This is a genomic window from Castellaniella sp. S9, from assembly GCF_027257175.1.
Classification (GTDB): Bacteria; Pseudomonadota; Gammaproteobacteria; order Burkholderiales; family Burkholderiaceae_B; genus Castellaniella.
Genome location: NZ_JAPFGD010000004.1, coordinates 57100 through 279913 on the forward strand (window position 1 = coordinate 57100; position 222814 = coordinate 279913).

Consider the following 222814-nt stretch of genomic DNA (forward strand, 5'->3'; position numbering starts at 1 on the left):
CAAGCTCTACGAGACCTGGTTCGGCAAGAAGGCCGACGCCGCCAAGTAAGGCATCCGGCACGGGCGCGCGGCGATCGAGTGGCACCACTCGATCGCCGCTTGTCTTCGGGGCGATCTTTTCCACGGGGGTGACGAACGTGACTTTTGAATGGTCCGCCATCTGGGCAGCGATGCCCGACCTGCTCGATGGCACTTTGATGACGATCCAGATCACGCTGCTCGGCCTCATCGGCGGCACTGTCATAGGCGCCCTGTCCGGCGTGGTCACCACCTATGTCAGGGTCCCCGTGACCTGGCGCTCCGCCATCCTGTCGGTGATCGGCGTGGTGGTGATCTACTGGATCCTGCAACTGGCGTTCTGGCTGGGCGACGGCATCCTGGGCGGGGTGCCCGACTGGGCCTGGTGGATCATGCGGCTGGCCATCCTCGCCCTGCTGGTCTGGCGCTTCCACGCGTGGATCCCCCTGGCGCTGTCTTTCGTCGCCCAGGTCTACGTCCTGGTGATCCGGGGCACTCCCATCGTGGTGCAGGTGATGTTCATCTATTTCGCGCTGCCGCTGATCGTGGGCCTGCGCATCGACGGATTTTCCGCGGCGGTCTTTACCCTGATGATCAACTCGGGCGCCTATATCGCCGAGATCGTCCGCGGCGGGCTGCAATCGGTGCCCAAGGGGCTGCACGAGGCGGGCCAGGCGATGGGCCTGCCGTTCCACAAGATCCTGCTGCACATCATCGGGCCCGTCGCCTTGCGCCGCATGATCCCCACCATGGGCAACCAGTGCATCATCAGCCTCAAGGATTCGTCGCTGTTCATCGTCATCGGCGTGGCCGAGCTCACCCGCCAGGGACAGGAAATCATCGCCGGCAATTTCCGGGCGGTCGAGATCTGGGGCGCCGTCGCCGTGATCTACCTGATCCTGACCGGATTCATCGCGCTGGTCCTCAAATTCATCGAACACAGGACGCGGATCGTATGAGCATCGTCGAATTCAAGAACGTCACCAAGCGCTTCGGCGACAATGTGGTCCTGGATGGGATCGACCTGAGCATCGAGCCGGGCGAGGTCGTGGTGGTGGTGGGGCCCTCGGGCTCGGGCAAGTCCACCTTCCTGCGCTGCATCAATGTGCTGGAAACGATCCAGGGCGGCGACATCGTCGTCAACGGGCAAAGCGTCCGCGGCACCCCGGCCCAGGTGCGCGAGCTGCGCCGCGAGGCGGGCATGGTGTTCCAGCAGTTCAACCTGTTTCCCCAGCTCACAGCCCTCGAGAACGTCATGTTCGGCCCCGTCCATGCGCGCGGCATGCCGCGCGCCCGCGCCGACGAGCTCGCCCGCAGCCTGCTCTCGAAGGTCGGCCTGGCCGAACGGGCGGGGCATTATCCCGGGCAATTGTCGGGCGGCCAGCAGCAGCGCGTGGCCATCGCGCGCGCCTTGGCGATCAAGCCGCTGCTGATGCTGTTCGACGAACCCACCTCGGCGCTGGATCCGGAGCTGCGCCATGAGGTCTTGCGGGTGATGCAGGACGTGGCCGAGGAGGGCATGACCATGATCGTGGTCACCCACGAGATGGAGTTCGCCCGCAAGGTCGGCAGCCGCCTGATATTCATGGATCAGGGCAAGATCGCCGAGGACGGCGAACCCCAAGCCCTGCTCAGCAACCCGCCCACCCAGCGCCTGAAGGACTTTCTGCAGCACGTGGCCTGAGCGGCCCACCTGTCTTATTTGCCCGCCACGACCCGGATGGTTCGGGTGGACACGATCTTGTCGGCGCCCGCGGCGGTGATCTGAATGGTCACCTGGCGCGCGCGAAAGCCTTTGGGCAGCTCGGTCTCGCCCTTGACTTGCGTGTAGCGCATCATGTGCAGGGGCAGGGTGGCGATGTCGACGTAGACGGTCTGCCCGCTGCGGTATTGGCCGGCGGCCACGAGCTTGACCTCGCCGTCGAAGGCGGGGACCTCGGTGGCGCCTTCCGGCAGATCCTGGATCAGCAGCGCGCTATAGGCCAGCAGGTTGTCGCGCACGATCATGTCGGCCGCACGGATGCCCGGCGAGGTGCCGCGCGGATCGGGCGGGATGGCCGCGATCAGTTCGGCCACGCCGGATTGCATGGCGGTGTGGTCCTCGCGCAGCTGATCCAGCGTGCGGGTCTGCTCCGCCAGTGCCTGGCGCGCCTGCTCGACCTCGGTGCGCAGTTGCTTGGCCTGGGTCTGCAATTGTTGTTTCTCGATGTTTGCGGAATTCAGGTCCATGCGCAGTTGCTCGGACTGCTCGGCGGTCAGCCGGGGAGGGCCGTAGCTGCGCTGCAGGAACACCACGCCGCCGGCACCGAGGACGATGCCGCTGATCAGCAGCACCAGCCAGCGCGGGATGCCCCTGCGCTGCCGTGTATGGCCGTAGGGGGTGGGTTTGAAAGCGGGACGTTTCGAAGAACCGAAAGACATGGGTGCATTCCTGTGCAGCGGTGTGTCCGAGGCCACGGGCCTCGCGAAATCCTGAAGCTTAAACGCTTGCGTGGCCCGAACGGTCTGCGCACATAGACCGTTTCGATTTGCCAGACACGGAAAAGAATCGTCGCCGGCGCGCATGGCGCCGCAGCCGAAAGTTTAGCAGCGTACGCGCCGCCCGTCGTCGCCGGCCCGGACGCGCAGCCACTCGTCGAGCGCCTGCAGGCGCTCGGGGGTGCCGACGTCCACCCAGTGGCCATCGTGGCGTTCGCCGGTGATCTGGCCCTGGTCGATGGCCGCCCGCAGCAGGGGTGCCAGCGGCGCCGGCTGCCCGGTCGGCACCCCGGCGAATAGTTCGCGGCGGTAGAGGCCGATGCCGGCGAAGGTCAGGGCGTCGCCAGGCCCCGGGATGAGGCGGCCGTCGGGCGCCAGGACGAAGTCGCCCGCCGGATGGTGTGCCGGGTTGTCCACCAGCACGAGGTGCGCCAGGGTCCGCGTACCCAGGGTGGCGGCGATCCGGGCGGCCCGGCCGAAGTCCCAGTCGCACCAGATGTCGCCGTTGACGACGAGAAAGGGTTCCTCGCCGAAGAACGGCAGGGCGCGGGCGATGCCGGCTGCCGTCTCGAGCGCCCGAGGCTCCGGCGAGTAGGCGATCCGGACCCCGTAGGCCCGCCCGTCGCCCAGCGCGGCCTCGATCTGCGCGCCCAGCCAGGCGTGATTGACGATGATGTCCGGGATGCCGGCCGCCGCCAGCCGGCGGATGTGCCAGGCAATGAGGGCCTGCCCGCCCGCGTGCAGCAGGGGCTTGGGACAGGTGTCGGTCAGCGGGCGCATCCGTTCGCCGCGCCCCGCGGCCAGGATCATGGCCCGCATCAGAATGAATAGCCGTCGGTGGCCTGGACCTGCTCGGCCTGGTCCAGCATGCGCAACAGGGGATGGAAGACCCCGTAGCGTCCAGCCACCTGGCGCACGTAGGCGCCCACGCGCGGCATGTGGTCCAGATAGTGGTGCTTGCCATCGCGGTGCGACAGGCGCGCGAACACGCCCAGGATGCGCAGGTTGCGCTGCAGGCCCATCCACTCGTACTGCCGGTGGAACTCGGCGAAATCGGCGGGCACGGGCAGGCCCGCGGCGCGTGCGGCCTCCCAGTAGCGGATCGCCCAGTCCAGTTGCTGGGGTTCGTCCCAGGTGGTGCGGGCGTCCATGACCAAAGAGGCGATGTCATAGCTGAGCGGCCCGCACACGGCATCCTGGAAGTCGATGATGCCGGGCGGGGCATCGGTCCCGGCCTCGTTGATCATCAGGTTGGGCGAGTGGAAATCCCGGTGGACGAACACCCGCGGCTGGCGGGCGACGTCCTGGGCCAGCACGGCGAAGGCCGCCTGCAGGACGGCCTGCCGGCCGGCATCGGGCGCCAGGCCCAGGTGGGTCTGCAGATACCATTGCGGAAACAGGGCGAGCTCGTCGAGCAGGCGCGCCTCGTCGTAGACCGGCAGGTCGTCGCAGGCGATCTGCTGCATTCGCGCAAGGTCGCGCAGGGCCGCCCGGTAGCGGCGCTGGAGGTCTTGCGGCGCCAGGCCGGCCTGGATGGCCTCGTAGTAGGTCTGCCGCCCGAGGTCGGACAGCAGCAGGAAGCCGCGGGCCGTGTCGTGTGCGAAAATGTCCGGGACGGTCAGCCCCGCCGCAGCCAGTTGCCGGGCGATGCGCACGAAGGGACCGCAGTCCTCGTGCGGCGGCGGGGCGTCCATGATCACGAGGCTGCCGCCGCGCCCCTCGATCCTGAAGTATCGGCGGAAGCTCGCATCGCCCGAAACCGGCGCCAGGCTGTCGGGCTCGAGGCGGAGTTCGGCCGGCAGGCTGCGCAGCCACTGCATCAGGGCGTCGAGGCGGGCATCGGGGGTGGTCGGGTTCTTCATCGGGGAACGGGGAGGATCGGAATCGGTCGGGCGCACAGCGGCGGCACCTTCTCTATAATACTGGGTCGCTGGTCGTTGTGGGTGCGCGGATCAGTTGCGGTACAAACATCATCCTTGGAGGACTGGTTCTTCGTGCATTGGGTCTGGCGCATCGTGATTTCGGGGGTCTGCCTGGCGGCATCGGCGCAGTCGTGGGCGCAGGCGCCCGCGGCCGACTCATCGGGGATGCGGATGGTGGGCAGCCTCGGCACGCATCGCGTGGCCGACGGCAACGACCAGCCCGCGTTTCTGATCGGCGACCAGATCCGCCAGGGCGACGACGACATCATCATCCTCGAGGGGGCCGCGCAGGTCCGCCGCATCGACGGCGTGGTCAAGGGGGACCGGATCGAGTACGACCGCGCCACCGGCGACCTGGACGTGCGCGGCAGCGGGCTGCTGATGCGCGATGCCAGCATCGTCGCCGGCCCGCACCTGCGCTACAACGTCGACTCGGAACAAGGCCGCATCGAGCAGCCCGCTTTTCGCCTGGGCGAGCGCGCGGGCTCCGGCACGGCCGATGCCGCCGACATCCTCAGCCGTGACATGATGCGGCTGTACGGCGTGCGCTACAGCGGCTGCCCGTGCCCCGACCCCGCCTGGTACATCGAGTCCAGCCGCGTCGACCTGTACATGGATCAGAACGAGGGCGTGGCGCGCAACGGGGTGCTGTACTTCAAGGATGTCCCCATCCTGTATTCCCCCTACCTGACCTTTCCCCTCAGCGACGAGCGCAAATCCGGCTTCCTGGTGCCCACCTACGGCACCTCGTCGAACAGCGGCTTCGAGCTCACCACGCCGTACTACCTGAACCTCGCGCCCAACTACGACGCCACCCTGTTTCCCCGCTACATGAGCAAGCGCGGCCTGCAGCTGGGCACCGAGGTGCGCTATCTGGGCCGGGAATACAGCGGACAGGCATTCGGCACCTACCTCATGCACGACCAGCAAAGGGGTGAAAAGCGCTGGATGTATTCCTGGCAGCATACGCAGCAGCTGCCGTACGGGCTGACCGCCTACCTGGATGCGCGCAAGGTGTCCGACGACGATTACTTCCGCGATTTCTCGACCTTCGGGCTCAATGACGCGGCCGTGACCTACATGCCCAGCCAGGCCCTGCTCTCGTGGTCGGGCAATCGCTACCTCAGCGGCTCGCTGCAGTTCTATCGCTACCAGACCCTGCAGGACAGCACCGGCTCGTTCATCACGCCGCCCTACGACAAGTTGCCCGAACTCTACATGCGGGCGCAGCACTACAACTGGAACGGCCTGGACATCGTGTCCGACAACTATGCGACGCGCTTCGTGTCGCCCATCTATCACGGCGACGCCTTTCCCCAGCAGTCCGGCCAGCGCCTGATGCCCAACGGGACGCGTGCCACCTCCTATACGACGATCTCCCGGCCCTTCGTGCTGCCCGGCGCCTACCTGACGCCCAAGATCGGCCTGCACATGAGCCACTACGAGACCGAATGGTTCTCGGCCGACCTGCCGGCCTATGCGGGCTGGCCCCGCAGCCAGTCGCGCGTGCTGCCCATCGCCTCGATCGACGGCGGGCTGACCTTCGAGCGCTCGACGACGCTGTTCGGCAACGACGCCATCCAGACCATCGAGCCGCGCGCCTATTACCTGTATGTGCCGTATCGCGACCAGTCACAGCTGCCGGTCTTCGATACCGGGGTGGCCACCTTCAATTTCATCCAGGCCTTCGACGAGAACATCTTCAGCGGCGGCTGGGACCGCATCGCCAATGCGAACCAGTTCACACTGGGCATGACCACGCGCTGGCTGGATGCCGACACCGGATTCGAGCGGCTGTCCCTGTCGGCGGCCCAGCGCTTCTATTTCACCGACCTCAAGGTCACCCTGCCGGGCCAGACCCCCCGGGTCGATAAAAAATCCGATTACCTGCTGGGCGCCAATGCGGCGCTCACCGACAAGTTCTCGGTGTATTTCGACGGGCAGTTCAAGGCCGAGACCCGCCAGCGCGAACGGCTGAGCACGGGCGTGCGCTGGAACCCCAAGCGCCTGGCGACGGTGTCGCTGGCCTATCGCTACGAACGCGATCCCAACGCCTATTACGATCCCTACCGCGTCTATAGCGACGATGCGACGATCGAATCGCGCGAACAGGTCAGCCTGAGCGGCCAATGGCCGATCTCGCGCCGATGGTACGGCGTGGGCCGCTATGATTATTCCTTGCAGGAAAAGCGCAGCACCCAGTCGATCCTGGGCCTGGAATATCGCGGCGACTGCTGCTGGACGGCCCGGGTGGTCATGCAGCGCTATGCGGTGTCGGCCGAAAAGGCCAACACCGCCGTCTTCCTGCAACTGGAGCTCTCCGGCCTGGGCTCGCTGGGCACCGATCCCATGAGACTGCTGTCCGAGCGGGTCGTCGGCTACGAGTCGGTGGCCGCGCCGATACCCGAAAAAACCGCCTTCGAGAGGTATGAATGATGTCTCGTCCGTACTATCCGGTCCGTGTCGCGCTGGTCCTCTGGGCCTTGTCGGGCCTCGTCGCGGGCGGCACCGCCCTGGCGGCGACCAAGGCGCCGCCCCAGCAGCAGGCCCCCAGCCAGCAGTTCGTCGACGGGATTGCCGCGGTCGTCAACAAGCAGGTCATCACGCTGCGCCAGTTGACCGTCAAGGCCGAGCAGATCCGCCGGCAGATGGCGCTGCAGAACGTGCCCGTGCCCGACGAGGCCACGCTGCGCCGCCAGGTCCTGCAGCAAATGATCAATGACGAGTTGCAGCGCCAGGAGGCCCAGCGTATCGGCCTGCGGGTCACCGACGAGCAGCTGGACCGCGCCGTGCAGTCCATCGCCGGGCGCAATCACCTGACGGCCGACCAGCTGCGCAACGAGATCCAGCGCGGCGGCTTGTCGTGGGAGGCCTACCGGGAGGAACTGCGCCAGCAGATCCGCGACGACATGCTGCGCCAGCGCCTGGTCGCGGACCACATCAACATCAGCGACAGCGACATCGATGCCTTCCTGAGCACCGGTGGCGCGACCGACCAGGTGGTTCCCCCGCCCCAGCCGCCGGCACCCGAGCCGCCGCCCCCGCCGCCGGCGCCGACCGGCCCCGAGCTCCTCGAGATCGCGCAGATCCTGATCGAGGTGCCCGAGCGCGCCTCCAGCGCGGAGGTCGAGGCCAAGCGCCGCGAGGCCGAAGCCATCCTGAATAAATTACGCAAGGGCGCCGATTTCGCGGGCGCGGCGGCGGCCTCCTCCGATGGTCCGCAGGCCCTGGACGGGGGCAGCATGGGTGTGCGCCCGCTGGCGGACTGGCCGGATCTGTTTGCGCAGGCCGTCCGCAATCTCGGGCCGGGCCAGATCTCGGGGATCCTGCAAAGTGGACGCGGCTTCCATATCCTGAAGGTGCTGCGCCGCGGCTATGCCCAGGCGCCCTCGGCGGCCCGTCGCCCGCCGCCGGCCCGCGCGCCCGCCGCCGCGCCGCCGCCCCAGCCCGCGCAGCGCCAGCAGCCCGTATCCGGACCGGTGATGGTCACGCAGACGCATGCGCGGCACATCCTGATCAAGACCACCAAGGTGACGAGCGACGACAAGGCCCGCACCCTGCTCGAGCAGCTGCGCACGCGCATCGAGCATGGCGAATCCTTCGCGGAGCTCGCCAAGCGATACTCCGAGGACGCCACGGCCCCGCAGGGCGGGGACCTCGGCTGGCTGTCGCCCGGCGATACGGTGCCGGCCTTCGAGGAAGCCATGGACGCGCTGGGCGACGGCCAGGTCAGCCAGCCCGTGAAGTCTCCCTTCGGCTGGCACCTGATCCAGGTCGAGGAGCGCCGCAGCAAGAACATGGAAAACGAAGTCCGCCGCATGCAGGCGCGCCGCGAACTCATGCAGCGCCGGATCGGGCCCGCATACGAGGAATGGCTGGATCAGTTGCGCGCCCAGGCCTACATCGACAATCGCCTCGTGGACGACACGCCGGCGGAACGCTGAGCATGGCCCACCAGGCACGCAAGCGTTTCGGCCAGCATTTCCTGCACGACGAGGCGGTGATCGCCGCCATCGTGCGCGCCATCGATCCGCAGCCCGCGGACCGCATGGTCGAGATCGGGCCCGGCCTGTCAGCGCTGACCCGGCCGCTGCTCGGGCACTTGGACCGCCTCCTGGTGGTCGAGCTCGACCGGGACCTGGCCGCGCGCCTGCGCCGCGAATGGCCGCCTGAACGCCTGGAGGTCCACGAGGGCGACGCGCTCGAAATGGATTTCGGTGCGATGGGCACGGACCTGCGGATCGTCGGCAACCTGCCCTACAACATCTCGACGCCGCTGTTGTTCCATCTGATGCAATGGGCGGACCAGGTCCAGGACCAGCATTTCATGTTGCAGCGCGAGGTGATCGAGCGCATGGTGGCCCGGCCCGGGGACACCCAGTACGGGCGCCTGTCGGTCATGCTGCAGGCGCGCTACCGGATGTCCAGCCTGTTCGACGTGCCGCCCGAGGCTTTCGAGCCGCCGCCGCGCGTGGTGTCCTCCGTGGTCCGCATGCGGCCGCTGGCCGGGGATGCGCTGCGCCGCCCGCGCAGCCCGCGGGCCTTCGAGCGCGTCGTGGCGCGCGCCTTCGAGCAGCGCCGCAAGATGCTGCGCGGCAGTCTCGGCGTCTGGGCCGAGGCCTTGGATTGGGACGCCTTGGGCATCCCCCCCACGGCGCGTCCCCAGGAGCTGTCGGTGGCCCAGTTCATGGACATGGCCGACGCCCTGGCGGCGGCCGGCGCGGAACCGACCGCCTAGTATCGCGCCGGATCAGTCTGCGCGGGTCCCGCGCTGGATCAGTTCGATCTTGTAGCCGTCGGGATCCTCGACGAAGGCGATCACGGTGCTGCCGTGCTTCATCGGACCGGCTTCGCGGACCACGTGGCCGCCCTTGGCCTTGATGCGCGCACAGGCGTCGTACGCATCCTCGACCTCGATGGCGATGTGGCCGTAGCCATTGCCCAGGTCGTAGTTTTCGGTGTCCCAGTTGTGGGTGAGCTCGAGCACCGCGCCGTCGGCCTCGTCCTGGTAGCCGACGAAGGCCAGCGTGAATCGTCCGTCGGGGTAGTCTTTCTGGCGCAGCAGGCGCATGCCCAGGATGTCAGTGTAGAACATGAGCGCGCGGTCGAGGTTGCCCACGCGCAGCATGGTGTGTAGCAGACGCATGATGGGTGATTCTCCCCAGGTGGTGGATGGAATGCCTCCATCATACGCAAATGCGGACCCGTGCGGGCGGCTCAGATCAGCGGCAGGCTGTCGGGGCTGTGCTGCGCCAGCGTGTCCCGGGCGGCCTTGAAGCCCGGCTGGAGGCGCTCGAGCTCGCGCCAGAAGGCGGGGCCGTGGTTCATGACGCGCAGGTGCGCGACTTCGTGGGCGACGACGTAGTCGATCAACGGCGGCTGGAAGTGGATCAGCCGCCAGTTCAGCCGGATGCGCCGGTCGCTGGTGCACGAGCCCCAGCGGCCGGTGGCCGAGGACAGGCCCCAGCCCTCCAGCGATTGTCCCGCCGCGGCCAGGAAGCGGTCCAGGCGGCGGCCGAAGTCGATCCGGGCGCGCTGCTGCAGCCAGGCGCCCGCGCTGTCCCGGATGCGGTCCGCGTCCGCATCCTCGGGCAGCGGCAGGCTGAGGACGTCGCCGGGGCGCGGGGCGTCGGCGTCGCCCGCGTAGCGGACGGCCCGAGTGCCGTCCAGGGCCAGCTCGATGCGTACGCCCAGGTAGGGAATGGCGCCGCCGGCGCGCCATTGCGTGGCCTGGAGGGCCAGCAGCTGCAGGCGTTCGGCGCGCTCCTCGAGCTTGCGCAGGATCCAGCCGGCCTTGTCGCGCACCACCTGATCGATCTGCGGCAGGGTGCTCCACGCGGGCGCCTGCACCAGCAGGCCGTCGTCGCGAATCACCAGGCCGATGGACTTGCGCCGCGAACGCCGCAGCAGGAATCCCAATGTCTGGGCATCCAGGACCACCTCGCGCCAGCGGGTGCCTGCGGGCAGCGCGTCCGGCCGCAGCGGCAGGATTGCGGGCGGCGCGGGGATGAGGGGGATCTCCTGGGAGCGTAGCGGGACCCCGGGCCGCACCCCGGCGTCCGCCGGGAACAGGTCAAGCTGTCGTCCCGTCATAGCGCTCGGGATTCAGGCGCCGCATTTCAGCCTCGATCCAGGCCTGGACCTCGGCGTTCAGGGCGGCGGGCGTCTTGCCCTCGGGGAGAATGATCGGTCCGAACGACACCGTGACCAGGCCCGGGGTCTTGATGAAGGCATTGCGCGGCCAGCGCTCGCCGGCGTTGTGGGCGACCGGAATCACCGGGGTGTTGGTGCGGCAGGCCAGCAGGGCGCCGCCTTGCTTGTAGCGGCCGATCTCGCCCGGCGCGACGCGCGTGCCCTCGGGGAACAGGACCGGCCAGCGCCCTTCGCGCAGGCGCCGGCCGCCGATGCTGACGACCTGATCGAAGGATTCCCGGCCTTTGCGCCGATCGATGGGGATCATGCTGAGCAGCGCCAGTCCCCAGCCGAAGAACGGCACCCGGTGCAGTTCCTTTTTATAGACGAAGACCACGTCGCGCGGCATCTGCGTGGCAAAGAACAGCGTTTCCCACGCCGATTGGTGTTTCGACAGAATGATCAGCGGACCGTCGGGGAGCTTCTCCATGCCCGTGACCTCGTAGCGGATGCCGAGGATCCAGCGGGCCGCCCAGAGGCACATCCGGGGCCATCCCGTGGTGAGCACATAGCGCCAGTGCAGGGGCAGGGGCGCCCACAGCACGCAGGCCAGCGCATAGGGGATCACCGTGACGACCATGAAGGCCATGTAGAGGCCGGATCGCAGTGTGTTCATGTCAGGCCTTCAGCAGGGCGTCGGCCACGGCCGTGAGGTCGTCGCGGACTTCGGTGCCGGCCGGCAGGTCATGGGAGCCGGTGTCCGCCCAGGTCTTGCGGCCTTTGCCGGTCAGCACCAGCCAGGGCGCGCAGCCGCATTGGGCCGCGGCCTGCAGGTCGCGCAGGCTGTCGCCCACCACCGGGACGCCTGCCAGCGGCACGTCCAGGCGGCGAGCGATGTCGTGCAGCATGCCGGGGGCCGGCTTGCGGCAGGCGCAGCCGTCCGCAGGGCCGTGGGGACAGATGAAGATCGCATCGATCCGGCCGCCGGCCTCGGCCACGGCCTGGTGCATCTTGGTGTGGATCGCGGTCAGGGTATCCATGGTGAACAGCCCCCGCGCGATGCCCGACTGGTTGCTGGCGACCACGACGCGCCAGCCCGCGCGCGACAGCCGGCCGATCGCGTCCAGGCTGCCGTCGATGGGGATCCATTCGGCCGGCGACTTGATGAACGCGTCGCTGTCGTGGTTGATGACCCCGTCGCGGTCCAGGATGATGAGTTTCACCGGGCGAGCCTCGACAGATCGGCCACCTGGTTCATCAGGCCGTGCAGGGAGCGCAGCAGGGCCAGGCGGTTGGCCCGCACGCGAGGATCTTCGGCCATGACCATGACGTCGGTGAAGAAGGCGTCGACGGCGGCGCGGGCCTGGGCCAGCGTGGCCAGGCTGGCGGTGAAGTCACCGGCCTGCAACTGGGCGGTGGCCTGGGGTTCCAGGCGGGCGATGGTCTCGGCCAGTTGGCGCTCGGCCGGTTCGGCCAGCAGAGCCGGGTCGAAGTCCGACTGCGCGTCGTCGGCCTTTTTCAGCAGATTGCTGACGCGCTTGTTGGCGGAGGCCAGGGATTCGGCCTCGGGCAGCGCGGCGAATCGTTCGCAGGCCTGGACGCGTGCCGCAACCTGATGCAGCGGCGGGCGCAGGGCTAGCACCGCGTCGATGGCCGAGCGCTCGTAGTGGGCCGCCAATTGATTGCGGCAGCGCTCGTAGACGAAGTCCAGCACGGCCTCGACCGTACCCTCGGCGAGCTGGCCGGGCGCGAAGTTGGCCGCGGCCTGTTCCAGCAGGGCCGACAGGCGCGCCGGTGAGTCCTGGCTGGCCTGCAACTGGCCGCCGGCCGTGAGTTGTTCGTAGGCGCTGATCAGGCCCAGGGCCGCGCGGCGCAGGCCGTAGGGGTCGCGTTCGCCCGTGGGGGCCAGGCCGATGCCCCAGATCCCGATCAGGGTCTCGGCGCGTTCCGCCATGTACAGCACGGCGGACGTGAGCGTGGCATCGGTGACCGGCTCGTCCAGGCGGACGCGATATTGATCGCGCAGGGCGCGCGCGACGACGGGCGGTTCGCCGTCGTGGGCTGCGTAGTAGGCCCCCATGATGCCTTGCAGTTCGGGGAACTCGCCCACCATCTGGGTGCTCAGGTCGGCGTGCGCCAGCATGGCGGCGCGGGCGGCGGGCTCGAATGGTCCGCCCAGCAGCGGCGCCAGCCAGCGGGCCAGCTTGCGCACGCGCTCGGTGCGCTGCAACTGGGTGCCGAGCTTGTTGTGGTAGACGCTGTTGGCCAGCTCGGCCACCCGGTCGATCAGCGGTGTCTTCAGGTCGGTCTGGTAGAAGAACTGCGCGTCGGCCAGGCGCGGGCGCACCACGCGCTGATTGCCCTGGATGATGTGGGCCGGATCGGCGGGCTGCGAATTGCTGACGATCAGGAAGCGGTGGGTCAGCGCGCCCGTGGCCGGGTCGAACAGGGGGAAATATTTCTGGTTCAGCCGCATCGTCAGGATCAGGCATTCCGGCGGCACGGCCAGGAATTCTTCCTCGAAGGCGCCGACGTAGACCGTCGGGTATTCGACCAGGGCGGTGACTTCGTCCAGCAGGGCCTCGACCTCCGGCTCCTGGCCGATGGTCGCGCCCAGGGCGGCAGAAGATTCCGCCAGCTGGCTGGCGATCAGCGCGCGCCGCTCGGCAAAGGACGGCACCACACGGCCTTCGCCAGACAGGCGCTCGGCCCAGGTCTCGGCGGAGTCGATGGACAGCGGGCCGCTGCTCTGGAAGCGGTGGCCCAGGGTGAGCCGGTCGGCTTCCAGGCCCAGCGTGCGCACCGGCACGACGTCCGCGCCCCACAGGGCCAGCAGGCGCTGGGCCGGCCGCACGAACTTGACGTTGGTGCGGCCGTCGGCCAACTGGTATTGCATGACCTTGGGGATGGGCAGGTGGGTGACGGCGTAGTCCAGGGCCTGCTGCAGGCCGTCGGCCAGCCGCGCGCCGGGGGCGGTGCCCTCGGCGTAGAGCACGTCCTGCTTGCCGTCGTGCCGGCGGCTGAGATCGGCGGCGCCCAGGTGCCCCAGGCCTTTGGCCTGGAGCTTTTTCAGCAGCGCGGGGGTGGGTTCACCCGCTTCGTTCAGGCCGATGGCCGCAGGCATGAGCTTTTCGGCGTAGGCCTGGTCGGGAGCCTGGCCCAGGACGGCGTCCAGCCGCACGGCCAGGCGCCGGGGCGTGGCGTAGGCGGCGGCGCCGGGGCCGGCCAGCAGGCCGAGCGTGTCCAGCGTCTTGCGGATGCCTTCGGCAAAGGCCTGGCCCAGGGCGTCGAGCGCCTTGGGAGGGAGTTCTTCGGTGACCAGCTCGACGATCAGCGGGCGTGCGTTCGGGTTCGTGCTCATTTACGCGACCTCCCGCAGCATGGGGAAGCCCAGGCGTTCGCGCGCATCGTAGTAGGCCTGCGCCACGGCGCGGGACAGGGCGCGGATGCGGCCGATGTAGGTGGCGCGTTCGGTGACGCTGATGGCGCCGCGCGCGTCCAGCAGGTTGAAGGTGTGGGCGGCCTTCAGCGTCGCCTCGTAGGCGGGCAGGGCGAGCGGGACTTCGATCAGGCGTTTGGCCTCGGCCTCGTAGTCGTTGAAGTGGGCGAACAGCATGGCGGTGGAGGCAATCTCGAAGTTGTAGGTGGACTGTTCGACCTCGTTCTGGTGGAACACGTCGCGGTAGTACACGGGCGCGCCGTCGGGCCCCTGGGTCCAGACCAGGTCATAGACCGATTCCACACCCTGCAGGTACATGGCCAGGCGTTCCAGGCCGTAGGTGATTTCACCCATGGTCGGATCGCAGTCCAGCCCGCCCACCTGCTGGAAGTAGGTGAACTGGGTGACTTCCATGCCGTTGAGCCAGACCTCCCAACCCAGGCCCCAGGCACCCAGCGTGGGGTTTTCCCAGTCGTCCTCGACGAAGCGGATGTCGTGCTGCCGGGGATCGATGCCCAGGCTGCGCAGCGAGTCGATGTACAGTTCGAGGATGTCCGGGGGCGCGGGCTTGAGCACCACCTGGAACTGGTAGTAGTGCTGCAGCCGGTTGGGGTTGTCGCCGTAGCGGCCGTCCTTGGGGCGCCGCGAGGGCTGGACGTAGGCTGCGCGCCAGGGCTCCGGGCCGATCGCGCGCAGGAAGGTGGCGGTGTGCGAGGTCCCGGCGCCGACCTCCATGTCGTAGGGCTGGAGCAGGGTGCAGCCCTGACGATCCCAGTATTGCTGGAGCGATAGAATCAACTGTTGGAATGTGAGCATGGATGATGGGCGGCGCGGGGTGTCGCGGTCAATGGAAGGTTCGTATCGGGGCCGGTTCGCGGGTGTGGCGCCCGGGGTCCGTCCCGCAGGGATCGACCGGTGCGCCGCGCCCCATTTTATCTGTTTCATTCCCGCAGGGTGGCCGGGCGCCGCCGCGCCGCCGGGGACGCAATACAATCGGGCGGATCAATCACATTCATCGAGCACGGACAGAAAAGGGGAAAACCATGAGTGACGTCCTGGAACTGCGGGTCGTGGACCGTATCCAGATCATGAGCATCAACCGGCCCGAGGCCCGCAATGCCATCAACCTGGAGGCCGCCGAGGCGATCGCCGCCGCCATGGACGCACTGGACGGCAATCCCGATGTCGACCTGGGCATCCTGACCGGGTCGGGCGGCAATTTTTGCGCCGGCATGGACCTGAAGGCCTTCGCCCGGACCGGCCAGCGCCCCTACGTGGGCGAGCGCGGCTTCGCCGGCCTGTGCGAACGCCCCCCGGCCAAGCCCCTGATCGCCGCCATCGAGGGCTATGCCCTGGCGGGCGGCTGCGAACTCGCCCTGGCCTGCGACCTGATCGTGGCCTCGCGCGAGGCCCGTCTCGGCCTGCCCGAAACCAAGCGCGGCCTGGTGCCGGGCTCGGGCGGCATGCTGCGGCTGCCGGCGCGCATCCCCTATCACGTGGCGATGGAGGCGGTCCTCACGGGCGACATGATGGGGGCGGAGCGCCTGCACCAGCTGGGTTTGATCAACCGCCTGGCCGAGCCGGGCGCCGCGCTGGACGAGGCTCTGGCGCTGGGCCGCACGATCGCGGCCAATGGCCCGCTGGCGGTGCGCGCCGCCAAGCACGTCATTTCGCAGTCGCGCAATTGGCGCCAGGACGAGATGTTCGACCTGCAGCGCCCGCGCATCGCCCACATTTTCGCCTCGGAGGATGCGCGCGAGGGCGCCACCGCATTCGCCGAGAAGCGCCCCCCGGTCTGGAAGGGCCGCTGACGGCCATGCCGGGGCGGCTGCGCCCGCCTGGCCTCTGAAGGAGTACACGACATGCACGACAAACTGCTGCGCACCGCGCTGTTCGTACCGGCGATCCGGCCCGACCGCCTGCCCAAGGCGCTGGCCACCGAGGCCGACGCCGTCATCATCGATCTCGAGGACTCGGTGGCCCCGGACGACAAACTCACCGCGCGCCGCCACCTGGCCGAGTTCGCGGCCGCCCATCCCGACGAGCGTTTCATGGTGCGCATCAACGACGGCACCACGACCTGGTTCGATCAGGACCTGGCCCTGTGCCGGGAGCTGCCCGGCGTCGTCGGGATCGTGTTGCCCAAGGCCGAGGCCGCGCGCCACGTCCATATTGTCTCGGGGGCGGGCAAGCCCCTGATTCCGGTGATCGAGAGCGCGCGCGGCCTGCGCAACCTGGACGGGATCGCCGGGGCGGCCGGGGTCTGGCGCCTGTCCTTCGGAATCCTGGACCTGATGCTCGAGTTCGGCACGCGTCCGGGCACCGAGGGGTCGGCCCGCATCCTGGACCAGGTGCGCTACCAGATCCTCCTGCACAGCAGCATGAACGGCCTGCCGCCGCCGCTGGATACGATTTATGCCGATTTTTCGGACCTCGAGGGCCTGGGACGGCGGATCGCCGTGGCCCGCGACATGGGGTTCGGGGGCATGCTGTGCATCCACCCGGCCCAGATTCCCATCGTGCACGAGGCCTTCCTGCCCTCGGCCGACGAACTCGACTGGGCGCGGCGCGTCCTGGCCGAAGCCGAACGCGGCGGTGCGCTGGCCTTCCGGGTGGATGGGCGCATGGTCGACCTGCCCTTGATCGAGCGGGCGCGGCGCCTGCTGGCGCGAGACGGCCAATGAAAGCCTACCTCGACCTCGTCCAGAGCATCTTCGACCAGGGTTCCTGGCAGGACAACCGCACGGGAGTGCGTACGCTCAGCCTGCCGGGCGCCTGCCTGCGCTTCGACCTGCGTGCGGGCTTTCCCGCGGTCACCACCAAGCGCCTCGCCTTCAAGTCCGCCATGGGCGAGCTGATCGGTTTTCTGCGGGGGGCGGACAGTGCGGCGCAGTTCCGGGCGCTGGGTTGCAAGGTCTGGGACCAGAACGCCAACGAGAATGCCCATTGGCTGGCCAATCCCCACCGTTCGGGGCCGGACGACCTGGGGCCGGTCTATGGCGTGCAGTGGCGCCGCTGGCCCGCCTACAAGCTGTTGCCCGCGCAGGCGGCGGCCCGCATTGCCGCGGCCCGGGATCAGGGCTATCGCCCCGTGGCCGAATTCGACGAGGACGGCGTCCCCAGCGTGTTGCTGTACAAGGCGGTCGACCAGTTGCGCGCCTGCCTGGATGCCCTGATCCGCGATCCGGCCAGCCGGCGCATCCTGTTCCATGGCTGGAACTGGGCGCAGCTGGACGAAATGGCCTTGCCGCCGTGCCACCTGCTCTACCAGTTCCTCGCCAACCCCGCCACGCGGGAACTGTCCTTGTGCCTGTACATCCGCAGCAACGACGTGGGGCTGGGCACGCCCTTCAACCTGGCCGAGGGCGCCGCGCTGACGCACCTGGTGGCGCGCCTGACGGGCTACGAGCCGCGCTGGTTCACGTATTTCATCGGCGACGCCCACATCTACGAGACCCACGCGGACATGCTGCGCGAACAATTGCGCCGCGAGCCGCTGCCCCTGCCGCGCCTGGAATTGTCCTCGCGCATCCCGGACTACGCCGCGACGGGCCGCTACGAGCCCGACTGGCTCGAGCGCATCGAGCCCGGGGATTTCACGCTGGCCGATTACCGCCACCACGCGCCGCTGACCGCCCCGATGGCGGTGTAGCCGGGCGGCGGCGCGGGAGGGTCAGGCCTCCAGGACCTCGACCGAGTGCGTGATGGCGGCGGTCTTTTCCAGCATGGCGATCGCCGAGCAGTACTTGCTGTGCGACAGCTCGACCGCGCGTTCGACGGCCGCCGCCGGCAGGCCGCTGCCGCTGACCGTGAAGGCGTAGTGGATGGCGGTGAAGACCTTGGGATCGGTGTCGGCGCGTTCGGCGGTGAGCGTGACCCGGCAGCCGGTGACCGCATGCCGGCCGCGCTTGAGGATCAGCACGACGTCGTAGGCGGCGCAGCCGCCGGCCCCCGTCAACACGGTTTCCATCGGCCGTGCGGCCAGGTTCCGGCCGCCGCCCTCGGGCGCGCCGTCCATGGCGATGACGTGGCCGCTGCCCGTGCGGGAAATGAACAGCATGCCCTCGGGGCCCTGCCAATCGATCGTGCATTCCATGGTGCGTGGTCCTGTTGAAAGCCCGCCGGAAAACCCGCAGGCGACATAGGGTAATTAAGGATTGATTAAGTCTCTAGATTTATCATAGATCAATTCTGCCGGTACAATGGCAGCGCTCTGAGGGCCGATTTTCGGCGCCTCCCACACTTCCAGTCATCAATCGGAAATCGCGTGGATACCGTCACCATACTCCTGCTCACGTTCATTTTATCCGTCACGGGCCTGGGCATCTTCATCTGGTCGCTGCGGCGCAATATGTTCGATGAGAATCCCGAGGCGGCGGGCGTCATTTTCTCGACCGGCGAAATCGGCCACATCGAGGATCCCTCGGCCACGGCCGCCCAAAAGGCCGGCCTGCAGAAGACCGTCGCCGACAGCGGCACGGCGGTCGTCGATCCGTCCCTTGCGGGGCAACTCAAGGTCGAGCTTGCAGAACGCCTCGAGGCCGACCAGTCCACGGCCTTCGTGGTGTTCACCTTCCTGTGCTGTGCCATCGTCTGGCTGGTGCTGGCCTCGGTCTTCGGCCTGATCAGCTCGATCAAGCTGCACGATCCCGAGTTCCTCACCCAGTATGCCTGGCTGACGTTCGGCCGCACCCGGACGCTGCACCTGAACATGGTGGCCTACGGCTGGGCGCCGATGGCGGCCTTCGGCGTGGCCATCTGGACGCTGCCGCGCCTGCTCAAGACCCATCTGTACGGCGGGCGCTTTGCCATCCTGGGCTGCATGCTGTGGAATGCCGGCCTGATCGCCGGCCTGGGCAGCATCGCCGCCGGCATCAACGACGGCCTGGAATGGCTCGAGATCCCCTGGCAGGTCAGCGTCCTGATCGTGCTGGGCGGGGCGCTGATCGCGCTGCCCCTGGTATTCACGCTGCAGAACCGCAAGGTCGACCACCTGTACGTCTCGATCTGGTACATGGGCGCGGCGCTGTTCTGGTTCCCCGTGCTGTACCTGGTGGGCAAGATCCCCGGCGTGCACTTCGGCGTCGAGCAGGCGACCATGAACTGGTGGTTCGGGCACAACGTGCTGGGCCTGTACTACACGCCGATCGCGCTGGCGTCGGTCTATTACTTCCTGCCCAAGATCATCGGCCGGCCGATCCAATCCTACAACCTGTCGCTGATCGGCTTCTGGGCGCTGGCGTTCTTCTACGGGCAAGTGGGCGGCCACCACCTGGTGGGCGGGCCGGTGCCCCATTGGCTGATCACCCTGTCGATCGTGCAGAGCATGATGATGATCGTGCCGGTGCTGGCCTTTTCGGTGAACCAGCACCTCACCATGCGCGGCAACTTCCGCACCATGGTGTATTCGCCCACGCTGCGCTTCATCGTGCTGGGCGCCATGATGTATACCCTGAGCTCGGTGCAGGGCTCGTTCGAGGCCCTGCGCTCCGTCAGCACCGTCGCCCACTTCACGCACTTCACCGTGGCGCACGCCCACCTGGGGCTGTACGGGTTCTTTTCACTGGTGATGTTCGGTGCCATGTATTTCGTCATGCCGCGCGTCATGTCCTGGGAATGGCCGCATCCGAAACTCATCGTCCTGCATTTCTGGCTGGTGGTGACCGGCTTCGGCATCTACTTCGTGACGCTGTCGATCGGCGGCTGGCTGCAGGGCCTGGCGATGCTCGATGCCAGCCGGCCGTTCATGGATTCCGTGCGGGTCACGATCCCCTACCTTGAAGGGCGCTCGGTGGGCGGCGCCATCATGACGCTGGGCCACCTGGTCTTCGCCGTGCATTTCGCCCTCATGGCCCTGCGCTACGGCCCAAGCCGCGTGGGACCCGCCCTCTTGCATGGAAAACGTCAGCCTGTCGTCCAGGCGGCGGTAGGTGCCTGATCATGGAAAGCGAATACAAACTCCTCAGCGGCGCGATGGTGACCCTCGCGCTGGCGACCGCCACGCTCGTCGTGGTGCCCTATATGCAACTGTCCGACGTGCCGCCGCCCGAAGGGCTCAAGCCCTATACCGAGGCCCAGCTGCGCGGGCGCGAGGTCTATATCGCCAACGGTTGCGTCTATTGCCACTCGCAGCAGCCCCGCAGCCAGTCCCAGGCGCCCGACTTCCAGCGCGGCTGGGGCCGCGCGCCGGTGGCCGGCGACTATTACTACGACCATCCGCACCTGCTGGGCACGATGCGCACGGGGCCGGACCTGTTCAACATCGGCGCGCGCCAGCCCAGCGTGGACTGGAACCTCGGCCACCTCTACGAGCCGCGCGCCTACGTGCCGGGCAGCACCATGCCCGCTTTCCCATTCCTGTTCAAGCTCAAGGACAAGGCCGATGCGGACGACAAGGTGGTCAACGTGCCGCCCAGCTATGCCCCGTCCGGCCAGGTCATCGTGGCCACGCCGCAGGCGCTCGACCTGGTCGAGTACCTCATCGGGCTGGACCACACGTACCCGGTCAAACCCAATGCCGCCTTGCGCTGAGCGCGGGCGACGGGTACTAGGAGAACAGAATGACGGACCAAAAGACCACGGACAGTCAGCAGCGGCGCGAGCAGCCCGAGCCCTACGAGGGCAGCCGCCCGGTGCCCAAGCTGGTGCTCACCATCATCGGCGCCCTGTTCGTCTGGGCGGCGTACTACATCTGGGCGACATACAACCCCATGCCGGCGAACCTGGGCGATGACCGGGTGGCCGCCGATTTCGCGGTGCCGGTCGCCGCGGACGGAGGCCAGCTCTATACCGCCAATTGCGTCGCCTGTCACCAGGCCTCGGGCGCGGGCGTGCCAGGGGTGTTTCCGCCGCTGGCGGGTTCCGAGTGGGTCATCGGGGATCCGGCGGTGGCGGTGCGCATCATCCTGCATGGCGTCAAGGGGCCATTGACGGTGATGGGCACCCAGTACAACGGCGAGATGCCGCATTTCAAGGAAAAATTCTCGGATGCCGAACTCGCGGCGGTGGTCAGCCACATCCGCACGAGCTTCGGCAATACCGCCGGCGAGGTCGACGCCAAGCTGGTCCAGCAAGAGCGCGAGGCGACCAAGGACCATCCGGACCACTGGAACGGCGACGAGGAGCTCCTGCCCATGCTCAAGCAGTAGCCGCGGGATGCGTTGGGCTCTGGCCTTGCTGCTGGCCCTGGCCGCCGGGACCGGGGCTCTGTATTGGGTGACGGCGGGCTTTACCGTCTTGACGGCCGAGGGCGCCCGCCGCCAGGCCGTCGCCCTCGAGCCGCGGCCCCTGCCCGATGCGCCGGTGATCGGCGCCGCCGGTCGAACGACGACGCTGCTGGCGGACCTGTCGGCCGACGGCCGCGTGGCGATCGTCAATTTCTTTTATTCCCGCTGCATGTCGCTGTGCCTGGCCCAGGGATCGCAGACCGAGCGCCTGCAGCGGGCGATCGACGAACGAGGTCTGGCCGCACGTGTGCGCCTGTTGAGCATCAGCTTCGATCCGCGCGACGGGGCGCGCGAGCTCGCCGATTATGCGCGGCGCATGCACGCGCAGGCGCGCACCTGGCAATTCCTGTCGTTTGCCGATCCGGAGGCGGGCGCGCGGCTGCTGGACCTGTTCGGCATCGTGGTCGTGCCCGCCCCCCTGGCCCAGTTCGAGCACAATGCCGCTTTTCACGTGGTGACGCCGGACGGACGCCTGGCGCGCATCGTCGACCTGGACGATCCGGGCGACGCCCTGCAAGCCGCCGTGGACCTGGCCGCGGAGGCCGGGCGATGAACATGCGCGGCCCCTGGCCTCCCGCGCTCGCCGCACTGGCGTTCTACGCCGTGGCGCTGATCTGGCGCGCGCCGCTCACCGCCTCGATGAGTACGCACATGCTGGTCCAGATTCCGCTGCTGGTCCTGGCCGGCGTCTGCGCCGAGCGGGCCTGGCGCGCGTGGCGCGACCGCGCGGGCGGCGCGGGCTCATCGAGGCGGCCCCCGGCCTGGTCCTATAATGAATACGGCATGCCGGGCTTGCTGTTCGCCAGCCTGGTCGGCACCTGCTGGATGGTGCCCAAGGCGCTGGACGATGCGCTGGTCGATTGGCGGATGGCGGCGTTCAAGGTGCTCGGCCTGCCGGTGGCGGGGTGGATCCTGGGGGCGTCGCTGCGGCGCTCCAATACTGTGGTCAAGCTCTTCTTCCTGGGCAATTTCTGCTGGATGAGCGCCATCGTCGGCTTGATCTACCTGGACCAGCCGGCGCGGCTGTGCAACGCCTACCTGCTGGACGACCAGGCGTGGGCCGGCAACGGCCTGATCGCTTTGTCGATCCTGCTGCCCCTCGCGTGGCTGCTGGTCCGGATCAAGCCGGTCTGGCGTTTTCTGAATCGTTAGGAGTCCCATCATGACGCAGGCAATCACGGAAACCGAATGGAAGCGACGCCGCGGACCGCTGGACGCGGTGCTGACCGAAGTGGGCCGGGCGCTGCAGGTGCTCGACGGCTCGGTCGCCGCGGCGCGGCCCAATCCGGCCGGCCCCCGGCCCGTCGATGCCGTCGAACTCGAGGGCGATCATGCCCGCCACGCGGCCGGGCTGATGCGTGTGAACCACGTCGGCGAGATCTGCGCCCAGGCCCTGTATCGCGGCCAGGCGCTGTTTTGCCGCGATGCATCAATTCGCGCAGTCCTGCATCAGGCCGCGGCCGAGGAGGTCGATCACCTGGTCTGGTGCCGCCAGCGCCTGGACGAATTGCGCAGCCGGCCCAGCGTCTTCAATCCCCTGTGGTACCTGGGCGCTTTTTCCCTGGGCGTGGTCGCCAGCCGCGCCGGCATTCCCTACAACCTCGGCTTCATGGCGGAAACCGAACGCCAGGTCGAGGAGCACCTGGACGGCCATCTGGACACGTTGCCGCCGCAGGACGAGCGCTCGCGCCGCATCGTCACGCAGATGCGGGACGACGAGATCGGCCACCGGGCGACGGCCGAGCACCACGGGGCCCACCGCTTGCCGGCACCCGTGCGCATGGCCATGCGCGGCATGTCGCGCGTGATGACGGCCACGGCGTACCGCCTATAGGAGGGCGGAAGGGCAAACGGGGCCGATTGTGTAAGGCTTTGTGACCCTAGGGTTTGTCCTGAATGACAAACTCAACATTTACTCGACGGTTTTGTGAAAAAAATACCACGGACTGGCGACGCTCACGAAAGAACACAAATTTTTCTTGCATTGCACCATACGCTTTTATATAATTTGCTTATCGGATGTCGAAACGTGATTGCAGCGGGAAAACCCTGAATCACGCCAGGCTCGGGCCCAGGCCCTCGCAGCCACGACTTGCCAAGGTTGTCTCCTCCACCCTCCTCCTTTGGTGGATTTAGCCCAGGATCTTCGGATCTTGGGCTTTTTTTTGCGTTCGGCCGCCGGCCGCGCCCCGGAAACCTGTTCCTTGCAGAAGGGCCGGCTTGAGTTATTCGCGCTGCGGCGTAAGATAGCGACGCGCTGAGGGGGCAGCGGTTTGTTGCATTTGTATCCGTTGTTCGAGGACACGGTCGGCACCCTCGGCCCATAATGCCTTTTGACCTTTTTTCCTGGTTTTGCCGTGAATGTTCCCAACCTGTCGGAGACACTGACCTGGCCGGTCATCTGTATCGTGGCTTTCCTGGTCGGCGGGCTGATCGTGGCCTCCGAGCGTTGGCACGGCCGGCTGACGGGCGACACCGACATGCACAAGCCGCAGGCCATGCATGCGCGCGCCGCGCCGCGCGTGGGCGGCCTGGCGGTGGTGGCCGGCAGTCTGGCGGGCTTGCTGGTGCTCGGCCCCAGCAACATGACGCTGACCTGGCTGTGGCCGGTGTTGTTCATCGCCGCCATGCCGGTCTTCGTGGCCGGCTTGCTCGAGGACATCACCAAGGACGTCGGCTCGGGCAAGCGCCTCATCGCCGCCTTCGTGTCGGCCGCCATCGCCTGGTGGCTGCTGGGCGGGGTCTCGCGCGTGGGCTGGTCCTGGGCGGACGCCGCCCTGGCGGTGTGGCCCGTTTCCCTGGTCTTTACGATGGTGGCGGTGGGCGGCTGCACGCATGCCCTCAACATCGTCGACGGCATGAACGGCCTGGCCGGCATGATCGCGACCCTGATGGCGGTGTCGCTGGCGCTGGTGGCGCTGCAGGTCCAGGACATCCCGATCTTCCTGATCGCCGCGGCCCTGGCCTCGGCCACCTTGGGTTTCCTGGTCTGGAATTTTCCGTTCGGACGGGTCTTCCTCGGCGACGGCGGCGCCTACTTCCTGGGGTTCATGCTGGCCGAGCTGGCGGTGCAGCTCGTGGTGCGCAACCCCAGCGTGTCGCCTTTCTATGCGCTGGCGGTATTGTTCTATCCGGTGTTCGAGACCTTGTTCTCGATCTGGCGGCGCCGTTTCAAGCGCGGCGTCCCCGTCGACCAGCCGGATGCCCTGCATCTGCACCAGCTGGTCTTCCGGCGGCTGGTGCGCGTCACCTTCAGCCGCGATCGCCGCCACGCGGTGCCCGCCCTGTGCAATGCCATGACCTCGCCCTATCTGTGGGTCCTGGCGTTGATCGGGCTGGTCCCGGCCACGATCTGGTGGGACGATCCCTGGATGCTGTGCGCCAGCATGCTGGCCTTTGCCGGCGCCTACATCTGGCTGTATTCACGCCTGGTGTCCTGGCGGCGCCCGCGCTGGCTGCTGCTGCCTTCGCTGGGGCGCGGCGGCCGCCAAAAGTAAAAGACGCCCGCCATTAGTAAAATCTAGGACACATCATCTCGGTAACGGAGAAAATCTTGGACATTCAGGACGTAAAGCTGGCGGTCGTGGGCCTGGGCTACGTGGGCCTGCCCCTGGCGGTCGAATTCGGCAAGCAGCGCGAGGTGCTGGGCTTCGACATCAACGCGCGCCGCATCGAGGAATTGCGCGCGGGGACGGACCACACCCTCGAGGTGTCCGGCGAGGAACTCGCCGAGGCCAAGCATCTGCGTTTCAGCCACGTGCCGACCGAACTCGCCGCAGCCAACGTCTTCATCGTCACGGTGCCCACGCCCATCGACCAGTACAAGCAGCCGGATCTGACCCCGCTCGAGCGCGCGAGCGAGACCATCGGCCGCGTCCTCAAGCGCGGCGACATCGTGATCTATGAATCCACCGTCTATCCGGGCGCGACCGAGGAGGTCTGCGTGCCGGTGCTCGAGCGGATCTCGGGCCTGGTCTTCAACCAGGACTTCTACGCCGGCTACAGCCCCGAGCGCATCAATCCGGGCGACAAGACGCACCGGGTCTCGACGATCCGCAAGGTCACCGCGGGCTCGACGCCCGAGGTCGCGGAACTGGTCGACGCGATCTATCGCCAGATCATCGTCGCCGGGACTCACAAGGCCTCGTCGATCAAGGTCGCCGAGGCGGCCAAGGTGATCGAGAACACCCAGCGCGACGTCAACATCGCGCTGATCAACGAGCTGGCGCTGATCTTCAACCGCCTGGGGATCGATACCCTGGACGTGCTCGAGGCGGCCGGCACCAAATGGAATTTCCTGCCCTTCCGGCCCGGCCTGGTCGGCGGCCACTGCATCGGGGTGGACCCGTACTACCTCACCCACAAGGCCCAGTCGATCGGCTATCACCCCGAGATCATCCTGGCCGGGCGCCGCTTGAACGACTCGATGGGCGGCTACGTGGTCGCGCAACTGGTCAAGGCGATGACCAAGCAATGCATCCAGGTGCAGGGCTCGCGGGTATTGGTGATGGGCCTCACCTTCAAGGAAAACTGTCCGGACCTGCGCAATACGCGGGTGGTGGACATTGTGCGCGAGCTCTCCGAATACAGCATCCACGTCGACGTCCATGATCCCTGGGTCGATGCCGACGAGGCTTTCCACGAATACGGCATCCGGCCGGTCGCCCAGCCCGAGAGGGGCGGCTATGACGGCATCGTCATCGCCGTCGCCCATCGCGAGTTCGTCGAGATGGGCGCCGCCGCCCTGCGCGCCCTGGGCAAGCCCGAGCACGTGCTCTACGATCTGAAGTACGTGCTGCGCGCCGACGAATCCGATCTGCGTCTCTAGGAGTCCGCCATGAATCCCCGCTACCAGGAAGTGTGCGCGGCCCTGCGGTCCCGGCCCCGTGCCTGGCTGGTCACCGGCTGCGCCGGCTTCATCGGCTCGAACCTGCTCGAAACGCTGCTGGATCTGGACCAGACGGTCGTGGGACTGGACAATTTCTCGACCGGCTACCGGCGCAATCTCGACGAGGTCCAGCGCCTGGTGACACCCGCGCGCTGGGCGCGGTTCCGCTTCATCGAAGGCGACATCCGCGACCTGGACACCTGCCGCGAGGCGGTGCGCGGCGTCGAGCACGTCCTGCATCAGGCGGCGCTGGGCTCGGTGCCGCGTTCGCTCAAGGATCCGATCACCAGCAACGCCGTCAACGTGGGCGGGCAGCTGAACATGCTGGTCGCCGCGCGCGACGAGGCGGTGAAATCCTTCGTCTATGCCGCCTCCAGCTCGACCTACGGCGACCATCCGGGCCTGCCCAAGGTCGAGGACCGCATCGGCAAGCCGCTGTCGCCCTACGCGGTCACCAAGTACGTCAATGAACTCTATGCGGACGTATTCGCCCGCGCCTACGGCTTCGGCACCGTCGGACTGCGCTATTTCAACGTCTTCGGCCGCCGTCAGGATCCGGACGGCGCCTATGCGGCGGTCATTCCCAAGTGGGTGTCGGCCATGATCCGCCAGGAGGACGTGACCATCAACGGAGATGGCGAGACCAGCCGCGATTTCTGCTTCGTCGACAATGTCGTGCAGGCCAACCTGCTGGCCGCGTGCGCGCCGCCCGAAGGGGTCAACCAGGTCTACAACGTCGCCTACAACGCGCGCACTACGCTCAACCAGCTCTTCGAGCATCTGCGCGAGACCTTGGGACGCAACGGCGTCAGCTACGCGCGCGCCCCCCGGCACGTCGATTTCCGTCCCGGCGACGTCCGCCATTCACAGGCGGACATCGCCAAGGCCGGCCGGTTGCTGGGCTACGCGCCCACCCACGACATCCTCCAGGGACTCGAGGTCGCGATGCCCTGGTATACCCAGTTCCTGCGTTGACCGGGACGCGCGTCGCCGGGATGCAGGGCCGCATGAGGCGCGCATGGTCGGGGGCCTGAGGCGCAGGCTGGCCGGCCTGCACGCGGATCATCGCCGCATTGCCCTGGGGGCGGCGCGCGTCGCGTTCTTCCTGCTGCTGGGCAAGGTGGTGGGCGCCTTCAAGGAAATGGCGGTGGCCTACCGCTATGGGGTGAGCGACGTCGTCGACGCCTATCAATTCACGCTGACCCTGGCCAACTGGCTGCCGGTTACCCTGGTGGGCGCCTGTTCGGTCGTCCTGATTCCGGCGCTGGTGCGCAGCCGCCGCCTGCCGGGTGCGGCGCACGGCCGGTTCCTGCGCGAACTGCAGGGCGTCGCGCTGGTGCTGGGCGCGGCGGTCGCCCTCGTGTTGCTGGCGGTCTGGCCGGCAGTGGTCCCTTGGGTCGGCGGCGGGCTGAGCGGGCCGGTGCGCGAGATGAGCACGCTGCTGATCCTGGGTTTCGCGCCGGCGGCCTTGTTCACGATATGGACCGGCCTGAGCGCCGCGCGCCTGCGCGCCCACGAACGCCACGTCAATACGCTGCTCGACAGCATGCCGGCCCTGGTGATCCTGGTCTGGGTCCTGGCCTCGCCCGCGGGCGGCCTCTGGCCCCTGTTGTGGGGGACATTGGTCGGCTATGCCCTGCAGGCGATCCTGCTGGCCGCCTTCGCGGCCCGGGCGGACGGCCATCCCGGCGGGGCGCTGCTGGGCCGCCAGGCGCCGCAGTGGTCGACGCTGGCAGCCGCCGCCGGCATCATGCTGGTGGGCCAGCTGGCCATGAGTCTGGTCGGGCCGATCGACCAGTACACCGCGGCCCGGCTGGGCGACAACGCCAACGCGATCCTGGGCTACGCCACGCGCCTGCTGTCGCTGGTGCTGGGCATCGGCGCGGCCTCGGTGGGGCGCGCCGCGCTGCCGGTCCTGGCCGACATCCAGGGGCGGGGCGATCCCGCACATGCGCGGCGCATGGCCTTGCGCTGGTCGGGCGGGATGCTGGCCGTGGGCGCCCTGGTGGTGCTGGCGGGCTGGTGGCTCGCGCCCTGGGGCGTGGGCCTGCTGTTCGAGCGCGGCGCCTTTACCGCGCACGACACCCAGGTGGTGGCCGAGGTGCTGCGCTGGGGCCTGCTGCAGTTGCCCTTTTATTTTGGCGTGCTGATTCTCGTCCAACTGCTGGCCAGCCAGAACCGCTATGGTCTGATGGCCACGATCGCGGTGCTGAATTTCCTCGTCAAGGCCGCCATGAACCACGTGCTGGCACCGATCATGGGGCCCTCGGGCATCATGCTGGCCACGGCCCTGATGTATGCCTCGTCCTATGCGTGCTACCTGTGCCTGGCGCTGCGGCGCCCGGCGGAAACCTCCGGAGGGAATGCCTGAATGAGCAGCACCCAGGCCCATCTGATGATCGTGATCCATTCCTTGCGCGGCGGCGGCGCCGAGCGCGTCGCCGCCGACCTGGCGGCCTACTGGCTGGGCCAGGGATGCCGGGTCACGGTGGTGACGCAGACCACGGATGCCGAGGACGCCTACGCGCTGCCCGCGGGCGTGCGCCGCCATGCGCTTGGACTGGATGCGCACGGCGGCGGCGGTCTGCGGGCGATGTGGGGCAATGGGCGCCGCCTGTGGGCCTTGCGCCGCCTGATCCGCGAGGGGCGGCCCGGCGTCGTGCTGGGCATGATGACCAAGGCCTCGGTGCTGTCCGTGCTGGCCGCCTGGCGCCTGCCGTGCCGCGTGATCGCCACCGAACACACCCATCCGCCGATCCAGCGGCTGCCGCGCGCCTGGCAGCGCCTGCGCCGCTGGGCCTACCCGCGGGCCGATGCCGTCGTCGCCCTCACGCAGGGCACCGCCCAATGGCTGGACGAGGCGATTCCCGGGGTGCAGGCCCAGGTGATCCCCAACGCCGTGCGCTGGCCCCTGGCGGATGGCGAACCCGCGATCGAGCCGCCCCTGCGGCCGGGTCGCCGCCGCTTGCTGGCCGTCGGCCGGCTGCATCCCGTCAAGGGCTTCGACATCCTGCTGGCGGCCTTTGCGCATATTGCGCCCTTGTTTCCGGATTGGGACCTGGTGATCCTCGGCGAGGGCGCGCAGCGCGGCGCCTTGCAGCGCGCGGTGGACGAGGCCGGCCTGGCCGGGCGCGTGTCCCTGCCGGGCCGTGTGGGCAATATGACGCAGTGGTACGAGGCCTCGGATCTGTACGTCCTCAGCTCGCGCACAGAGGGTCTGTCGAACACCCTGCTCGAGGCCATGGCCTGCGGCCTGCCGTGCGTGGCCTTCGATTGCGACACCGGCCCGCGCGAGATCATCCGCGACGGCATCGACGGGGTGCTGGTGCGCCCGGCGGGCGACCCCGAGGCGCTGGCGGCCTGGCTGTCCGAGTTCATGGCCCGTCCCGAAGAGCGCCGGCGCCATGCCAGCCGGGCCGTGGACGTGCGCGACCGCTTCGGTGTGCCGCGCATCATGGCCATGTGGGCGCTGGTCTTCCAGGGACGCCGGGTCGGGGCGCCGGCCGGCGCCCGCGGGGACGCGTCCGACGCCGGCGAGGCCTGAACGATGCGCATTCTGTTCCTGGTCAGTTCCATGCATGGCGGCGGCGCCGAGCGCGTCGCGGCGACCCTGGCCAATGCCTGGGCGCGGCGGGGGGACGAGGTCACGCTGGTGTGCTGCTATTCGGGGCGGGGAACCTGCGCCTATGCGCTGGACGAGGGCGTGCGCCTGCTGTGGCTGGCCGACCGGCTCCGCGGCCCGCGCTGGTGGCGGCCCCTGGCCAAGTTGCCGGCGCTGCGCGCCCTGGCGCGCGAGGCGGCGCCCGACCGGGTGCTGTCCTTCCTCACCAATGTGAATGTCACTGCCTTGCTCGCGACGCGCGGACTGGGCCTGCCGGTGGTGGTGTCCGAGCGCACCGATCCGGGCCATAGCGTCAACCTGGAGCCTGTGCTGCGCTGGCTGCGGCGCTGGACCTATCCCTGGGCCCACCGCGTGGTGGTCCAGACCCGGCGCAGCATGCCGCCGTTGATGCGGGCCGCGCCCGGGACGCGCCGCCTGTCCGCCATCCCCAATCCGCTGCCGGACGGCCTGCCGGCGGCGCGCGACGGCGAGCCGGGCGGACGCCATCGCCTGGCGGCGCTGGGCCGCTTCAATCCGGTCAAGCGCTTCGAGGCCTTGGTCGAAGTCTTTGCCGGACTGGCGCCGCGGCATCCGGATTGGGACCTGGTGATCTGGGGCGACGGGCCGCGGCGCGAGGCCTGCCTGCGCCGCGTGGCCGAACTCGGCCTCGAGGGGCGCATCCTGCTGCCGGGCCGCAGCGAAACGCCGTGGCGCGAGCTGCTGGGCGCGCACGGCTTCGTGCTGTCCTCCGCGGTCGAGGGTTTTCCCAATGCCATGCTCGAGGCCATGGCGCTGGGGCTGCCGTGCGTGGCCGCCGATTGCCCCAGCGGCCCGCGCGAATTGAGCCGCGACGGCCGCGACGCCGCGCTGGTGCCCGCCGGCGACGACGCGGCGCTGGCGGCGGCACTGGACCAGCTGATGTCGGCGACGCCACAATGGCGCGAGGAACAGGGCCGCCGCGCCGCCGCCTCGGTGCGTGCGCGCTATGGCCTGGACAGCATCCTTGGGCGATGGGACGCCGCGTGGACGGATGCCCGCAACGGCCCGGAGGGCCATGACCATGAACCCGATTGATCCGCAGGACACCGCGTCGCTGCACGTGGCGCACATCATTTCCGGCCTGCTGCATGGCGGTGCCGAGACCGTGCTGCATCGCCTGGCGACGGCGCCCGAGCCGGGCATCCGCCACACCGTCATCTCGATGCGCGGCGAGGGCGTGTTCGGGCCGCGGCTGCGCGAGGCGGGCGTCGAGGTGATCACGCTGGACATGCAGGGGGCGGTGGGCACCGTGCGCGGCCTGCTGCGCCTGTTGCGCATCCTGCAGCAACAAAAGCCCGACGTGGTGCAGACCTGGATGTACCATGCGGACCTCGTCGGCGGGCTGGCGGCGCGCCTGTCCGGCATACGCGCCGTGGCCTGGGGCATCCGCAATTCCGGCGTCGACCTGGGTCGCAGCAGCCGCTCGTCGCGGGCCACGGCCTGGCTGTGCGCGCGCGTCTCGGGCTGGGTGCCGGCGGTGATCGTCGCCTGCGCCCGAAAAGCCGCCGAGGTGCATGTCGGATGGGGGTATCGCGCCGACCGGATGCTGGTCGCGCCCAACGGCTACGACCTCGAGGCCTGGCATCCCGACGCCGCCGACCGCGCGCGCCTGCGCGCCGAATGGGGACTGCCGCAGGGCGCGCCGCTGCTGGGCAGCATGGCCCGCTGGAATCCCCTGAAGGACCACGCCAACCTGTTCGCTGCGCTGGCCCTGTGCGTGCGGCGCCACCCGGACCTGCGCTGCGTGCTGGCCGGGCTGGGCATGTCGCGCGACAATGCGCCGATGATGGCCCTGGCGCGGCACTACGGGCTGCTGGATCACCTGATTTTTCTCGGGCGCCGCGACGACGTGCCGCGCCTGATGCGCGCCCTGGACGTGCACGTGCTCTCGAGCCGCGCCGAAGGCTTTCCCAACGTGGTGTGCGAGGCCATGGCCAGCGGCGCGGCCTGCGCAGTGACGGATGTCGGCGATGCGGCGCTGATCGTGGGCGAACACGGCTGGGTCGTGCCGCCCCACGATCCGGTCGCTTTGGCCGGCGCGATCGAGCAGGCCATTGCGGCCGTGCGCGCACCGGATGCCGCCCAGCGGCTGCGGGCGGCGCGCGAATCCGTGGCTGCGCGCTACAGCCTGCGGGCCATGACGCAGCGCTATGCGACGATCTGGCGCCGCCTCGCGCAGGATTTCCCGACGCCCCGGGCCGGGCGAGCGGCGAGCGCGGTCCCGGCCGTCCGGCGGCCCCGGCGCGTGCTGTTCTTCGTCAACAACCCGGCCTTCCTGATGTCGCATCGGCTGCCGCTCGCGCTGGCGGCGCGCGATGCGGGCATGGAGGTGCACGTGGCGACGCCGGACGGCCCGGCCGTTGCCGACATCGTGGCCCACGGCCTGCGCCACCATGCGGTCCCGCTCTCGCGCAGCGGCACCAATCCGTGGGTCGAGGCGCGCAGCCTGCTCGCCTGCCTGCAGTTGTTGCGTCGCCTGCGCCCCGACCTGGTGCACGCCGTCACCATCAAGGCGGTGCTCTACGGCGGCATCGCTTGCCGCCTGGCCCGGGTGCCGGCCTATGTGGCGGCGGTCTCGGGGCTGGGCTATGTGTTCCTGCGCGGCGGCGGCTTCGATCCGCTGCGCCAGGGCGCCTTGTGGCTCTATCGGCTGGCTCTGGGCCATCGCAACAGCCGGGTTATCTTCCAGAATGCCGCCGACCGCGATCTGCTGCTTGCCGCGCGCGCCGTGCGGCCGGCCCAGGCGGTCATGGTCCGCGGGTCGGGCGTCGACCTGCAGCACTACGCGCCGCAGCCCTTGCCGCCCGGGCCCATCACGGTCGTCATGGCCGCGCGCCTGCTGCGCGACAAGGGGGTCATGGAATTCGTCGAGGCGGCGGGATTGGCCACCGCCCGGGCCGCGGGCCTGCGCTGGGTGCTGGCGGGCAGCCCCGACCCCGGCAATCCGGCCTCGGTCACCGAGGCGGAACTCGAGGCCTGGGTGCGCGCGGGGACGATCGAATACGTGGGCGAGTCCGCCGACGTCGCCGCCCTGTACGCGGCGGCCCATCTGGTGGTGTTGCCATCCTACCGCGAGGGCCTGCCCAAGTCCCTGATCGAGGCCGCCGCTTGCGGCCGGCCGGTGGTCACCACGGACGTCCCCGGCTGCCGCGATGCGATCGATCCGGGTGTCAGCGGCGTGCTCGTGCCGCCGCGCGATGCGCGCGCATTGGCCGACGCGGTGATCGCACTGGCCGCCGACGAGGATGCGCGCCTGCGCATGGGGGCCGCGGGTCGGGCGCTGGCCGAGCGCGATTTCGGGATCCGGTCGATCGTCCAGGCACACCTGGACGTCTACCGGACCCTGTTGGGCGCTTCAGAAGGGTAGGGCGAGGCCGGGCGCCAGCGCGCCGAAGGCGGCGCGGAATTCGTCCTGGATGCGGGCCAGCGCCTCGGGCGTGTCGCCCTCGAAGCGCAGCACCACCACCGGCGTGGTGTTCGAGGCCCGTGCCAGGCCGAAACCGTCGGCGTATTCCGCACGCACGCCGTCGATGGTCACCAGGCGTTCGGCGCCGGGGAATCGGCCCTCGCCGCGCAGGCGCTCGATGAAGCGCTGCGGTTCGCCCTCGTGCATGGGCAGCTTCAGTTCGGGGGTGGAAATCCCCTGCGGCAGGGCCTCGAGCACCCGGCTGGGATCCGGGTCGCGCGAGAGGATCTCGAGCAGGCGCGCGCCCGCGTACAGGCCGTCGTCGAAGCCGAACCAGCGTTCCTTGAAGAAAATGTGTCCGCTCATTTCACCGGCCAGCGGCGCACCGGTTTCGGCGAGTTTCGCCTTGATCAGGGAATGCCCCGTCTGTGCCATGACCGGCTGGCCGCCGGCCTCGGTGATGGCCCGGCCGAGGTGGCGGCTGCACTTGACGTCGAACAGGATGGGCGCGCCCGGCACGCGGCGCAGCACGTCGCGGGCAAACAGGATCATCTGGCGGTCGGGCCAGATGATCTGGCCGGACTTGGTGACCACGCCCAGGCGGTCCGCATCGCCGTCGAAGGCCAGGCCCAGCTCGCAGGGCGAGGACTGGACGTGTGCGATGAGGTCCTGGAGGTTCGCCGGATCGGCCGGATCGGGATGGTGGTTGGGAAAGCGGCCGTCGACGCTGCAGTAGAGTTCATCGACCTCGCAGCCCAGGGCGCGGTACAGGCGCGCGGCGGCCACCGCCCCCACGCCGTTGCCGCAATCGATCGCCACGCGCATGCCGCGCGCCAGGCGGATGTGGCCGGCGATGTGGCGGACGTAGGTGTCGACCAGGTCCTGGCTGTCGTCGGCGCCGCGCGCGGCCGCCTCGGGTTGCGGCGCGCGCATGGCGGCGGCCAGTGCCTGGATGCCCTCGCCGTGCAGGGTGCGGCCCGCCATCATCAGCTTGAAACCGTTGTAGTCCGGCGGGTTGTGGCTGCCGGTAACGGCCACGCCCGAGCCGCTGCCTTGCAGGTGGGCGGCGAAATAGACCAGCGGCGTGTGCACGAGGCCCAGGTCCATGGTGTCGATGCCGCCGGCGCGCAGGCCGTCGCGCAGCGCCGCGGCCAGGGCGGGGCTGCTGATGCGCCCGTCATAGCCGACCACCATGGCGCAGACGCCCTCGGCGCGCGCCTGGGCCGCCAGGGCCAGGCCCAGGCGCCGGGCGAAGCCCTCGTCGAGCTGGCCGGGCACGGTGCCCCGGATGTCATAGGCCTTGAAGACGGCATCGGGCAGGTCGGGCTGTTCGGACACGGTTCGGGCTCCGTCAAGATCATCACCTCGGGATTATCGCGCATGTCGGCGACGGCCGCCCCGGCTGCGGAAAACCCGCGCCGCGCCGGGGGCGGGGATGCCCGGGCGGGGCGCGGTGTTTACAATGACCGGGTTCGCCTCCGAAGGGAGGAATACTGGAATCATAGGATCATGAGTCTTCTGGATGCCTTGCGCGCTGCCGTGGGCGGGCAGCATGTGTTGACGGGCGCCGATGCCGCGCCCCACCTGACGGACTGGCGCGACCGCTATAGCGGCCAGGCCCTGGCCGTGGTGCGTCCCGGTTCGACCGACGAGGTCGCGGCCGTGCTGCGGCTGTGTGCCGACGGCGGGACGCCCATCGTGCCCCAGGGCGGCAATACCGGCCTGTGCGGCGGCGCCACTCCCGACGCCTCGGGGCGGGCCGTGGTGTTGTCCCTGCTGCGCCTGAACCGCATCCGCGCCATGGACCTGGACAACGACACGATGGAGGTCGAGGCGGGCTGCGTCCTGCAGGCGGTGCAGGATGCAGCCCGCGAGGCCGGCCGCCTGTTTCCCCTCAGCCTGGCGGCCGAGGGCAGCTGCACGATCGGCGGCAACCTCGCGACCAATGCCGGCGGCACCCAGGTGCTGCGCTATGGCAACATGCGCGAACTCACCCTCGGCCTCGAGGTCGTCACCGCCGAGGGCGAGATCTGGCATGGCCTGCGCGGATTGCGCAAGGACAACACCGGCTACGATTTGCGCGACCTGTACATCGGCAGCGAGGGCACGCTGGGCATCATCACCGCCGCCACCCTCAAGCTCCATCCCCAGCCGGTCGCGCATTGCACCGCCTTGCTGGCCCTGGGCTCGATCGAGGACGGCGTCGCCATGCTGACCCTGGCGCGGCGCGGCCTGGGCCCCGCCTTGACGGGTTTTGAATTGATGGCGGGCGACTGCCTGCAGGACGTCGTGCGCTGCTTCCCGCAGCAACGGCTGCCCTTCGAGGGCGAATCGGCCGCCTTGCCCTGGTACGCGCTGCTCGAGCTGTCGGACAGCGAAAGCGAGGCCCATGCGCGCGAGCGCTTCGAGGCCGTCGTGGGCGAGGCCCTGGAGGCCGGCTTCGTGCAGGACGCGGTGATCGCTGAATCCATGGCCCAGAGCAAGGCCCTGTGGCACCTGCGCGAAAGCATCCCTTTGGCCGAGAAAGAATCCGGCAAGAGCATCAAGCACGACGTCTCGATCCCGGTCTCGCGCATGGCCGCCTTCGTGCGGGACACCAACCGCGCGCTGCAACAGGCTTTTCCGGGCATCCGCCACGTGATCTTCGGCCACCTGGGCGACGGCAACCTGCACTACAACGTCGCCCGGGGCGAGGGCTGGACCGAGGACGATCTATTGTCGCGCCAGGCGGCGGTCTACGAACTGGTGCACGACAGCGTCCACGCCGTGGGCGGCTCGATCAGCGCCGAGCACGGCGTCGGGCAGCTCAAGCGCGACGTCCTGCCGCGCTACAAGGATCCGGTCGAGATCGCCCTGATGCGCCGCATCAAGCACGCCCTGGACCCCAAGGGCATCATGAATCCCGGCAAGGTCCTGGACTGAGGCCGGCCCGCCGCCATGGGGGGCACGCCGGCCGGCACGGTCAGCGGCGCGTCGGATCGAAGTGCTTGCGCAGGCCCATCCAGGCCTGGTCGTAATCGGCCTGCAGGGTGGGGCTGGCCATGGCCGCGGGGGACGGCTGGATGGCCCGGCGCGTCTCGAACATGAAGGCCATGGTGTCGCGGATGTAGTGCGCCTTGCCGGTGTCCTCGGCGCTGGCCTTGGCGAAGGTGTCGGCATCCGGGCCGTGTGGGCTCATGGTGTTGTGCAGGCTGGCGCTGCCCGGCGCAAAGCCCTCGGCCTTGGCATCGTAGGCGCCCTGGATCAGGCCCATGAACTCGCCGGCGATATTGCGGTGGAACCAGGGCGGCCGGAAGGTGTTCTCCATCGCCAGGATGCGCGGCGGAAAGATCGCCAGGTCCAGATTCGCGACGCCCGGGGTGTCGGAGGGCGAGGTCAGTACCGTGAAGATGCACGGATCGGGGTGGTCGAAACTGATCGAGCCGATCACGTTGAAGCGGCGCAGATCGTATTTGTAGGGTGCATGGGTCCCGTGCCAGGCCACGACGTCCAGCGGCGAGTGGTCCAGCGTGGTGCGCCAGAATCCGCCGCCGAAGCGCGCGATCAGCTCGGCCTCGCCGTCCAGGTCTTCGTATTGGGCGACCGGATACAGGAAGTCGCGTGCCTGGGCCAGGCCGTTCGATCCGATCGGACCCAGTTCCGGCAGCTTCAGCGGCGCGCCGAAGTTCTCGAGCGCATAGCCGCGCGCGGAGCCCTCGGGCAGTTCGACGAGGAAGCGCACGCCGCGCGGGATCACGGCGATCTCGCAGGGCGCGACCTCCAGCACGCCCAGCTCGGTGCGCAGGCGCAGCGTGCCCGCCTGCGGCACCAGCAGCAGTTCCGCGTCGGCGTCGTAGAAATAGCGGCCCTCCATCGAGCGGTTGGCGGCATACAGGTGGATCGCGACGCCGGCCTGCTGGTCCCAGGCGCCGTTGCCCGCCCAGGTCCGCATGCCTTCCAGGAAATCGGTGGGCGCCTCGGGCAGGGGTTGCGGATTCCAGCGCAAACGATTGGGCGTGACCGGGCCGCGCAGGTAATCCTGGTTCCAGCCCGTGAAGGCGTCGCAGCTTGAAAACGCCGGCTGGGCCGCCGCCGGGCGGATGCGATACAGCCACGAGCGGCGATTGTCGGCGCGCGGCGCGGTGAATGCCGTGCCGGACAATTGCTCGGCATACAGGCCGTAGGGGCAGCGCTGGGGCGAGTTGCGGCCCTCGGGCAGGGCGCCCGGCAGCGCCTCGGTGGCATGGTGGTTGCCAAAACCGCTGAGATAGTTATTCATGGCGTAACATTGTCCCGTTTAACGATACAAGCTCAAGTTTAAACCCTGAATGGTCCAGATGTGAAGCATTGGCCGGAAACTCAGCGCTTCTGGCAGCCGGGGCAGAAATACGTGGCGCGCTGGCCCTGGACGATGCGGCGGATCGGCGTGGCGCAGCGCGGGCAGGGCTGTCCGCCGCGCTCGTACACGGCGGCATGCAGGGTGAAGTACGCCCCCGGCGCGCCCTGCGCATCGACGTAGTCGCGCAGCGTACTGCCGCCGGATTCCAGCGCCTGCGCAAGCGTGCGCCGGATCGCCTCGTGCAGGCGCGCGCTGCGCGGCCTGGAGATCCGGCCCCCGGGCGTGCGCGGGTCGATGCCGGCCTGGAACAGCGATTCCGAGGCATAGATATTGCCGACGCCCACGACGATGCGCCCGCCCAGCAGCAAGCCCTTGATCGCCTGGGCCCGGGACCGCAAGGCCTCGTACAGGTAGGCGGGCGTGAAGCCCGGATCGAAGGGCTCGATCCCGAGGCCGGCGAGCAGGGGATGCTCGAGCAGCGGGCCGGCCTCGGCCGGATGCCACAGCACCGCGCCGAAGCGGCGCGGATCGTGCAGCAGAAAGCGCGCGTCGTCGAACCGCCACTCGACGTGGTCGTGCTTGCGCAGCGCCTCGTCCAGCGGCACGCGGCGCAGCGAGCCCGACATGCCCAGGTGGATGATCTGGGTGCCGTGCTCGAAGCGGATCAGCAGGTATTTGCCCCGGCGCTCGCAGGCCAGCACGCGCCGGTCTTCCAGGGCCGCGGGCAGGGCGGCGGGCACGGGCCAGCGCAGGCGCGGTTCGTGCACCAGCAGGCGGCGCAGGACGCGGCCCGGCATGATCGTGGCAATTCCACGACGAGTGGTTTCAACTTCTGGCAGTTCGGGCATGGTAGGGTGATAACATCCTCATTCGATTGTGCAATTTTGCCACCTGACGCATCTGCCTTGCGTATCGGCTATGGTTACCGCAAATGAGATTTCCTGTATCCGTGTTCCCCGTGGCGCTGGCGCTGTTCGCCGCACACGGGGCGGCCTTGGCTGCCCCTTCGGCCGCCACGCCCGCCGAGCCGGTCGAAACCATTCATTTGCGTAAAGGCGAGCCGCCGGCCGTCAACCTGACGCCCGATATTCTGTTCCGCATTCTCGTCGCCGAGATCGCCGCGCAGCGGGACATGTTCGACGATGCCGGACAGACGCTGCTGGGTGTCGCGCGCGACACCTTGGATCCCCGGCTGGCCCGGCGTGCCTTCCAGATGGCGATGGCGGCTCGCAACATTCCCCTGGCGCTCAGCGCCGCGCGGCAATGGGCCGTGCTGGATCCTGAGGATCCCGAGGCGGTCGCCGCCTCGCTGGCGCTGGCGGCCTCCAATGGCCAGACACAAGGCCTGGCCCAGACCCTGGCGCGGCGCATCCAGCATGCCGAGGACCGCGACCAGGCCATCGTGCAGGCCGCCGGCATCGTGTCCAAGATGGCCGACAAGCGCCTGGCGCTCGATGTGCTGGACAAGGCGCTGGCCGGCGTGGCCGGCACCTCGTCCTTTGCGCGCCTGGCGCTGGCCGACGCATCCTGGGCGGCGGGCGATCCCCGCCGGGCCCTGGACGAGGCGCGGCGCGCCCAGGTGCTGGACCCCGACTCTCAGGATGCGGCCCAGCGCGTGCTCGAATACGGCCTGCGGGTCGATCCCGACGAGGCCGTGGCCCAGACACAGCGCTATCTCCAGGCCCATCCCGACCAGCGCGCGCTGCATCTGCTGCTGGTCAGCCGCCTGACCTCGCGCGGCCAGTTCGAGCAGGCGCTGCGGATGCTCGCGGACATGCGGCGCCGCACGCCCGAGGATTTCGACCTGCTCTACACCGAGGCCGAGGTCAACGCCCGCGCCGGCCGCTACGATGTGGCCGTGCGCCTGCTCAACGACTACATTTCGGTCCAGGAGCAGCGCCGCAAGTCCATCGAGGACGGCGCCAGCAACGCCCAGTCCGATGCCTCGGATGCGCGCCTGCTGCTGGTGCAGATCGCCGAGCGCCGCGAGGACTACAAGGAGGCCATCCGCCAGCTGCGGCTGATCGACGAGCCCTCGCTGCGCTTTCAGGCGCGCATCCACGAGGCGGTGCTCGAGGGCAAGCTCGGCGACCTCGCCCGCGCGCGCGCGGTCATCGACGCCATCCGGCCGGCCGATCGCCGCGAGCGCATCGTGCGCCAGCTGACCCTGGCCTCGATCTACCGCGACGCGGGCCGCAGCGACGAGGCCGTCCACATCCTGCGCGCCGCCGACCGCGACATGCCCGATTCCGCCGAGGTCAAGTACGACCTGGCCATGCTGCTCGAGCGCCAGGGCCAGACCGCCGAATTCGAGACCCTGATGCGACGCGTGATCGAACTGGATCCGGACAACGCCAACGCCTATAACTCGCTGGGCTATACCTATGCCGACCAGGGGCGCAACCTGGACGAGGCCCAGGGCCTGCTGGAGCGCGCACTGGACCTCGAGCCGGACAACCCCTACATTCTCGACAGCGTGGGCTGGTATCTGTTCCGTGTCGGCGACCATGAGGCGGCGCTGGAGTACCTGCGGCGTTCCTACGACAACCTGCCGGCGGCCGACGTGGCCGCCCATCTGGGCGAGGTCCTGTGGACCCTGGGCCGCAAACAGGAAGCCCGCGCCATCTGGGCCGAGGGCCTGCGCGAGGACGCCGCCAACGAAACCCTGCTCGACACCCTCAAGCGGTTCAAGGTGGAGCTGCCCCAATGAGGTGGCTGCGCATCCTGGCCCTGGCGACCGCGACGCTGCTGCTGGCGTCCTGCGCGACGCCCACGCGGATCGGCGGCACCGGGCCGGCATTCGAGCGCGCCGGCCGCTTTGCAGTCACGGTGCAGCCGCCTGACGGGCCGGCCCAGGCCGCGCAGGGCAACTTCGCCTGGCGCGACACCGGCGCCGCCTTGCGCCTGGACCTGCTCAGCCCCATGGGCGGCATCCTCGCGCGTATCCGCGTCGAGCCCGGCAATGCCGTCCTCGAGCGCGCCAACGGCCAGCGCGAGCGCGCCGCCAGCGCCGATGCCCTGCTCGCCGAGCTCTGGGGCGAGGCGATTCCGGTGGCGGGCCTGCGCGCCTGGATCCAGGGCCGGACCTGGGCCGGCAGCCCGGTCGGCACCGTCCAGCGCGACGATCAGGGCCGCATCACCCAGTTGGTCCAGGACGGCTGGAGCGTGCGCCTGTCCGACTACGATGCACAGGGCCCCGGGCGCCTGCGCCTGGCGCGCGATCAGGCGGGACGCCGGCTGAACCTGCAACTGATCGCCGACTAGGGGCTGATCATGCAGTCCCTGTACGACGTCCCGGCGCCCGCCAAGCTCAATCTGTTCCTGCACGTCGTGGGGCGCCGGGCCGACGGCTATCACCTGCTGCAAACCGTTTTTCGTTTCATCGACCTGGCCGATGCCTTCGATTTCGAGCGCATCGAGGGCGGCGAGCTGTCGCGCGAGGGCGAGGTCCCGCCTGGGCTGCCGGCCGCGGACGACCTGGTGTTGCGCGCGGCGCACGCCTTGCGGCGCGCGACGGGCGTCTCGTACGGCGCGCGCATCCATTACCGAAAGCGCATCCCCGCCGGCGGCGGCCTGGGCGGCGGCTCCAGCGATGCGGCGACCGCGCTGATCGCCCTCAATCGGCTCTGGAACACCGGCCTGGATCGCGCCGCGCTGATGCGCCTGGCCGTGCCGCTGGGTGCCGACGTGCCGGTCTTCGTCTTCGGCCGGCCCGCTTTTGCGCAGGGCATCGGCGAGGATCTGGCCGAGGTGTCGCTGCCCGACCAGGCCTACCTGGTGGTGCGGCCGCCCCTGCAAGTGTCGACCACGGACATCTTTGCCGCAGAGGATTTGACAAGAAACACGCCTTCAGTCAAAATTTCGGTCTTTGCTGATTGGCAGTCCTTGCATCGGGGCCTTTATGGCCGCAATGACTTGGCCCAGGTCGTTTATCGGCGCCACCCGCAGGTCTTTGACATCGTGTCTGCCATGCGGGATGCGGGGCTGGATGCACGCATGACGGGTTCGGGGTCTTGTGTGTTCGCACCGCTCGAGGATCTGGCCCAGGCGCGGATGCACCAAGGCCGGATTATCAGTAAAATGACCTCCTTTGGGGATGGCTCGATCCCGCAGTCCTGGGCTTGCGCCGGCCTGCACGATCATCCCCTCAGGCACTGGATCAGTGGTTAGTGTTGGGGAATAGCCAAGTTGGTTAAGGCACCGGATTTTGATTCCGGCATGCGAAGGTTCGAATCCTTCTTCCCCAGCCAATTGCCTGTGCGCATCAGGCACATCAAAGGCTGTTGAGTCGGCCCCCGGAGGGCGCTGGTCAACAGCCTTGTCGTTTGACAACCCGGCTGGGATACCATGGCACAAGACCGATTCATGATTTTCACTGGCACGGCGAATCCCAGGCTGGCCGTCGATGTCGTGAATCACCTCGACATGTCCTTGGGCAAGATGACCGTGGGCCGTTTCTCGGACGGCGAGGTCATGGTCGAAATCAACCAGAACGTGCGCGGCAAGGACGTCTTCGTGCTGCAGCCCACCTGTGCGCCGACCAACGACAACCTCATGGAAATCATGGTGATGGTCGACGCCTTGCGCCGCGCATCCGCCGGCCGCATCACGGCCGCCATCCCGTACTTCGGCTACGCCCGCCAGGACCGTCGCCCGCGCTCGGCGCGCGTGTCGATCTCGGCCAAGGTCGTGGCCAACATGCTGCAGGTCGTCGGCGTCGACCGGGTCATGACCATGGACCTGCACGCCGACCAGATCCAGGGGTTCTTCGACATCCCCGTGGACAACATCTACGCCGGTCCCATCCTGCTGGGCGACATCTGGCGCCGCAATTTCCAGAACCTCGTGGTCGTGTCCCCGGACATCGGCGGCGTGGTGCGTGCGCGCGCGCTGGCCAAGCAGCTCGAGTCCGACCTGGCCATCATCGACAAGCGCCGCCCGCGCGCCAATGTGTCCGAGGTCATGAACATCATCGGCGAGGTCGACGGGCGCACCTGCCTGATCATGGACGACATGGTCGACACGGCAGGCACCCTGTGCAAGGCGGCCCAGGCCCTCAAGGACCGCGGCGCGGGCCTGGTCTACGCCTATTGCACGCACCCCGTGCTCTCGGGCGAGGCGGTCAAGCGCATCCGCGAATCCGCCCTCGACGAGGTGGTGGTGACCGACACCATCCCGCTGTCCGAGGAGGCTCGCGAATGCCCCAAGATCCGCCAGCTCTCGTGCGCTGCGCTGCTGGGTGAAACCATCCTGCGCATCTCGAATGCCGAGTCGGTCAGCTCGCTGTTCGCCGATTGACACTTTTCCCCTCCCGGCTGGTCGCGGCCGGGAGGATTCGTAGCCTAGGCTACTTTTGCAACGCGGGGCCGACGACGGCCCTGTTTTTGGAGTCTTCAATGAAATTCACCGCCACTTCGCGTAGCGTCCAGGGTTCGAGTGCGAGCCGCCGCCTGCGCCGCGCCGGCCGGGTGCCCGCCATCGTCTACGGCGGCAAGTCCGCGCCCGCCAACATCGAGCTCGACCACAACGAGATCTACCATGCCCTGAACAAGGAGGAATTCCACGCCTCCATCCTCGACATGGATCTTGACGGCAAGTCCGAGCCGGTGCTGGTGCGCGCCGTGCAATGGCACCCCTACCGCCCGCTGGTCCTGCACGTGGACTTCCAGCGCGTCGACGCCTCGCAGGCCGTCAACACCAAGGTGCCCGTGCACTACCTGAACGCCGACGTCAGCCCGGCCGTCAAGCTTGCCGGCCAGATCGTCACCCATGGCCCCGCCGAGCTCGACATCACCTGCCTGCCGGCCAACCTGCCGCCCTTCATCGAAGTCGACCTGGGCAACCTGGTCGGCGGCGGCCGCCTGCACCTGTCGGACATCACCCTGCCGATGGGCGTCACCTTCGTGCCCCACGGCGAGGACACCAACCCCTTGCTGGGCCAGGCCAATGCGCCCAAGGGCGCCGGCGCCGCCGACGACGACACGCCGGCCGCGGAACCCGCTGCCGAATAAGGCATCGCCCGCTACGGTGTTCCGCATGGACCGGACGGGGCCTGGCCCCGTCCACGCGGATCGCGACACGGCGCAGTCCCTTGCGGACTGCGCCGTGTGTCTTATGATGTGAGTTTTTTCCGGATATCCCATGACCGAGCCCATACGCCTGATCGTGGGGCTGGGCAATCCCGGCCCCGAATACGAAGCCACGCGCCACAATGCGGGCTTCTGGCTGGCCGATCATTTTGCCGATGACTTGCACGCGACGTTCACGCTGGACAAGACCTTCTTCGCCTGGGTGGCGCGCGCGCGCCACGCCGGCGAGGCCGTCACGCTGGCCAAGCCCGCCACCTTCATGAACAGATCCGGCCAGGCGGTGGGTGCGCTGGCGCGCTTCTACAAGCTGCGGCCCGAACAGATCCTCGTCCTGCACGACGAACTGGACTTGCCGCCGGGCTCGGTCAAGCTCAAGCAGGGCGGCGGCCACGCGGGCCACAATGGCCTGCGCGACATCCAGTCCGCGCTGTCCTCGCCGGCGTTCTGGCGCCTGCGCATCGGCATCGGCCATCCGCGCAGCCTGGGGCTGGCGCAGCAGGTCGTGAATTTCGTCCTGCATCCGCCGCGCCGCGAGGAACTGACGGGCATCGAGGCCGTCATCGACCGTTGCCGGATCGTGCTGCCCCAGTTGCTGGATGGCGAGTTCGACCGCGTCACCGAGCGCCTCCACCAGGCCAATGCATGAATCGCAAGGCCAGGACATGCCCGGCGTGAAGGGGCGCGCCCGCCCCGGTCTGGGCCTGCGCGCCGAACTCATGGATTTCCTGCGCTTCGTGCGCCGTCCGCGGCCCGGCCGGCGCCTGCCGGGCCGCGCCGCCGGCCAGGGCGTCCTGGTGGACTTCCTGCCCAACGTGCGCCTGGCGCGGCTGGCGCAGTGGGCCTTGCTGCTGTGGCTGGCCAATCTGTTCGTCTTCGGACCGCTGGCCGTGAGCGCGGCCGAGATGGGCGGGGCGCAGCACCGCCTGAGCCTCATGGACCTGCCCTGGCTGCAGGCCCTGATCTGGGCGCCCATCGTCGAAGAACTGACCTTTCGCCATGCCTTGCGGCGGCCGGCCATGCTGTGGTGGTTCGTGCCCTTGATGGCGGCCATCGTGGTCCAGGGGGCGGGCTTCGCCTCGGGGATGATGGCGGCCGTGGCGCTGCTGCTGTGCCTGGCGCCGCTCTGGAGCGCGCCGAATGCGCGCCTGCGCAAGGGTTGGGGCCTGTCCTGGCGCGGCCGCCGGCGCCTGCTGCGCAGCTACCCGTGGCTCTACCATGTCTCGGCGCTCGCCTTCGGCGCTGTGCACCTGTACAACTTTCACTTGCACGACATGCCGGCCACGCTGATGCCCTTGCTGGTGCTGCCGCAGTGGTTCACGGGACTGGTGCTCGGCTGGATGCGCGTGCGCCGCGGCATCGGCGCCTCGATGCTGCTGCACGCGCTGTTCAACGCCGGGCCGCTGCTGATCGTGTGGCTGATCCTGCGCCTCGCGCCGGGGCTGGCGGCCTGAGGGCGGCGCGGGCGGAAGTCCGCGTGGCCGTCGGGCTCAACGCCCGGCCAAGACCTGTTCGATCGCCAGACCCACGTCCAGGATCCGCGCATCGGCATGGGCGGGGCCTGCCACCATCAGGCCGACCGGCGCCTCGCCAGGGGTGTGACAGGGCAGACTCAGGGCGCAGCCGTTCAGGAAATTGATCAGCGTGGGATTGCGCAGGATCAGGCCATTGGCGGCGAAATAGGCTTCGTCCGAGGCCTCCAGGGAGGCGATGGTCGGCGCAATCACCGGCACGGTCGGCATCAGCAGCGCGTCATGGTCGCGCAGGCGGGCCTCGACCGCGGCGATCCATTGCGCGCGCCGGGCGAGCAGCTCGATGTAGTCGGCGGCGTCGATGTCGCGGCCGCGCAGGATGCGCGAGGCGACCCGCGGGTCGTACTGGTCGAACTGGGTGTCCAGCGCCTTGCGGTGGACGGCGTAGGCATCGGCGCAGACGAGTCCGCCTTTCCGATTGATGTGCGCCAGTTCGTTGAACTCGGGGATCTCGAGTGTGTCGATGATCACGCCGGCGGCGCGCAGGCGCTCGATGGCGGCTTCGAAGGTGCCGCGCACGACGTCGTCGGCCCCGTCCAGGACCAGGCTGTTCGTGATGGCCAGCCGCAGCCGGGAGGGCGGCGGCGCGGCCGGCGCGCGGCGCGCATCATCCGACAGAATGCCGTCCAGGGTTGCGCAGCAGCTCACCGACGCCGCCAGCGGACCTGTGGAGTCCAGGCTCGCCGACAGAGGGAACGCGCCGCCCGAAGGAATCCGTGCCGCCGTGGGCTTGAAACCCGTCAGCCCGCAGAATGCCGAGGGGATGCGCACCGAGCCGCCGGTGTCCGTGCCCAGGGCCGCCGCCGCCATGCCGTCGACGACCGAGACGCCGGCGCCGGACGAGGATCCGCCGGGGATGCGCCGGTTGCCGCGGTCCCAGGGACTGCTGGGCGTACCGTAATGCGGATTGAGGCCCAGGCCGGAAAAGGCGAATTCCGTCATGTTCGTATGCCCGATCAGCACGGCACCCGCCTGCGCCAGGCGCCGCACCGGGTCGGCGTGGCGCCTGGCGGGCTCGGCGTCCCGGCGCACCGCGGAGCCCGCGCGCGTGACGTGCCCGGCAACGTCGAACAGGTCCTTGATCGAGACGGGCAAGCCGTCTATCGGGGAGCGCGCCAGGCCCGCCGCGCGCAGGATGTCGGAGGCACGGGCGGCGGCCAGCGCCTGTTCCTCCCAGACCGCGGTGAACGTCCTTGCGCCTTCGCCGTCCGGGTCGGCGATGCGCGCCAGGGCGGCCTGCGTCAAGGCGACGGAGGTGGTCCGGCCGTCTTCGAGGGCATTTTGCAGTTCGGTGAGGGTGGGAAGCATGGCGTATGTTTGCGGTGTGGCGGGAAATGAAAGCGGGGTCAGGCGACTTCGGGCAACGCCTCGGTACGATACGCGTGGCGGATGCTGCGGTCCAGTACGGGATCGAAGAGTTCCATTTCGAATGACGCGGAGGGGCGAATGCCGCCGATAGCCGCCACGGTGCCGCAAGTCATGCCGGCCCCGGCCGGCATGTCCGCCGGGCCGAAGCAACCGTCGATCAGTTCGAGGGGGTGGCGCAGCGAGGACAGGGCGCCTTCCTGATAGAGCACGCGCCGGCCGCCGTCCTCCTCGATCCACGAGCGCAGGATCAGCGAGTCCCAGTGCGTGGCGATCTCGTCGAACAGCCAGGCCTCGCGGGCGACGGGCTTGACGCAGATCTGCTTGGACAGGGCCACACTGACAGATTCGAGCTTGCGGTCGGTGTGGTCGGAGGCGAGGCTCACCAGAAGCCGGCCATCGACCGGAAATACAAAGACCTCGGCTTCGCCCGAGGAATGCGGCCCCACCACCTGCGGCGCATCGTCCTGGCTGAGCTGGTTGGCGGCGATGCGATAGTACAGGGGCACGGCGCTGGGGCGCGGCACGCCCAGGGCGGCCAGCTCCTCGATATGATGCTCGATGGCCGCCTGGTCGCGGCCGGCCCAGCCGGCCACGATGCATTGGCGGAACTCGACGATCACGCGATTCGCGGGTGCCTGGGTGGAAAAGAGATCGAAAGACAGTTTCATGCGATGTTCCGGTAAAGAGGATGGGCGGGGGGCTGCGCTAGGGCCTGTTCACACTAAACAGGCCCTAGCCGAAGACCCTGGGGACCCAGAGCGCGATGTCGGGCGCGATGACCAGCAAGGCGACCATGACCAGCATCATGATCACGAAGGGGAGCGCGCCGACGATGACGTCGTTCATGCTGCCCGAGGTGCGCAGGCTCTGCACCACGAACAGGTTCAGCCCGACCGGCGGGGTGATCAGCGCGCATTCGACCAGGATGATGATGACGATGCCCAGCCAGACGGGGTCGAAGCCCATCGCGAACATGATGGGCGCCACGATGGGGATGGTGGTGATCATCATGGCCAGTGTTTCCATGAAGCAGCCCAGCACCAGGTAAAAAAGTGTCAGGATCAGCAGCATGACGGTGGGCGAAACCCCCAGCCCGCTGATGGTCGAGATCAGCGCATCGGTCAGGCCCGTGGCCGACATGATGAAGTTCAGGAAGGCCGCGCCGATCACGATGAGCATGATCATGGCCGAGGATTTCATGGTGCCCTCGAGGGCATCGCGCAGCATGCCCCAACCCAGACGCCCCTGGAACAGTGCGAGGATCAGCGCGCCGACGACGCCCAGCGCCGCGGCCTCGGTCGGCGTGGCGATGCCGGCGTAGATCGACCCCACGACCAGCAGAAAGATGCCGATGGGCGGCACGAGCTGGACCAGGCTGCGGACCCGGGCGCCCCATTGCGCCTGGACCCGCTGGCCGCCCCAGTGCGGGCGCAGGATGCAGGCGATCGCGATCGCCGCCATGAACAGTCCCGCCAGAGCCAGTCCCGGGACGATGCCCGCCAGATAGAGTTTCGGCACCGAGGTGTTGGTGAGCACGCCGTAGATCACCAGGTTGATGGACGGCGGGATCAGGATGCCCAGCGTGCCCCCGGCCGCGATGCTGCCGAGGAACAGGGACGGGTTGTAGCCTTGCTTCTTGATTTGCGGAATGGCGACGGTGCCGACGGTGGCCGCGGTCGCCACGCTGGATCCGGACGTGGCGGCGAACAAGGCGCTGGCGCCGATGTTGGCGTGCATCAGTCCCCCCGGCAGCCACGACAGCCACAGGCTCATGGCGGTGTACATGCTCTCGGCCATGCCCGAGCGCAGGAGGATCTCGCCCAGGAGGATGAACAGCGGGATGGCGACCATCAGGAACTCGTTGCTGGTGCCCCACGACACCTCGCCCATGGCCTGGGTGAGCGGCAGCATCGAATACAAGGGGTCCAGGATCAGGCCGAGCACGCCCAGCGCGGCGCCGACCGGAATGCTCAGCCCCAGCAGGGCGAGCAGCAGGATGAGGGCGGTACCGATCATCGCGCGTCTCCTTCGACCAGGCGCTTGCCGGCCTCGGCCTCGGAATCGGCTTCCTCCTTGGTGCTGCGCACGCCGCAGATCTCACGCACCGTGGGCAGGTCGCCGGTGACCAGGGCGATGGTCGAGCGCAGCAGCATGAGGACCAGCACCACGCACAGCCACAGCAGGCCCGCGACCCAGAGGAACTGCGGGATCCACAAGGGCGTGGCGAAGGTCGTGTTGGCCGTCGCCTGATTGTCCCAGGACAGGCCCGCGACCGTGGCGGCGTAGCGGGTCCAGTAGACGATGAAAACGCCCAGGACGACCAGGGCGATCCAGTCGAGGACGGCGCTGATTCGCGGGGGCAGGTACTGGTATATGGCGTCGATGCGGATGTTGGCGCGTTGCAGTGTCGCGAACGACAGCGCCCACGAGATGCTGATGGCGAAGGCGTAACCCGAGAGCTCGTCGGCGCCGCCGAGCGGCTTGCCCAGGAAATAGCGGGCGAGGACGTCGCCGGTGATGTAGAGGGCGCTCGCCAGGGTCAGGCCGCCGGCCACCCAGATGGCGCCGCGCGAGAGCGTGTTGGCTCGGCGCAGCAAGCCGTCGAGCATGCGGTATCGGTCGGGAGAGTTCATGTTGGGTCCGGGATCGGAATGGCCGGCGGAGGAGCCGCCGGCCGTGGGTTTGCAGCCGAAGCGAGGACCGTGTCCGCCTACTTGGACGCGGTGATGCCCACGATCTTGCCGACGGTGTCGTTGAAGTCCTTGACGCATTGCTCGGAGCAGCGCGCCGCCCACTTCGGCACGATGGTCTCGGCCAGTACCTTCTTGAGCAGCGCCTGGTCGGCGTCCGAGGGCTGGACCAGCGTCATCTTGCCCTTGACCGCCTGTGTGCAGCTGTCGGCGCCGGTGTTGCAGTCGTAGCCCTGCTGCGTCTCGGCCGCGGCGTCGGCCCAGATGGCGTCGAACATCGTATTCAGATTCTTTTGCAGGAAGTCCTGAACCTTGGGATCGAGCTTGTTCCAGTACGCCTTGTTGGCGGCGTGGATCTGCTGATTCCAGTTGATCGGCAGGGCGTACAGGTGCGTGCTGACCTCGTACCACTTGGCCGAGTAGCCCGACATCGAGCCGGTGATGGCGCAGTCGACCACGCCGTTTTGCAGCGCCGGCACCACCTCGCCAAAGGGCAGGGTCACGCTGCTGCCGCCGAAGGCCTCGATGAACTCGGCCTGGGTGCGGCTGCTGGTGCGCACCTTCTTGCCCTTGAGATCGGCCAGGCCGCTCATCGCGCCGTTGCAGAACAGCACCTGTGCGGGGTAGGAGGAAAAGCCCAGCACCTTGATGTTCTGCTTGTCGTAGAAGGCCGCGTAGGCCGGCGCATAGGCGTCGGTCACCTGTTTGGCGATCGCCGCGGTGGGCGCCAGGCCGGCGAGGTCGATGGCTTCGTTGATGGGGTTGTCACTGGCGAAATAGGCCAGCGTCGAGGTGCCGACCGGGATGACGCCCTGGGACATCAGGCGCAGCATTTCCGGACCTTTCAGGCCCATTTCGTTGAAGCCCTTGATGGTGGCCGTGACTTGCCCGTTCGACAGCTCGGGGATGGTCTTGGTCCAGAAGGGTTGTTCAAAGTTCTGGTAGAGCGTCAGGTTGCTGAGTGCGCCCGCGACCTGGATTTGGGTCTTGGGCAGGCCGTCCACCTTGTCTTGCGCAAAGGCGGTGGAGGCGAGCAGGACGGCGCCTGCGGCGAGCGTTGCGGTTGCCAGATGCTTCATGAGGTCTCCTCGATGTGACGATGCTCTGGATGAGCGATACCCCGCTATTGCAGCCCAGCAGTGTCTTGGCTGTCCAATTATCAATCGGCATGCCAAGTCATAAGAATCATTTATCGACTATATATAACTCATTGTTTCATAATAGTTTTGATCAGGCATTATCCGAACTGACGGCAGTGGTAAACGGTGGAATGCCCAGGGTTATCACTGGCTTTTCGGGGTGCCCGCCTGGCGTGCGAGCTCCTGGGCCATCCGCGCGACGATCCGGGCCGTATGGCTGTCGCGGGTGTCCAGCCAGCAGGCGTGGAAGCTGATGTCGGGCAGCGTGCCGTTGGTGCGCAGGATGCGCAGCTTGCCCTGCTCGAGCTCCTCCGAGATCACTGCGGGCGCAATCACGCACGGCCCCATGCCGTGCCGCGCCATGTGGACGATCGTGCTGAGCGATCCACTGCCGTACAGACGCGGCTCCTTGATGCCCGCATCCTGCAGGATGCGCTTGACCGCGTGGTGCGGGACGCTGGCCGGAGGATACGTGATGATCGGATAGGCGGCGAGTTCGCCGACTTTGACCGTGCGCCCATGCAGGCGCAGGCTGGGGCTGGCGATCCAGGCCAGGGAATAATCCCAGAGGTGCAGGCTGTGTTCGCGCGGATCCTGCGAGGTGCCCACCAGCATGGCGAGGTCGATCTGGTGCGACATGAGCTGCGAGCGCAGCACGTGGCTGGTGTCCACCTGCAATTCCACCACCAGGGCGGGATGCCGCCTGTGCAGCCGTTCCAGCAGCTCCGGCAGCCAGGTGTGCACCAGGGTCTCGGCCACCCCCAGCCGGAACAGCCCGCGAATCGGGGATTCCCGCTGGGCCGCCGTCAGCATCTCTGCGCGCATATCGAGGATGCGAGTGGCATGGGACAGCAGCTCCTGGCCTTTCTCGGTCAGCTTGATGCCCCGCGCGCTGCGCTCGAACAGCCGCACGGACAGCGCCGATTCCAGCGCGGCGATGCGTTGCGAGATCGCCGGCTGGGTGGTGTGGAGCTTTTCCGCCGCAATGCGGAAGCTCTCGACCTCGGCGACCCATACGAAGGCCTCGATATGCTTGAAATCCATGATTGGGCAGTACAATCGCTGTTTCGTCCGGGCCGGGCTCGCGCCCCGCCTCCCGTCTCACAAGGATAATCGAATTCATGGCTCTGCAATGCGGCATCGTCGGCCTGCCCAACGTGGGCAAGTCGACGCTTTTCAATGCGCTGACCAAGGCGGGCATCGCCGCCGAAAACTATCCCTTCTGCACCATCGAGCCCAACGTGGGCGTGGTCGAGGTGCCCGACGAGCGGCTGTCGGCCTTGGCGGCCATCGTCAAGCCCGAGCGCGTCGTGCCGGCCGTGGTCGAATTCGTCGACATCGCCGGCCTGGTGGCCGGCGCCTCCAAGGGCGAGGGCCTGGGCAACCAGTTCCTGGCCAACATCCGCGAGACCGACGCCATCGTGCACGTAGTGCGCTGCTTCGAGGACGAGAACGTCGTCCACGTGGCCGGCCGCATCGATCCGGTCTCGGACATCGAGGTGATCAACACCGAGCTCGCCCTGGCCGACTTGGCCACCGCCGACAAGATCCTGCAAAAGAACCGCAAGCTCGCCAATTCCGGAGACAAAGAGGCCATCCGCCTGGTGGCCCTACTGGAGCGTATCGTCGCCGCCCTGGACGCGGGCCAGTCCGTGCGCAGCCTGGGGCTGGACGACGAGGAACTGGCCGTGATCAAAGGCTTTTGCTTCATCACCGCCAAGCGCGCGATGTACGTCGCCAACGTCAAGGAGGACGGCTTCGAGGGCAATCCCCACCTGCAGGCGGTCCAGGACTACGCCGCCGCCGAGGGCGCGCCGGTGGTGGCCGTGTGCGCCGCCATCGAGGCCGAGATCGCCGACATGGACGACGAGGACAAGGCCGTGTTCCTCGCCGACATGGGCATGGACGAGCCCGGCCTGAACCGCGTGATCCGCGCCGGCTACAGCCTGCTGGGCCTGCAGACCTACTTCACCGCCGGCGTCAAGGAGGTCCGCGCCTGGACCGTGCGCATCGGCGCCACCGCGCCCCAGGCCGCCGGCGTCATCCACACCGACTTCGAGCGCGGCTTCATCCGCGCCCAGACCATCGCCTACGAGGACTTCATCGCCTGCAAGGGCGAGCAGGGCGCCAAGGAAGCCGGCAAGATGCGGGCGGAGGGCAAGGAGTACGTGGTGAAGGACGGGGACGTGATGAATTTTTTGTTCAACGTGTGATCAACGTCTGACGATTTTTGCTGGATCTCGGTGGCGCTCAGTAGCGCTTGGTGGACAGGCTAGCCCATTTGAAATCAATTGGTTGCATAAACAATACGGTCTGCTGAGCGTTCCTATTGTTCATCGAGGTCTGAAAAATTCGGGGGTAGCGTTGGGGGTACTCGTGTTCAACCGTGGGGGTACATCTCCCCGCAGTGGAGTCCAACGATGCCCGAGAATCTACTCACCGACCTCAAGGTCAGGTCGGCCAAATCGACTGATCGAGACTGGAAACTTTCAGACGGCGGGGGCTTGTTCCTGCTGGTCAAGCCCACCGATGGCAAGCTCTGGCGGTGGAAGTACCGCCTGCAAGGCAAGGAGAACCTCTTTGCCATTGGCGGCTTTCCCCAAGTAAGCCTTGCAGAGGCGCGCGCGGCCCGGGAGAAGGCCCGCGCCCTGGTCAAGCAAGGCATCCATCCTGCGCATGATCGGCAGCAGGTCAAGCAGCGCAACCTCGAAGCGCTGGAGGAACGTAAGCGCGCCCGAGAAAGCTCGTTTGCTAAGGTGGCGCAGGCGTACCTGGCCGAGGTCAAGCCTGTCTTTGCGCTCAGTTCCTACCGCACGAAAGAATCCCGTATCAGGAAGTACTTGTCGCCCAAGTTCGATGGGATGCCGATGAGCGACATTGGCGTGAAGCAGATTCGCCCGCTGCTGGAGGAATGCAAAGCTCATGGCGCGTGGGCAGCCCTTCACGTCAAAGGCGATCTTTCGGCCATCTTCGAATTCGCGGTGGTGCGGGGCCTGGTCGAGGCCAATCCGATCCCCAGCCTGCGTGGGCTGCTGCGCGTGCCGTTCAGCGAGAGCAAGGCGGCGATGACGCGAGAGCAAATTCAGAGGTTCTATCAGGAGTTGCGCAGCTACCGGGGCTATCCGGAAACCTCGCTGTGCCTGAGGCTGATTGCGCTGACAGCCTGCCGTCCAGGGGAAGCGGCGGATGCCGAGTGGGACGAGTTCGACTTTGAGGATGCACTGTGGCGTCGGCCTGCGGCGAAGATGAAGGCTCGGCGTGACCATGTCAGTCCGTTGTCCACGCAGGTCATAGCGGTGCTGAAAGACTTGCAGCACATCACGGGTGGCGGGCGCTATCTGTTTCCGCACCGGAGCGGCAAGGGCTTCACTACGCCCAACCGCCTGACCTATGCGATGCGCGACATGAACCTGGGCCGGGGTACGACGCCGCATTGCTGGCGGACGACCTTTTCAACTTGGGCCAATGAGAACGGATACCGGCCTGATGCGATTGAGCGGCAGCTTGCCCACGTGGAAAGCAACAAGGTGCGGGCGACGTACAACAAGGCGCTGCTGCTGGATCAGAGAAGGACGCTGTTGCAGGACTGGGCGGACTATCTGAGTGCTGCGGAGGGCAGCAGCACGGCATAGGGACAACTTCGCCGAGTGTTGCTGAACGAATGGACAGGTGCGGCCTTTTCCTTTTCTGGGTAGGGCCGTTGCCCCTTGGGTGCCATTCCCTTGCCCTTTGCCTTTGCCGAAGGATCAACGCAGGGAATGGGGTAGTCACTTTGGGGTATTGAGGTAATTTTTATTGGATTACCCCATTGTGTGTCGCCGCATCAAGGTTTCCCTGGTTGTTCGGTAATGCTTATCAGTGGATGATATCATTGTAAGTCAACGTGTCTTTGGACTTATGCGCATGAAACGCTGCATTGTCGGTGTTCGGCAACTGGATCACCCACCCCAGCAGGGCGGTGAGGTTCCCAGCATCTGGTTCCCATCCTTGGCGTCGCTGGCGGCCGTGCTATCGGATGACAACCGCCGTCTGCTGCATCTGATCCATAACAAGCAGCCTAAGTCTTTGACGGAGCTGGCTGAACTCAGTGGCCGCAAGGTGCCAAACCTGTCTCGCACTCTGAAGACGATGGCCGATTACGGACTGGTTTCACTGCAGCGCAATGTTCGCGATGTTCAGCCGACTGCGTTAGCAACCGAATTTCTGGTTGTGTTGGATTGAGTGTCATGGACGAAGAGGATGACGTCGCTACACAGCTACAAGGTCGCGCGTCGAGCACCGAACGACAGGCAGGAACAATGGGGAAAGGCAGCATGGAAGGAACTACATCCTATGAATAAGCAGACGCTCAGCGAACGCGACATCTGCACCAAGTTCATCACGCCAGCGTTAGAAAAGGCCGGATGGGACGTCCTGACCCAGGTGCGAGAAGAGTTCCTGTTGACCAAGGGGCGCATCATCGTGCGCGGCAAACTGCACACACGTGGTCAGTACAAGCGCGCCGACTATGTGCTGTTCCACAAGCCCAACCTGCCCATTGCCGTCATCGAAGCCAAGGACAACAAGCATGCCATCGGTTCGGGCATGCAACAGGCCCTCGGCTATGCAGAAATGCTGCAAGTGCCTTTCGTATTCAGCAGCAATGGAGATGGCTTCCTGTTCCACAACAAGATCGCCAAGGACGGTGTTATCGAGCGCGAACTGAGCCTGGATGAGTTCCCCAGTGCCGATTCGCTGTGGCAATGGTGGGCAGAGCATCAAGGGCTGAGCACACAGCAACAGGTCTTGGTAGCCCAGGACTACTACAGCGATGGCAGCAACAAGACGCCCCGTTACTACCAGTTGCTCGCCATCAACAAGACCATCGAGGCGATTGCCAAAGAACAGAAGCGCATTCTGCTGGTGATGGCCACGGGCACAGGCAAGACCTATACCGCCTTCCAGATCATCTGGCGGTTGTGGAAGTCGCGTGCTAAGAAACGCATTCTGTTCCTGGCGGACCGCAACATCCTGGTCGATCAGACCATGACCAACGACTTCAAGCCGTTCGGCGCAGCGATGACCAAGATCCAGAAGCGTCAGGCCAACAAGTCCTATGAAATCTACCTGTCGCTTTACCAAGCCGTCACCGGTAACGAAGAAGAACGGAACATCTATAAGCAGTTCAGCCCGGAATTCTTCGATCTGATCGTGATCGACGAATGCCACCGAGGCAGCGCAGCCGAAGATTCAGCCTGGCGCGAGATCCTGACGTATTTCCATTCCGCCACACAGATCGGCCTGACCGCTACGCCCAAGGAAACCAAGGACGTATCCAACATCGACTACTTCGGCGAGCCCATTTACACCTACTCGCTACGCCAGGGCATCGACGATGGCTTTCTCGCGCCCTACAAGGTGGTGCGCATCGACCTAGACAAGGACTTGACCGGCTGGCGCCCCGACAAGGGCATGCTCGACAAGCACGGCAACGAGATCGAAGACCGTATCTACAACCAGCGTGATTTTGACAAGACGCTGGTGCTGGAACAGCGCACGCACGTGGTGGCGCGCAAGATCAGCGAATACCTGAAAGCCAGCAACCGCTTCGACAAGACCATCGTCTTCTGCGACAACATCGACCATGCCGAACGCATGCGCCAGGCGCTGGTCAACGAAAACGCCGACCTGGTGGCGCAGAACCATCGCTATGTCGTACGCATCACCGGCGACAATGAGGAAGGCAAGATGGAGTTGGATAACTTCATCTTCCCGGAAAGCAAATACCCCGTTATCGCGACCACTTCCAAGCTGATGACCACGGGCGTCGATGCCCAGACCTGCAAGCTCATCGTGCTGGATCAGCGCATCCAGTCCATGACCGAATTCAAGCAGATCATCGGTCGCGGAACGCGTATCAACGAGGACTTCGACAAGTACTGGTTCACCATCCTCGATTTCAAGAAGGCGACCGAGCTGTTCGCCGATCCGGCTTTCGATGGCGATCCCGTGCAGATCTATGAGCCAGGCCCAGGCGAGCCGCCGCTTCCTCCAGATGAAGAAGATGGGGAGGTGTCGCCTGACGATGAATTCACCTATCCCAAGCCGGACGACTACCCCACGTCCCCCGGTGGTGTAGCCGAACCGCTGCCAGGCGAGGAAGACAGCAGCGTGCGCCGTTACGTTGTCGCCAATGTCGAGGTCAAGGTGGTGGCCGAACGGGTGCAGTACTTCGACGCCAACGGCAAACTTATCACCGAGTCCCTGAAGGACTACACCCGCAACACCCTGGCCAAGGAGTTCGCGTCGCTCGACGATTTCCTGCGCCATTGGAGCAAGGCCGAGAAGAAGCAGGCCGTCATCGACGAGTTGGCTCATCAAGGCATCTTCTTCGAGGCTTTGGCCGACGAGGTGGACAAGCAATCCGGCAAGGATTTCGACCCCTTCGATCTGCTATGCCACGTGGCCTGGGATCAACCCCCGCTCACGCGCAAGGAGCGGGCCGAGCAGGTCAAGAAGCGCCATTACTTCGCCAAGTACGGCGATCAAGCGCAGAAGGTGCTCGAAGCCCTGCTCGACAAATATGCCGACGAAGGCGTGGCTGCCATCGAGGAAACGCAAATCCTCGCCATCGCTCCCTTCGACCGTCTGGGCACACCGATCGAACTGGTGCGTGCCTTTGGCGGCAAGACCCAATACCAACAGGCCGTGGGCGAGCTCGAGCGTGAGCTCTACCGTGCCTGACCAGAACTAGACCCAGGAAGTATTCATGTCACTTGCAACTCTCATCAAAGCTATCCAGGACATCATGCGCAAGGATGTCGGCGTCGATGGCGACGCCCAGCGCATCAGCCAGATTTGCTGGCTGTTGTTCCTGAAGATTTTCGACGACAAAGAACAGGAGTGGGAACTGACCCAGTCCAGCTACCGTTCGCCGCTGCAAAGCCGCTTTCGCTGGAGCAACTGGGCCAAGGATCCGGAAGGCATGACCGGTGAAGAGTTGATCGACTTCGTCAACAACGACCTCTTTCCCTCCTTGAAACAGCTTGCCACCAAGGCGGGCGTGTCCGCACAAGGCCGGGTGATCGGCTCGGTGTTCGAGGATGCCTACAACTACATGAAGTCCGGCACGCTGCTGCGCCAGGTGATCAACACCATTGAAGAGGACGTGGATTTCAACTCGTCCAGCGACCGGCACCTGTTCAACGATATCTACGAGAAAATCCTCGCCGACCTGCAGTCGGCTGGCAACGCGGGCGAGTACTACACCCCGCGTGCGGTCACGCAGTTCATGGTCGATATCCTCGACCCGAAACTCGGCGAAAGCATCCTCGACCCAGCCTGCGGCACGGGTGGCTTCCTGACCTGCGCCATCGAGCACCTCAAGAAGCAGGTCAAGACGCCAGATGACAACCAGCTGCTGCAAGAAAATATCCACGGCGTCGAGAAGAAGCCCTTGCCGCACATGCTGGCCATGACCAACATGATGCTGCACGGCATCGACGTGCCCACCCGTATCCGCCACGACAACACGCTCTCTCGCCCCTTCAAGGACTATGGCCCACGCGACCGGGTGGACATCATCATCACCAACCCACCGTTCGGCGGCATGGAAGAGGATGGCATCGAGAAGAATTTCCTCGCCAAGCACCAGACCCGCGAGACCGCCGACCTGTTCATGGCGCTGATCATGCACCTGCTCAGGCACGATACCGGGCGCGCCGCCGTGGTGCTGCCGGATGGTTTCCTGTTCGGCGAGGGGGTGAAAACTACGCTCAAGCGGGAGTTGCTGGAAGAGTTCAACCTGCACACCATCGTACGCCTGCCCAAAGGCGTGTTCGCTCCCTATACCAGCATCGCCACCAACATTCTGTTCTTCGAGAAGGGCGGTCCCACCAAGGACGTATGGTTCTTCGAACACCCCTACCCGGAAGGCTATAAGAGCTATTCCCGTTCCAAGTCGTTGACCATTGAGGAATTCGACCGCGAGAAAACCTGGTGGGGCGGCCCACAACGCAAGGGACGCAAGACCACCGAGCATGCCTGGAAGGTCTCGGCCAAGGATCTTGCCGCTCGCAACTACAACCTGGACTGCAAGAACCCGCACGAGGTGGCTGTCGAAGTTGGTGACCCAGACGCGTTGATGGCCGAATACCAGGACATCACCCGCCAGTTGCAGGCCGCCCAACAGGCATTGAAAACGGAACTGCTGGCTGCGCTCAAGGTCACCAGTGGGAGCGCGGAATGAGCGACAAGCCCGTGTCTCTCGTTACGGCCCCCGAAGGCTACGCCAACTGGTTGGGCGAACTGAAAAACCGCATCCATGGTGCCCAGCAACGGGCCGCGCTGGCCGTCAACCGCGAACTGGTGCAGCTCTACTGGCAGATCGGCCGTGACATCCTGCAACGGCAGGCCGAGCAGGGCTGGGGGGCCAAGGTCATCGAGCGGCTGGCGCACGACCTCAGGACAGCCTTTCCCGAGATGAAGGGCTTTTCCCGCGCCAACCTGATGTACATGCGCTCCTTCGCCGACGCCTGGCCGGACGAGGCAATTGTCCAACAGGCTGTTGGACAATTGCCCTGGGGCCACAACCTGGTATTGCTAGCCAGGCTGAAGCAGCCAGAACAACGCCTGGCCTATGCCCAGCGTGCCGTGGAACACGGCTGGTCGCGCGCCACATTGGAAATTCATATCGAATCCCGCCTGCTGGAGCGGGAAGGTCAGGCGATCACCAACTTCGCCGACCGTCTCCCTGCGCCGGGAACCGATCTGGCTCGGCAAGCCCTCAAGGATCCCTACCTGTTCGACTTCCTGGATGTCGGCAAGGAAGCCAACGAGCGGGAAATCGAGTCAGCGCTGGTCAAGCACATCACCCAGTTCCTGCTGGAACTGGGTGCGGGCTTCGCCTTCGTCGGCCGCCAGATCCATCTGGAAGTGGGTGGTGACGACTTCTATATCGACCTGTTGTTCTACCACCTCAAGCTGCGCTGCTATGTGGTCATTGAACTGAAAGCCGAGAAGTTCAAACCAGAACACCTCGGCCAGTTGAGCTTCTACCTCACCGCCGTCGATATGCAGGTCAAGGCCGAACAGGACAACCCCACCATCGGTCTGTTGCTGTGCAAGAGCAAGAACACCGTGGTGGCCGAATACACATTGCGCGACAAGACCCAGCCCATCGGCGTGGCGGAATACCAATTGATCGAATCCCTGCCTGAAGAACTACAAACCAGCCTGCCCAGCATCGAACAGATCGAGCGCGAACTGGGAGGCGAGCATGAATAAGCACACTGCCGAATTACTGGAAAGGCACTTCGACACCGCTTTTGCCGCCCCCGATGGCATCAAGAAACTGCGCGAGCTGATCCTGACGCTGGCCATGCAGGGCAAGCTGGTGCCGCAAGATCCGAACGAGAAGCCTGCTAGCGAACTGCTGAAAGAGATCGAAGCCGAGAAACAGCGGCTGGTGAAGACGGGCACGATCAGGAAACCCAAGTCCTTGCCGCCGGTGACGGAGCAGGAGAAGCTGTATGCATTGCCGCAGGAATGGGAGTGGGTGAGGCTCGGGGCGATCGCCTCGTATATCCAGCGGGGAAAGGGGCCAAGCTACGTAGATTTTTCGACCCACAGAGTCATATCGCAAAAGTGCGTGCGCTGGTATGGCCTTGACATAGAACCGGCTCGATATATAGATCCTGAATCATTGGAGAAGTATGAGTCCCTACGTTTTTTGCAAGGGGGTGATTTACTTTGGAATTCCACTGGCACTGGAACGATAGGCCGGGCCTGCCTTGTTCCATATGATCTGAATAGCACAGAGCTTGTAGCAGACTCACACGTCACTATTGTTCGCGCTCTAAGTGTTAATAATAAATTCCTCTGGCGTTGGATTCAGAGCCCGGGGGTTCAAGCAGGCATCGAAACCTCTGCGTCGGGCACCACCAATCAGATTGAGCTCAATACATCTACTGTCATAAATCACTTAATTCCTCTGCCGCCTCTAGCAGAGCAAAAACGAATCGTCGCCAAAATCGACGAACTGATGGCGCGTTGCGATGAACTTGAAAAACTGCGTACTGCACAGCAGGGAGCGCGCCTGACTGTTCATGCCACAGCCATCAAGCAACTGCTGAACATCGCCAAACCCGACCAGCATCAGCGCGCTCAGACCTTCCTCGCCGAACACTTCGGCGAACTCTACACCGTCAAGGAAAACGTCGCCGAACTCCGCAAGGCCATCCTGCAACTGGCGATGATGGGCAAACTCGTCCCGCAAAACCCGGACGACCAGCCCGCCAGCGAACTGCTGAAAGAGATCGAAGCCGAGAAACAGCGGCTAGTAAAGGAAGGCAAGATCAAGAAGCCCAAGCCCTTGCCACCGATCAAACTAGAAGAAGTGCCGTATGCGTTGCCACAGGGGTGGGATTGGGTAAGATTAGGCAGTGTTGGTTCATTCGAACGTGGGAAATCTAAGCATCGACCTAGGAATGACAAACGTCTATTTGAAGGTGGAACCTATCCATTTGTCCAAACAGGTGATGTCTCACGTGCGAAGAAAACAAAAGACCAGATACTGACTTGCGGAAATTTTTACAACGATTTCGGACTACAGCAAAGTCGGTTGTGGGAAAAGAAAACGCTGTGCATAACGATTGCAGCAAATATTGCCGAGACCGGATTCTTGGGAATGGATGCGTGCATACCTGATAGCGTGGTTGCATTTCTATCTGTAGATCCTGTCCTGTCTAAGCTTGTGAAGGTATTTATTGATGTTGCCAAAGATGATCTGGAGCGCTTTGCGCCATCAACTGCACAGAAAAATATTAACCTTGCAATTATCAATGAACTGGTATTTCCACTTCCCCCATCTTCCGAGCTGCACCGCATCGTCGCCAAAGTCGATCAACTGATGGATTTATGCGATTCGTTGGATCAACAGGTCGACGCCGTAACTAGTAAGCAAGCCGAATTACTGAATGCTCTGATTAATGCACAATCGCAAAGCAACGCTGCGGAACAGCTACAGCCAGCATCGCTTTCAACAGCCCAAGTCATTGACCTAGCAACCTACCGAGCCAACATCGGCTGCTATGCATTCAGCAAACTCGCCAACGCCCAATACTTCGGTCGAACCGCTGCCGCCAAGGTAATGTACCTGGCGCAAGCGTACATAGGCTTGGAACTGGATCTGAAACCCGAGCGTGAAGCTGCCGGGCCACTGGATACTTGGATTTATGATTTCGAGCGGCAAGGTCAAGGCAAGCGCTGGTTCGAGGTCAATGAAAAGACCTTGGCCAACGGCAGGATAAAGACGGAGTACCGCTGCTTGTCGGCGTTGTCGGAGCCTGCGGCGAAAGCTGAAGGCTTGATGACGTCCGGCCAGAAGGCTGAGTTTGACCGTCTGATCTACGCCTTGGCAGACAAGAAGACCGAAGAGGTCGAAATCATCGCCACGCTTTTCGCCGTCTGGAACGATTTTCTGATCGACGGCGCTCAACCGACGGATACGCAGATCATCTCCGATGTTCGCGAAAACTGGCACGAACGCAAAGCACGCTTCACCCCAGCCGAGCTTGGCCGATGGCTTGATTGGCTGCGCAGAGAGAACATCATTCCTCAAGGACTGCCACCGAGAACCGTGCAGCAATCAAGATTGGGCTTTGATTAACGGTGAATTTTGCATGGCAGGGAGAGGCACGTTCGCAAGACTGGGAGGTGCCCGAAAAAGAAGACTCAAGCCGGTAATGAGATGACCAAATGACCAACCTGCAATATCTGGGCCTTGCCTATCGCAAAGCTAAAGTGGATCTCTACTATTCGTCTCATGCTTCGTTGGATGCAATTGCGAGTTATGAAGAAAATTTGCACTCCAACCTTTCTGTGCTGCAAGACAAGATCAATGGCGAGGATGAGGTTTGGGTGACATCACCGGAGTTCATTGGCACTTGGATGCTAGCCACCAAATCTGTGGAAATGGACTGCTGGGAGAAGCATAAGAAAGAAAATGGCAGTGGATTGATTTTCTCCTCACCTACTGATGAGTGGAAACATGCGCTGGACGCTTTGACGGAGAAGGAACTGCCAGAAAAGCCTAAAGCCGAATTCCGAATAATGGCCCGATGCAGCCTAGACTTTCATGTGCTCTCCACCTTATGGATGCTGGAAGTCGGGCAATTATTCGATGCAAGATTGAGCGAGTGCGCATATGGCAACCGTTTGCGCCGCACTCAAGATGGCAAAGGCATCAATAAGCTGTCGCTTGGTTCGTTCCAGCCTTATCTGAAGCCCTTTCGCGACTGGCGTGACAAGGGCATTGCCGCGATGCGTACCGCGCTGGATGCTGACAAAAAGATTGTGGCATTAACGGCGGATGTCAGTTCCTTCTATCACGAACTGAATCCTGGTTTCATGCTCAACCCGGATTTTGTCACCGATGTACTGAAACTTGAACTAACGGAATTCCAAGTCAAGCTCCATCGCTTGTTCATTCGTGCCCTGCAGGCATGGGCAGCGGAAACACCGCTGAAGAAGGGCCTACCCGTGGGGCTGCCAGCATCGGCCATTGTCGCCAACATGGCGTTGGTTGAGCTGGATCGCTGTATAGAGCAACAGGTTGCACCCATCTATTACGGGCGCTACGTCGATGACATCTTGCTGGTCATGGAAAACGGCGCGAACTTTGCTTCGACGGCGTTGCTGTGGGAATGGCTGTTCGAACGGTCGCAGAAGACGTTAGGCTGGGTGGATCAAGGCAAAAAGCAGATTGGTTATAAGCCGACGTACCTCAGCGAAGGTGAAGGGAAAAGCCAGGTGCATTTCGCCAATGGCAAGAACAAGGTATTCATCCTGGCAGGCGAGACGGGCAAGACTTTGGTGGACGCCATTGCTCATCAGATTCACGAACGCGCCAGCGAGTGGCGGGCCATGCCACGATTGCCTCGGGCTGCCACGCATGTCGGCACAGATCTGTTAGCCGCCACACAAAGCGACGGCGAGGCTGCCGACAACCTGCGCAAGGCGGATGCGCTGACCATGCGTCGGGCTGGTTTTGCCATCAAACTGCGCGACTTCGAAGCATATGAACGCGATCTGCTGCCCGAAGCCTGGACAGCACATCGTCGTGCGTTCTTCCGTGCCTTCATCCAGCACGTGCTCGTGTTACCGCAGTTTTTCGACCTGGCTGTCTATCTGCCCCGGGTCATTCGCCTCGCCACGGCCTGTGAAGACTTTGCGGATCTACGCCGGATCATCGAAGCGCTACAGAGACTCTGCCAGCAGGTACAGGACCAATGCGACATCGGTGTAAAAGCGTGGCCCGAAGGGGAGGATAGACCGAACGCTGCGGAGATGCTGGGGCGCTGGAAAGGGCAGCTCTTTACCGGCATCCGAGAAAGCATCGCAGCCGCATTCCCACCTCGCTTGTCCAAAGCGGGCAAGCTGGCGTGGCAAACCTATATGGCCGACTGTCATCCCGTCATCGACCTTGATGCCTTTCTGTCCTGGCCGTTATCCGTCAAAGGCTTTCAAACACAGCAGGCCCGCCTATTCTCGCTTGACCTTGCGCATCTGCCATTCCGCTTCATCGGTCTGCCGAAGGAAATGGTGGCACAGCGCGGTATCCCTGCCAAAAAGACCGTTGTAGGTTGCGACAAAGCTGCCGAGTTGTTGCCTAGCGCTGTACTCGAGGGCGCGCAGACACTTGCCCAGTGGATCGGCTTCAAGCGTTTGCCACAGGGGCTGCCGTTCGCGACTCGGCCCTTTAATCTGCCTGAGCTGTTTATCCTTAATCGCCATGCCTATTCAGAGGCGACACAGGACGACATGCAGGCGGTAGTGTTGTCGGTGCGTGGCTTTGAACTAGGAGAGAAAACGCCTCTCTTCGATAAAAACAACGTATTGCAAATACCAGATGGTGTAACCCCAAGGAAATACAGTATTGCCGTATCCAGTTGGCAAACAAGTCTGGATAGCTGGACAGCCAGTGTGATGCGCATGCCGGATCCCGATGCCGAACGCTATGTTCGCCTCTGTCGCCTGCTGGATGGCGTAATTGCCCAGCCCAGAGACAGCCGCTACCTGATCCTGCCAGAGCTGGCACTGCCCGCGCACTGGTTCATCCGTATCGCTCGCAAGCTGCAAGGTCGAGGAATTTCGCTGATTACCGGCATCGAATACCTGCACGCCAGCAAGTCGCGGGTCCGCAACCAGGTTTGGGCGGCGCTGTCCCACGACGGTCTGGGCTTTCCCTCGCTGATGATTTACCGTCAGGACAAGCAGCGGCCCGCCCTACATGAAGAGCAGGAGTTACAGCGCCTGGCTGGTTTGGAAATGAAGCCGGAAAAGGCGTGGAAAAAACCGCCCATCATTCAGCACGGCGACTTACGCTTCACCATGTTGATTTGCAGTGAACTAACCAACATTCGCTATCGCGCTGATCTGCGTGGCAAGGTGGATGTGCTGTTCGTGCCGGAATGGAATCCAGATACCGAAACCTTCAATGCATTGGTTGAATCCGCAGCATTGGATATCCACGCCTATATCATCCAATGCAACGATAGACAGTACGGCGACAGCCGTATCCGTGCCCCTTACAAGGACAGTTGGAAGCGTGATGTGCTGCGGGTCAAAGGTGGTGTCACGGACTACTGCGTGATTGGCGAAATCGATGTGCAAGCTCTGCGTCAATTCCAAAGCAGTCACCGTTCACCAGGAAAACCATTCAAGCCGGTGCCGGATGGATTCAACGATGCGATGGACTACCAACGCAAAGTGTTGCCTACGGGTGATAGTGTGTAACTCTGAACATCAGCTCGGTTATCTCGTTGAATTTCAGGTTCCCAGATAGATCGACGTCGTCGCTCCTGAAATATAGATAACACATTGATTCCATTGTAAATATAGTTATCCCTCACTCCAAAATCTCTCAAAAAATGGCCTCTGGGTCTCATTTTCTGGGAGATCGCCTATTTTTCCGTAAGTGATGTAAGGTAAGTGCGCCATAAACCCCATTCTTCCCTGAGTTTCTTGCCAAGGGCATAGTTCTGCCATCGTACTTTTTGGGATTGACCGATGACAGACACCAAGGATTGGGCCGCGCATTTAGCCGCGATCGAAGCCGAAGGTATCAGCACGCAAGCGTATGCGCGGCGCGAAGGGATCTCGGCGGCGACGCTGTATTACTGGCGCAGGCGCCTGAAGCCAGCCGTTCAACGGTCACCGACTGTGTCCTTGGTGCCGGTACAAGTCAAAGAAGAGACGGTCGCCCAGCGCTGTACCGTCTGGCTGGCGCCCGGTGTACGGTTGGAGCTCGGTGCACTGCCGCCGGCCTGGTGGCTGTCGGCAGTGACGGCGGCGGTTTCGCGCCAGGTGCGCTGATGCACCCGGGCAGCCGCATAGGCAGCGTCTACCTGTGTCGCGAGCCGGTGGATTTCAGGAAGTCGATTGGGGGCTTGTCGGCGCTGGTCGAGCAGCAACTGGAGATGAGTCCGTTTGGCGATGCGCTATTTGTGTTCATCAATCGCCAGCGCGACAAGATCAAGGCGCTGTATTGGCATCGCAATGGCTTCTGCCTGTGGTACAAGCGGCTGGAGAAACAGCGTTTTGCCTGGCCGATGTTAGCCCAAGAGCAGCCCACCTGCACCTTGACGATGCAGGAGTTGGAATGGCTGCTCGAAGGCTTCGATTTATGGGCGCATCAGCCGCATAAAACCTTGCATTATGCGGCCACGACATAGGGCATAAAAGGTAAAATGGCGGGCATGACTTCAGCCCCCGCCATGCCCGCTATCGCTTTGACGGAAATCGATCCGTCCAAGTATGGCGTGACGGTGACGCCTGGGCTTAAACGCCTGATGCGGGATATCCAGGCGCATGCCGAAATCCATTTGCAGGCGCGTCTCGAAGCCCGGCTGCGCGAGCAGATGGATGCCGAATACGAAGCCCGCTACGAAGCCAAGCTGCAAGAACAATTGGTCGCCCGCGTCCAGGCGTTGTTCGAGCAGCTGGTGCTCAGTCGGCGCCGCCAGTTCGGGCGCAGCAGCGAAGCTCTCTCGACGCAGTTTCGACTGTTCGATGAGGCCGATGCGCTGGGCGCCCAGACGACCGAGGCCGATGAGCTCGCACCGCTACCGAGCGCCCAGCCCTCGGTCAGCGCGCCGCGCCAACCTGTCGCGCGCGGCAGGCGCCAGCCGCTGCCGGTGGAGTTGCCGCGCATCGACATCGTGCATGAAGTGCCTGAAGCCGAGCGCACCTGCGCCTGCGGCACGCTCATGGTCCAGATCGGTGAAGACGTGAGCGAACAGCTGGACATCATCCCCATGCAGGTGCGGGTGCTGCGTCACGTGCGCAAACGCTACGCCTGCCCGGGCGGCGACGCCGCGCCGGTGACGGCGCCGGTGCCCGCTCAGGTCTTGCCCAAGAGCAATGCCAGCGGCGATCTGCTGGCGATGCTGCTGACGGTCAAGTATGTGGACGGGCTGCCGCTGGCGCGCTTCGAGCATGTGCTGGGCCGCAGCGACGGTGTCGAGCACCTGGTGTGCTGGGCGCATGCGCGCCGGGGCTTTGTCCAGGCCGCCAAGGTGCAGGGCAAGGGCAAGCGCGGGCGGGCCGATGAGGCCATTGCGCTGATCGGCAAACTGTATCGGATTGAACGCGAGTGCCAGAGCGGCGCCGACGCGCAGCGCCTTGCCGCCCGCCAGGCACATAGCCTGCCGGTGCTGGCCGAGCTGCGGACCTGGCTGGATAAGACACGCCCGCAGGTCGTGCCTGGCCTGGCGCTGGGCCGCGCGCTGGCCTATCTGGACAGATACTGGAACAAGCTGACACGCTACACCGAGCGCGGCGACCTGCCCATCGACAACAACCGTTGCGAGAATGCCATCCGCCCCTTCGTGGTGGGCCGAAAGAACTGGCTGTTCAGCAGCACGCCGGCGGGCGCGCACGCCAGTGCACTGATCTACTCGCTGGTGGAGACGGTCAAGGCCAATGGGCGGGAGCCCTATACGTGGTTGCGCACGGTGCTGTGCGAATTGCCCCGCGCCCGCACGGTGCAAGACTACGAGGCGTTGTTGCCGTGGAATCTGGCTCTTGAAACCTTGGCGGTACAAGCCATTGACGCGGCCTCGCTGCGCCACGCATCGTCGTGAACGTAGTCGCGTCCCATCCCCCCTTGTGACATGACGAGCGAGCGTAAAACCCTTCTGGATCGTGAATTGTTCACCGAGGCCTTGCGCCATATGAGCGAAGCCGATCTGCGATACCTGAACCGCATGGTGGTCGAGCGGCTGAATCTGCTGGATCAGGCCAGGAGCACGGTGCAGTTGGCGCAGTTTGCCCAGGGCGATCGGGTCAGCTTTATAGCGAACGATGGTATGGAAAAACATGGCACGGTTCTGCGGTTGAATAAGAAAACGGTGAGTCTGCGCACCGACGACGAGATGCTCTGGAAAGTCTCGCCAGGATTGCTGCGTAAACCCGGCCGCTGAGACTTGAGAACTTTACCGCCGACCGCCCCCGCAGAAAACCATGGGGTTTATGGCGCACTTACCCTGAACCGTGTCCGCCCCCTGTCATTGGAAATGATCCGCAAGCTGACCGAGGGCCTGAAGCTGCCCGCCGAGGTGCTGATTCGCCCCTACCGCCTGCGTCAGGTTGACAAGGAATTGGTGACCGCATGAGGATGGGGCGGAATTTCAAAAGCGGGTATGAAAGCGGGTACAAAAAGATCATTCACAATGTGGCGCCAAAGAGTCGTTCTGAGCGGGAAGTCGTGGTTCATCATCTAGCGAAGGTACTCTGAGCCTAATCTTCAATCAGGGCCTTGCTGTTGATGAGCTTTTGTGCCAAATCCTCCATTGCTCGTTGCACAGCCTCCCGCGTGGCTTCTTCAACAATATCCATTCCTTTGTCGCAGCTGCCCGCACCGTCTTCATGATGTCCCTGTCCACGCGCTGTCGTCCGAATGGCGGGAGTCCCGTCGGGCCTGAATGCACTGACTCGGATGGATATCTCGGCTGTTGATTCTGGTGTGGCCATCCAGAACCCCGGATTGAACTTTAATCTCGGGGAAAATTCATCAAGCTTGAAATCGAGGAAATAGGCGCCGGGCCTCTCTTCCCGCGTTTCAACCCGCGATATGGATCTGAAGGCTGGGTCCAGGGTGCGCATGATGGACTCGGACACTGCGGACCCCGGGGCAATGGTGTAGTTATGGGCCCCACACACAAATCCGATGCTCACTTTCTTGGATATCTCGGATAGTTCAGGATCGATTCTGACAGCTGCGTCAGCGTCGATATGACGCGTAGGCATGACCTCTGCAGCGCCGCTTACGCTCTGGATTTGTCCCTTGTATGCACATGCTTGTAGCAGGATGACAAGCAAGGCGGCACCAATAATCTTAAGTCTCATCATGTCAGTCCACACATTCATATTAATAAAAAATATTCAGTTACTTTCTGGTTTGAAGTAGGCCTTCAACAGCAAGCACTCAGTCAGGATGCCTTAGAGGCCGGAGTTGTCCTCATCATTCATCACCGATCCACCCTGTTCCGTTTCTTCAGCTCCACCAAGATGGCATCGAGTGGCTTCTTGCCGAATACGGCAAACGGTAGGGCAATCCACAGAGCCGTGAGTACGACTATTAGAATTGTCACGAGAGGCCCGATACTCCCTTCCAAATTTTGCATCATTGTTCTCTCCTCATAGGTTAAACCTGCACTGGGGATGCAGCCTTTTTCTTCTCCTCGACGTCGAACCTCCTTCGCAGCATGAGGCCCAGGAAGGCATCGTCTTGCCACTAATGCGCTGGTGCTAGCGTTTACGTGTGCCCGAGGATAGATTTCTTAAGGGCCAGAGTGGAGCTTCAAGCACGAAAAATGACTGCTACGAAGTGCGCGAGCCACTGTCCAAAACTACAGTCAAGGTCACATAAAATCAAGCGGCTAACAGTACCTTGGTGCAGGTGTGCCGGATTTTCCAGCTGAGTGCCCGCTGGCTTCCCTCCGATGATTGATGCTCAACTTATAGAATCTCCATGTCATCTTCCAACATCGCGGAGGCAGCCATGCAGCACATCCTGGTTTATGCGGACTCCTTGTCCTGGGGCATCATCCCCACGACGCGGAAACGGTTGCTGCTCGAGCAGCGTTGGCCGGGTGTCATGGAGACCCGCCTCACTACCCCTGAACGCAAAGTCCGTGTCATCGAGGATTGCCTCAATGGCCGGCGCACCGTATGGGACGATCCGTTTAAGCCGGGCCGCAACGGCCTGGTCGGCCTGGCGCAGCGGATCGAAATCCACTCGCCGCTCTCGCTGGTCGTCCTGATGCTGGGCACCAACGATTTCCAGTCCATGCATGCGCACAACGCATGGCATTCGTCTCAAGGCATTCTTGCTTTGATTGCCGCGATTCGTTCCGCGCCCATCGAGCCCGGCATGCCCGTGCCGGACATTCTCGTGGTGGCGCCACCGGCATTGCAGGCGCCGAAAGGGCCGATCGCGCCGAAGTTCGCAGGCGGCGAGATGAAGTGCGTCGGTTTGGCCGCCGCGTATCGCAAGGTTTGCGAGGAGGCGGATTGCCATTTCTTCGATGCCGGCAGTGTGACGACCACCAGCACGTTGGATGGCGTTCATCTCGACCTTGAACAGCACCGGATCCTCGGCCGGGCGCTGGCGGACGCTGTACAGCCGTTGCTGGCCAACGCCGACTGCTGAGGCGTCGCCGTCATCCTGAGGCGCCCCGGCAAAAGCCGGGCAGCCTGAAAGGCGCAGGCCGACATCAAGGCCGCATCCGCAACACCATCAGTGCGCCGCAGGCCGCCAGGCCGATGCCGCCGGACAGCCACAGGGCCTGGGCGCCCCAGGCGTCCAGCGCCAATCCGAACAGCAGCGGCGCCAGCGCCTGCGCGACCCGGGCGGGCATCATCAGCCAGCCCTGGCGCTCGCCGTAGCCGCGGGGGCCGAAGAGCACCAGCGGCAGGGTGCCCTTGGCGATGGTCAGGATGCCGTTGCCGGCGCCGTGCAGGATGGCGAAGGCCGGTGCTGCCGCCGGCCCCGCCGTCAGCAGCACCGCCACGCCGGCGGGGTGCGCCAGGGCCGCCAGGCGCGCCGACAGCAGGGGGTGGACGCGCCGCAGAAAGCCGAATTCCAGCAGGCGGCCCGCCACTTGTGCAGGGCCGATGAGTGCGCCCACGGCGACCGCGGTGGCGAGCGTCGTGCCGGCTGCCTCCAGCGTTCGGGGCAGGTGCGTGGCCATGGCCGTGCTGATGAACCAGGTGGCCGCGAAGACAAAGGCGAGCAGGGCGCTGGTGAAGCCCAGCCGCTGCGCCCCTGCGGCGGGGGGCGGGGCCTCGGGCCTCGGATCGTCGGCCGGCGGGAGGTCGGGCTTCGCCGGGGCGGGCGCCCTTGGCAGCCAGGCATTCAGCGGCAGCCCCACCAGCAGGTGCAAGACGGCCCAGCCGAAGCATGCGCCGCGCCAGCCGAACTGCAGGTCCATCCAGGCGGACAGGGGCCAGCCGACGGTGCTGGCGAATCCGGCGATCAGCGTGATGCCGGTGATGGCGCCGCGGGCCTGCGGTCCGTACAGGCGCACCAGGCAGGAAAACGCGGCCTCGTACAGGCCGGCGCCCATGGCCACGCCGATGAGGAGCCAGGCGGCGACCATCGTCCAGAGGCCTTGCGCGAGGCCCAGCGCGGCCAGGCCCAGCGCGAACACCAGGCTGGTGGCGCTGAGGACGACATGGCCGCCGCGGCGGTCGATCGCCCGCCCGGCCCATGGGCCGGCCAGGGCCGAGGCGACCATGGCTCCCGAGAAGGCCGCATAGACCGTCGGGGCCGACAGGCCAAGGTCCGCAGCCATGGGCACCGCCAGCATGGCCGGCAGGTAATAGGAGGAGGCCCAAGCCAGCGTTTGGGCCGTGCCCAAGGCGCCGACGACTCGGATTGGCGTGCCCGCCATGGGTTCAGGCCCGGCCGGCGCCGGCCGGGAGCCGGCCTGCGTGCTGTTGAACGATACGCGCCACCCTTCGCCTCATGGGGACCTCGTTGAGCTGCTCCATGGCCGCCGACGCGGCCATCGGGTCGATCCCGCGGCCCCTATGGCGGGGCTGGGCTCGGCATATGCAGTATAGCGACCGCGGGCGGCGGATCGACGCGGGCCGCTCCCTGAAACCCGACGTGCGGCGCGGCGCCCGTACAATGGTCCGGCAGGAACCGGGATCGATAGGAGGACCTCATGCTGGTGCTGGACGCCGTGGTCAAGACGGTCGGCGGCGCGCAGGCGCGCACGGTGTTCCGCGGCCTCGGCCTGGAGCTGCGGGCCGGGGAATATGTGGCCGTCATGGGCGAGTCGGGCGTCGGCAAATCGACCTTGCTGAACCTGATCGCCGGTCTGGACCGGCCCGACGAGGGGCGGATCGTGCTCGACGGCCAGGATGTCCATGCGCTGGATGACGACGGGGCGACGCGGCTGCGGCGGCGCGCCATGGGTTTCGTGTTCCAGGCGTTCCATGTGCTGCCGCAGCTCGACGTTGCCGCGAATGTCGAGCTGCCCCTGCTGCTGAACGGCATCGACCGGCGCGAGGCGCGAGGGCGCGTCCAGGCGGCTCTGGACGAGGTCGGCCTGGACGGGCGCGGCGCCAGCCTGCCGCGCGAGCTGTCGGGCGGCGAGCTGCAGCGGGTGGCGATCGCGCGGGCGCTGGTGCATCGGCCCCGCCTGATCCTGGCCGACGAACCCACCGGCAACCTGGACCAGGACAGCGCCGCGCAAATCCTGGCCCTGTTGCGCCGGCGGATCAAGGAGGATGGCGCCGCAGGCACGATGGGACTGCTGGTGACCCATTCGGCCGCCGCCGCGGCCGGTGCCGACCGGGTGTTGCGGTTGACCGCTCAGGGGTTGGCGCCCCACGATCCCGCGGATCGCCCGCCGGTGTAGGCCATGGTCATGGTGCCGCCGCTCGTCCGTGTGTTGCTGGCCGCCCAGATGCGCGCCCACGCGGGCCGTGCGCTGGTCGGCGTGGCCGCGATCGCCATCGGTGTGGCGATGGGCTACGCCGTGTATCTGATCAACCATGCGGCCCTGGCCGAGTTTTCGCAGGCGGTGCGCACACTGGCCGGGCAGGCCGACCTGGAGGTGCGCGGGCCGCGCAGCGGCTTTGATGAAAATCTGTACCCGCGCCTGGCCGCCTTGCCCGAGGTCGCCGCCGCCAGTCCGATCGTGGAGGCGGAACTTGCGCTGCCGGGGCGTCGCGAGCCCCTGCAACTGCTGGGCGTGGACGTGTTTCGGGCCCGGGCGGTCAACCCGGGACTGATCGGCCGCGCACCGGAGGGCTCGGGTGCGCAGCTGGATACGCTGGACCCCGAGGCCGTCTTTCTGTCGCCCGCGGCCCTGGCATGGCTGGGCCTGGAGCCTGGCGGCCGGCTCGAGGCGCACACGGGCTCGGCCACGGTCTCGCTGCGAGTGGCGGGCACGGTTTCCATAGGGGGCGCCCGCCTGGCGGTCATGGACATCGCGGCCGCGCAGTGGCGTTTCGGACGCCTGGGCCAGGTGCAAGGCATCGACCTCAGGCTGCGTCCCGGCGTGGATCCGCAGGCCGCCCGCCGGACAATCGCGGCCCTGCTGCCGCCCGGAGTGGCGGTGCGCACGCCCGAGGACGCCGGCCAGGTGGCCTCGAACCTGTCGCGGGCCTATCGCGTCAACCTGGATGTGCTGGCGCTGGTGGCGCTGTTCACCGGCGCGTTCCTGGTGTTCTCGGGGCAGGCCCTGTCGGTGGTCTCGCGGCGCGCCCAGTTGGCGCTGCTGCGGGCGCTGGGCATGACGCGCCGCGGTGTGCGCCGCCTGGTGCTGGCCGAAAGCCTGCTGCTGGGGGTGACGGGATCGCTGTTGGGCATTGCGCTGGGCGCGGCCTTTGCGGGGGCCGCCTTGCGCTACGGCGGCGACCTGGGAGCCGGCTATTTCCCGGGCCTGCGTCCGGCGCTGCGGTTTTCGGCGCCGGCGGCGCTGATGTTTGCGCTGTTGGGGACGGCGGCCGCGGTGCTGGGCGGCCTGGCGCCCGCGTGGGACGCCTCGCGCGCGCCGCCCGCGCGGGCACTCAAGGCCGGCGACGAGGACGCCTCGCTGGTGCGCTTGCGCTCACCCTGGCCGGCCGCGGCCCTGGCGGCTGCGGGGATCATCCTGGCCCAGGCCGGCCCGGTGGGTGGGCTGCCGATTCCCGCCTACCTGGCGATCGCCGCCTGGCTGGTGGCGGCGATACTCTGGATGCCCTGGGTGGCGCACGGGGTGTTCGGCCATGCGCCCCGGCCGCGCCGCGTCGTGCCTTACCTGGCCCTGGCGCAACCCGCGGCGGCGCCTGGACGCGCGGCGATCGGCCTGGCCGGCGTGGTGGTGAGCTTCAGCCTGATGGCGGCCATGGCGATCATGGTGCACAGTTTCCGCGTGTCCTTCGGGCAATGGCTCGACACCGTGGTGCCGGCGCAATTGTATTTGCGCACGGCCGCCGGTCATTTGTCCGACCAGGACCGGCGGCTGATCGAGACGGCGCCAGGCGTGGCGCGCGTCGAGTTCACGCAGACCGATCGCCTGACGCTGGACCCGCAGCGGCCGCCCGTCGACCTCATCATCCGGCCCATCGATGCGCGGCATCCCGAGGCCAGGCTGGCCCTGGTCGGCGCAGCCGTCGATCCGCCGCCGGACGGGCCGCCGCGGGCCTGGATCAGCGAGGCGATGGCGGATCTGTACGGCATGGCCCCGGGCCAGCACATCGAGCTGCCCTTGGCGGGCCGCTGGCACGCTTTCGTGGTGGCGGGGGTCTGGCGCGATTATGCGCGCCAGTACGGCGCCATCGTCATCGATGCCGGGGATGCATACCGGATGACGGGCGAGCGCCGGCCGACGGAAGCCGCCTTGTGGCTGGCGCCGGACATCGATGTCGCCGAGGCGATCGCCACCATCCGGGCACGGCTGCCCGACGCGGACCGCCTGGCATTCCGGACCCCCGGCGAGATCCGTGGCCTGAGCCTGCGGATCTTCGACCGCAGCTTTGCAGTCACGTATTTGCTGGAGGCCGTGGCGATCGTCATCGGCCTGTTCGGCGTCGGGGTCGGCTTCGGCGCGCAGGCCTTGGCGCGTGCGCGGGAATTCGGCGTGTTGCGGCACATCGGCATGACGCGCGGCCAGATCGGGGCAATGCTGGCGCTGGAGGGCGCGATGCTCGGCGCGCTGGGCGGCGCCGTGGGCCTGGCCCTGGGCTGGGGCGTGGCGCTGGTCCTGGTGACCGTCGTCAATCCGCAGTCTTTTCATTGGACGATGACGATGCACATGCCGTGGGGCCTGCTCGTCACCGCCTTGCTGGCGCTGGTCGCGGCCGCCTCGCTGACGGCGCTGGCCAGCGGCCGGCGCGCCATGTCGGCGGGCGCCGTGCGCGCCGTGCGGGAGGATTGGTGATGAGGCGCCTGTTGGGCGGCTGCCTGCTGTCGTGGACGCTGTTGCTGACAGTCCAGGCGGCGCCTCCCGCCGGGAACCTGCCCGACTATCCGGCCGTCGTGCCTGGCCAGGCGCTGCGGTTCCCGCAGGACCATGGCGCACATCCGGCGTTCCGCACCGAATGGTGGTATGTCACGGGCTGGCTGCAGGCGGCGGAGGGGCCGCCGATCGGGTTTCAGCTGACCTTCTTTCGCTCTCGTCCGCCGCTGGACACGCGCAATCCCAGCCGGTTCGCGCCCGGGCAATTGCTCTTTGCCCATGCGGCCCTCGCCGATCCCGCGGTGGGCAGCCTGCTGCACGACCAACGCTCGGCGCGCGCGGGCTTTGGCCTGGCCGAGGCCGCCGTCGGCGACACGCGGGTGCACATCGGCGATTGGTCGCTGGCGCGCGATCCGGACGGCACCTACCGCAGCCGCATCCCGGCGCGCGATTTCACCCTCGATCTGGCATTCACGCCCACCAGCCCGATATTGCTGGAGGGCGACGCGGGCTACAGCCGCAAGGGCAGCCGGCCGGCGCAGGCCAGCTACTACTACAGCCGGCCGCAGCTGGCCGTCGGCGGCCACGTGACGCGCGGCGATGCGCGCACGGCGGTCAGCGGTACCGCCTGGCTGGACCACGAATGGTCCTCCGAGGTGCTGGCCGCGGACGGCGTCGGCTGGGATTGGACCGGCATCAACCTGGACGATGGCGGCGCGGCGATGGCCTTCCGGATCCGCGACCGCGCGGGCAAGGCGCTATGGGCGGGGGGGACGGTGCGCCGGGCGGACGGCGACACGACCGTGCTGCGGCCCGACCAGATCGAATTCAGTCCGCGGCGGCGGTGGCGATCGCCCCGGACGGGCGCCGAGTATCCGGTGTCCATGCGCGTGCGTGCGGGCGATCTGGTGCTGGAACTGGAGCCCCTGATGGATGACCAGGAGCTGGATTCCCGCGCCAGTACCGGGGCGGTGTACTGGGAGGGCGCAGTGTCGGCGCTGCGCGGCGGCCGTCGGGTCGGCCGCGGTTACCTGGAATTGACCGGGTACTGGCGGCCGCTGGATTTTTGAAGCGTCGAACGGCACGCTACGCCAGGTAGCGCTGGAACCAATCGATGCTGCGGCGCCAGGCCAGCTCGGCCGCGGCCTGGTCGTAGCGCGGCGTCGAGTCGTTGTGGAAGCCGTGATTGACGCCGGGGTAGATGTGCGCCTCGTAGGTCTTGCCCGCGGCCTTGAGCGCCGCCTCGTAGGCCGGCCAGCCGGCGTTGACGCGTTCGTCGTTGCCGGCGTAGTGCAGCAGCAGGGGCGCCTGGATCCGGGGCACGTCCTCGGGACGGGGCTGCATGCCGTAGAACGGCACGGCGGCCGCCAGTTCGGGGTAGGCGACGGCCGCCGCGTTGGCGACGCCGCCGCCATAGCAAAAGCCGATGATGCCGGTCTTGCCGGATGCCCCGGCCAGCGTAGGCATGAACTCGACGGCGGCAAAGAAATCGTTCATCAGTTTTTGCGGATCGACCTGCTGCTGCAGTTCGCGGCCCTTGTCGTCGTTGCCCGGGTAGCCGCCTTTCGAGCTCAGGCCGTCGGGCGCGAGCGCCATGAAGCCGGCCTTGGCCAGGCGCCGCGCCACGTCCTCGATGTAGGGGTTGAGCCCGCGGTTTTCGTGGACCACCACCACCCCCGGGATCTTGCCGGCCGCCTTGGCGGTCAAGCGGGGCATGGTGAGTCTCCCGGCCGGTGAACGGCAATGGTGAAAAATCATATTATGTGAGCCTGGCGGTCCGGTAAAGCACCGCCGGGTTTCCGCTGCGCCCCCCTCGAAGGATACGATCCCGCCCCATGTTCAAGATTCATCTGTCCGCGCGCCCGGCGCGCCCCGGGACCGCCGGCCGGCCCGCCGGTCCGGACGATTATCATCGCCTGACGCCGACCCTGATGCTGACCATGGGGCTGGTCGGTGTCTTCGCCTTCCTGCAGGTGTATTCCGTGCAGTCGATCCTGCCGCAGCTGCAGCAGGACCTGGACGCCACGGTGGTCGAGATCGGCAATGCGGTGGGGATGACCGTGCTGGCCGTGGCCCTGATCTCGCCCTTCATCGGCATGCTGTCGGACGCGATGGGCCGCAAGTGGCTGGTGGTGGCCTCGGTGTTTGCGCTGGCCATCCCGACGGCCTTGATGACGCAGGTGCAGACCATCCAGGGGCTGTGGGTGCTGCGCTTTCTGCAGGGACTGGCCGTCCCCGGCGTGTCGGTGGTGATCATCGCCTATATCGGCGAGGAATTCCGCGGGACCTCGATGGTGCGGGTCATGACCGGCTATGTCGCCGGCACCGTGCTGGGCGGCTTCATGGGCCGTTTCCTGCTGGGGCATTTGACGGAATTCATGGCCTGGCGCACGGCCTTCGGCGTGATGGCCCTGCTGAACTTCGCCGGCACCTGGCTGGTGTGGCGGGGCCTGCCCGCCTCGCGCCACTTCGTCGCCAATGCGCATTTTTCCAGCGGGATGGCGACGCTGGGCCAACTGCTGCGCAACCCCAATCTGCGGGTGGCCTGCGCGCTGGGATTCACGGTCCTGTTTTCCCTGGTCGGGATGTTCACCTACGTCAATCTGCACCTGGCGGCCGCCCCCTACCACTTCAGTCCCGGCGGGCTGGCCAATATCTTCAGCGTGTATCTGCTGGGCGCGTTCGTCACGCCCCTGGCCGGGCGCCTCATCCCGCGCATCGGCGCCCGCGGTACGGTGCTGCTGTCCGTGGCTGTTTCGATGGTGGGCGTGCTGGGCTCGCTCGTTCAGTCGTCCTGGGGTATCGTGGCGGGCCTGGCGGCGGCCGCTTGCGGCATATTCGTCACGCAGTCGTCCACCATGAGCTTCATCGCCCGCCGGATCACTCATGGCCGCTCGCTGGCCAGCGGCCTGTATTACGCGACCTATTATTGCGGCGGCTTCGTGGGCGCCTGGGGCTGCGGCATGGCCTATGAGGCCGGCGGATGGCAGGGGACCGTCGCCACCTTGATCGCGGTGCAGGCGCTGGGGTGGCTGATCGTCTGGCGGTTCATGCCCGGTCCGGTGGCGCCCGTGCGGCGATAGGCGCCGCCGGCGCGCGGGCGATGGCCACGCCCGCCGTGCCGGACGCTACAGGATGTCGTCCGCGATCTTGGCGGCGATGGGCATCGCGCCGGTGGCGGCCGGCGAAGGCGCATTGAGGATGGCGGTGACGCCGCCGATGCGCTCGATCAGGAAGTCGTCGACCAGTGTGCCGTCGGGGCGCACGGCCTGGGCGCGGTTGGCGCTGCGGTAGGTGGCCAGGTCCTCGAGGCGCACGGCGGGGCAGTATTTCTGTACGGCGCGCAAGTAGGCCCGCTTGAAGATCGAGCCCTTCAGTTCGCTCACGGTGGCGCGCGGATGCTTGGCCAGCATCCGCCACAGGCCTGGAAAACCCAAGGCATCGATGGCGTCCCGCGGGTCGACGCTGAAGCGCGCGTAGTTCTCGCGGGCCAGCGCCAGCACCGCGTTCGGCCCGACGGTGATGGTGCCGTTGATCATGGGCGTGAGGTGTACGCCGAGGAAGGGCAGGGCGGGGTTCGGCACCGGATAGATCAGGTGGTGGACGATGGTGTTCAGCGCCGCGGGCAGGACGAAGTATTCCCCCCGGAACGGCAGGATGCGGACGCCCGGATCGATGCCCAGCATGCGGGCCACGCGGTCGGACGACAGGCCCGAGCACGCGATGACCTGTCCCACCGAGACGGTGTCCGTCCCCACCACGGCCTCGTAGGAATCGCCCGCCCGCCGCACGGCGCGCACTGGGGCGTTAAAGCGCACCGTGCCGCCGGCGTCCTCGACGTCGCCCAGCAGCGCCCGGGTGATGCCGGCGAAGTCGGTAATGGCGGTCGCCGGGATGCGCAGGGCCGCCCGGCCGGTGATGGCGGGCTCCAGCCGCTGCAGGTCGGCGATCTCCAGCCGCTCGGTGTGCACGCCGTTGAGCGCGGCCCGCTCCTCGAGCTTGCCCAGGTTCGATTCCTCCTGGGCGTTGGTGGCGACCAGCAGCTTGCCGCGCTCCTCGTAGCCGATGCCGCGCGCCGTGCAGAACGCCTTGGTCGTGTCCATGCCCGCCCGGCAGAAGCGGGTCTTGAGGCTGCCGGGCGTGTAGTAGACGCCCGAGTGGACCACGCCGCTGTTGCGGCCGGTCTGGTGCAGGGCGGCGCCGGCCTCTTTTTCCGCGACGAGGATGCGGGCGGCCGGCTTGCGCCGCGCGATCTCCGCGGCCAGGGCTGCGCCGACGATGCCGGCGCCGATGATGAGGTAGTCGTGCTTCATGGCGGGTTGTCCGTTGGGATGTTGCGGATGTTCAGGCGCCGGCGCGCATGGCCTCCCAACGCTGGCGCGAGGGCTGCATGTGGTCGACCACCAGGGTCTCGAGGGCGGCCCGGTCCTGATTTTCGATGGCCTCGATCATGGCGGTGTGTTCGGCGATGGCGCGCCGCAGCCAATTTTTGTCGCTGATGCCATACGAGCGGATCGGGTTGGAGGCTTCGGTGTAGAAGGCGATTGCCTTGCACAGCATTTCGTGCTCGCAGAGCGCGAACAGCTGCAGGTGGAATTCGTCGTTGAGCCTGTGGATCAGGTCCTGGTCGGCGCCCACCGAGGCGGCGGCGACGTATCGCACGTGGATTTCCTTGAGGGCCTTGAGCGCCTCGGGCGCCGCCGGCAATGGCATGATGCGCGCGGCCTCGCGCTGCAGCAGGGCGCGCATGTAGTAGATTTCCTCGACCTCGGCGGGGGTGAGATCCTTGACGCGCGCGGACTTGGAGCGCGGCTTAACCACGATCTGGCGGGCCACGAGTTCCTGGATGGCGGCGCGCACGATGTGGCGCTTGGCGCCGAAGCGCGCCATGAGGGCGTCTTCGACGAGTTCCTGGTGCGGCCGCAGGCGCCCGAAAATGATGTCGGCTTCCAGTTGCTCGACGATGTTCCCCGCCAAGGGCGCCATCCTGCTGTCGGGGTTCATCGGACGATCAGCTCCAGCCGCGAGGGCTCGTCCCAGATCCAGCCTCCGGCGCTGCGGCGCAGTTCGGGAAAGTGGCCGGGTACGACGATGTCGGCATGGTCGGCGATCCATTGCAGCGACTGCGTCGCGCGCTGCTGGCGGTCGTACTCGTTGGCGGAACTGAGCGTGGCCAGCTCGCGATAGGTCTTGCAGGCATCGCCCGCCAGCACGACGCGTTCGCCCGATTCGCGGATGTAGTGCAGCAGGTAGCTGCCCGGCGTGTGGCCGGGCGCGTGGCGGTAGTGCAGCCCAGGCAGGAGCTCGCCCTCGGCGTCGTGGATCAGGTGCAGGTCGCGGCGTTCGAGGTAGTCGTTCATCCCGAAACTGCAGAACACGTCCTCCTCGGAGGGCTGGTGGGCGTATTCCCATTCGATGGCGCCCACGTGGAAGGCGGCGTCCGGAAACAGGTCGATGTTGTTGGCATGGTCGAAATGCAGGTGCGACAGGAAGACCGTCCGGATGTCGCGCGGCGCGAGGCCTTTTGCCGCCAGGGCCTCGAGCAGCATCAGGCGGGTGGAGTGATGCCCGGTGTCGAACAGGATGGGGCCGTGGCCGTCGGCCTCGATCAGGACGATCGCGGAAAAGCCGAAGAATCCGCCCTTGAAGCTCAGGCAGTTGCCTTCGACGAGCGTGTGGTGCCGGATGGCCATGATCAGTCTCCTGTGCGGTCCGAATTATTAATAAGGTTATCGATAGTTTATCCTTCCATCCGGAAGCTGACAATCCTGGGTGATGAATCCCCAGATGCATCGCGCTTTGACCCGCTCGGTGTCGGGGTTTACCCGCTAAATGCGTTTGGACGCTTGCCGTGGTAAATTTATCGATACTATTATTAATAACACGCGGCCGTGCCCCGGCCACAACCTGAACATCATCGGAGGACACATGCGTTTCCATAAAACCATTATTGCCGGCCTGGCGCTCGCGTTGTCCACGGCCGCCGCCCATGCCGAGAGCTGGCAGATGGCCACGCCCTATCCGGAATCGAACTTCCACACCCAAAACATCCTGCAGTTCGCCAAGGACGTGGATGCGGCCACCGACGGCAAGCTGCAGATCACCGTGCATGCCGCGGGCTCCCTGATCAAGCACCAGGAAATCAAGAACGCCGTGCGTTCGCAACAGATCCAGATCGGCGAGTTCATCATCTCGAACCTCGCCAATGAAAACCCCATCTTTGCACTGGATTCGGTGCCCTTCGTGGCCGTGTCCTTCGACGATTCGCGCAAGATGTACAAGGCCTCCAAGCCCGCCCTCGAGGAGGAGCTCGGCCGCCAGAACCTGAAGGTGCTGTTCTCGGTGGCTTGGCCGCCCCAGGGCCTGTATACGGACCGTCCGGTCGAAAAGATCGAGGATTTGCGCGGCTTGAAATTCCGCGCCTACAGCCCGCAGACCGAACGCCTGGCGCAATTGGCCGGCGCGGTGCCCACCCAGGTCGAGGTCCCGGACCTTGCGCAGGCCTTCACCACCGGCCGGGTGAACGCCATGCTGACCTCCACTTCGACGGGCGTGAACACCAAGGCGTGGGACTACCTCAAGTATTTCTATGACGTCGCCGCCTTCCTGCCCAAGAACATCGTGGTGGTGAACCAGCGGGTCTTCGACGCGCTGGATCCGGCGACGCAGAAGGCGGTGCTGGATGCCGCCGCCACCGCCGAGAAGCGCGGCTGGGAAATGGCCGAATCCGATCACGTCGCCCAGCGCAAGGTGCTGCAGGAAAACGGCATCGTGGTCAGCGACGGCAGCCCCGCCCTGAACGCGGCCCTGCACGACATCGGCAAGCAAATGGCCGCTGAATGGAGCAAAGAGGCCGGTGCCCGCGGCGAGGCCGTCCTTGAAGCCTATCGCGCCCAGTAAGGTCCGTGCCGGCGCGGGTCTTCTCGCGCCGGGTTGCCCTGAGGCCGGCGGCGCCCCCTTGTGTGGGAGCGCCAGCCAACGGGGCGGCATGGGTTTCTTTCCCGGATTGCAAGCCTGCTCAGGCAAAAGGACCATGCCATGCGCAAGTTCCTCGATACCATCTATCGCATCAGCGGCGGCCTGGCCGCCGTGTCCCTCGTGGGCATCACGGTCATCGTCTTCGGCCAGGTTCTCCTGAACCTGATCGACTATGTATCGATCATCGTTTTCGGCAAGAGCTACGCCTTGCTGATTCCCTCGTACTCCCTGCTGTCGGGCTATGCGCTGGCCTTCGCCACCTTCCTGTCGCTGGGCCTGGGTTTTCGCCGCGCCGCGCACATTCGGGTGACGCTGGTCGAATCGCGCCTGCCGCCGCGCGGGCGGCGCGTGACCCTGACGGCGGTGGCGGCGGTCGGGGTGGCCATGGGGCTGCTCTTCACCTATAGCCTGGGCCAGTTGGCCATGCAGTCCTTCATGTGGGGCGACCGCGCCTCGGGCCTGCTGCGGATTCCGCTGTGGATTCCCCAATCGGTCCTTTGCCTGGGCGCGCTGATGTTCCTGGTGGCCGCGCTCGACACGCTGGTCGAGGTGCTGCGCCGGGGCGACAGCGAAGCCCTGCGCATCGAGAACCCCGCCGAGGAGGCCCTCTGATGTCCGATGCCATGATGTCCTTCATCCTGGTGGCCACCCTGATCGGCAGCCTGGCGATCGGCCTGTGGGTGTCGGTGGCGCTGTTCCTGACCGGCCTGGTCGGCGTGCTGCTGTTCTCCAGCGCGCCGCTCACCAATGTGCTGGCCACCAATATCTGGAGCTCTTCCTCCGAATGGTCGCTGGCGGCCCTGCCGCTGTTCATCTGGATGGGCGAGATCCTGTTTCGCTCGCGCATGTCCGGGGACCTGTTCTCGGGCCTGGCCCCCTGGATGCGCTCGATGCCCGGTGGGCTGGGCCACGTGGGCATCCTCGCCTCGGGGATCTTCGCGGCGGTCAGCGGGTCGTCCGCGGCGACTTGCGCCACCGTCGCCAAGGTGGCCGTGCCCGAGCTCAAGGCGCGCGGCTATGACGAAAGCCTGGTGCTGGGCACGATCGCGGGCTCCGGCACCCTCGGGCTGCTGATCCCGCCGTCCATCATCCTCATCGTCTATGGCGTGGCGGCCGAACAATCGATTGCGCGCCTGTTCATCGCCGGCGTGCTGCCCGGCCTGCTGGTGATCGGCTTGTTCATGGCCTATGTTTCGATCTGGTCGGCGACCGGCCGCGTCAAGACCCCGCCCAAGGACCCGCCCATGTCCTTCGGGCAAAAGCTCAAGGCCTCGCGTACGCTGCTGCCCGTGGCGCTGCTGATCTTCGGCGTGGTGGGCTCGATCTACCTGGGGCTGGCCAGCCCGACGGACTCGGCCGCGGTCGGCGTGGTCGTCGCGCTGCTCATGAGCTGGCTGTTCGGCGACCTGAATTGGCGCACGTTCAAGGAAGGCCTGGTCTCGGCGACGCTGTCCTCCTCGATGATCGCGTTCATTCTGGCCGGCTCCGCGTTCCTGACCATCGCCATGGGGTACTCGGGCCTGCCCGCCGCCATCGCGCGCTGGATCACCGACATGAACATGAGCCACTTCGCGCTGCTGGCCGCGTTGACGGTGTTCTTCATCGCGATGGGATGCTTCCTGGACGGGATCTCGATCGTGGTGCTGACCACCGCGGTGCTGCTGCCGGCGGTGCAGGCCTCGGGGATCGATTCGATCTGGTTCGGCGTCTATCTGGTGCTGGTCGTCGAGATGGGGCAGCTGACGCCGCCCGTGGGTCTGAACCTGTTCGTCTTGCAAGGAATGACGGGCCGTGACATTCTCTATATCTCGAAGGCGGCGTTCCCCTTTTTCCTGATGTTGAGCCTGGCCGTCGTGTTCGTTGCGATGTTTCCCGACATTGTCCTGACCCTGCCCCGGATGATGTACGGTGGATGATTCTGGAGGACGGATCATGGGCCCAGACCGGCATGCCGATCCCCTGACGCCCCGCGATGCGCGGGAACTGCTGGACTTCTGGCGCGAGGCGGGTCCGGCTCGCTGGTTTGCCAAGGATCAGGCCTTCGATACCGAATTCTCGGGGCGCTTTCGCGACGCGCACTTTCGCGCGGCCCGCCTGGGCCTCGAAAACTGGAATCTGCAGCCCGAGTCCGCGCTGGCCCTCATCCTGCTGCTGGACCAGTATCCGCGCAATGCCTTTCGCGGCACGGGCCACATGTTCGCCACCGACGGCCTGGCCCTGCGCCATGCGCGCCAGGCGCTCGCGGCGGACTTCCTGCCCCGCATCGAGCCGGCCCTGCGCAATTTCGTCTGCCTGCCGTTCATGCATGCCGAAGACCTGCGTGTGCAAGAGGAATCCGTCGCCCTGTACACCGTGCACGTGCCCGATTCCCTGTACTGGGCGGTCGAGCATCACGCCATCATTCAGCGCTTCGGGCGCTTCCCCCACCGCAATGCCGTGCTGGGCCGGGACACGACCCCCGACGAGCGGCGCTTCCTGGACGAAGGCGGCTTCGCCGGCTGAGTCACAGTCACGCCGGCTGGCCGGCGGACACGGCCGGCAGCGCCTCGGGGGCGAGGATGAGGTCCACCCCCGCGTCGCCCAGGGCGCGCGTCAGCGCCGCGGGCGGTCGCCGGTCCGAGATCAACTGGTCCAGGCCGCCGGGCTCGACCAGGCGGATGCTGGCCTGGCGCCGATACTTGCTGGAATCGGCGAGCCCGGTCGCGGTTGCGGCGCGGGCGATGGCGGCCCGCTTGACCAGCACCTTGTCCAGATCGAAATCCATGGGCGCGCCGTCGGTATCGAAGCCCGAAAAACCAATGAAGGCGTAGTCGAAGCTGAACTGCTCGATGAAGGCAATCGTCAACGGGCCGACCACGGCGCCGTCCCGGGTGCGCGCCGTGCCGCCGGCCGCGACCGTCTCGATCGTGGGGTGCCCGGCCAGGGCCAGCGCCACGTTCAGGTTGGGGGTGACCACGCGGCAGCGCGCCCGCTGCGGCAGCAGACACTGGGCGAGGGCTTCCGCGGTGGTGCCCACGTCGATGAAGACGGTCATTTTCTCGCGGATCCGCTGCGCGGCCTCGGCGGCGATGGCGTGCTTGGCGGCGATCGCCAGGTGACGCTTGTCGTCGTAGGGTGGGCGCACCCGGCCGTCGACGATGCCGGCGCCGCCGTGGAATCGCTTGAGCAGGCCGGCGTCATCCATGAGGATGATGTCGCGCCGTATGGTCTGGTGCGAGGTGTCGAACCGTCCCGCCAGCGCGTCGATGGTGGCGTAGCCCTGCCGGGTGACGATTCGGAGGATCTCGGCCTGCCGCTTGTTGAGGCGGATGGGTTCCTGAAAAGAATGTGGCATCGTGATGTAAGATAATTTACATTATGCGTTTCCTTCCATCCTACCTCGTTTGGCGGTCCTCATGAGCACTCCCTCTTTTTCCTGGTCGCAGCAGGCCGGCGCCCTGTATGCCGGCGCCGCCTTGCGTTTCGACCCCTGGGCCTGGCAATGGTCGCCCGCCGGCGAGGGGGCGCCCGCGGACCTGCGGGCGGTCGACGCCTGCGAGGCCCTGCGTCGGCTGGCGGGCACGGCGCGCCTGGTGCCGGTCGCCGTGATCGGCCCGCGCGAGGCGTCCGACTGGGAATATCGCACGGCCGAGGCGCTGGGCGCCGCGCTGGCGCGCCATGGCCTGCAGTTGCTGTGCGGCGGGCGCAACGGCGTCATGGAGGCCTCGGCCAAGGGCCATCTGGAGGCGGGCGGCCAGCCGATCGGCCTGCTGCCGGACAACGACTGGCGCAGCGCCAATCCCTATGTCCGCATTCCGATCGCCACCGGCATCGGCAAATCGCGTAATGCCATCATCGCCCAGTCCTGCCCGGTGCTGATCGCGGTCGGCGGCGGCTACGGCACCATGTCCGAGATCGCCTTCGGCCTGCATTTCGACCATATGGTCCTGTCGCTGGGCGAGGCGCCGAAGATGCCCGGCGTCATTGCCTGCGTGTCGGTGGACGAGGCGCTGCGGCGCACGGCCGAGCACCTGCTGCGCACCGGCCCCGGGGTGGGCGCCGCCTTGTCATGAAGATGACTTCCAGCTTCGTCATAATGTAAGTAATATGACATGAACCCCGGGGCGGGCCCGGCGGATGCCATGCGATGCTGCTGATCACTTTTGCCTATCTGCTGTTTCTGGCCACGCCGATCGCGTTGCTGTTCGTCGGTTCGTTCGGCGAATCCTGGAGCAATACGATCCTGCCCCATGGCTTCACCACGCGCTGGTACCTCGAGGTCGCGGCCGACCCCAGCTTCCAGCGCGCATTCGTCTCCAGCATCAAGGTCGTGATCGCCACCTGTGTGCTGAACGTCGTGATCGGGCTGCCGCTGGCCTACGCAATCTATTCCAGCGCGCGGCGCGGGGTGCGGCTGGCGGCCAAGATCATGGCCTTGCTGCCGATCGCGGTGCCCGACCTGGTGCTGGGCTTCGGCTTCATTCTGGTGTTCTCGTCCGATACCGCGCCTTGGCTGGGCAGCATCGGCCTGCTGATCGCCGCCCACGTCATCCTGACGCTGCCCTATACCGTCAACACCGTGCTGGCCGACATGCAGCAGTTGCGCCTGCATGACTACGAGCAAGTCGCCGCGACGCTCAGCGCGCCGTTCTGGACGCGCCTCAAGGACATCGTCCTGCCGTTGCTGGCCACCAGCGTGCTGTCTTCCCTGCTGACCGTCGCCGCGCTGTCGATCGGCGAATTCCAGATTTCCAACCTGATCTCGGGTTTTCTGTCCCGCACCTATCCGGTCGTGCTGCTGCAGGCCTTCTACGGCGCCACGGGCTTCGCCTGCGCGGCGACCGTGGTGTTGCTGCTGTTGGCCATATTGGCCTCCTGCGCCAGTTCGCTGACCGCCTCGGCATCCAGCCGCCGCGCCTGAGCCAGACCCCGGGAACCTCCATGACCATCCAGTTCCAATCCATCGATTACCGATATCCCGGCAGCGCCAACGGGGTCTTCGACGTCGACTTGTCCATCGGCGACGGCGAGTTCCTGGCCGTCATCGGCCCATCGGGATCGGGCAAGACGACGCTGCTCAAGCTGCTCGCGGGTTTTGCCCGGCCCGCCGCCGGACGCATCCTCGTGGACGGCCGCGACATCACCGACCTGCCGCCGGAAAAACGCCGGCTGGGGGTGGTGTTCCAATCCTATGGCCTGTTTCCCCACATGTCCGCGCTGGACAACGTGGCCTATCCCCTCAAGATCCGCGGGCAGGCGCGCGCCGAGCGCCGCGCGCGCGCGGCGCAGGCGCTCGAGCGCGTCGGCCTCGCGCAGTGGGCGCACAGCATGCCGGCGGCCATGTCGGGCGGCCAGCAGCAGCGGATCGCATTGGCGCGTGCGCTGGTGTTCTCGCCCAGCGCCCTCCTGCTGGACGAGCCGCTGTCGGCCCTGGACGCCGCCTTGCGGGTCGAAATGCGCGAGGAGATCCTGCGCGTGCAGCGCGCGGCCAACATCGCCACGCTGCACATCACCCACGATCAGGAGGAGGCCCTGTCCATCGCCGACCGCATTGCCATCATGCGCGCCGGCCGGATCATCCAGATCGGCACGCCCAAGGAACTGTATGACCAGCCCGTCAGCCGCTGGGTGGCGTCGTTCATCGGCCAGGCCAATCTCTGGGAGGGCCGGGTCGGCCCGGACCGGCGCAGCGTGCGCACGCCCATCGGCGAGCTGTCCTGCGATACGGGCGAGCACGCCGCCGACGCGCCGGTGACGGTGCTGATCCGGCCCGAGGCCATATTGCCGGGCGATCTTGCGCCGGCCGGCACCAACATCCTGGCTGGCCGGGTGCAGGCCGACCGTTTCCTGGGAGCGGCCCGCCGCGTGGACCTGGCCGTGGGCGAGGGCCTGGTGCGCGTCGACACCCATTCCAGGGCGCCGTTCGACACTATTGCGGTGCCGCCCAAATCCATTCGTTTGCTTCCCCCCGAGCCTGTCTCGGATTCCGTCAATGCCATAGGAGAACGCACGTGAACGCTTTCAAGATCGCCGGCGCTGCCGTGACCGCAGCACTATGCCTGGCCGCAGGCGCGGCCCATGCCTTCGAAGGGCCGGAGCTCTATCAGGGCGAAAAAGCCCTGTACGAGGCTGCCCAGAAGGAAGGCATGGTCGTATCCTTCGACACCGGCCCCACGTGGGCCAACTGGAATGCGCAGTTCAATGCCTTCAAGAAACGCTACCCCGGCGTCGAACTGGTCTACAACGACCTGGGCTCGGCGGCCACCGTCGTCGCGCTGGACAAGGCGCGCAACCGGCCGCAGGCCGACACGGCCTATTACTTCGCCGCCTCGGCCCTGGACGCGGTGACCAAGGACGTGGTCGAGGGCTTCAAGCCCGTCAACTTCGACAAGCTGCCCGAGGCGCTGCGCGACCCCAGCGGGAAATGGTTCACCATCCACACGCTGAACGTCGCGTTCCTGGTGAACAAGAAGCTGGTCAAGGAGGTGCCGCAATCGTGGCAGGACCTGCTCAAGCCCGAATACAAGGGTTCCATCGTCTATCTCGACCCGCGCTCGACCGGCCAGGGCCAGGTCATCGTCCTGGCGGCGAACTTCGCAAATCAGGGCTCGATGGACGACGTCAAGCCGGGCATCGACTATCTGGGCAAGCTCCAGGCCACGGGCAACGTGCTGCGCGTGGTGGGCACCACCCCGTACGCCCAGTTCCTCAAGGGCGAGATCCCCATCTGGATCGGCTACGAGAATGACGGCCTCAAGGCCCGGTACCTCGACGGCATGGGCGATGATATTGCGGTCGTCGTGCCCCAGGACGGCTCGGCGGCCGCCCCTTATGCGATCAGCCTCGTCAAGAACGGGCCCAATCCGAACGCCGGCAAGCTGTGGCTGAACTACATCATGACCACGCCCGGCCAGGTGACGTTCGCGCAAGGCTTCGTGCGGCCGTCGGTCCCCGGCATCGAGCTGCCCCAGGATGTGGCCGAGAAACTGCCGGCCGCGCCGCAGATCAAGCCCATCGACATCGCCAAGGCCACGGCCCAGAAGGCGACGATCGACCAGGGCTGGGCGCGTGCCGTGCTGAACCAGTAGGCCGGGCCCGACGCCATGCTGCTCTCGCGACGACGCTTCGCCCTGTTCACGCTGCCGGCGCTGGCACTGTTCTGCCTGTTTTTCGTGCTGCCGGTCGCCCTGATCCTGGGCGAGGCCTTGTCCGACGAGGGCGCCTTTCCCCGGGCGCTGTCCGATCCGCTGTTCCAGCGGGGCCTATGGGGGACGGTGATCCTCGGGACGCTGACCCCGCTGTTTTCCGTGGTGGTCGGGTTCTGCGCCACCATGGGCCTGAACCGCTTGCGTCCCGGGGCGCGCACCGCGACCTTGTTCGCCATTTCCCTGCCGCTGACGTTCTCGGGCCTGATCGTGGCCTACGGTTTCATCCTGGGCTTTGGGCGCGCGGGCTTCATCACCCAGCTGCTGGCCCACGCGGGCTTCGACCCGGCGGTGGTCGGCGCGCTGATCTACACGCCCGCCGGCCTGGGCTTCGCCTATTCGTACTACCTGATTCCCCGCGTCATCATGATCCTGCTGCCGGCGGTGCGCAATTTCGACATGGTGCAGCTGTCGGTGGCGCGGTCCCTGGGGGCCGGGCGCCTGCGCACCATCGTCGGCATCATGCTGCCGCAGATCTTTCCCAGCCTGGTCGCGGCATTCTGCCTGACCGCGGCGGTGGCGATGGGCGCCTACGGCACCGCGCTGGCGCTGGTCGGCACCCAGTTGAACATCCTGCCCCTGCTGCTCTACAGCAAGATCTCCGAGGCGGGCTCGGACCTGCCGGCGGCCGCCGCGATCTCGCTGGTGCTCATGGCCTTGTGCTGCATCGTCATCACCCTGGGTGAGTGGTTCGTGTCCTCGCGGGAAAAACAGCCGGCGAGGTGAGCTGCATCAGGGTGCGGTTTCCGCGCCCAAACGCCCCCGTGGGCCGCTTCGGCGGTATATTGGTTCCGCCGCCACACCCACAGGAGCCCGCAGCCGTGAACTCGACAGACACCCCGCAGCCCATCGGCCAAGGCCCGCACAAGGTCATCGCCTTGCATGGCTGGTTCGGCCATGCGGGCGCCTGGCGGGCATTCACGCCCCATCTGGACACCCGGCATTTCAGCTATGCGTTCCCCGACTACCGCGGCTATGGCCGGCGCCGCGGCAGCGGCGGGCCCTACACCCTGGAGGGGATCGCCGAGGACACCTTGGCGCTGGCCGACCGCCTGGGCTGGGAACGATTTTCGCTGGTCGGGCACTCCATGGGCGGCATCGCCATCCAGCAGATCCTGGCCGATGCGCCGGACCGCGTCCAGGCGCTGGTGGGCGTGACCCCCGTACCCGCCGGCGGCGTTCCGTTCGACGAGCAGGGCTGGGCCTTGTTTTCCAGCGCTGCCCACGATGCGGCGGCCCGTCGCGCGATCATCGACCTGACCACGGGCAATCGCCTGACCAGTGTCTGGCTGGATGCCATGGTGGCCGGTTCCCTGGACCATTCCGACGTGGAGGCTTTCGAGGCGTATCTGACGGCGTGGGCGAAATCGGATCTTCGCGAGCGCATCCAGGGCCAATCACCGCCCGTGCTGGTGGTGGCCGGCGAGCACGACCCCGCCCTGGGCGAGGCGACTTGCCGTGCGACGTGGTTGCGGGATTATCCGCAGGCCGAGTTGCACGTCATGGCCAATGCCGGGCACTATCCCATGGACGAGACCCCCATCGCGCTGGCGACCGTCATCGAAACTTTCCTGCGCGCGCACGGCTAGCCGGCACCATTAGACGCCAGGCGGCCCCGGGCGCACCGTCCGGGGCCGCCTGGCCACGGAAGACATGCTCGAAAAAATCAGATTGGACAAATGGCTGTGGGCAGCGCGGTTCTACAAGTCCCGCAGCCTGGCCGTCGATGCCATCCTCAAAGGCCGCGTGCTGCTGCACGGCCGGCCCGTCAAGCCCGCGCATGAGGTCGCGGCGGGCGATCTGATCCGCATACGCAAGGACGACCCGCCGATCGAAGTGCGGGTGCTGGGCGTCAGCGCCGTGCGCGGGCCGGCACCGGTGGCCAGCAGGCTCTACGCTGAAACCGAGGACAGTCGGGCCGCGCGCGAACGCGCGGCCGAACAGCGCCGCCTGGCCCCGGAGCCGGCGCATGCACTCACCGACGGCCGGCCCACCAAGCGGGACCGGCGCCAGATGGAGGAATGGCGCAGGCATTGAGGGCCTGCGCGGCGGCTGTCGTACCGGAGCCTCGCGCACGGGCGACACCGGATCCGGGCATGCCGCCGTCACGCGGGCATCGGCAGCCGCCCGTCCACGAGGAAATTCCCGACCCCGTACGAGATCACCCTGGGGGATCCCACCTGTTTGAACGACACCTCGTGCGCGCCCGTTTCGCACAGCCAGGGGTGCATGTCCCGCGGACGCCGTTGCGCCAGAGCCTGGGGAACGAACAGGCCGGCGCACAGGCCGCGCGCCGGATCCCGCGCGGAAGGGTATTCGAAGGCTTGGACGCCGGCCTCGCGCATCGAGGCCCCCAGCGCCTGGGTGTCGGCGTAGTCCAGCGGGTGGGTGAGGCGCGCCTGGTACTGGTCGAAGGGCGGCTGGTGCAGGCGTACGCCCTGATCGGTCTTGTAGCCGACGGAGAACAGCGTGTGCTGGCTGTGGATCGACCCCTCGGGCGGCGAGCCGCCCATCGAATACCGGAAGACGAAGCGATAGTAGGCGGATTCGGCCAGAGTGGCGGCGACATCCAGGCCGCCGTACAGAATGCCGGGTTCGTGACGGCGGCCGAATCTCGAGCCCCAGGGCAGGGGCGGATAGCGAAAGGGCGTCCTCAGCAGGTAATGGTCGCGGCCGCCGCCGGCGCGGTAGGGCGGCTTGGAATCCTCCAGCATGGCCTCGAGCAGTGCCTGTTCCTCGAGAGTGTCGACGTAGCCCAGGGTGGCAATGTGTTCCTGGCTTTCGACCAGGCGATGCAGGGTGCCCTGGATGAGGTCGATCCAGCGCGGCCCGTCGCAGGCCCGCCATATGGGCTGGCTCACACCTTGCCTCGCAGGGCGTCGACGCATTGCAGCACGGTGATCAGGCCCTGGATGCTTTCGATCTGCCGGGCCGGCGTGCCGCCGGTGAGCGCGTTGGGGGTGCGCATGAAATGCTCGATCCACTGTGGATCGCCGCCGGTCAGGGCGTACAGGGCGCGCGCCAGCCGCACCAGCAGCAAGGCGAGTTCGCCGGGCTTGGAGTCCGGGTCCAGCGAGGACTGCTTGAGCCGGCTGACGGCCGTGCGGTGTATCCCCAGCACGGCCGCGAGGTCGGCCTGGCGCAGGCCCAGTTGCGCGGCGGCCCTCAGCACCGCCTTGGCCAGCACGGCATCGGGGGAGGGCGCGGCATTCGGCAGAGCGGTCATGGCAGTCGGGACGAAGTGTTCATAATGCACATATTATATGATCAATGTGCATGATGAACATCTATTTCAATACCGGGTCGCCTGCCCCGTCAGCAGCACGCCGGCACGCAGGGCGGCATAGGCCAGGGCATCGACCAGACGCTGCAGGCGGCCCCGTTTGCGCAGCGCCTCGGAACGGATACGCTGGGATTCGTGGTCGATGGCATGGCGCAGGTCCTCGCACAGGGCACGGGCGAGGTCGGCGTCGTCGCTCAGGATATTGGCTTCGCGCGCCAGCAGCAGGCTGAAGGGATCGAGGTTCGACGAGCCGATCATGACCTTGTCGTCGATGACCGCCACCTTGGCATGCAGGAAGCTGGCCATGTATTCGTGCAGGATCATGCCCCGGTCGAGGAAATCCTGGTAGGTGTAGCGGCCGGCGCGGTATTGCATGGGGTATTCCGGCTGGCCTTGCAGCAGCAGATCGATGCGCACCCCGCGATGGGCCGCGTCGGTCAATGCCTTGCGCAGGCGCCGCCCGGGAAAGAAATACGCATTGGCGATGATGATCCGGTGCTGCGCCTGCGCCAGCAGCTGCAGGTAGGCGTTTTCGATGGTCTGGCGGTGCAGCACGTTGTCGCGCAGCAGCAGCATGGCGCGCGAAGGCCCCGCCGCGGGGGCGCGCGAGGGCCGGCGCAGGCGCTCGTTCAGGCGTCGGGCGAATTGCCGTACGCGCCCGTAGAGCGCCCGCCAGTTGCGGCGCCGGCGCCAGCTCATGCGCAGCCACAGGGCGCCCTGGATCAGGATGATGTCGCGGACGACCGGGCCGCGCAGGCGCAGGGCGAAATCGAATCTGGGTGCCGGCTGGCCGGTGTCGATCGGCAGGGTTTCATAGTCGTCGATGATGTTGATGCCGCCGATGAAGGCCACGCGCCGGTCGATGACGGCGGTCTTGCGGTGCATGCGCCGCAGGCGCCCCGGCCTCAGGCCCAGCAGGCGCATCAGGCCGGTCGGTTCTGGCCGGTAGACTCGCAACTGGGCGCCCATCCGGGCGCAGATCTCGCGCAGGTGTCCGACGGTGTACTGGCAACCGAAACCGTCGACGACCAGGCGCACCTTCACGCCGCGTGCGCATGCGCGGGCGAGGTGCTCCAGGATTTTTTTCCCGGTCTCGTCCCAGGCAAAGATGTAGGTTTCGAGGTGGATGCTGTGGCGCGCTTCGTCGATGGCCGCGCACAGGGCCGGAAAAAAGGCCTCGCCGTTGCGCAGCAAGGTCAGCTGGTTGCCCTCGCGCCAGGGGATGCGCTTCAGGGGCTTTTGCATGGTTCAGGCATTGCGCAGCAGCACGTAGACCGCGGTGCCGGCGGCGATGCTCAGCAGGGTCTGGCGGGTGCGCCATTGCAGCACCGCCACGATGGCCACGGCCAGCAGTTCCTGCCAGAGCCCGCCGGGATTGTCGCGCGCCGAACCGATGACGGCATGCACCAGCAGCAGGACCATGATGGACAGGGGCAGGGCATCGCCCAGCTTTCGTACCAGGGCGTGCCGGCGCAGCCAACGTCCAGCCACGAAGGGCAGCGCCCGCAGGGCGACCGTCACGGCGGCCATGGCCAGGATCGCGGCGATGGCATAGCCCGAATCGATCATGGCGCCTCCTTGCGGGCGCGTTTCGGCCGCAGGGCGCAGGCGAGCAGGCTGAGGGCGATGGCCAGCGCCAGGGCCTGCGCGGGGGCGATCGCATAGCCGACGGCGTAGGCGGCCAGCGCCAGCCAGATCGGCACGGTGTCTGCGCGGGCGCGCCACTGCTCGACGGCAAGGACCGCGAACAGGGCGGCCAGCACGAAATCCAGGCCCGCCAGGGTGATCTGCGCCTGGGCGCCGGCCAGCGCGCCCAGCGCGGTGCCCAGCACCCACCAGCCCTGGTTCAGCGCCGTCACCAGGGCCATCCGGCCGGCGACGGTGTCCGGAGGCAGTGCGGTCAGCACGGAATAGGTTTCGTCGGTGAGGCCGAAGACCGCATACCAGCGCGGCCCGCGCGCGGCCGGCATGCTGTTGAGCAGCGACAGGCCGTAGAAGGCGTGGCGCAGGTTCAGCACGAAGGTGGCCAGGGCGATGGTGCCGACCGAGGCGCCCGCCGCCAGCATCGGGATCATCATGAATTGCGCGGCGCCGGCATAGACCAGCAGACTGGACAGGATGGCCAGCCAGGCGGCGCCGCCGGCCTGCACGAACAGAAATCCGAACACCGCCCCCAGCGGAATGTAGCCCATGGCCACCGGCGCAGTCAGGCTGGCGATGGAGGGGCGGGCATGCGCGGATCGTGACATGGCGTGGAGACGGAAAGTGGCGGGAGTCGATGAATGCGAAAGACCAGATTGTATGCGAGGGCGCGGCCGGTTCGGCGCGCATCGGTGGGCGGAATGGGATTAGACTGGTGCGTTTTTTCTGCGAAATGGGCGGTACGGGTGGCGGACGATCGAATCAGGCGCGGTTCGCTGGAAATGACGGCGGCCATGGTGATCTCGGGCACCATCGGCTGGCTGGTGATGGTGTCGGGACAGCCGGTCCTCGAGGTGGTGTTCTGGCGCTGCGTGTTCGGCGCCCTCGCGCTGTGGCTCATTGGCTGGCGCATGGGTCTGCTGCGTCTGCGCGGGGCGGGGCTGCCGGCCCTGTCGCTGGCGGCGGCGTTCCTGTATGCGCTGGCGGCCTTGTGGGTCAAGCAGCTGACCTTGACCCCCCATCTGATCGCCCTGATCCAGGTGTGCGTGGGGATCGCCATGCTGGCGCCCTTCGCGCACCCGGCGGCGCTGGCCGTGCAGCCTCTTTCAGCCTGGGCCAGCCTGCTGGTGCTGGGCGTGGTGAACACCGGCGTGATGTACGTGCTGCTGTATGGCGGGATACAGAAACTGCCCACGGCGCTGACCGGCGCCTTGTCCTTCATCTATCCGGTGGTCGCCATCCTGGTCGATTGGGCCGCCTTCGGGCATCGGCTGCAGTGGCCGCAATGGATCGGGGTCGCGGCCATCCTGGCCGCGGCGGCGGGCATGCGGCTGGGATGGTCGTGGCCGGCGCGCGGGCGGGGCCGCCCGCCGCGCCTTTGAGGCCCTAGCGCCGGGTACAGGACCGCGCGCGCGTCATTTCCAGTATCCGTTGGCGGCTGCGATCGTCTGGAAGTTCGTGGCGACGACCTGCGATGAGGCGATCAGGGCGTCGGCGTCCTCGCCGTACACGAGCCGCAGCTTGTCGCGGACCTCGGCCGAGGGTTGGGTGTATTTGACGCCCATGCGGGCGAGCTTGATCGCCAGTTCGAAGCCTTCCTGGGGCGTGGCGGTGATGAGGGTGGGAAGCCAGGTGTCTGCCATGCGGATGTCCTCCGGTGTGCTGGAAGCCGCTAGCATCGCATGGAAGCCGCCACGCCGCCAGGCAAGACCCCAAGGGCGGCGCGGTTTCCGGCCGGTTCAGCGTTTTTTGGAGTACGCGAGGGCGACGATGCAGGCCAGGACGATGGCGCCGCCGAACAGCTGTCGGCCGTTGAAGACCTGGTTCAGGATCAGCCAGCCCAGGATCAGGCTGGCGACGGGCTCGATGTTCATCACCGGCGCGTTGCGCGCCATGTCGAGGCGGGGAACCGAAATGAACAGCGTCGAGAATGCCGTGGCGAACAGGACCGACAGGGCCACCAGCGCCGTCCAGCCCGTGCTGGTGGCCGGTGTGTCCATGCCGCCCGGGATGACGTCCGCGAAGCCGGCCGCCAGTACGCTGCACAGCACGACCAGAATGGTGTAGAGGCTGCGCACGGAGCCCGCCAGTCCGGACAGCCGGTGCTCGGTGATCCATAGCGCCATGGCGAAGAAGCTGGCGCCGCCGAAACCGAACAGGATGCCGGGAATCCAGTCCGGCCCCATATCCTGGTCCGAGGCGATCCATGTGGGCAGATCCAGCACGAGCACCAGGCCGATCAGGATGATCCCCATCAGCACGCTGGCGCGGCGCGTGGGCGGCCCGCCCCCCAACGCCCAGGTCAGCAGGGCCAGCAGAATGGGAAACAGGTTGCCGATCAGCAGCGCGAGCGCCACGGGGATGCGGGCAACGGCCGAATACAGGCACAGACTCTGCAAGGTGACCAGCAGGCCCAGGGTCAATTGCCAGCGGCCGAGGCCCGCGGGCAGGCGCAGGGGGCGCTGCTGCCAGATGACGATGGCGGTCAGGGCCAGCAGGCACATGGCCGAGCGGCACGCGAGCGCCAGCAACAGACCGGTCCCGTCGTCGAAGGCGGTGCGGGCCGCAATGTGCTGCGTGGCGAAAGTGGTGCCGATGAACAGCAGCAGCATGACCGCCAGGTGGCGCGGCAGGTGGGAAGGGCGGGCTGGTTCGGGCATGGGGGCGGTCGGCGGATCCTGCAAAGGAGGGAGTGTATCAGTGCCCGGCGTCCCGCGCCTTTCAGCTATATTGTCGGCATGTCCCTCGCTGCGCGCCCGTATGCGGAATTTTGATGCTCCGACCCTGGTGGTCGTCGACGCTTATGTCCTGGCGCTGCTTGGTGCCCTGCTGCTGGTGTCGGCCTTTCAGGGACAGCGTGAACAAGCTCTGTTGTATACGGCCTGCGGCGCGCTGTTGAGCGCGTTCGGCCTGATACTGAGCCTGCTGCGCTCGGATCCGGACCTGGCCGCGATCGTGGTGGTCATCAGCAACGCGGTATTGATCTTCGCCCATGCCATGATCTGGGCGGCCTTTCGCGCATTTTCCAGGCAGCGTCAGCGGCCCGCCTGGATGCTGGCCGGCAGCCTGGCCTGGGTTGCGCTTTCCCTGTGGCCCCTGTTCCAGCAGTCCTCGGCCCTGCGCATCGGGATGTATTCCATCCTCTGCGACGTGTACCTGGGCCTCGCCTTGCGGGAAGCTTGGCGCCTGCGCCGGCAGGGCGTGGCCGGCGTGCTGCCGGCCGTGGTCGTGCTGGGCCTGCAGATGCTGTTCTATCTCTATCGCCTGCTGGTGGAGCGCGTGCCGCCCATTCTGGGCGCAGACCAGTCGGGATTTGCCTTGACGATGTTCGAGAGCATCCTGTTCGCGGTCAGCCTGTCGTTCGTCATCCTCATGATGGTGCGCGCGCGCGCCGAGCGCCAGTACCGGCACGCGGCACTGCACGATGACCTGACGGGCCTGAGCAATCGGCGCGCGTTCTTCGCCCAGGCGACGGGGGCGTTGGCCAAGGCGCGCGCCCGGCGCCGGGATGCCGTCCTGCTGATGTGCGACCTGGATTGGTTCAAGCGCATCAACGACGCGTGCGGCCATGTGGCGGGCGACCGCGTGCTGGTGGTGTTCGGCGATGTATTGCGGGAATCGATCCGGCCGGGCGACCTCTGCGCCCGGATCGGCGGCGAGGAGTTCGTGGTCCTGGCGCTGAAGGCGGATCTGGAACAGGGGCGGACGCTGGGCGAGCGCATCCGCGGGCGCCTGGGCGCGCATTCCACCGATACCCTGGGCCGACTGAGCGTCAGCATCGGCATTGCCTCGGCGGCGCAGGCGGATTACGAGCTCGACCGGCTCCTGGTGCGGGCCGACGAGGCCTTGTACGGCGCCAAGGCCGCGGGCCGGGACTGTGTCGTGGCGTGGCCGGCAGCCGCCGCGGCCCTCGGCTACCCCCCGTAGCCGGGGGCCGCGGCGGGCGTCCTGGCCAGCATCCAGTCGACGCCCGCCTCGCCGTGGGTCTGCAGCCATTCATTGGCCGCCTGAAAATGGCCGCAGCCGATGAACGGCCGCGGCGGGCGCAGCGCCGACAGGGGCGAGGGGTGGTTGGCGCGCAGCACGTGCACCGGGCCGTGCGCGGGCTGGGTCTCCAGCAGCGCCTGGCGCGCCTGTGCATGCGAGCCCCACAGCAGCAGCACCTTGGGACGGGGTTCGCGCAGCACGCGCATGATGAGGGCGTCGGTGACGTGTTCCCAGCCCTGGCGGGCGTGCGAAGCCGGCTGGTGCGCTTCGACGGTCAGCGAGGTGTTCAGCAGCAGCACGCCCTGGCGCGCCCAGCGCACCAGGCTGTTGCGCTGGGGCGCGGCGGGCTCGCCGTACTCCAGGGCCAGTTCCTTGAACATATTGCGCAGGCTGGGCGGTGTCGGGCAGAAGTCCGGCACCGAGAAAGCCAGGCCTTGGGCCTGGTTGGGCCCGTGGTACGGGTCCTGGCCGACGATCACGATCTGCACGTCCTCGGGCGGGATCTCGATCAGCGCGCGAAACGGGCGCAGCGGAAAAATCTGCGCGCCCTGCGCCAGGCGCTGCTCGAGCATGGCATCGAGCTTGCCCAGGATGGATTGCAGGTGCGGCGCCGAAAGCGCCTCGCGCCAGGCCTCGGGCAATCCTTGGACCTGCTCGAGCAGGCCGCCGCGAAAGGCGTTCTGGGCGAGCCCGTCGTCCGGTCGGCGGGCGGATTCTGGTGGAGTGTTCATGATGGTGGGGCGTGCCTGCGTGTGGCGGGGTCTGTGCGTGGCGGGTCTGCGGACATTGTAGCGACGCGGGCCTTGAATTTAAGCGTGCGCATGGACCGGACAGGACGCCAGGGCCCGTTCCAGCATGGCGGGCAGCCGCGGGTCGGACATTTGCGAGACGTTGAATCTCATCATGTTCCCGGCCGACTGCGCGAGACTGAAGACATTGCCGGGCGCCAGCACCAGCCCCTTGGCCAATGCCTGGCGGGCCATCGTGGCGGCGTCCACGCCGGCGGGCAGCCGGCACCACAGGAACATGCCGCCGCGCGGCACCAGCCAGGGCTCGATGCCCAGGCGGCCCAGCAGCGCCGCGGCCTGGTGCATGGATTGCGCCAGGCGCTGGCGCAGGGTTTCGGTGTGGCGGCGGTAGGCGCCGTCGCCCAGCATGGAGAGGACCAGGGCCTGGCCCAGGCCGGAGCCCGAGAACGCCGTGGCGATGCGCAGGTCCGCCAGGGCGTCGATCCAGTCCGGCCGCGCCGCGATGTAGCCGCAACGCGCCGAGGCCGAGAGCGTCTTCGAGAAACTGCCGACCTGCACCACGCGGTCCAGTCCGTCGAAGGTTGCCAGCCGCGCGGAGGGGACGGCCTCGAAATCGGCAAAGATATCGTCCTCCACGATCACCAGATCATGGGCCTGGGCCAGCCTCAGCACGCGGTGGGCGACGATCGGCGACAGGGTCGCGCCGGTCGGATTGTGCAGGCCGGAATTGGTGAGGTAGAGACGCGGCGAGTGCTCGGCCAGCGCCTGCGCGAATCGCGACAGGTCGGGGCCTTCGGGCGTATGCGGGACGCTGACCGCGCGAACCTGATGCGCGCGCAGCAGGGCAAGGAAATTGAAATAGCAGGGATCGTCCACCAGGATGGTGTCGCCCGGCTTGATCAGGAATCGGCACAGCAGGTCCATGGCCTGCGTGCCCGAGTCGGCCAGCAGGATCTGGTCGGGGCGCGTGTCGGCGCCCCGTTCGCGCAGGCGCTGCGCCAGGCGCTGGCGCAGGCCCGGCAGGCCCAGCGGCGGCGCGTAGTCGCTGAGTGCCGCCGCGGGCGCGCGGGCCGCGGCGCGCAGCGCGCGGCGCACGGCATCCCCCGGCATCCAATCGGCAGGCAGCCAGCCGCAGCCCGGCTTGAGCGAGCGGGCGCCGGTTTCCAGGGACTGTCGCGAAACCCACAGCGGATCGACCTCGCGGTCCAGCCTGGGGCCGATGTCCGCCAGGGTCAGCGGCGCCAGGTGGCCGGCGACATAGAACCCCGAGCCCGGGCGCGAACGGATGGTGCCGTCGGCCGCCAGGCGGTCGTAGGCCTCGACGACCGTGGATTTCGAGACCTGCAGGCTGCCGGCCATGGCGCGCAGCGAAGGCAGGCGGGCACCCGGCATCAATCGGCGCGCGGCGATGCCTTGGCGCACTGCCTGCATGACGCGTTCGGTCTGCCCGGGTGTGGTGCTGGCGGGGATGCCGGTGGTGTTCATCCGTATGGGTTTTTATATCAGTACAGTTCCAGAAAACCGTACTGACTGTATCTGGAATCCTGTCGTCTGTCGAGCGATCATAGTCGCCTGCGGCCATCCGGCCGTGTGTGCGATGCATGGGATCGATGATGGATGAAACGACCAAGGGCTGGCTCAACGGATTCGTGGGCGTAGCGATTTTCAGCGGCTCGCTGCCGGCCACCCGGGTGGCGGTGCAGGACTTCGATCCGGTCTTCGTGACGGTGGCGCGCGCCGCCATCGCCGGGCTGCTGGCGCTGGCGGTGCTGCTGGCGTTGCGCGTCCCGCGCCCCAGCATGCGCGACCTGGGATCGCTGGTCCTCGTGGCGTTGGGGATCGTGGTGGGCTTTCCCTTGTTCTCGGCCATGGCGCTGCGGACCATCACCTCGGCCCATTCTCTGGTCTTCATCGGCCTGCTGCCACTGGCAACCGCGCTGTTCGGCACCGTGCGCGGCGGCGAACGTCCCTCGCCGGCATTCTGGGGGTTCGCGATCCTGGGGGCGGCAGGCGTGGCCGGCTTTGCACTCAGCCAGGACCTGACGGCCTCCCTGGGGGCCGATTTGCTGATGCTGGCCGCCATCATCGCCTGCGGCTTCGGCTACGCCGAGGGTGCGGGCCTGGCGCGGCGCCTGGGGGACTGGCAGTTGATCTGCTGGGTGCTGGTGGTGTCCCTGCCGGTCAGCCTGCCCCTGTGCGTCGTCCTGCAGCCGGCCGACTGGTCGGGCATCGGCTGGCCCGCCTGGCTGGGGCTCGGTTACGTGGCCGTGTTCAGCATGCTGGTGGGCTTTGTGTTCTGGTACCGTGGCCTGGCCCTGGGGGGCATCGCCGCCGTCGGCCAGCTGCAACTGCTGCAGCCCTTCCTCGGCCTAATGCTGGCCGCCGCCCTGCTGGGCGAGGCGGTCACCTGGCCGATGCTGGCGGTCACGGTGCTGGTCGTGGCCTGCGTGGCGGGCGCCAAGCGCCACGCCGCACCGCGCGCGCAGGCCTGACGCCGCCGTCTCGCCGCCTGCCGCGTCCTCAGCCGGGCAGGCGTTCCCAGATCGTGACCTCGGACAGCGTGTGCTGGAACTTGCGGCGGGTCTCGCGGATCACGAAAGGCACCTCCGTGGGGCCGTCGATCAGGCGGAAATGCCGCCCCAAGTGGTCCTGCAGGCCATCCAGCGTGGTGTAGTTCTCGGCGTCCTTCTTGAACCCGCCGATCCAGGCGGCGCGCGGCGTGTGCTCCTCCAGCCAAGTGTAGGGCGAGGTGATCATCAGCAGGCCGCCGGGCACGATGCGCGTGTGGATCTGGTCGAGGAACTTGGCCGGATCGTATAGCCGGTCGATCAGGTTGGCCGCCAGCACCAGGTCGTAGCCGGTGAACTGGGTCTTGAGGTTGCAGGCGTCGCCCTGGTAGAACTCGACGCGGTCGACCGTGTCGCCCAGGCCGAGCTCGGCGAGCGTGCGCGCCTTGTACAGGACCAGTTCGCCCTCGTCGGCCAGGGTGTAGCGCAATTGGCCGGTCTGGATCAACTGCACGCCCTGGCTGATGAAGCGCGCCGAGAAATCGACGCCGGTCACCGCATCGAAGGTGCGCGCCAGTTCGAAGGTGGCGCGGCCGGACGCGCAGCCCAGGTCCAGGGCGCGGCGCCGAGGCCGCTGTCCCATGGCCTCGATGGCCATGGCCGCCAGCGTGCGCGAGAAGTTCGCGACGCCGAAATACTCGTCGCCGTAATGGAATTCGGCGTACTCGGACATCAGCTTGTCGGTTTCGTAATAACCGCTAGGCGCTACCGCCGGGGCGTGCGACACCACGTAGCGAAAGCCCGCGTGCTGGAAGAAATGCCGCCGGAAGGCATAGCGCGAGGCGCGCACCGCCTCGTTGCCGCAGGACACCCAGGAGCCGCCCTTGATCAGGTTGTGGCGGCCGTCGAAGGTCGGCGTGGTGAAATCGTCGTAGATCGGGTGGACGTCGAAGCCGTCGAAGGGGTAGGTGGGCGTTTCGGTCCATTGCCAGACATTGCCCACCACGTCGTACCAGTCGCCGTGCCGCCAGGTGTCCACCGGGCATGACGAGGCCCCGTGGTCCAGGTGCAGGTTCGCATTCATGGGACTCTCGCCCGGGTCCGCCAGGCCGGCCGCATCGTACAGGCGGTACCATTCGTCCTCGGTGGGCAGGCGCACGGGCTGGCCGGTTTCGGAGGCCTTCCAATTGCAGAAGGCCTTGGCCTCATGGTAGTTGACCTCGACCGGCCAGGCCCAGGGCATGGGGATTTCCTCGGTCATCAGCCGCAGCGCCCAGCCCTGGGTTTTCTTGATCCAGAACGTCGGATGCTGCGCCTGGCTGAACGACAGCCACTCGCGCCCCTCGTCGCCCCAATTGTGGTGGTTCAGGTAGCCGCCGGATTCGACGAACGCCAGGAACTCGGCGTTGCTGACCAGGTGGCGGCTGGCCTGGAAATCCTCGACCTGCGCCTCGTGGCGGCCGTATTCATTGTCCCAGCCGTACTGTGGCGAATCGTAGGATTTGCCCACCGATACCGCGCCGCCGGCCACGGGCACCAGGGCGTTGGCCGGCGCCGGCGCGGCGGTGTCGCCCCGGGGTGCCCAGGCGGCCGAGGGGCGCACGTGGTGCAGCGCGTGCTGGCGGATCAGCACCGAGGAGGTCTCGAGGTGAATGCGCTCATGCTCGATCCCCATGATGATCGCCCACCAGGGGTTGGCCCAATCGATGGGCGACTGCAGGGGCGCGTGATCGATCAGGTCCAGGACCAGGGCGCGCACCCGGTCGCGATAGGCCTGGACCTCGGCCACCGTCGGCCAGTCGTAGTGGGTGTCGTCCAGGTCGTCCCAGCTCATCTCGTCGACACCGACGGCGAACATCGACTCCAGCCGGTGATCCAGGCGGCGGTCGATCATGCGCGTGAGCAGCAGCTTGTTGACGAAGAACGTCGCCGTATGGCCAAAATAGAAGATCAGCGGATGGCGCAGCGCGATCGGCTTGATCGTGTAGGCCTCCTCCGAGGCCAGGCACTCGAACAGCGACTCGTAGCGGTCGAAGGTGTCGAGGAAATAATGGCGGATCGTGACCCGCAGCCGCTGGACGTCCGGGTCGGCCAGGTCCGGCGTGCGCGAGAAGCGCGGCGGGGAGGCCGTCCCGGGGGCGTTGGCGGCGGGATTCGCGGGGGCTGCGGTCGAGGACATGGCGGATTCGGGGGCGGGTTCAGGGGCGGTGGTCATGGTTCGTGGGGGACGGTCATATCCTGTTTAGGGTACACCCGTCTGCGCGCGAGGCGCCATGCCCGGTCAGTATCCATAGAAACCCTCGCTGCGGATGGAAGCCTCGGGCATGCCGGCCGCGGCCAGCGCCTCGCCCAGCGCCTCGATCATGCCGGGCGAGCCCGTGATGTAGATCCAGGGATCGCTCAGGCCGTCGGCCGCCCGGCGCACGGCGGCCGCGTCGATCCGGCCGTGCAGGCCCTCATGGCGTTCGTCGGGCGCGGTGAAGGTCGCCAGCAGGCGCACCTGCGGATTCAGGCGCGTGAGTTCGCGCAGTTCGTCGAGAAACGCCGCATCCCCGGCGCGGCGGTTGGAATACAGCAGCACGAAGCGATGAGGCGTGCCCGCATGCGTGGCGTGGCGCAGCATGCTCATGTAGGGCGTGATGCCGATCCCCCCGGCCAGCAGGACCAGCGGCCGCCCGGCGGTCTCGGGTAGCGTCAGCTTGCCGTAGGGGCCGCTGAATCGCGCCGCCGCTCCCGGCACCAGCGCGGCCAGCGCCTGCTTGAAGGGCGTGTCGCGCATGCGGGTGGCGATGCAGAGCGTGTCCTCGTGCGGCGCGCTGACCAGCGAGAAGGTGTGCTTCAGCGGCGGCGCGTCGGCGTCCGCCTGCGGCAGCGCCAGCGATATCGTCTGTCCCGGCACGAAGGCAAAGCCCTCCGGCTTGGCGAACCGGAAGGCCTCGGTGTCGCGGGCCACGGTGGCGCGATCGATCAGGCGGGTGTCGTAGGTGGGCATGGGGGCTCCTGGAAAGTGGGCCGCATGCGGGCCGGCGCCGCCTCAGCGCGACGCCGCCGTTTGCGCCCTCGGTCCATGAGATGCGGACCGGACGTCCGGCGTTCCCGGTCATGATACGCCCCGGGCGGCGCGGGTGCGCGCCGCGCTACTCGTGGGGAACGGGCCCGCGCATCCCGGTGACTTCCTCGACCTTGACCGGCTCGGTGTACGCATTCCCGAAATGCGTCCGGATATGCGTGACGACGTTGGCGATCTCCTCATCCTTGAGCATGCCGTTGAACCACGGCATGGCGCCCTGGCCGTTCAGCACGACATAGATGGGATAGCCCGGCGCGGCCAGCCGGGGATTGTCCGCCAGGGCCGGGTACCGGCCCGCCCCTTGCGCCCCCTGGCCATCGGCCATGTGGCAGGCCATGCAATAGTGCCGGTAGACCTGCGCCCCGTCGAGGGCGGGACGCAGCGACGGGTCGCCGCCCAGGTGGCTGCTGGAATCGCCGTCGGCCCAGGATATCGCGGCCCACAGACTGCAGGCCAGGCCCGCCGCGAGCCGCCGTCGGAATGTCGGGGAAATGTTCATGATCAAGCCGCCTGTGCGCGTTGATGAAGCTGCTGCAGAGTATCCAGCGCCGATTGCAGGGCGCCCTCCATCCAGCCGGGGGTATAGGACACGTGGTCGCCCGCCAGGGCGATGCGCCCATCCATCGTCGCCAGCGCCGCGTAGTGCGTCTTGCGGGCCTCCTCGGACCAGCGTGCCCGGCAGCCGAGCATCCAGGGCACCCGGTGCCAGCCGACCGAGGCGCCGCTGAGGAATTCCTTGCGGTACTGCGGATGGATTTTTTCCCCCTGGCTGAGCGCGGCTTCGATGCGTTCGGCGGGACTCATGCCGGTCAGGTTGAGGCCGCCGGGGACCGCCGTGGCATACGCGGCCAGCAGGACCGCCGGCCCGTCCGACATGAATCGGTCGTTGGGGTACGAGATCAGCTGGATCTCCTGGTCGGTGATCGAGGTGCCGCCGTAAATGGCGTCGTCTTCTTCCCAGAAACGCCGGCGGAACTCGAGCCCGATCTTGGTATAGGAGGAATAAGGCACGGCGCGAATCGCCGAGAGCATGGCTTGGGAGGCCTGCACCTCGATCTGGCCCAGGACGGTCAGCGGCAGGGTGCAAATGCACCAGTCGGCGCTGCGCTGCGCGGTGCCGCCGCCCTGCGTATCCTCGTAAGTCACCGTGACCTGCCGCTCGTCCTGGGCGATGCGGGTGACGCGCGCGTTATGGCGTATGGGCACGCCGTTCAGGGCGCGGACGAAGCCCCGGCTGATCTGGTCCATGCCGCCCACGGGCTGGAACATGGTGGGCTGCGCGTTGTAGACCAGTTGCGCATTCAGGCCCTGCCAGACCGAGGGGTGCAGCAGATCGGCCAGGTCCAGCAGCGGTCCGGGCTCGGGTGCGCCCTGGCGCCCACCGCCGGGCGCGTGCCGGTAGCCCCGGCGCACGGCCGTCTGCAGGCTGGAACGATAGCGGTAGTCGGCGTCCAGCAGGCCCCATCCCTGCAGGGCCTGCAGCAATTGGTCGCGGTCCTCGACGCCCACGGGCAAGTCCAATTGCTCGTTGTTGACGGCCTTGGCCAGCAGTTCCGTCAATTGGCCCTGCATGTCCGACCAGACCTCGCGCAGGCGTTGCGGCCGGCCGCCGAACGCCTGCGTGCTGTGGAAGTAGGCGTTGTGGTTGAACTGGATGAACGCCTCGAGCGGCACCCCCAGCGCCTTGCAATAGTGCAGCACCGCGCGATGGTGGTGCGGGATGCGCCACGGGCCGGGATTGAAATAATTGCCCTCGGCGAACGTGATTTTCTGGGTGGCGCCGCCCAACTCGGTATAGGTGTCCCCGCCTCGCAAGGTCCAGTTGCGTCCACCGGAGCGGTTCTGGTATTCGAGGATCTCGACCTCGTAGCCGGCCTTGCGCAGTTCATAGGCGGACAGCAGTCCCGACAGCCCGGCGCCGAGGATCAGGACCTTGGAGCCCGGCTTGGCCGGGGACAGCGCGGGAGGCCCCGAAAATGTCGATTCCTGCGCATGCCCGAGCGCGGTCATGGCATGGTACATGGCTGCCGCGCCCGCTGTCAGCCCGATGGTCTTGAGCAACTGGCGGCGGGTCGGAGACGTAGGCATTGTCATGGTCACTCCAAAAGACGCTAGGCCATATACTTGAAACCTGAATTAGTAACATTAGTAACATAACGAGGCCGGATGATCCAGCTGTGAACGTGCTGGAAACACCGCGTTTTGACCCCTGCGGCATCAGGGATGACCCTGACTGCGATACGGAAATGCGTCACAATACTCGTTTCCCCTTTTGCTTGATGGAACGCCTTATGACCCGGATCGTCTTGTTCGAAAACATTCACCCCAGTGCCAAAGAGGTATTCGTGGCCTCGGGTTTCGACGAGGTGGTCACCTATCCCGGCGCGCTCACCGGGACGGAACTGCGCGAGGCGCTGCGCGGCGCCCATGTGGCGGGAATCCGCTCGCGCACGCAGCTCGACCAGGCGGTCTTCGCCGAGGCGGTCGACCTGCGGGTGGTCGGCTGCTTCTGCATCGGCACCAACCAGGTCGATCTCGAGGCGGCTGCGCTCAAGGGCATTCCGGTGTTCAACGCGCCGTTTTCCAACACGCGCTCGGTGGCCGAGCTGGTGCTGGGCGAGGCCATCCTGCTGCTGCGCCGCATCCCCGAAAAGAACGCCCGCGTCCACGAGGGGTACTGGGACAAGACCGCCGACGGCGCCTACGAGGCGCGCGGCAAGACCCTCGGGATCGTCGGCTACGGCAATATCGGCTCGCAGGTCGGCATCCTGGCCGAGTCCGCCGGCATGCGCGTGCTCTACCACGACATCGAGGCCAAGCTGCCCCTGGGCAATGCGCACGCCACCTCGTCGCTGAAAAAATTCCTCGCCCAGGCCGACGTGGTGACGCTGCACGTGCCCGGCGGCAAGGACACCGCCAACCTGATCGACGCCGAGGCGATCGCCGCCATGAAACCCGGCGCCATCCTCATCAATGCGTCGCGCGGCACGGTGGTCGACATCCCCGCCCTGCACCGGGCGCTGAAATCCGGCCACCTGTCGGGCGCGGCCATCGATGTGTTCCCGGTCGAGCCCAAAAGCCGCGACGAGGCGCTGGACAGCCCCCTGCGCGGCATGCAGAACGTGATCCTGACCCCGCACATCGGTGGCAGCACCCAGGAATCCCAGGAAAACATCGGCCGCGAGGTCGCGGAAAAACTCAAGCGCTTCATCACCAGCGGCACCACCAAGGGCACGGTGAACTTCCCCGAGATCTCATACCACGAGCAGGCCGGCGCCGCCCGCATCATCCACATCCACCAGAACGTGCCCGGTGCCATGGGCGCGCTCAGCAACCTGATGGGCGAATACGGCCTGAACATCGTCAGCCAGCAGCTCCAGACCCGCGGCAAGATCGGCTATGCCATCACCGACGTCGACGGCGACGTTACCGACCAGGTGATCGAGGGCCTGCGCGCCCATCCCATCACGATACGCTGCAATCTGATCTGAGGCCTGCCCAGCGCGCCACGCCGGCGCGCTGGACCGCGCCCGTATCGTCTCTCCCCGCGCGCCGGCTGAGGCCGTCCGCCGGGGGTATGCATTCCCCCACAGCAGCCCTATACTGGGCGCTCCTGCTTCCTGACCTTCCTGTTCCTCGTGCTTGCCCGGTTCGCGTCCGGGCGTGTTGATCTAGGTCAGTACCCTGCCTGCGAGCAGGGGTTATGGTGAGAAATCATCTGAAAAGGAGCGCGCATGGACCAGCCTTCCTCCTTCAAGGCGCTTCGCGGCAAGCGGCTGCTGACGGTCTGGACACCCGAGGATCGCGCCTTCTGGATCCGGGAAGGCCATGCGATCGCGAACGTCAATCTCTGGGTCTCCATCCCCGCGCTGTTCCTGGCTTTCGCCGTCTGGCAGATGTGGAGCGTCGTCGCCGTCAACCTGCCCAACCTCGGCTTCCAATACACGGAAAACCAGCTCTTCTGGCTCGCGGCCCTGCCGGCGCTTTCAGGGGCCACGCTGCGGATCTTCTATTCCTTCATGGTGCCGGTGTTCGGCGGGCGGCGCTGGACGGCGCTCACCACGGCCAGCCTGCTGCTGCCCACGATCGGCGTGGGCCTTGCGGTCCAGGACCCGAATACGCCCTATTCGACGATGCTGGTCCTGGCCTTGCTGTGCGGGCTGGGTGGCGGGAATTTCTCGTCGTCGATGGCGAACATCAGCTTTTTCTTTCCCAAGGAACGCAAGGGCTCTGCCCTGGGACTGAATGCGGGCCTGGGGAACCTGGGCGTGTCCTCGGTGCAATTCCTTGCGCCCATCGTCATCACCATCGGCATGCTGGGCCCCTGGGCCGGCGGCCCGCAGCAGGCGCGGCTCTCGGGCATGCACGGCGGGCCCATCGAGGTCTGGGCCCAGAACGCGGCCTTCATCTGGGTGCCCTTCATCATCATCGTCTCGATGATGGCCTGGGTGGCCATGCATGACATCGCCGACGCCAAGGCCTCGTTTTCCGAGCAGGCGGTGATCTTCCGGCGCAAGCACAACTGGATCATGTGCTTCCTGTACCTGGGGACCTTCGGTTCGTTCATCGGGTTCTCGGCGGGCTTTCCGCTATTGATCAAACTCCTCTACCCCGAGGTCCGGCCGCTGCAGTATGCCTGGCTGGGGCCGCTGGTGGGGGCGCTGGCCCGGCCTTTCGGCGGCTGGCTCTCGGATCGCATCGGCGGCGCCCGCGTCACGTTCTGGACTTTCGCGCTGATGGCCGTGGGGGTCCTCGGCGTGATGTCCGCGCTGCCCGGCGGCGGGTCGCCGGGCAGTTTCGGCGGCTTCCTGATGGCCTTTCTGCTGCTGTTCTTCCTGTCGGGCATCGGCAACGGCTCGACCTTTGCCATGATTCCGCCGATCTTCAACACCCTGGCCCACCGCCGGCTGTCCGGCGAGCAGGCCGAAACCGAAGGCGGGCGCGAATCGGCCGCCGTGCTGGGATTCAGCGGCGCGATGGGCGCCTATGGCGGGTTCTTCATCCCCAAGAGCTTCGGCACCTCGATCGAACTGACCGGTTCGCCCTTTGCGGCCCTGGTGTTCTTCGTGGTGTTCTATGTGGTTTCCATCCTGGTGACCTGGTGGTATTACGCCCGGCGGGGCGCCGAGGTGCCCTGCTGACACAGCCGGTGCCCACATCGTGATTCAAGGAGCGACTAACCGTGAGCCATTTCATCGATCGCCTCAAATACTTCAGCCGCAGGTCCGAGCCGTTTTCCAATGGCCACGGCAGCGTGGTCCGCGAGGACCGGACCTGGGAGGACGCCTACCGCAATCGCTGGCAGCACGACAAGATCGTCCGCTCCACCCATGGGGTCAACTGCACGGGATCCTGTTCCTGGAAGATCTACGTCAAGGGCGGGATCGTCACCTGGGAAACCCAGCAGACCGACTACCCCCGGACACGGCCCGGCATGCCCAACCACGAGCCCCGCGGCTGTCCGCGCGGCGCCACCTTCTCGTGGTACCTGTACAGCGCCAATCGCGTCAAGTACCCCATGATCCGCGGCCGGCTCGCGCGGCTTTGGCGCGAGCAGCGCCAGAGCCTCGATCCGGTGCGCGCCTGGGAGGCCATCGTCACCGACCCCGAGCGCGCCGCGCAGTACAAGACCATGCGCGGGCTGGGCGGCTTCGTGCGTTCGGACTGGGACGAGGTCAACGAGATCATCGCCGCGGCCAATGTCTACACCATCCAGCGCTACGGGCCGGACCGGATCGCGGGCTTCTCGCCGATCCCCGCCATGTCGATGGTGTCCTACGCCTCGGGCAGCCGCTACCTGTCGCTGCTGGGCGGCACGGTGCTGAGCTTCTACGACTGGTACTGCGACCTGCCGCCGTCCAGCCCGCAGACCTGGGGCGAGCAGACCGACGTCAGTGAATCGGCCGATTGGTACAACTCCAGCTTCATCATGCTGTGGGGCTCGAACGTGCCCCAGACCCGCACGCCGGACGCGCACTTCATGGTCGAGGCGCGCTATCGCGGCGCCAAGGTGGTGTCGGTGTTTCCGGACTATTCCGAGGGGGCCAAGTTCGGCGACATCTGGCTGCACCCCAAGCAAGGCACGGACGCGGCGCTGGCGCTGGCCATGGGCCACGTCATCCTCAAGGAATTCCACCTCGCCGGCCGCAGCGCCTATTTCGACGGCTATTGCCGCCAGTACACCGACATGCCGTTCCTGGTGCGCCTGGTGCGCCAGGGCGATCGCTACGTGCCCGAGCGCATGGTGCGCGCCTCGGATTTCCCAGACCGCCTGGGCCAGGACAACAACCCCGAATGGAAGACCGTCGCCTATGACGAGCGCACGGGCGAGATCATCGTGCCGCAGGGTTCGATCGGCTTTCGCTGGGGGCAGGCCGAGGGCGGCGACGCCGGCAAGTGGAACCTCGAACTGAAGGATGCGCGCGGCCACGAGGTCCAGCCGCGCCTGACGCTGCTGGGCGCGCAGGACGAGGTGGTGCCGGTGGCCTTCCCGTATTTCGGCGGCCGGCACCACGATTATTTCCAGGGCACCGATCACGACGAGGTGCTGGTGCGCAACCTGCCGGCGCGGCGCATCCTCACCGTCGAGGGCGAGGTGCTGGTGGCGACGGTCTTTGACCTGTTCGTCGGCAACTACGGCATCGACCGCGGCCTGGGCGGCGAGAACGCGGCCGCGTCCTACGACGACGACGTGCCCTACACCCCGGCCTGGCAGGAGCGCATCACCGGCGTCAAGCGCGCCGACGTCATCACCGTGGCGCGCCAGTTCGCCGAGAACGCCGACAAGACCCGGGGCAAGTCCATGGTCATCCTGGGCGCCGGCCTGAACCACTGGTACCACATGGACATGGCCTACCGCGGCATCATCAACCTGGTGTCCATGTGCGGCTGCGTGGGCCAGTCCGGCGGCGGCTGGTGCCACTACGTGGGCCAGGAAAAGCTCCGTCCCCAGACAGGCTGGACGATGCTGGCCTTCGCGCTGGACTGGCTGCGCCCGCCGCGCCACATGAACGGCACCTCGTTCTTTTACGCGCACACCGACCAATGGCGCTACGAGCAGCTGCGGGTGCCCGAACTGCTGTCGCCGCTGGCCGATCCGGCGCGCTACGAGGGCAGCCTGATCGACATGAACGTGCGCGCCGAGCGCATGGGCTGGCTGCCGACCGCGCCCCAGCTGCAGGCCAACCCGCTGGCCGTGGTGCGCGAGGCGCGCGCCGCGGGCGTCGATCCCCGCGAGTACGTGGTGCAGGGCCTGCGCGAGGGCCGCCTGAAATTCGCCTGCGAGGATCCCGACCATCCCGACAACTTCCCGCGCAATATGTTCGTCTGGCGCTCGAACATCCTGGGTTCCTCGGGCAAGGGCCATGAGTACTTCCTCAAGCACCTGCTGGGCACCCAGCACGGCGTGCAGGGCAAGGACCTGGGCGAGGACGGCGGCGCCAAGCCGCTGGAGGTCGCCTGGCACGACGAGGCGCCGCAGGGCAAGCTCGACCTGCTGGTGACGCTGGACTTCCGCATGTCCACGACCTGCCTGTACTCCGACGTCGTGCTGCCGACCGCGACCTGGTATGAAAAGAACGACCTCAACACCTCGGACATGCATCCGTTCATCCACCCGCTGTCCGCGGCCGTCGATCCGATCTGGGAATCGCGCAGCGACTGGGAAATCTACAAGGACCTGGCGCGGAAATTCTCTGAACTCGCCGCCGGGGCGGGGCTGGACAACGAGGACCTGGTGATGCAGCCCATGCAGCACGATTCCCCGGGCGAACTCACCGACCCCTTCGAGGTGCGCGAATGGCGCAAGGGCGAATGCGAGCCCATCCCCGGCAAGACCATGCCGAACCTGATGGTCGTGAACCGCGACTATGCCAACGTGTACCAGCGCTATACCGCCCTGGGGCCGCTGGCCGAGACCCTGGGCAACGGGGGCAAGGGCATCGCCTGGGACACCAAGGACGAGGTCGGGTTCCTCGGCGACCTGAACAGGCGCGAGCGCGCGGAGGGCGTCAGCCAGGGTCAGCCGCGCATCGATTCGGACATCGACGCCTGTGAAACCATCCTGGCGCTTGCCCCGGAGACCAACGGCCACGTCGCGGTCAAGGCCTGGGCCGCGCTCTCGAAGATCACCGGCCGCGACCACACCCACTTGGCGCGCTCCAGCGAGCACGAAAAAATCCGCTTTCGCGACCTGCTCGCCCAGCCGCGCAAGATCCTGTCCTCGCCCACCTGGTCGGGTCTGGAGTCCGACAAGGTCAGCTACAGCGCGGGCTATACCAACGTGCACGAACTGATCCCCTGGCGCACCCTCACCGGTCGTCAGGAACTCTACCAGGACCACCCCTGGATGCGGGATTTCGGCGAATCCCTGTGCGTCTATCGCCCGCCGATCGACACCAAGACCATACGCCCCATGCTCGAAAAGAAGTTCAGCAACGGCAATCCGCAGGTGGTGCTGAATTTCATTACGCCGCACCAGAAATGGGGGATCCACTCGACGTATTCCGACAACCTCATCATGCTGACGCTGTCGCGCGGCGGCCCCATCGTCTGGATGTCCGAGATCGACGCCGCCAAGGCCGGCATCGTCGACAACGACTGGATCGAGGTCTTCAACGTCAACGGCGCGCTGGTGGCGCGCGCGGTGGTCAGCCAACGCGTGCCCGAGGGCATGACGATGATGTACCACGCACAGGAAAAACTGGTGCACATCCCCGGGTCCGAGATCACCAAGGGGCGCGGCGGCATCCACAATTCGGTGACACGCACGGTGCTCAAGCCCACGCACATGATCGGCGGCTATGCGCACCTGTCCTATGGCTTCAATTACTACGGCACCGTCGGCTCCAACCGCGACGAATTCGTCGTGGTGCGCAAGATGCGCGAGATCGACTGGATGGACGACACGCACGAACTGTCCGTGCAGTCTCAGGCTTGAGGGAGGGTTGCATGAAAATTCGCGCGCAAGTCGCCATGGTCCTGAACCTGGACAAGTGTATCGGCTGCCACACCTGTTCGATCACCTGCAAGAACGTGTGGACGTCCCGCGAGGGCATGGAATACGCATGGTTCAACAACGTAGAGACAAAACCAGGGGTGGGCTATCCCAAGGAATGGGAGAACCAGGACCGCTGGAACGGCGGCTGGCGGCGCCGCGCCAACGGGCGGATCGAACCGCGCCAGGGCGGCCGCCTGAAACTATTGTCGCGGATCTTCGCCAATCCCAACCTGCCGCTGATCGACGACTACTACGAGCCCTTCACCTACGATTACGACTATCTGCAAAACGCGCCCGAACGCAAGACGCCGCCCACGGCGCGGCCGCGCTCGCTGATCAGCGGCCAGCGCATGGACAAGATCGAATGGGGGCCCAACTGGGAGGAAATCCTCGGCGGCGAGTTCGCCAAGCGTTCCAAGGACTACAACTTCGAGGCGGTCCAGAAGGACATCTACGGCCAATTCGAAAACACCTTCATGATGTACCTGCCGCGCCTGTGCGAGCACTGCCTCAATCCGACCTGTGTGGCCAGCTGCCCGTCGGGCTCGATCTACAAGCGCGCCGAGGACGGGATCGTACTGATCGATCAGGACAAGTGCCGCGGCTGGCGCATGTGCATCTCGGGGTGTCCCTATAAAAAGATCTACTACAACTGGAAATCCGGCAAGGCCGAAAAGTGCATCTTTTGCTACCCCCGCATCGAGGCCGGCATGCCGACGGTCTGTTCCGAGACCTGCGTGGGCCGCATCCGCTACCTGGGCGTGCTGCTGTACGATGCCGACGGCATCGAGGCGGCCGCCAGCGTCGCGGACGAAAAGGATCTCTATCAGGCCCAGCTCGACTTGTTCCTGGACCCCGAGGACCCGGAGGTCATCCGCCAGGCGCTGGCCGACGGCATCCCCGAGAACTGGCTGATCGCCGCGCGCCATTCGCCGGTCTACAAGATGGCCGTCGATTGGCGGATCGCCTTCCCTCTGCATCCCGAATACCGGACCCTGCCCATGGTCTGGTATGTGCCGCCGCTCTCGCCGATCCAGTCCGCGGCCAACAGCGGCCAGATCGGCAGCTTTGGCCAGATCCCGGACGTGCAATCGCTGCGCATCCCCTTGCGCTATCTCGCCAACCTGTTGACGGCGGGCGACGAGGCGCCGATCGCCCGGGCGCTCGAGCGCCTGCTGGGCATGCGCGCCTTCATGCGGGCGCGCACCGTCGACGGCCAGGAGCGCCTCGACATCCTCGAGCAGGTCGGCCTGTCGCTCGCGCAGGTCGAGGACATGTACCGCTACCTGGCGATCGCCGACTACGAGGATCGCTTCGTGGTGCCCACCGCGCATCGCGAATCGGCCGAGGATGCCTTCGACCTGCGCGGCGGCTGCGGCTTCACGTTCGGCAACGGCTGTTCGGACGGAGCCTCGGGCGGATCCCTGTTCGGCCCCAAGCCGCGCAAGGGCCGCAAGCCCACGGTCGTGTTCCTCGATCCCGCGCGGACCGCATGAGGAGGCGCGCATGACGACGACTACGACGGCCGCCGCGGGCACACCGGTGTATTCGGTGCTGTCCGCGCTGCTGGGCTATCCCGATCGGGACCTGATCGATGCGCTGCCCGCGCTGGCGGCGGCCCTGCCGCCCGATGCGCGCGCGCGGCTGGCGCCGCTGTTCGATGTCCTGGGCGGCCCGGGCGACCTGATCGATCTGCAGGAACGATACGTGGCGACCTTCGACCGGCGCGCCGCGCATTCGCTGCACCTGTTCGAGCACATCCACGGCGAGTCGCGTGACCGCGGCCAGGCCATGGTGGACTTGCGCGCCGAGTACCTGCGCCATGGCCTCGAGCCCGCGACCGCCGAACTGCCGGACTATGTGCCGCTGTTTCTCGAGTTCCTCGGCCAGATCGATCCCGACGAGGCGCAGGCCCTGCTGGGCGATGCCATCCACGTGCTGGCCCGCCTGGGCGACAAGCTGGCCGAGGCGCACAGCCCCTACGCCTGCCTTTTTTTCGAACTGCGCCGCCTGACCCCCGTCGAGCCCGAGGCGCTGCCCGAGCCGCCCGAGGGCGCCATGGAGGAAACCATGATCACCTTCGGCCCCGGCGCCGACGGTACCGAGCCGCCGATCATGCGCGGCGCCGGCCATTCCGACGGCGCGCAACCTATCGTGTTCCATCCGCCGCGCACATCCCGGGGATCCGCGGGCGGCCAGACGCAGGAATAGGAGATACCCATGAAAGCCTATCTCGAGCTGTTTTTTTTCGGCATCTATCCCTACATCGCCCTGACGATCTTCCTGCTGGGCAGCCTGGTGCGCTTCGAGCGCGAGCAATACACCTGGAAGAGCGATTCCAGCGAGCTGCTGCGGCGCGGCTCGCTGGGCTGGGGCAGCAACCTGTTCCACATCGGCATCATCTCGCTGTTCTTCACCCACCTGGTCGGCCTGCTGACGCCGCCGGCGGTCTACCATGCCATGGGCGTCAGCACTCAATTCAAGCAGCTCATGGCCGTCGTGGTGGGGGCGATCCTGGGCCTGATCTGCCTGGTGGGCCTGATCCTGCTGATCCATCGCCGCTGGACCGAGATCCGGGTGGCGCACAACACGCGCGTCTCCGACTGGGTGACCCTGCTGTGGATCCTGCTGGTGCTGGTGGTCGGCCTGGTGTCGATCTTGACCTCGATCCACCACAAGGACGGGGCGGTGATGATCCAGCTGGGCGACTGGGCGCAGCGCATCGTGACCTTCCGCGGCGGGGCGGTCGAGGCGCTGGCGGGCGTGCCCCGTGTCTATCTTTTGCACATGGTGCTGGGCATGACCCTGTTCGTGATCTTTCCCTTCACGCGCCTGGTGCATGTCTGGAGCGGCTTCGCCTCGGTGACCTACCTGGGACGCGCACGCCAGATCGTGCGTCCCCGCTAGGGCCGGATCGGGGGTGCGCATATGATTACCGTCAACGGCATTGTCATCACCGAGGCCGACATCCTGGACGAGGCGTCCCGGCACGCGGCCGATCCCAATCCCCGCCTGGCGGCGGGCCACGAACTGGTCCTGCGCGAACTGGTGCGCCAGCGCGCGCAGGACCTGGACCTGCCGCCGGACGACGACGAGGCGATCCTGGAGGCGGTGCTCGCGCACGACGTGCGCACCCCGCAGGCGGACGAGGCCAGCTGCAGGCGCTATTACGAGCGCCACCCCGACGAGTTCCGCGAGGGCGACCTGGTCGAGGTCCGGCATATCCTCTTTCAGGTGACGGCGGGGGTCGACGTGCAGCGCCTGCGGGCGCGCGGCAACCTCGTCCTGGCGGAGCTGCACCGGGACGGCGCCGCGCATTTCGCGCGCTATGCCGCGCAATACTCCAACTGTCCGTCCGGCCGCGAGGGCGGGGACCTGGGGACCCTGGCGCGGGGCGATGCGGCGCCCGAATTCGAGCGGGCCGTGTTCGCCATGCCGGCCGACAGCCTCGGGCGCGAGCTGATCGAGACCCGCTACGGATTCCACATCGTGCACACCGGGCGCAAGGTCGAGGGCCGTTCCTTGGCGTTCGAGGACGTGCGCGGGCGGCTGGCGGCCTGGCTCGAGGATTCCAGCCGCCGGCGGGCGGTGCATCAATATTTGCGGCAGCTGGTGGGCGGCGCCCGCATCGAGGGCATTCCCATGGAAGGCGCCGAGTCGCCGCTGGTCCAGTAGCCGGCCGTCAGCGCGCCCGGGCGGTGATCCGGATGGGCGATTCGGCCGGGCCCTGGGCGGCCCGCGGCGGCGGTTGCATCACGTCGGCCAGCGTGTGCCGGTTCAGGTGGTCCATGAAGGCCTGCAGGGCGCCGGCCACGATGGGCGTCAGGCCGCACTGGCCGCTGAGCACGCAGGTATTGTTCGCGCCCATGCATTCCACCAGCGCAAGGTCGTTCTCGGTGTCGCGGATGACCTCGCCCAGCGGGATGTCCGAGGGATCGTGGGCCAGCTGCATGCCGCCGTTCTTGCCGCGCACCGTATGGATCCAGCCGCGCTGCGCCAGGCGGTGGGTGATTTTCATCAAGTGCGGTTCCGAGATCCCATAGGCGCGCGCGACCTCGGCGATCGTGCACAGGCGATCCGGGTGCCTGCCCAGGTGCATCAGCAGGCGGATCGCGTAGTCGCTCATGTTGGTCAGGCGCATGATGGGTCCCCGGCCGTGGCGCTCAGCGGGTCGTCGCAGCCGTCGCCAGGGGCGCCTGGACGGGCTGCGGCTGGTCGGGGCGCGGGCGGATCAGCATCGGGCCGAAGCGCCACAGGTACAGGCCTATGGACAGGATCCAGGCCGCCGCGGCGAGATGCAGCAGGTGCGGCGTGGCCGCCGACGGCCACAGCGCGGCCAGCCGCAAGGCGACGGCCAGCACCATCAGCCAGTGGTTGGCCAGCATGCTGCCGTCCAGCGCCAGCGGGCGCCCGAGGTGGCCCAGGGCGGTGCGGTTGAGCATGCCGATGATCAGGATGCAGAAACCCGCCATGCCGATCAGGTGGACGTGGGTGGCGCTGCGCGCGAACAGGCCGCGCGCCGTGGCCGGCTCGAGCAGGCCGCTGAATTGCAGGGCGGCGGCCAGCAGGCCGATGCCGATGAAGGCATAGCCCAGGTACAGGATCCAGAGCATGGGTTTGCGCACCACGGCGCCGGGTTTCCAGTAGGCCAGTTGGGCCAGGCTGATCAGGCCCGTGACCGCGAGGGCCGCAGCCATCGGGAGGGGCAGGCCCAACAGTCCGGCGACCAGGGCGAACGCGCTGAACACCATCTGGACATGGCCCGACCGCGTCAGCATGGGAATCTGCAGGCCGGGCACCATGCGCATGGCAAAGAACGGGATCACGCGCCGCGCGATCAGCAGCGCCACGATGGCCATGCCGATCAGGCCCAGGTCGAAGCGCTGCATCAGCAGGACGTAGTCGCCTTCGAGCGCGGCCAGCAGGTACAGCAGGTCGGCGGCGCCCAGGATCAGCATCAGCACCGGCAAGCCATAGTTGCGGCGGCTGCGTCCCTTGACCATGACGCGCATGAGGCTGGCCGCGGCGACCAGGAAGAACAGCAGTTCCACCGCGGTGGCGGCCCAGAAGCCGGCCGTGCCGCCGGCGAGGAAGCCGATGCGCGCAATCACCCAGAGGATGCACAGGGCGGCAAGCGGCCTGCCTTTGAGCGGATTGAAACCCGTCCAGGTTGCGCTGGCGGTCAGCAGAAAGCCCACCGCGATGGTGATGATGAAGCCCCACAGCATTTCGTGGGCGTGCCAGGCGACGCCCCCGAGGGGGCCGTCGAGCAGCCGGGGCGCGTAGATCCACAGGGCGATCGACACCAGCGCCCATAGTGTGCCGGCGAGGTACAGCGGCCGGAAGCCCAGCGCCAGGAAGGCCTCCATCGAGGGCCGGTTGGCGGTGGCCGTCGGCGCTTCGTCAACTTGCATCAGTCGGGACATGGTCGAACTCCGTGGGGGGGCGATCCGGCGTGTGGCTGATCTGGTAGCCGTACCAGAGGCTGCGCGCGACGCGGTGGGCGAATTCGTTGGCCTGCTCGGCGAAAGGCCGGTTGTCGAAGCCGTCGGTGGTTTGGCGAAACAGGTCCAGCCAGCGCACGAACATGTCGCCCCGCAGGTCGGGAAGGGCGACGTGGCGGGGCATGGGCGTGCCGCTGTAGGTGCCGGTGCGCCGCAGCAGCGACGACCAGAAGCGCACCATGCGTTCGAGGTGCTCGTCCCAGTCGTCGATGTGGGCGTCGAAGACCGGACCCAGGACGGCGTCCGCGCGCACCCGGCGGTAGAAGTCATGGACGAGCGTGGTGATCTCGTCCTCGGTACAGAGTTCGGCGGAAGGCATGGGGGCGACGGCCGGCGTGTTTTAAAGGTTCATATTATAGTTATCTTTATGCGCCGTGCAAAGCGCCGCGAGGAGCCCGGGATTCAGACCACGAGCGCCAGGATTCCGATGCCCAGCAGCGCGAACAGGGACATCCGCCTGAGAAAGGCCTGGCGGCTGCCCGCCTGGCGGTGCAACAGGGCGCCCAGCAGCGTGGCGCCGATGGCGAAGGGCAGCAGCATGACGGTCCAGACGCCTTGCCGCGCGGTCAGGTCGCCGGCCAGCCCCACGAGGATCAGCGTGGCGGATTGCCCCAGGAGGAAGAACAGGATGCTGGCCGCCCGTATGGCGGCGTGGCCGAGGCTGCGGTCCGACAGCATATAGAGCACCACCGGCGGGCCGCCGATGCCCGCGATCGCCGTCATCACACCGCTCAGCAAGCCGGCCAGGCCGTCTTGCACGGTACCGCGCCGCCCCCGGTAATGCCAGCCCGCCAGCATCAGCAGCGCGAGCGTGATGACCATGAGTGCAACGGTCTTGCGCATGGTGGCCGGATCCACCCATTGCAGCATCGCCAGGCCGACCGGCATGCCGAACAGCGAGGGGATGAGCAGGCGCATCACGAGTCGCCAATCCACCTGGCGTATGGCATCCGGCAGGATCGGCAAGGATACGATCGAGCTGATGCCCAGCACCAGCACCAGGACGTCCGTGGGCGGCATCAGCAAGCTGAATATCGGCGCCATCAACAGGCCGGCCCCGAATCCGGTGAAGCCGAGCAGCAGGCCGCCCGAAAAGCTCGCCGCCGCCAGGACGAGAAACACCGGCCAGGCCGGAAGCTGCGTGACCAGCCAGTCCGGCATCATCGCTCGCCGCGCCGGCGCGGCTGCTTGATCGGGATGCTGCGGCGCCTCATGTGACGGTGATGGGACACGGCCCTAAACCGCGACCGGGGCGATGATCTTCGGGTGGGGGTCGTAACCGCTCAGGGTGAAGTCTCGGTACTCGAAAGCAAACAGGTCGGTCACGTCGGGGTTCAGCTGCATGGTCGGGAAGGGCCGGGGGCTGCGGGCGAGCTGCTCGCGCACCTGGTCGAGGTGATTCAAGTAGATGTGGGCATCACCCAGAGTATGCACGAATTCGCCCGGGTACAGGCCGACGACCTTCGCCACCATCAGGGTGAGCAAGGCATAGCAGGCGATGTTGAAGGGCACTCCCAGAAAGAAGTCGCCGCTGCGCTGGTAGAGCTGGCAGGACAGCCGGCCGTCGGCCACGTAGAACTGGAACAGGGCGTGGCACGGGGGCAGCGCCATCCTGCCGATGTCGCCGGGGTTCCAGGCGACCACCATGTGGCGGCGCGAGTCGGGGTCGGTGCGCAGCGCCTCCAGCAATTGCGCGATCTGGTCGATCTCGCGGCCGTCGCCGGTCCGCCAGTGCCGCCACTGGTGGCCATAGATCGGCCCCAGGTCGCCGTCCTCGGGCGCCCATTCATCCCAGATCGTGACCCCGCGCTCCTGCAGCCAGCGCGCGTTCGTGTCGCCGCGCAGGAACCACAGCAGTTCGTAGATGATGGATTTCAGGTGCAGCTGCTTGGTCGTCAGCAGCGGGAACTCCCGCGCCAGGGAAAAGCGCATCTGCAGGCCGAACAGGGACAGCGTGCCGGTGCCGGTGCGGTCGGCCTTGCGCGTGCCCCGGGCCAGAATGGCCGAGAGCTGCTCCAGGTACTGGCTTTCGGCGGGGTTGGTCCGCGTCTCCGCGTGCGCGGTCCGCATGTCGGGACTCCTCATGCCGCCGGAGTGGCCGCGTCCTGCACTTCGCTGCGCAGCGCATGCAGCAGTTCGCTCTGCACCTCGATGAAGCGCGAACTGGTGATGAATTCCTGCGTCCGGGGCTTGGGCTCGTCGATGTCGACGGCGAGCTTGACCCGGCCGGGGCGCTTGCTCATCAGCAGCACCCGGTCGGAGACGAACACGGCTTCGGCGACGTCGTGGGTGATGAAGATGATCGTGGGCTGATACTGCTGCCAGAGCTGCAGGACGAGCTCCTGCATCATCAGGCGGGTTTGCGAGTCCAGCGCGCCGAAAGGCTCGTCCATCAGGATGACGCCCGGCTCCGAGATCAGGGCGCGGGCGATCTGCACGCGCTGCTGCATGCCGCCGGACAGCTGGTAGGGATAATGTTTTTCGAACCCGGTCAGGCGCACCGCCTCGAGCAGCTGGCGCGCGCGTTCCAGATAGGTCGCTTCGGGCATGCCGCGGGATTTCACGCCCAGGGTGATGTTCTCCAGCACCGTCAGCCAGGGAAACAGCGACGCCTGCTGAAAGACGATCGAGCGGTCGGGGCCCGGTTTGGAGACCGGTACGCCGCCCAGCAGCACGGTGCCGGTCGACGGGCTTTCAAAGCCGGCGATCATGTTCATGGCGGTCGATTTCCCGCAGCCCGTGGGGCCCAGGATGCTGATGATCTCGGCCGCCTTGATCCGGACGTTCAGCGAATCGACCGCCAGGGTCGCTTGGCCGCTGTTGCCTTGCCGCGGATAGGTTTTCGAGACGTTTTCGAAAACCACCATGTCCTCGCGGGGGTCCCCGCCGGTTTGCGCGTTCAAGTCCGATGCGCGGACATTTCTCAAATCATTCATGTTCATTTCTCCAGCCTCCAGTTGTCGGTCTATGTTTTCGTTCTTGTTCTCACGGTGTACTTTGCGTCGGTTTTATCGGATCATGTCGGGGGCCTCCCTGAACGATTCTCGAGCACGGCAATCATGACGACTGCGAACCTGCGGAAACTGAGCCACGTGGTGGCGCTTGGCAAATACGGAACCTTCGCGCAGGCGGCCGATGCGGTGCACCTCAGCCAGCCGGCGTTCAGCCGCAGCATCCAGTCGATCGAAGAGGAATACGACGTCAAGCTGTTCGAGCGCAGCACGCGCAAGATCGTGCCGACGCCCTATGGCAAGATCGTCATCGCGCGCGCGACCAAGATCCTGCAGGAATCCAGGGGCCTGCGGCGCGACGTCGAGCTGATGAAGGCCCACGAGTACGGCGAGGCCATGATCGGCATGGGGCCGGTGCCTGCCGGGACGCTGCTGATCCCCCTGGTGTCCCGGATGGTGCGCGAGCACCCCAAGATCCGTACGCGCGTCGAAATCACTCACTGGGCCAACCTGCTGCGCCTGCTGGAGGCCGAGCAACTGGATCTGTTCATCGCCGATACCCGCGAATTGATGAGCAGAGAACATCTCGAGATCATCCCGCTGCCTGAACTGCATGTCGGTTGCTTCTGCCGAGCCGGCCACCCGATCCTGAAAAGCGGGAAAAAGGTGCCGGTCGAGGAACTCCACGAATATCCCATGGGGGCGTTCCGTTTTCCCGACATCTGGCTCAACGAGGTGATGGAGGGATTTCGTTTCAAGAGCGATCCTCGCACACTCCTGGGTTTCGAGTGTGACAATCTGTTGGTGCTCGAGCAGGTGGCTTTGTCGACCGACATCATCATCCTGGGCCCGGCCTCGGCCTTCCAGGCATCCAGCAGGGAAAAAAAGCTCGTCGAGATCAAACTGACCCCTCCACTGCAGGTGTTTACCCATTTCGGCATCGTCGTCCTCAAGGACCGGATGCGTTCCCCCGCAGCGGACCTGTTCATCCAGTACGCACTCGAGGAGATGCCGCAGACCAAAAGGCGCGGCGCCCGGCGGTCGGCCTAGCGCCACCATGTCTCACCGTTCCGTCCGGGATTTCTTGCCGCGCCGAGGCTGGATGCGCACGACCGGCGGATTGGTCCCGTTGTAGTAGTTGATCCACGACGAGGTGCCCCGTGTGCCCTCGACGGCCGGCACCAGCACCTCTTCGAGCGCCTTCAGCGTGCCGGTCGCCTTGGCGAGGCGGTATTTCCGGTTGTGGATGCATTCCCGGTCCTTGAATTCGCACACATTGTCGTCCGTCCCCGAACAGGGGCCGTTGGCCAGGCCTTTGGGGCAGGTCTCGGGGCAGACGTAGTTCAGGTATTCGATGCGGCAGAAACCGCAGGTCTCGCATCCCAGCGCGGCCGACTTCGTCATGTGCTCGAACTTCAGCAGCGCACGCTGGCCCGGCCCGGTCGCATCGACCGCGCGCATGAGGGGCGCGAGCACCTTGGCGCCCAGGCCGTCCCGGTCGAACATGGCCTGGTGGATCCGCGACATGCGCTTGTATTTGGCCATCTCCCCGTCGGCGGGCGCCACCTCGCCGAGATCGGGCAGGGCGTCCAGGCTGCAAGGCGCGGGGCGCTCACGGCCGAACATGTACAGGCCGCCCGGAGGGCTGAAGCTCACCGGCTGGCCGTCGGGCAGGCGATTCATCTCGGCCCAGGCCTGGTCCCAGTCCGCGCGGCTGGTCACGGTCTTTTCCAGTTCTTCGACCAGGTCGATGATGCCGGACAGGGCTTCGTAGGTTTCGACGCCGCTCAGTTGCACGCCGGCATAGCCCATCAGCTTCACGCCGACCACCTGCATCGCCAGGCGCTGCTGGTAGCGGCGGCGCGCCGCCTCCTTGCCTTCTTTTTGCTCTTCCTGGATCAGGGCGAACAGGCTGTCGGACATGTAGACCCCGGGCAGCCGGCCGGAATGGATGCCGCGCGCCCAGCCGATGGACGGCAGCAGGAGGTTGGCCACGATCGGGATGTCGAAGCCGCGCGCATCCCGATACCAGATCAGCTCCTCGAACTTGCGCATGTCCCAGCTGCAGTTGGTGATGATGTAGCTCGTGCCGGCGCCGATCTTCTTGACCATCTTCAGGTACTGGTTCGCGAGTTCCTCCTCGCGATACTTGAAGGGCGACATGGCGGTGGCCACGATGCAGTCCGGGTCGAGGCGCCTGGCATCCTGGACCGCCACCACCGACTCGTGATAACGGGTGCGACCGGGGCGCGTCGGCTCCATGACCCGGTCGCCGGTCACCAGCAGCAAGTTGCGCAGCCCGGCGTCCAGGGCGCTGCGGATCACCCCCACGGCTTCGTGGGGCAGGCGGTCCTTGCCGGCAAGGTGCAGCAGGGGCACCAGGCCGCTGGCCTCGGCGGCGATCTTGCCGCATTCCACGGTGCTGAAACAGGCGGTGGACTTGACCCTGTCGCCGATGTTGACGCCGCGCATGCGCGGATCGCGGCCGACCAGCTCGGCATTGCGCGCGAGCTCGTCCAAGGCCCGGACACCGTCGCTCAGCAAGGCCGGGACGTGTTCCAGGGTGTAGAGGAACTCGCTGTCGCGCAGCCCCTCCCGTATCGCGTTTCTGTAGGCCATGGTCTGTGCGTCCTCAATGCGCGGGATGCCGGGGTGCTGCGGGCGCGCCCTCGCACAGCGCGAGGAAGCGCTGGTGCTCCTGCGGCGCCATGTGCTGGACATGCTCGGCCAGTGGATAGCGGCCCGTCAGCACGTGTTCCTTGTATGTTTGCAGCCCCTGACGGATGGTCGCCGAAATATCCACGAACACCTTGGCCTGCTTGGGGCGCGGGAAGGCGCTGTAGCCCACCGCGTCGCCCGTGCCGATGTACATGCCGTCGGGCGAAGGGCCCGAGCTCACGCTGACGACCGGGACGGGCAGGGTCTGCGCCAGGTATTGCGTGATTTCGAACGGCACGTATTCCAGGATGATCGCGAACGCTCCCGCCTCGACGAACGCGCGTGTGCTGTCGACGATGTGTGCCGCTTCGACCGCGTCGCGTCCTTTGAAGCCGTAGCCGCTTTGCTCGAGCTTGCGCGAGGCCTGCATGCCCATGTGGCCCACCACCGGGATACCGGCGCGCACGATCTCGGCCACGTGCCGCGCGGTGTGGCGGTTGCCCTCGCACTTGACCGCGTCGGCGCCGCCTTCGCTGATCAGGCGCGCCGCGTTGCGGATCGATTCCTCGGGCGAGACGTTGTAGCTCATGTACGGCATGTGCGCCACTTTCATGCCGTATTTCACGACCCGGTTGACGGCCTGGCTGAGGATGAGTTGTTCTTCGAACCGCACGGTCAGCGGCGTGGGGTGGCCCAGCAGGGACATGGGGCCCGCGTTGCCGTTGATCAGCAGGTCGAATCCGATCTCGTCGGCGATGGCGGCCATGGGGGCGTCATACGCGGCGATGCAGACCAGGCGCTCGCCGCGCTGTTTCTTGGCGAGCACCGACTTGACGGTGACTTTTTTCCGTACGGCTTCTGTCATGGCGTGATCTTCCTTGGGAATCGAATCGGGCCGCGGCGCGGCCCGCCGGATTACTTCACCAGGTCCAGGAACTTCTCGTGCTCGTCCTGGGTCATGTTCTGCGTGAACTCGACGTTCGGATAGCGGCCGTCCAGCACCTGCGTCTTGTATTCCCGCAGTCCCTGCTGGATGAGCGGGCGCACGTCGACGAACGAACCCTCGTGCTTGGGACGCGGGAAGGCGCTATAGCCCACGGCGTCGCCGCTGATCAGGTAGATGCCGTCGGGCGAGGCGCCGCCGCCCACGCTGATGACGGGCACCGGCAGGGTCTTGGCCAGGTACTGGGTGATCTCGACCGGCACGTACTCGATGATGATGGCGAAGATGCCGGCCTCGACGAAGGCGCGCGCGTCCTCGACGATCTTGAACGCGTCCTCGGCGGACCGCCCCTTGAAGCCATAGCCGCTTTGTTCCAGCTTGCGCGAGGCCTGCATGCCCATGTGGCCCATGACCGGGACGCCGGCGCGCACGATCTCGGCCACGTTCCGGGCGGTGTATTTATTGCCCTCGCATTTCACGGCATCGGCGCCGCCCTCGCTGATGAAGCGCGCCGCGTTGCGCACGGCCTCCTCGGCCGAGATGTTGTAGGTCATGTAAGGCATGTGGCCCACGACCATGGCGTACTTCGTCATCCGGCTCACGGCCTGAGTCAGGATGAGCTGTTCCTCGAAGCGGACGGTCAGCGGCGTGGGGTGGCCCAGCAGGGACATGGGGCCCGCGTTGCCGTTGATCAGCAGGTCGAATCCGATCTCGTCGGCGATGGCGGCCATGGGGGCGTCGTAGACCCCGAGGCCGACGATCATTTCGCCTTTTTCCTTCTTGTTCAGCAGTTGCTTGATGGTGGTTTTTCTACGCTTTTCGGTGCTCATTGCTTCCGTCTCCTGTGGGCGCGGTGATGTGGATGAGGCTGCCGCGCGGCATACCCGGAAGCCAGACTAGCATCGGGTTCGATATACATCCAATGCATTATTTTTTTGATTTTCATGCACTTGTCGCATTTTTAAACGCAAAGCGGCGCCTTGCCTTGGGGGCTGTTCAGGCACGGCAGGAGAATTGCAGTAAATGCATCAATTCATTCAAAACAATGCATTGGATGTATATCGAACCCGATGATAATCTGGCCGCAACTCGATCTTCCAGAACCGTTGCGCAGGGCTTGCAGGCCCTGCGAAACGGGCCCCAAAACAGGATCTTTCGGTATGAGCCAGAACACCGCAGCCCAGCGCAAGCGCGTGACCCCGAACGGCATACGCAGCCGCAAGAACGGCGCGGACCCCATCACCCTGGTATCGGCGTATGACTATCCGTTCGCCCGCTGCGCGGACGAAGCCGGCATCGACATCATTTTTGTCAGCGATGCGCTGGCCAGCGTCGGCCTGGGCCGCGGCGACACCCTGTCGGTGACGCTCGACGAGATGATCCACCATACCAAGGCGGTCAAGGCGGGCTCGGGCAACAGCCTCGTGCTGGCAACGCTGCCGTATCTCTCGTACCCGAATCCCCGCGAGGCGATTGCCTCGGCCAGCCGCCTGGTGAAGGAGGGCGGCGCCCAAGCCATCGAGATCGAGGGCTGTGCCGATCTGGCGCCCACCGTCCACGCGCTGGTGGATTGCGGCATCGCCGTCGTGGCGCACGTCGGGCTGACCAAGAAGGTCGCCGCGCGCACCGGCAGCTATCGCACCATGGGCCTGGACGCCCAGTCGGCGCTCGAGACCGTCGAGGACGCCATGGCGCTTGCCGATGCCGGCGCCTTCGCCCTCATCCTCGAGTGCATCCCCGATCGGCTGGCGCAGCTCATCACCCAGCTGGTGGGCGTGCCCACCATCGGCATCGGCGCCGGCCCCTATTGCGACGGGCAGGGGCTGGTCACCCAGGACATGCTGGGCCTGTTCGACAAATTCGTGCCCAAGTTCGTGCAGCAGTTCGCCCATCTGGGCCATGCCGCCATCGAGGGCTATGCACGCTTTCGAGACAGCGTCGGCCAGCACCAGTTCCCCGCCGCGCAGCACACCGTCGCGGCGGACGACCGGGTGCTGGCCGAGATGCTGCAGTACCTGCGCTCCCTGGATGGGAGCGCATCCTTCAACCACGCGCCATCAGGCGGCTTCACCGCCGCGGCGTAGGCAACGACAAGTGTCGTACCCCTTAATCAATCCTTACTTTCAAGGTGGAAAAAATGGCAAATGATGGTCACATTGCTCTGGGTCTGGTAGAGACGCGCGGCCTGGTGGGCGCAATCGAGGCGGCGGACGCCATGGTGAAGGCGGCCAATGTGTCGCTGCTGGGCAAGGAGATGATCGGGGGCGGGTTCGTCACCGTGATGGTCCGTGGCGACGTCGGCGCGGTCAAGGCGGCGACCGATGCCGGGGCCGCCGCGGCCAAGCGGGTCGGCGACCTCGTCTCGGTCCACGTCATCCCGCGTCCGCACGGCGATCTGTCCTCGGTCCTGCCGGCGCGTGCCACTGAAACCTCCCAAGCCAAGTGACGGCCATGGCGACGAACAGCAGCAATCTGCAACTGCGGGCGTTCTTCTACATCGACCGGATGCAGGCCCAGTATGCGGCGTATTTCGGCACCGTCACGTCCGGCGACATCCCGGTCGCCGGGATGGCCCAGCTCTACGTCGAGCTGGCGCCCGGCAACGAGGTGTTCCGCATCGTCGACATGGCGCTCAAGGCCACGGACGTCAAGCCCGGCGTCCAGATCGTCGAACGCGAGTTCGGCGTCCTGGAGGTGCATTCGGAGTCCCAGGAGTCCGTGCGCGAGGCGGGTCGCGTCATCCTCGAGCGTCTGGGCATGCAGGAGGAAGACCGGATCCGGCCCAAAGTCGCGTCGGTGCAACTGATCACCAATGTATCGCCGTACCAGGCGCAGCTGATCAACCGCTCGCGGCGCGGCCACATGCTCGTCCCGGGCGAGGCCCTGTACGTGCTGGAGGTGACGCCGGCCGCATACATCGACCTGGCCGCGAACGAGGCCGAGAAGTCCGCCAACGTGCGCCTCATCCGCCTGCAGGACGTGGGCCGTTTCGGCCGCTTGTTCATGGCCGGCACGGAGGCCGAGGTCCGCACGGCGCAACTGGCGTCGATCGCGGCCATCGAGAGTCTCGGCGGCGTCGAGAAATGACCACCCACTGATTGAGGCAAGCCATGCTGATATGCCGAACCATAGGGATGGTGGTCTCCACCATCAAGCAGGACGCCCTGGCCAGCAGCAAACTGCTGCTGGTGCGGCGCACGGCGGCCAACGGCGACGTCATCGGAGAGCCGTTCGTCGCGGTCGACACGGTCGGCAGCGGCGAGGACGAGCTGGTGCTGGTCGCCACCGGCAGCGCCGCCCGCGAGACCGAGCGGACCCGCGCCAGCCCGGTGGACGCCACGATCGTCGGGATCATCGACTCGACCTCCGGCGGCGGCAAGCTGACGTTCTCGAAGTCCGGTCCCGCGCGCAGGTCGCGGTAAAGGCGCAAGCGTAGGAGATAACGGTGTCACAACAAGAGTACGACAAGGACTTGCGGTCCGTGCAGCAGGCGCGCCGGCTGCTGGAGCAGTGCAGGACGGCCCAGCGGCAGTTCGCCTCGGCGAGCGCGGCGCAGGTCGACGCGATCTGCCAGGCGATGTCCGAGGCCGCCTTCCAGGAGGCGGAGCGGCTGGGCCGGATGGCGCACGAGGAGACCGGCTACGGCAATCCGGATCACAAGACCGTCAAGAACCAGCATGCGGCCAAGGCGGTCTGGGAATCCATACGCACGGTGCAGACCGTCGGCGTGATCGCGCGCGACGAGGCGCGCAAGCTCCTGACCATCGCCGAGCCCATGGGCGTGGCGGCCGCCCTGACGCCCAGCACGAATCCGACGTCGACGGCGATCTTCAAGACGCTGATCGCCGTCAAGGGGCGCAACGGCATCGTGATCTCGCCCCATCCCTCGGCGGCCCGCTGCACGCTGGAGGCGGTCCGCATCGTGGCCGCCGCGGCCGAGCGCGCCGGCGCGCCCAAGGGCCTGATCGCCTGCCTGGAGGAACCCACGCTGCAGGCCACGCAGGAGATCCTGCGGCATTATGCGGTCACGGTGATTCTCGCGACCGGCGGCGGGCCGATGGTGCGCGCCGCGCACAGCACCGGCAAGCCGGCCTATGGGGTGGGGCCGGGCAATGTGCCCGCCTGGGTCGATCGTTCGGCCGACGTGCCCAAGGCCGCCCGGGACCTGGTGCGCAGCAAGTCCTTCGACTGCAGCCTGATCTGCGCGACCGAGCAGACGGTGGTCGCCGACCAGGCCATCGCGCAGGACCTGCGTCGCCACATGGAGCAGGCGGGCGCTTACTGGGTCGATGAAGCCCAGGCCGCGCGGCTCGGCGAATTGCTGTTTCGCCCGGACGGCGGCATGAACACGCGTTCGGTGGGCCAGAGCGCCCAGGCGCTGGCGCAGGCCATCGGCCTGTCGGTTCCCGCGACGGTGAAGGTGCTGGTGGCGCCGCTGGGCGGCGTCGGTGCGCAGCATCCGCTCTCGCGCGAGAAACTGACCTCGGTGCTGGGCTTCATCACCGTCCCGGATGCGCGCGCGGGGTTGGAGAACTGCGTATCGATCCTGAAGTTCGGCGGCGATGGACATACCGCGGTGATCCACTCCCAGGACGAGAAGCAGGTCGAGGAGATGGCGCTGCGACTGCCGGCGTTCCGCATCGTGGTCAACTCCATGTCCACGCTGGGCAGCGTCGGCCATACCTGCGGTTTCGCCCCCTCGTTCACCTTGGGGACCGGCGGCATCGGCGGGGCGATCAGCGGCGACAACATCACGGTCACCCACTTGATCAACACCAAGCGCGTGGGCTGGGAGCTGGTGCCCTGGACACCCGCAGACGGCCAGGGTGACGGCCGGTCCGGTTCGGTCACGCCGCAGGGCGGGGGCGCGCAGGACATCGATGCGATCGTCCGGGGCGTCATGGACAGGCTCCGGGCCGCCGATGCGTCCCGCAGCCTGACCCGTTGACGGCGGGCGCCATGGCTTATTTCCAACCTCCTCAAGAGCGCCCGCGTCACGTCAAGCGCTTTCTCACCGTCCGCGACATCGAGGACGCGGCGGCGAACGGCTGCCGCGAGATCCTCCACGCCGACGATCTGGTGATCACCGACGCGGCGCGGGAGGCCGCGCACGACCTGGGCGTGGCGATCGTCAAGCCGGATCCCGCGCGGCAGGCGGCCGTCAAGTCCGCTGCCAGTCCCGGGCAGGCGCCAGCCGCGCGGGGCCCGAGCAGCCCGCCCGTGCCCGCCTCGTCATTCCCCGCCGCTTCGCAGCCGCAACCGGCGGCCGTATCCTATCAACAGCCCGCGGCGGTTGCCGCTGCGCCGTCGGTGCCCGCCTTTGCGCCGCCTCCCGCTTTTGCGCCGCCACCGGGCGCCCATGCCGACGAGCATCCGCTCGTCCAGGACCTGGCGCGCGCAATCCGCGCCCGTTGGCGACCCGTGCGGCGCCGCCAGCGGCAACTGATCGCCTGAACCCGATGGACACTTGCCATGACAGCCTATTCCACGCCTTACTATGATCCCCCCGTGCGTTTCCGCGAGGTCGTCACGCGGGCGGACATCGATGCGCTGGTCGGTCGCGGCCAGACCTCCCTGGTCCTGGGAGAGCGCGGCACGATCACCGACGAAGCCCGCGAGCATGCGCTCAAGCTCGGCATCGCCATCCAGCATGGGGATCGGAAACCCAGCGCGCCCACCGCGCCGACCCCGACGGTGCCCGCCCCCGCGCCGGCCCCCGTAGCGGCGCCTGCCCCCGCGTTCGCGCGGACTGCGGGCGGCGCCCCGGACCGGGGGCCGGCTTCGGCCCCCGGTCCCACGGCCGACCCGGCCTCCCCGGCGGGCATCATCGAAGCCGTGGCCGCCGAACTCCATGCCCGTGGGGTCGAGCCCACGACGGCCTTGATCCAGCGGATCGTGGCCGGCGTGAACCAGGCGCTGGCGGGCGCTCGCCGCTGACCGGGCGGGACCGCGGATGGCCGATTCCCGCGTGCGCCGGCTGCTGCCGTTTCTGTGCTGGCCGCGGCCGACGGCGGCGTCGCTGCGCAAGGATGCCTGGGCCGGCCTGAGCGTCGCGCTCGTCCTGATTCCGCAGTCCCTGGCCTATGCCACCCTGGCGGGCATGCCGCCGGAAACCGGCCTCTACGCGGCGATGCTGCCGGCCGTGGTCGGCATCCTGTGGGGATCTTCCACGCTGCTGGCGGTGGGGCCGGTGGCGCTGACGAGCCTGCTGACGTCCGCCGTTCTGCTGCCCCTGGCGGCGCCGGGCGGGTCGCAGTGGGTCTCGCTGGCAATCTGGCTGGCCATTTATTCCGGCCTGATCCAACTGGTCCTCGGGGTGTTGCGCCTGGGCGCGATCGCGCACATCGTGTCCGATTCGGTCATCGCCGGATTCATCAACGCCGCGGCGATGATCATCATCCTCTCGCAGATCCCGCCGTTGCTGGGCCTGCCGCCCATGGCCTTCAGCCTGGACTGGCCCCTCCAGGCGCTGGCGGCCGCGCGCGAGTCGCCCCTGCAGGTCATGCTGACCAGCGCCTTCGGCCTGGGCGCGCTCTGCCTGCTGGGACTGCAGCGCCGCCTCGCCCCGCGGCTGCCCGGCGTGCTGCTGGTCTGCGTCGGCGGCATCGCCGTCAGCGGCCTGGGCCACCTGGCCGAGCATGGCGTCGCCGTGGTGGGGACGATACCCCAAGGGGTGCCGGGCCTCGAGGCGCCGCCCGGCATCACCGCCTCGCAGCACCTGGCCCTGTTGTCGGGCGCCCTGATCGTCGCGCTGATCAGTTTCACCGAGGCCATGTCCAGCTGCCGGATCCTGTCGAAGAAATTCAACACCCCCTGGAGCGAGAACCAGGAATTGATCGGCCAGGGCCTGGCCAAGATCGCCAGCGGCTTCAGCGGCGCCTTCCCGGTCAGCGGATCGTTCTCGCGCTCGGCCCTGAACGCGTACGTCGGCGCGACCAGCGGCTGGTCCGCACTGTTTGCCTCGGTGTGCATATTCGCCTGCCTGCTCTGGGCGACCGGCTATCTGTTCCATTTGCCACGCGCCATCCTAGCGGCGATCATCATCGCGCCCGTCGTGGGCCTGATCAATCTGCGCGCGGTCCTGCGCTCGGTACGCACCGAGCCCGCCGACGGCCTGGTCGCGCTGGCCACTTTCGTGGCGACGCTGGCATCCACGCCATCGCTGCATTGGGGGGTGCTGGCCGGCCTGGCGGCCTCGTTCTGCAGCCGGGCCTGGCGCCGTTTCAGGCCGGCGAAAGCTGCCCGGCCATAGCGGCGGGATCATGGGATCCCGCCATCGCCATACCGCTCAGAAAGTCAGCCTTGAGCCGGCATTCCTGGAATTCCAGGCCGGCATCGCTGTCGTGCACGATGCCCGAGCCGATGCCCATGCGGCCGGCGCGCGTCCCGTCCGCATCCGGTGCGCCGAGTTCCAGGGTGCGGATCGGGATCGACAGGCAAAAATCCCCGGCGCGGCGTCCGTCGTCGTCCGCCGCCGGGCCGAACCAGCCGATGGCACCGGTATAGAGGCCGCGGGGGGAACGCTCCAGTTCGCGGATGATCTCCATCGTGCGCCGCTTGGGCGCGCCCGTGATCGACCCGCAGGGATACAGGGCCTCGAACAGCTCGCCGAGGCCCACCTCGGGCCGCAGGCGCCCGCGGATCGTGGAGGTCATCTGCAGCACCGAGCCGAACGCCTGGACGTCGAACAGGCGGGGCACCGTGACCGATCCCGTCAGCGCGACCCGGCCGATGTCGTTGCGCAGCAGGTCGACGATCATCACGTTCTCGGCGCGGTTCTTGGCGTCGCCGGCAAGTGCGCGCGCCCGCGCGGCGCGCGCCTGACCTGGGGGCCCGGCCTCGGCCGTGCCCTTCATGGGACGCGCCAGCAGCCGCCCGTCCCGGTGCTGCATGAAGAGTTCCGGCGACAGGGATAGCACCGCCTCGCCCTCGGGCAGTTCGATGAGGGCGCCGTAGGGCACCGGCTGGCGCGCGCGCAGGCGGGCGTACAGCGCCTGCAGGCTGCCGCGGCTGCGAAAGCCCAGGCGGTAGGTGTAGTTGACCTGGTAGGTGTGGCCTTGCTCGATGTAGGCCTGGATGCGGGCGATGTCGGCCCGGTACTGCGCCTCGTTGACGTCGGCGCACAGGTCCGAGACCGTCGCCGGCGTTGGGCCGGCGCGGTCCGCCAGCCACCCCCGGACCTCGGTATCCGAGAGGTGGTCCAGGCGGCTGAACAGCAGGATGCGCGCCAGCGGCACGCGGCTGCCCGCAACCGGGCGGATGCCTTGCAGCGCCGCGCCCAGCTCGTAGGAGAACAGGCCGACGGCGTGCAGGCCGGCGCGGGTGGCCAGGCCCATGGCGTCGAACAAGGCCTTGAGCTGGTCCGCCCGTTCACAGGCCAGGGTGCCCTCGTGGCCGGTGTAGAGGCGGGACCGGCGCCGTTGCGCCGTGGCGGCGCAATCGTCCAGCAAGGCGAAGCACGTCTCGCTGGGCGGGCTCCCGAGGGACCCCGGCGCCGCCGGTCGCATGGCGTCAGCGCCCCTTCCAGTGCACCAGCGTGGTCTCTGTCGCGCTCAGGATGAGGTTCAGGACCAAGCCGATCAAGCCGATCAGGGCGATGCCGACGAAGACGACCGGGATCTGGAAGAGCTGGGCCGCATCCGAGATCATGAACCCCAGGCCGCGCTGTGCGCCGACCAGTTCGGCGGCCACCACCACGGCCCAACTGAGGGCCATCGCCACCTTGAGCCCGGTGAAGATCTGCGGCAGCGCGGCGGGCAGGACGATCTTGCGAAACAGCTGGAACTGGGTCAGGCCCAGCGACTGCGCGGCCCGCAGGTACTGGATGGGGACGTGCGCGGCGCCCGAATGCGCATTGACGTGCGCATAGTTGAAGGCGGTGAAGAAGATCAGCACCACCTTGCCCAGTTCGCCCAGTCCGAAGTACAGGACCACCATCGGGATGAAGGCGATCGGCGGGATCGGCCGGATGAACGCCATGATGGGCGAGACCATGGCGTCACAGGTGCGGTAGTAGCCGGTGATCAGACCCGTGGGCACGCCGAGGGCCACGCCCAGCACGAAGCCGGCCAGGGCGCGGAACAAGCTGATGCCGATGTGCTCGATCAGCGGCACCCGCTGGTAGCCGTTCATGACCAGGTCGTAGGTCACTGCGACCAGCGCCTGCGGCGAGGGCAGGTAGGTCGCGCTGATGAACTGGAAGGTCGTGGCGGCCCACCAGACCGCCAGCAGGCCCACGATGGTGCCGGTGGAGATCCACATCATCGGAAGGGGTTGTCGCGCTGTCGAGTTGCTCATGTCCGGCCTCACTTGCCCTGCTGCTGTGCCACGAAGGTCTTCATGTAGGACGCGTCGATGGACTGATTGATGACGTCCCAGCTGAGCGGTTCGGGAATGGTACCAGCCTTCGCGAGCATCTGGCTTGCGAGATAGAGCTGGCCGGCCAATCCGCCTTGCTGGGAGACCAGGGAGTAGGGCGAATCCGGGTCGAGCTGTTCCTCGAAGGACGGCATCTTGTCGCCTGAATGCAACTCATAGAAGCGCTGGGCGACCTCGGGCGTCAACTGCAGGTAGCGCTCCAGCGCCTTGATCGCCAGGCTCGGATCCTGCCGGACGCGCTCCATGATTTCCGCGTGCGCCTTCATCATCCGGATGGGGACATCCGGGTGCTTGTCCAGGTAGTCCTTCCGGAAGGCGTTGACGCTGGGGCAGACGCCGCCGTAGTCCGCGTCCCAGCTCACCACCTTGACGTCGGGGCCCTGCATGATCGTGTAGGGCGCCCAGCCGATGGCGGCGTCGATCGAATTGCGGCTGGCGAAGGCGTTGGCGAACAGCGGCGGCGCCAGGTTGACCACGTTCAGGTCGCTGACCTTCACGCCGGCCTTCTCGGCGATGATGTAGAGGCTGACTTGCGAGCAGGTGCCGGGCTGCGCGGCGATGGTCTTGGCCTTGGCGATGTCCTTGTAGCTCTGGACCCCGCTGCCGTCCTTGGCCAGCAGGCCCTCGCCCTGGCCGTTGTCCAGCTCCCAGGACACGATCTTCAGAGGGATGTTCTGGCCGATGGCAAAAACCGTGGCCAGGCCGGTGACCACCTGGTCGATGCTGCCGCTCTTGAGGGCCGCCAGCAGCGGCGCGCCGCTGGTGAACCAGTGGAAGGTGGGCTTGAGCCCGTATTTCTCGTAGATGCCCATCTGCTCGGCCAGGTAGGTGTTCCAGTAGCCTGCGCTGGGCCCGCCGACGTTCACGGGGATCAATTCCGCCTTGGCGGCCTGCTGCGCCGCGGCGGTGCCGCTCAGGCCCAGGCCCAGGCTTGCCACTGCCAGCAGTGTGGTTAATGTCTTGCTGATGTTCACGGTATCTCCTTGATGTTTTAATAATCGGGGTCGGTCCGACCGCCAGCCCGTTACTGTCGTCCGCGATCATAGGCTATCGTGTCGCCTGAAATCCTTCAATTGCATAATTTTCAACAAAACGATGCAAGGACTGCATGTAAAAGCATGGCCGGCGCCCGTCTCGCACTCCGTCCATAGGGGTGTTCGGGAGCGGGTTTCCCTAGTGTTCCCGCGGCTTTCACTGTCCTGATCGGGGCGGATCGGGGTGCCGGCCAGCGGCCCGCCAAGCGTCCCTGCGCCTCGCATGGGAGGCGGACGGCCCCTGCCGCGCACCCGCCGCCGCAGGCATAATGGGCACGCGTCGACGCATGGGCCGCTGGTTTCCGTCCGGCTCGGGCGCGGACTGGATCGGCCGCCGGCGTTTTCGGCGCACCTAATAGGAATACTGGGAAGACCTTTCATGGATACACAGCAGTTTGGCGCGGAAGACTGGCGCCGCTTCCTGAGCAGCATCGGCGAGGACCCGCAGCGCAACGGCCTGCTCGAGACGCCCGAGCGCCTGGTCGATGCCTGGCGGGACTGGACCGCGGGCTATGCCCAGGATCCGGCCGAGGTCCTCAAGGTCTTCGAGGATGGCGCCGAACAATACAGCGAGCTCATCGTCGTGCGCGGCATCCCGGTGTACAGTCATTGCGAGCATCACCTGGCGCCGTTCTTCGGCACGGCGACGATCGGCTACATCCCCAACGGGCGGATCGTCGGGCTGTCCAAGCTGACGCGGCTGGTCGAGTGCTTCGCCCGGCGGCTGCAGGTCCAGGAACGCTTGACGATCCAGGTGGCCAACGCCCTCATGACTCACATGAAACCGCTGTCGGTCGGGGTCGTCGTCCGCTGCCGCCACCTCTGCATGGAAAGCCGCGGCATCCGTTCGCCGGGCGAGGAAACCGTGACGTCGGCCATGCTGGGCGGCATGCGCACCAACCTCGCCTCGCGCACCGAGTTCCTGGCGCTCGCGCGCGATCCGGGCTAAGACGGCGGCGGTCGCCGCGCCTGTCGGCGGCACACCGGCAAGGCCCCCCTTGCCGGCCATCGACCGGGGCCGGAGGCTTCGAGTATGATGCTTACCTTCCGAAACGTTTTCTGAAATTTGTCTCAGATCAACCGCCGCCGTCTGATCGGCCGGGGGGGCCATGCCGACGCTCGCATCCATCTCTTGCGTGATTCCCTGCCTTAACGAGCAAGCCAACCTGGGCGTCCTGCTGCCCGAGCTGCTGAACGTCATGAGGCAGCAGGGCTGCGCGTTCGAGATCATCGTCGTCGACGACGGCAGCACCGACGCCACGCCTGCGGTGATGCGCCACTGGGCCGAACTTCATGGCGAGATCATGTATCTACGCCTATCGCGCAATTTCGGCAAGGAGGCGGCCATGACCGCCGGCCTGGAGGCGGCACGCGGACAGGTGGTGGTGTGCCTGGACGCCGACATGCAGCATCCGCCGGCGCTGATCCAGGCCATGCTCCAGCGCTGGCGCGAGGGCGTGCAGATGGTCTATGCGGTGCGCGCCTCGCGCGAGGACGAGACCCGCTTCAAGCGTATCGGCACGCGCCTGTTCTATGCCTTGATGCGCACCTCCGACGGCCTGAGCGTGCCGCCGAACGCGGGCGATTTCCGCTTGATGGACCGGGTCGTGGTCGATGCGTTGCTGCGCCTGCCGGAGCGCGACCGCTTCATGAAGGGCCTGTTCGCCTGGGTCGGCTTCGAGGCCGAACCCATCGCCTATCATCCGCCCGAGCGCCGCCACGGCGTGACGCGCTTCAAGCCGCTCAAACTGCTACGCTTCGCCGTCGACGGCCTGACGGCCTTCACCACCTGGCCGCTGCGCCTGCTCAGCCTCGTCGGCGTCCTGCTGTCGCTGGTGTCCTTCGGCTACGGCTTGCTGATCATCGTCGGCTACTGGCTGTACGGCAATCCGGTGCAGGGCTGGGCCACGCTGATCACCGTCATCCTGTTCTTCGCCGGCGTGAATTTGATCTCGCTGGGCGTGGTGGGCGAATACGTCGCCCGCATTTTCACCGAGGTCAAGGGACGGCCGGTGTATCTGCTGCGCGAGCGCGCCGGCGCCGGCCTGCCGTCCGCGCCCGGTGCCAGGCCCGTGCCGGGCAACCGCGGGGAGGGCGCATGAACCCGGCGCGCGCCGTCACGGCGCTGCGGGGGCGCGCGTCGCGCCTGGCCGATGGCGCCCATCGGCTGCTGCTGCGGGGCCAGGCGGCGCATGCCTGGCCGTGGGTGGCCGGCCTGACCTTCATCTGGCTGGCCGCCACCACTTGGGTCTACCCCCTGTTGCTGCCCGACGAGGGGCGCTACGTGGGCGTGGCCTGGCACATGCTCGAGTCCGGCGAGTTCCTGACGCCCATGCTGGACGGCATGCCGTTCTTTCACAAGCCGCCGCTGTTCTATTGGCTGACGGCCTCGTCGCTGGCGCTGTTCGGCGCCAATGCCTGGGCGGCCCGCCTGTGCTCGGTGCTGGCGGCGACCGTGCTGGTCACGCTGTTCTATCGGTTCCTGCGCGTGCGCGCCAACGCGCGGGTCGCGGGCTACGCCACCTTGATCCTGGCGGTCCAGCCCTTCCTCTTCGGTGCCTCGCATTACGCCAACCTCGACATGCTGGTGGGCGCCATCATCGGCGCGACCGTCATCGCGGGCGCGACGGCGGTCTTTCGCTACGAGCAGGCGCACCCGGACCGCGGCGCCGTGCTGTGGATGTACGCCGCGGCGGCCCTGGGCTTTCTTGCCAAGGGGCTGATTGGCGTGGTCCTGCCCGGCGGGGTGCTGTTCTTCTGGCTGCTGGGGCGGCGGCGCTTTGCCGCCATGGGGCGCCTGCTGTGGTGGCCGGGGATTCTCTTGTTCCTCGTCCTGTCGCTGCCCTGGATGGCGGTGATGCAGGCGCGCCACCCGGGGTTCTTCGACTATTACATCGTCCACCAGCACTTCCAGCGCTTTCTCGAGTCCGGCTTCAACAACCCGCATCCGTTCTGGTTCTATGTGCCGGTGCTGCTGGGCTTGACGCTGCCCTGGTCGGTCCAGCTGTGGCGCTGGTGCCGGCGCGACGGGCCGGTGAATCCGGTCTTCGTGCCGGCGGCCGAACGCTTCGAGCAGATCGACCGCCCCGTGCTGCGCGGCCTGATGCTGTCCTGGCTGCTGGTGATCCTGGTGTTTTTCTCGATCCCCACCTCCAAGCTCGTGGGCTACGTCATCGCCGCCCTGCCGCCGCTGGCCTGGTTCATCGCGGAGGTTTTCGAGGCGCGCGCCGCGCGCGACCGCACGGCGGCCGAGCGCAGCCTGGCGGCGTCGGCGGTGATCGCGGTGCTCATTTGCGCCGTGGCGGTCCTCGCCATGGTGGTGGCGCCGCAGCCCACCAACAAGCCGCTGGCGCGCGTGATCGGCGCCCAGGCCGGGCCCGGCGACCGCTTGGCCATGCTGGAGCTGTACGCCTATGACGTGCCGATGATCGCCGGCCGCGCCGCGCCGTCCATCGTGGTGTCGGATTGGGACGACCCCGGTATCCTGCGTTCCGACAATTGGCGCCGGGAACTGTACGATGCCGCCCTGTTCGCCCCCGAGGCCGCGCGCGAGGTCCTGTGGCGGCCTGCGCAGTGGCACGCGGCGTTGTGCGCACCGGATCGCCCGGTGTATTGGATCATGGCCTACCTGAAAGAAGCCCCCGGCCATCCGGCCTTGGAGGGACTCGCGCCGGTGGCGTCGACCCGGCGCATGGGCCTGTGGCGCGTGGCGCCCGATGCGGCCCTCAGTGTGTGCGGCGAAACGCCCAGCAGCGTCCCAGAATGAAGGTCAGCACGGCGATGCCGATGAGGATCAGCGCCAGCAGGACGTCATAGCGGATGGCGGTGGTGTGCAGCAGCAGCGCATAAGCCGCCTCGTTGACGGCGAAGCCCAGCGCCGATACCGCGAAAAACCGCCGTGCGGCCCGCGGCAGGGGCGCATGCTGGTGGCGGAATGTCAGGCGGTAGTGTCCTGCGAAGGATACGCAGAACGCCGTCAGCCAACCCACGACGTTGGCCAGCAGCGGGTCCAGGCCGCCGGCGGCCACGCAGGCGACGGCGACGGCCCAGTGCGTGGCCGCCGCGGCACAGCCTACAATGACGAACCATCCGATTTGGGCAGCGAGTTTCAGCATGGATTCCCAGTTCAGCGCGGCACGCGCCGAATACCGGCGCATTGTATTGTGCGCCGATGATTTTGGCATGAACGCGTCCGTGGACGCGGGCATCCTCGCGCTGGCCGGGAAAGGCCGCCTTTCGGGCGCCAGCGCACTGGTCGACGGCCCCACCTTCGAGGCCGGGGCCGCCCGCTTTGCCGCCAGCGGAATGCAGCTGGGCCTGCACCTGAACTTCACGGAGTCATTCGGCCAGCCCGGGCCTTGCCTGCCGTTGCGCGCCCTGATCGTGTCGGCCTACCTGCGGCGCTTGCCCGTGACCGCGCTGCGGGCGAGCATCGAGCGCCAGTTGCGGCGGTTCGAGGACCTGGTGGGACGGGCGCCCGACTACGTCGACGGCCACCAGCACGTGCATCAGTTGCCGGGCGTGCGCGACGCCCTGATCGAGATTCTGGGCCGGTACCCCCGGTCCCGGCCCTGGTTGCGCGACACCGGCCGCCCGCGGCCGGCCGGCCTGCCGCTGCGCCTGCGTGCCAAGGCCGCGGTGATTGCCGCCCTGGGGGCGCGCGCGCTGGCGCGCCGGGCGCGCGCTCAGGGCTTGCACACCAGCGGCGGATTCCTGGGGGTGTATGATTTTCAAGGGGGCGCGCCGGCCTATCTGGCCTGGATGCGCCGCTGGCTGGCGGCCTGCCGCGACGGGGACGTGCTGATGTGCCACCCGGCGCTGGGGCCGGATCCGCTGGACGCCCTGTCGGCCCAGCGCCAGGCCGAATTCGAAGTGCTCGCGGGGGACGACATGGCCGACCTCCTGGCACGCCACCGTATTTCCATTTTGGGCGCCGAGGCGCCCGGGAGCCCACCATGACGCTGTCCTATCATGCGCTGGCCGACGATTTCGCCGTCGCGCCGCAACTCGATCCCGACGACATGCGGCCCCTGGCTGAGGCCGGGTTCAAATCCGTGATCATCAACCGGCCCGACGGCGAGGGCGGCCCCGAGCAGCCACGCGCCGAGGACGTCATGGGCGCGGCGCGCGAGGCCGGCCTGGAGGTGCGCTACCAGCCGGTGGTCAGCGGCGCCATCACGTCCGAGGACGTGGCGGTCTTTTCGCGGCTGCTGCATGATCTGCCTGGGCCGGTGCTGGCCTTCTGCCGCTCGGGGGCGCGCTGCACCAATTTGTACCAGGCGGCGCGCGAACTTCAACGCCAACAAGCTGACCACGATCAATCCCAGGGCTGATACCAACTGTTTTTCCTCGGAACTTGCGGTTATGCTGGACGAGTTCGATCAACCCTATGGACGGATTCGTATGTTCAAGAAAATCCTGATTCCCACCGACGGTTCAAAGCTCTCCGCCCAGGCTGCGAACAAGGGGGTATGCTTTGCCCGTGTGATCGGCGCCGAAATCGTGGCGCTGCACGTCACCCAACCTTTTGCCGCCACGGTCGGCTTCGACGGCATGGCGGCGGCGTATGCCATCACCGACGAGGACTATGACCGCAGCGCGGCCGAGCAGGCCCAGAAATACCTCAAGGCCGTGCTCGACCGCGCCGAAACCGCCGGCGTCAAGGCGACGGCCAAGGCGGTGTCCAACTTCAACGTGGCCGACGGCGTGGTCCAGGCCGCCGAGGAGGAAGGCTGCGACCTCATCTTCATCGGCAGCCACGGACGCAGCGGCCTGTCGCGCCTCTTGCTGGGCAGCGTCACGGTCAAGGTCCTGGGCCTGGCCAAGGTGGCCACGCTGGTCTACCGGGTCAAGGAAAACGACTGAGGCGGGGCGCCCGCGCGCCCCGGCCACGCCATGAGCCGCGTGATCTTTCATCATCCGACCGGGTCGCCGCAGGCGTCCGCCCAGGAGGGCGGGATCCTCGACACCCGGGGTCGTCCCATGCGCGACCTGCGCATCTCGGTGACCGACCGCTGCAATTTCCGCTGCACCTACTGCATGCCGCGCGAGGTGTTCGGGGCGGACCACGTCTTTCTGCCGCACGAGGCCCTGTTGACCTTCGAGGAAATCGCCCGTGTCGCGCAGGTGGCCGCGGGACTGGGCGTGCGCAAGATCCGGCTGACCGGGGGCGAGCCCCTGATGCGCAAGCAGCTCGAAGTGCTCGTGGGCCTGCTGGCGGGCCTGCGCACACCCGACGGCGCGCCCCTCGACATCTCGCTGACCACCAACGGCGCCCTGCTGGCGCGCAAGGCGCAGGCCCTGGCCGATGCGGGCTTGCGGCGGGTGACCGTCAGCCTCGACGCCCTCGATGACGCCTTGTTCCGGCGCATGAGCGACGGCGGCGTGGGGGTGGCCGCGGTCCTCGAGGGCATCGAGGCGGCCGTGCACGCCGGCCTGGCGCCGGTCAAGATCAACATGGTGGTGCGCAAGGGCATGAACGATGCCCAGATCCTGCCCATGGCGCGCCATTTCCGGGGCAGCGGCCACATTCTGCGCTTCATCGAGTACATGGACGTCGGCAATACCAACGGCTGGCGGATGGACGAGGTGCTGACCGGCGCCCAGATCGTCCGGATCATCGGGGACGAGTTCCCGCTGGAACCCGTCGACGCCGGCTACCGGGGCGAGGTCGCCGCCCGCTGGGCATACCGGGACGGCGGCGGCGAAATCGGCCTGATCACCAGCGTCTCGCAGCCCTTTTGCGGCGACTGTACCCGGATGCGGCTGTCGCCCGAAGGGCGCCTGTTCACCTGTCTGTTCGCGGAACAGGGCCACGATCTGCGTGGCCTGCTGCGCATGGGAGCGGACGACGCGGCTCTGGCGGCGCGCATGGGCGGTGTCTGGCGCGCCCGGGCCGACCGTTATTCCGAACTGCGCGGGACGGCCCACCGCGACCACAAGATCGAAATGAGCTACATCGGTGGCTGAGGCCCCCGCGTTCACAGGGCTGGTGCTGGCCGGCGGCCGGTCCTCGCGCCTGGGCGCGGACGGCGATTCGGGGCCGGACAAGGGTCTGGTGCCGTTTCACGGCGAGCCCCTCGTCTCCCGCGCCTGCCGCTACCTGCGCGAGCAAGGCGCCGGCACCCTCCTCATCAGCGCCAATCGTCATGCCGACCAATATGGCCGCCATGGCCGCGTCCTGGCCGATCCGCCGCAGTTCGGCGCCTTCCAGGGTCCGCTGCTGGGCATCGCCGCGGCCCTGCAGGCCATGCCGGACGACTGGCTGCTGGTCGTGCCCGTCGACGTGCTGGATCTGCCGGCCGACCTGGCGGCACGGCTGATGGCCGCGGCCGACGCCGCGCATCCCGCCTACGCGCGCACGGTGGACGGGCCGCATCCCCTGTGCCTGCTGGCGCCTCGCGGCGCGGCTCCGGGACTGTGGTCCTGGCTGGCGGACGGGGGGCGCAAGGCGCAGGCCTGGCTGGCCCGGGCCGGCGCCCGCGCCGTGGATTTCGACGGCGCCGGCTTTCTGAATCTGAATACCCCGGAGGACTGGCGCCGGGCGGGCGTCCCGCCGCCATAGTCCTGTGCCGCCCGGGGCCAAGCCCCTGGGGGTGCGTCGCAGGGCGGCGGGTGTCAGGCCAGCCAGTCGGCCAGCGGGTACCAATCGACGAGCGTGCCTTCGCCGGCCTCGGTGCCGGCGGGTACGCGCGCCAGGCCATGGGCCCACGCGAGGCTGGCCATCGCCCCCGAACTCTGTTGTCCATGGGGCGTCAGCGCCGCCGGCGCGTCGGGCTGGTGCGCGACCTGGACCCGCAGGAAATCGTCGCGTTCGCCGCCCCAGCGGCGGTCCGTGCGCAGGACGCCGCGCCACACCGGCGGCAGGATGTCCCGGCGTCCCTGCAGGCCACGGAGGAGCGGGGTGGCCAGCAACGTGAACACCACGAACGCCGAGACCGGATTGCCCGGCAGGCAGATCAGGGGCCGGCCGTTGAGGCTCGCCAGGGCGACCGGCTTGCCGGGCTTCATGCGCACACGCCAGAGATCCAGCGTGCCGCCCAGCGCCTCGATGGCGGGCTTGACCAGGTCCTTGTCGCCCACCGAGGCGCCGCCCACGCTGAAAACCAGGTCGCAGGTCCGCGAAAGTTCGTCCAGCGCCGACGCGATGGCCTCGGCCTGGTCGGGCGCATGCAGGACGGCCGCAGGATCCGCGCCCATGCCCCTGCACAGCGCGGCCAGCATCGGGCCGTTGGAGTTGTGCACGGCGGCGGGCCCCAGCGCCTGGCCGGGCGGGACCAGTTCGTCGCCATTGGTCAGGATGCCGATGCGCATCCGCGGATAGGCCGCGGCCGCGGCGCGGCCCTGGGCGGCCAGCACGGCGATCTGGGCCGGCCCGATCCGCGTGCCGCGCCGCAGGATCACCTCGCCGCGGCGCATGTCCTCGCCGCGCCGGCGCACGTGGTCGCCCGCCTGCGGAGCGCGCAGGATGCGCACGCCGCCGTCCGTGGCTTCGGTGTCCTCCTGCATGATCACCGCCTCGGCGCCCTCGGGGATGAGGCTGCCGGTGAACAGGCGGATCGCATGGCCGGGCCGTAGGGCTTCGGGCTCGTGCCCCGCGTACTGGAACGCCTGGATGGGCAGCATCGCGCCGGGCGCGGCATCCGCGCAGCGCAGCGCGTAGCCGTCCATGGCGCTGTTGTCGGCGCGCGGCAGGTCGACCTCGGCGGCGACATCCTCGGCCAGCACGCGCCCGTGCAGGGCGTCCAGGGGCAATGTCTCGGTCGTGTCCGGGGCGTGGGCGCGCCCCGCCAGGGTCGCCTGGGCGGTATCGAAGTCCAGCATCGTCAACCGCCTTGCACGGATGTGCGGTAGACGCCGGCGAAGTTGCAGGGCCGGTGGCGGCTATCGAGCTGTTCGCGCAGAATGCTGTCCCAGGCCAGCCGGCAAGCCCGCGTGGAGCCGGGCAGGCAGAACACCAGCGTGTCGTTGGCCAGGCCCGCCAGGGCCTCGGACTGCAGGGCCGAGGAGCCGATGGCCTGCCAGGACAGGTGGCGGAACAGTTCGCCGAAGCCGGGGATCGTCTGGTCCAGCAGGGGGCTGACCGCCGCCACCGTGGACTTGTGATGCGAGAACCCCGTGCCGCCGTTGGTGATGATCGCCTGGATGGACGGGTCGGCGATCCAGTCGCTGAGGACTTTGCGGATCTGGTAGAGATCGTCGCGGCAGATCGTCCGGGCCTGCGCCACATGCCCCGCCGCGCGCAGGCTGTCGCACAGGTAGTCGCCCGTGCCGTCGTCCTCGGGCGTGCGGTGGTCGGACACGGTCAGCACGGCGCAGCCGAGCGACACGGGCGGCAGGGTGGGGTCAGCTTTCATGGTGTGGCGTCCTTGTGTTCCATTGAGCGGTCTTGTGCGCGTCGGCTTCGTCCTGCCGGACCCAGAAGGCGCGGCCCGACGCCAGGGTCTCGCGCTTCCAGAAGGGCGCCCGGGTCTTGAGCGCGTCGATGATGTATTCGCAGGCCCGGAAGGCGTCGCCCCGGTGGGCGCTGGCCACGCCGACGAAGACGATGCGGTCGCCCAGCGCCAGTTCGCCCACGCGATGCACCACCGTGGCGTCGAGGATGCGCCAGCGCTGCGCCGCGGTATCGCACAAGGCCTGGATCTCGCGTTCGCACATGCCCGGATAGTGGTCGAGGAACAGGCTGCGGGTGGTTTCACCGGGGGCGTAGTCGCGCACCGTGCCGATGAAGCTGACCGTGGCCCCCGCGGCGTCCCCGGCGCGCGCCTGCAGCGCCGCATACAGGGCGGCGGGATCGAAATCGGCGGTCTGGACCACGACCATGCCTCAGCCTCCGGTGACAGGCTCGAACACGGCGACCTCGTCGCCCGGGCGGATCGTCGCCCGGTGATCGACGTGTTCCTGGTTGACGGCGAGCTTCAGGCGTTCCGCCGGCGCCAGCGCCGGACAGCGCGCCACCAGATCGGCGAGCCACTGCGCGGCCGTCGTCGGGGCGGCCAGCGCGAGCGTCTCGCGCCGCGTGCCCATGTGCTCGGCGACCTGGGCGAAATACAGGACCTCAATCGTTGCGCCACTCACCGCTTTTTCCTCCGGATTTGTAGACCAGGCGGACGTGCTCGATGACGATGCCCTTGTCCGCCGCCTTGCACATATCATAGATCGTCAGCGCCGCCACGCTGCAGGCGGTCATGGCCTCCATTTCGACCCCGGTCTGGTGGCGGGTGCGGCAGTGGGCGCGGATGCCGATGCGGTGGGCCGCGTCGTCCAGCGTGAAATCCACCCCGACGAAGGCCAGCGGCAGGCTGTGGCACAGCGGGATCAGCTCGGCGCAGCGCTTGGCCGCCAGGATGGCGGCGATGCGCGCGGTGTTGAGGACCTCGCCCTTGGCGTTGGCCTGTGCCTGCAGCAGGCGGTAAGCCTCGGGGCGCAGGCGCACGGCGCCCTCGGCGATGGCCTCGCGCTCGCTGTCGGCCTTGCCGCCGACGTCGACCATGCGGACCTGTCCGCTGTCGTCCAGGTGACTGAGGGTGGGAGTGGATTCGGCCATGGTTCCTGTGGGATGGGTGGGCTGCGTCCCGCTCGCCGCCGGACGTCGCCGCATCGGTGTCAACACCAATGATATACGCAAAGTGCCGCCCCCGTGGCCGGGCACGAGGCCTGCTATGATAATTCTCCATCGGGCTTGAGATTCAGGCCTGAAACTTCTATGGGCGCGCCCCCCGGCGGCCCCAGCCGTTCATGGCGGATGCATGGTCAAGACTCTCGGCGCGTTTTTTTCCCTGTATCTGGCGACCCTGATCCTGCTGATGGGCTCGGGCCTGTTCAACACCTACATGGGCCTGCGCCTGACGGCGCTGTCGATCTCGGAAGTCTGGGTGGGCGGGATCATCGCCGCCTACTACATGGGCCTGGTGTTCGGGGCGCGCGTCGGGCACCGCCTCATCATCCAGGTGGGCCACATCCGCGCCTACGCGGCCAGCGCAGCTTTCGTGACCATCACGGTCCTGGTCCAGATCCTCATCGACAACCTATGGGTCTGGCTGGGCCTGCGTTTCGTGGCCGGCACGGCGATGGTGACCCTGTTCATCGCGATCGAGAGCTGGCTCAACGAACAGACCGAGAACAGCTCGCGCGGCACCGTCTTCGCCTGGTATATGGTGGTGTCCAGCATGGGCACGGTGTTCGGCCAGCTGGCCCTGGGATGGTTCCGCAACCTCAACTACGAACCGCTGGTGTTCGTCGCGATCTGCTGCGTCCTCAGCCTGATGCCGATGGCGCTGACGCATCGGCTGCATCCCGCGCTGCAGGTGCCGGCGCCGCTGGCGGTGCGCTATTACGTGGCGCGCGTCCCGCTGTCGCTGACCGTGCTGTTCATCGCCGGCATGCTGACCGGGGCCTTTTACGGCCTGGCCCCCGTCTATGGCCTGCTGCACGGCCTCAGCAACCAGCAGGTGGGGGTCTTCGTGGCAACGTCGGTGGCGGCCGGCCTGGTGTTCCAGTGGCCCCTGGGCTGGCTCGCGGACCGCATGAACCGGATCCGGCTGATCCGCTGGGGGGCGGCGATCCTGTTGCTGCTGGGGGTGCCCTTGTGGGGCTGGCTGCCTATGCCCTACGCCGCCCTGCTGGCGTTCTCGGCCGTGCTCGGCATCCTGCAGTTCACGCTCTATCCCATGGGCGCCGCCTTCGCCAACGACAACGTCGATCCCGAGCGGCGCGTGGGCCTGAGCGCGCTGCTGTACATGGTGTATGGCCTGGGCGCCTGCCTGGGGCCGCTGGTGGCCGGCGCGTTGATGCGCGGCTGGGGGCCGGACGTCTATTTCGTATACGTGTCGGCCTGCGCCCTGGTGCTGGTGATCTTCATCCGCGAACAAAAGGTCAAGGGCACGCACCTCAGCGAAGACGCGCCCACGCACTTCGTGCCCATGGCCGATACCCTGCAGAATTCGCACGTCATGGCGGTGCTCGATCCCCGGGTCGACGTCCAGAAGGATATTTCGCACGATCCCGTGGTCGACGATCCGCTCTCAGCGGGGGATCAACAGGACGACGGCGGCGAGGGCCAGCGCGATCCCGAGCACGTTCAGACGCCCTAGGCGCTCGCGAAAGACGCCGGCGCCCACCAGCGTCCCCGCCGAGATCACGCCGATGTTCATGGCGGCAAAGACCAGCGTGGGGTTCTGCGGGAAAGTCTGGTGCGCACGGATGTAGAAATAAATGTTGCCGAAGTTCAGCAGGCCCAGCAGCACGCCGGAGGCCAGGCTGCGCGGGCTCCAGCGCGTGCCCGGGCGCAGCGCCAGCCAGGCGAGCATCAGCACCGCCGCCAGCACGAAGGACAGCAGCAGGCTGCTCGAGAATGCGGCGCCGCTCTTGGCGAGCTGCTTGAACAGGATGTCGATCGTCCCGTAGCCCAGCCAGACGCCCAGCAGCGACGCCAGGACGATCGGCCCGGCGGCCACGCGGCTGCCGGCGTGCGCGTCGGGCCGGACCAGCAGGCAGGCCAGGGCGGCGAAGGCCAGGCCGATGCCGGCGAGCTTCATCCCCGACAGTGTCTCGCCGAACAGCAGGAAGGCCGCCAGCAGCGGGATGGCCAGCGACAGGCGCTGGGCCGCGTCGCTGAGCACGATGCCGGCATGGCGCACCGCGGCCGCCATCACCAGGAAGATCGACGGCAGCAGGACGCCCAGCAGCGACAGGATCCACCAGGCCGCGGCCGGCTGGTCCAGCAGCCGCGCCGTGTCCGGACGCAGCAACAGCAGGCACAGGGCGGCCGCCGTGAGATAGTTGACGAAGATCGCCTGTTCGACCCGGATGGATCCTTGCCGCGCGAGCTTCAGGAAAATCGAGACGGCGACGCTACAGGTGATGCTGAGGACGAGGGTATGCATGGCGGGTTCAGGCGGGGGTGGCCGTGGCGGCCTCGGGTGCGAAGGGTGCGTCGATGGCATCCTCGGCGGGTTCGGAGGGAGAGGCGCCGGCAGGGCCCTCGGGCATCGGTCGCAGGCCCAGGCGTTCAAACAGGCGCTCGTCGGCATCCGGGCCGGGATTGGGGGTGGTCAGCAGCCGTTCGCCGCGGAAAATCGAGTTTGCGCCGGCCATGAAGCACAGCGCCTGGGTGCTGTCGTCCATCGACTCGCGCCCCGCCGACAGGCGCACCACCGCCTTGGGCATGGTGATGCGCGCCACCGCGATCGTGCGCACGAACTCGATCGGATCGAGTTCCGGCGCGTCCGCCAGCGGCGTGCCCGGCACCCTGACCAACTGGTTGATGGGCACGGATTCGGGGTAGGGGCCCAGGTTGGCCAGTTCGGCGATCAGCGTGGCGCGGATCCGCCGCGATTCGCCCATGCCCACGATGCCGCCGCAACAGACCTTCAGGCCGGCGTCCCGCACCCGCGCCAGGGTGTCCAGCCGGTCCTGGTAGCGGCGGGTCGTGATGATCTCGCCGTAGTGGGCGCGCGCGGTGTCCAGGTTATGGTTGTAGTAGTCCAGGCCCGCCGCCTTCAGGCGCTCGGGCTGGCCCGGCTTGAGCATGCCCAGGGTTACGCAGGTCTCCAGGCCCATCGCCTTGACCGCGCGGACCATCTCGATCACCTCGTCCAGCTGCCGCTCGGTGGGCGAGCGCCAGGCCGCCCCCATGCAGAACCGCTGGGCGCCCGCGTCGCGCGCCGCCCGCGCCGCGGCCAGGACGTCCTCGCACGCCATCAAGGGCTCGGCCTGGACCGCGGTGGCGTGGCGCGAGGATTGCGGGCAGTAGGCGCAGTCCTCGGGACAGGCGCCGGTCTTGACGGACAGCAGCGTGGATTGCTGGACGGCATTGGCCGGATGATGCCGGCGATGCGCGGTCTGCGCGCGCAGCAGCAAGTCGTTCAGCGGCTGGGCGTACAGATCCAGGACGGCATCGGGAGTCCAGGCGGGCGCGGGCCCCTGGCGGCGGCGTTCGATACTGAGCATCGGTGTATCCATGGCGTGTCCATGGCGGATTGAGAACGGCGCAATGGTAGGAGGGGCGGAGAGCCTTGGCAAGCCGTCAGTTTCTTTCAAATGCGTCCAAATTACGGAAAAATCACCGAAATAATCGCTTATTTCGGTCAATTATGGTTTCTTGGTCACGATGTGCGCGGAACCCCGGCCCGCGGCGGAGATGTAACGCTTTACGTCGCGGCCGGTGATCGCCCTGGTGCGGCGCCTTGATGCCGTCAAGGGCTTCGACTTCGACTTGCACGACAAATTGTTTTCATGCATAATCTCGCTTCTTCGTTAGCGAAGACTTTGTTGGGGGTATAGCTCAGCTGGGAGAGCGCTTGCATGGCATGCAAGAGGTCAGCGGTTCGATCCCGCTTACCTCCACCAAGCATCGTTATCGAATTGTCCGGTCCCCTTCGTCTAGAGGCCTAGGACACCACCCTTTCACGGTGGGTACAGGGGTTCGAATCCCCTAGGGGACGCCAGGTTTTCCTGGCTTGTTGGATACCCGGAGCGGTAGTTCAGTTGGTTAGAATACCGGCCTGTCACGCCGGGGGTCGCGGGTTCGAGCCCCGTCCGCTCCGCCAAAGAATTCAAAGGGTTACGTGATTTCGCGTAGCCCTTTTTTTCGTTCCAAATTCCAATTTTGGAATACATTTTAAGCGAAGGTGTTCAGTTCGTGGTGTTTGGGCCCGAGACCACCTAATCATGGTCATCGCCTTTTCTGGCGAAGCGCATGCTGGCCAGCAGCGACTTGCGCAGCCCGTAAGTCTGGGCGTGGCTCGCATGCGCCACCCATGACTGTACCGACTGCTGCACTCTTTCGAGCGTCGTTTTCCCGGCGCTATATCTCTTCTGAAGCCGTCGCATCGTGCGCTTGATGCGTGCTATCGAACTGCGGCGTACGCGGCGGTGCGAAACCCATATACGGTACCCAAGAAAGTCCAGGGCGCGCCCGCGCGTGACACCCACGGGGAACACTTGGGTTTTCGCGTTCGTACGCAGGCGCAAGTTCTCCCATAGGAACCGTTCGATGTCCTTACGCAGGCGCTGCAGGTGCGCCTTGTCGTGATGGAAGATCGCGAAGTCATCCATGTAGCGCACGTAATATTTCTCGCGCAGATGATGTTTCACGTAGGTGTCGAGCTCATGCAGGTACACGTTGGCAAATAGCTGGCTGGTCAGGTTTCCAATCGGCAGTCCGACTGGACACAGATCGTCGGCCGGCGCGTTGGAATCGATGATGGCGTCTATCAGATCAAGCGTGCGGCGGCACCGGATCCTGCGCCGGATGAGGCGCTTGAGGATCGCGTGATCAATGCTATAAAAGTACTTCGCGATGTCGGCCTTGAGCACGTACACACGACCATACTGGTTCTGAACGCCGCGCAACATGGATTGCGCCCGGTCAGCGCCTCGATGGGTTCCTCGGCCTGGGCGACACGCGTAGCTGTCGGCGATGAAGCGGCGCTCCCAAATGGGTTCTATGACATTAACGAGCGAGTGTTGCAATACGCGGTCACGAAACGGCAGCGCCGCGACCAGGCGCTCCTTCGGCTCGTAGACACGGAACAGTCGATACTTGCCGGTCGAATACATGTTCCAGATGAGCTCGTTTTGCAGGCTGATGAGGTTGCCCTCGAGGTCTTGCTCAAACCGCTGGACTTCGCGTCTGTCGCGCTTTCCGCGCCGCGCCAATATGTACGCCTGGTGTAAAGACTGAAAATCGTAGATGCGTGAGAATAGATTGTTATATGTCTTGGCCATGATGATGTGGGTGGCGGCAACGAACGGTCGCCCGTTTCGGGCTACTGGATCGAGCCGCCTGTGCTATGTTCCGGCTGGCCGCGATGGCCGTGGCCGAGGGGTGGGCATCCTTTTGAGGGGTGTGCTGCCGTCAGGCCCGTGGGCCTGCCGTTTCTGACGATCCCCAAGAGCGGGGCGAGACCCGATGTTCGTGTTGGCGTTCGAGCGCGGGTTGTTCAGGTTGAGCGTGAACACGCCGGCATTGCCACCGTTGTTCCAGTTGCCGCCACGATACGGGAGTCGTTTTCAATGCCCATCCCTATTGCTGGCCCGACTGCTGCCCGCAAATGATTTGACCCAGCCGCCGACCATGCGGCCGATTTCGTCATTCAGTTTTGCCCAATGCTCGTACTTCTTAAAATCCAGATAACCCATTTCTTTGGCCAGGCGCACCTGGGCGCGCAGCAGATCGAGCTCCGCATCCAAATCCTGAAGGGTCGTCTTCTTGTGATATCTGCGGTTGCAAATAACGATCAAACGCAGGATCGCCCACATGGTGTGCCGGATCTCTGCGCCCAGAACATGCCGCTCCATTTTCGGAAACTGCCGAATCGCGGTGTGCCCGTACCTGATCATTGCTTCGCATCGTTGCCTGATCAGAAGATCGTTTTTTGTCGGCGCGGTCATCGACGCAGTTGGTGCCAGTTGGATGCGACGACTCCCGCGTAGAAGACGCATAGAGCCACCAACAACCATACGGGAACCCATGGTAGCGCCGTCAGCACAATGACCGACAGAACGAGCTTGGCGGCCACTAGGCCGGGGATCAGTCCAAGTTGTTCAAACAGCCAGCGCATGATTGGGTTGAGCTCCCGACCGCTGCGGGCGGTCAATATGCGGATCGTGAGCCACGCATCAGCGATCTGCAGGGCGACGAATAGAATAAAGAGCCATGTGGATTGAATGGCCATGGGATGCCTCCTTTGCGCGAACCGAGGGCCGAGCTACCGCCCGGCCCAGCAGATTGCGCTAGTCAGATTTCAGAGCACAAAAGCGGGGCGAGACCCGAGGGTCGTGCCGGCGTACGAGCGCGGGGTGTTCAGGGTGAGCGTGAACACGCCGGCATTGCCACCGCTGCCCCAGGTGCCGCCACGAGACGGGAGTCGTTCTCCATAGTTGCGCGTATAGAGGCGATCGCTTCCAAGCCCGGAAGATGCAGCCGGATACAGCCCAAGCGCCATAGCGATGCCGGGAACAACGAGACCGTCTTTATGGGTCAGCGCCTCGAGTGCCGCTTCGTTCCAGCCCTCATTGGTCGCATTGTTTCCGGGTGTGCCGGTGATATTGTCGATCACGTCGGACAGGATCGGCGCGCCCATCATTGAGTTGCCCTCCGACCACACATTGGTCGAATCGTACTTCAGCGTGCCGGCGGTGCCGGGAGCGACCAGGGAACCGTCCGATGCCAAGATGGCGCGCCATGCGCTTGAGCCCGCCGAGAAATCAGTGTCCGGCAGGGCGGCATCGTTGTCTGGGATGACCTGTATTTCGCCGTCCATCAGCCGCATGCCGGGCGACCATTCCCAGATGTTCCCGTTCAGATCGGCGATGCCAGTTGGCGTATTGTCGTGCCGCCATGATGCCGGCCCGCTGCCCGTTAGTGTCCGGGCGGTACCGATGGCTTCGCCGGGTGTGCCGCCGTCTTGGCGACGGCCGGTTTCCCATTTGGCGGCGGTGTCTCGTCCGTAGTTGTTATTTCCGTTCGGCATGAAGCTGTTTTTCCAACACCACAGCGCCAAGGCCGCGAATTCGGCATTCGTGATGCAGTGCCAGCCGGGGCCGTTCGCGCGGGCCAGCGAGACAAAACTATCGAAATTGCGCGACGCGGTAGGATCGACGCCGGGGAGGCTCAAAAACTCCCCGTTTTTATCGATGCCCTGGTACGTGCCAATGAAGATCTCGCTTTTGGTTGCTCCACCCACAATGAAAGCAGGATGCACGCCAACGCCCAGGGAGACGTCGATATCCTCGAGATTAAATTTGGGAATCACATTCATGTAGCTTGGCTGTCCGGTGGCGGTATACAGCACAGTGATTCGACCACCTGTTGCGGCCTCAACGCTGGCGCGCAGGCTGTCTTTGGTGAAAATAGACGGCATAGTTGTTCTCCTGTGTTAAACGGTAGGCCAGAGAGTCACAGTGACCGCATCGGGATCCAGCGCGACGGGCTCTTGTGCTTCGCTGGGCCCTTGTTCGCCGCCTTCCGGCTCGACGATGACGGTCTCGTATCGACGGGCCGGAATTTCGATCTGCGCCACGTACGCGCCGGCGCCGCCCTCGGTGATCAACCCATTGTTGTTGCGGATCTCGATCAATACAGCGGTGTCGCCCTCACGCGCGGCGCAGTCGATAGAGACGTCGCCCACGGTCACCAGGGTGCCGGCGATAGCGAAATCGGAGACGGGCTGGCCGGGCTCCATGAGTCGGATTTGCATGGTGTTGCTCCATTAATTATTAAGTTTGCTGGCGCGCCAGCGCACGACAACAGAATCAGCGGGCGAGGCCAGCTGGACGGAAAAACCATTGGTTGCACGGCTGCTAACCACGATGTCGTCGTGGCCACATGGCGCGCCCACAGCGGACACGATGTCGAAGTCCAGGCGGTAGTCGGACGACCGCAGTACGTTGAGTACTGCCGAAACCGTAGCGGGCGAGTCGAACACCTGCGGCCACTGACGCTCGATTCGGCGCACGTCGGTGATCGTCACGTTCTCGAGGTTCGGATCTGTGGCATCAGTTGAATTGGCGGGCACGGTCAGCCGATAAATAGTGATCGCGCCGGCCGGCACCGCTTGCCCGATGGCTGTGACCGCCAGGCGCCACAACCCCGTCGCGTTCTGGTACAGGTATGCGTACACAACGACCGGGCCAGCGCCTGTATTGCTTGGCACGCTCGCCGCGTTGTTTCCAGGGGTCACCGAGTAGGCGCGGCCCTTTGCGAAGCAGGCGCCATCGGATAGGTTCAGGTTGCGGGCCGCTGTCGTCGAGCGCGTCACAGTGCATCCCGATACCACGCCGCGATTCTCAATCTCGATCTGGCCCTCTTGTTGGGCTTGTTCGCGCAGCGCGCGCAGGCCCCAGGCGTTGACACCAACTTGAGTCAACGCGAACTTGAGTGCGGCCGCTACGGCATTCTGCATGTCCGGGCCCAGCGAATCCGTTTCTTCCTGCATCTGCTGCAGGCGGGCGCCCAGGTCAGGATGCCCGTCGAGGGCGTTGGCGACTTGATCCGTGTACTGTTTCAGGTACACGGTGCGGTTCGCCAGTTGCTTGATGGGCGCATTCGATACTCCGTTCTCGCCGCCAAGCACCGGATCATCTGTTTCGATTCGGTAGATGCCGGATTCCCATTTTGCGGTTTCGGTCAAATTGGCCATTTGCGTTCCTTAAAAAATAATCGTCCAGGTGCCCGTGAGGGATATGTCGTCGTCTTTCGATATCGGCGCGCGCACCTTGCGGGAGAACAGCGTGTTGTCAGCGCAGATCAGTCCGAACTCGGTGATCGACTTGCCGTTGGCCTCTGCGTTGGATAGCGCCCACGAAAATTGCACCCGACCAGTGGTCGGATAGCTATGCCCGGACAGGTTTTTGATATAAGCCGAGGTCAACGCCGTATCATTCGGATTTGCCGCAGCTGTGCCCGTGCCGAAACCGATCTTCTGGATGTGGCGAAGCGCTCCGTCGCCGCCGACTAGGCGGGCCAGCTGTGACTTGGCACCGTTGACGATCAGGTTGTCCTCTCTGATCGCATCGACCAGGCGGCCGGCGCGATAGATCTGGATCTCGAACACGCCCTTGAGCTCGCTGGGCCGGTCTGTGAATTGCATTACGCCTCCAGATGGGTGACGGCATCGCCCCGATACGGAACGTTGCCGAAATGAGTGATGCCGCCGCCATATCGCGCGTCGCCGTTGAACATGTGGGCGGCGTAGGATCTGCGACCGTTGTGGCGCAACTGCCGAGTAACGACAATCGGCATGGGTGGATCGATGGCAACTTGCGTCGTGGCCCCTTGGTCGATTGCGCCGGCGTACTGATAGCTGCCGTCGTGCATCGCTTGGCGGCCCTGCTGATCGGACATTTGCAGCACGATGTCCATCGCGTCTGTTTCGCGTACGGCATCGTGTCGGATATCGGCAGCGCTGGCGCGCCATGAAAAATAATCAGCCTCGCCGCTGTGCTGCAGTGCGCCGGCGTATGTGTTCAAGACGCCCTGGCCATAGTTCAGATCGCCGTTATAGGTTCGGCCCCACAGCAAGGCGTCGTCAGCGTGCAAGTGGGCCGACAGAGTGCTTTGGTCGTCAACCTCGACCGTTTCCGTTTGTGATGCGCTGTATTGCACGTCGACCAGATGGCAGCGGGCCGGCTTCCATTCATTAACTGTCTGAACGATCCGCTCTGTCTGTGCCGAGGTGATCGGCTGTGTGTCGCCCACGTCGGCCAGCAGCCGAAATTCGGCCCACCCGTATGCGTCGTAGCGCTGCGCGCCGGCGTGCGTTTGTGTGCCGTCATATCGGTTGATGGGCAATCGCTCTAGGATCTCGACCTCATTGAATCCGATCGACTTCAGTGCCTCTCGGATGCTGAACGGTGTGCCCTTTTTCTTGTGTAGCTCTACCGACCGCGCGATCAGCGCGCGCTTCTGGTCAGTGGTGACGGCCAGCGACCAGCCTTCGGCGTCCGTGATGTGCAGGGCCCATGCAAGCCAGGGCAGGGCCTGCTCTGGGCACGTCCATGGGTTCCACAGATCCGTCAGCGAGACCGCGAAGTCGGTGGTGGGCGCAGACTCGAGCGCACGCTCGAGCTTGGACGCATTGAACGGCAGAATCGTCATACGTCCACCCCGCCGTACTGTACGTCCACGCCCAGGCAAAATGCAGCCTGGTCTCGGCTGATGGAAACGTCGGCGACCGGCTGCGAAAGATCGACCCGCATAACGCCCGGCTGGTGCAGGGCCGCGTGCAGACCCGAGACCGTGATGTCATACCCAAGCCGAAATTGACTCGATACGTACTTTTCGCAGGCGGCGCGCGCAGCGGCGAGCGTGGCCTGGGTCTCGGGGCCGGGTAAGCAAATAAGGGCGGCTTGGACTTGATAGGTAACGATTTGCGCTGGCACGGTCGTCACGTTGTCGCACAGCGGCCGCACATCATCGGCGCTAAGCGCGGTCTGCACCTGGGCCAGCAGCGCGCTGCTGGGCTGGCCCTGCGGATGATCGTCGGACGGATGAGCCAGCACCACTGCGCGCACATCGCCCGGACTCGGACTGTCGACAAAAACATCGGCCACGTCGGTAGACGTCGCCATTGCGTGATACACGTACGAGAGAATCGGGCCGGCCGTGGACAGGCCCTCCAATGACAGGGGCGCACGGGCGCGCAGGCGGTCATCGCTTTCACCATCCAGGCGGGTCAGGTTTAGGATCGCGACCAGGTTGTCCAGGTCGGCGCCGGTGGCGTATGCCAGCATGACCGCGCGAGCGGCATTGTTGATACGGGCGCGCAGCAGCAGTTCCCGGTACGCGAAAACCTCACACAGCTTCGTGGCGGGTTCAGACTCGAGCGCGAGCACATCGGCAAGCTCGGGCGCTACTTCCAGTGCGTTGGCCTTGACTGTGGCTAAGATAGTTTCAAAGTCGAGGGGCTCCACGACATCGGGGGCCGGCAGCTGCGACAAATCAATGCTCATCGCGTGACCTCCACCGTCAGCGCCAGAGGCGTGACGCTGCTGTCGTATAGGTACACACCCGAAACTGTCAGCTCGATCGATCCGGGCGAAACGGATCCGACCTGGATCTGGCGTAGCTCGAATCGAGGCTCCCAGCGGCGCAATGCGCCGGCGGTGGCAGCGTAGATCGCAGCCAGAACACGGCGATTGGTGGGTGCATCCAGCAAGTCGAATAGCCGCGACCCATACTCGCGACGCATCACGCGACTGCCGATCGGCGTCGTGAGAATGTCGCGAATCGACTGCTTGAGGTGCTCAAGCCGATCGATTTCGCGGCCGGTGAGTGCATTTGTTCCGCTCATGCGGGCATATTGGCCCAGCGCGCGGGCGCCTTCCTGCGGCGCGGTTTTTGTGGGCGTCAGACGTCATCCCATTTGCGCCACTCGCCATCCTCTGGAAGCGGCTCGATCGGTGCGCCCGCTTTCTTCTTGGCTTTTTTCTTTTTCGCCGCCTTTTGCGGCTCATCCGAGGCGGCTGCCAGGTCGTCGGGTCGCTGAGCCTCGAGGCGTGTGATCAACCCGGAGCCGTCGAGCACGTGCTCGGCGCGCGTGACGATCCACTCGCCATCCGACAGCTCATCGAACCCCGACAGATCGATCGGCATTTCCGCGCAAATCATCGGGTTGCCGCGCAGCGTTATCGACAGGTCGGTGCGCCCGCGCTGCAATTGACGCAGCTTGGACTCGGCGCCCGCCAGGGCTTCTTTTTCCGACCTGTACGGATTTCGAATATGCATGACGGGCTCGCCCTCGCCGGCGTAGACGTATTGGGTCTTGGCGGCGCGCTTATCGCTCCAATGCGCTCCGACGCGCGCATAAGCTTGGCGATCATGTGCTGACGTTCTCCATCCGCCCGCTTCCACCAGATCCGTGACGCCGATCTTGACCGTAGGCAGCGGATTGCCGTTTGCGTCGACGCCGGCGCCTCGTTCGACAAAAATCAAGCACCCGCCGGCGGGCTTTGTCACCGCCCCATACTGATCGGCGAGCCTGGTAAGTACGTTCAGGTCTGACTCGTATGCCTGATCGAGGTGGTCGATTTCAATATCCTGGAATTTTTGTGCGACCTTGGGCTCGAGCCCATGCTCGGCCGCAATCGTCTGCACGACCTGGCCCAGCGTCGTCTTATCCCAGGATCGCTGCCGTTGGCTTTTGAATGCCGCGCCCATGTCGGCCGCCTTACCGTGCAGCGACAGCGTGCGGGGCATCCCGGAGGCCTCGATTTCGTCGACCGTGTACTGGCCCATGTCGTAGGTTCTGCCGCCCAGATAGCCCATCGACACTTTGAGCGCCGCGCCTGTTTTTGGAATCGACACAGCGAGGTCTCGATTGTCAATCGCCAGGCTGAATTGATCCGATGCGATGCCGGCCAGGTCTGTCACGCTAAGGGTTAGCAGCCGATCCCGCAGCAGCTCGGTCAAGTCCACGTCATCATGCACTACCTTGAATATCGGGGTCATGGATTACCCCCAGAGGCGCACTGATATAGGCGTCGTCGCATCGGGCGCGAACGCAGGCAGGGTCAGAACCAGCCCCGAAGGCAGGCGTGGGCCGTGCCGAGTGACGTGGGGATTGGCGTCGATCAGGGCATGGACGGCCTGGCTGGTGCCGTAGACTCGATACGCGATAGCGTCGAGCATTTCCCCATCGGTCGTGCGGTATGTTCGAGCCATTCTTAGTCTCCCTGCATGGCCGACACGGCGGCATCCAGGCTCAAGCGCGGCGCGTCGGGGCCATAGGCCGATATCGATATACGAAAGTCGATACGGCGCGGGGTACCGCGCACGTCCACCTCGGACGAGGTTTCCTCTATGTGTTCAATCACGTATTGCCCGTAGATCAAGCCAAAGTGATCTACCAGATCCATGGGCTCGCCGCGAGCGGCTTGGGCGCGCAAGATATCCATGGATCCGCCACCACCCGTGTAATGCGGAAGCAGATACCCGTCGAGATCGATCTGCTCATTGCCTACACCGACGAATTGTTTCGCCGGCGCTCGCATGAGGCGCGCCTGGGTCGCCCAGCGATACTCGTGCGAGCGCTTGATCGTTTGATAGGCTGCGGTGCCCACCATGAACGGGAATGCCCCCAGGATCAGCAGCACTTCCCCGGCCGGCGGTGGATCGCCACTGCCCACGGAGAGCAGCGTGCCCACCAGCGTACCGATCAACGTGCTCATTCCGATGGCCGACGCATCGATGCCCGTCTGGGCCAGCATGTCTATCGCGCCGGCGCCGGCGATGCCGACCATGTTGTCGATGCGGCCGCTGCGCAGTGCTGCGCCCGTTGCTGGGTATCCGTTCTGGGTCGCACGGGTGCTGATTTGCGCCAGCGGAAGATTGCCCAAGCCCTTGACCAGGTTGATCATGTCCAGTCTCCGAGTGCGGCGCGGCGGTTGGTTGCACTTTCGCGACGCATCAGGTCGGCCACGCGCCGCGCCAGCGCTTCGCCGCTTTCGCCTGCCTGCTGCGTAATGTGGAACTCAAACCGCTGGTGTATCGTCTGCGCGCCGGCGGCCTGTCCGGCCGCGGCGGGCGCGGACGGGGTGGGCGAGGCGAGCTGCAGCGCCAACGGTGGTGTTACAGGCGCAGGCGTATCGGCGGCGCGCATGTGAGCAGGTGCGCGGGTGCCCTCTTGCGTGATGCCTTGAGCGCCCATTGCGGGGCTAAAGGCAGCGGTGGCGGCGGCGCCCAACGCCGCCGACGCAAGTGCCACGGCTTTGCTCGAACGACCAATGCCCAGCGCGGCGCCTTCCCCCACCATGCCGCCAAGCGCCAGAAAAACGCGAGACGGCGACTTGATGCCCAGCTTGTCTTTGAACCACCCCACCGCGTTATTGCCTACGTCCATTACGGCATCTTTGACCGCACCGCCCATGTTCCTGATGCCAGAAACCAGGCCGGTGAGCATCATGGATCCCAGCTCGCTAAATTTCGCAGGCAGCTCGACGCCTAGAGCCGCCAGCGCCGTGGATATTCCTTGATAAATGAGACCGATTGGCGACCAGTCGAGCAACATCCTCGCGACGCCGGCCATGCCGCCAGAAAAAGCGGTTCCGACCGCCTGCCAGGCCGTGCGTCCAGCGGAGGCTATCGGGCCCCAAATGCCGTCAAAGAACGCGACAGCAGCACTCCAGGCACTGCTGATAGTGGCCCAAGCGGCGGTGGCCGCAGTCGAGACGGTTTTCCACAAGGCTTCGAATAGCGGTTTGATCTTGCTCCAGTTGGCCCAGACCACACCGGCCAGCACAGCGATCGCCATGATCGCCAGGCCCAGCGGGTTCGCTGCGGCGACGACGCCCATGGCTGTCCACGCAACACGCACCAAACCGATGCCGTAGGCCACAGCCGAGAATGCCACCTTGCCCGCGAGCAGCGTGGCGAACGTCGAGCCCAGCACCCCCACCAGCGTCTCGTTTTCAGCCATCCAGGCCGACACCGGAGCCGCGACAGCAATAAACTGATTAATCAGCTTCGTCAGCGGCGGCAGCAGGGGCAAGATTGCGCGATCGCGCAGCTCGGACAGGGCCTCGCCCATTTCGCGCCAGCGCTGTGTCGGGTCTTCTTCGCGCCGGCGCGCAGCGTCAGATTCGACCAGGCCGGTCGAGGATTCGACCTCGCGCTTGATTCGCTTGTATTCGTCAACGTTCTGGATCAGGGGCGTGATAAATGCCTTGACCTGCACATCGTTGAAAAGCTCCCCCATCTTGAAGGCATCGCCATCGGTCAGCCGATGCACCAGGCGCAGCGACTGCTCGATAGGGTTGAGGCCTTTTTCCTGCCAGCGCTTAAATTCCTTTTCCAGATCGATGCCGAACTTGGCGAAGTTTTTCACGGTCAGCGGTGCCGTGATCTTCGCCATGAAGTTCTTCATGTTATTGGCCGCTTCGCTGGGGCTGGCCGCGCCTTTGAGCGCCACCTGCAGTGATGACCCCAACGCAGCCACGGCGGCCGTGCCCGTCAGGCCGAGCTTGGCCGCGTCGGCGGTCATGGCGGGGAAGTACTGCGCCATGTCTTTGAGCTCGAAGCGGCCTGCCTTGCCGGCGGCCACGAGCATGTCCATCGCCTTGATCGCATCGCCGGGCGCCACCTTCAGGTTATCGAGCAGCGCGAACACCGTGCGCGACACGTCTTCGACCGACGCGCCCGAGGCCGTGGCGGTTTTCCCAATCGCCGACAGCGACTGCACCGCGCGGTCACTGTCTAGGCCTGCCGCGACGAGCACCTGCAGGCCCGACGCCAAGCTTTCCCTGGTCTGCCCGGACTCGCGAGCCACCCGTGATAGCGCCGCGCCGATTTCCTTCATCTTGTCGGCCGGAATATCGGCCGTAATGCCAATGTCGGCAAGCATTGCCTGCAGCTCGCCTGCGCCGGCGAAGGCGGCTTTCAGCCCGACCCCGATCGCCACGGCGTCGAATAGTCCGGTGCGAGCCTTGCCCAGGGCCTGCTGGGCGCTTTCGCGTCTGGCCAGCGCTCGCTGTAGTGATTCCTCTCGATTTTTGATCGTTTCAATTGACCGACCCAGGCGTCCTAGGCTGCGGGTCTGGGTATCGGCTGCTGTGGCCGCCGCGCGATGTGCGTCAGCCGCCTGCCTGACTTTCTGGCGCGCCTGGTCAACGCGGTTGCCCAACGACGCTTGCTGGCGCTCGAGCGCAGCGGATCGGTTCTTGAGGGTTTCGAGTTCTTTGCCCGAGGCACCGCGCATGGCCTGCTTGACGGCCAGAAGCTCACGGCTGACGCTGGCAAGCTTCGCGCGGCTTTTTTCGAGGTCTGCCTCGGCGCGCTGGAACATCGCCAGCCGGGTGTCGCGCTTTTTAATGTCCGACAGCGCATCACCGATTTTTGCCAGCTTCTTCGGCGCCGATGATACGGCATAGCTGAAAGAGCCAGAGAGCGCCGCACCGATGCTTAAACTTATATTCATTCGTGCCATGCTCTCACCCGTCTAGTTTTTGTAGCGGCGCTGTTCCTCTTTGCGCAAAGATGAAATTTCTGCGGCCCAGCGAGCCAGATCTTCGAGATCCATATCCTGGATCTCTGTGGCGTTGAACCCGGTCGCCATCGCTACAAACGCGCAAAGGCGCCAGGTCTCTTTCTCGCCAATCAAAAAAAACCCGTCAGCGCCTCTTGCAGGGCTGAATAGTCAGCCATGTCCAGGTTTTCAATATCCGATGGTGCAACGTCCGCCAGCATGGCGATTAGAGCGATTTCTCGCTCGGCATCGCTATTTGCCATCTTCTGTGCCGTGAGCCGATCACGCACCTTGGCACGGCGCAGATGCAGCACAGAGACGGTGGCACCATCGATTTCGATCGGGTACTTCAACGAGACAGGGGTGCGTTCGCTCATTGCTGGCCTCCGCTATTGGGCGTGCCCTGCCCGTCGTCGCCGGTCTTGCCGGAGGGCTTAGGCGACTTGGCCGTGGATTTCTTTGGGGCCGCAGCCGGTTCGGTGGGCTCGATGTAGCCGCCGGCTCGCAGATACTCGGCTTGCTTGTCGCTAAGTCGCACCACGGCGCCTTTGTCGGCGTGGCTATTGCCATACGGGAAGGCGCGCAGCGCACGGTATTCTTTCACGTGACTCTCCTTTAGATCGCCAGATGCTGGCGGGTGGTTTCGAGCTGATCGACGCCGTTGATGATCGCCTTGTAGTTGACCGGATCGATCTCGTAGACGTCATTGCCGTCGATCTGAAGCTTGTAATAGCGCAGGCTCATGCCGATCTTGAGCGGCATTTCATCGCCGGGTTTCCAGGTGTCCATATCCACCTCGGACAGCAGGCCGCGCAGGGTCACGACCACGGGCTTTTTCGTGCCGTCATCCGAGACCATGGCGCCGCGCGCCACGAACGCGAACTGTTCGCCTGGCAGGATGCGCATCGTCGCCAGCACATCCTTGTCGAACGACTTGAGCGTAGCCTCGGCCTCGAGCTTTTCGAAGCGACCCATGGGCACATCGACTTCGGCGGCCATGCCGCCGGCGTTGTAGCCCATCATCTTCGGCTTGATGACCGGCAGCTTGATTTCCTGGATCCGGCCTGCATACCCGCGACCGTCCACGAATAGGTTCATGTCATACAAAATATCGGCAATCATGTCCTGATCCTTTATCTATCGGTTCGATTAGGCCGCCGCACCGAAAACTTCTTCGATGTAGTCATTGACCAGACGGGAGCGGAACACGATGTGCTCTGCCGGGTAGGGTGGTGTGAAATCGAAATCGAAGTACACAATCCCCTGGGTGATTTGATCCGGCGTGTTCAGGGCGGGATCGGCCCAGGCGCGTCCGCCCAAAATCGCCCCCACGGCTACCAGGTGACGCAGGTATGCGTTGACGCCTTCGAGCACGTCCTCGACGTAGGTCTTCGTGATATTTCGATCCACGGCCCACATATGGGCTCGCAGCAGGCTTTCGTTGATCATGTCTGCCGTACGGCGGACGGACAAAAATGCCCACTTCGGGTCGGACGAGCAGGTGCGGTTGCCCCATAGTCGGGCACCATCTTTTTCGATGATGGTGGCCACTTCGTTTTCGTTCAGGTAGTTCGCCCGCGAGTTCGGATCGCCCAGCACAAAGTCGATGGCTCGGGCCGTGCCGGTAATTCCGTACATTTCCGTGTTCGACGGCGACCACCAGAAACCGCGATCATTGTCCGAGCGGGCGATCATGCCAGCAACACGCGCCGAGGCTGGCTGTAAGGCGTCCGAATTAGATTCAGTGTCCCAGACCTTCACCCACGGATCCACGATGTACACGCGTGCGCTGCCGAAGTTCTCGCGGTAAGAAATCGCGGCCTGGTCGGTCTCGTTGGGGCCATCTGCAATGATGACCGCGCGTAGGCGATCAGCAATACCCAGCATTTCAGAAACGACCGCGCGGTCGTTCGTGAATCCGGGCGCGATCAGGATCTTGGGCTGCACTTTTACGATGCTCTCGGCGGCGAGGAACGCCTGCATGCCTTCGTATTTGCCCACGATGCTCACGCCACCAATGATGTTGCTCTTGACTTGTCCGGCGTCTTGATCATCCTCGACGCGGATGACCACGACCATCGCGCCGGCCTGGTCAAAAATCGCATCGATTGCGCCAGGCAGCGTGCCCTGATCGCCCAAGCCAGCCGCCTCGAGGCGACTGCCTGCAACCAAAACCGGCGTGTCCAGCGGGAACGCCTCGTCGGCGCCATCCTCAAGGAACCGCACCAAGGTCGCATTGAGCACCCCGGCGCCGGCAGCGCCACTGGGCAGCGCGGCGGATACCAGGGCGCTGGCCGCCGTGCTCTGGCCCATGGCTGTGACCAGCTGCGAGGCGGTGGTAATAATGTCGCCTTGCGCGTCAGTTGCCAGGGTAACGGTGATCGCTTTGTTGGCCACAGCGATTTTAAGCGGCTCGCTTTCTTCTCCAGTCGAGCGGTACCGGATAGAGATATTGTTGCCAAGCGCGCCTGGGGCGACCGCTTCGTATTCAATGGTTGTGTCGCTGGCCGTACCCGAAAGCGCGAGGGCGGCGGTGGCTTGCGCGCGAGCATTCGGCGCGGTGCCGATCAGTCCGATGACGCTAGACCGCACTGTGGAAATGGGCCGTGCGCCGTAATCGAGCTCGATGACCTCGACGCCGTGCAAAAACTGTTCAGGCATGGTTGCTCCCGTGATTGTGTTGAGCCGATCGGTTGGCCCCACAACGGACACGGGGCCACTAAACACCTCTATCCTGAATGTTCTAGGCCGGGCCTTCCTGCGGCGCGGTTTTAATGTGAGTGATGGTTCGAGTTGCCGCCGGCGTCCATAATCGTGCCCGAGGCGTTCACGTCGCCATCGACCGATAGTTGGCCCTGCATCTGCATGTTGCCGGTCACCGACATGGTGGCGCCGCTGCCCCCCGAGATCGCCATGCCGCCCTTGCCTGTGATCTGACCATCCACAAGTAGGTCGCCTGTCATATGCGTGTTCTGGGCATCCACTGTGGCTTGCGGCGTGACAACCAGCACTGGGCCGCCGGCGCGCACAGTCGCCTGGCCGGCCAAAATGATCGTGTACGACCCTTCGGCGCGATCATGCACGATGCTGTCACCGTTCGCGTAACGTATGACGTGTCTGTCGGGGCTGCTATCCGGTTCCGCATGCTGATCCGAGTACAGCGCGGGGCTGACGCTGGCCCCTTCCATGAGACCGGCTGGCGCGATCACTTCGACCTGTTCGCCGACCTCGGGCGCCCACCAATCGATATCACCACCGGCGCGCCGCGTCTTCCAGGGCAGCCAGTCGGTGGTCATGTCGTCGCACGTGACGCGAACCTTGCCGGCACCGTAGTCCGCCGCAACAACCGTGCCGATGCGCACGAGATTCGCCAAGCGCCGTTCGAGCTCGGCCACGCGGCGCTCGAGGTCAGAGTCCGTGCTCACGCGATCCGCTCGTAGTCGTCGGCGTGGCCGGCGCCGATGGCCGGGGCCTGGCCCAGCATGATCTGGGTGGGCCGGATGCCGGGAGGCTCCAGTTCGCCCAGGGCAATCTCGATCCCGAACTCGACGGCCCAGGTCAGATACCCGTCTACCTGGGGCCTGAATGGGTCTTCGCTGGCTTGTATCAGGCGGATATGGCCATGGCCCGCCACTGGACGGCGAATTTCATGCAATGCCACGGCTACGCGTGCGCAGAATGCGCGCAACTGCAGCTCGGCGCGATCCGCGTTGGGGTCGACCAGGCAGTGTGCCTGCCATCGTACGTCGGTCAGTAAGCGCGAGTCGCCGGCCTCGAGCAAAGAGGTGAAATCCTCGATCTCGAGATAGATGGCTGGCAGCTTGATGCTGCGCTGATGGCGGCCAGGCCGGTCGGCCTCGATCGTGGGCACGTCAGACAGTTTCTCGCGCAGCTTGGCGGCCAGGGCGTCGGCGTAGTCGGTCAGTGAAACACCCATTATTTATCCCTTATGATTTTGCTAAGTTCGTATTCCATTTCCTGTCGCATGACTTCGAGCAGGCGCTCATCCGCGCGTTCGGCGGCCTGGCGCAGCGCGGCGGCGCCCGCTTCGTCAATCGGCAACTTGGCCAGCTCAAGCGGGAAGCGTTCGCGGCCAGTGCGGCGGTACACGCCGCCGCCGAACCTTTTAATGGGGAACGCGCCCTCGAAAAAATGTGCCCCCACCTGGGTGCCGCCGGCACGCCTGCGGGGCGTACCCAGGCGTTTGGCTGCAAATGCGTTCAGGCCGAGCCACACCAGTTGTTCCATCCCGCCCTCACGTCGATACAAGCGCAGGCGGGCCTGTAGCAGCTTTTGCTGGATCCTCATTTCGTTGGATAGGGCGCGCCTAGCACGAGTTTGTGTCCACTTGGCTGTCTTGAGCAGCGCCCGCTTGGCTGCCGCGCGGGCCGCGTTTTCGGTCAGTCCGAGTGTCTTGATGAGGCGGTCAATATCTTTGCGGCTGATTTCGCCAGAGATCTCAATCATCGTTGCCACCCGCTTCAGGTTCAGGTTCTGGTCCTGGCTCTGGCTCTGGCTCTGGCTCTGGCTCTGGCTCTGGCTCTGGCTCTGGCTCTGGCTCTGGCTCTGGCGGCACAACATGCAGCTCGCGCAGCACCAGGGCAGTCCACCCCGTGCCGTCCGGCTCTATGCTCACGACCTCGTACTGGTTGCCATCGTGCGCAATGACTTCGGCCAGATCAACATCGGCGACGTCGCCATCGCGCATCGTGATGCTGGGTTCGGTGATTTCCGTGTGTAGGCCGCCCATACGGGGTTGCAGCCACGGTGCCTGGAACATGCCGCGCCGATTTTCGCCCTTAATCGTCACGGGATCAGACACATGCTTGTGCGCGGCCTGATCGATCCTTGATGCGAGTTGCCGCCAGTCGGTCATGGCGAGCACCGTGCGGCCTGGCGGCGTTTGTTATGCGTCACAATCTGACGGGCAAGGCTGGCTGATACGGCACTGACATCGCTGGCCTGTGGCTCAATCGTAAATGTGCGGGCGCAGTACGTGTCAGTGCTTGCGCACGAACTTAGCCAGCTCATCACGCACAGTATCGTCATCCATCGAAACAACCTGATTGTCCGCTTCACGCACTGCCTCCGAATCTTTTAGTTGTTGCTCGAGGCGCTCGATGTGCGCCGCGCGCTTGCCTGATTGCCTCACCGCAAAAACGCCCACGGCAATGGCAACGACCCAGGCGAGGTACGGCTGCAAATACGCGAACAGTGCGGACAGCATCAGACGTTCACCTCGCCTTGCCAAAAATTCTCATGGCGCAGCCCGCGTTCCAGCGCCATGGTTACCCTGGCCGCCGCCTCGGCTTTGGTCACCGCATGGTCGTCGTTGGCGTCCAGGCCTGCGTTTTGCCGGTACGTGGTGGGCGATGCGCCCTTTTCCCAAAGCACATACGAGTCTGGCTTGCCGATGGCTCGGGGCCAAAGCACAGCCATGTACACGTCCGAGAGTGTTTTCATGCGGCCCTTGTAGGGCAGCAGATAGCGGTAGACATAGACAACCTGGTCTTCTGCGGTCATGGCCGCCAGCTTGGCCGTAGTGGTGCCCAGCGACCTTGCTGTGGCCTCCATGAACTGGATCAGACCTGTGCCGCTGCTGCCTGCCATGTTGCGCTTATCGGCGCGAAACGTCTCTGCGGTCTCAAACGCAATCACGGCCATGAGGTGATTCACGTCCACATCCAGATTGTCGGCAGCCCACACAATGCGATCCCGGAAGGTTTGCGAAACACGCTGACCCCAGGCGATGGTGCGCAGCCGCCCGGCGCTCTCGGTGGTCAGCTCGGCATGTTCGTCAACGGGGTCGGTGGACGGTGACGTTTGCCGCAGCAGGGCGATCAGCCATTCAATTAGCTTTTTCATGCAGCTTGTCCTGTCGGATAATGCGCGCCACCAGTGACGTCGCAACCACCGCAATCACGTACCAAAGCACGTAGCGGTCGGGTACGACGCGCTTCATGTCTTCGGGTAGCAACGCCCAAATATGCAACGCCTGATCGGGAAAGAGCTCGATCAAACCTGGGATTGCGGTGCCCAGACCGAGCGTGCGGACGCTGGCGAAACGCCAGCAATCCTTCCAGTTGTCGATCAGTTTGATTTTCATGCGGGATCTCGATGTGGCCTACAAAATGCCGATCAGGCGCTTGGCGACAAAGGCCGCGACAACGCCCACGCACGCCCAGGCCGCGTTGATTACCCAGGTCGAGGTCATCTTCTGCATCGGCTGGCTGCGCTCGAGCGCCTGCAAGCGCGAATCGTGCTTGCTGATCGTCTCGAAGGCGCGATTGACCGCTTCGGTCGTGTTCAAGTCGCGCTCCTCTAGCCGTGCCAGGCGCTGCAGCAGGGTTGATGCGAGTTCGGACATCGTTTCCTGCAGGGCGGCGAGGCTCTGGCGAATGGCGGTGATCTCCGCACGAATGGATCCGTACTCATCCGCCATGCATTACCCCTGCAGCGCCTTGATCGTGAGCTTGACCACGGCCGTGGGCCGGGTGCACAGGCTGATCGGGTTGGATTGGACCTCAATGTCCACACCCTTGCCCAGCGGCTTGACTTCCTGCTTGGCGTAATACGGCAAGCCGATGGTGTTGGCCGTCTCCACGTAGTTTGCCGGAGCAAAGCGCGTGATGAACATATCTTCGACGCCCTCTGGAAACAGGTACGCCTCGCCATTGGCGATGAAGGGCGTGCCGCCGACCGCCCCGCGATACTCTTCCCAGGTGGCACCGGCGAACTCGAACCCCTTGCGCGGATCATTGCGCAGGAACAAGCCCGACTCGAAGAGTTCGTAGGCTTTCTTGACCGATGGGTGAGCGATCAACTTGCGGAAGAACGTTTTCCCGCAAAGCACGCGCACGCCCGTGTACGGCTCGTTGCCCAGTTTGGCTTCCATAATGTCCAGGGCGGCCAGGACTTCGCCTCGGATATCGGCGGGCGGTGCGGCCTCCACTGGAGGGGTGGCTTCGCTATCCGCATCGTTGCCGATGTGGTCGAGCGAGAGTTCCGAGGTGCTCTGGGCCAGTTCGAATTTCGTGAAGAGGTTTTCGATGACGGTAGAGCCGTCCGAGTCGATGATTGTGCCCTTGATCGCGCCGACGCGCTGGTATTCGATCGTCGCGTCAATGCGCCGGCGCATTTTTGCAATGCGTTTGTCCACAAAGGAGCGCATCGTTTCTTCTTCGGACGCGGTGCCGAAAGTGCGCAGGTTCTGGATGTCGTCGGCGCCGATGGTGTCCAGAGTGGGCAGGTGCGTGGTGCCAAAGAGCACGACCTTGCGCGTGCTGCCGCCCGTGGTTGGCAGCACGCTGGCGCTGCGGCTCGTGTTTGGCAACAGCGTCAGCGTATCCGTATCTTTTTCGACCACAACGGTGGTCGTGGCGACACCGTCTTCCTGGAACAGGCCCAGGGTGGCCAGGCGCGACGGAACTGCGGGAGCCTCGTTGACCGCTGCGGTCAGCTCCTGCAGGGTGAATTTGTTCGAATCGAAAATACCGAGATCCATGGTGGCTCCTTAGTTGGCTTTGGACGCCGCCTTGCGGGCAGCATAGAGGTGGCGATAATTCAGGCGCTCGTTCAGGCGCGCACCTTCGTCGTCATCCGGGGTGCGCGCGTCGGCCGGGGTGTGCGGATTGATGGCGGTGGCGCCATCGGCGCGATCCGAGAGCAGCCGCGCCCGCACCGCATCAACCGACAGTCCGGCGCGCACAAACACTTCGCCGTCTTTTTCACGGCCAGCGGCGCTGGCCAGCGCGATAACTTCATGCGCCTGGGCGATGCGTTGGGTGACCGTTTCCTTGCTGCTCGGGGTGCGGATCAACGGGGCGGCCAGATAGGCCAGTCCGGCATCGGCGCACAAGGCCGCAATCTCGTCGGGCGGCATGACGGCCACGGAGCTAACGGGTTCGGTGGGCGGTGCGGCTGGGGCCGCAAGCGCCTTTGGTACGCGGGTAAATCGGGCGGTGGCGCCCTCTGTCAGGCTTGCGGCCATGGCCATGGCGTTAAGCTCTACGTCGGCGAAGCCGGCGGCGACGGCTTCGGTGCCGTTGTACCAGGTCTCCGCGTCCATGATTGCGGCGATTTCTTCGACCGGGCGACCAGTGCGGGCGGCGTAGATCGATGCAAAATTACGGTGCATGTTCTCGAGCACGTCAGCCACTTCGCGCAGATCGTTGTAATCGCCGAACGCGAAATTTATCGGGTTGTGCACCATGATGTAGGCATTGGCCGGGATCTCGATGTTGTGCGCGGCCATGATGATCAGGCTAGCTGCGGATGCCGCAACGCCTTCGACCCGAGCAGTAATGCGGGCGCTGGCCCGAGACATCACGTTGTACATGGCCAGGGCGTCAAACACGGCGCCGCCCGGCGAGTTCACCGACAGCAGGATCGGCACGTTGTCAGGGATCGCGCGCCAGTCTTCGATAAAATCGCGGGCGCTGATTCCCCAGATGCCGATCTCGTCAAAGATATCGATCTCGTAGCGGGCCGCGTCCTGGCCGTCTTCGGCGGCGGGCTGACCATTCGCCGCCAGCGCCTTGATCGTGTACCACTTCTTTTTCATGTCATCGTCCTGTTATCGGGCTGCATATATGGTGCAGCGGCCACTACCTGCGTTCCTGCGGCGCGGTTTCTTGCGAATCGGGCTCAATTTCTCGCGATGCCGGGCTGGGCGGCAGGCCCAGCGCCTTTTCTCGCGCCAAGTCGTTGGCGATCTCGCGGTCGATCATTTCGGCGTCATACCCGCGCTTGAGGATCGCCTCGCTGCGACTCATCAGCTTGTTGTTGATGGCGAGCACGTCGGCCTGGATGTCCTGCACCGGATGGATGTAGGCCCAGGCGTTTGGCGTCCAGCGGGTACTTTTTAGATCGGGGCGGCCTGTGGGCAGCGCGCCGGCAAGCACAGCGGCATCGACCCAGGCATTGCGGATCGGCCGGCAGAACTGTGGCACCAGCACGTTGTGGATCAGCGCCATCGCGCGGCGCTTATATTCGTTGATCGCAACGCGCATCACTCTGTCGTTCACGTCGCTGTAGTCGCCTGTGAGAAACGGATACGGCATGCCCAGGGCCGCTGCGATGATGTGCAGCTGCGCGGTGGTGAAGTCGCGGTACCCTGTCGTCGTGCCGGGCGGTTCCGAAAACTCGACGCGCTCGCCGGGGCCCAGCTCCTGCAGCACGCCTGGCGCAAACTCAAGCGCTGGCAGTTCGGTTCGATCCTCGGGTAGCGGCTTACCGTCCTGGCCCATCTCCTCCATTCCGAGTTCAGGCGCCGGGCGCGTGATGAAACCCACGAAAAGGTTCGCGATTTTTTGCCTCACGATCTGGGCATCGTCGAACTCGTCAATGTCCTTCAGGCGCACCAGCACCGGCGATAGCACGGGTACGCCGCGCAACTGGCCGGGGCGCGTAGATTCAAACAGATGCAGGACGCGATCGGCAGGAATGCGCTTTGGCTCATTGTTCGACAGGCTCGAGTCGCCGGGATGGTTTGGGTGCAGCCAGTAGGCCACCCGCTGGCCGCGCGCATTAAGCTCGATACCGTCAATGATCCGGCCGCCATTTTTCAGGGTCTCGTTTTTGAATGGCAGGTGGTCGGACTCGAGCAGGCGAATTTTCAGCGGAATGCCAGTCGCCTCGTCAGGCTCGAGTAGCGCGAGCACTTCGCCAGACTCAAGCATGGCTCGGATCGCCATCGTTTGCAGCCCATAAAAGTCGGTCTGGCCATCCATGTCGCATTCGTCTGACCAGGCTTCCCAAGCGTCGATGATCTTCACGCGCATCGACTCGTCATCGGCCAGCGGCTTGGGCGAGACACCCTCGCCGACGATATCGGACGTCAGCCGATCAATGCCGGCTCGGGCGATGGGATTGTTTCGGCAAGCGTCGCGCGAGCGAGCGCGCAGCAAACCCAGGCGCCGATGCTCAAGGCGGGGGGATGTGTCCATCGGGCGCCACAACCGCAGACGTCGGCCTGTGCCGGCCGCCTCGTGCGCCGTAGGGATGCTGGCCTCGTTGCTTGCCTGGGCCTGCCTGACGGACGACCTGGCGGCCCCGATCAGCCGATTGATCCAGCCTGCCATCACAGCCCCTTCGTGCCCTGCACCGCGTACCATGTGCGGCCATGCAGCGGCGCATATTGCGTGCCCAGCTTGCGCGCAATCTCATCGCGCAGCGCGCGTAAATCGTTGACCGACACATCGTGGTATTTGACCCAGCGGTCGGCAAATCGTATTTCTGTGACCCGCTCGCCCGACAACAGCGCGACGATGGCGGCGTCGATGGCGGTCAGATCGGCTTGCGTGTACGACATAGGCGGCGTCCTCGAATGGATGCCGCCAAGTCTGACTGCTACCGTTTAATCCTTCCTTCGGTACGGTTCAGTTCAGACATCGACAGAGGGCGCGCCTTCGGCGCCTATGGCTGCGGCGATCACCGCATGGGCCGCGTCGACCATCACCGATACCGCGTGCGTTGACGCTGGCCCAAGCAGTAGCAAATCGGCAGCAGTCTCCAGTAACTCCAGCGAGTACTGCAGCGCTGTCTCGGTGGGCACGCCTGCGCGCACGGACAGCAGGTAACGGTCTTTGTCGTAGGCGTAGAACGCCACTTCTTTTGTGGTTTCCATTTTCATGTCCTATAACATAAAAACTACAGTTGTAAGGCATTGTGACAGCCTTTGCCCTATTACCCTTTGGTGTCGGCGTTTTCTGGTGAGGGTGCGCGCACGGCGCGGCGCGGCTTTTTGCCGCCACGACCGCCGCGCAATTTCGGTTCATCCAGTTCGTAGTCTGGCGGCGTACGGCGTGCCGTGTGTTCGTGCTCGACAACCTGCGCGGCAAACTGTCCGATCTTCGACATGTCGTCCACCTCGCGAACGGTCATGATCATGACGCGGGCGACCTCATCGCGGGCGAGGCCAATCTTGAGCAGGTTGTGAACTTGGCGCGCCTTGCGGATCTCGGCAAACCAGGTCAGGCGCGGGATAAAGATCTGTTCGCCGCCATACAACGCCGAAAGCCGGCGCGCGGGTTCCTCTCCGATGATGGAGGCCAGCACACTGCGTTCGGGCCGCATGGCGGGCACCACGATATTGTTGCCGCCCCACCAGGCCGCCAGCAGTATGGTCGCACGCAGGCCGATATCGACGGCAAGATCATCCAGGATCGTGTTGGTTTGGCTGGCGACGATTTTGTTGTTCATGAGGGCTCCTGTTATCGATTGATCGCGCGGCTGACCACGCGACGGCGCGCGGGGCGCGCGGTGGGCTTCGGGGTGTCGGTGGTGTCGGGCTGTGCGGGCGCGGGCGCGGGCGCGTCCAGGCTTACCCGCGACAGGCGCATGGCCGCGAAGTTGTAGACCAGGCAATCCAGCGCTTCATTGCGCGGGCGCAGCTGCACCCATTCTTGAAACGGCCGAGTACCGCGCACCTTGGTGACCAGCTTTTCGGCAGCCAGCTGGGCAAAATATTCGTCATCGAACGCCGCCTCGCGCGGGAAGTGGATGTAGCCTGGGCCTGACTTTTCGAGTTTGAGTCGGGCGTAGATCAGCGCCTTGCCCTGGTCAACGCCGATCGGCTCGGCGGCGTGTTGCCGGCGCACGCGACGGCGCAGTCTGGCGGCGCGCTTGCGTTCATCCTCGATCAGCGGACGGCCTGTGCCGCCGATGCCCTTGCACGGCACGGCCCAGCGCTTATTTGCGCAAAAGGCGTAGACTGCGCTGGTGTTGTAGCCCGCGTCAATGGCGGCCATGCGCACGTGATGTTGCGCCAGGGCCTCGCCCAGCTCTGCCCACACATCAGCCTGTGTCGTGTCGCCCGGCACAATCACATGGTCGATCAGCCAGGCTTCCTCTTTCTCACCCCAGCCGACGATACTGGCCTCGAGGCGGTTTTTCTGCACGTCGACGCCGGCGGTGATCAAACGGTACGGCAAGGCGTGCGGTTCGTACGGCTCAAGCCTTGAGATCAACGATATGTCCTCGATGCTGTCGCCCTGCTCGGCCCAGGTCTCGCCCAGGTAGGTGTTCACGAACGCCTTCAGCTCGGAGGTGTCGCCCTGACTGTCGATCCACTTTTGCGCGATGTCGCGCCAGGATGTGCCCAGGCCAACCGGCGCGTACAGCGCGTTGATGTGATAGCCACGCACGCGCTTGATGTTCGGGCGCGCCGGAATCCATCTGCCATGGGCCAGCATGTCCGTCTTGCTCGATTCCTGGATCTCGTAGTGGCAGTGCTTGCACACATACCAGGCAGACATGACGTACTGGCGCATAACCTCGCCCGTTTCAGCATCCACGGGCGCGGTGGCGTGCCACTTGAGACCGTGGTCAGCCGTGCCCGAACGGTCGAACTCCAGCACCTGCAGCTTCTCGCAGCGCGGGCACGGCACGTGGTAGTGGCGTTGATCGCTGCGGGCGAACTGCAGCGATATCCGGCAGCGGCCGGTGGTGGTGGGCGTGCTGATGAAGTAGGATTTCGCACGGCTGTAGGTGCGCTGTCGGTTCTCGATCAGCGTCATCGGGTCGCCCTCGCCGCCGACATCCCACGGGTACGCACTAACTTCGTCACAAATCACATAGGGCAGGTGGTCGGAGCGCAGGGAGTCCGGGCTGTTCGCGCCGCTGCGGATGATACGCGCATGGGCGCCATACTCGACCACCTCGGCGCGGTTCGCCTTGTCGCGCGTGGATTTTGTCACCAGGCCGTGCAGCGCCTCGGACTCATCCAGCATCTTGGCCATGCGCGGGTTGAGCGATCGATCACGCAGCTCCAGCGTGGGCATCACCACCAGCATGTCTTTGTTCTGCAGGTGGTGCATGGTGTAGCCGATCCAGTTCATCATCGCCTCGGACGCGCCCACCCCCGTCGACTTTTTGAACACGACGGTGCGCACCGGGCTGTGTTCGGACAACGAGTCCATCACTTCGCGCAGGTACGGCGTCAGCGCCGTATCCCATCGGCCAGGCGCATTCGTGCCGGAGCGCAACCACCGATGGCGATCGGCCCATTGGCTGACGGTTAGCAGATCGCGTGGCTGCACACCGCGCTTGAACTGCGTACTGGCCTTGGGCAGCGTGGTGATCGTGGCCTCGGCATGGGCGCCCATGTCCGTCAGCACGGTATGGGCGATGTCGGCCATGAGGTAATGCACGCGCGTCTCGTCGTGTTCTCCGGCGACGGCCTGGGCGAGCAAGCCCGGCATGATGCCCATGGTCTGGGCCACCAGGCGGCGCAGCTCGGCGGCTTGATCCAGCACGTCCTTATGGCTGACGGTTTCAGCCAGGGCCGACTCATAGTCGGTGCGGGCGGTCAGGGCGCGCAGCTTTTCGCGCTCGGTTTGCAGGTCGGACAGGGTGGCCATCAGTGCATCACTCCCGCGCGTCCGCGATCTGGTCGAAGGTGCGGGTATCGCCTTCCAGGGTAGCCCCCCCCCCCTGTGTATTCCTGCCACCGGCGCACGATGACGTCGCAGTACTTCGGATCCAGCTCCATCAGGCGGGCACGCCGGTTCGACTTTTGCGCGGCGATCAGCGTGCTGCCGCTGCCGCCGAACAAGTCCAGGACGATCTCGCCTGGGCGGCTGCTCCAGGACACCATGCGCTCGACTAGGGCGACGGGCTTCATCGTGGGGTGAAGCTCGCTTTTGGTGGGCCGGTCGTGGCGCACCACGCTGCTGGCCGTGCGTCCGCGCAGCTCCATCACCATGCCAATGAGCTGTTCTTTTTTCAGTTGCTGCAGGTCCAGATCGTCATCCATGACGGTGGTCAGGGTGAAGTCCTCGCAGAAGTAATGACCCACGCCTTCCTTCCAGCCGTAGAGGATCGGCTCATGCTGCCAGTTGAAGTCCTGGCGCGAGAGCGTGGCCGATTGCTTGACCCAGATCAGCACCTGCGAGAGCTTCAGGCCCGCCTGCACGAGGCAGTCGGCGAAGGCTGCGCGTTCGGCTTCCGAGTGCGCCACGTAGATCACTGCGCCGGGGCGCATGACCGCATAAAGCGAGGCGTACACGCCGCGCAGGAAGTCGCGGAACTCGCCCGGCTGCATGCTGTCGTTCAGGATCTTGCCCGCCTTGCCCTCGACGGCCACGTTGTACGGCGGGTCGGTCCAGACCAGATCGGCTTGCTCGCCGGCCATGAGCGCCTGGACGTGCTCGAGGTTCGTGCTGTCGCCGCACATGAGCCGGTGGCGGCCCATGACCCACACGTCGCCCGCGCGACTGACGGGTTCGTCCGGTGGCGGCGGGGCCGCGTCGGGATCGGTCAGGCCGGGCTCGCCGATGGCGTCCAGGTCATCGAGCAGATCGTCGAGCTCCTTGTCATCAAAACCTGTCAGCGCCAGGTCAAAGTCCATCGCGGCCAGGGCGCGCAGCTCGGCGGCGAGTGTGGCTTCGTCCCAGCCGGCATTCAGCGCGAGCTTGTTGTCCGCAATGACGTAGGCGCGGCGCTGGGCCTCATTCAAGTGCGACAGGCGAATGCATGGCACCTCGCGCAGGCCCAACTTCGTGGCCGCCATCACGCGCCCGTGGCCGGCGATGATGCCGCCGTGTTCATCGATCAGCACCGGGTTGGTGAAGCCGAACTCATGGATGGATGCCACGATCTGCGCCACCTGCGTCTCGCTGTGCGTGCGGCTGTTGTTGGCGTAGGGCGTAAGGCTGGCGACGGGCAAGGTCTCGATCTGCATAACTGCTTACCTCACACGGGCGACGCGGCCGAGGCGGCGCTGCTACGGTCGTGTTCGATGGCCTTGTCCGGATCTGCGGTACGCCAGTCGGGCCAGGCGCGACTTTCGTTCTTCGCTTGCTTGGCCGCCAGCGCTGCGATGATCTCCTGCGGGCTGGCGCCGGATCGCCAAGCGCCATCAAGCGCGAGGATCACCACGTCGATCCACTCAGACACGTCTCCGGGGTCGCTCTGGATCTCTGCCAGCTCTTTACGGATGTGGTCGACCACGCCTGCTGCGCGAGGGCCTGGCCCGAAGGTGCGCGCCGACCATTCGCGCTGGCGCTGCAGGTGCGCGATGAAATCGAACACGACTGGCTCGATGGGCGATGCGTCGAGCAGGCACTCGATTTCGTAATGCACCGGCATGTCCAGTTGGACGGCAATGTGGCGCTCGAGGCGGGCGCCCTTGCTCTGCATCCACCCGTCGAGCATCAGGATGCCGTCGCAATCCATAAGCGCTGTGATATCGACGCGCATGTGCTGTGTCCACGCGGCGGTGGGCGAGACGCCGTTCTGGGCGGGGTTGAACACGTCGTAGCCGGCGCTGCGCAGTGAGGCTGCGGCGGCGTTGAATGCCGGGTAGTTGTAGTCTGGCATGCCCGTCATGGGCCCGCTGATGTAGATCGTCATGCGACCTCCTTTGCTGGTGTGGCGTAGTAGTGCGGCCGGGTGTAGCCCGTGACCGAATAATGCTGCGGTGCGCAGCCCGCCAGGGCCACGGCCACCGTGACACTGACTTCGCCCGCGCCGACCATGTATTCGGCGTTGCGCCGTTCGTAATTCTCGACGCACTGGCAGGCGGCGTCCTCGTGATCGATCGCCTCGAGACGCTGCGCGTCGTCGCGCGTCTGCCCGGTGTCGAGGATCCATGCCTCGTAGGTTCGGATGGTGATCATGCTGGGTCTCCGTTGACGCTGGCGGCATCAAGCGCCGCCTGGAAGGCATCGTGGCATTCGGCCAGCCACTGGCCGCGCGGCTTGTCGTCTTGCTCGATGATGCGCGCGCCGTCAAAGGCGGCGGCGGCCAGGGCTTCGGGGCTGGGAATCACCATCTTGCGGTTGCGATAGGTGGGCTGATCGCTCGGCTCGGGCGTCTCCCAGGTGCTAGCAGCGCGGCCGGCCTGCCAGCCTGGCAGACGGCCCAGGTGGCTGATGAACCGGGTTTGATCCAGGGGCCAGCCCGTGCGTTCGGTGCGGGCCCACCAAGCCAGGTACGCGGCATACGCCTGGCTTCCCAGGCAGGGGCAAAAGGGCAGCGCGGGCTGGCCGTCAAGCAGCACCAGGCGTCCGCAGGCCCACAGCTCGACAAAGATGTCGTGCCCTGCCTTGGGTGGCGGCGGCAGCGGTGGCGGGTCTTGTGGCTCGGGGATGCGCAGCTCGGCCAGCATGTTGATGCCGGTGTAGGCCAGCGCCTGATCGTTGGCGCGGCGAATGGCCTGGGCGGTGGACAGGCCGGTGGCGCGGGCGGTGCGCTGCACGCTGCGGAAAATGCGGTCGGCAGCGGTGAGCAGGTCGGCGGCGTGGTTCGGGTTGGGCGTGATGAACTGCGCGGCCTGGCCGGGCGTGCGGCCAAGCGGGCCCTGGGCGAAGTAGCCGCCCGTCTTGCGGATGGTGGGCAGCACGTCCTCGAACACCCAGCGCTCGAAGCGTTCGGCGGCTGGCAGGCGGCTGCCCACCACCAGCCGGTACAGGTCGGGCTCGGAGATCAGGCGCGTTTCCTGTGCGCGGCCCAGGGCGTCGACGATGGGGTGGTGTTTCGCCACCCCACGGCAGTGTTGCTTGATGGCGTTGATGGTGTCGCTGTATCCCAGCGCCTCGGCCACGTCGCGGCCCACGAACCAGGTATTGCCCTGTTCGTCCAGCAGGGCGCGCACGGGCTGCTGGTCAAAGTCGAAGGGGATGAGCTCATTCATAGTGCTCTCCCTCGCCCAGGATGTTGCGCGCGAGCTCCAGGGCCGCGTCGCGTTCGTGGCGGCGCGTGACGCCTTCGCCAGCGCAGCCGGTGGCCTCGTTGGCAGCGGCCCAGGCGGTCTTCTGCTCGGCGGTCATGAGCTGCAGGGCGTTTTGGATGATCTGCCCGGCCAGGCGCAGCTCGCGCAGCAGGGTGTGGGCGGTGTCCAGGCGGGCGCGCCCCGGCAGCACGCCGGCATCGACCGGGGCTGACGGGTGGTGGTGCAGCATCGCGGCGATTTCATCGGCGCTGTGCGCCTGGGGCCGGGTCTCGCAGGCGCGCACCAGGGCGGTGCCCATGTCCAGCAGGCGCGCGGCGGCGTCGACCAGGTCGTTCTGCTCGGCGTCGATCGCGCGCATCAGCACCGTGTGCGCGGTCTGCAGGATGTCGATGGCGTGGACCGTGGCGGTCTCGGCGTCGATGCCGCCGGCCACCTCAAAGAGCAGGCGGCTCTTTTCGTCGGCGACGTAGAAGGGGGTTTGATGGGTGGTTTGCGCAGGCGCGCGCGTGAAGTTACCAGTCATGGCCGACTCCTTGGTTGCGGTTGAGAGCCGCCGTCACGCTTCCAAACGTGGTGGGCGGGCACATGCAGGTTGGAAGACTGGAACCAAGGGACCAGCAGGGCTTGCGCCCTCCCGCATGGCCCGCCCAAAGGGGTGCCATGCTGCGCGCATCGATAGAAAAAGCCGCATGAAGGGTTTTCAGGCGGCTGCGCGCCTTGGTATTCCGGGCTTCCAAACCCGTGCCACGGTTGTTTGCCGTGACATGGGTATTGTGGCGTAGTGCGCAGCGAGCCGTCAAGCGGTTACTATATGTAAGCCCAAGATGATTGGGCGTGGATTGACTAGAGAATGGGGGAAGCATGATCACCACCAGCACCTTCGTGCAGCCCGTTGCCGCGACGGCCGAGCGTATCCGGCAAATCCTGGCTGAAGCCGGCGGCAGCGGCGCCCAGCAGGCCCAGCTTTTTGTCTTCGACACCCTCGTAGGCGAAAAAAGCCTTGTAACTGGCATCACCGTTGGGCAAGTGAACGGGCAAACGATTCAGGACGTACGCGTCAGCCCTGTCGGAATGGCCGTTGTGGAGTGTCTGACCGCCCACCACGCGTTGAACTACCCTGGGAAGCCCGTTGTAATCGCGGGGGTTCAGCAGGTCACCGGCGCGGTACAGCGCGTGGGCGATGTATTGAAGAAGGCGCCGGCCGGCGCTGCGGTACTGCTGGTCTGCGCGGACGACAAGGTCTACGACGCCGCGCTCCGTGGGCTGCACGTCGATTACGGTTCCGCGAAACAGGATTCTCACTAGGCTCATGCTTTCTCTCCGGGTTGGCGCAGGCGACGAGCCGCCTGCAAAAATTCGGCTTTCATGGATCGGGCCAGGACGGCGCATTCGCGGCGCAGCAGCGCGGCGCGTTCGGCTTCATCGCGCAGGGCCGCCAGGCGCGGGGCCAGTTGGTCGATCAGGCGTTCGACGGCGGCGCGCAGCGCGATGCCCAGGCCGTAGGATTCGCGCTCGACGGCGGCGGCGGGGTGGCGGATACCACGGCGCAGCGCCATTTCGAGCTTGATGTTTTCGTTCTCAAAGTGCAGCACGATGGCCTTGTAGCGCGCGCGGCCGGTGCTTTCGATGTCGCTGCCGGCGGTTGCGCTGCCCGGTTGCGCGGCAACTTCCGGCGCAACAAGGCCCGTATTCGGCCCGAAACGGCCCGTGGCGGCGTTTTCTTGGCCCAGGTGGGCTATGGATGCCAGCGGGATATCGTGGCCGCGCTGGGCGGCGTGACGCGCGGCGACATCGCTGCGGGCGCCCGAGGTCGCGTGCCAGCGGGCCAGACTGGCCTCGACGTTGACCATTTTCCCTTCGAGTACCAGCCGCCCTGCCTGGGCAGCGCGGGTGATAGTGGATTTATTGACGCCCAGGCGTTTGGCGAAGTCCGATCGAGTCTCCAGGATCATGGCCTGCCCTCCCTGGAAAACCTCTTTTTCCACCATCTAACGGGGTATCTCACTAGATATCTCACCCCTAAATACCCTTTAAGGCTTGATCTAACTATTCTCACGCCTATAACGGGGTCGCGCATCACATGAGGCGGTTTTATAGGTGCATATATGGCGCGGATATTTCGCGCGTCACGCGCGGGCGCGCTGGGCGTGATAGGCGTGAGAATAGTTAGATAGCCGCTTGCCATCGAAATCGGCGTGAGACGAGGGCGTGATAGGCGAGAGATCATGACGTGCTCCCCATCGCGTTGTTGAAGCGGAAGTAGCATTCGGCCAGCCAGCGCCCGCGCGGCTTGGCGCCGTCGCTGTTGTCATGGGTCTGTGCGCCGGCGGCTTTGGCCAGAGCGACCGCCTCATCGCTCGGGATGATCATCTTGCGGTTTTTGTAGGCGGTGCTTTGCAGGTTCTCCAGCGTCGATACCGCTTTGCCCGCTTGCCACCCAGGCAGGCGCCCGACATAGCCGATGAATTGCGTCTCATCGCGCGGCCTGGCCACGCCCGTGATGGCGCACCACTTTTTGTAGACCTTGTACAGGTCGCGGCCGAGGCAGGGGCAAAACGGCATCGGCCCGGCGCTGTCGTCGATCTCGAGCTGGCCAGCCTGCCATTCGCGGATGAACACCGCCTCGCTGGGCAGTGACAAGTCGATCAGCTTTTGCTTGGAGTCGGTCATCGGCGGGCGTTTTTTGGGATGGAAGTCGCTGATGTCGACCTGCAGCAAAAAGTGGTAGAACGCCTCAAGGCCACCGTCTTCCAGTTCGATGTTGACCGCGTCATACGTGGCTTCATCCAGCGCCGGCGGCGTGTAGATCACCAGGTGGCGGCGATCATCGTTGTCGATGGGCAGCGGCTGGCCCTCGTTGGACAGGTACACCACGTTCACGTGGTTACGCTGGCGGTACGCGGGCAGGTTCTTCGGGTTCACGCGGATCCAGTCGCCGGTCACCAGCTCTTTGAGTTCGTTCTTGATGTGCCACATTTCCGCGCGGGTGACCACTTCCTCGGCCAGGATGAACAGCTTGCTGTCGGCCCAATCCGCATTGAAGCGGTCTTCCAACCCGCGCTGGTTGAGCACGGTGGAATAATCGCCATAGATCTTGGCCAGGGTCTGAAAGACGGTCGATTTGCCGGTGCCCTGCGGACCGTGCATGATGATGGCGCTGCTCATCTTCGCGCCGGGGCGCTGCAGAGGGTACGCCATCCACTGCAGCAGCCATGTGTAGATCTCGTCGGCGTTGCTTTCCTCGCTGCACAGGTAGCGCAGCAGATCCAGCAGTTCGCGGCAGGTGCCATCTTTTGGCTGCATGGGCCATCCCTGCCAGGTGTTCAGCGCGACGGCTTTGTCCTGCTCGCTGGGGTCAAAGCCGATCTCGTCAATGTAGTAGGCCCCGCGCTCGATCCACAGTGGGTGGCGCTTGATGTCGTCGGCGCGCACGCCGGCCGGCAGCAGCGCGACCATTTGCGCGCGCTTGGCCACGCGGCGCGTCCACAGATCAAACACGGTGTCGCCCGTTCCGTCGTCAATCGGGATGAACCGTTCGACCAGTTCATCCAGCGGCATGATGGCTTCGGCGCGACGCCTACGCCTATCCCCTTCCCCCTGGTAGGATTCCGCGCCCGCTGAAAGGCCCACGCGCGAACCACCGCCGCCGCGCAGCGAACCGGGCGAATGCCCAGCGGCGGTGAGGGCCGCTTCGATCTGCACGCGTACCATCTGCAGGCCGCCGCCTGGGTACTGCATCAGGTCGTTGAAGTCGGTGAGCTTCTGGCCGGCCCGGTCATCGGGGAATTCAGGCTTGACCCATGAACCGCTGACGGCGGTGGCGGCGTTCATGGCCGCCTCAACGCCCGGATTCCAGGGCTGTCCGTTGTTGTCTTTGGTCAGGTAGTCGTCATCGGCGCACACGATGATGTGCGCCTTGGGGTACGCCTTGCGCAGCGCCTGGGCGACCGGCATCAGATTGTTGGCATCGTAGGCCACCACCGTGCACAGCCCCGTGGCTTCGTGCAGCGTGGCGCACGTCGCGTAGCCTTCGCCCAGCAGGATGACAAAGCCAGGCGTGCCGATCATGTGGTAGTGGCCTTGCTTGGCCAGGCCCTTGGGCCAGTACTCTTTCTCGAGCTTGCGGCCTCGGTCGGCACCGCGCACGATCTGCAGGCCCCATATCTTGCCGGCGTCGTCGCTGATCGGGATCGCGATGGTGCCGTTGCCCGATGGCGAGTAGCGCACGCCCCAGGCGGCCACGCCCTTGCGCTGCAGGTAGCTCGAGGGCTTTTCGCTGGTGGGCAAGTACTTCGCCCAGGCCGCCGCTGCCCGCTGCGCGATGCGCTCCTGTTCTGCCACGCGCATCGCGCGGGCGCGTTTGACGTTCTCGGCGTGGCGCGCCCGCATCGCGGCGGCCTGTTCCGCGCTCATGCGCACGCCGGCGCGGCTAAGCCGGATCTTCTGTTTGCCCGAGTCCGGGCCCCGGAAGATACCGTAGCTGCCGACGATGTAGGGTTCCTTGTGGACGCTGCCGTCTGCCTGGGTTTCGTCCAGCCAGATTTCGTTCAGCCAGTACCAGCCGCGCCGCTCGCGGTCGCCGTTGATCTCGCGACAGCGGATCGGCGCTGACGTGCCCACCTCGAAGCGGTCGGTCTCTACGTCCAGGCCGGCGGCCTGGAGCTGGCGCAGCACATCGTCGTAGTTCTTCCAGCTCATATGCGACGGTTGCCTATGTTGCGGCCCGAGAGCCTAGCGAAATTTCGCGGGTGTGGCCCCCCGCAAGGGCCAGAAACCGCCAGGGGCCCCGCCTGGGTTGCAAAAAAACGACACATCGGCCCGGATCGCAACCCATCCGGCAACCCGGCCCGGCCACCTACCTCCCCTCGGGGAGAGGGGCCGCATGGGCGCAAAAAGGGGGAAAGGGGGCGGGGCGTCATGGCCGCGCCCTGCCGTCGCGACAGAAGCCGCACAGGCCGCGCACAAGGCGGGCGAAGTGCTCGCCGCAGTGATCGCATTCGCCGGGTTCGCCTTTAGGTATGGCCGCCGCTGCGCGGCGGGTGGCGTCGATGGCGGCTTCGCGCGCCTCTTGCTCGCGCTCGCTGGCGCGGTCGAAATCGTCCGTCATCAGTCGTGCCCTTCTTTTGTGCCAGCCATCGTGGCCTCGATCAAGGCCCTGGCTTTCATGCCCGCGTCGATGGCTTCGGACACTTCTCGGTGTGCGTTCGACAGCTCGGCTTGGCTGTAGCCATCAAGCAAGCCGGTCATGGCCATGGCGGCCTCGTTCTGTTCCCTCATCAACTCTGTGGCCACGCTCGCGGAAAACGCTGCGCCGGCGCCAGGGCGACCCATTGCGCGTACTGCAAATCCCAAGGGGGCCAGGAAACGATCGAGGACGCGGCGGCGCACGTCCTCGGGCAGGCCGGCCAAGGCCGATGTGAGAAAGTTGGCCGGCATCAGGTTGTTGTCTTTTGTGCTGTCGTCGAGCCAGCGAAAGATGCGGTCGGCGTTGACCTTCATCCGCTCGAACGCATCGGTGGTCGGAGGCTCGAAGCGGATGCCCGTCGTCGCGTCCGCCGCAATGGCTTCGTGTGCCTCGACGATGTTCGCCGCGACGGTTTCTCGGGAGAGACGGTGCGCCCGGCGGTGTTCGGCGATCTCGTCGCGCAAGATGCCGATCAAGGTGTGCGACACATTACGCATGACTACCTTCCTGGGCATCAGCACAATGGGCCTGTCCAGTGATCGCCGCAGGGCCTTCGAACAGGTCTGGTCGCAACAGCTTGAGGTATGCCTTACGATATTTCGGCATGCCCGTCTTACGATACTTGCTAACCACCTGTGGCCTGACGTCGAAAATCAGGGCGGCGGCGCGGGTGCCGCCTAAAGCCTCGATCAGGTAGGCGTCTGGGTGGCCGAACTGTGTGCCGCTTCTGCCTTTCTTGGTCATGGTGCCTCCATTAGTTATGGCTATGTTTTAACACGAAGCCACATCTTACTTGTTTTCTGATAAGGTCTGCAAGCTATGTCTACTCTCGCCGAACGCTTCGCCGAACTTTTTGCTGAACGCCCTGACATCAAGGCCATCGACCTGGCGCGCGCATGTCGCGTGAAAGGGCCGTCCGTGGCCGCCTGGTTGTCTGGAAAGACAAAGCAGATGGAAGCGGAAAACGCCATTCGCGCGGCCGCTTTCTTTGGCGTGCACACGTGGTGGCTGGCCACGGGCCAAGGCCCGAAACGCATTAAGGAAGGCGAGCACGACCGCAATGCGCCCGCCATCGCACTGCAATCGGACGGATGGCCCTTTACCGTTCCTCTTGACAGATACCAACGGCTATCGACCACGGAAAAGCGGGCGCTCGATCGTGTGGTGTCCGGTTTCATCGTCGGCTGCCTTAACAGCTCAATCACCTAGCCGGCTTGGCCCTGCGTACGCGGCGGCGGTCATAAACCTGGCGCACCATGCGCTCAGACGTGTGCAATGTCGCGTCGATGACGTCTTCGGCACCATCGTCCAGCTTGTCCGATACACCCTTGGGGCGGCAATCCTGCAGGCTGAACGGCTGAAATGGGATGCCCCGTTCAGCTGCAATCCGAGAACATTCCGTCATCAGGCGCGCCAGAGTGATCTTCCAGCCGCCTTTGGTGTACCGCTGCCCCTTGAGGTTGCCGAATACATAGATCTCGTCGGCATCCTTGTACCGCTTGATCGCCAACGCCTCGTCAATGGTGGCGCGCAGCTCGGCGCTCCACTCGATGATGCCTACGCGCGGGGTCGCCCCGCGTCGGCGCTTGGCCGCGACCCATCGGATGCCCTCATCGGTGACCTGGTCGTATGTCATGCCACGCACCTCTACGGACCGACGCAGGCACAGCCAAGCCGTCTTCAGGGCGAGCGCGACAATGATGTTGGGGCCGCCCATCATGCGCCCCACCTCGACGGCCAGGGCGATCTCCTGGTCTGACACCAAGCGTTCATAGGCCACCGTCTCGTTCTTTTCCACGCCGTCGAATGGGTTGAGCACGATGATCCCCAGGCGCACGGCGTGCTCCAGGATGCGGCGCATGAGGGATATTTCCTTGTTGCCCTTTTCTGGCCGGCTGGCCTTCACGCAAGCGTCGAGATAGGCATAGGCATCTGTCTTCGTGAGGTCGCCCGCCATCATGTGGCCGAACGCCTTGCGCAGCCGCACGATCTCGCGCTTGTTCTCTTTCATCGTACTGTCGGCGCGACGACGCGGGCTGTCGTTTGGCAGGCTTTCCTGCCACGCCACCCAGGCGGTTAGGATCGCGTCCACGGATCCGTCAGCGGGCGCACCCAGGCCGATCTCGCCGGCGCGACGGATAGCCTCGGCGCGGATTTCCGCAATCTTGGCCCGATCACTGACGGGACATTTGAGTCGAAACGCCCACCTTCCGGTTGGCAGCTTGTAGCCGATTGAGTACGTCCGCGTACCGTGACGCTCATAGACCCGATACGGTAAGCCGTCACCCCGGCCGGGTCGGCGGCTCATCCGTGCTTCCGCATGAAAACCAGCCAATGCGTCATCCCGCGCCGGCCGGCAGTCTGGCCGAACAGCGGCTTTTCTGCGGTTAACGACAGCACCTCGCGTAGAGGCACCTGTGTTTCATTCCACTTAAAAACCAACACGCCACTAGGCTTTAGGACGCGGAAGCACTCGGCGAATCCTTGGCTTAGGTCGTCACGCCAGTTACTTCCTAGCTTCCCATACTTTGCGGCCAACCAGCTGCGCGGGCCGGCGTGAACAAGGTGTGGAGGATCAAACCCCACCAAATGAAAATGCCTGTCTGGATATGGCAGGGCCCGAAAATCCAGGCGCACGTCGGGCTCGATGCGCAGAACGCGCTGGCCAGAGCTATTGCCGCGCGAGTTATCAGTGACCGTTATGGTCTCGCTGCGTTGATCCCCAAAAATCACATCGGGGTTCTCTTTGTCAAACCACATCATGCGACTGCCGCAACATGGGTCGAGCACGCGCCGCGTTATTTTTTCCATGTCTCTCCCTTACTCTCTGACGAAGGCGGGCTATCGCCCGCCTTGGCAGATTTCACGCTCCAAAAATCAGATTACAAAAGCGGGGCGAGACCCGAGGGGCGTGCTGGCGCCCGAGCGCGGGTTGCCCGGGGGGAGCGTGAACACGCCGGCAGCGCCACCGCCGGGCCCAGTTGCCGCCACGATACGGGAGGTATTCGCCTTTATCGGTGCCGTAGTAGTGAGCATTGGTGGTGATCGCCTCGGACTCATCGGCCGCAAGGGTGTTTGCAATGAACAGATCGCCTACGCGGTCGGGATCCACAAACGAGGTCGGGTGCCAGCCGCCTCGAGGTGGGCGCACCCCTGTGTCGATCCATTCGCCTGGGTCAGTCGGGTCGGCAAGATGGATACTGCCGTCGACGATTTTTAGCCCGTCTACCCACTGCCATACATTGCCCCACAGTCCGGCGATCCCTCGGTACGTTGCCTGGGCCACATCCGGCGCATCGACGTCGGCAACGTCGGCGGCGTTTACCCTTCCCTGGCCAATGGCAGTTTGGCAATCAAACGATGCGTGCTCGATCAAGTACAGCCAGTCGATAGCGGCGGCCTGCTGGGCAGTCCATATGCCCCAGCCAGTCTTGCCTTCGCTATTTCTGCGCGCCGCCGCATCGAAAAATTGATCCAACGTCATTCGCGTAGCTGGCAGCACACCAGGCACCGACGCGAGCGTGTCGCCATCCATGCTGGCCTGATACGCTCCGATAAAGAAATAAGGCGCCCCATCTGGGAATTTTTGGCTTATAAAGCCGCCATGAACTCTAAAGCCTGGGCGATGCCGATCGCTAATGAACCATGCGGGCGATCCTGCAAACGGCCCGCGATCTAGGATTTCCCCGCGAACCCAGAACCTGGGCACCCGCACCATATGCTGACCGTCTAGTGTTTCGGGCGTGATGTTGCCAAACACGGGGTGACTATCGAAATACCTGCGATCCATGGGTCGCTCCACCGGATACCCGTTCGCGTCAATCCGGTGGACTCGGTATGCGCTACCATCCGGCGCGCGCTCAAGCGCTACGCCTAGAACCTCAACGGCGGCGGGGTGCGTCAGGCCGGGGGCGTTCTGGGTGTCCGGCAGCGTGCATAGCACGCGAAAATCGACGGTCGTTCGATTTTTTGCGCGGCTGATCACGAGTTGGCTGCTGCTGCCCTCATCGTGCGGAACGCTTAGCAGTAAGTCGATAAAATGGCGCGCCGATTCGTGCGCGCCGGATGAGGCCAGGTGCTGGCTGATGGTCTTTCTATCCATGTCTGTGCTCCAGTGTCATAAAGTCCAGCCGTGGCCCCTTTCGGGCGGCGTGGGGCGTAGATCGTCCGCTCATGCGGTCTTCAAAATGCTTACGGGATACTTTTGGGATTTCGCCGCGTCGCGCTGCTGGCTCGTACACCCAATGTCTTTTCTCAAGCCAGGCCACCATGCGCGCAGGCTGCACGGTGCCCGTTAGCTCCACCAGCTGTTCCCTAGTCAGCAATAGCGTGTCGGCCACCTGTATCGCCTCCATCTGCATAAACAATGCGCGCCAGTCCTTCCGTCGAGTTGTCGAGCATTTCGATAAAATTCGCCAGCGTATTCACATCGATGTCATCGTCCTGGCTGTTGATGCCGGCGACCACGGCGTCGTACATCCGAATGAATGCGCGGGTCGAGGCTATTTGTCTCTTTGCGGCCGACATCATCGCTGTCTCGCGCCGTGATGCCGGTGCATTGGGTGGAAACGACAGATGTGCGTATGCAAGGTCTTCCATGGTCATGAGGGCTCCTGTGTTGATGTCAGTGCAGCGGCTTGACGCATCGCGCGCAATTGTTGGGTGGCCACATAAAGGGCTGATACGTCCAGTCGGCCGAGCAAGCCATCCACCGTGCTGACACCGACGCGGATAGCTGCGAGTTCATGTTCTGCCAAGGGCATCCCGGCCTCGGCCTTGCCGGCGACTTGATTCATTGCGCTCGCTGCCCCGTTTATGAGTCGAGCTTCATGTTGGTGTCGGCGGTCGTTCTCCAGGGCGATCTGGACAACGTTCATAATCCCGGCCAAGTTGTTGTAGGCCGCTGCTGTCGGGGAGCTCTCCAGGCAGGCCATGGACGTATAGAGCATCATGGCAAACTCATCGCGCAGAACGCGGGTGACCGGGATCCGTATCAAGCGGGGTGTGCGGCGCTTTTTCATAGATCGGATTCCGTGTCGTCGTTCGCTGCGCGGCGTTGGAAGTCAATGCGCGTGGATATGGTCAGACGCCCAGGCTTGATGTCAGAAAGCGCAGCGGCCGTGTTTTTCAGGGCGAGAGCCAGTGCTGGGCTCTTGAGCGCGTCGTCAAGGCTGATGGAGCACCCTGATGCGCGCAGCGCGTGATGTAGCTCGTCGCGTGTCGGCTCGCCGCGTCGGTGGTGGCTAGTCATTTCCAGCCTCGCGCGCCGCGCCAACTGGCGCGCCAGGAGAGGTTTAGGGCCGGATCACGATAGCGGCGCACTGCCAGCAAGACCGTCTGAATCAGAGCGCGCATGACGGTTCCCCCCAGTCCAGCATCACGATGATCGCGGCAGCGCCGTTCGGTGCTATAACGGTGACGTCGACGCCGGCGCTGCGAACGCGGTACAGTCGCCCTGGAATGATGGGGGTGGCTGACATATGGCCTCCTTTTGTTAGCTATGGCTTTGTTGTAATTATTAGCCATGCATAACAGAACAGTCAAGCGAAACTAATTAGTTATTTCTAATTTCTGCTGGAAATTTGGAACATGTCGCCGAAGAACCGCATGTTTTGGCGGTGTAAAATCACGTTTTTGGAATCAAAAACCGCCCGAAACCCGCGTAAACATTGACTTCACCCCCGGCCCTGTCACGCCGGGGGTCGCGGGTTCGAGTCCCGTCCGCTCCGCCAAAGAATGTAGTGAAATCAAGCGCTTACACCATGTAAGTGCTTTTTTTCGTCTCGATTTATATTCCAAAGTCGGGTTTTTCGTTCCAAAGTTTGGACTATCCGACTTTCGGGTTGGCTGGAAAGCCGCACCAGGCCTAGCTTTCCGAGCTGGGCCACCTTAGCGAATACCGGTCCAAGTTGCCGGTATTCCTACCCCCTCTCCCCTACTGATTTATGCGCCTAAATGGGTGCGCATCACACTCTGCGTATTATGCAATGCGCATTGCGCAATACGTACTCCGGGAGCACAACGAGCGACGTTCAGATGCCCCCGCCCATGCCTGCGAAGTGTGGCGGCCTTTAGGACGCCAAGCAGGTTGACTATCCAATCACCTCAAGAGCGAACGTCATCGGCTAAGTAGCAACCTGCCACCTCCGAAGATAATTGTGAGATGGGTATCAGCCCTTGTGCCTCAGCCTAGGCGGTTGCTCGGTCTTGGTAAAGGCTTCGAGCTCATGCGCGTAAAGGTTTAGCATCCAGGGCGTTGGCTGAGCGTGAAGGGTAACGATCAGCCCGGCCCGGAACTCCAGCGCAAATACTCTCCTGGCCTAAACATCAGGCTGGCTATCAAACAAAAATGGAAACTCGGCTGCACTTCCTTGCTTCAGCTTAGCGAAGAGCTTGTGCGCATTTTGTGGTATCCCCTCTTCGTGTGTAGCCAAGTCCACGACGTTTCTGGCCCCCGTACATGCCTGCGATAGGTAGCGGGTTCTTTTCCAAGGGCTTCCCCTTAGAGAATGCTCCCTGCCTATCTTTGAGCCAGCAGCCGCTACGACAGTAAAGAGATGGCATTGAGCTTGCCAAAACATACAAAATATTGTATAAATCACGCTTGCCGCCATCCAAGTCTGTCGAGTTCCTCGGAACCTCACTTGATGATCTTCGCGCCTTCCCGCCCTCTGCCAAGCGCGAAGCGGGTTACCAGATCGATCAGGTGCAAAACGGTAGGGAGCCGGACGACTGGAAGCCTATGAAAGCAGTGGGCCAAGGTGTCAAAGAAATCCGCGTTCACGATAGTGAGGGCGCTTTCAGGGTCATCTACATCGCCAAGTTCGCCGATGCCGTCTATGTGATCCACTGCTTTCAGAAAAAGACGCAGAAAACCAACAAGGCGGATATAGATCTGGCCTCGAAACGTTATCGAGACCTATTGCAGGAACTAAGCAAATGAGCAACCAACGATTTGCCAGCATCTGGGATGCCATCGAAGACACCCAGGAAGTCGCGGAAAACATGAAGCTTCGTTCAACCCTGATGACGGCGCTTAGGCACCACATAGTCCACGCCAAGATGAGTCAGGCCGAAGCCGCCAAGATTTTTGGCGTGACCCAGCCCCGCGTTTCTGACCTGATGCGTGGAAAAATCAATGTTTTTGGTCTTGATGCACTGGTCAATATGGCCGCTGCCGCTGGACTGCACATTGAGATGCGCGTACTTGAGCCTGCCTAGGGTTGGGCCCAGGGTTTCGAGTCAGAAAATTTGGAATAAAAGCCTGCAAAACCGCATGAAATCGACATGCTTTTGAGGTTTTTTTGGAATACGATTTGGCTGGAAACCCGCATAAACATTGACTTCGATACCAGCCCTGTCACGCTGGGGGTCGCGGGTTCGAGTCCTGTCCGCTCCGCTCCGCCACAGTTTCAAAGAGCACCTGCATCATGCAGGTTTCTTTTTCTACCATTTCATCCGAAAGCCCACCTGGCCGACGACAGAATAGCTGTCTCCGAATGGGTTCAAGCCGGTATTGACCAGGCCTTCGCCGTAAATGGAGTATTTGTCGCCGCTCCAGTTGTAGGAACCGCCGACGCCCAGGCTGGCCCATAGGCGATCATTGCCGCTGGCGAAGCGCTTGCCGGCGACGTGGACCGTTGTCTCGTCCAGGATTTCGTAGTGGAGGTTGGCCAATCCGTAGACGTGTGTGCGGACGGGCTTGCCTCTGGCATGGCCACGCGAGCGTTCGTAATCCAGGGCCACGCCCAGGCGGCCTTGAAGACTGTCGCCCTGGCCATTGCCGACGCGGGCGCCGAACGTATCGGTGTAGGTGTCGAAGTCCACATTGGAATACACCAATTGGGCCTGGGGCGTGATGGACCATGCCGGATCCAGCGCAATGCGTTTGCCGCCCTCGATGGAGGACGCATAGCCGAAGCCCTTGTTGGCTTGAACCAGGTTTTTGCGGGCCAGTTTGGAGCCCAGATCACTGTCGTACCAGGTCAGGCGCGCTTGGCCGTCCAGATAAAAGCCGTCCTGCTGGTACCAGGTCAGGGTTGCCCCGACGCCATAACCATCGGTCGTGATGTCGCCGTCGCCATGCGGGGACCTTGTCGTTTTCAGAAGACGGCTGCACTGAACGTCAGAAGCCGACTGCACTATAGCAGCGGAGGGGTTGGATCCATCAGGCAACGACGGGCTGCTGCCGGCCATCAGCGGACGCAGGGAGGACTTTCCGCAACCGGCCGTTCGATGCGGCACCGATGGCCTTCGCGCAGGGGTAGTGAATCCGCCAGGATTGACTTGCGCTGCCCTACCTCTCACTAGTGAGGGGCGGCAGCGCATCAAGCGGTGAGCGCACTCCGGCACCGCCAACTTTCAGCACATGCGTGTAAATCATCGTCGTAGAGACGTCGGAATGGCCGAGCAGATCCTGCACGGTTCGAATGTCGTAACCGCTGCGGAGCAAGGCCGTCGCGAACGAGTGGCGGAGGGTGTGCGGTGTGGCGGGCTTCGTGATGCCTGCTTGTTCTACGGCACGTTTGAAGGCGCGCTGAAAGGTCTGGTCATACATGTGATGGCGACGCACGACACCGCTCCGTGGATCGGTCGAATGCGTGTGCTGCGCAAAAACCCAGAACCACGGCCAGGAATGCCCGGCGCGCGGATACTTCCGCTCAAGGGCGTCGGGAAGCGCAACGCCGCTGCGGCCCTCGGCCTGGTCCTTCAGCCACCATGCCCGTGCACGCGACAGCTGCTCGCGCAGGCTGGGTGCCAAGCTCTCGGGTAACATCAAGGCCCGATCCTTGGAGCCCTTGCCCTCCCGCACGATGATCGTGCCGTGATCGAAATCCAGATCCTTGACCCGCAGTTGCAAACCCTCACTGATCCGCATGCCCGTTCCATACAGAAGCTGGGCGAACAAACGATGCTCGCCTTCCAGAAAACCGAGGATGCGAACCACTTCATCCGGGGTCAGCACCACCGGCAAGCGCCGCGACGGCCGAGGTCTTCCGATCTCCTGAAGCCAGGGCAGATCCGTGCACAGCACCTTGCCGTAGAAGAACAGCAAGGCCGCCAATGCCTGACGATGCGTGGAGACCGAAACCTTGCGCTCGTTCGCCAGCCAGGACAGAAATGCCTCGACTTCGCTGCTGCCCAAGGTTGCCGGGTGACGCACACCGTGGAAACGGATGAAGGCACGAACCCAGTGGACATAAGCCTGTTCGGTTCGTAAACTGTAATGCAAGTAGCGTATGCGCTCACGCAACTGGTCCAGAACCTTGACCGAACGCAGCGGTGGTAACGGCGCAGTGGCGGTTTTCATGGCTTGTTATGACTGTTTTTTTGTACAGTCTATGCCTCGGGCATCCAAGCAGCAAGCGCGTTACGCCGTGGGTCGATGTTTGATGTTATGGAGCAGCAACGATGTTACGCAGCAGGGTGACGGTGTTCGGCATTCTGAATCTCACCGAGGACTCCTTCTTCGATGAGAGCCGGCGGCTAGACCCCGCCGGCGCTGTCACCGCGGCGATCGAAATGCTGCGAGTCGGATCAGACGTCGTGGATGTCGGACCGGCCGCCAGCCATCCGGACGCGAGGCCTGTATCGCCGGCCGATGAGATCAGACGTATTGCGCCGCTCTTAGACGCCCTGTCCGATCAGATGCACCGTGTTTCAATCGACAGCTTCCAACCGGAAACCCAGCGCTATGCGCTCAAGCGCGGCGTGGGCTACCTGAACGATATCCAAGGATTTCCTGACCCTGCGCTCTATCCCGATATTGCTGAGGCGGACTGCAGGCTGGTGGTTATGCACTCAGCGCAGCGGGATGGCATCGCCACCCGCACCGGTCACCTTCGACCCGAAGACGCGCTCGACGAGATTGTGCGGTTCTTCGAGGCGCGGGTTTCCGCCTTGCGACGGAGCGGGGTCGCTGCCGACCGGCTCATCCTCGATCCGGGGATGGGATTTTTCTTGAGCCCCGCACCGGAAACATCGCTGCACGTGCTGTCGAACCTTCAAAAGCTGAAGTCGGCGTTGGGGCTTCCGCTATTGGTCTCGGTGTCGCGGAAATCCTTCTTGGGCGCCACCGTTGGCCTTCCTGTAAAGGATCTGGGTCCAGCGAGCCTTGCGGCGGAACTTCACGCGATCGGCAATGGCGCTGACTACGTCCGCACCCACGCGCCTGGAGATCTGCGAAGCGCAATCACCTTCTCGGAAACCCTCGCGAAATTTCGCAGTCGCGACGCCAGAGACCGAGGGTTAGATCATGCCTAGCATTCACCTTCCGGCCGCCCGCTAGCGGACCCTGGTCAGGTTCCGCGAAGGTGGGCGCAGACATGCTGGGCTCGTCAGGATCAAACTGCACTATGAGGCGGCGGTTCATACCGCGCCAGGGGAGCGAATGGACAGCGAGGAGCCTCCGAACGTTCGGGTCGCCTGCTCGGGTGATATCGACGAGGTTGTGCGGCTGATGCACGACGCTGCGGCGTGGATGTCCGCCAAGGGAACGCCCGCCTGGGACGTCGCGCGGATCGACCGGACATTCGCGGAGACCTTCGTCCTGAGATCCGAGCTCCTAGTCGCGAGTTGCAGCGACGGCATCGTCGGCTGTTGCACCTTGTCGGCCGAGGATCCCGAGTTCTGGCCCGACGCCCTCAAGGGGGAGGCCGCATATCTGCACAAGCTCGCGGTGCGACGGACACATGCGGGCCGGGGTGTCAGCTCCGCGCTGATCGAGGCTTGCCGCCATGCCGCGCGAACGCAGGGGTGCGCCAAGCTGCGGCTCGACTGCCACCCGAACCTGCGTGGCCTATACGAGCGGCTCGGATTCACCCACGTCGACACTTTCAATCCCGGCTGGGATCCAACCTTCATCGCAGAACGCCTAGAACTCGAAATCTAACGTCCGTTCGGGCATCGAGGTCCATGTCGGGGTGGGACGGGCCCGTGGCTTCAAGATCACTTGCAGTCCGACCGCGATGTCTTGGTTGCGCGAGAGGTTGTCGATATCCTCCACTTCCATCATCAACCCTGGATAATGCCGCCGCCGTCATCGCCGCCGACGCCCGTGCCGGGCTTTTCGGGCCTGTCAGGCTTGCTCGGCCTTCAGCCTGCCTGGGCGAGATCTCCGGCGGACGGATTAACGGCGGAGCTTCGCCGCCTTTCGTGCGTGTGAAGGCCGAAGATAGTTCTCTCAAAAACATCCGTTTATGAGAGATACCAAATGTCATTTTCAGAAGACGACTGCACCAGTTGATTGGGCGTAATGGCTGTTGTGCAGCCAGCTCCTGACAGTTCAATATCAGAAGTGATCTGCACCAATCTCGACTATGCTCAATACTCGTGTGGGCTCTGTTGCAAAAATCGTGAAGCTTGAGCATGCTTGGCGGAGATTGGACGGACGGAACGATGACGGATTTCAAGTGGCGCCATTTCCAGGGTGATGTGATCCTGTGGGCGGTGCGCTGGTATTGTCGCTATCCGATCAGCTATCGCGACCTTGAGGAAATGCTGGCGGAACGCGGCATTTCGGTCGACCATACGACGATCTATCGCTGGGTCCAGTGCTACGCCCCGGAGATGGAGAAGCGGCTGCGCTGGTTCTGGCGGCGTGGCTTTGATCCGAGCTGGCGCCTGGATGAAACCTACGTCAAGGTGCGGGGCAAGTGGACCTACCTGTACCGGGCAGTCGACAAGCGGGGCGACACGATCGATTTCTACCTGTCGCCGACCCGCAGCGCCAAGGCAGCGAAGCGGTTCCTGGGCAAGGCCCTGCGAGGCCTGAAGCACTGGGAAAAGCCTGCCACGCTCAATACCGACAAAGCGCCGAGCTATGGTGCAGCGATCACCGAATTGAAGCGCGAAGGAAAGCTGGACCGGGAGACGGCCCACCGGCAGGTGAAGTATCTCAATAACGTGATCGAGGCCGATCACGGAAAGCTCAAGATACTGATCAAGCCGGTGCGCGGTTTCAAATCGATCCCCACGGCCTATGCCACGATCAAGGGATTCGAAGTCATGCGAGCCCTGCGCAAAGGACAGGCTCGCCCCTGGTGCCTGCAGCCCGGCATCAGGGGCGAGGTGCGCCTTGTGGAGAGAGCTTTTGGCATTGGGCCCTCGGCGCTGACGGAGGCCATGGGCATGCTCAACCACCATTTCGCAGCAGCCGCCTGATCGGCGCAGAGCGACAGCCTACCTCTGACTGCCGCCAATCTTTGCAACAGAGCCCTCAATAACGTGATCGAGGCCGATCACGGAAAGCTCAAGATACTGATCAAGCCGGTGCGCGGTTTCAAATCGATCCCCACGGCCTATGCCACGATCAAGGGATTCGAAGTCATGCGAGCCCTGCGCAAAGGACAGGCTCGCCCCTGGTGCCTGCAGCCCGGCATCAGGGGCGAGGTGCGCCTTGTGGAGAGAGCTTTTGGCATTGGGCCCTCGGCGCTGACGGAGGCCATGGGCATGCTCAACCACCATTTCGCAGCAGCCGCCTGATCGGCGCAGAGCGACAGCCTACCTCTGACTGCCGCCAATCTTTGCAACAGAGCCTCCGTCGCCATGCTCACCTCGCTTTGGTGCACACGAGTATTGAGCATAGTCGAGATTGGTGCAGATCACTTCTGATATTGAACTGTCAGGAGCTGGCTGCACAACAGCCATTACGCCCAATCAACTGGTGCAGTCGTCTTCTGAAAATGACAGACCTGGTGTGGGTTTTGCCGTGGGCGTAGTGGACGGCCAGTCCGCCAATCCATTTGCCGTTCTCGGAGGCCGTCAGCTCGCGGTCTACGCCGATCTGCATTCTGAAGATGTTCTGGTCGTAGGCGGTCTCCGAGGTGGATGAGCGCGGCTTGATGTTCCGATAAGCGCCTTCCATGCGGCCCCAGGCACCGGTGCCTTCGATCAGGGCACCGGCCGAACCGGCGCTATCGGCAAGGCGATGGCCGGCCCGGGTCCAGACGCGATTACCGACACGCTGCTGCAATGTGGGCACGCTGTTCAAGGCGAGCAAGGCCTGCGGGTAGGCTTCGTACGAGGGCACGCCGGCCTGATACAGCGGTGCCGGGGCGGCCTCCGGCCCGCCGGCCGCGGGCGAGACCCGCTGGGAACGCAAGTACCAGTCACCGTCGTCGGGGGTCGACAGGCCGCCCTGGTGCAATTGGTAAGCATAGGCGCCGGCGACGATGGCGGGCTTGCCATTGACCGTGTAATCGCCTCCGGCGAGCGCGGCCATGCCGTCAAGCGTGGCGCCATTGCTCAGGAAGACACCGGTGCCGGCTTCATTGGCCATGCCGACCTTTCAGGCCCCTTCCTTGATGGCCAGCATGCCGCCATCCATCCTGACAAGCTCCCAGTTGGCGATATTGCCGCCCGGCGCGCGGGCGTTGACGCCCCGCAGGTTCAGCGTATCGATCATGCCGTTGGCGATGGAGGTGCCATCGCCGCCATCCAGAATCTGGCTGCCGTCGTACGTGGCGGCGCTTACCGTGGCGGTGTCGGAGCCGTCCTGGCCGTAGAACCCGCCGGTGAAGGTTCCGCTGGTCCAGGTGAAGGTGTCATTGCCTTCGGCATTGACGAGACCGTCATCGCTATCGGCGGCGCGATGTCGATCGTGACATCGCTGCCGCTGACGCTCAGAATGCCCGCGCCGGCGTCGCCATTCACGTCGCCATGGATGGCGATGGCCGTGGGGCCGGCGCCCGCCTGCGAGGCATATATTCCGTAAATTCCACCACTGACACGGCCTGAGGAAGTGATCTGGATGGATCCGGTGCCGCCATTATCGGCAACCATGCCGAATTCATGGCCGGTAATGGTGCCGGTGGTCTGGTTGATGCGTATGTCTTGTGCCAGGCCGCCGTTATAGCCGGCAACGCCGATTCCCTCGGTGGCCGTCACATCCCCGGCAACGCCGATGACGGTGGAGCCGGTGCCTTGATTGTTTCCGTATATGCCGTAGTTCTGGCCCGAGACCGCCCCACCCGTTTGGGTCAGCGTAATATCGGTGGCCGACGGATCGTTATAGGCATACACCCCGTAGGCATCCCAAGTGGTGCTGCCGCTTTGGGTGACGGTTCCAGCGGTGGTGATCGCGGTAGAGCCGTGAAGCGGGCAGCAGCATCGGCACGAAAACAATGCCGGCGACACGAGCGGTGATAGGGCCCAACGAGAAGAGGATTCGGCAAGTACGGGGATCTCTTTTGACCATACGGCACGTCTACGGAAAAATTCAGTTGAAGGTTGAATTATTTTGCTGCTGTACGCGTATCCTACCTTGTGATCGCGCCGCTATCCCGCCTTCGCGCGATATGTTACTGTTCATTACCCTCTGATGATGGACATGGTGGGGCATGACAGGAGACACACACGCTCGCCGGCCGCCCGCTCACGGCACGCCGGGAGGGCTGGGCACCATGGTGGGGGCGTTTTTTGCGCTGCTGCTCGTGCTGTTCATCGGCAACGGGTTTGCCGTGCATGCCCTCTTGTCCTATGACGACGCGGCCGCCGCCAAGCTCGAGACGCTGGACCGGATGCGAGTGCTCGGTCTGCAGGCCGCCCTGCATTCGGTGCGGCTGACCGACGCCAGCCAAGTGCGCGATGCGCAATTCGGTCATGGGGTCGATGTGTTCAACCGCGGCCTGACGGCCTTCGAGCATGGCGGCGTGGTGGCCGGCCGCGAGGTGCCGCCGCTGATCGAGCCGCGCCTGCAAGCCTACCTGCCCAAGATCCGGCGTGATTGGACCTCCTTTCGCAATCGCGCGCAATCGGTGGTGCTGGCCAGTTATTCCTCGCAAGGCACATCCGGCGAAGGGATGGCGGGCGCCGCGCCGGCGGTGTTGCGGCAGTGGCTGATCGATGATGCCAACGTGCTGCTGCAGTCCCTGCAGGCGCTGGGCAACGAGCTGCAGCAGAGCGCGCAGCAGCGGCGCGCGGCCATCCCGTGGCTGGGGGCGGGCCTGCTGGCGGCCGATCTGCTGCTGTTGTTGCTGGCCTTCGTGCTGGTGCGCCGGCACCTGGTGGTGCCGCTGCGCAAACTCTATCACTCATGCCAGGACCTCATGCGCGGCCATTACGGCACGCGCGTCGATTACAAGGGTTCTGGGGAATTGAGCGAACTGGCCAATGCGTTCAACAGCGGGGCGCAACGCATTCAGGAGCTGCTCGAGACCACGCGCAAGGACCGCCTGGGCCTAGAGCGCTCGGATACGATTTTTCGCGGTCTGGCGGTCAATTCCATCGTCGGCATCTACCTGGCCGAGGGCGACCGCTTCAGTTTCGTCAGCGCCAAGATGGCCGAGATCTTCGGCTACACGCCCCAGGAGATGATCGACACGCTGCCGGTCCTGGGGGTGATCGTGCCGCGCGAACGCTATCTGGCGGCCGAGTCGCTGAAGGCCAGCCTCAAGCGCAAGGACGGGACGGTGCGCTACGAGCGCCGGGGCCGGCGCAAGGACGGGACCGTGATCGACATCGAGGTCTTCAGTTCGGCTCTCCAGACGGGCGGCACCACGGCCATCATCGGGATCGTACAGGACATCACCGAGCGCAAGCGTGTCGAAGCCTCGGCCCAGCTGGCCGGCATTGCCTACGAGAACAGCAGCGAGGCGATCGCCGTCACCGACGCCGCGGGCGTGATCATGGACGTGAATCCGGCATATGCGCGGATCACCGGAGGCTGGCCCGACGAGGTGGTGGGCGAGACCCTGCCCTTGCTCAAGCCCGGCCGGCACAATCGTGATTTCTACGATGCCATGTGGCATGCGATCAATACGACGGGGCGCTGGGAGGGCGAATACTGGAACCAGCGCAAGTCCGGCGAGGACTATGCCGAGCGCGTGGTCATCGACACCGCCTGGAACCATGACGGCTCGGTCAATTGCCGGGTCGCGATCGTCAGCGACATCACGGCAAAGAAGCACGCCGAAAAGCAGGTCTGGTGGCAGGCGCACCACGATCCGCTGACGCTGCTGCCCAATCGCCAGTGCTTCAACGACCGGATCGCCCGATCGGTCGAGCGCGCCGCGGCCGGCGGCCTGCCGCTTGCCCTGATGTTCCTCGATCTGGACGGATTCAAGGCGATCAACGATTCGATGGGGCATGCCGTGGGGGATCAGGTGCTCACCGAGGTGGCCCAGCGCTTGCGCAGTTGCTCGGGCGAGGCCGCATTCGTCGCCCGTCTGGGGGGCGACGAGTTCGTCGTGCTGCTGGACGACGTGCGCGACCAGGACCAGGTCGATGATCTGCGCCTGAGCATCATGCGCGGCGTCACGGCGCCCTATGTGGTTGCCGGTGAGTCCCTGCGGGTCTCGGCCAGCATCGGGATCGCCCTGTACCCCAAGGATGCCGAGGACAAGGACATCCTGCTGCGCCATGTCGACCTGGCGATGTACGCCGCCAAGGCCGAGGGGCCGAATCGCCACCGCTATTTCGACGAAAACATGCGCACCCGCGCGCGCATGCTGAGGGACTTGATCCAGGGCCTGCCGCGGGCCTTGGCCGACGGCCAGTTCTTCATGGTGTACCAGCCGATCTACGAAATGGGCACCGGCCGGCTGTTCGAGGCCGAGGCCTTGCTGCGCTGGAACCACCCTGAGTTCGGCATCATCCGGCCGATGGAGTTCCTGCCCATGGCCGAGGATCGTCAGTTGATCAGCCGCATCGGCGACTGGGTTCTGGAGCGTGTGGCGGCGCAGGCGGCATCCTGGCGCGCGCGCCATGGCCTGGGCTTGCGCGTGGCGGTGAATGTGTCGCCCGCCCAGCTCGAGGGCGGCGAGGACAATCGCCTGTGCTGGCTCGAATGCCTGCGTCGGCACGGCCTGGCCGCCGACGACATCGTGCTGGAGTTTTCCGAGCGCGCATTGGCTGGCCTGGGTGCGGGCGCCCTGGCCAATCTGCAGACGCTGCGCGATGCCGGCATGGGTCTCGGCCTGGATGCGTTCGGGATCGCCTCGGCGTCGATGTCCTCCATCGGCCGCGTGCCCGCCGACTACATCAAGCTCGATCGCGCCACCACCGAGCACATCGTCGAGGATCTCCAGGCCCTGCATGTGTGCGAGGCCATCATTCTGCTGGCGCACAAGCTGGGTGTCCAGGTGATCGCCGAGGGCGTGGCCAGCGCCGCGCAGCACGAACTCCTGTTACGCGTCGGCTGTGATGCCGGCCAGGGATATTGGTACGATGAGCCTCTTGAGCCCGGCGAGCTCGAGAGGCGCCTGGTCAATGGCCGGAGGCTGGCAATTCGCGAACCATGAGGACGGATTCGATGGCTTCGGGCCGCAATTGGCTGCAGTCCCTGCACGACCAGAGCCTGGGACGCAAGGCCGGCGTGGTGTTCCTGCTGATTTTCATGCTGGCGGTGGCCAATATCGTCGTGGTGCGCCTGGCGCTGATCCACTCCGATTCGGTCGCCGCCACCGTGAACGTGGCCGGCAAGATGCGCATGCTCAGCCAGCGCACGGCCTACCAGGGCCTGGGCCGCCTGCGCGATCCGGATGCCGTGGACGATCAGATGCAGGCGGACATCGCCGATTTCGAGCGCGCCTACCATACCCTGTCGGTCGGCGGCGAGGTCTTCGGCATGACCGTCCGCCCACTCGATGGCGAGCTGGCGGGCAGCCTGCTGGCGGTGGGCGAGGCCTGGCAAAGGTATCGCGAGAATGCCCTGGCGCGCAGCCTGGCGGGCAATGTGGCGGACGACGAGTCGTATGCCCAGGTGCGCGCAGCGCTGGATGCACAGTCCCAGGCCGTTTTGCTGGCGGCCGAGACCCTGCTGGCCGGCCTCGTCGACCTGGAGGCGGCCTATCGCCGCAATCACCTCCAGGCGCTCTACCTGGTATTCGGCCTGGACCTGGTCCTGTTGCTGATCGCCAGCGCGGCCGTGCGGCGCTATGTGCTGCAGCCGCTGCGGATGCTGTCCAATTATTGCCAGGAGCTCATACGCGGAAACTATGCGGCGCGCGTGGATTATCCGCCCAATGACGAAATCGGGCAGCTCGCCGTCGGCTTGAACGACAGCGCGCGGCGCACGCACGAGCTCATGCAGCGGATCCGCACGGAGCACGAGAACCTGCAGCGCGCCGAGGCCCTGTTCCAGGGCGTGGCCGACAACGCGGCGGTCGGCGTGATCGTGGTGCTCGACGACATGAGCCTGCGGTACGCCAACGGCGTCTATGTGCGGATGCTGGGCCTGGATGCCGCCGCGCCGATCTACGACTCGAGGATCGACGACGCCTTCATCGCCCGGGACCGGCAGCGCCTCATGGCCCTGCTGGACGGCTACCTGGACGGCCGGCTCACCACCGACCGCGGGCACGTCTTCCAGTTGCGGGCGGCCGGCGGCAAGGAACTGCCGGTCGAGCTGTTCTGCTCGGCAATGCAACTGGGGGCCGACCGGGCGGTGGTCGTGGTGCTGATGGACGTGAGCGAGCGGCGCGAGGCCGAGGTGGCGGCCCGCGAGGCTTCGCTGGTCTTCGAGTCGACCAGCGAAGCCATTGTCGTCACCGACAGCCAGGGGCACGTGCTCAACGTCAATCCCGCTTTCACCGTGATCACCGGCTACACGCGCGACGAGGTGATCGGCGCCAATATGCGCATTCTGTCCTCCCACCGCCAGGACCGCGCCTTCTACCAAAAGCTCTGGGAGGCGCTGCGGGTGCACGGCCACTGGAGCGGAGACCTCTGGAACCGGCGCAAGGACGGCCAGGATTACGCCGAACACCTGACCATCAACGCCGTCTACGACACCGACGGCGGCGTGCGCTGCTTTGTGGGCATCTTCAGCGACATCACGCAGCAGAAGCGCTCCGAGGACCTGATCTGGCGGCAGGCGCACTATGACAGCCTGACCGGCCTGCCCAACCGCCAGCACTTCCATCTCAAGCTGCAGGACACCCTGGATCGCGCTGGCGACGGGGGCTGCGGCCCGGTGGCGCTGGTGTTTCTGGACCTGGACCTGTTCAAGGAAGTCAACGACACCCTGGGCCATGAGGTCGGGGACACCCTGTTGCGAGCGGTCGCGGGGCGGATCAGCGGCGCGGTGCGCGAGAACGACATGGTGGCCCGCCTGGGCGGTGACGAGTTCACGCTGATCCTCGAAGGGCTGGGCGATTCCCCGGTGGTCGACCGCATCCTGGACGATGTGCTCGAGGCCCTGGCGCGGCCGTACATATTGAGCGGCCAGGAGGTCACGATCTCGGCCAGCGTGGGCGTGACCTTCTATCCCCGGGACGGCGAGGACGTCGGCGAGCTGCTGCGCAACGCCGACCTGGCGATGTATGCGGCCAAAGAGGGCGGACGCAACCAGTACCGGCGCTTCGAGTCCTCGATGCGCGAGGCCGCCCTGATGCGCCGCCAGCTGCATCGCGACCTGCAATCCGCCCTGGCCGAGCGCCAGTTCCACCTGCTCTACCAGCCCATCGTCGACCTGGATACCGGCAGGATGGTCAAGGTCGAGGCCTTGCTGCGCTGGAACCATCCCGCGCGCGGCCTGCTGCCGCCGCTGGCCTTCATCGCGCAGGCCGAGGAATCCGGGCTGATCCGCCAGATCGGCGACTGGGTGTTTCGCGAGGCGACCATGCAGCTGCGCGCCTGGCGGCATGCCCACGACTTGCAGATGAGCATCAACGTCTCGCCGGTGCAACTGCTGGCCGACGGCATCCGGACGGAGGACTGGCTGGCGCACCTGCGCGAGCTCGGCTTGCCGCCGGGGCGCCTGACCGTCGAGATCACCGAAAGCCTGTTGATGGACATGGGGCCGGCCACGCAGGACAAGCTGCTGGCCTTCCGCGATGCCGGGGTGCAGGTGGCCCTGGATGATTTCGGGACGGGCTATTCCTCGCTGTCGTACCTGAACCGTTTCGACATCGACTACATCAAGATCGACCGCTCGTTCGTCGAGGACCTGGATATCGGCACCGAGAGCCTCGCCCTGTGCCAGGCCATCATCGTGATGGCGCACAAGCTGGGCCTGGCGGTCATCGCCGAAGGCGTGTCCAGCGCGCGCCAATGCGAGCTGCTGCGGGCCGCGGGCTGCAATTACGCCCAGGGCTATTTCTTTGCGCAGCCTCTGGAGGCGGCCGAGATCGACGAGATGATCGTGCGGCGCCTGCTCTAGGCGCCATGACGCCTAGGGCAGGGTCGTCGCGCGGCGCGCGCCGCGCCGCCACAGGCCCAGCAGCAGGCAGGCCAGCGTCCAGGCCAGGATCGGCGCGTCGCCCCAGCGCACATAGGGCGTCAGGCCCTGCGTCCCCTGGATCTCGACGTCCAGCACGCCGGGCGATTGCGGGTCCAGGGCGGCGCGCACCCGTCCCAGGGGATCGATGGCTGCGGTCACGCCGGTGTTCGTCGCCCGGATCATGGGCCGCCCGGTCTCCAGGGCGCGCAGGCGCGCGATCCAGAGGTGCTGGCGCAGTGCCCAGGTGTTGCCGAACCAGGCCAGGTTGCTGAGGTTCACCAGCACGCCGGGGCTGTTGCCCGATGGGCCGGGGCGCACGCTGGCGGCGATCTCGGCGCCGAAGGTGTCCTCATAGCAGATGTCCACGGCAAAGTGCTGCGATCCGGCCTGCAGCGGCGGCTGGCGCGCGGCGCCCCGGTCGAAATCCCCCAGCGGAATGTGCATGGCGTCGACGAACCAGCGGAACCCCGGCGGCACGAATTCGCCAAAGGGCACCAGGTGCCGCTTGTCGTAGTGCCAGGCCAGGTCCGGCGTGGCGCGGCCGGTGTCCGCCGGAACGACGACCAGCGCCCCGTTGGTCAGGCGCTCGCCCTCCGGCGTCGCGCGGCGCAGGGGCATGCCCATGAGGATGGGCGCGTCCAGGCCGCGCGCCACGGCGCGCCACCGTTCCCAGACGGCTTCCGGGATGTTGTCCTGGAACGCGGGCATGGCCGTCTCCGGCAGCACCACCAAGGCCGGCGCATCGGCCGGCGCCTTGGGAGGCAGCCCGGCCAGGCGCAGGTCCTTGTCCAGCACAGCCTGGAATCGCGCGGGATCGAATTTCTGGGATTGCGGTGTGCCGGTCTGGACCAGGCGCACGATCATGGGGGCGCCCTCGGATCGCACCCAGGCGATGTGCGTCCAGGCGATGCCCAGCAGGCCGCCGCCCAGCGCCAGGGCGATGGCCGCCGCCGCGGCGCGGTCGTGCGGGGTGTCCTTGGCCCGCGCCATCAGCGCGATGGCCCCTGACGAGAACGCCGCCAGCCACGCCAGGCCGTGGACGCCGACCATCGGGGCCCAGCCGGTGAACATGCCCTCGGCATGCGCGTAGCCGATGTTCAGCCAGGGAAAGCCGGTGAACAGGGTGGTGCGCAGCCATTCGCACAGCGTCCAGGCCGAGGCCCAGATCGCGGCGTTCAGCACCTGGCGCGGCGCGCGCTCCGCCACGCCGCCGCGCCGCCCGCACACCAGCGCCGTGAGCGCGGCGGCCAGCGCGGCGTACAGGCCCATTGCCGCGGCGAACAGGACCAGCGCCGCGACGGCCAGCGGCAGGGGCAGGCCGCCGAATTGGTGCATGCTGATCGTCAGCCAATACACGCCGACCAGAAACAGGGCGAAGCCGAATAGCCAGCCCCGCCAGGCGGCGCGCCGCGCGCCGCCGGCGCAGAAGACCTGATGGGCCAGGATCGTCAGGGCGACGATCTGGACGAAAGGCAGGCTCCAGGCGGGCAGGGGGCCGGGCGCGAAGCTCAGCGCCTGCAGGCCGCCCGCCGCCAGCGCTGCCAGCGGGCCGCGCCAGGCGGCCCACCGGCCATGGACGGCGGTGGCGCCGGCCTCAGGCGGCATCGCCGTGCGTCTGCGGGGTTTGGCGCTGGATGTGCAGCCAGCGTGCGCGTTTGCTGTCGGCGCCGACCACGGTCAGCAGCAGGCCCTGGCATTCGAGGCGTTCGCCCCGGCGGGGGATGTGTCCCAGCGCCTCGGCCAGCCAGCCGTTGAGCGTGTCATGGTCCTCGTCCGGGAGCGCCACGCCGAAGGTGTCGTTGAAGACCTCGATGTCGGTCGAGCCCATCGCCCGCCAGCTGTTGTCGCCGGTGCGGAAAATGGTCTTTTCGGCATCCTCGTCGTATTCGTCCTCGATGTCGCCCACGATCTGCTCGAGGACGTCCTCCATGGTGACCAGGCCGCAGACCCCGCCGTGCTCATCGACCACGATGGCCAGGTGGTTGCGGTTGCTGCGGAATTCATGCAGCAGAACGTTCAGGCGCTTGGTTGCGGGAATGAAGACCGGCGGACGCACCAGCGCGCGCACCTCGAGCTGGCTGTCCGACAGCGCCAGCAGGAGATCCTTGGCCAGCAGCGTGCCGAGGATGTTGTCGCGGTCGCCCTCATAGACGGGAAAGCGGGAATGGCCGGTTTCGATGATGTCGGGCATCAGTTCGGCCAGGGGCCGGCTGACGTCGAGCATGTCCATGCGCGAGCGCGGAACCATGATGTCGGACACGGTCTTGTCGGCGACCTCGAGCGCCCCGGAAATCATCGCGTAGGATTCGCCGTCGAGCACCGACTGGTCGTGGGCCGCGTCGAGGACGGCCTTGAGGTCTTTGCGGTCCGCGGGAGCCGCAGGCCTGAGGAAGGCGGTGAGGCGGTTGCACAGGCGCTTGCCGGCCGAGCGCTTAGGTCGAGGTTCGGAATCGGGTGAGTTGGGGTCTGGCATTGCCCTGCGGAGCTGTTGATGGAATTCCAAGCATAACCGAAAAGCCCGGCCGTCAGCCCCTGGCGCGCACGCCGTAGGGATCGGGTATTCCCTGGGCCGCGAGGATGGCGGTTTCGAGGGATTCCATGGCGTGGGCCTCGCCGGGTTCGATGTGGTCGTGGCCCAGGGCATGCAGCACGCCGTGGGTGACCAGGTGGGCGGCGTGGTGCGACAGCGGCTTGCCTTGTTCGCGGGCCTCGCGGCGCAGCACCGGCATGCACAGCACGATGTCTCCGCTGAGCAGGCCCGAGGGGTCCTCGCCGTACTCGAAGGTCAGCACGTTGGTCGCATAGTCGCGCCGGCGGTAGGCCAGGTTCAGCGCCCGGCCCTCGTCCTCGCCCACCAGCCGCAGCGTCAGGGCGACGGGCCGCCCGGCACGCGGTTCCGGCGGCGCCAGGGCATGTTCCAGGGCGCGCCCCACCCAGCGCCGCAGGCGCCAGCGCGGCACTTCAGGTGCCGGTTCGCCGTACTGGACGGACAGCGAAAATTCAGGATACATGGTCGCCGGCCTGTTCGTAGGCGTCGACGATGCGGGCGACCAGGGGGTGGCGTACGACGTCGTGGCTGGTGAAGCGCGTCGTGGCGATGCCCGGCACGCCGTCGAGGACCTCCAGCGCATGCAGCAGCCCGCTTTGCTGGCCGCGCGGCAGATCCACCTGCGAAGGGTCGCCGTTGATCACCGCCTTGCTGCCGAAGCCGATGCGCGTGAGGAACATCTTCATCTGCTCGGGCGTGGTGTTCTGCGCCTCGTCGAGGATGATGAAGGCGTGGTTCAGCGTGCGTCCGCGCATGTAGGCCAGCGGCGCGATTTCGATGGTCTGCTTCTCGAACAGGCGCTGGGTGCGTTCGAAGCCCAGCAGGTCGTACAGGGCGTCGTACAGCGGCCGCAGGTAGGGATCGACCTTCTGGACCAGGTCGCCCGGCAGGAAGCCCAGGCGCTCGCCGGCCTCCACGGCCGGCCGGGTCAGCACCAGGCGCGAGACCGATTCGCGCTCCAGCGCGTCGATCGCGCAGGCCACGGCCAGCCAGGTCTTGCCGGTGCCGGCCGGACCCACGCCGAAGGTCACGTCGTGCTTGAGGATGGCATTCAGGTAGTCGCGCTGGCGCGGCGTGCGCGGCCGCAAGTCGGCCTTGCGGGTGCGCAGATTCAGGCTGGCATCGTCGATGGGCGGCAGTTCGGGCGGCGGGGCGCTGGGCGCCCGGCCGGCGGCGCCGGCCCCGAGCTCCACCAGCCCCAACTGCAGGGTATCCAGCGACAGCGGGCCCTGGGCCGCGCGCTCGTGAAACCAGCGCAGGGCCTCGGCGGCGCGCGCCGCGTCATCGCCGCGCACGGTAAAGCGGCTGCCGCGCCGCGAGATCCCGACCCCGTAGGCCTGGGCGATCTGGCGCAGGTTCTCGTCCAGCGGGCCGCACAGATCGGCCAGCTGGGCATTGCCGCCGGCCAACTGCAAAGACACGGGCTTGCGGCGTTCACTCATGGGCGGACCTCGACGCGTTCGGGGATGATCTCGCCCTTGAGCGTATTGGCCAGGGCCTGGGTGATGCGCACATCGACCATGTGCCCGATCAGGCGCGGGTGTCCGGCGAAATTCACGATCCGGTTGTTTTCGGTGCGCCCCCGCATCTCGCGCGGATCGCGCCGCGAGGGGCCCTCGACCAGCAGGCGCTGCGTGCCGCCGACCATGGCGGCGCTGATGGCCGCGGCCTGCTCGTTGATCAGGGCTTGCAGCCGGTGCAGGCGATCGAGTTTTTCCGCCTGCGGCGTGTCGTCCTGCAGGTCGGCCGCCGGGGTGCCGGGGCGCCGCGAGTAAACGAACGAGAACGACTGGTCGAAGCCCACGTGGCGCACCAGGTCCAGGGTCTTCTGGAAGTCGGCCTCGGTCTCGCCTGGAAAGCCCACGATGAAGTCGGACGACAACGTGATGTCCGGCCGCGCGGCGCGCAAGCGGCGGATGATGGACTTGTATTCCAGCGCGGTGTAGCCGCGCTTCATCGCGGCCAGCACGCGGTCGCTGCCGGCCTGGACCGGCAGGTGCAGGAAGGGCACGAGCTTGGGCAGGCGGCCGTGGGCCTCGATCAGGCGGGCGGTCATTTCCTTGGGGTGCGAGGTGGTGTAGCGGATGCGCTCGATGCCCGGGATCTCGTGCACGTACTCCAGCAGCATGGCGAAATCGGCGACCTCGCCGCCCGCGCCGCCGGTGGGGCCGCGATAGGCGTTGACGTTCTGGCCCAGCAGGGTGACCTCGCGCACGCCCTGGTCGGCCAGGTCGGCCACCTCGACCAGCACGCTGTCGAAGGGGCGCGACATCTCGGCGCCCCGCGTATAGGGCACGACGCAAAAGCTGCAATACTTGCTGCAGCCTTCCATGATCGAGACGAAGGCCGCCGGCCCCTCGACCCGCGCGGGGGGCAGGGCGTCGAATTTCTCGATTTCGGGAAACGAGATGTCGACCTGCGCCTGGCCCGTGGCGCGGCGCCGGCCGATCAGGTCGGGCAGGCGGTGCAGGGTCTGCGGGCCGAACACCACGTCCACATAGGGCGCGCGGCGCACGATGGCCTCGCCTTCCTGGCTGGCCACGCAGCCGCCCACGCCGATCACCAGCCCGGGCTTCGCCTGCTTGAGGTGCCGCACCCGGCCGAGGTCGGAAAAGACTTTCTCCTGGGCCTTCTCGCGCACCGAACAGGTGTTGAACAGGATGATGTCGGCGTCCTCGGGATCCTGGGTCAGCTCGACGCCCTCGGCCTCGCGCAGCACGTCGGCCATTTTCTCCGAATCGTACTCGTTCATTTGGCAGCCGAAGGTGCGGATGAAGAGCTTGCGCGCGGGGGCGTCGGGTTCGGTGGGCTGCAGCAGCGTCGCCAGGGCCTGGTCCTGGGCGGAACTGGCGGGCGCGGCTTCAGGCACGGGCGCGCCGGGACGGCGCAGGGTGGTTTCTTGCATGATCGTTCGCCGTGACGGGTTTATATCCCGGGGGCTGTGGAGGGTGGGAAAGTGTGTATTGTACTGTGGTGTTTGGGGTTCTTTAGACGCGTGCATCAGCAAGCAATCACCCTGCACCAGCCGGCACGCAATCACCCCAACTCGACTTCCGGCCCGTCCTTCTTGACCGGCTTGACCAGGTCCTCGCGCTTGATTCCCATCCACATCGCCAGGGCCGCCGCCACGAACACCGAGGAATAAATCCCGAACCAGATCCCGATCGTCAGCGCCAGCGAAAAATTATGCAGGGTCGGGCCGCCGAAGAAGAACATCGACAGCACCATCATCTGCGTCGATCCGTGCGTGATGATCGTGCGCGAAATGTTCTGCGTGATCGACGCATTGATGATCTCGCGCACCGATGCCTTGCGCTGCTTGCGGAAATTTTCCCGGATCCGGTCCATCACCACCACCGACTCGTTGACCGAGTAGCCCAGGACCGCCAGCACCCCCGCCAGCACCGACAGCGAGAACTCCCACTGGAAGAACGCAAAGAACCCCAGGATGATCACCACGTCGTGCAGGTTGGCCAGTGCGCACGAGGCCGCGAGCTTCCATTCGAAGCGCACCGCCAGGTAAATCACGATCCCCACCACCACGAACAGCAGCGCCATCAAGCCGTTGTGCAGCAGTTCCTGCCCTACCTGCGGGCCGACGAACTCGACGCGGCGCAATTCCACATCGGGGTTCTGTGCCTGCAGCGCCGACAGGACTGTTTGGCTTTGTTGGGCCGAGTCCTCGCCTGCGCGAACCGGCAGGCGGATCATGACGTCTTGCGAGGTGCCGAAATTCTGCACCTGGAAGTCGGTGTAGCCCAGGCCCTCGATGGCGTCGCGGATCTCGCCCACCGGGGCGGTTTGCGCGTAGTGGACCTCGAGCACCGTGCCGCCCGTGAACTCGATCGACAGGTGAAAGCCGCGCGTGGCGATGAAGAACACCGCCAGCACGAAGGTCAGCAGGCTGATCATGTTCAGGATCAGCGCATGCCGCATGAAAGGGATGGTGCGATGTATGCGGAAAAATTCCATGATGTGTCCTGTCAGGGCCGAGTTAGTCCTGCTTGGGTTTCCAGACCTGGCCGATCGAAATCGACTTGAGTTTGCGTTTGCGGCCATACCAGAGGTTGACCAGCGCGCGCACACCCACCACGGACGAGAACATCGAGGTCAGGATGCCGATGCAGTGCACCACCGCAAAGCCGCGGACCGGGCCGGAGCCGAATGCCAGCAGCGCAACGCCGACGATCAGGCTGGTCAGGTTCGAGTCCATGATGGTTGCCCAAGCCCGTTCGAAGCCCAGGTTGATCGCCTGCTGGGGTGGCAGCCCTGCCCGCAGTTCCTCGCGGATGCGCTCGTTGATCAGTACGTTGGCGTCGATGGCCATGCCCAGCGTCAGGGCGATGGCCGCGATGCCCGGCAGCGTCAGTGTCGCCTGCAGCATCGACAGCACCGCCAGCAGCAGCAGCACGTTGAAACTGAGGCCCAGGGTCGAGAACAAGCCGAACAGGTGGTAATACAGGATGATGAACACCGCGATGGCCGCAAAGCCGTACAGCGTTGAGTCAAAGCCCTGGCGAATGTTCTCGGCGCCCAGGCTGGGGCCGATCGTGCGTTCCTCGATGATGTGCATGGGCGCAGCCAGCGAGCCCGCGCGCAGCAGCAGCGAGATGTCGGCGGCCTCTTGCGCCGTCATGCTGCCCGAGATCTGTACCTGCCCGCCCGGGATTTCGCTGCGGATCACCGGGGCGGTGACGACCTCGCCCTTGTCGTTCTCGAACAGCACGATGGCCATGCGCTTGCCGATGTTGTCGCGCGTCACGTCGCGAAAGATCCGCGCACCCTTGGAATCCAGGGTCAGGTTGACGGTGGGTTGCTGAGTCTGTTGGTCACGGCCCGGTTGGGCGTCCTGCAGGTTTTCGCCGGTCAGGATCACCTGTCGGCGCAGCAGCAGCGGCCGCCCGTCGCGGTCGTTGTAGCGGATCAGGCCAAAGGGCACGGTGCCCGATGCCAGGGCGGCCATCGCGGTGGGTGAATCATCCACCATGTGGATCTCGAGCGTGGCGGTGCGCCCGAGGATTTCCTTGGCCTTGGCCACGTCCTGCACGCCGGGCAGCTGTACCACGATACGGTCGGCACCCTGCTGCTGGATGACCGGCTCGGCCACGCCCAGTTCATTGATCCGGTTGTGCAAGGTGGTGATGTTTTGCTTCAGTGCGTGGGTCTGGACCTGGGTGACGGCCGACGCGCTGAGCACCCCGTCGACCGTGAACAGGTCGCCGACACGCCCGAGGGTGAACGTCATGTCGGGCATGGTCCGGCGCAGTTCCTCTGCGGCGGCGTCGCGCGCATCCTCGGTGGCAAAGCTGGCCCGCACCGACATCTGGTTGCGTTCGACGTCCTCGAATTTCAGCCGCGCGTCGCGCAGCGTCGTGCGCGCCTCGCCGGCCATGGAGTCATAGCGGCTGGTCAGCGCGCCCTGCATGTCGACCTGCAGCAGGAAGTGCACCCCGCCGCGCAAGTCCAGGCCCAGGTACATGGGATGGGCGCCAATGGCCGAGAGCCAATTCGGCGAGGCCGGCATCAGGTTCAGCGCGATCGTGTAATCCGGATCCTGGGGATTGGGATTGAGGGCACGCTCGATCAGGTCCTTGGCCTTGAGCTGGGTGTCGGTCGATTCAAAGCGCAGCCGCACCGCGCCGACCGGACCGTTCATCTCGAAGCTCGAGCCCGTGGACTGGATGCCGGCCTCAGCCAGGATCTGTTCGGCACGGGTCAGCGTCCCCATGTCCACCTTGGTCGAGGTCTTGGCCCCGGCGATCTGGACGGCCGGCGATTCGCCGTAGAAATTGGGCAGCGTGTAGAGCACCCCGATGATCAGGGCGACCAGCACGGTCAGGTATTTCCAGAGTGGGTAGCGGTTCATGGTCGGGCGGGGGACGGAAGGCGGGGGCGGGGCGTGCGGCGCCCCGTCGGCGGATCAGAGCGACTTGATGGTGCCCTTGGGCAGGACGGAGGTGACGGCGGTGCGCTGGACGATGGATTCGATCGCCTTGTCGCCGGCCTGGCCGATTTCCACGGTCAGGTAGTTGTCGCTGACTTTGGTGACCTTGCCCAGCAGGCCGCCCGAGGTGATGACCTCGTCGCCCTTGGCCAGCGCGGCGACCATGTTGCGGTGTTCCTTTTGACGCTTCATCTGGGGACGGATCATGAGGAAATACAGGATCACGAACATCAGGATGATGGGCAGCATGCCCATCAGGGCGTCTCCGCCAGCGGCGGCCTGGGCGGGGATCAGGGTCAGGGTGTCGGCGAGGGACATGAAGGCTCCTGTTGCGGTGTGCATATGTAGCGGTTGGCGTGTGGATTCAGGCGGCCGCGAAGGCGCCCTTGCGGGGTGTGCGTCTCGAGGCTTAACTCTTTATTGTAGCGGCATATGGGTGCGTCGTGAGGCCCGCAGGCCTCATTCGATCCCGCGCGCCCGGTCGCGGGCAAAGGCCTCGCGCCAAGCCTCGAAACGACCGTGTTCGATCGCATCGCGCATCTCTTGCATCAGATTCAGGTAGAAATGGAGGTTGTGCAGCGTATTGAGGCGCGCCCCTGAAATCTCGCCCGCCCGCTGCAGGTGGTGCAGGTAGGAGCGCGAGAAATGGCGGCAGGTGTGGCAGCCGCAGCTGGGGTCCAGGGGGCGGGTGTCGTCGCGGTGGCGCGCGTTGCGGATCTTGATGTCGCCGTAGCGCGTGAACAGCCAGCCGTTGCGGGCATTGCGAGTGGGCATGACGCAGTCGAACATGTCTACCCCCAGCCGCACGCCCTCGACCAGGTCCTCGGGGGTCCCGACCCCCATGAGGTAGCGGGGCGCCTCGGCCGGCATGCGCGGCGCCACGTGCGCCAGCACGCGCATCATGTCCTCTTTGGGCTCGCCCACCGACAGGCCGCCGATGGCGTAGCCCTCGAAGCCGATCTCGGTGAGCCCCGCCAGCGACTCGTCGCGCAGGTCCTCGTACATGCCGCCCTGGATGATGCCGAACAGCGCGTTCGGGTTGCCCAGGTCAAGAAACGCCTGCCGCGAGCGCCGGGCCCAGCGCAGGGACATGCGCATCGAGGCGGCGGCCTCGTCATGCGTGGCCGGCCGGCCATCGATCTGGTAGGGCGTGCATTCGTCGAACACCATGGCGATGTCGGAATTGAGCGAACGCTGGATGCGCATGGATTCCTCGGGCGTGAGGAACAGCCGCGAGCCGTCGATGGGCGAGGCAAAGCGCACGCCTTCTTCGGTGATCTTGCGCAGTCCGTCGAGGCTGAAGACCTGGAACCCCCCCGAATCAGTGAGGATCGGCCGGTGCCACTGCATGAAGCCGTGCAGGCCGTCGTGCCGGTCGAGAATGTCGGTGCCGGGGCGCAGCCACAGGTGAAAGGTATTGCCGAGCACGATCTGGGCGCCGATGTCCTCGAGCTCGTGGGGGAGCATGGCCTTGACGCTGCCGTAGGTGCCCACGGGCATGAAGATCGGCGTCTGCACCTCGCCGTGGTTCAGGACCAGGCGGCCGCGACGCGCGGCGCCGTCGGTGCGCAGGAGGGAAAACTGGAGTCCGGTCATGACTGGGCGGATTCGATGAACATGGCATCGCCATAGCTGAAGAAGCGGTAGCGGGACTGCACGGCGTGCGCGTAGGCGCGGCGGATGGGCGCCATGCCGGCCAGGGCCGACACCAGCATCAGCAGGGTCGATTGCGGCAGGTGGAAATTGGTGATCAGGGCGTCGACGCAGGCAAAGGCGTAGCCCGGGGTGATGAACAGGCGGGTATCGCCCTCGCGCGGCGTGTCCTCGTCGCCGCCCTGGGCGGCGGCCGCCTCGATCGCGCGCACGCTGGTGGTGCCGACGGCGATGATACGCCCGCCCGCGGCCCGGGTCTCGCGCACGCGGCGCAGCGTGTCGGCCGGCACCACATAGCGCTCGGCGTGCATGACATGGTCGCGCAGGCGCGTGGCGCGCACCGGCTGGAACGTGCCGGCCCCCACGTGCAGGGTGACGAAGGCGCGTCCGATCCCCCGGGCGTCCAGGCGCTCCAGCATGGCCTGGTCGAAATGCAGGCCCGCCGTGGGGGCGGCCACCGCCCCGGGCTCCCTGGCGTAGACGGTCTGGTAGCGGGCCTCGTCGCTGGCGTCCGCGGCGTGGGTGATATAGGGGGGCAGGGGCACCGCACCGTGGCGTTCGAGCAGGTCCAGTACCCGGTCCGGGAACCGCAACTCGAACAGTTCGCCCTCGCGGCCGGCCACCTCGGCCTCGAACGCGCCATCGGCCAGCACCAGGCGCGTGCCCGCCCCGGGCGATTTGCTGGCGCGCACGTGGGCCAGCGCCTGCCGCGGCCCGGTGATGCGCTCGACCAGGACCTCGACCCGGCCGCCGCTGGCCTTGTGGCCGCGCAGGCGGGCCTTGATGACGCGCGTGTCGTTGAAGACCAGCAGGTCGCCGGCGCGCAGCAGCGAGGGCAGGTCGGGGAATTGCAGGTCATGCAATCCACCGGCGGCGTCCAGGTGCAGCAGGCGGCTGGCGTCGCGTCGCGCGGCCGGCGTCTGGGCGATGAGTTCGGACGGCAGTTCGTAATCGAACTGGCTGAGGTCGAGTTCGTGTTCCACGGGGATGAGGCGGGCGCCGGACGGGCCGGGCCGATGATGGGGTCGGGCCGTATTTTAAGCCCTCCGGCGTCGCGGTGCTTCTGGAGTCCCCCCGGTTTGGATTATGCTGGTACTTTTTTACACGGGTGCGGGGATGGACCTGCGGGAGTCGGCGTGATGCGGGTAGGTCTTGGGCGATGGGCGCGCGGCGTGGGCCGCGGCCTGGCGGGCGTCGCCTTGTGGGCCGCCGCCGCGGGCGTCTGGGCACAGGGTCTGCCGCCGGATCTGCAGGCCGCCTGGAAAGCCACCCGCATCCCGCTCTCGGCCCTGTCGCTCGAGGTGCGCGAGGCCGGCGGTCCGGTGCTGATGTCGGTGCAGGCCGGCGAACCCCGCAATCCTGCCTCGGTGATGAAGATGGTCACCACCTGGGCGGGACTCTCTGGATTGGGCCCGGACTACGTCTGGCGCACCCGCCTGCTGGCGGCGCGCGGCGCACGGGTCGACGCGCAGGGCTCCCTCAAGGGGCCCTTGTACGTGCAGGCCGCCGGCGATCCGTTTTTTACCGTCCAGGACCTCTGGAACCTGCTGCGCCAATTGCGCCTGCGCGGCGTCAAGAACCTGTCCGAGGTCATCGTCGATCGCGGGGTTTTCGGCGAGGTGGCCATCGATCCGGGCGATTTCGACGATTCGCCCGACCGGCCCTACAACGCCAGCCCGGACGCGATGATGGTCAATTTCGGCGCCACGCGGCTGCTGTTCCAGCCCGATCCCGCGGCCCGGAAATGGATTGCGATCGTCGATCCGCCGACGCGCGGCGTGCGGGTCAGCGGCCAGGTCGAATGGGCCGATGGCCGGTGCCCGGGGTCGCCCGCCGTGGCGACCGACGTGCTGCACCAGGACGGCTCGACCGTCATCCAGGTGCGGGGCCGGGCCGTCGGATCCTGCGGCGAATTCAGCGTGTACCGGCTGGTGGCCAGTCAGCCGGCCTATTTCGAGGCGCTGTTCCGCATGCTCTGGAAGGAACTGGGCGGCACCCTGGCGCGCGACATCCGCCAGGGGGCCGTGCCGGCGTCGGCGTCGCCGCTGGTCTGGCACGACTCGCCGGCCCTGTCGGACATCATCCGGCAGATCAACAAGCACAGCAACAACGTGATGGCGCGGATGCTGCTCCTGACCCTGGGCGCCGAATTCCATGGCCCGGGCGCGACCCGCGCCAGCGGCGGGCGCGCCGTCGCCCAATTGCTGGGCAACCAGGGCGTGGACGTCGCCGGCTGGGTGCTGGATAACGGCTCGGGCCTGTCGCGCGACGGCCGGATCACCGCCCGCGGCCTGGCCCAGATGCTGGACTATGCCTGGCGCTCGCCCCTGATGCCCGAGTTCATTTCCTCGCTGGCGATATCCGGCGTCGACGGCACGGTGCGCCGCCGCCTGCGCGACGACGAGACCCGCGGCCAGGCCCACCTCAAGACCGGCACGCTGCGCAATGCGCGCTCGCTGGCCGGCTACGTGCGCGGCGCCAGCGGCAAGCGCTACATCCTCGTCAGCCTAGTGAACGACGCCAACGCCGCGGGGGTGCGCGCCTTCGACGACGCGCTGGTGCGCTGGCTGGCGGCCCGCTAGCTAGCGCCGCGCCCCTTTTGCCGTATCCTAGTATTTCAACCAAAAAGCAATGGTCTCACCGGGAGGAACCTTCATGCATGTATCTCTTCGCCTTTTGACCGCCGCGGCCGCCCTGGCCTGCCTGGCGGGCACGGCCCAGGCCGCCGACCCGATCAAGGTCGGCCTGCTGACCACGCTCTCGGGTCCGGGCGCGGCCCTGGGCATCGACATCCGCGACGGCTTCCAGCTGGCGGTCAAGCACGCGGGCGGCACCTTCGGCGACCTGCCGGCCGAGGTCATCGTGGCCGATGACCAGATGAGCCCCGACGCGGCCAAGCAGACCGCCGATCGCCTGCTCAAGCGCGAAAAGGTGGATTTCATGACCGGCATCGTGTTCTCGAACATCATGCTGGCGGTCGGGCAGCCGGTGTTCCAGTCCAAGACCTTCTATATCAGCGCCAACGCCGGCCCCTCGCAGTACGCCGGCGAGCAATGCAACCCGTACTTTTTCAGCGCGTCCTACCAGAACGACACCATCGACGAGGCCGCGGGCAAGGTCGTGCAGGCGCGCGGTTTCAAGAAAGTCGCGCTGCTCGCGCCCAACTACCCGGCCGGCCGGGACCACCTGGCTGGCTTCAAGCGCTTCTATGAGGGCGAGATCGTGATGGAGGACTACACCCAGCTCAAGCAGCTCGACTACGGCGCCGAGCTGTCCAAGCTGCGGGCCTCGGGCGCCGATGCGGTGTTCATCTTCCTGCCCGGCGGCCTGGGCGTGAACTTCATCAAGCAATTCGTCGGCGCCGGCCTGAACCAGGACATGAAGCTTTTTGCGCCGGGCTTCTCGGCCGACGAGGACGTGATCAGCGCCGTGGGCGAGTCCATGCTGGGCATCTTCAATACCTCGCAGTGGGCGCACGACATGGACAATGCGGCCAACCAGCGCTTCGTCGCCGATTTCCAGAAGGAATACGGCCGGCTGCCCACGATGTACGCCTCGCAGGGCTATGATGCGGCGCGCCTGATCGACGGCGCCGTGCGCAAGGTGGGCGGCAAGGTCGAGGACAAGGACGCGCTGCGCAAGGCCCTGGAAGCCGCGCCTTTCGAATCCGTGCGCGGCGCCTTCAAGTTCGACACGAACCACTACCCCGTGCAGGATTACTACCTGCGCGAGGTCGTGAAGGACGATCAGGGCCGGATCACCAACAAGCTGGTCAGCCGCGTGTTCGAGAACCACGCCGACGCCTACGTCGGCCAATGCAAGATGCCCTCCTGATCGTCGGGCGGCGCGGCACGCATGAGCGGCATCCTCGTTCTGGAACAGCTCCTCAACAGCCTGCAGTTCGGCCTGATGCTGTTCCTGCTGGCGGCCGGCCTGACGCTGGTGTTCGGGATCATGGACATGATCAACCTGGCGCACGGCTCGCTGTACATGGTGGGCGCCTACCTGGTCGCCACCATCGCCGGCGCCTCGGGCTCGTTCTGGATCGGCCTGGCGGGCGGCATCGCGGCGACGGTGCTGGTGGGCGCGCTGCTGGAATACGGCATCATCCGGCACTTGTATCGGCGCGACCATCTGTCGCAGGTGCTGGGCACCTTCGCCATCCTGTTGATGGCCAACGAGGGGGTGCGCATGATTTGGGGCTCCCAGCCCGTGCCCCTGGCCATGCCCGCCGCGCTCTCCGGTCCGGTCGAGATGTTGCCCGGCTTCAGCTATCCGGCCTATCGCCTGTTCATCATCGGCGTGGGTCTGGCGGTGGCGCTGCTGCTGTACCTGCTGGTCACGCGCACGCGCATGGGGATGCAGGTGCGCGCCGGCGCCTCCAACCGCGAGATGGCGCAGGCCATGGGCGCCAATGTGCGCCGCCTGTTCGCGGTGCTGTTTGCCGCGGGCGCCGGCTTGTGCGCGGTGGCGGGGGGCATGCTGGGCCCCTTGCTGGCGGTGCAGGTCGGCATGGGCGAGAACATCCTGATCCTGGCCTTCGTGGTGATCGTGATCGGCGGCATCGGCTCGATCCGCGGGGCGCTGCTGGGCGCGTTGCTGGTCGGTTTGGTGGATACGGCGGGACGCACCGTGGTGCCTCTGCTGTTCGGCCTGCTGATGGGGCCCTCGGCGGCGGCCACCGCCGGGCCGGCCGTGGCCTCGATCCTCATCTATCTGCTGATGGCCGCCGTCCTGTTCTGGAGGCCGCGCGGCCTGTTCCCCGCCCATGGCTGATGGCGCGATGACCCGGACCGCGGCGCCCGCGGCCCACGGCCTGCTGGACCACGTGCTGCGCGCGCGCAGCGCCGTGCCGCTGCTGGCGCTGCTGATCCTGCTGCCCGTGGTCGCCCATGCGCTGGACGAGGATTTTTATATCGGGGTCGCCAGCCGCATGCTGATCTTTGCGCTGGCCGCCAGCAGCCTGAATCTGATCCTCGGATTCGGCGGCATGGTCAGTTTCGGCCATGCCGCCTTCGTCGGCATGGGGGCCTACACTGTCGGCATCCTCATGCGCGACGGCGTGTCCGCCGCCTGGATCGCCTGGCCGGCGGCGTTCGTGGTCGGCGGCCTGTTCGCCTTCGTGATCGGCCTGGTCAGCCTGCGCACGCGGGGCGTGTATTTCATCATGATCACCCTGGCGTTCGCGCAGATGCTGTTCTACCTCATGTCCTCGCTCGAGGCCTATGGCGGCGACGACGGCCTGTCGCTGGCCTCGCGCTCGTGGCTCGGCCCGGGGCTGGACCTGTCGGACGACACCCGCTTCTACTACGTGGTGCTGGCGATCGGCGCGCTGGTGTTCGTCGGCATCGCTCGCCTGCTCAACGCGCGTTTCGGTCATGCCTTGCAGGCCATCCGCGAAAACGAAACGCGCATGGCCGCGCTGGGCTTTGCGGTCTATCGCTACAAGCTGACAGCGTTCACCTTGGCCGGCGCCATTGCCGGCCTGGCGGGCGCGCTGCTGGCCAACCAGACCGGTTTCGTCAGCCCGGCCATGATGCAATGGAGCCAATCCGGCATCCTGCTGGTCATGGTCATCCTCGGCGGCGTGGGCCACCTGTACGGCGGCCTGGCGGGCGCGGCGGCCTTCCTGCTGATCGAGGAGGCGGCCCTCGGCTACACCATCCACTGGCAATTCATCCTCGGCGCCGTCCTGCTCGCCGTCGTCCTGCTGGCGCCCAACGGCCTCATGAGCCTGGGCCGACGCGCCAAGGGGGCGCCATGAGCGCGCCGGGCCGCCCCAAGCGCGAAATTCCCCCTCGGGGGGACGGCGCGCAGCGCCAAGGGGGCGCCATGAGCGTTTTACCGGCCGAGATGCTGCGCGCCGACGGCCTGGTCAAGCGCTTCGGCGGCCTGGCGGCCACCGACCACGCCGACCTGTCCGTGCGCGCGGGCGAACTGCATGCGCTGATCGGTCCCAATGGCGCGGGCAAGACCACCCTGATCCACCAGCTCTCCGGCGCGTTGGCGCCGACGCGGGGGACTATCCATTTCGACGGCCGCGACATCACCCGGCTGCCGATCCACGAGCGCGCCCGCCTGGGGCTGGTGCGCTCGTACCAGATCACCAGCGTGTTTGGACGCCTGTCGGTCCTGGACAATCTGGCGCTGGCGCTGCAGGCCAGCGATGGCGGCCGCCCGGGGTTCTGGCGGCCGGCGCGCGCCGAGCACGCGCGCTACGAGGCCGCCGCGGCAGCCGCCGCGCGCGTCGGGCTGGGCGCGCGCACCGACCGCATCGCCGGCACGCTGTCGCACGGCGAGCAGCGCCAGCTCGAGATCGGCCTGGCGCTGGCGCTGCGGCCGCGGCTGTTGCTGCTGGACGAACCCCTGGCCGGCATGGGGGCCGAGGAATCCGAGCGCATGGTCGCGCTGTTGCAGGGCCTGCGCGGCGAGGTCACCATGCTGCTGGTCGAGCACGACATGGATGCCGTATTCCGGCTGGCCGACCGCATCTCGGCGCTGGTGTCCGGCAAGGTCATCGCCACCGGCACGCCCGACGACATCCACGCCCACCCCGACGTCCGCCGCGCCTACCTGGGTGATGAATTCGAGGGAATTTATACATGACCGCGCTGCTGGAGGTCGAGGGCCTGGAAACCGCCTACGGCAGCAGCCAGGTCCTGTTCGGCATCTCGTTTTCCATCCGCCAGGGGGAGGTCTCGACGCTGCTGGGCCGCAACGGCATGGGCAAGACCACCACGGTGCGCTCGCTGCTGGGCTTGACGCCCGCGTGCGGCGGCACGGTGCGCTTTCGCGGCGAACGCATCGAGGGGTTGGCGCCGGACCGCATCGCCCGCATGGGCCTGGCGGTCGTGCCCGAAGGGCGGCAGATTTTTCCGAACCTGACCGTCCGGGAAAACCTGCTGGCGTTCGCCTCCGGTCGCAATGCCGGTGCGGATCCCTGGACGCTGGCGCGCGTCTACGATCTGTTCCCCGGCCTGGCCGCGCGCGCCGCCCACATGGGCGGGCAGCTCTCGGGCGGCGAGCAGCAGATGCTGGCGATCGGCCGCGCGCTGATGACCAACCCGCTGCTGCTCATCCTGGACGAGGCGACCGAAGGCCTGGCTCCGCTGATCCGCGAGGAAATCTGGCGCTGCCTGGACACGCTGCGGGCGCAGGGCCAGACCATCCTGGTCATCGACAAGTACGTGCGGCGGCTGCTGCGCCTGGCGGACCGGCACACCCTCATCGAGCGCGGCACGGTCGTCTGGCAAGGCGGCTCCGAGGCCCTGGCCGCCGACACCGCCCTGTGGCAACGCTATATCGGCGTCTGACCCGCATACCGCCTCGGCCGGCCCCCGGAGGGTTAAACTGCATCCCACGATCCCTCTGAAGACCACGTCCCGCCATGCCCATCCGCGAAGTCCGCCACCCCCTGATCCGCCACAAGCTCGGCTTGATGCGGCGCGCCGACCTCAGCACCAAGAATTTCCGCGAGATGGCGCAGGAAATCGCCGCCTTGCTGACCTACGAGGCCACCAAGGACCTGCCTCTGGAACCCACTCGCATCACCGGCTGGTGCGGCGAGCTCGACGTGGAAAAGCTCGCGGGCAAGAAAATCACCGTGGTGCCCATCCTGCGTGCCGGCATCGGCATGCTCGACGGCGTCCTCAGCCTGGTGCCCGGGGCCAAGGTCAGCGCGGTGGGCATCGCCCGCAACGAGGAAACCCTGCAGGCCCACAGCTACCTGGAAAAACTCGTCGGCCAGCTCGACCAGCGCCTGGCGCTGATCGTCGATCCGATGCTGGCGACCGGCGGCTCGATGGTCGCCACCATCGACATGCTCAAGCAGGCCGGCAGCCGCAACATCCGCGCCCTGGTCCTGGTGGCCGCGCCGGACGGCATCGCGGCCGTCGAGCGCGCCCATCCCGACGTCGAGATCTACACCGCCTCCATCGACAGCCACCTGAACGAGCACGGCTACATCATCCCGGGCCTGGGCGATGCCGGCGACCGGATCTTCGGCACCCGCCAGAAGGTCGATTGAGGATTCTTGACCTGGCGCAGGGACTGGAAGATTTCGATACACCGCTGTGTCGGCAATCAGGTAGGATGAATGTGTTCATCTCATCATCTTCGATTCGGAGGAATTCATGGCGACCCGAAAATCCATCGCGACACAATCGGCCGGCGACGCGCTCGTCGAGGACCTGAAGGCCAGTCTGGATCAGGCTGAAAAACTGCTGCGCGAGGCCGCCGAGGCCACCGGCGACAAGGCCGCCGACCTGCGCGCGCGCGCCCTCAAGGCGGTTGACGAGGGGCGTGCCGCCTTGTCGGAAACCCAGGAAAATCTGATGGCGCAGGGCCGCAAGGTGGTCCAGGACACCGACGAGTACGTGCAGGCCAACCCCTGGAAGGCGGTCGGGATGGCGGGCGTGGCGGGCCTGTTGCTGGGCGCCCTGCTGTCGCGCCGCTGATCGCCCGTGTCGCTGCGCCGCGCGCTGCTTGACGTGGCCGCCCATGCGGCGGCCATGGTGCACACCCGCGTCGAACTCTTCTCGCTGGAGGCCGCCGAGGCGCGCACGATCCTGTTGCGCCAGCTCGCCCTGGCGCTGGGGGC

Annotated in this window: 225 protein-coding genes, 4 tRNA genes and 2 pseudogenes (2 of these 231 running past the window's edge); 110 read left to right on the forward strand and 121 right to left on the reverse strand. The window is 66.0% G+C overall.

Annotated elements, in window-relative coordinates:
* The 3 genes from glnH to glnQ all read left to right on the forward strand — a co-directional run.
* A protein-coding gene (gene glnH, locus OOZ48_RS07280) for a glutamine ABC transporter substrate-binding protein GlnH (RefSeq protein ID WP_269496927.1) crosses the window boundary here: on the forward strand, positions 1–49 show its 3' end. 707 nt of this gene lie to the left of the window's left edge; 49 of the gene's 756 nt are visible here — the last part of the coding sequence; the start codon falls outside the window, past its left edge; its stop codon occupies positions 47–49.
* 88 nt (positions 50–137) lie between these two features.
* Positions 138–977, forward strand: a complete 840-nt coding sequence (locus tag OOZ48_RS07285; RefSeq protein WP_269496929.1) for an ABC transporter permease subunit — start codon at positions 138–140, stop codon at positions 975–977.
* Positions 974–1702 carry a glutamine ABC transporter ATP-binding protein GlnQ gene (gene glnQ / locus OOZ48_RS07290; protein WP_269496931.1) on the forward strand — a complete coding sequence of 243 codons (729 nt, stop codon included), beginning with the start codon at positions 974–976 and terminating at the stop codon, positions 1700–1702. The genes OOZ48_RS07285 and glnQ overlap by 4 nt, the downstream gene beginning before the upstream one ends.
* 14 nt (positions 1703–1716) lie before the next feature.
* Here the strand turns inward: glnQ and OOZ48_RS07295 are convergent, their stop codons facing one another.
* From OOZ48_RS07295 to OOZ48_RS07305, 3 genes are all read right to left on the reverse strand, one after another.
* Positions 1717–2439 (reverse strand): hypothetical protein, encoded by a 723-nt coding sequence (locus OOZ48_RS07295; RefSeq protein WP_269496933.1) that lies wholly within the window; start codon positions 2437–2439, stop codon positions 1717–1719.
* Positions 2440–2601: 162 nt separating this feature from the next.
* Positions 2602–3315, reverse strand: a complete 714-nt coding sequence (murU, locus tag OOZ48_RS07300; protein WP_269496935.1) for an N-acetylmuramate alpha-1-phosphate uridylyltransferase MurU — start codon at positions 3313–3315, stop codon at positions 2602–2604.
* Positions 3315–4358 (reverse strand): aminoglycoside phosphotransferase family protein, encoded by a 1044-nt coding sequence (locus OOZ48_RS07305; protein WP_269496936.1) that lies wholly within the window; start codon positions 4356–4358, stop codon positions 3315–3317. Before OOZ48_RS07305 ends, murU begins: the two co-directional genes overlap by 1 nt.
* A gap of 114 nt (positions 4359–4472) precedes the next feature.
* Here OOZ48_RS07305 and OOZ48_RS07310 point away from each other — a divergent pair, with 114 nt between their 5' ends.
* The 3 genes from OOZ48_RS07310 to rsmA are packed head-to-tail and all read left to right on the forward strand — an operon-like array spanning position 4473 to position 9156.
* Positions 4473–6854, forward strand: a complete 2382-nt coding sequence (locus tag OOZ48_RS07310; RefSeq protein WP_269496938.1) for an LPS-assembly protein LptD — start codon at positions 4473–4475, stop codon at positions 6852–6854.
* Complete coding sequence (locus tag OOZ48_RS07315) at positions 6851–8362, forward strand: peptidylprolyl isomerase (protein ID WP_269496940.1); 1512 nt, start codon at positions 6851–6853, stop codon at positions 8360–8362. The genes OOZ48_RS07310 and OOZ48_RS07315 overlap by 4 nt, the downstream gene beginning before the upstream one ends.
* A gap of 2 nt (positions 8363–8364) precedes the next feature.
* Positions 8365–9156, forward strand: a complete 792-nt coding sequence (gene rsmA / locus OOZ48_RS07320) for a 16S rRNA (adenine(1518)-N(6)/adenine(1519)-N(6))-dimethyltransferase RsmA (RefSeq protein WP_269496942.1) — start codon at positions 8365–8367, stop codon at positions 9154–9156.
* A gap of 12 nt (positions 9157–9168) precedes the next feature.
* Here rsmA and gloA read toward each other — a convergent pair whose 3' ends face one another.
* The 6 genes from gloA to glyQ form a co-directional block, all read right to left on the reverse strand.
* Positions 9169–9564, reverse strand: a complete 396-nt coding sequence (gene gloA, locus OOZ48_RS07325; protein ID WP_269496944.1) for a lactoylglutathione lyase — start codon at positions 9562–9564, stop codon at positions 9169–9171.
* 71 nt (positions 9565–9635) lie between these two features.
* Positions 9636–10511 (reverse strand): M48 family metallopeptidase, encoded by an 876-nt coding sequence (locus tag OOZ48_RS07330; RefSeq protein WP_269496945.1) that lies wholly within the window; start codon positions 10509–10511, stop codon positions 9636–9638.
* A complete protein-coding gene (locus tag OOZ48_RS07335) occupies positions 10492–11226 on the reverse strand; it encodes a lysophospholipid acyltransferase family protein (RefSeq protein ID WP_269496946.1) in 735 nt (244 codons plus the stop codon). The genes OOZ48_RS07330 and OOZ48_RS07335 overlap by 20 nt, the downstream gene beginning before the upstream one ends.
* A 1-nt stretch (position 11227) precedes the next feature.
* Positions 11228–11773 carry a D-glycero-beta-D-manno-heptose 1,7-bisphosphate 7-phosphatase gene (gene gmhB, locus OOZ48_RS07340; RefSeq protein WP_269496948.1) on the reverse strand — a complete coding sequence of 182 codons (546 nt, stop codon included), beginning with the start codon at positions 11771–11773 and terminating at the stop codon, positions 11228–11230.
* Positions 11770–13911, reverse strand: coding sequence for a glycine--tRNA ligase subunit beta (gene glyS / locus OOZ48_RS07345; RefSeq protein ID WP_269496949.1), 2142 nt, complete (start codon positions 13909–13911; stop codon positions 11770–11772). Before glyS ends, gmhB begins: the two co-directional genes overlap by 4 nt.
* A complete protein-coding gene (gene glyQ / locus OOZ48_RS07350; protein WP_269496951.1) occupies positions 13912–14805 on the reverse strand; it encodes a glycine--tRNA ligase subunit alpha in 894 nt (297 codons plus the stop codon). It abuts the gene before it with no gap.
* 227 nt (positions 14806–15032) lie between these two features.
* On the opposite strand from glyQ, the gene OOZ48_RS07355 reads away from it, so the two are divergent.
* Genes OOZ48_RS07355 through OOZ48_RS07365 form a run of 3 tightly spaced genes read left to right on the forward strand, consistent with a single transcriptional unit; the run spans position 15033 to position 17641 of the window.
* Complete coding sequence (locus OOZ48_RS07355) at positions 15033–15800, forward strand: crotonase/enoyl-CoA hydratase family protein (RefSeq protein ID WP_269496953.1); 768 nt, start codon at positions 15033–15035, stop codon at positions 15798–15800.
* 51 nt (positions 15801–15851) lie between these two features.
* Positions 15852–16673: an HpcH/HpaI aldolase/citrate lyase family protein gene (locus tag OOZ48_RS07360; protein ID WP_269496955.1), complete on the forward strand. Its 822-nt coding sequence runs from the start codon at positions 15852–15854 to the stop codon at positions 16671–16673.
* Positions 16670–17641, forward strand: coding sequence for a thymidylate synthase (locus OOZ48_RS07365; RefSeq protein ID WP_269496957.1), 972 nt, complete (start codon positions 16670–16672; stop codon positions 17639–17641). The genes OOZ48_RS07360 and OOZ48_RS07365 overlap by 4 nt, the downstream gene beginning before the upstream one ends.
* Positions 17642–17662: 21 nt before the next feature.
* Here the strand turns inward: OOZ48_RS07365 and OOZ48_RS07370 are convergent, their stop codons facing one another.
* On the reverse strand, positions 17663–18085 hold the full coding sequence (locus tag OOZ48_RS07370; RefSeq protein WP_269496958.1) for an OsmC family protein: 423 nt from the start codon (positions 18083–18085) through the stop codon (positions 17663–17665).
* Between the two features lie 171 nt (positions 18086–18256).
* Here OOZ48_RS07370 and OOZ48_RS07375 point away from each other — a divergent pair, with 171 nt between their 5' ends.
* From OOZ48_RS07375 to OOZ48_RS18470, 14 genes and pseudogenes are all read left to right on the forward strand, one after another.
* Positions 18257–19927, forward strand: coding sequence for a cbb3-type cytochrome c oxidase subunit I (locus OOZ48_RS07375; RefSeq protein WP_269496960.1), 1671 nt, complete (start codon positions 18257–18259; stop codon positions 19925–19927).
* A gap of 2 nt (positions 19928–19929) precedes the next feature.
* Positions 19930–20520, forward strand: a complete 591-nt coding sequence (locus tag OOZ48_RS07380) for a cbb3-type cytochrome c oxidase subunit II (RefSeq protein ID WP_269496962.1) — start codon at positions 19930–19932, stop codon at positions 20518–20520.
* A 29-nt stretch (positions 20521–20549) separates the two neighbouring features.
* Positions 20550–21137, forward strand: coding sequence for a c-type cytochrome (locus tag OOZ48_RS07385; protein ID WP_269496963.1), 588 nt, complete (start codon positions 20550–20552; stop codon positions 21135–21137).
* Positions 21138–21144: 7 nt separating this feature from the next.
* Complete coding sequence (locus tag OOZ48_RS07390) at positions 21145–21768, forward strand: SCO family protein (protein ID WP_269496965.1); 624 nt, start codon at positions 21145–21147, stop codon at positions 21766–21768.
* Entirely contained in the window at positions 21765–22367 is a 603-nt protein-coding gene (locus OOZ48_RS07395) for a hypothetical protein (RefSeq protein ID WP_269496966.1), read from the forward strand. Before OOZ48_RS07390 ends, OOZ48_RS07395 begins: the two co-directional genes overlap by 4 nt.
* Before the next feature lie 10 nt (positions 22368–22377).
* Complete coding sequence (coq7, locus tag OOZ48_RS07400) at positions 22378–23049, forward strand: 2-polyprenyl-3-methyl-6-methoxy-1,4-benzoquinone monooxygenase (protein WP_269496967.1); 672 nt, start codon at positions 22378–22380, stop codon at positions 23047–23049.
* 550 nt (positions 23050–23599) lie between these two features.
* Entirely contained in the window at positions 23600–24712 is a 1113-nt protein-coding gene (locus tag OOZ48_RS07405; protein ID WP_269497426.1) for an MraY family glycosyltransferase, read from the forward strand.
* A gap of 56 nt (positions 24713–24768) precedes the next feature.
* Entirely contained in the window at positions 24769–26043 is a 1275-nt protein-coding gene (gene tviB, locus OOZ48_RS07410) for a Vi polysaccharide biosynthesis UDP-N-acetylglucosamine C-6 dehydrogenase TviB (protein ID WP_269496969.1), read from the forward strand.
* A gap of 9 nt (positions 26044–26052) precedes the next feature.
* A complete protein-coding gene (locus tag OOZ48_RS07415) occupies positions 26053–27078 on the forward strand; it encodes an SDR family oxidoreductase (RefSeq protein ID WP_269496971.1) in 1026 nt (341 codons plus the stop codon).
* A 43-nt stretch (positions 27079–27121) separates the two neighbouring features.
* A complete protein-coding gene (gene murJ, locus OOZ48_RS07420; protein ID WP_269496973.1) occupies positions 27122–28474 on the forward strand; it encodes a murein biosynthesis integral membrane protein MurJ in 1353 nt (450 codons plus the stop codon).
* Positions 28475–29647, forward strand: a complete 1173-nt coding sequence (locus OOZ48_RS07425) for a glycosyltransferase family 4 protein (protein ID WP_269496975.1) — start codon at positions 28475–28477, stop codon at positions 29645–29647.
* Positions 29648–29650: 3 nt separating this feature from the next.
* Positions 29651–30778: a glycosyltransferase family 4 protein gene (locus tag OOZ48_RS07430; protein ID WP_269496976.1), complete on the forward strand. Its 1128-nt coding sequence runs from the start codon at positions 29651–29653 to the stop codon at positions 30776–30778.
* Positions 30765–31790 (forward strand): annotated as a pseudogene (locus tag OOZ48_RS18465) (glycosyltransferase); the annotation flags it as partial. The gene OOZ48_RS07430 and the pseudogene OOZ48_RS18465, both read left to right, overlap by 14 nt.
* Positions 31791–31988: 198 nt before the next feature.
* A complete protein-coding gene (locus tag OOZ48_RS18470) occupies positions 31989–33110 on the forward strand; it encodes a glycosyltransferase family 4 protein (protein WP_332108266.1) in 1122 nt (373 codons plus the stop codon).
* Here OOZ48_RS18470 and OOZ48_RS07440 read toward each other — a convergent pair.
* The gene (locus OOZ48_RS07440; RefSeq protein WP_269496979.1) at positions 33099–34487 is read right to left on the reverse strand and encodes a phosphomannomutase/phosphoglucomutase; all 1389 of its coding nucleotides are present in this window, start codon (positions 34485–34487) and stop codon (positions 33099–33101) included. The genes OOZ48_RS18470 and OOZ48_RS07440 overlap by 12 nt on opposite strands.
* 171 nt (positions 34488–34658) lie before the next feature.
* On the opposite strand from OOZ48_RS07440, the gene OOZ48_RS07445 reads away from it, so the two are divergent.
* Positions 34659–36071 carry an FAD-binding oxidoreductase gene (locus OOZ48_RS07445; RefSeq protein WP_269496980.1) on the forward strand — a complete coding sequence of 471 codons (1413 nt, stop codon included), beginning with the start codon at positions 34659–34661 and terminating at the stop codon, positions 36069–36071.
* A gap of 40 nt (positions 36072–36111) precedes the next feature.
* Here OOZ48_RS07445 and hmgA read toward each other — a convergent pair whose 3' ends face one another.
* Both hmgA and mutM read right to left on the reverse strand, forming a co-directional pair.
* Positions 36112–37407 (reverse strand): homogentisate 1,2-dioxygenase, encoded by a 1296-nt coding sequence (gene hmgA, locus OOZ48_RS07450; protein WP_269496981.1) that lies wholly within the window; start codon positions 37405–37407, stop codon positions 36112–36114.
* 80 nt (positions 37408–37487) lie between these two features.
* Entirely contained in the window at positions 37488–38315 is an 828-nt protein-coding gene (mutM, locus tag OOZ48_RS07455) for a bifunctional DNA-formamidopyrimidine glycosylase/DNA-(apurinic or apyrimidinic site) lyase (RefSeq protein WP_269496982.1), read from the reverse strand.
* Positions 38316–38398: 83 nt separating this feature from the next.
* Between mutM and OOZ48_RS07460 the strand changes: the two genes are divergently transcribed.
* The 8 genes from OOZ48_RS07460 (at position 38399) to OOZ48_RS07495 (ending at position 45007) form a co-directional block, all read left to right on the forward strand.
* Positions 38399–40177, forward strand: a complete 1779-nt coding sequence (locus OOZ48_RS07460; RefSeq protein ID WP_269496984.1) for a tetratricopeptide repeat protein — start codon at positions 38399–38401, stop codon at positions 40175–40177.
* On the forward strand, positions 40174–40731 hold the full coding sequence (locus OOZ48_RS07465) for an outer membrane lipoprotein LolB (RefSeq protein WP_269496987.1): 558 nt from the start codon (positions 40174–40176) through the stop codon (positions 40729–40731). The genes OOZ48_RS07460 and OOZ48_RS07465 overlap by 4 nt, the downstream gene beginning before the upstream one ends.
* Positions 40732–40740: 9 nt before the next feature.
* Entirely contained in the window at positions 40741–41637 is an 897-nt protein-coding gene (locus OOZ48_RS07470; protein WP_269496989.1) for a 4-(cytidine 5'-diphospho)-2-C-methyl-D-erythritol kinase, read from the forward strand.
* A 3-nt stretch (positions 41638–41640) separates the two neighbouring features.
* Positions 41641–41717: transfer RNA gene (locus OOZ48_RS07475), tRNA-Gln, on the forward strand.
* A gap of 97 nt (positions 41718–41814) precedes the next feature.
* A complete protein-coding gene (locus tag OOZ48_RS07480) occupies positions 41815–42765 on the forward strand; it encodes a ribose-phosphate pyrophosphokinase (RefSeq protein ID WP_269496992.1) in 951 nt (316 codons plus the stop codon).
* 98 nt (positions 42766–42863) lie between these two features.
* Positions 42864–43478 (forward strand): 50S ribosomal protein L25/general stress protein Ctc, encoded by a 615-nt coding sequence (locus OOZ48_RS07485; RefSeq protein WP_269496995.1) that lies wholly within the window; start codon positions 42864–42866, stop codon positions 43476–43478.
* A 130-nt stretch (positions 43479–43608) separates the two neighbouring features.
* Positions 43609–44202 carry an aminoacyl-tRNA hydrolase gene (gene pth, locus OOZ48_RS07490; RefSeq protein WP_269496998.1) on the forward strand — a complete coding sequence of 198 codons (594 nt, stop codon included), beginning with the start codon at positions 43609–43611 and terminating at the stop codon, positions 44200–44202.
* Positions 44203–44218: 16 nt separating this feature from the next.
* Positions 44219–45007: a CPBP family intramembrane glutamic endopeptidase gene (locus OOZ48_RS07495; RefSeq protein WP_269497001.1), complete on the forward strand. Its 789-nt coding sequence runs from the start codon at positions 44219–44221 to the stop codon at positions 45005–45007.
* Between the two features lie 36 nt (positions 45008–45043).
* Here the strand turns inward: OOZ48_RS07495 and OOZ48_RS07500 are convergent, their stop codons facing one another.
* From OOZ48_RS07500 to OOZ48_RS07525, 6 genes are all read right to left on the reverse strand, one after another.
* Positions 45044–46393, reverse strand: a complete 1350-nt coding sequence (locus OOZ48_RS07500; RefSeq protein WP_269497004.1) for an amidase — start codon at positions 46391–46393, stop codon at positions 45044–45046.
* Positions 46394–46431: 38 nt separating this feature from the next.
* On the reverse strand, positions 46432–47121 hold the full coding sequence (locus tag OOZ48_RS07505) for a DUF2848 domain-containing protein (protein WP_269497007.1): 690 nt from the start codon (positions 47119–47121) through the stop codon (positions 46432–46434).
* 64 nt (positions 47122–47185) lie between these two features.
* Positions 47186–48469, reverse strand: a complete 1284-nt coding sequence (locus OOZ48_RS07510; RefSeq protein ID WP_269497010.1) for a TRAP transporter large permease — start codon at positions 48467–48469, stop codon at positions 47186–47188.
* Positions 48466–49086, reverse strand: a complete 621-nt coding sequence (locus OOZ48_RS07515; RefSeq protein ID WP_269497012.1) for a TRAP transporter small permease subunit — start codon at positions 49084–49086, stop codon at positions 48466–48468. Before OOZ48_RS07515 ends, OOZ48_RS07510 begins: the two co-directional genes overlap by 4 nt.
* Before the next feature lie 77 nt (positions 49087–49163).
* Positions 49164–50222 (reverse strand): TRAP transporter substrate-binding protein, encoded by a 1059-nt coding sequence (locus tag OOZ48_RS07520; protein ID WP_269497015.1) that lies wholly within the window; start codon positions 50220–50222, stop codon positions 49164–49166.
* Positions 50223–50426: 204 nt separating this feature from the next.
* Positions 50427–51329, reverse strand: a complete 903-nt coding sequence (locus tag OOZ48_RS07525) for a LysR family transcriptional regulator (protein WP_269497427.1) — start codon at positions 51327–51329, stop codon at positions 50427–50429.
* A 74-nt stretch (positions 51330–51403) separates the two neighbouring features.
* Here OOZ48_RS07525 and ychF point away from each other — a divergent pair, with 74 nt between their 5' ends.
* The 12 genes from ychF to OOZ48_RS07585 all read left to right on the forward strand — a co-directional run bounded on the left by ychF (position 51404) and on the right by OOZ48_RS07585 (position 67744).
* Entirely contained in the window at positions 51404–52495 is a 1092-nt protein-coding gene (ychF, locus tag OOZ48_RS07530; RefSeq protein ID WP_269497017.1) for a redox-regulated ATPase YchF, read from the forward strand.
* Positions 52496–52702: 207 nt separating this feature from the next.
* Complete coding sequence (locus OOZ48_RS07535; RefSeq protein WP_269497020.1) at positions 52703–53914, forward strand: tyrosine-type recombinase/integrase; 1212 nt, start codon at positions 52703–52705, stop codon at positions 53912–53914.
* A gap of 271 nt (positions 53915–54185) precedes the next feature.
* Positions 54186–54503, forward strand: coding sequence for an HVO_A0114 family putative DNA-binding protein (locus OOZ48_RS07540; RefSeq protein ID WP_269497021.1), 318 nt, complete (start codon positions 54186–54188; stop codon positions 54501–54503).
* Between the two features lie 111 nt (positions 54504–54614).
* Positions 54615–57005 carry an EcoAI/FtnUII family type I restriction enzme subunit R gene (gene hsdR / locus OOZ48_RS07545; RefSeq protein ID WP_269497022.1) on the forward strand — a complete coding sequence of 797 codons (2391 nt, stop codon included), beginning with the start codon at positions 54615–54617 and terminating at the stop codon, positions 57003–57005.
* Between the two features lie 25 nt (positions 57006–57030).
* Entirely contained in the window at positions 57031–58509 is a 1479-nt protein-coding gene (locus OOZ48_RS07550; RefSeq protein ID WP_269497023.1) for a type I restriction-modification system subunit M, read from the forward strand.
* Entirely contained in the window at positions 58506–59546 is a 1041-nt protein-coding gene (locus OOZ48_RS07555) for a PDDEXK nuclease domain-containing protein (protein ID WP_269497024.1), read from the forward strand. The genes OOZ48_RS07550 and OOZ48_RS07555 overlap by 4 nt, the downstream gene beginning before the upstream one ends.
* On the forward strand, positions 59539–61929 hold the full coding sequence (locus OOZ48_RS07560; RefSeq protein ID WP_269497025.1) for a restriction endonuclease subunit S: 2391 nt from the start codon (positions 59539–59541) through the stop codon (positions 61927–61929). The genes OOZ48_RS07555 and OOZ48_RS07560 overlap by 8 nt, the downstream gene beginning before the upstream one ends.
* Positions 61930–62018: 89 nt before the next feature.
* Complete coding sequence (locus tag OOZ48_RS07565; protein WP_269497026.1) at positions 62019–65057, forward strand: RNA-directed DNA polymerase; 3039 nt, start codon at positions 62019–62021, stop codon at positions 65055–65057.
* Positions 65058–65330: 273 nt separating this feature from the next.
* Positions 65331–65636 carry an IS66 family insertion sequence element accessory protein TnpA gene (gene tnpA, locus OOZ48_RS07570; protein ID WP_269497027.1) on the forward strand — a complete coding sequence of 102 codons (306 nt, stop codon included), beginning with the start codon at positions 65331–65333 and terminating at the stop codon, positions 65634–65636.
* Positions 65636–65995 carry an IS66 family insertion sequence element accessory protein TnpB gene (tnpB, locus tag OOZ48_RS07575; RefSeq protein ID WP_269497028.1) on the forward strand — a complete coding sequence of 120 codons (360 nt, stop codon included), beginning with the start codon at positions 65636–65638 and terminating at the stop codon, positions 65993–65995. Before tnpA ends, tnpB begins: the two co-directional genes overlap by 1 nt.
* A 117-nt stretch (positions 65996–66112) precedes the next feature.
* The gene (gene tnpC, locus OOZ48_RS07580; protein WP_269497428.1) at positions 66113–67405 is read left to right on the forward strand and encodes an IS66 family transposase; all 1293 of its coding nucleotides are present in this window, start codon (positions 66113–66115) and stop codon (positions 67403–67405) included.
* Positions 67406–67435: 30 nt separating this feature from the next.
* The gene (locus OOZ48_RS07585) at positions 67436–67744 is read left to right on the forward strand and encodes a hypothetical protein (protein WP_066459929.1); all 309 of its coding nucleotides are present in this window, start codon (positions 67436–67438) and stop codon (positions 67742–67744) included.
* Between the two features lie 316 nt (positions 67745–68060).
* On the opposite strand, the gene OOZ48_RS07590 is transcribed toward OOZ48_RS07585, so the two are convergent.
* Entirely contained in the window at positions 68061–68426 is a 366-nt protein-coding gene (locus OOZ48_RS07590) for a hypothetical protein (RefSeq protein ID WP_269497029.1), read from the reverse strand.
* An 898-nt stretch (positions 68427–69324) separates the two neighbouring features.
* Here OOZ48_RS07590 and OOZ48_RS07595 point away from each other — a divergent pair.
* Positions 69325–69975, forward strand: a complete 651-nt coding sequence (locus OOZ48_RS07595; protein ID WP_269497030.1) for an SGNH/GDSL hydrolase family protein — start codon at positions 69325–69327, stop codon at positions 69973–69975.
* Between the two features lie 64 nt (positions 69976–70039).
* Here the strand turns inward: OOZ48_RS07595 and OOZ48_RS07600 are convergent, their stop codons facing one another.
* A complete protein-coding gene (locus tag OOZ48_RS07600; protein WP_269497031.1) occupies positions 70040–71218 on the reverse strand; it encodes an MFS transporter in 1179 nt (392 codons plus the stop codon).
* 276 nt (positions 71219–71494) lie between these two features.
* Between OOZ48_RS07600 and OOZ48_RS07605 the strand changes: the two genes are divergently transcribed.
* From OOZ48_RS07605 to OOZ48_RS07615, 3 genes are read left to right on the forward strand one after another with little or no spacing between them, the layout of a single operon-like run.
* Complete coding sequence (locus tag OOZ48_RS07605) at positions 71495–72193, forward strand: ABC transporter ATP-binding protein (RefSeq protein ID WP_269497032.1); 699 nt, start codon at positions 71495–71497, stop codon at positions 72191–72193.
* 9 nt (positions 72194–72202) lie between these two features.
* Positions 72203–74701, forward strand: a complete 2499-nt coding sequence (locus OOZ48_RS07610) for an ABC transporter permease (RefSeq protein WP_269497033.1) — start codon at positions 72203–72205, stop codon at positions 74699–74701.
* Positions 74701–75789, forward strand: a complete 1089-nt coding sequence (locus OOZ48_RS07615; RefSeq protein WP_269497034.1) for a lipocalin-like domain-containing protein — start codon at positions 74701–74703, stop codon at positions 75787–75789. Before OOZ48_RS07610 ends, OOZ48_RS07615 begins: the two co-directional genes overlap by 1 nt.
* A 16-nt stretch (positions 75790–75805) precedes the next feature.
* On the opposite strand, the gene OOZ48_RS07620 is transcribed toward OOZ48_RS07615, so the two are convergent.
* The gene (locus tag OOZ48_RS07620; RefSeq protein ID WP_269497035.1) at positions 75806–76435 is read right to left on the reverse strand and encodes a dienelactone hydrolase family protein; all 630 of its coding nucleotides are present in this window, start codon (positions 76433–76435) and stop codon (positions 75806–75808) included.
* A gap of 119 nt (positions 76436–76554) precedes the next feature.
* Here OOZ48_RS07620 and OOZ48_RS07625 point away from each other — a divergent pair, with 119 nt between their 5' ends.
* The gene (locus OOZ48_RS07625) at positions 76555–77802 is read left to right on the forward strand and encodes an MFS transporter (RefSeq protein ID WP_269497036.1); all 1248 of its coding nucleotides are present in this window, start codon (positions 76555–76557) and stop codon (positions 77800–77802) included.
* A 45-nt stretch (positions 77803–77847) separates the two neighbouring features.
* Here the strand turns inward: OOZ48_RS07625 and lhgO are convergent, their stop codons facing one another.
* The 3 genes from lhgO to OOZ48_RS07640 are packed head-to-tail and all read right to left on the reverse strand — an operon-like array spanning position 77848 to position 80412.
* The gene (gene lhgO / locus OOZ48_RS07630) at positions 77848–79032 is read right to left on the reverse strand and encodes an L-2-hydroxyglutarate oxidase (protein WP_269497037.1); all 1185 of its coding nucleotides are present in this window, start codon (positions 79030–79032) and stop codon (positions 77848–77850) included.
* Between the two features lie 31 nt (positions 79033–79063).
* Positions 79064–79723: a GntR family transcriptional regulator gene (locus OOZ48_RS07635; protein WP_269497038.1), complete on the reverse strand. Its 660-nt coding sequence runs from the start codon at positions 79721–79723 to the stop codon at positions 79064–79066.
* The gene (locus OOZ48_RS07640; RefSeq protein WP_269497039.1) at positions 79720–80412 is read right to left on the reverse strand and encodes an MBL fold metallo-hydrolase; all 693 of its coding nucleotides are present in this window, start codon (positions 80410–80412) and stop codon (positions 79720–79722) included. The genes OOZ48_RS07635 and OOZ48_RS07640 overlap by 4 nt, the downstream gene beginning before the upstream one ends.
* Before the next feature lie 235 nt (positions 80413–80647).
* Between OOZ48_RS07640 and OOZ48_RS07645 the strand changes: the two genes are divergently transcribed.
* From OOZ48_RS07645 to OOZ48_RS07660, 4 genes are all read left to right on the forward strand, one after another.
* Entirely contained in the window at positions 80648–81619 is a 972-nt protein-coding gene (locus OOZ48_RS07645; RefSeq protein ID WP_269497040.1) for a TRAP transporter substrate-binding protein, read from the forward strand.
* Between the two features lie 138 nt (positions 81620–81757).
* Positions 81758–82309, forward strand: coding sequence for a TRAP transporter small permease (locus tag OOZ48_RS07650; RefSeq protein ID WP_269497041.1), 552 nt, complete (start codon positions 81758–81760; stop codon positions 82307–82309).
* Complete coding sequence (locus tag OOZ48_RS07655; protein WP_269497042.1) at positions 82309–83613, forward strand: TRAP transporter large permease; 1305 nt, start codon at positions 82309–82311, stop codon at positions 83611–83613. The genes OOZ48_RS07650 and OOZ48_RS07655 overlap by 1 nt, the downstream gene beginning before the upstream one ends.
* Positions 83614–83629: 16 nt before the next feature.
* Positions 83630–84199: a DUF924 family protein gene (locus OOZ48_RS07660; RefSeq protein WP_269497043.1), complete on the forward strand. Its 570-nt coding sequence runs from the start codon at positions 83630–83632 to the stop codon at positions 84197–84199.
* A 7-nt stretch (positions 84200–84206) separates the two neighbouring features.
* Here the strand turns inward: OOZ48_RS07660 and OOZ48_RS07665 are convergent, their stop codons facing one another.
* Positions 84207–85031 carry a DeoR/GlpR family DNA-binding transcription regulator gene (locus OOZ48_RS07665; protein ID WP_269497044.1) on the reverse strand — a complete coding sequence of 275 codons (825 nt, stop codon included), beginning with the start codon at positions 85029–85031 and terminating at the stop codon, positions 84207–84209.
* Between the two features lie 61 nt (positions 85032–85092).
* On the opposite strand from OOZ48_RS07665, the gene OOZ48_RS07670 reads away from it, so the two are divergent.
* The 7 genes from OOZ48_RS07670 (at position 85093) to OOZ48_RS07700 (ending at position 90918) form a co-directional block, all read left to right on the forward strand.
* Complete coding sequence (locus OOZ48_RS07670; protein WP_269497045.1) at positions 85093–85749, forward strand: TIGR00725 family protein; 657 nt, start codon at positions 85093–85095, stop codon at positions 85747–85749.
* A gap of 74 nt (positions 85750–85823) precedes the next feature.
* Positions 85824–86597 (forward strand): ABC transporter permease, encoded by a 774-nt coding sequence (locus OOZ48_RS07675; protein WP_269497046.1) that lies wholly within the window; start codon positions 85824–85826, stop codon positions 86595–86597.
* A 20-nt stretch (positions 86598–86617) separates the two neighbouring features.
* Complete coding sequence (locus OOZ48_RS07680) at positions 86618–87691, forward strand: ABC transporter ATP-binding protein (protein ID WP_269497047.1); 1074 nt, start codon at positions 86618–86620, stop codon at positions 87689–87691.
* On the forward strand, positions 87688–88764 hold the full coding sequence (locus OOZ48_RS07685; protein ID WP_442867553.1) for an extracellular solute-binding protein: 1077 nt from the start codon (positions 87688–87690) through the stop codon (positions 88762–88764). The genes OOZ48_RS07680 and OOZ48_RS07685 overlap by 4 nt, the downstream gene beginning before the upstream one ends.
* Before the next feature lie 15 nt (positions 88765–88779).
* On the forward strand, positions 88780–89607 hold the full coding sequence (locus OOZ48_RS07690; protein ID WP_269497049.1) for an ABC transporter permease: 828 nt from the start codon (positions 88780–88782) through the stop codon (positions 89605–89607).
* A 95-nt stretch (positions 89608–89702) separates the two neighbouring features.
* Positions 89703–90470 (forward strand): alpha/beta fold hydrolase, encoded by a 768-nt coding sequence (locus OOZ48_RS07695; RefSeq protein WP_269497051.1) that lies wholly within the window; start codon positions 89703–89705, stop codon positions 90468–90470.
* A gap of 64 nt (positions 90471–90534) precedes the next feature.
* On the forward strand, positions 90535–90918 hold the full coding sequence (locus tag OOZ48_RS07700) for an RNA-binding S4 domain-containing protein (RefSeq protein ID WP_269497053.1): 384 nt from the start codon (positions 90535–90537) through the stop codon (positions 90916–90918).
* A 68-nt stretch (positions 90919–90986) separates the two neighbouring features.
* On the opposite strand, the gene OOZ48_RS07705 is transcribed toward OOZ48_RS07700, so the two are convergent.
* The 5 genes from OOZ48_RS07705 to OOZ48_RS07725 form a co-directional block, all read right to left on the reverse strand.
* Positions 90987–91742, reverse strand: a complete 756-nt coding sequence (locus OOZ48_RS07705) for an RES family NAD+ phosphorylase (RefSeq protein ID WP_269497055.1) — start codon at positions 91740–91742, stop codon at positions 90987–90989.
* A complete protein-coding gene (locus OOZ48_RS07710; RefSeq protein ID WP_269497056.1) occupies positions 91739–92107 on the reverse strand; it encodes an MbcA/ParS/Xre antitoxin family protein in 369 nt (122 codons plus the stop codon). Before OOZ48_RS07710 ends, OOZ48_RS07705 begins: the two co-directional genes overlap by 4 nt.
* Positions 92108–92173: 66 nt before the next feature.
* Positions 92174–93409 (reverse strand): cardiolipin synthase ClsB, encoded by a 1236-nt coding sequence (clsB, locus tag OOZ48_RS07715; RefSeq protein ID WP_269497058.1) that lies wholly within the window; start codon positions 93407–93409, stop codon positions 92174–92176.
* Between the two features lie 3 nt (positions 93410–93412).
* On the reverse strand, positions 93413–93733 hold the full coding sequence (locus tag OOZ48_RS07720; protein WP_269497060.1) for a branched-chain amino acid transporter permease: 321 nt from the start codon (positions 93731–93733) through the stop codon (positions 93413–93415).
* Positions 93730–94413, reverse strand: a complete 684-nt coding sequence (locus tag OOZ48_RS07725; protein WP_269497062.1) for an AzlC family ABC transporter permease — start codon at positions 94411–94413, stop codon at positions 93730–93732. Before OOZ48_RS07725 ends, OOZ48_RS07720 begins: the two co-directional genes overlap by 4 nt.
* Positions 94414–94587: 174 nt before the next feature.
* Between OOZ48_RS07725 and OOZ48_RS07730 the strand changes: the two genes are divergently transcribed.
* A complete protein-coding gene (locus OOZ48_RS07730) occupies positions 94588–95187 on the forward strand; it encodes a DMT family transporter (protein WP_269497430.1) in 600 nt (199 codons plus the stop codon).
* A gap of 33 nt (positions 95188–95220) precedes the next feature.
* Here OOZ48_RS07730 and OOZ48_RS07735 read toward each other — a convergent pair whose 3' ends face one another.
* Positions 95221–95448: a hexameric tyrosine-coordinated heme protein gene (locus tag OOZ48_RS07735; RefSeq protein ID WP_269497064.1), complete on the reverse strand. Its 228-nt coding sequence runs from the start codon at positions 95446–95448 to the stop codon at positions 95221–95223.
* Between the two features lie 96 nt (positions 95449–95544).
* On the reverse strand, positions 95545–96465 hold the full coding sequence (locus tag OOZ48_RS07740; RefSeq protein ID WP_269497066.1) for an EamA family transporter: 921 nt from the start codon (positions 96463–96465) through the stop codon (positions 95545–95547).
* Between the two features lie 100 nt (positions 96466–96565).
* Between OOZ48_RS07740 and OOZ48_RS07745 the strand changes: the two genes are divergently transcribed.
* Entirely contained in the window at positions 96566–97732 is a 1167-nt protein-coding gene (locus OOZ48_RS07745) for a GGDEF domain-containing protein (RefSeq protein ID WP_269497068.1), read from the forward strand.
* On the opposite strand, the gene OOZ48_RS07750 is transcribed toward OOZ48_RS07745, so the two are convergent.
* Together OOZ48_RS07750 and OOZ48_RS07755 are read right to left on the reverse strand one after the other, a co-directional pair.
* Complete coding sequence (locus tag OOZ48_RS07750) at positions 97720–98523, reverse strand: uracil-DNA glycosylase (protein ID WP_269497069.1); 804 nt, start codon at positions 98521–98523, stop codon at positions 97720–97722. The two genes, OOZ48_RS07745 and OOZ48_RS07750, sit on opposite strands and share 13 nt — an antisense overlap.
* Before the next feature lie 78 nt (positions 98524–98601).
* Entirely contained in the window at positions 98602–100026 is a 1425-nt protein-coding gene (locus OOZ48_RS07755; RefSeq protein WP_269497070.1) for an aminotransferase-like domain-containing protein, read from the reverse strand.
* A gap of 128 nt (positions 100027–100154) precedes the next feature.
* On the opposite strand from OOZ48_RS07755, the gene OOZ48_RS07760 reads away from it, so the two are divergent.
* Entirely contained in the window at positions 100155–101033 is an 879-nt protein-coding gene (locus OOZ48_RS07760) for a DMT family transporter (RefSeq protein WP_269497431.1), read from the forward strand.
* Between the two features lie 28 nt (positions 101034–101061).
* Here OOZ48_RS07760 and ovoA read toward each other — a convergent pair whose 3' ends face one another.
* The 4 genes from ovoA to OOZ48_RS07780 form a co-directional block, all read right to left on the reverse strand.
* Positions 101062–103263 carry a 5-histidylcysteine sulfoxide synthase gene (ovoA, locus tag OOZ48_RS07765; protein WP_269497071.1) on the reverse strand — a complete coding sequence of 734 codons (2202 nt, stop codon included), beginning with the start codon at positions 103261–103263 and terminating at the stop codon, positions 101062–101064.
* A 66-nt stretch (positions 103264–103329) separates the two neighbouring features.
* Positions 103330–104040: a ferredoxin--NADP reductase gene (locus tag OOZ48_RS07770; protein WP_269497072.1), complete on the reverse strand. Its 711-nt coding sequence runs from the start codon at positions 104038–104040 to the stop codon at positions 103330–103332.
* Between the two features lie 145 nt (positions 104041–104185).
* On the reverse strand, positions 104186–104617 hold the full coding sequence (locus OOZ48_RS07775) for a c-type cytochrome (protein ID WP_269497073.1): 432 nt from the start codon (positions 104615–104617) through the stop codon (positions 104186–104188).
* A 2-nt stretch (positions 104618–104619) separates the two neighbouring features.
* Entirely contained in the window at positions 104620–106212 is a 1593-nt protein-coding gene (locus OOZ48_RS07780) for a flavin monoamine oxidase family protein (protein WP_269497074.1), read from the reverse strand.
* A gap of 197 nt (positions 106213–106409) precedes the next feature.
* Here OOZ48_RS07780 and serA point away from each other — a divergent pair, with 197 nt between their 5' ends.
* From serA to OOZ48_RS07815, 7 genes are all read left to right on the forward strand, one after another.
* A complete protein-coding gene (gene serA / locus OOZ48_RS07785; protein WP_269497075.1) occupies positions 106410–107609 on the forward strand; it encodes a phosphoglycerate dehydrogenase in 1200 nt (399 codons plus the stop codon).
* A 243-nt stretch (positions 107610–107852) separates the two neighbouring features.
* Positions 107853–109259, forward strand: a complete 1407-nt coding sequence (locus OOZ48_RS07790; RefSeq protein WP_269497076.1) for a NarK family nitrate/nitrite MFS transporter — start codon at positions 107853–107855, stop codon at positions 109257–109259.
* Positions 109260–109300: 41 nt separating this feature from the next.
* Positions 109301–113056, forward strand: a complete 3756-nt coding sequence (locus tag OOZ48_RS07795; RefSeq protein WP_269497077.1) for a nitrate reductase subunit alpha — start codon at positions 109301–109303, stop codon at positions 113054–113056.
* Between the two features lie 11 nt (positions 113057–113067).
* Positions 113068–114612: a nitrate reductase subunit beta gene (gene narH, locus OOZ48_RS07800; RefSeq protein ID WP_269497078.1), complete on the forward strand. Its 1545-nt coding sequence runs from the start codon at positions 113068–113070 to the stop codon at positions 114610–114612.
* A gap of 10 nt (positions 114613–114622) precedes the next feature.
* A complete protein-coding gene (gene narJ / locus OOZ48_RS07805) occupies positions 114623–115327 on the forward strand; it encodes a nitrate reductase molybdenum cofactor assembly chaperone (RefSeq protein ID WP_269497079.1) in 705 nt (234 codons plus the stop codon).
* A 9-nt stretch (positions 115328–115336) separates the two neighbouring features.
* Complete coding sequence (gene narI, locus OOZ48_RS07810) at positions 115337–116023, forward strand: respiratory nitrate reductase subunit gamma (RefSeq protein WP_269497080.1); 687 nt, start codon at positions 115337–115339, stop codon at positions 116021–116023.
* Between the two features lie 21 nt (positions 116024–116044).
* Complete coding sequence (locus tag OOZ48_RS07815) at positions 116045–116791, forward strand: peptidylprolyl isomerase (protein WP_269497081.1); 747 nt, start codon at positions 116045–116047, stop codon at positions 116789–116791.
* Positions 116792–116798: 7 nt separating this feature from the next.
* Here the strand turns inward: OOZ48_RS07815 and OOZ48_RS07820 are convergent, their stop codons facing one another.
* The 6 genes from OOZ48_RS07820 to OOZ48_RS07845 all read right to left on the reverse strand — a co-directional run bounded on the left by OOZ48_RS07820 (position 116799) and on the right by OOZ48_RS07845 (position 121556).
* Positions 116799–117257, reverse strand: a complete 459-nt coding sequence (locus OOZ48_RS07820) for an RrF2 family transcriptional regulator (RefSeq protein WP_269497082.1) — start codon at positions 117255–117257, stop codon at positions 116799–116801.
* Positions 117258–117279: 22 nt separating this feature from the next.
* Positions 117280–118542, reverse strand: coding sequence for an NnrS family protein (locus OOZ48_RS07825; protein WP_269497083.1), 1263 nt, complete (start codon positions 118540–118542; stop codon positions 117280–117282).
* Positions 118520–118939, reverse strand: a complete 420-nt coding sequence (locus tag OOZ48_RS07830) for a group III truncated hemoglobin (RefSeq protein WP_269497084.1) — start codon at positions 118937–118939, stop codon at positions 118520–118522. Before OOZ48_RS07830 ends, OOZ48_RS07825 begins: the two co-directional genes overlap by 23 nt.
* Positions 118940–119022: 83 nt before the next feature.
* Entirely contained in the window at positions 119023–119781 is a 759-nt protein-coding gene (locus tag OOZ48_RS07835) for a sulfite exporter TauE/SafE family protein (RefSeq protein ID WP_269497085.1), read from the reverse strand.
* Positions 119782–119856: 75 nt separating this feature from the next.
* Complete coding sequence (locus OOZ48_RS07840; RefSeq protein ID WP_269497086.1) at positions 119857–120690, reverse strand: thymidylate synthase; 834 nt, start codon at positions 120688–120690, stop codon at positions 119857–119859.
* Positions 120691–120701: 11 nt separating this feature from the next.
* A complete protein-coding gene (locus OOZ48_RS07845; RefSeq protein WP_269497087.1) occupies positions 120702–121556 on the reverse strand; it encodes an ABC transporter ATP-binding protein in 855 nt (284 codons plus the stop codon).
* A gap of 123 nt (positions 121557–121679) precedes the next feature.
* Here OOZ48_RS07845 and OOZ48_RS07850 point away from each other — a divergent pair, with 123 nt between their 5' ends.
* Positions 121680–122621, forward strand: a complete 942-nt coding sequence (locus tag OOZ48_RS07850; protein WP_269497088.1) for a LysR family transcriptional regulator — start codon at positions 121680–121682, stop codon at positions 122619–122621.
* Between the two features lie 12 nt (positions 122622–122633).
* Here the strand turns inward: OOZ48_RS07850 and OOZ48_RS07855 are convergent, their stop codons facing one another.
* From OOZ48_RS07855 to OOZ48_RS07865, 3 genes are read right to left on the reverse strand one after another with little or no spacing between them, the layout of a single operon-like run.
* Positions 122634–124190 carry a methylenetetrahydrofolate reductase C-terminal domain-containing protein gene (locus OOZ48_RS07855; RefSeq protein WP_269497089.1) on the reverse strand — a complete coding sequence of 519 codons (1557 nt, stop codon included), beginning with the start codon at positions 124188–124190 and terminating at the stop codon, positions 122634–122636.
* A 13-nt stretch (positions 124191–124203) separates the two neighbouring features.
* The gene (locus OOZ48_RS07860; protein ID WP_269497090.1) at positions 124204–125094 is read right to left on the reverse strand and encodes a 3-methyl-2-oxobutanoate hydroxymethyltransferase; all 891 of its coding nucleotides are present in this window, start codon (positions 125092–125094) and stop codon (positions 124204–124206) included.
* 50 nt (positions 125095–125144) lie between these two features.
* Positions 125145–126002 (reverse strand): 3-methyl-2-oxobutanoate hydroxymethyltransferase, encoded by an 858-nt coding sequence (locus tag OOZ48_RS07865; protein ID WP_269497091.1) that lies wholly within the window; start codon positions 126000–126002, stop codon positions 125145–125147.
* A 330-nt stretch (positions 126003–126332) separates the two neighbouring features.
* Between OOZ48_RS07865 and panB the strand changes: the two genes are divergently transcribed.
* The 8 genes from panB to OOZ48_RS07905 are packed head-to-tail and all read left to right on the forward strand — an operon-like array spanning position 126333 to position 132424.
* Positions 126333–127256, forward strand: a complete 924-nt coding sequence (panB, locus tag OOZ48_RS07870) for a 3-methyl-2-oxobutanoate hydroxymethyltransferase (RefSeq protein WP_269497092.1) — start codon at positions 126333–126335, stop codon at positions 127254–127256.
* A 53-nt stretch (positions 127257–127309) separates the two neighbouring features.
* Positions 127310–127618 carry an ethanolamine utilization microcompartment protein EutM gene (eutM, locus tag OOZ48_RS07875; RefSeq protein ID WP_269497093.1) on the forward strand — a complete coding sequence of 103 codons (309 nt, stop codon included), beginning with the start codon at positions 127310–127312 and terminating at the stop codon, positions 127616–127618.
* Between the two features lie 5 nt (positions 127619–127623).
* Complete coding sequence (locus OOZ48_RS07880) at positions 127624–128259, forward strand: hypothetical protein (RefSeq protein ID WP_269497095.1); 636 nt, start codon at positions 127624–127626, stop codon at positions 128257–128259.
* A gap of 23 nt (positions 128260–128282) precedes the next feature.
* Positions 128283–128594: a EutN/CcmL family microcompartment protein gene (locus OOZ48_RS07885; RefSeq protein ID WP_269497097.1), complete on the forward strand. Its 312-nt coding sequence runs from the start codon at positions 128283–128285 to the stop codon at positions 128592–128594.
* 23 nt (positions 128595–128617) lie between these two features.
* On the forward strand, positions 128618–130120 hold the full coding sequence (locus OOZ48_RS07890) for an aldehyde dehydrogenase family protein (RefSeq protein WP_269497101.1): 1503 nt from the start codon (positions 128618–128620) through the stop codon (positions 130118–130120).
* A gap of 11 nt (positions 130121–130131) precedes the next feature.
* A complete protein-coding gene (locus OOZ48_RS07895) occupies positions 130132–130626 on the forward strand; it encodes a hypothetical protein (RefSeq protein ID WP_269497103.1) in 495 nt (164 codons plus the stop codon).
* Between the two features lie 18 nt (positions 130627–130644).
* Complete coding sequence (locus tag OOZ48_RS07900; RefSeq protein WP_269497105.1) at positions 130645–131109, forward strand: hypothetical protein; 465 nt, start codon at positions 130645–130647, stop codon at positions 131107–131109.
* A 16-nt stretch (positions 131110–131125) separates the two neighbouring features.
* Entirely contained in the window at positions 131126–132424 is a 1299-nt protein-coding gene (locus OOZ48_RS07905; RefSeq protein ID WP_269497108.1) for a SulP family inorganic anion transporter, read from the forward strand.
* On the opposite strand, the gene OOZ48_RS07910 is transcribed toward OOZ48_RS07905, so the two are convergent.
* The 3 genes from OOZ48_RS07910 to OOZ48_RS07920 are packed head-to-tail and all read right to left on the reverse strand — an operon-like array spanning position 132396 to position 135524.
* On the reverse strand, positions 132396–133679 hold the full coding sequence (locus tag OOZ48_RS07910) for an anthranilate synthase component I family protein (protein ID WP_332108261.1): 1284 nt from the start codon (positions 133677–133679) through the stop codon (positions 132396–132398). The two genes, OOZ48_RS07905 and OOZ48_RS07910, sit on opposite strands and share 29 nt — an antisense overlap.
* Positions 133680–133683: 4 nt before the next feature.
* A complete protein-coding gene (locus OOZ48_RS07915) occupies positions 133684–134469 on the reverse strand; it encodes an ABC transporter permease (protein ID WP_269497111.1) in 786 nt (261 codons plus the stop codon).
* A gap of 8 nt (positions 134470–134477) precedes the next feature.
* Positions 134478–135524 carry an ABC transporter substrate-binding protein gene (locus OOZ48_RS07920; protein ID WP_269497114.1) on the reverse strand — a complete coding sequence of 349 codons (1047 nt, stop codon included), beginning with the start codon at positions 135522–135524 and terminating at the stop codon, positions 134478–134480.
* Positions 135525–135963: 439 nt separating this feature from the next.
* Here OOZ48_RS07920 and folE point away from each other — a divergent pair, with 439 nt between their 5' ends.
* The 3 genes from folE (at position 135964) to OOZ48_RS07935 (ending at position 139350) form a co-directional block, all read left to right on the forward strand.
* The gene (gene folE, locus OOZ48_RS07925; RefSeq protein ID WP_269497117.1) at positions 135964–136533 is read left to right on the forward strand and encodes a GTP cyclohydrolase I FolE; all 570 of its coding nucleotides are present in this window, start codon (positions 135964–135966) and stop codon (positions 136531–136533) included.
* A 160-nt stretch (positions 136534–136693) separates the two neighbouring features.
* On the forward strand, positions 136694–137686 hold the full coding sequence (locus OOZ48_RS07930; protein ID WP_269497120.1) for a glycosyltransferase family 2 protein: 993 nt from the start codon (positions 136694–136696) through the stop codon (positions 137684–137686).
* Positions 137683–139350: an ArnT family glycosyltransferase gene (locus OOZ48_RS07935; protein WP_269497123.1), complete on the forward strand. Its 1668-nt coding sequence runs from the start codon at positions 137683–137685 to the stop codon at positions 139348–139350. Before OOZ48_RS07930 ends, OOZ48_RS07935 begins: the two co-directional genes overlap by 4 nt.
* On the opposite strand, the gene OOZ48_RS07940 is transcribed toward OOZ48_RS07935, so the two are convergent.
* Positions 139310–139699, reverse strand: coding sequence for a GtrA family protein (locus OOZ48_RS07940; RefSeq protein WP_269497432.1), 390 nt, complete (start codon positions 139697–139699; stop codon positions 139310–139312). The genes OOZ48_RS07935 and OOZ48_RS07940 overlap by 41 nt on opposite strands.
* A 67-nt stretch (positions 139700–139766) precedes the next feature.
* Between OOZ48_RS07940 and OOZ48_RS07945 the strand changes: the two genes are divergently transcribed.
* The 5 genes from OOZ48_RS07945 to mobA all read left to right on the forward strand — a co-directional run bounded on the left by OOZ48_RS07945 (position 139767) and on the right by mobA (position 143148).
* Positions 139767–140543: a ChbG/HpnK family deacetylase gene (locus tag OOZ48_RS07945; RefSeq protein ID WP_269497126.1), complete on the forward strand. Its 777-nt coding sequence runs from the start codon at positions 139767–139769 to the stop codon at positions 140541–140543.
* Entirely contained in the window at positions 140540–140917 is a 378-nt protein-coding gene (locus tag OOZ48_RS07950) for a TIGR01244 family sulfur transferase (protein WP_269497129.1), read from the forward strand. Before OOZ48_RS07945 ends, OOZ48_RS07950 begins: the two co-directional genes overlap by 4 nt.
* Positions 140918–140987: 70 nt before the next feature.
* Complete coding sequence (locus OOZ48_RS07955; RefSeq protein WP_269497132.1) at positions 140988–141449, forward strand: universal stress protein; 462 nt, start codon at positions 140988–140990, stop codon at positions 141447–141449.
* A gap of 30 nt (positions 141450–141479) precedes the next feature.
* A complete protein-coding gene (gene moaA / locus OOZ48_RS07960; RefSeq protein WP_269497135.1) occupies positions 141480–142553 on the forward strand; it encodes a GTP 3',8-cyclase MoaA in 1074 nt (357 codons plus the stop codon).
* A complete protein-coding gene (mobA, locus tag OOZ48_RS07965; protein ID WP_269497137.1) occupies positions 142546–143148 on the forward strand; it encodes a molybdenum cofactor guanylyltransferase in 603 nt (200 codons plus the stop codon). The genes moaA and mobA overlap by 8 nt, the downstream gene beginning before the upstream one ends.
* Before the next feature lie 53 nt (positions 143149–143201).
* On the opposite strand, the gene OOZ48_RS07970 is transcribed toward mobA, so the two are convergent.
* The 5 genes from OOZ48_RS07970 to moaC are packed head-to-tail and all read right to left on the reverse strand — an operon-like array spanning position 143202 to position 146130.
* Positions 143202–144407 carry a molybdopterin molybdotransferase MoeA gene (locus OOZ48_RS07970; RefSeq protein WP_269497140.1) on the reverse strand — a complete coding sequence of 402 codons (1206 nt, stop codon included), beginning with the start codon at positions 144405–144407 and terminating at the stop codon, positions 143202–143204.
* 2 nt (positions 144408–144409) lie between these two features.
* The gene (moaB, locus tag OOZ48_RS07975; RefSeq protein WP_269497143.1) at positions 144410–144940 is read right to left on the reverse strand and encodes a molybdenum cofactor biosynthesis protein B; all 531 of its coding nucleotides are present in this window, start codon (positions 144938–144940) and stop codon (positions 144410–144412) included.
* Positions 144930–145406, reverse strand: coding sequence for a molybdenum cofactor biosynthesis protein MoaE (locus OOZ48_RS07980; protein WP_269497145.1), 477 nt, complete (start codon positions 145404–145406; stop codon positions 144930–144932). Before OOZ48_RS07980 ends, moaB begins: the two co-directional genes overlap by 11 nt.
* A gap of 3 nt (positions 145407–145409) precedes the next feature.
* Positions 145410–145661: a molybdopterin converting factor subunit 1 gene (moaD, locus tag OOZ48_RS07985; protein ID WP_269497148.1), complete on the reverse strand. Its 252-nt coding sequence runs from the start codon at positions 145659–145661 to the stop codon at positions 145410–145412.
* Positions 145642–146130 (reverse strand): cyclic pyranopterin monophosphate synthase MoaC, encoded by a 489-nt coding sequence (moaC, locus tag OOZ48_RS07990; protein ID WP_269497152.1) that lies wholly within the window; start codon positions 146128–146130, stop codon positions 145642–145644. Before moaC ends, moaD begins: the two co-directional genes overlap by 20 nt.
* Positions 146131–146332: 202 nt before the next feature.
* Here moaC and OOZ48_RS07995 point away from each other — a divergent pair, with 202 nt between their 5' ends.
* Positions 146333–147676 carry an MFS transporter gene (locus OOZ48_RS07995; protein ID WP_269497155.1) on the forward strand — a complete coding sequence of 448 codons (1344 nt, stop codon included), beginning with the start codon at positions 146333–146335 and terminating at the stop codon, positions 147674–147676.
* On the opposite strand, the gene OOZ48_RS08000 is transcribed toward OOZ48_RS07995, so the two are convergent.
* Both OOZ48_RS08000 and bioB read right to left on the reverse strand, forming a co-directional pair.
* Positions 147608–148468, reverse strand: coding sequence for an EamA family transporter (locus tag OOZ48_RS08000; protein ID WP_269497158.1), 861 nt, complete (start codon positions 148466–148468; stop codon positions 147608–147610). The two genes, OOZ48_RS07995 and OOZ48_RS08000, sit on opposite strands and share 69 nt — an antisense overlap.
* Before the next feature lie 7 nt (positions 148469–148475).
* Entirely contained in the window at positions 148476–149546 is a 1071-nt protein-coding gene (gene bioB / locus OOZ48_RS08005) for a biotin synthase BioB (protein ID WP_269497161.1), read from the reverse strand.
* A 311-nt stretch (positions 149547–149857) separates the two neighbouring features.
* Between bioB and OOZ48_RS08010 the strand changes: the two genes are divergently transcribed.
* From OOZ48_RS08010 to OOZ48_RS08020, 3 genes are all read left to right on the forward strand, one after another.
* A tRNA-Ala gene (locus OOZ48_RS08010) sits at positions 149858–149933 on the forward strand.
* Between the two features lie 22 nt (positions 149934–149955).
* Positions 149956–150031: transfer RNA gene (locus tag OOZ48_RS08015), tRNA-Glu, on the forward strand.
* A gap of 25 nt (positions 150032–150056) precedes the next feature.
* A tRNA-Asp gene (locus OOZ48_RS08020) sits at positions 150057–150133 on the forward strand.
* A 115-nt stretch (positions 150134–150248) separates the two neighbouring features.
* Here the strand turns inward: OOZ48_RS08020 and OOZ48_RS08025 are convergent.
* The 38 genes from OOZ48_RS08025 to OOZ48_RS08210 form a co-directional block, all read right to left on the reverse strand.
* Positions 150249–151313, reverse strand: a complete 1065-nt coding sequence (locus tag OOZ48_RS08025; RefSeq protein WP_269497164.1) for a reverse transcriptase/maturase family protein — start codon at positions 151311–151313, stop codon at positions 150249–150251.
* A gap of 285 nt (positions 151314–151598) precedes the next feature.
* Complete coding sequence (avd, locus tag OOZ48_RS08030; protein WP_269497167.1) at positions 151599–151979, reverse strand: diversity-generating retroelement protein Avd; 381 nt, start codon at positions 151977–151979, stop codon at positions 151599–151601.
* The gene (locus tag OOZ48_RS08035; protein WP_269497170.1) at positions 151976–152263 is read right to left on the reverse strand and encodes a DUF5658 family protein; all 288 of its coding nucleotides are present in this window, start codon (positions 152261–152263) and stop codon (positions 151976–151978) included. The genes avd and OOZ48_RS08035 overlap by 4 nt, the downstream gene beginning before the upstream one ends.
* A 69-nt stretch (positions 152264–152332) precedes the next feature.
* Positions 152333–153451 carry a hypothetical protein gene (locus OOZ48_RS08040; protein ID WP_269497173.1) on the reverse strand — a complete coding sequence of 373 codons (1119 nt, stop codon included), beginning with the start codon at positions 153449–153451 and terminating at the stop codon, positions 152333–152335.
* A 15-nt stretch (positions 153452–153466) separates the two neighbouring features.
* Positions 153467–153787, reverse strand: coding sequence for a hypothetical protein (locus OOZ48_RS08045; protein WP_269497175.1), 321 nt, complete (start codon positions 153785–153787; stop codon positions 153467–153469).
* A 12-nt stretch (positions 153788–153799) separates the two neighbouring features.
* Positions 153800–154729, reverse strand: coding sequence for a hypothetical protein (locus OOZ48_RS08050; RefSeq protein ID WP_269497178.1), 930 nt, complete (start codon positions 154727–154729; stop codon positions 153800–153802).
* A gap of 9 nt (positions 154730–154738) precedes the next feature.
* Positions 154739–155179, reverse strand: a complete 441-nt coding sequence (locus OOZ48_RS08055) for a hypothetical protein (protein ID WP_269497181.1) — start codon at positions 155177–155179, stop codon at positions 154739–154741.
* Positions 155179–156186 (reverse strand): phage tail protein I, encoded by a 1008-nt coding sequence (locus OOZ48_RS08060; RefSeq protein ID WP_269497184.1) that lies wholly within the window; start codon positions 156184–156186, stop codon positions 155179–155181. Before OOZ48_RS08060 ends, OOZ48_RS08055 begins: the two co-directional genes overlap by 1 nt.
* Entirely contained in the window at positions 156183–157040 is an 858-nt protein-coding gene (locus OOZ48_RS08065; protein WP_269497187.1) for a baseplate assembly protein, read from the reverse strand. Before OOZ48_RS08065 ends, OOZ48_RS08060 begins: the two co-directional genes overlap by 4 nt.
* Complete coding sequence (locus OOZ48_RS08070; RefSeq protein WP_269497190.1) at positions 157037–157381, reverse strand: GPW/gp25 family protein; 345 nt, start codon at positions 157379–157381, stop codon at positions 157037–157039. The genes OOZ48_RS08065 and OOZ48_RS08070 overlap by 4 nt, the downstream gene beginning before the upstream one ends.
* A gap of 56 nt (positions 157382–157437) precedes the next feature.
* Positions 157438–158538: a contractile injection system protein, VgrG/Pvc8 family gene (locus tag OOZ48_RS08075; protein ID WP_269497193.1), complete on the reverse strand. Its 1101-nt coding sequence runs from the start codon at positions 158536–158538 to the stop codon at positions 157438–157440.
* Between the two features lie 3 nt (positions 158539–158541).
* The gene (locus OOZ48_RS08080) at positions 158542–158751 is read right to left on the reverse strand and encodes a tail protein X (RefSeq protein ID WP_269497197.1); all 210 of its coding nucleotides are present in this window, start codon (positions 158749–158751) and stop codon (positions 158542–158544) included.
* 2 nt (positions 158752–158753) lie between these two features.
* Positions 158754–159446 (reverse strand): phage tail protein, encoded by a 693-nt coding sequence (locus OOZ48_RS08085; RefSeq protein ID WP_269497200.1) that lies wholly within the window; start codon positions 159444–159446, stop codon positions 158754–158756.
* Entirely contained in the window at positions 159443–162010 is a 2568-nt protein-coding gene (locus OOZ48_RS08090; RefSeq protein WP_269497203.1) for a phage tail tape measure protein, read from the reverse strand. The genes OOZ48_RS08085 and OOZ48_RS08090 overlap by 4 nt, the downstream gene beginning before the upstream one ends.
* 170 nt (positions 162011–162180) lie before the next feature.
* Positions 162181–162426: a phage tail assembly protein gene (locus OOZ48_RS08095; RefSeq protein ID WP_269497206.1), complete on the reverse strand. Its 246-nt coding sequence runs from the start codon at positions 162424–162426 to the stop codon at positions 162181–162183.
* Positions 162423–162653, reverse strand: coding sequence for a hypothetical protein (locus OOZ48_RS08100; protein ID WP_269497209.1), 231 nt, complete (start codon positions 162651–162653; stop codon positions 162423–162425). The genes OOZ48_RS08095 and OOZ48_RS08100 overlap by 4 nt, the downstream gene beginning before the upstream one ends.
* Before the next feature lie 11 nt (positions 162654–162664).
* The gene (locus OOZ48_RS08105; protein ID WP_269497212.1) at positions 162665–163171 is read right to left on the reverse strand and encodes a phage major tail tube protein; all 507 of its coding nucleotides are present in this window, start codon (positions 163169–163171) and stop codon (positions 162665–162667) included.
* Between the two features lie 27 nt (positions 163172–163198).
* Entirely contained in the window at positions 163199–164710 is a 1512-nt protein-coding gene (locus tag OOZ48_RS08110) for a phage tail sheath subtilisin-like domain-containing protein (RefSeq protein WP_269497216.1), read from the reverse strand.
* Positions 164711–164820: 110 nt separating this feature from the next.
* Positions 164821–165444, reverse strand: a complete 624-nt coding sequence (locus OOZ48_RS08115) for a phage baseplate assembly protein V (protein ID WP_269497219.1) — start codon at positions 165442–165444, stop codon at positions 164821–164823.
* Positions 165445–165470: 26 nt separating this feature from the next.
* Positions 165471–165986, reverse strand: a complete 516-nt coding sequence (locus OOZ48_RS08120) for a hypothetical protein (protein ID WP_269497222.1) — start codon at positions 165984–165986, stop codon at positions 165471–165473.
* Positions 165986–166516: a phage tail protein gene (locus OOZ48_RS08125; protein WP_269497225.1), complete on the reverse strand. Its 531-nt coding sequence runs from the start codon at positions 166514–166516 to the stop codon at positions 165986–165988. The genes OOZ48_RS08120 and OOZ48_RS08125 overlap by 1 nt, the downstream gene beginning before the upstream one ends.
* The gene (locus OOZ48_RS08130; RefSeq protein ID WP_269497228.1) at positions 166509–166925 is read right to left on the reverse strand and encodes a head-tail joining protein; all 417 of its coding nucleotides are present in this window, start codon (positions 166923–166925) and stop codon (positions 166509–166511) included. Before OOZ48_RS08130 ends, OOZ48_RS08125 begins: the two co-directional genes overlap by 8 nt.
* Positions 166926–167048: 123 nt before the next feature.
* A complete protein-coding gene (locus tag OOZ48_RS08135) occupies positions 167049–167276 on the reverse strand; it encodes a hypothetical protein (protein WP_269497231.1) in 228 nt (75 codons plus the stop codon).
* Positions 167276–167914, reverse strand: coding sequence for a hypothetical protein (locus OOZ48_RS08140; RefSeq protein WP_269497234.1), 639 nt, complete (start codon positions 167912–167914; stop codon positions 167276–167278). The genes OOZ48_RS08135 and OOZ48_RS08140 overlap by 1 nt, the downstream gene beginning before the upstream one ends.
* Entirely contained in the window at positions 167898–168155 is a 258-nt protein-coding gene (locus tag OOZ48_RS08145) for a DUF7940 domain-containing protein (protein ID WP_269497238.1), read from the reverse strand. Before OOZ48_RS08145 ends, OOZ48_RS08140 begins: the two co-directional genes overlap by 17 nt.
* Positions 168156–168173: 18 nt before the next feature.
* The gene (locus OOZ48_RS08150) at positions 168174–168491 is read right to left on the reverse strand and encodes a hypothetical protein (protein ID WP_269497241.1); all 318 of its coding nucleotides are present in this window, start codon (positions 168489–168491) and stop codon (positions 168174–168176) included.
* A gap of 3 nt (positions 168492–168494) precedes the next feature.
* Positions 168495–169553, reverse strand: a complete 1059-nt coding sequence (locus tag OOZ48_RS08155) for a major capsid protein (RefSeq protein WP_269497243.1) — start codon at positions 169551–169553, stop codon at positions 168495–168497.
* Between the two features lie 9 nt (positions 169554–169562).
* Positions 169563–170612, reverse strand: coding sequence for a head maturation protease, ClpP-related (locus OOZ48_RS08160; RefSeq protein WP_269497245.1), 1050 nt, complete (start codon positions 170610–170612; stop codon positions 169563–169565).
* 43 nt (positions 170613–170655) lie between these two features.
* Positions 170656–172131, reverse strand: coding sequence for a phage portal protein (locus OOZ48_RS08165; protein ID WP_269497247.1), 1476 nt, complete (start codon positions 172129–172131; stop codon positions 170656–170658).
* Entirely contained in the window at positions 172131–172361 is a 231-nt protein-coding gene (locus OOZ48_RS08170; RefSeq protein ID WP_269497249.1) for a gpW family head-tail joining protein, read from the reverse strand. The genes OOZ48_RS08165 and OOZ48_RS08170 overlap by 1 nt, the downstream gene beginning before the upstream one ends.
* 72 nt (positions 172362–172433) lie before the next feature.
* Entirely contained in the window at positions 172434–172676 is a 243-nt protein-coding gene (locus tag OOZ48_RS08175) for a hypothetical protein (protein WP_269497251.1), read from the reverse strand.
* A gap of 59 nt (positions 172677–172735) precedes the next feature.
* Positions 172736–173251, reverse strand: coding sequence for a hypothetical protein (locus tag OOZ48_RS08180; RefSeq protein ID WP_269497253.1), 516 nt, complete (start codon positions 173249–173251; stop codon positions 172736–172738).
* An 11-nt stretch (positions 173252–173262) separates the two neighbouring features.
* Entirely contained in the window at positions 173263–175410 is a 2148-nt protein-coding gene (locus tag OOZ48_RS08185) for a phage terminase large subunit family protein (RefSeq protein ID WP_269497255.1), read from the reverse strand.
* Positions 175410–176732: a site-specific DNA-methyltransferase gene (locus tag OOZ48_RS08190; protein ID WP_269497257.1), complete on the reverse strand. Its 1323-nt coding sequence runs from the start codon at positions 176730–176732 to the stop codon at positions 175410–175412. The genes OOZ48_RS08185 and OOZ48_RS08190 overlap by 1 nt, the downstream gene beginning before the upstream one ends.
* Positions 176733–176743: 11 nt before the next feature.
* Positions 176744–177403: a dATP/dGTP pyrophosphohydrolase domain-containing protein gene (locus OOZ48_RS08195; RefSeq protein ID WP_269497258.1), complete on the reverse strand. Its 660-nt coding sequence runs from the start codon at positions 177401–177403 to the stop codon at positions 176744–176746.
* Complete coding sequence (locus tag OOZ48_RS08200) at positions 177400–177669, reverse strand: hypothetical protein (RefSeq protein ID WP_269497260.1); 270 nt, start codon at positions 177667–177669, stop codon at positions 177400–177402. The genes OOZ48_RS08195 and OOZ48_RS08200 overlap by 4 nt, the downstream gene beginning before the upstream one ends.
* Positions 177666–178685, reverse strand: a complete 1020-nt coding sequence (locus OOZ48_RS08205; RefSeq protein WP_269497262.1) for a BRO-N domain-containing protein — start codon at positions 178683–178685, stop codon at positions 177666–177668. Before OOZ48_RS08205 ends, OOZ48_RS08200 begins: the two co-directional genes overlap by 4 nt.
* Positions 178678–179247 (reverse strand): DUF3077 domain-containing protein, encoded by a 570-nt coding sequence (locus tag OOZ48_RS08210; protein WP_269497263.1) that lies wholly within the window; start codon positions 179245–179247, stop codon positions 178678–178680. The genes OOZ48_RS08205 and OOZ48_RS08210 overlap by 8 nt, the downstream gene beginning before the upstream one ends.
* A 338-nt stretch (positions 179248–179585) precedes the next feature.
* Between OOZ48_RS08210 and OOZ48_RS08215 the strand changes: the two genes are divergently transcribed.
* A complete protein-coding gene (locus OOZ48_RS08215; RefSeq protein WP_269497265.1) occupies positions 179586–180029 on the forward strand; it encodes a hypothetical protein in 444 nt (147 codons plus the stop codon).
* A gap of 2 nt (positions 180030–180031) precedes the next feature.
* Here OOZ48_RS08215 and OOZ48_RS08220 read toward each other — a convergent pair whose 3' ends face one another.
* The 5 genes from OOZ48_RS08220 to OOZ48_RS08240 form a co-directional block, all read right to left on the reverse strand.
* Positions 180032–180712 (reverse strand): hypothetical protein, encoded by a 681-nt coding sequence (locus tag OOZ48_RS08220; RefSeq protein ID WP_269497267.1) that lies wholly within the window; start codon positions 180710–180712, stop codon positions 180032–180034.
* Between the two features lie 235 nt (positions 180713–180947).
* Positions 180948–183422, reverse strand: a complete 2475-nt coding sequence (locus OOZ48_RS08225) for a DUF5906 domain-containing protein (protein ID WP_269497269.1) — start codon at positions 183420–183422, stop codon at positions 180948–180950.
* Positions 183423–183639: 217 nt separating this feature from the next.
* Positions 183640–183831, reverse strand: a complete 192-nt coding sequence (locus OOZ48_RS08230) for a conjugal transfer protein TraR (RefSeq protein WP_269497271.1) — start codon at positions 183829–183831, stop codon at positions 183640–183642.
* Positions 183831–184406 carry a hypothetical protein gene (locus OOZ48_RS08235; RefSeq protein ID WP_269497273.1) on the reverse strand — a complete coding sequence of 192 codons (576 nt, stop codon included), beginning with the start codon at positions 184404–184406 and terminating at the stop codon, positions 183831–183833. The genes OOZ48_RS08230 and OOZ48_RS08235 overlap by 1 nt, the downstream gene beginning before the upstream one ends.
* Positions 184399–184653, reverse strand: coding sequence for a hypothetical protein (locus OOZ48_RS08240; RefSeq protein WP_269497275.1), 255 nt, complete (start codon positions 184651–184653; stop codon positions 184399–184401). Before OOZ48_RS08240 ends, OOZ48_RS08235 begins: the two co-directional genes overlap by 8 nt.
* Positions 184654–184728: 75 nt before the next feature.
* On the opposite strand from OOZ48_RS08240, the gene OOZ48_RS08245 reads away from it, so the two are divergent.
* Positions 184729–185118 (forward strand): helix-turn-helix domain-containing protein, encoded by a 390-nt coding sequence (locus OOZ48_RS08245; protein ID WP_269497277.1) that lies wholly within the window; start codon positions 184729–184731, stop codon positions 185116–185118.
* On the opposite strand, the gene OOZ48_RS08250 is transcribed toward OOZ48_RS08245, so the two are convergent.
* The 5 genes from OOZ48_RS08250 to OOZ48_RS08270 all read right to left on the reverse strand — a co-directional run bounded on the left by OOZ48_RS08250 (position 185111) and on the right by OOZ48_RS08270 (position 188930).
* Positions 185111–186217: a hypothetical protein gene (locus tag OOZ48_RS08250; protein WP_269497279.1), complete on the reverse strand. Its 1107-nt coding sequence runs from the start codon at positions 186215–186217 to the stop codon at positions 185111–185113. The genes OOZ48_RS08245 and OOZ48_RS08250 overlap by 8 nt on opposite strands.
* Positions 186214–186720 (reverse strand): class I SAM-dependent methyltransferase, encoded by a 507-nt coding sequence (locus OOZ48_RS08255; RefSeq protein WP_269497281.1) that lies wholly within the window; start codon positions 186718–186720, stop codon positions 186214–186216. The genes OOZ48_RS08250 and OOZ48_RS08255 overlap by 4 nt, the downstream gene beginning before the upstream one ends.
* A gap of 52 nt (positions 186721–186772) precedes the next feature.
* The gene (locus OOZ48_RS08260) at positions 186773–188011 is read right to left on the reverse strand and encodes a hypothetical protein (RefSeq protein WP_269497283.1); all 1239 of its coding nucleotides are present in this window, start codon (positions 188009–188011) and stop codon (positions 186773–186775) included.
* Positions 188012–188223: 212 nt separating this feature from the next.
* Complete coding sequence (locus tag OOZ48_RS08265) at positions 188224–188514, reverse strand: hypothetical protein (protein ID WP_269497285.1); 291 nt, start codon at positions 188512–188514, stop codon at positions 188224–188226.
* Complete coding sequence (locus tag OOZ48_RS08270) at positions 188511–188930, reverse strand: hypothetical protein (RefSeq protein WP_269497287.1); 420 nt, start codon at positions 188928–188930, stop codon at positions 188511–188513. Before OOZ48_RS08270 ends, OOZ48_RS08265 begins: the two co-directional genes overlap by 4 nt.
* Before the next feature lie 1583 nt (positions 188931–190513).
* Between OOZ48_RS08270 and OOZ48_RS08275 the strand changes: the two genes are divergently transcribed.
* Together OOZ48_RS08275 and OOZ48_RS08280 are read left to right on the forward strand one after the other, a co-directional pair.
* Positions 190514–190852, forward strand: coding sequence for a type II toxin-antitoxin system RelE/ParE family toxin (locus OOZ48_RS08275; protein ID WP_269497289.1), 339 nt, complete (start codon positions 190514–190516; stop codon positions 190850–190852).
* On the forward strand, positions 190849–191130 hold the full coding sequence (locus OOZ48_RS08280) for a helix-turn-helix domain-containing protein (RefSeq protein ID WP_053244314.1): 282 nt from the start codon (positions 190849–190851) through the stop codon (positions 191128–191130). Before OOZ48_RS08275 ends, OOZ48_RS08280 begins: the two co-directional genes overlap by 4 nt.
* A 225-nt stretch (positions 191131–191355) precedes the next feature.
* On the opposite strand, the gene OOZ48_RS08285 is transcribed toward OOZ48_RS08280, so the two are convergent.
* Together OOZ48_RS08285 and intI1 are read right to left on the reverse strand one after the other, a co-directional pair.
* Positions 191356–192051, reverse strand: a complete 696-nt coding sequence (locus tag OOZ48_RS08285; protein WP_269497291.1) for an autotransporter outer membrane beta-barrel domain-containing protein — start codon at positions 192049–192051, stop codon at positions 191356–191358.
* A gap of 154 nt (positions 192052–192205) precedes the next feature.
* Positions 192206–193219, reverse strand: coding sequence for a class 1 integron integrase IntI1 (gene intI1 / locus OOZ48_RS08290; RefSeq protein WP_000845048.1), 1014 nt, complete (start codon positions 193217–193219; stop codon positions 192206–192208).
* 101 nt (positions 193220–193320) lie between these two features.
* On the opposite strand from intI1, the gene sul1 reads away from it, so the two are divergent.
* From sul1 to OOZ48_RS08315, 4 genes and pseudogenes are all read left to right on the forward strand, one after another.
* Entirely contained in the window at positions 193321–194172 is an 852-nt protein-coding gene (gene sul1, locus OOZ48_RS08295; RefSeq protein ID WP_000946487.1) for a sulfonamide-resistant dihydropteroate synthase Sul1, read from the forward strand.
* 127 nt (positions 194173–194299) lie between these two features.
* Positions 194300–194800 (forward strand): GNAT family N-acetyltransferase, encoded by a 501-nt coding sequence (locus OOZ48_RS08300; RefSeq protein ID WP_000376623.1) that lies wholly within the window; start codon positions 194300–194302, stop codon positions 194798–194800.
* Between the two features lie 506 nt (positions 194801–195306).
* Positions 195307–196071: an IS6-like element IS6100 family transposase gene (locus tag OOZ48_RS08310; RefSeq protein ID WP_001389365.1), complete on the forward strand. Its 765-nt coding sequence runs from the start codon at positions 195307–195309 to the stop codon at positions 196069–196071.
* Positions 196072–196125: 54 nt separating this feature from the next.
* Positions 196126–196392 (forward strand): annotated as a pseudogene (locus OOZ48_RS08315) (DDE-type integrase/transposase/recombinase); the annotation flags it as partial.
* 139 nt (positions 196393–196531) lie between these two features.
* Here the strand turns inward: OOZ48_RS08315 and OOZ48_RS08325 are convergent.
* A complete protein-coding gene (locus OOZ48_RS08325; RefSeq protein ID WP_442867554.1) occupies positions 196532–197188 on the reverse strand; it encodes an autotransporter outer membrane beta-barrel domain-containing protein in 657 nt (218 codons plus the stop codon).
* A 191-nt stretch (positions 197189–197379) separates the two neighbouring features.
* Positions 197380–197931, reverse strand: a complete 552-nt coding sequence (locus OOZ48_RS08330) for a hypothetical protein (RefSeq protein ID WP_269497295.1) — start codon at positions 197929–197931, stop codon at positions 197380–197382.
* 317 nt (positions 197932–198248) lie between these two features.
* On the opposite strand from OOZ48_RS08330, the gene OOZ48_RS08335 reads away from it, so the two are divergent.
* Both OOZ48_RS08335 and OOZ48_RS08340 read left to right on the forward strand, forming a co-directional pair.
* A complete protein-coding gene (locus OOZ48_RS08335; protein ID WP_269497297.1) occupies positions 198249–201149 on the forward strand; it encodes a bifunctional diguanylate cyclase/phosphodiesterase in 2901 nt (966 codons plus the stop codon).
* An 11-nt stretch (positions 201150–201160) separates the two neighbouring features.
* Positions 201161–204010 carry an EAL domain-containing protein gene (locus OOZ48_RS08340; protein WP_269497298.1) on the forward strand — a complete coding sequence of 950 codons (2850 nt, stop codon included), beginning with the start codon at positions 201161–201163 and terminating at the stop codon, positions 204008–204010.
* A gap of 12 nt (positions 204011–204022) precedes the next feature.
* Here OOZ48_RS08340 and lnt read toward each other — a convergent pair whose 3' ends face one another.
* From lnt to queA, 10 genes are all read right to left on the reverse strand, one after another.
* Complete coding sequence (lnt, locus tag OOZ48_RS08345; protein ID WP_269497299.1) at positions 204023–205675, reverse strand: apolipoprotein N-acyltransferase; 1653 nt, start codon at positions 205673–205675, stop codon at positions 204023–204025.
* Positions 205665–206543, reverse strand: a complete 879-nt coding sequence (locus tag OOZ48_RS08350; RefSeq protein ID WP_269497300.1) for an HlyC/CorC family transporter — start codon at positions 206541–206543, stop codon at positions 205665–205667. Before OOZ48_RS08350 ends, lnt begins: the two co-directional genes overlap by 11 nt.
* Positions 206544–206595: 52 nt before the next feature.
* A complete protein-coding gene (gene ybeY, locus OOZ48_RS08355; protein WP_269497301.1) occupies positions 206596–207081 on the reverse strand; it encodes an rRNA maturation RNase YbeY in 486 nt (161 codons plus the stop codon).
* Positions 207071–208060 carry a PhoH family protein gene (locus OOZ48_RS08360; protein WP_269497302.1) on the reverse strand — a complete coding sequence of 330 codons (990 nt, stop codon included), beginning with the start codon at positions 208058–208060 and terminating at the stop codon, positions 207071–207073. Before OOZ48_RS08360 ends, ybeY begins: the two co-directional genes overlap by 11 nt.
* The gene (gene miaB, locus OOZ48_RS08365; protein WP_269497303.1) at positions 208057–209523 is read right to left on the reverse strand and encodes a tRNA (N6-isopentenyl adenosine(37)-C2)-methylthiotransferase MiaB; all 1467 of its coding nucleotides are present in this window, start codon (positions 209521–209523) and stop codon (positions 208057–208059) included. Before miaB ends, OOZ48_RS08360 begins: the two co-directional genes overlap by 4 nt.
* A gap of 131 nt (positions 209524–209654) precedes the next feature.
* Positions 209655–210590, reverse strand: coding sequence for a protein translocase subunit SecF (gene secF / locus OOZ48_RS08370; protein WP_269497304.1), 936 nt, complete (start codon positions 210588–210590; stop codon positions 209655–209657).
* 22 nt (positions 210591–210612) lie between these two features.
* Positions 210613–212484, reverse strand: coding sequence for a protein translocase subunit SecD (secD, locus tag OOZ48_RS08375; protein WP_269497305.1), 1872 nt, complete (start codon positions 212482–212484; stop codon positions 210613–210615).
* A gap of 54 nt (positions 212485–212538) precedes the next feature.
* The gene (gene yajC / locus OOZ48_RS08380; RefSeq protein ID WP_269497306.1) at positions 212539–212880 is read right to left on the reverse strand and encodes a preprotein translocase subunit YajC; all 342 of its coding nucleotides are present in this window, start codon (positions 212878–212880) and stop codon (positions 212539–212541) included.
* A 141-nt stretch (positions 212881–213021) separates the two neighbouring features.
* On the reverse strand, positions 213022–214158 hold the full coding sequence (gene tgt / locus OOZ48_RS08385) for a tRNA guanosine(34) transglycosylase Tgt (protein ID WP_269497307.1): 1137 nt from the start codon (positions 214156–214158) through the stop codon (positions 213022–213024).
* Positions 214155–215198, reverse strand: coding sequence for a tRNA preQ1(34) S-adenosylmethionine ribosyltransferase-isomerase QueA (gene queA, locus OOZ48_RS08390; RefSeq protein WP_269497308.1), 1044 nt, complete (start codon positions 215196–215198; stop codon positions 214155–214157). Before queA ends, tgt begins: the two co-directional genes overlap by 4 nt.
* A 156-nt stretch (positions 215199–215354) precedes the next feature.
* Here queA and dacB point away from each other — a divergent pair, with 156 nt between their 5' ends.
* The 9 genes from dacB to OOZ48_RS08435 all read left to right on the forward strand — a co-directional run.
* Positions 215355–216797 (forward strand): D-alanyl-D-alanine carboxypeptidase/D-alanyl-D-alanine endopeptidase, encoded by a 1443-nt coding sequence (dacB, locus tag OOZ48_RS08395; RefSeq protein WP_269497309.1) that lies wholly within the window; start codon positions 215355–215357, stop codon positions 216795–216797.
* A gap of 73 nt (positions 216798–216870) precedes the next feature.
* Positions 216871–218049: an ABC transporter substrate-binding protein gene (locus OOZ48_RS08400; protein ID WP_269497310.1), complete on the forward strand. Its 1179-nt coding sequence runs from the start codon at positions 216871–216873 to the stop codon at positions 218047–218049.
* 21 nt (positions 218050–218070) lie between these two features.
* On the forward strand, positions 218071–218991 hold the full coding sequence (locus OOZ48_RS08405; RefSeq protein ID WP_269497311.1) for a branched-chain amino acid ABC transporter permease: 921 nt from the start codon (positions 218071–218073) through the stop codon (positions 218989–218991).
* Positions 218992–218998: 7 nt separating this feature from the next.
* Positions 218999–219979: a branched-chain amino acid ABC transporter permease gene (locus OOZ48_RS08410; protein ID WP_269497312.1), complete on the forward strand. Its 981-nt coding sequence runs from the start codon at positions 218999–219001 to the stop codon at positions 219977–219979.
* A gap of 68 nt (positions 219980–220047) precedes the next feature.
* A complete protein-coding gene (locus OOZ48_RS08415; RefSeq protein ID WP_269497313.1) occupies positions 220048–220821 on the forward strand; it encodes an ABC transporter ATP-binding protein in 774 nt (257 codons plus the stop codon).
* Positions 220818–221528: an ABC transporter ATP-binding protein gene (locus tag OOZ48_RS08420; protein ID WP_269497314.1), complete on the forward strand. Its 711-nt coding sequence runs from the start codon at positions 220818–220820 to the stop codon at positions 221526–221528. Before OOZ48_RS08415 ends, OOZ48_RS08420 begins: the two co-directional genes overlap by 4 nt.
* 74 nt (positions 221529–221602) lie before the next feature.
* Positions 221603–222241, forward strand: a complete 639-nt coding sequence (upp, locus tag OOZ48_RS08425; protein WP_269497315.1) for a uracil phosphoribosyltransferase — start codon at positions 221603–221605, stop codon at positions 222239–222241.
* A 106-nt stretch (positions 222242–222347) separates the two neighbouring features.
* The gene (locus OOZ48_RS08430) at positions 222348–222671 is read left to right on the forward strand and encodes a DUF883 family protein (RefSeq protein WP_269497316.1); all 324 of its coding nucleotides are present in this window, start codon (positions 222348–222350) and stop codon (positions 222669–222671) included.
* 6 nt (positions 222672–222677) lie between these two features.
* Positions 222678–222814, forward strand: partial view of a phage holin family protein gene (locus tag OOZ48_RS08435; RefSeq protein WP_269497317.1) — the start only. It continues 280 nt past the right edge of the window; the window shows 137 of its 417 coding nt (coding positions 1–137); it begins with the start codon at positions 222678–222680; its stop codon lies beyond the right edge, outside the window.

Coding starts and splice junctions, on each gene's coding strand:
- OOZ48_RS07860 (WP_269497090.1), bottom strand. CDS start 125,094: ATGACAGAAGCCGTACGGAAAAAAGTCACCGTCAAGTCGGTGCTCGCC.
- ybeY (WP_269497301.1), bottom strand. CDS start 207,081: ATGTATCCTGAATTTTCGCTGTCCGTCCAGTACGGCGAACCGGCACCT.
- OOZ48_RS07515 (WP_269497012.1), bottom strand. CDS start 49,086: ATGAACTCTCCCGACCGATACCGCATGCTCGACGGCTTGCTGCGCCGA.
- OOZ48_RS07590 (WP_269497029.1), bottom strand. CDS start 68,426: ATGCGCACCCTGGACCCAGCCTTCAGATCCATATCGCGGGTTGAAACG.
- OOZ48_RS08090 (WP_269497203.1), bottom strand. CDS start 162,010: ATGGCACGAATGAATATAAGTTTAAGCATCGGTGCGGCGCTCTCTGGC.
- OOZ48_RS07720 (WP_269497060.1), bottom strand. CDS start 93,733: ATGATCGATTCGGGCTATGCCATCGCCGCGATCCTGGCCATGGCCGCC.
- OOZ48_RS08130 (WP_269497228.1), bottom strand. CDS start 166,925: ATGACCGACTGGCGGCAACTCGCATCAAGGATCGATCAGGCCGCGCAC.
- OOZ48_RS07520 (WP_269497015.1), bottom strand. CDS start 50,222: ATGAAGCATCTGGCAACCGCAACGCTCGCCGCAGGCGCCGTCCTGCTC.
- OOZ48_RS07635 (WP_269497038.1), bottom strand. CDS start 79,723: ATGAACCCCGACAGCAGGATGGCGCCCTTGGCGGGGAACATCGTCGAG.
- intI1 (WP_000845048.1), bottom strand. CDS start 193,219: ATGAAAACCGCCACTGCGCCGTTACCACCGCTGCGTTCGGTCAAGGTT.
- lnt (WP_269497299.1), bottom strand. CDS start 205,675: ATGCCGCCTGAGGCCGGCGCCACCGCCGTCCATGGCCGGTGGGCCGCC.
- gloA (WP_269496944.1), bottom strand. CDS start 9,564: ATGCGTCTGCTACACACCATGCTGCGCGTGGGCAACCTCGACCGCGCG.
- moaC (WP_269497152.1), bottom strand. CDS start 146,130: ATGGCCGAATCCACTCCCACCCTCAGTCACCTGGACGACAGCGGACAG.
- ovoA (WP_269497071.1), bottom strand. CDS start 103,263: ATGACCACCGCCCCTGAACCCGCCCCCGAATCCGCCATGTCCTCGACC.
- OOZ48_RS07625 (WP_269497036.1), top strand. CDS start 76,555: ATGTTCAAGATTCATCTGTCCGCGCGCCCGGCGCGCCCCGGGACCGCC.
- narI (WP_269497080.1), top strand. CDS start 115,337: ATGAAAGCCTATCTCGAGCTGTTTTTTTTCGGCATCTATCCCTACATC.
- OOZ48_RS07510 (WP_269497010.1), bottom strand. CDS start 48,469: ATGATCGGTACCGCCCTCATCCTGCTGCTCGCCCTGCTGGGGCTGAGC.
- rsmA (WP_269496942.1), top strand. CDS start 8,365: ATGGCCCACCAGGCACGCAAGCGTTTCGGCCAGCATTTCCTGCACGAC.
- OOZ48_RS07835 (WP_269497085.1), bottom strand. CDS start 119,781: ATGCCGGACTGGCTGGTCACGCAGCTTCCGGCCTGGCCGGTGTTTCTC.
- OOZ48_RS07745 (WP_269497068.1), top strand. CDS start 96,566: ATGCGGAATTTTGATGCTCCGACCCTGGTGGTCGTCGACGCTTATGTC.
- OOZ48_RS07945 (WP_269497126.1), top strand. CDS start 139,767: ATGAACGCGTCCGTGGACGCGGGCATCCTCGCGCTGGCCGGGAAAGGC.
- OOZ48_RS08075 (WP_269497193.1), bottom strand. CDS start 158,538: ATGACCCCGATATTCAAGGTAGTGCATGATGACGTGGACTTGACCGAG.
- ychF (WP_269497017.1), top strand. CDS start 51,404: ATGGCTCTGCAATGCGGCATCGTCGGCCTGCCCAACGTGGGCAAGTCG.
- OOZ48_RS07675 (WP_269497046.1), top strand. CDS start 85,824: ATGCTGCTGATCACTTTTGCCTATCTGCTGTTTCTGGCCACGCCGATC.
- OOZ48_RS07390 (WP_269496965.1), top strand. CDS start 21,145: ATGCGTTGGGCTCTGGCCTTGCTGCTGGCCCTGGCCGCCGGGACCGGG.
- OOZ48_RS08040 (WP_269497173.1), bottom strand. CDS start 153,451: ATGCCGTCTATTTTCACCAAAGACAGCCTGCGCGCCAGCGTTGAGGCC.
- OOZ48_RS08070 (WP_269497190.1), bottom strand. CDS start 157,381: ATGAGCGGAACAAATGCACTCACCGGCCGCGAAATCGATCGGCTTGAG.
- OOZ48_RS07730 (WP_269497430.1), top strand. CDS start 94,588: ATGACGGCGGCCATGGTGATCTCGGGCACCATCGGCTGGCTGGTGATG.
- tnpB (WP_269497028.1), top strand. CDS start 65,636: ATGCACCCGGGCAGCCGCATAGGCAGCGTCTACCTGTGTCGCGAGCCG.
- OOZ48_RS07725 (WP_269497062.1), bottom strand. CDS start 94,413: ATGTCACGATCCGCGCATGCCCGCCCCTCCATCGCCAGCCTGACTGCG.
- OOZ48_RS08175 (WP_269497251.1), bottom strand. CDS start 172,676: ATGGAAACCACAAAAGAAGTGGCGTTCTACGCCTACGACAAAGACCGT.
- OOZ48_RS08165 (WP_269497247.1), bottom strand. CDS start 172,131: ATGGCAGGCTGGATCAATCGGCTGATCGGGGCCGCCAGGTCGTCCGTC.
- murU (WP_269496935.1), bottom strand. CDS start 3,315: ATGCGGGCCATGATCCTGGCCGCGGGGCGCGGCGAACGGATGCGCCCG.
- OOZ48_RS08160 (WP_269497245.1), bottom strand. CDS start 170,612: ATGAAAAAGAAGTGGTACACGATCAAGGCGCTGGCGGCGAATGGTCAG.
- OOZ48_RS07815 (WP_269497081.1), top strand. CDS start 116,045: ATGATTACCGTCAACGGCATTGTCATCACCGAGGCCGACATCCTGGAC.
- OOZ48_RS07895 (WP_269497103.1), top strand. CDS start 130,132: ATGGCTTATTTCCAACCTCCTCAAGAGCGCCCGCGTCACGTCAAGCGC.
- miaB (WP_269497303.1), bottom strand. CDS start 209,523: ATGCAAGAAACCACCCTGCGCCGTCCCGGCGCGCCCGTGCCTGAAGCC.
- tnpC (WP_269497428.1), top strand. CDS start 66,113: ATGCGGGATATCCAGGCGCATGCCGAAATCCATTTGCAGGCGCGTCTC.
- OOZ48_RS07980 (WP_269497145.1), bottom strand. CDS start 145,406: ATGGTCGTGGTCCAGACCGCCGATTTCGATCCCGCCGCCCTGTATGCG.
- OOZ48_RS07360 (WP_269496955.1), top strand. CDS start 15,852: ATGCACGACAAACTGCTGCGCACCGCGCTGTTCGTACCGGCGATCCGG.
- OOZ48_RS07970 (WP_269497140.1), bottom strand. CDS start 144,407: ATGCTGGACTTCGATACCGCCCAGGCGACCCTGGCGGGGCGCGCCCAC.
- OOZ48_RS08270 (WP_269497287.1), bottom strand. CDS start 188,930: ATGAAAAAGCGCCGCACACCCCGCTTGATACGGATCCCGGTCACCCGC.
- dacB (WP_269497309.1), top strand. CDS start 215,355: ATGCGGGTAGGTCTTGGGCGATGGGCGCGCGGCGTGGGCCGCGGCCTG.
- OOZ48_RS08080 (WP_269497197.1), bottom strand. CDS start 158,751: ATGGCTCGAACATACCGCACGACCGATGGGGAAATGCTCGACGCTATC.
- serA (WP_269497075.1), top strand. CDS start 106,410: ATGACCCGGATCGTCTTGTTCGAAAACATTCACCCCAGTGCCAAAGAG.
- OOZ48_RS07665 (WP_269497044.1), bottom strand. CDS start 85,031: ATGCCACATTCTTTTCAGGAACCCATCCGCCTCAACAAGCGGCAGGCC.
- OOZ48_RS08045 (WP_269497175.1), bottom strand. CDS start 153,787: ATGCAAATCCGACTCATGGAGCCCGGCCAGCCCGTCTCCGATTTCGCT.
- OOZ48_RS07315 (WP_269496940.1), top strand. CDS start 6,851: ATGATGTCTCGTCCGTACTATCCGGTCCGTGTCGCGCTGGTCCTCTGG.
- secF (WP_269497304.1), bottom strand. CDS start 210,590: ATGGAATTTTTCCGCATACATCGCACCATCCCTTTCATGCGGCATGCG.
- OOZ48_RS08400 (WP_269497310.1), top strand. CDS start 216,871: ATGCATGTATCTCTTCGCCTTTTGACCGCCGCGGCCGCCCTGGCCTGC.
- OOZ48_RS08360 (WP_269497302.1), bottom strand. CDS start 208,060: ATGAGTGAACGCCGCAAGCCCGTGTCTTTGCAGTTGGCCGGCGGCAAT.
- OOZ48_RS08060 (WP_269497184.1), bottom strand. CDS start 156,186: ATGACGATTCTGCCGTTCAATGCGTCCAAGCTCGAGCGTGCGCTCGAG.
- OOZ48_RS07505 (WP_269497007.1), bottom strand. CDS start 47,121: ATGAAACTGTCTTTCGATCTCTTTTCCACCCAGGCACCCGCGAATCGC.
- glyQ (WP_269496951.1), bottom strand. CDS start 14,805: ATGCTCACATTCCAACAGTTGATTCTATCGCTCCAGCAATACTGGGAT.
- bioB (WP_269497161.1), bottom strand. CDS start 149,546: ATGGATACACCGATGCTCAGTATCGAACGCCGCCGCCAGGGGCCCGCG.
- OOZ48_RS08230 (WP_269497271.1), bottom strand. CDS start 183,831: ATGACGGACGATTTCGACCGCGCCAGCGAGCGCGAGCAAGAGGCGCGC.
- OOZ48_RS08155 (WP_269497243.1), bottom strand. CDS start 169,553: ATGGATCTCGGTATTTTCGATTCGAACAAATTCACCCTGCAGGAGCTG.
- OOZ48_RS07485 (WP_269496995.1), top strand. CDS start 42,864: ATGAAATTCACCGCCACTTCGCGTAGCGTCCAGGGTTCGAGTGCGAGC.
- OOZ48_RS08215 (WP_269497265.1), top strand. CDS start 179,586: ATGATCACCACCAGCACCTTCGTGCAGCCCGTTGCCGCGACGGCCGAG.
- OOZ48_RS08170 (WP_269497249.1), bottom strand. CDS start 172,361: ATGTCGTACACGCAAGCCGATCTGACCGCCATCGACGCCGCCATCGTC.
- OOZ48_RS07385 (WP_269496963.1), top strand. CDS start 20,550: ATGACGGACCAAAAGACCACGGACAGTCAGCAGCGGCGCGAGCAGCCC.
- OOZ48_RS07760 (WP_269497431.1), top strand. CDS start 100,155: ATGGATGAAACGACCAAGGGCTGGCTCAACGGATTCGTGGGCGTAGCG.
- OOZ48_RS07330 (WP_269496945.1), bottom strand. CDS start 10,511: ATGACGGGACGACAGCTTGACCTGTTCCCGGCGGACGCCGGGGTGCGG.
- OOZ48_RS07710 (WP_269497056.1), bottom strand. CDS start 92,107: ATGACCGCTCTGCCGAATGCCGCGCCCTCCCCCGATGCCGTGCTGGCC.
- OOZ48_RS07595 (WP_269497030.1), top strand. CDS start 69,325: ATGCAGCACATCCTGGTTTATGCGGACTCCTTGTCCTGGGGCATCATC.
- OOZ48_RS08140 (WP_269497234.1), bottom strand. CDS start 167,914: ATGAAAAAGCTAATTGAATGGCTGATCGCCCTGCTGCGGCAAACGTCA.
- hsdR (WP_269497022.1), top strand. CDS start 54,615: ATGAATAAGCAGACGCTCAGCGAACGCGACATCTGCACCAAGTTCATC.
- OOZ48_RS07855 (WP_269497089.1), bottom strand. CDS start 124,190: ATGGCCTACAGAAACGCGATACGGGAGGGGCTGCGCGACAGCGAGTTC.
- OOZ48_RS07500 (WP_269497004.1), bottom strand. CDS start 46,393: ATGCTTCCCACCCTCACCGAACTGCAAAATGCCCTCGAAGACGGCCGG.
- clsB (WP_269497058.1), bottom strand. CDS start 93,409: ATGCAAAAGCCCCTGAAGCGCATCCCCTGGCGCGAGGGCAACCAGCTG.
- OOZ48_RS08240 (WP_269497275.1), bottom strand. CDS start 184,653: ATGACCAAGAAAGGCAGAAGCGGCACACAGTTCGGCCACCCAGACGCC.
- tnpA (WP_269497027.1), top strand. CDS start 65,331: ATGACAGACACCAAGGATTGGGCCGCGCATTTAGCCGCGATCGAAGCC.
- glnQ (WP_269496931.1), top strand. CDS start 974: ATGAGCATCGTCGAATTCAAGAACGTCACCAAGCGCTTCGGCGACAAT.
- OOZ48_RS07930 (WP_269497120.1), top strand. CDS start 136,694: ATGCCGACGCTCGCATCCATCTCTTGCGTGATTCCCTGCCTTAACGAG.
- OOZ48_RS07825 (WP_269497083.1), bottom strand. CDS start 118,542: ATGTCCCGACTGATGCAAGTTGACGAAGCGCCGACGGCCACCGCCAAC.
- OOZ48_RS07995 (WP_269497155.1), top strand. CDS start 146,333: ATGGTCAAGACTCTCGGCGCGTTTTTTTCCCTGTATCTGGCGACCCTG.
- OOZ48_RS07700 (WP_269497053.1), top strand. CDS start 90,535: ATGCTCGAAAAAATCAGATTGGACAAATGGCTGTGGGCAGCGCGGTTC.
- OOZ48_RS07740 (WP_269497066.1), bottom strand. CDS start 96,465: ATGCCCGAACCAGCCCGCCCTTCCCACCTGCCGCGCCACCTGGCGGTC.
- OOZ48_RS07865 (WP_269497091.1), bottom strand. CDS start 126,002: ATGAGCACCGAAAAGCGTAGAAAAACCACCATCAAGCAACTGCTGAAC.
- OOZ48_RS07370 (WP_269496958.1), bottom strand. CDS start 18,085: ATGGAATGCACGATCGATTGGCAGGGCCCCGAGGGCATGCTGTTCATT.
- OOZ48_RS07780 (WP_269497074.1), bottom strand. CDS start 106,212: ATGACAATGCCTACGTCTCCGACCCGCCGCCAGTTGCTCAAGACCATC.
- OOZ48_RS07790 (WP_269497076.1), top strand. CDS start 107,853: ATGGACCAGCCTTCCTCCTTCAAGGCGCTTCGCGGCAAGCGGCTGCTG.
- OOZ48_RS07305 (WP_269496936.1), bottom strand. CDS start 4,358: ATGAAGAACCCGACCACCCCCGATGCCCGCCTCGACGCCCTGATGCAG.
- OOZ48_RS07615 (WP_269497034.1), top strand. CDS start 74,701: ATGAGGCGCCTGTTGGGCGGCTGCCTGCTGTCGTGGACGCTGTTGCTG.
- OOZ48_RS08250 (WP_269497279.1), bottom strand. CDS start 186,217: ATGAGCCGCCGACCCGGCCGGGGTGACGGCTTACCGTATCGGGTCTAT.
- OOZ48_RS08405 (WP_269497311.1), top strand. CDS start 218,071: ATGAGCGGCATCCTCGTTCTGGAACAGCTCCTCAACAGCCTGCAGTTC.
- OOZ48_RS07915 (WP_269497111.1), bottom strand. CDS start 134,469: ATGAGCAACTCGACAGCGCGACAACCCCTTCCGATGATGTGGATCTCC.
- OOZ48_RS07645 (WP_269497040.1), top strand. CDS start 80,648: ATGCGTTTCCATAAAACCATTATTGCCGGCCTGGCGCTCGCGTTGTCC.
- coq7 (WP_269496967.1), top strand. CDS start 22,378: ATGACGCAGGCAATCACGGAAACCGAATGGAAGCGACGCCGCGGACCG.
- OOZ48_RS07910 (WP_332108261.1), bottom strand. CDS start 133,679: ATGCGACCGGCGGCGCCGGGGTCCCTCGGGAGCCCGCCCAGCGAGACG.
- OOZ48_RS08280 (WP_053244314.1), top strand. CDS start 190,849: ATGAGCAACCAACGATTTGCCAGCATCTGGGATGCCATCGAAGACACC.
- OOZ48_RS07560 (WP_269497025.1), top strand. CDS start 59,539: ATGAATAAGCACACTGCCGAATTACTGGAAAGGCACTTCGACACCGCT.
- yajC (WP_269497306.1), bottom strand. CDS start 212,880: ATGTCCCTCGCCGACACCCTGACCCTGATCCCCGCCCAGGCCGCCGCT.
- OOZ48_RS08135 (WP_269497231.1), bottom strand. CDS start 167,276: ATGCTGTCCGCACTGTTCGCGTATTTGCAGCCGTACCTCGCCTGGGTC.
- upp (WP_269497315.1), top strand. CDS start 221,603: ATGCCCATCCGCGAAGTCCGCCACCCCCTGATCCGCCACAAGCTCGGC.
- OOZ48_RS07820 (WP_269497082.1), bottom strand. CDS start 117,257: ATGCGCCTGACCAACATGAGCGACTACGCGATCCGCCTGCTGATGCAC.
- OOZ48_RS07755 (WP_269497070.1), bottom strand. CDS start 100,026: ATGAACACCACCGGCATCCCCGCCAGCACCACACCCGGGCAGACCGAA.
- OOZ48_RS07940 (WP_269497432.1), bottom strand. CDS start 139,699: ATGCTGAAACTCGCTGCCCAAATCGGATGGTTCGTCATTGTAGGCTGT.
- OOZ48_RS08340 (WP_269497298.1), top strand. CDS start 201,161: ATGGCTTCGGGCCGCAATTGGCTGCAGTCCCTGCACGACCAGAGCCTG.
- OOZ48_RS07555 (WP_269497024.1), top strand. CDS start 58,506: ATGAGCGACAAGCCCGTGTCTCTCGTTACGGCCCCCGAAGGCTACGCC.
- OOZ48_RS08410 (WP_269497312.1), top strand. CDS start 218,999: ATGACCCGGACCGCGGCGCCCGCGGCCCACGGCCTGCTGGACCACGTG.
- OOZ48_RS08235 (WP_269497273.1), bottom strand. CDS start 184,406: ATGCGTAATGTGTCGCACACCTTGATCGGCATCTTGCGCGACGAGATC.
- OOZ48_RS07470 (WP_269496989.1), top strand. CDS start 40,741: ATGCAGTCCCTGTACGACGTCCCGGCGCCCGCCAAGCTCAATCTGTTC.
- OOZ48_RS07620 (WP_269497035.1), bottom strand. CDS start 76,435: ATGCCCCGCTTGACCGCCAAGGCGGCCGGCAAGATCCCGGGGGTGGTG.
- OOZ48_RS08110 (WP_269497216.1), bottom strand. CDS start 164,710: ATGCCTGAACAGTTTTTGCACGGCGTCGAGGTCATCGAGCTCGATTAC.
- OOZ48_RS07955 (WP_269497132.1), top strand. CDS start 140,988: ATGTTCAAGAAAATCCTGATTCCCACCGACGGTTCAAAGCTCTCCGCC.
- OOZ48_RS08430 (WP_269497316.1), top strand. CDS start 222,348: ATGGCGACCCGAAAATCCATCGCGACACAATCGGCCGGCGACGCGCTC.
- OOZ48_RS07905 (WP_269497108.1), top strand. CDS start 131,126: ATGGCCGATTCCCGCGTGCGCCGGCTGCTGCCGTTTCTGTGCTGGCCG.
- OOZ48_RS07655 (WP_269497042.1), top strand. CDS start 82,309: ATGTCCGATGCCATGATGTCCTTCATCCTGGTGGCCACCCTGATCGGC.
- OOZ48_RS08145 (WP_269497238.1), bottom strand. CDS start 168,155: ATGAAAATCAAACTGATCGACAACTGGAAGGATTGCTGGCGTTTCGCC.
- OOZ48_RS07770 (WP_269497072.1), bottom strand. CDS start 104,040: ATGCCCACCTACGACACCCGCCTGATCGATCGCGCCACCGTGGCCCGC.
- OOZ48_RS08050 (WP_269497178.1), bottom strand. CDS start 154,729: ATGGCCAATTTGACCGAAACCGCAAAATGGGAATCCGGCATCTACCGA.
- OOZ48_RS07430 (WP_269496976.1), top strand. CDS start 29,651: ATGCGCATTCTGTTCCTGGTCAGTTCCATGCATGGCGGCGGCGCCGAG.
- OOZ48_RS07600 (WP_269497031.1), bottom strand. CDS start 71,218: ATGGCGGGCACGCCAATCCGAGTCGTCGGCGCCTTGGGCACGGCCCAA.
- OOZ48_RS08150 (WP_269497241.1), bottom strand. CDS start 168,491: ATGGCGGATGAGTACGGATCCATTCGTGCGGAGATCACCGCCATTCGC.
- OOZ48_RS07495 (WP_269497001.1), top strand. CDS start 44,219: ATGCCCGGCGTGAAGGGGCGCGCCCGCCCCGGTCTGGGCCTGCGCGCC.
- OOZ48_RS08205 (WP_269497262.1), bottom strand. CDS start 178,685: ATGAATGAGCTCATCCCCTTCGACTTTGACCAGCAGCCCGTGCGCGCC.
- OOZ48_RS08245 (WP_269497277.1), top strand. CDS start 184,729: ATGTCTACTCTCGCCGAACGCTTCGCCGAACTTTTTGCTGAACGCCCT.
- OOZ48_RS08225 (WP_269497269.1), bottom strand. CDS start 183,422: ATGAGCTGGAAGAACTACGACGATGTGCTGCGCCAGCTCCAGGCCGCC.
- OOZ48_RS07365 (WP_269496957.1), top strand. CDS start 16,670: ATGAAAGCCTACCTCGACCTCGTCCAGAGCATCTTCGACCAGGGTTCC.
- OOZ48_RS07535 (WP_269497020.1), top strand. CDS start 52,703: ATGCCCGAGAATCTACTCACCGACCTCAAGGTCAGGTCGGCCAAATCG.
- OOZ48_RS07395 (WP_269496966.1), top strand. CDS start 21,765: ATGAACATGCGCGGCCCCTGGCCTCCCGCGCTCGCCGCACTGGCGTTC.
- OOZ48_RS07670 (WP_269497045.1), top strand. CDS start 85,093: ATGAGCACTCCCTCTTTTTCCTGGTCGCAGCAGGCCGGCGCCCTGTAT.
- OOZ48_RS07950 (WP_269497129.1), top strand. CDS start 140,540: ATGACGCTGTCCTATCATGCGCTGGCCGACGATTTCGCCGTCGCGCCG.
- OOZ48_RS07880 (WP_269497095.1), top strand. CDS start 127,624: ATGGCGACGAACAGCAGCAATCTGCAACTGCGGGCGTTCTTCTACATC.
- OOZ48_RS08000 (WP_269497158.1), bottom strand. CDS start 148,468: ATGCATACCCTCGTCCTCAGCATCACCTGTAGCGTCGCCGTCTCGATT.
- OOZ48_RS08055 (WP_269497181.1), bottom strand. CDS start 155,179: ATGCAATTCACAGACCGGCCCAGCGAGCTCAAGGGCGTGTTCGAGATC.
- OOZ48_RS07480 (WP_269496992.1), top strand. CDS start 41,815: ATGGCACAAGACCGATTCATGATTTTCACTGGCACGGCGAATCCCAGG.
- secD (WP_269497305.1), bottom strand. CDS start 212,484: ATGAACCGCTACCCACTCTGGAAATACCTGACCGTGCTGGTCGCCCTG.
- OOZ48_RS08220 (WP_269497267.1), bottom strand. CDS start 180,712: ATGGTGGAAAAAGAGGTTTTCCAGGGAGGGCAGGCCATGATCCTGGAG.
- narH (WP_269497078.1), top strand. CDS start 113,068: ATGAAAATTCGCGCGCAAGTCGCCATGGTCCTGAACCTGGACAAGTGT.
- moaA (WP_269497135.1), top strand. CDS start 141,480: ATGAGCCGCGTGATCTTTCATCATCCGACCGGGTCGCCGCAGGCGTCC.
- OOZ48_RS07775 (WP_269497073.1), bottom strand. CDS start 104,617: ATGAACATTTCCCCGACATTCCGACGGCGGCTCGCGGCGGGCCTGGCC.
- OOZ48_RS07380 (WP_269496962.1), top strand. CDS start 19,930: ATGGAAAGCGAATACAAACTCCTCAGCGGCGCGATGGTGACCCTCGCG.
- OOZ48_RS07565 (WP_269497026.1), top strand. CDS start 62,019: ATGACCAACCTGCAATATCTGGGCCTTGCCTATCGCAAAGCTAAAGTG.
- mutM (WP_269496982.1), bottom strand. CDS start 38,315: ATGCCCGAACTGCCAGAAGTTGAAACCACTCGTCGTGGAATTGCCACG.
- folE (WP_269497117.1), top strand. CDS start 135,964: ATGGATACACAGCAGTTTGGCGCGGAAGACTGGCGCCGCTTCCTGAGC.
- OOZ48_RS08185 (WP_269497255.1), bottom strand. CDS start 175,410: ATGGCCACCCTGTCCGACCTGCAAACCGAGCGCGAAAAGCTGCGCGCC.
- OOZ48_RS07425 (WP_269496975.1), top strand. CDS start 28,475: ATGAGCAGCACCCAGGCCCATCTGATGATCGTGATCCATTCCTTGCGC.
- narJ (WP_269497079.1), top strand. CDS start 114,623: ATGACGACGACTACGACGGCCGCCGCGGGCACACCGGTGTATTCGGTG.
- OOZ48_RS08210 (WP_269497263.1), bottom strand. CDS start 179,247: ATGACTGGTAACTTCACGCGCGCGCCTGCGCAAACCACCCATCAAACC.
- lhgO (WP_269497037.1), bottom strand. CDS start 79,032: ATGAAGCACGACTACCTCATCATCGGCGCCGGCATCGTCGGCGCAGCC.
- OOZ48_RS08420 (WP_269497314.1), top strand. CDS start 220,818: ATGACCGCGCTGCTGGAGGTCGAGGGCCTGGAAACCGCCTACGGCAGC.
- OOZ48_RS08325 (WP_442867554.1), bottom strand. CDS start 197,188: ATGGCCAATGAAGCCGGCACCGGTGTCTTCCTGAGCAATGGCGCCACG.
- OOZ48_RS07885 (WP_269497097.1), top strand. CDS start 128,283: ATGCTGATATGCCGAACCATAGGGATGGTGGTCTCCACCATCAAGCAG.
- OOZ48_RS07935 (WP_269497123.1), top strand. CDS start 137,683: ATGAACCCGGCGCGCGCCGTCACGGCGCTGCGGGGGCGCGCGTCGCGC.
- hmgA (WP_269496981.1), bottom strand. CDS start 37,407: ATGAATAACTATCTCAGCGGTTTTGGCAACCACCATGCCACCGAGGCG.
- OOZ48_RS07840 (WP_269497086.1), bottom strand. CDS start 120,690: ATGCGGACCGCGCACGCGGAGACGCGGACCAACCCCGCCGAAAGCCAG.
- OOZ48_RS07540 (WP_269497021.1), top strand. CDS start 54,186: ATGAAACGCTGCATTGTCGGTGTTCGGCAACTGGATCACCCACCCCAG.
- OOZ48_RS07550 (WP_269497023.1), top strand. CDS start 57,031: ATGTCACTTGCAACTCTCATCAAAGCTATCCAGGACATCATGCGCAAG.
- OOZ48_RS08415 (WP_269497313.1), top strand. CDS start 220,048: ATGAGCGTTTTACCGGCCGAGATGCTGCGCGCCGACGGCCTGGTCAAG.
- OOZ48_RS07605 (WP_269497032.1), top strand. CDS start 71,495: ATGCTGGTGCTGGACGCCGTGGTCAAGACGGTCGGCGGCGCGCAGGCG.
- OOZ48_RS07830 (WP_269497084.1), bottom strand. CDS start 118,939: ATGCCTTCCGCCGAACTCTGTACCGAGGACGAGATCACCACGCTCGTC.
- OOZ48_RS07335 (WP_269496946.1), bottom strand. CDS start 11,226: ATGAACACACTGCGATCCGGCCTCTACATGGCCTTCATGGTCGTCACG.
- glyS (WP_269496949.1), bottom strand. CDS start 13,911: ATGAGCACGAACCCGAACGCACGCCCGCTGATCGTCGAGCTGGTCACC.
- OOZ48_RS08350 (WP_269497300.1), bottom strand. CDS start 206,543: ATGCCAGACCCCAACTCACCCGATTCCGAACCTCGACCTAAGCGCTCG.
- OOZ48_RS08300 (WP_000376623.1), top strand. CDS start 194,300: ATGGACAGCGAGGAGCCTCCGAACGTTCGGGTCGCCTGCTCGGGTGAT.
- OOZ48_RS07355 (WP_269496953.1), top strand. CDS start 15,033: ATGAGTGACGTCCTGGAACTGCGGGTCGTGGACCGTATCCAGATCATG.
- OOZ48_RS08120 (WP_269497222.1), bottom strand. CDS start 165,986: ATGGGTGTTTCACTGACCGACTACGCCGACGCCCTGGCCGCCAAGCTG.
- OOZ48_RS07295 (WP_269496933.1), bottom strand. CDS start 2,439: ATGTCTTTCGGTTCTTCGAAACGTCCCGCTTTCAAACCCACCCCCTAC.
- OOZ48_RS08335 (WP_269497297.1), top strand. CDS start 198,249: ATGACAGGAGACACACACGCTCGCCGGCCGCCCGCTCACGGCACGCCG.
- OOZ48_RS08035 (WP_269497170.1), bottom strand. CDS start 152,263: ATGGCCATTCAATCCACATGGCTCTTTATTCTATTCGTCGCCCTGCAG.
- OOZ48_RS07680 (WP_269497047.1), top strand. CDS start 86,618: ATGACCATCCAGTTCCAATCCATCGATTACCGATATCCCGGCAGCGCC.
- OOZ48_RS08095 (WP_269497206.1), bottom strand. CDS start 162,426: ATGAGCGAACGCACCCCTGTCTCGTTGAAGTACCCGATCGAAATCGAT.
- OOZ48_RS07845 (WP_269497087.1), bottom strand. CDS start 121,556: ATGAATGATTTGAGAAATGTCCGCGCATCGGACTTGAACGCGCAAACC.
- OOZ48_RS08260 (WP_269497283.1), bottom strand. CDS start 188,011: ATGGATAGAAAGACCATCAGCCAGCACCTGGCCTCATCCGGCGCGCAC.
- OOZ48_RS07660 (WP_269497043.1), top strand. CDS start 83,630: ATGGGCCCAGACCGGCATGCCGATCCCCTGACGCCCCGCGATGCGCGG.
- OOZ48_RS08195 (WP_269497258.1), bottom strand. CDS start 177,403: ATGACGATCTACATCAGCGGGCCCATGACGGGCATGCCAGACTACAAC.
- OOZ48_RS08310 (WP_001389365.1), top strand. CDS start 195,307: ATGACGGATTTCAAGTGGCGCCATTTCCAGGGTGATGTGATCCTGTGG.
- sul1 (WP_000946487.1), top strand. CDS start 193,321: ATGTTACGCAGCAGGGTGACGGTGTTCGGCATTCTGAATCTCACCGAG.
- OOZ48_RS07415 (WP_269496971.1), top strand. CDS start 26,053: ATGAATCCCCGCTACCAGGAAGTGTGCGCGGCCCTGCGGTCCCGGCCC.
- OOZ48_RS08105 (WP_269497212.1), bottom strand. CDS start 163,171: ATGATTGCCGATATTTTGTATGACATGAACCTATTCGTGGACGGTCGC.
- OOZ48_RS08065 (WP_269497187.1), bottom strand. CDS start 157,040: ATGAGCATTGATTTGTCGCAGCTGCCGGCCCCCGATGTCGTGGAGCCC.
- OOZ48_RS07460 (WP_269496984.1), top strand. CDS start 38,399: ATGAGATTTCCTGTATCCGTGTTCCCCGTGGCGCTGGCGCTGTTCGCC.
- OOZ48_RS08025 (WP_269497164.1), bottom strand. CDS start 151,313: ATGGCCAAGACATATAACAATCTATTCTCACGCATCTACGATTTTCAG.
- pth (WP_269496998.1), top strand. CDS start 43,609: ATGACCGAGCCCATACGCCTGATCGTGGGGCTGGGCAATCCCGGCCCC.
- OOZ48_RS08200 (WP_269497260.1), bottom strand. CDS start 177,669: ATGATCACCATCCGAACCTACGAGGCATGGATCCTCGACACCGGGCAG.
- OOZ48_RS07850 (WP_269497088.1), top strand. CDS start 121,680: ATGACGACTGCGAACCTGCGGAAACTGAGCCACGTGGTGGCGCTTGGC.
- OOZ48_RS07465 (WP_269496987.1), top strand. CDS start 40,174: ATGAGGTGGCTGCGCATCCTGGCCCTGGCGACCGCGACGCTGCTGCTG.
- murJ (WP_269496973.1), top strand. CDS start 27,122: ATGGTCGGGGGCCTGAGGCGCAGGCTGGCCGGCCTGCACGCGGATCAT.
- OOZ48_RS08265 (WP_269497285.1), bottom strand. CDS start 188,514: ATGACCATGGAAGACCTTGCATACGCACATCTGTCGTTTCCACCCAAT.
- OOZ48_RS07650 (WP_269497041.1), top strand. CDS start 81,758: ATGCGCAAGTTCCTCGATACCATCTATCGCATCAGCGGCGGCCTGGCC.
- OOZ48_RS08085 (WP_269497200.1), bottom strand. CDS start 159,446: ATGATCAACCTGGTCAAGGGCTTGGGCAATCTTCCGCTGGCGCAAATC.
- panB (WP_269497092.1), top strand. CDS start 126,333: ATGAGCCAGAACACCGCAGCCCAGCGCAAGCGCGTGACCCCGAACGGC.
- avd (WP_269497167.1), bottom strand. CDS start 151,979: ATGACCGCGCCGACAAAAAACGATCTTCTGATCAGGCAACGATGCGAA.
- tgt (WP_269497307.1), bottom strand. CDS start 214,158: ATGACCGGACTCCAGTTTTCCCTCCTGCGCACCGACGGCGCCGCGCGT.
- OOZ48_RS07735 (WP_269497064.1), bottom strand. CDS start 95,448: ATGGCAGACACCTGGCTTCCCACCCTCATCACCGCCACGCCCCAGGAA.
- OOZ48_RS07900 (WP_269497105.1), top strand. CDS start 130,645: ATGACAGCCTATTCCACGCCTTACTATGATCCCCCCGTGCGTTTCCGC.
- OOZ48_RS07690 (WP_269497049.1), top strand. CDS start 88,780: ATGCTGCTCTCGCGACGACGCTTCGCCCTGTTCACGCTGCCGGCGCTG.
- eutM (WP_269497093.1), top strand. CDS start 127,310: ATGGCAAATGATGGTCACATTGCTCTGGGTCTGGTAGAGACGCGCGGC.
- OOZ48_RS07640 (WP_269497039.1), bottom strand. CDS start 80,412: ATGGCCATCCGGCACCACACGCTCGTCGAAGGCAACTGCCTGAGCTTC.
- OOZ48_RS07610 (WP_269497033.1), top strand. CDS start 72,203: ATGGTGCCGCCGCTCGTCCGTGTGTTGCTGGCCGCCCAGATGCGCGCC.
- OOZ48_RS08255 (WP_269497281.1), bottom strand. CDS start 186,720: ATGGAAAAAATAACGCGGCGCGTGCTCGACCCATGTTGCGGCAGTCGC.
- moaB (WP_269497143.1), bottom strand. CDS start 144,940: ATGAAAGCTGACCCCACCCTGCCGCCCGTGTCGCTCGGCTGCGCCGTG.
- OOZ48_RS08125 (WP_269497225.1), bottom strand. CDS start 166,516: ATGATTGAGATCTCTGGCGAAATCAGCCGCAAAGATATTGACCGCCTC.
- OOZ48_RS08190 (WP_269497257.1), bottom strand. CDS start 176,732: ATGCAGATCGAGACCTTGCCCGTCGCCAGCCTTACGCCCTACGCCAAC.
- OOZ48_RS08180 (WP_269497253.1), bottom strand. CDS start 173,251: ATGAACAACAAAATCGTCGCCAGCCAAACCAACACGATCCTGGATGAT.
- OOZ48_RS07445 (WP_269496980.1), top strand. CDS start 34,659: ATGAGTCTTCTGGATGCCTTGCGCGCTGCCGTGGGCGGGCAGCATGTG.
- OOZ48_RS07750 (WP_269497069.1), bottom strand. CDS start 98,523: ATGAACACTCCACCAGAATCCGCCCGCCGACCGGACGACGGGCTCGCC.
- OOZ48_RS07585 (WP_066459929.1), top strand. CDS start 67,436: ATGACGAGCGAGCGTAAAACCCTTCTGGATCGTGAATTGTTCACCGAG.